The sequence below is a fragment of the Proteiniphilum propionicum genome, from assembly GCF_022267555.1.
GTDB classification, from domain to species: domain Bacteria; phylum Bacteroidota; class Bacteroidia; order Bacteroidales; family Dysgonomonadaceae; genus Proteiniphilum; species Proteiniphilum propionicum.
The window spans coordinates 1499458-1722500 of record NZ_CP073586.1; the positions used below are offsets into that span (position 1 = coordinate 1499458).

Annotated in this window: 204 protein-coding genes, 4 tRNA genes, 1 rRNA gene and 5 pseudogenes (1 of these 214 running past the window's edge); 83 read left to right on the plus strand and 131 right to left on the minus strand. The window is 40.1% G+C overall.

The window, feature by feature from the left end; genetic code table 11:
- Positions 1–663, plus strand: partial view of a glycoside hydrolase family 16 protein gene (locus KDN43_RS05965; protein ID WP_238868757.1) — the 3' portion only. It extends 141 nt beyond the left edge of the window; 663 of the gene's 804 nt are visible here — the last part of the coding sequence; its start codon lies beyond the left edge, outside the window; it ends in the stop codon at positions 661–663.
- A 90-nt stretch (positions 664–753) separates the two neighbouring features.
- Here the strand turns inward: KDN43_RS05965 and KDN43_RS05970 are convergent, their stop codons facing one another.
- From KDN43_RS05970 to KDN43_RS06045, 16 genes and pseudogenes are all read right to left on the minus strand, one after another.
- The gene (locus tag KDN43_RS05970; protein WP_238868758.1) at positions 754–2076 is read right to left on the minus strand and encodes a hypothetical protein; all 1323 of its coding nucleotides are present in this window, start codon (positions 2074–2076) and stop codon (positions 754–756) included.
- 93 nt (positions 2077–2169) lie between these two features.
- On the minus strand, positions 2170–3243 hold the full coding sequence (locus tag KDN43_RS05975; RefSeq protein ID WP_238869414.1) for a prolyl oligopeptidase family serine peptidase: 1074 nt from the start codon (positions 3241–3243) through the stop codon (positions 2170–2172).
- A 30-nt stretch (positions 3244–3273) separates the two neighbouring features.
- Positions 3274–4059: pseudogene (locus KDN43_RS05980) on the minus strand (DUF4886 domain-containing protein); the annotation flags it as partial.
- A 213-nt stretch (positions 4060–4272) separates the two neighbouring features.
- Complete coding sequence (locus KDN43_RS05985) at positions 4273–4512, minus strand: hypothetical protein (protein ID WP_238868760.1); 240 nt, start codon at positions 4510–4512, stop codon at positions 4273–4275.
- A 53-nt stretch (positions 4513–4565) separates the two neighbouring features.
- Positions 4566–5900, minus strand: a complete 1335-nt coding sequence (locus KDN43_RS05990) for a Gfo/Idh/MocA family protein (protein ID WP_238868761.1) — start codon at positions 5898–5900, stop codon at positions 4566–4568.
- 156 nt (positions 5901–6056) lie between these two features.
- On the minus strand, positions 6057–6950 hold the full coding sequence (locus KDN43_RS05995; protein ID WP_407681783.1) for an FAD:protein FMN transferase: 894 nt from the start codon (positions 6948–6950) through the stop codon (positions 6057–6059).
- Between the two features lie 14 nt (positions 6951–6964).
- Complete coding sequence (locus KDN43_RS06000; RefSeq protein WP_238868763.1) at positions 6965–8029, minus strand: Tat pathway signal protein; 1065 nt, start codon at positions 8027–8029, stop codon at positions 6965–6967.
- A 26-nt stretch (positions 8030–8055) separates the two neighbouring features.
- Positions 8056–9411 (minus strand): Gfo/Idh/MocA family protein, encoded by a 1356-nt coding sequence (locus KDN43_RS06005; protein ID WP_238868765.1) that lies wholly within the window; start codon positions 9409–9411, stop codon positions 8056–8058.
- 364 nt (positions 9412–9775) lie between these two features.
- Entirely contained in the window at positions 9776–11188 is a 1413-nt protein-coding gene (locus KDN43_RS06010; protein WP_238868767.1) for a putative oxidoreductase C-terminal domain-containing protein, read from the minus strand.
- A gap of 7 nt (positions 11189–11195) precedes the next feature.
- Positions 11196–12194, minus strand: coding sequence for a Gfo/Idh/MocA family protein (locus KDN43_RS06015; protein WP_238868769.1), 999 nt, complete (start codon positions 12192–12194; stop codon positions 11196–11198).
- 197 nt (positions 12195–12391) lie between these two features.
- Positions 12392–13201, minus strand: a complete 810-nt coding sequence (locus KDN43_RS06020; RefSeq protein ID WP_238868771.1) for a glucosamine-6-phosphate deaminase — start codon at positions 13199–13201, stop codon at positions 12392–12394.
- Positions 13176–14369: an N-acetylglucosamine-6-phosphate deacetylase gene (gene nagA / locus KDN43_RS06025; protein ID WP_238868772.1), complete on the minus strand. Its 1194-nt coding sequence runs from the start codon at positions 14367–14369 to the stop codon at positions 13176–13178. Before nagA ends, KDN43_RS06020 begins: the two co-directional genes overlap by 26 nt.
- Positions 14370–14462: 93 nt before the next feature.
- A complete protein-coding gene (locus tag KDN43_RS06030) occupies positions 14463–15851 on the minus strand; it encodes an MFS transporter (RefSeq protein WP_238868773.1) in 1389 nt (462 codons plus the stop codon).
- Positions 15852–15971: 120 nt separating this feature from the next.
- Entirely contained in the window at positions 15972–17135 is a 1164-nt protein-coding gene (locus tag KDN43_RS06035) for an AraC family transcriptional regulator (RefSeq protein WP_238868774.1), read from the minus strand.
- 678 nt (positions 17136–17813) lie between these two features.
- Complete coding sequence (rpsO, locus tag KDN43_RS06040) at positions 17814–18083, minus strand: 30S ribosomal protein S15 (protein ID WP_238868775.1); 270 nt, start codon at positions 18081–18083, stop codon at positions 17814–17816.
- 86 nt (positions 18084–18169) lie between these two features.
- Positions 18170–19438 carry a carboxypeptidase-like regulatory domain-containing protein gene (locus KDN43_RS06045; protein ID WP_238868777.1) on the minus strand — a complete coding sequence of 423 codons (1269 nt, stop codon included), beginning with the start codon at positions 19436–19438 and terminating at the stop codon, positions 18170–18172.
- Between the two features lie 436 nt (positions 19439–19874).
- Between KDN43_RS06045 and nadB the strand changes: the two genes are divergently transcribed.
- From nadB to KDN43_RS06070, 5 genes are read left to right on the plus strand one after another with little or no spacing between them, the layout of a single operon-like run.
- Positions 19875–21455 (plus strand): L-aspartate oxidase, encoded by a 1581-nt coding sequence (gene nadB / locus KDN43_RS06050; RefSeq protein ID WP_238868778.1) that lies wholly within the window; start codon positions 19875–19877, stop codon positions 21453–21455.
- Positions 21456–21498: 43 nt separating this feature from the next.
- Complete coding sequence (gene folP / locus KDN43_RS06055; RefSeq protein ID WP_238868780.1) at positions 21499–22356, plus strand: dihydropteroate synthase; 858 nt, start codon at positions 21499–21501, stop codon at positions 22354–22356.
- A gap of 5 nt (positions 22357–22361) precedes the next feature.
- Complete coding sequence (cdaA, locus tag KDN43_RS06060) at positions 22362–23123, plus strand: diadenylate cyclase CdaA (RefSeq protein WP_238868782.1); 762 nt, start codon at positions 22362–22364, stop codon at positions 23121–23123.
- Positions 23124–23127: 4 nt separating this feature from the next.
- The gene (gene recF, locus KDN43_RS06065) at positions 23128–24234 is read left to right on the plus strand and encodes a DNA replication/repair protein RecF (protein ID WP_238868784.1); all 1107 of its coding nucleotides are present in this window, start codon (positions 23128–23130) and stop codon (positions 24232–24234) included.
- Positions 24235–24240: 6 nt separating this feature from the next.
- Complete coding sequence (locus KDN43_RS06070) at positions 24241–24534, plus strand: DUF721 domain-containing protein (RefSeq protein ID WP_238868786.1); 294 nt, start codon at positions 24241–24243, stop codon at positions 24532–24534.
- 207 nt (positions 24535–24741) lie between these two features.
- Here KDN43_RS06070 and KDN43_RS06075 read toward each other — a convergent pair whose 3' ends face one another.
- From KDN43_RS06075 to KDN43_RS06130, 12 genes are all read right to left on the minus strand, one after another.
- The gene (locus tag KDN43_RS06075; RefSeq protein WP_238868787.1) at positions 24742–25380 is read right to left on the minus strand and encodes an outer membrane beta-barrel protein; all 639 of its coding nucleotides are present in this window, start codon (positions 25378–25380) and stop codon (positions 24742–24744) included.
- Between the two features lie 216 nt (positions 25381–25596).
- Positions 25597–25965: a preprotein translocase subunit SecG gene (secG, locus tag KDN43_RS06080; RefSeq protein WP_238868789.1), complete on the minus strand. Its 369-nt coding sequence runs from the start codon at positions 25963–25965 to the stop codon at positions 25597–25599.
- Positions 25966–25968: 3 nt separating this feature from the next.
- A complete protein-coding gene (locus KDN43_RS06085) occupies positions 25969–26727 on the minus strand; it encodes a tetratricopeptide repeat protein (RefSeq protein ID WP_238868791.1) in 759 nt (252 codons plus the stop codon).
- Between the two features lie 4 nt (positions 26728–26731).
- Positions 26732–27235, minus strand: a complete 504-nt coding sequence (gene lptE, locus KDN43_RS06090) for an LPS assembly lipoprotein LptE (RefSeq protein ID WP_238868792.1) — start codon at positions 27233–27235, stop codon at positions 26732–26734.
- A gap of 101 nt (positions 27236–27336) precedes the next feature.
- The gene (locus tag KDN43_RS06095) at positions 27337–28605 is read right to left on the minus strand and encodes a sigma-54 interaction domain-containing protein (protein ID WP_238868793.1); all 1269 of its coding nucleotides are present in this window, start codon (positions 28603–28605) and stop codon (positions 27337–27339) included.
- Between the two features lie 47 nt (positions 28606–28652).
- Positions 28653–29483 (minus strand): 1-acyl-sn-glycerol-3-phosphate acyltransferase, encoded by an 831-nt coding sequence (locus KDN43_RS06100; RefSeq protein ID WP_238868794.1) that lies wholly within the window; start codon positions 29481–29483, stop codon positions 28653–28655.
- Positions 29484–29565: 82 nt separating this feature from the next.
- Entirely contained in the window at positions 29566–30948 is a 1383-nt protein-coding gene (gene glmM, locus KDN43_RS06105) for a phosphoglucosamine mutase (RefSeq protein ID WP_238868795.1), read from the minus strand.
- Between the two features lie 98 nt (positions 30949–31046).
- Positions 31047–31625: a DUF4827 family protein gene (locus KDN43_RS06110; protein WP_238868797.1), complete on the minus strand. Its 579-nt coding sequence runs from the start codon at positions 31623–31625 to the stop codon at positions 31047–31049.
- 119 nt (positions 31626–31744) lie between these two features.
- A complete protein-coding gene (locus KDN43_RS06115) occupies positions 31745–32803 on the minus strand; it encodes a DHH family phosphoesterase (RefSeq protein WP_407681784.1) in 1059 nt (352 codons plus the stop codon).
- Between the two features lie 38 nt (positions 32804–32841).
- The gene (locus KDN43_RS06120) at positions 32842–34803 is read right to left on the minus strand and encodes a ComEC/Rec2 family competence protein (protein WP_238868799.1); all 1962 of its coding nucleotides are present in this window, start codon (positions 34801–34803) and stop codon (positions 32842–32844) included.
- 110 nt (positions 34804–34913) lie between these two features.
- On the minus strand, positions 34914–35564 hold the full coding sequence (rpe, locus tag KDN43_RS06125) for a ribulose-phosphate 3-epimerase (protein ID WP_238868801.1): 651 nt from the start codon (positions 35562–35564) through the stop codon (positions 34914–34916).
- A gap of 91 nt (positions 35565–35655) precedes the next feature.
- Positions 35656–35814: a hypothetical protein gene (locus KDN43_RS06130; RefSeq protein ID WP_238868803.1), complete on the minus strand. Its 159-nt coding sequence runs from the start codon at positions 35812–35814 to the stop codon at positions 35656–35658.
- Between the two features lie 190 nt (positions 35815–36004).
- On the opposite strand from KDN43_RS06130, the gene KDN43_RS06135 reads away from it, so the two are divergent.
- The 7 genes from KDN43_RS06135 to KDN43_RS06165 all read left to right on the plus strand — a co-directional run bounded on the left by KDN43_RS06135 (position 36005) and on the right by KDN43_RS06165 (position 44070).
- Positions 36005–37117, plus strand: a complete 1113-nt coding sequence (locus KDN43_RS06135) for a TlpA disulfide reductase family protein (RefSeq protein WP_238868804.1) — start codon at positions 36005–36007, stop codon at positions 37115–37117.
- Between the two features lie 221 nt (positions 37118–37338).
- Positions 37339–38448, plus strand: coding sequence for an N-acetylmuramoyl-L-alanine amidase family protein (locus KDN43_RS06140; RefSeq protein ID WP_238868805.1), 1110 nt, complete (start codon positions 37339–37341; stop codon positions 38446–38448).
- Positions 38449–38462: 14 nt separating this feature from the next.
- Positions 38463–39356, plus strand: coding sequence for an MlaD family protein (locus KDN43_RS06145; protein ID WP_238868808.1), 894 nt, complete (start codon positions 38463–38465; stop codon positions 39354–39356).
- Positions 39357–39713: 357 nt separating this feature from the next.
- Positions 39714–41117 carry a chromosomal replication initiator protein DnaA gene (dnaA, locus tag KDN43_RS06150; RefSeq protein WP_238868811.1) on the plus strand — a complete coding sequence of 468 codons (1404 nt, stop codon included), beginning with the start codon at positions 39714–39716 and terminating at the stop codon, positions 41115–41117.
- A 142-nt stretch (positions 41118–41259) separates the two neighbouring features.
- On the plus strand, positions 41260–42183 hold the full coding sequence (locus KDN43_RS06155; protein ID WP_238868814.1) for an HNH endonuclease signature motif containing protein: 924 nt from the start codon (positions 41260–41262) through the stop codon (positions 42181–42183).
- Entirely contained in the window at positions 42156–43436 is a 1281-nt protein-coding gene (locus KDN43_RS06160) for a metallophosphoesterase family protein (protein ID WP_238868816.1), read from the plus strand. The genes KDN43_RS06155 and KDN43_RS06160 overlap by 28 nt, the downstream gene beginning before the upstream one ends.
- A gap of 19 nt (positions 43437–43455) precedes the next feature.
- Positions 43456–44070: a ribonuclease HII gene (locus tag KDN43_RS06165; RefSeq protein WP_238868817.1), complete on the plus strand. Its 615-nt coding sequence runs from the start codon at positions 43456–43458 to the stop codon at positions 44068–44070.
- Between the two features lie 60 nt (positions 44071–44130).
- Here the strand turns inward: KDN43_RS06165 and KDN43_RS06170 are convergent, their stop codons facing one another.
- On the minus strand, positions 44131–46257 hold the full coding sequence (locus KDN43_RS06170) for a Tex family protein (protein WP_238868819.1): 2127 nt from the start codon (positions 46255–46257) through the stop codon (positions 44131–44133).
- 230 nt (positions 46258–46487) lie between these two features.
- Here KDN43_RS06170 and radA point away from each other — a divergent pair, with 230 nt between their 5' ends.
- From radA to KDN43_RS06190, 4 genes are all read left to right on the plus strand, one after another.
- The gene (gene radA / locus KDN43_RS06175) at positions 46488–47855 is read left to right on the plus strand and encodes a DNA repair protein RadA (RefSeq protein WP_238868820.1); all 1368 of its coding nucleotides are present in this window, start codon (positions 46488–46490) and stop codon (positions 47853–47855) included.
- 269 nt (positions 47856–48124) lie between these two features.
- Positions 48125–48195, plus strand: a tRNA-Cys gene (locus KDN43_RS06180).
- A 157-nt stretch (positions 48196–48352) separates the two neighbouring features.
- A complete protein-coding gene (locus tag KDN43_RS06185; RefSeq protein ID WP_238868824.1) occupies positions 48353–49510 on the plus strand; it encodes a site-specific integrase in 1158 nt (385 codons plus the stop codon).
- Positions 49511–49556: 46 nt separating this feature from the next.
- Positions 49557–50354, plus strand: coding sequence for a hypothetical protein (locus KDN43_RS06190; RefSeq protein ID WP_238868825.1), 798 nt, complete (start codon positions 49557–49559; stop codon positions 50352–50354).
- A 5-nt stretch (positions 50355–50359) separates the two neighbouring features.
- Here the strand turns inward: KDN43_RS06190 and KDN43_RS06195 are convergent, their stop codons facing one another.
- The 17 genes from KDN43_RS06195 to KDN43_RS06275 form a co-directional block, all read right to left on the minus strand.
- The gene (locus KDN43_RS06195; protein WP_238868827.1) at positions 50360–52426 is read right to left on the minus strand and encodes a polysaccharide deacetylase family protein; all 2067 of its coding nucleotides are present in this window, start codon (positions 52424–52426) and stop codon (positions 50360–50362) included.
- 41 nt (positions 52427–52467) lie between these two features.
- On the minus strand, positions 52468–54321 hold the full coding sequence (locus KDN43_RS06200) for a hypothetical protein (protein ID WP_238868829.1): 1854 nt from the start codon (positions 54319–54321) through the stop codon (positions 52468–52470).
- A gap of 5 nt (positions 54322–54326) precedes the next feature.
- The gene (locus tag KDN43_RS06205) at positions 54327–54809 is read right to left on the minus strand and encodes a hypothetical protein (RefSeq protein ID WP_238868831.1); all 483 of its coding nucleotides are present in this window, start codon (positions 54807–54809) and stop codon (positions 54327–54329) included.
- Positions 54796–55638, minus strand: coding sequence for a hypothetical protein (locus KDN43_RS06210; protein ID WP_238868833.1), 843 nt, complete (start codon positions 55636–55638; stop codon positions 54796–54798). The genes KDN43_RS06205 and KDN43_RS06210 overlap by 14 nt, the downstream gene beginning before the upstream one ends.
- A 182-nt stretch (positions 55639–55820) precedes the next feature.
- On the minus strand, positions 55821–56054 hold the full coding sequence (locus KDN43_RS06215; protein WP_238868835.1) for a hypothetical protein: 234 nt from the start codon (positions 56052–56054) through the stop codon (positions 55821–55823).
- 98 nt (positions 56055–56152) lie between these two features.
- The gene (locus KDN43_RS06220; protein ID WP_238868836.1) at positions 56153–56551 is read right to left on the minus strand and encodes an N-acetylmuramoyl-L-alanine amidase; all 399 of its coding nucleotides are present in this window, start codon (positions 56549–56551) and stop codon (positions 56153–56155) included.
- Positions 56548–57171, minus strand: coding sequence for a hypothetical protein (locus tag KDN43_RS06225; RefSeq protein WP_238868837.1), 624 nt, complete (start codon positions 57169–57171; stop codon positions 56548–56550). Before KDN43_RS06225 ends, KDN43_RS06220 begins: the two co-directional genes overlap by 4 nt.
- A gap of 65 nt (positions 57172–57236) precedes the next feature.
- Entirely contained in the window at positions 57237–60269 is a 3033-nt protein-coding gene (locus KDN43_RS06230; RefSeq protein ID WP_238868838.1) for a hypothetical protein, read from the minus strand.
- Positions 60270–60301: 32 nt separating this feature from the next.
- Complete coding sequence (locus KDN43_RS06235; RefSeq protein WP_238868840.1) at positions 60302–60766, minus strand: hypothetical protein; 465 nt, start codon at positions 60764–60766, stop codon at positions 60302–60304.
- Positions 60767–60780: 14 nt separating this feature from the next.
- Positions 60781–61917 carry a hypothetical protein gene (locus KDN43_RS06240; RefSeq protein WP_238868842.1) on the minus strand — a complete coding sequence of 379 codons (1137 nt, stop codon included), beginning with the start codon at positions 61915–61917 and terminating at the stop codon, positions 60781–60783.
- The gene (locus KDN43_RS06245) at positions 61914–62882 is read right to left on the minus strand and encodes a DUF6712 family protein (RefSeq protein WP_238868843.1); all 969 of its coding nucleotides are present in this window, start codon (positions 62880–62882) and stop codon (positions 61914–61916) included. The genes KDN43_RS06240 and KDN43_RS06245 overlap by 4 nt, the downstream gene beginning before the upstream one ends.
- Positions 62883–62893: 11 nt before the next feature.
- Positions 62894–64246: a hypothetical protein gene (locus KDN43_RS06250; RefSeq protein ID WP_238868844.1), complete on the minus strand. Its 1353-nt coding sequence runs from the start codon at positions 64244–64246 to the stop codon at positions 62894–62896.
- Between the two features lie 10 nt (positions 64247–64256).
- Positions 64257–64529, minus strand: coding sequence for a hypothetical protein (locus KDN43_RS06255; RefSeq protein ID WP_238868845.1), 273 nt, complete (start codon positions 64527–64529; stop codon positions 64257–64259).
- A 118-nt stretch (positions 64530–64647) separates the two neighbouring features.
- Positions 64648–64848 (minus strand): hypothetical protein, encoded by a 201-nt coding sequence (locus KDN43_RS06260; RefSeq protein WP_238868846.1) that lies wholly within the window; start codon positions 64846–64848, stop codon positions 64648–64650.
- An 11-nt stretch (positions 64849–64859) separates the two neighbouring features.
- Positions 64860–66035 carry an SDH family Clp fold serine proteinase gene (locus KDN43_RS06265; protein WP_238868848.1) on the minus strand — a complete coding sequence of 392 codons (1176 nt, stop codon included), beginning with the start codon at positions 66033–66035 and terminating at the stop codon, positions 64860–64862.
- Positions 66036–66303: 268 nt separating this feature from the next.
- The gene (locus KDN43_RS06270; RefSeq protein ID WP_238868850.1) at positions 66304–66570 is read right to left on the minus strand and encodes a hypothetical protein; all 267 of its coding nucleotides are present in this window, start codon (positions 66568–66570) and stop codon (positions 66304–66306) included.
- Positions 66571–66572: 2 nt separating this feature from the next.
- A complete protein-coding gene (locus KDN43_RS06275; RefSeq protein WP_238868853.1) occupies positions 66573–66824 on the minus strand; it encodes a hypothetical protein in 252 nt (83 codons plus the stop codon).
- A gap of 179 nt (positions 66825–67003) precedes the next feature.
- Here KDN43_RS06275 and KDN43_RS06280 point away from each other — a divergent pair, with 179 nt between their 5' ends.
- Positions 67004–67291 carry a helix-turn-helix domain-containing protein gene (locus tag KDN43_RS06280; RefSeq protein WP_238868855.1) on the plus strand — a complete coding sequence of 96 codons (288 nt, stop codon included), beginning with the start codon at positions 67004–67006 and terminating at the stop codon, positions 67289–67291.
- A 70-nt stretch (positions 67292–67361) separates the two neighbouring features.
- Here the strand turns inward: KDN43_RS06280 and KDN43_RS06285 are convergent, their stop codons facing one another.
- From KDN43_RS06285 to KDN43_RS06395, 23 genes are all read right to left on the minus strand, one after another.
- Complete coding sequence (locus KDN43_RS06285; protein WP_238868857.1) at positions 67362–68459, minus strand: BRCT domain-containing protein; 1098 nt, start codon at positions 68457–68459, stop codon at positions 67362–67364.
- A 35-nt stretch (positions 68460–68494) separates the two neighbouring features.
- Positions 68495–69025, minus strand: a complete 531-nt coding sequence (locus tag KDN43_RS06290) for a hypothetical protein (RefSeq protein WP_238868859.1) — start codon at positions 69023–69025, stop codon at positions 68495–68497.
- 539 nt (positions 69026–69564) lie between these two features.
- Entirely contained in the window at positions 69565–71265 is a 1701-nt protein-coding gene (locus tag KDN43_RS06295) for a hypothetical protein (protein ID WP_238868860.1), read from the minus strand.
- Positions 71231–71860, minus strand: coding sequence for a hypothetical protein (locus KDN43_RS06300; RefSeq protein WP_238868862.1), 630 nt, complete (start codon positions 71858–71860; stop codon positions 71231–71233). The genes KDN43_RS06295 and KDN43_RS06300 overlap by 35 nt, the downstream gene beginning before the upstream one ends.
- Positions 71847–72203 carry a hypothetical protein gene (locus tag KDN43_RS06305; protein WP_238868864.1) on the minus strand — a complete coding sequence of 119 codons (357 nt, stop codon included), beginning with the start codon at positions 72201–72203 and terminating at the stop codon, positions 71847–71849. The genes KDN43_RS06300 and KDN43_RS06305 overlap by 14 nt, the downstream gene beginning before the upstream one ends.
- Positions 72204–72206: 3 nt before the next feature.
- Complete coding sequence (locus tag KDN43_RS06310) at positions 72207–72881, minus strand: hypothetical protein (RefSeq protein WP_238868866.1); 675 nt, start codon at positions 72879–72881, stop codon at positions 72207–72209.
- Positions 72882–72893: 12 nt separating this feature from the next.
- Entirely contained in the window at positions 72894–73580 is a 687-nt protein-coding gene (locus KDN43_RS06315; RefSeq protein WP_238868867.1) for a hypothetical protein, read from the minus strand.
- A 129-nt stretch (positions 73581–73709) separates the two neighbouring features.
- Entirely contained in the window at positions 73710–74276 is a 567-nt protein-coding gene (locus KDN43_RS06320) for a hypothetical protein (protein WP_238868868.1), read from the minus strand.
- Between the two features lie 70 nt (positions 74277–74346).
- Positions 74347–75801, minus strand: a complete 1455-nt coding sequence (locus KDN43_RS06325; protein WP_238868870.1) for a hypothetical protein — start codon at positions 75799–75801, stop codon at positions 74347–74349.
- An 11-nt stretch (positions 75802–75812) separates the two neighbouring features.
- On the minus strand, positions 75813–76718 hold the full coding sequence (locus KDN43_RS06330) for a S49 family peptidase (protein WP_238868872.1): 906 nt from the start codon (positions 76716–76718) through the stop codon (positions 75813–75815).
- A gap of 44 nt (positions 76719–76762) precedes the next feature.
- Positions 76763–77185, minus strand: a complete 423-nt coding sequence (locus KDN43_RS06335; RefSeq protein WP_238868874.1) for a hypothetical protein — start codon at positions 77183–77185, stop codon at positions 76763–76765.
- A gap of 63 nt (positions 77186–77248) precedes the next feature.
- Complete coding sequence (locus KDN43_RS06340) at positions 77249–77752, minus strand: transcriptional regulator (RefSeq protein WP_238868876.1); 504 nt, start codon at positions 77750–77752, stop codon at positions 77249–77251.
- Between the two features lie 330 nt (positions 77753–78082).
- On the minus strand, positions 78083–79339 hold the full coding sequence (locus tag KDN43_RS06345; protein WP_238868877.1) for a virulence-associated E family protein: 1257 nt from the start codon (positions 79337–79339) through the stop codon (positions 78083–78085).
- Between the two features lie 3 nt (positions 79340–79342).
- Positions 79343–79840, minus strand: a complete 498-nt coding sequence (locus KDN43_RS06350; RefSeq protein WP_238868878.1) for a hypothetical protein — start codon at positions 79838–79840, stop codon at positions 79343–79345.
- A 79-nt stretch (positions 79841–79919) separates the two neighbouring features.
- Positions 79920–80246, minus strand: coding sequence for a hypothetical protein (locus KDN43_RS06355; RefSeq protein WP_238868879.1), 327 nt, complete (start codon positions 80244–80246; stop codon positions 79920–79922).
- A 58-nt stretch (positions 80247–80304) separates the two neighbouring features.
- Complete coding sequence (locus tag KDN43_RS06360) at positions 80305–80985, minus strand: hypothetical protein (RefSeq protein WP_238868881.1); 681 nt, start codon at positions 80983–80985, stop codon at positions 80305–80307.
- A complete protein-coding gene (locus KDN43_RS06365; RefSeq protein WP_238868883.1) occupies positions 80982–81227 on the minus strand; it encodes a hypothetical protein in 246 nt (81 codons plus the stop codon). The genes KDN43_RS06360 and KDN43_RS06365 overlap by 4 nt, the downstream gene beginning before the upstream one ends.
- 520 nt (positions 81228–81747) lie before the next feature.
- Positions 81748–82338, minus strand: a complete 591-nt coding sequence (locus KDN43_RS06370; RefSeq protein ID WP_238868885.1) for a DUF6633 family protein — start codon at positions 82336–82338, stop codon at positions 81748–81750.
- Positions 82331–82516 carry a hypothetical protein gene (locus KDN43_RS06375; RefSeq protein ID WP_238868886.1) on the minus strand — a complete coding sequence of 62 codons (186 nt, stop codon included), beginning with the start codon at positions 82514–82516 and terminating at the stop codon, positions 82331–82333. Before KDN43_RS06375 ends, KDN43_RS06370 begins: the two co-directional genes overlap by 8 nt.
- Positions 82503–82781 carry a hypothetical protein gene (locus KDN43_RS06380; protein WP_238868888.1) on the minus strand — a complete coding sequence of 93 codons (279 nt, stop codon included), beginning with the start codon at positions 82779–82781 and terminating at the stop codon, positions 82503–82505. The genes KDN43_RS06375 and KDN43_RS06380 overlap by 14 nt, the downstream gene beginning before the upstream one ends.
- 2 nt (positions 82782–82783) lie before the next feature.
- Positions 82784–83305, minus strand: a complete 522-nt coding sequence (locus KDN43_RS06385) for a hypothetical protein (protein ID WP_238868889.1) — start codon at positions 83303–83305, stop codon at positions 82784–82786.
- Between the two features lie 213 nt (positions 83306–83518).
- Entirely contained in the window at positions 83519–83929 is a 411-nt protein-coding gene (locus KDN43_RS06390; protein ID WP_238868890.1) for a response regulator transcription factor, read from the minus strand.
- On the minus strand, positions 83917–84150 hold the full coding sequence (locus KDN43_RS06395) for a hypothetical protein (protein WP_238868891.1): 234 nt from the start codon (positions 84148–84150) through the stop codon (positions 83917–83919). The genes KDN43_RS06390 and KDN43_RS06395 overlap by 13 nt, the downstream gene beginning before the upstream one ends.
- Positions 84151–84288: 138 nt before the next feature.
- On the opposite strand from KDN43_RS06395, the gene KDN43_RS06400 reads away from it, so the two are divergent.
- Complete coding sequence (locus KDN43_RS06400) at positions 84289–84678, plus strand: hypothetical protein (RefSeq protein ID WP_238868892.1); 390 nt, start codon at positions 84289–84291, stop codon at positions 84676–84678.
- A gap of 134 nt (positions 84679–84812) precedes the next feature.
- Here the strand turns inward: KDN43_RS06400 and KDN43_RS06405 are convergent, their stop codons facing one another.
- Positions 84813–85712 (minus strand): exonuclease domain-containing protein, encoded by a 900-nt coding sequence (locus KDN43_RS06405; RefSeq protein ID WP_238868893.1) that lies wholly within the window; start codon positions 85710–85712, stop codon positions 84813–84815.
- 425 nt (positions 85713–86137) lie between these two features.
- On the minus strand, positions 86138–86509 hold the full coding sequence (locus tag KDN43_RS06410; protein ID WP_238868894.1) for a sll1863 family stress response protein: 372 nt from the start codon (positions 86507–86509) through the stop codon (positions 86138–86140).
- Positions 86510–86664: 155 nt separating this feature from the next.
- Here KDN43_RS06410 and KDN43_RS06415 point away from each other — a divergent pair, with 155 nt between their 5' ends.
- From KDN43_RS06415 to pgeF, 3 genes are read left to right on the plus strand one after another with little or no spacing between them, the layout of a single operon-like run.
- On the plus strand, positions 86665–87240 hold the full coding sequence (locus KDN43_RS06415; protein ID WP_238868896.1) for an adenylate kinase: 576 nt from the start codon (positions 86665–86667) through the stop codon (positions 87238–87240).
- A 2-nt stretch (positions 87241–87242) separates the two neighbouring features.
- Positions 87243–88391, plus strand: a complete 1149-nt coding sequence (gene obgE, locus KDN43_RS06420) for a GTPase ObgE (protein ID WP_238868898.1) — start codon at positions 87243–87245, stop codon at positions 88389–88391.
- An 8-nt stretch (positions 88392–88399) separates the two neighbouring features.
- Positions 88400–89218: a peptidoglycan editing factor PgeF gene (pgeF, locus tag KDN43_RS06425; RefSeq protein ID WP_238868901.1), complete on the plus strand. Its 819-nt coding sequence runs from the start codon at positions 88400–88402 to the stop codon at positions 89216–89218.
- Between the two features lie 80 nt (positions 89219–89298).
- Here pgeF and KDN43_RS06430 read toward each other — a convergent pair whose 3' ends face one another.
- From KDN43_RS06430 to KDN43_RS06445, 4 genes are all read right to left on the minus strand, one after another.
- Positions 89299–89874: a superoxide dismutase gene (locus tag KDN43_RS06430; RefSeq protein WP_238868902.1), complete on the minus strand. Its 576-nt coding sequence runs from the start codon at positions 89872–89874 to the stop codon at positions 89299–89301.
- A gap of 647 nt (positions 89875–90521) precedes the next feature.
- Positions 90522–92549, minus strand: a complete 2028-nt coding sequence (gene ftsH / locus KDN43_RS06435) for an ATP-dependent zinc metalloprotease FtsH (protein WP_238868904.1) — start codon at positions 92547–92549, stop codon at positions 90522–90524.
- 96 nt (positions 92550–92645) lie between these two features.
- A complete protein-coding gene (rsfS, locus tag KDN43_RS06440; RefSeq protein ID WP_238868905.1) occupies positions 92646–93005 on the minus strand; it encodes a ribosome silencing factor in 360 nt (119 codons plus the stop codon).
- A gap of 214 nt (positions 93006–93219) precedes the next feature.
- Complete coding sequence (locus KDN43_RS06445; protein WP_238869418.1) at positions 93220–94455, minus strand: 3-keto-disaccharide hydrolase; 1236 nt, start codon at positions 94453–94455, stop codon at positions 93220–93222.
- 242 nt (positions 94456–94697) lie between these two features.
- On the opposite strand from KDN43_RS06445, the gene KDN43_RS06450 reads away from it, so the two are divergent.
- On the plus strand, positions 94698–95636 hold the full coding sequence (locus tag KDN43_RS06450) for a bifunctional riboflavin kinase/FAD synthetase (RefSeq protein WP_407681785.1): 939 nt from the start codon (positions 94698–94700) through the stop codon (positions 95634–95636).
- A gap of 181 nt (positions 95637–95817) precedes the next feature.
- Here the strand turns inward: KDN43_RS06450 and mltG are convergent, their stop codons facing one another.
- On the minus strand, positions 95818–96861 hold the full coding sequence (gene mltG / locus KDN43_RS06455; RefSeq protein WP_238869420.1) for an endolytic transglycosylase MltG: 1044 nt from the start codon (positions 96859–96861) through the stop codon (positions 95818–95820).
- A gap of 205 nt (positions 96862–97066) precedes the next feature.
- Here mltG and KDN43_RS06460 point away from each other — a divergent pair.
- A tRNA-Ser gene (locus tag KDN43_RS06460) sits at positions 97067–97153 on the plus strand.
- A gap of 348 nt (positions 97154–97501) precedes the next feature.
- Positions 97502–97576: pseudogene (locus KDN43_RS16505) on the plus strand (Arm DNA-binding domain-containing protein); the annotation flags it as partial.
- A gap of 349 nt (positions 97577–97925) precedes the next feature.
- Here the strand turns inward: KDN43_RS16505 and KDN43_RS06465 are convergent.
- The 11 genes from KDN43_RS06465 to KDN43_RS06515 all read right to left on the minus strand — a co-directional run bounded on the left by KDN43_RS06465 (position 97926) and on the right by KDN43_RS06515 (position 114229).
- Positions 97926–99437, minus strand: coding sequence for a TlpA family protein disulfide reductase (locus KDN43_RS06465; protein WP_238868906.1), 1512 nt, complete (start codon positions 99435–99437; stop codon positions 97926–97928).
- Between the two features lie 190 nt (positions 99438–99627).
- Positions 99628–101703: a TlpA family protein disulfide reductase gene (locus tag KDN43_RS06470; protein ID WP_238868908.1), complete on the minus strand. Its 2076-nt coding sequence runs from the start codon at positions 101701–101703 to the stop codon at positions 99628–99630.
- Positions 101703–101930, minus strand: coding sequence for a TlpA family protein disulfide reductase (locus tag KDN43_RS06475; RefSeq protein ID WP_238868909.1), 228 nt, complete (start codon positions 101928–101930; stop codon positions 101703–101705). The genes KDN43_RS06470 and KDN43_RS06475 overlap by 1 nt, the downstream gene beginning before the upstream one ends.
- A 21-nt stretch (positions 101931–101951) precedes the next feature.
- A complete protein-coding gene (locus tag KDN43_RS06480) occupies positions 101952–103226 on the minus strand; it encodes a redoxin family protein (protein ID WP_238868911.1) in 1275 nt (424 codons plus the stop codon).
- 65 nt (positions 103227–103291) lie between these two features.
- Positions 103292–103966 (minus strand): ABC transporter ATP-binding protein, encoded by a 675-nt coding sequence (locus tag KDN43_RS06485; RefSeq protein WP_238869421.1) that lies wholly within the window; start codon positions 103964–103966, stop codon positions 103292–103294.
- 167 nt (positions 103967–104133) lie between these two features.
- The gene (locus KDN43_RS06490; RefSeq protein WP_238868912.1) at positions 104134–104955 is read right to left on the minus strand and encodes an ABC transporter permease; all 822 of its coding nucleotides are present in this window, start codon (positions 104953–104955) and stop codon (positions 104134–104136) included.
- A complete protein-coding gene (locus KDN43_RS06495; protein WP_238868914.1) occupies positions 104942–105583 on the minus strand; it encodes an ABC transporter permease in 642 nt (213 codons plus the stop codon). Before KDN43_RS06495 ends, KDN43_RS06490 begins: the two co-directional genes overlap by 14 nt.
- A gap of 39 nt (positions 105584–105622) precedes the next feature.
- Positions 105623–107857, minus strand: a complete 2235-nt coding sequence (locus tag KDN43_RS06500) for an FtsX-like permease family protein (protein ID WP_238868916.1) — start codon at positions 107855–107857, stop codon at positions 105623–105625.
- A 193-nt stretch (positions 107858–108050) separates the two neighbouring features.
- Positions 108051–110396 (minus strand): ABC transporter permease, encoded by a 2346-nt coding sequence (locus tag KDN43_RS06505; RefSeq protein ID WP_238868918.1) that lies wholly within the window; start codon positions 110394–110396, stop codon positions 108051–108053.
- A 14-nt stretch (positions 110397–110410) separates the two neighbouring features.
- Entirely contained in the window at positions 110411–112834 is a 2424-nt protein-coding gene (locus KDN43_RS06510) for an ABC transporter permease (protein WP_238868919.1), read from the minus strand.
- A 144-nt stretch (positions 112835–112978) separates the two neighbouring features.
- Positions 112979–114229: an efflux RND transporter periplasmic adaptor subunit gene (locus KDN43_RS06515; protein ID WP_238869423.1), complete on the minus strand. Its 1251-nt coding sequence runs from the start codon at positions 114227–114229 to the stop codon at positions 112979–112981.
- Positions 114230–114483: 254 nt separating this feature from the next.
- Between KDN43_RS06515 and KDN43_RS06520 the strand changes: the two genes are divergently transcribed.
- A complete protein-coding gene (locus KDN43_RS06520) occupies positions 114484–115623 on the plus strand; it encodes an ATP-binding protein (protein ID WP_238868921.1) in 1140 nt (379 codons plus the stop codon).
- Positions 115624–115691: 68 nt separating this feature from the next.
- On the opposite strand, the gene KDN43_RS06525 is transcribed toward KDN43_RS06520, so the two are convergent.
- Positions 115692–117203, minus strand: coding sequence for a TolC family protein (locus KDN43_RS06525; RefSeq protein ID WP_238868923.1), 1512 nt, complete (start codon positions 117201–117203; stop codon positions 115692–115694).
- Positions 117204–117532: 329 nt separating this feature from the next.
- On the opposite strand from KDN43_RS06525, the gene KDN43_RS06530 reads away from it, so the two are divergent.
- The 5 genes from KDN43_RS06530 (at position 117533) to KDN43_RS06550 (ending at position 122947) form a co-directional block, all read left to right on the plus strand.
- The gene (locus tag KDN43_RS06530; protein ID WP_238868925.1) at positions 117533–118693 is read left to right on the plus strand and encodes an ATP-binding protein; all 1161 of its coding nucleotides are present in this window, start codon (positions 117533–117535) and stop codon (positions 118691–118693) included.
- Positions 118694–118715: 22 nt separating this feature from the next.
- Entirely contained in the window at positions 118716–120077 is a 1362-nt protein-coding gene (locus KDN43_RS06535; RefSeq protein ID WP_327065923.1) for a sigma-54-dependent transcriptional regulator, read from the plus strand.
- A 2-nt stretch (positions 120078–120079) separates the two neighbouring features.
- A complete protein-coding gene (locus tag KDN43_RS06540; protein ID WP_238868926.1) occupies positions 120080–121075 on the plus strand; it encodes a sensor histidine kinase in 996 nt (331 codons plus the stop codon).
- Positions 121076–121361: 286 nt separating this feature from the next.
- The gene (locus KDN43_RS06545) at positions 121362–121508 is read left to right on the plus strand and encodes a hypothetical protein (RefSeq protein WP_238868927.1); all 147 of its coding nucleotides are present in this window, start codon (positions 121362–121364) and stop codon (positions 121506–121508) included.
- Between the two features lie 245 nt (positions 121509–121753).
- Positions 121754–122947 carry a pyridoxal phosphate-dependent aminotransferase gene (locus tag KDN43_RS06550; RefSeq protein ID WP_238868928.1) on the plus strand — a complete coding sequence of 398 codons (1194 nt, stop codon included), beginning with the start codon at positions 121754–121756 and terminating at the stop codon, positions 122945–122947.
- Positions 122948–123026: 79 nt separating this feature from the next.
- On the opposite strand, the gene KDN43_RS06555 is transcribed toward KDN43_RS06550, so the two are convergent.
- Together KDN43_RS06555 and KDN43_RS06560 are read right to left on the minus strand one after the other, a co-directional pair.
- Positions 123027–123878: an endonuclease/exonuclease/phosphatase family protein gene (locus KDN43_RS06555; RefSeq protein ID WP_238868929.1), complete on the minus strand. Its 852-nt coding sequence runs from the start codon at positions 123876–123878 to the stop codon at positions 123027–123029.
- A gap of 12 nt (positions 123879–123890) precedes the next feature.
- Complete coding sequence (locus KDN43_RS06560; RefSeq protein WP_238868931.1) at positions 123891–124667, minus strand: endonuclease/exonuclease/phosphatase family protein; 777 nt, start codon at positions 124665–124667, stop codon at positions 123891–123893.
- Between the two features lie 211 nt (positions 124668–124878).
- Between KDN43_RS06560 and ileS the strand changes: the two genes are divergently transcribed.
- From ileS to KDN43_RS06640, 16 genes are all read left to right on the plus strand, one after another.
- Positions 124879–128295, plus strand: a complete 3417-nt coding sequence (ileS, locus tag KDN43_RS06565) for an isoleucine--tRNA ligase (protein ID WP_238868932.1) — start codon at positions 124879–124881, stop codon at positions 128293–128295.
- 119 nt (positions 128296–128414) lie between these two features.
- On the plus strand, positions 128415–128795 hold the full coding sequence (locus KDN43_RS06570; RefSeq protein ID WP_238868935.1) for a TraR/DksA family transcriptional regulator: 381 nt from the start codon (positions 128415–128417) through the stop codon (positions 128793–128795).
- Positions 128796–128888: 93 nt separating this feature from the next.
- The gene (locus KDN43_RS06575; RefSeq protein WP_238868936.1) at positions 128889–129566 is read left to right on the plus strand and encodes a lipoprotein signal peptidase; all 678 of its coding nucleotides are present in this window, start codon (positions 128889–128891) and stop codon (positions 129564–129566) included.
- Positions 129508–130413, plus strand: a complete 906-nt coding sequence (locus KDN43_RS06580; protein ID WP_238868938.1) for a DUF4296 domain-containing protein — start codon at positions 129508–129510, stop codon at positions 130411–130413. Before KDN43_RS06575 ends, KDN43_RS06580 begins: the two co-directional genes overlap by 59 nt.
- Positions 130414–130512: 99 nt before the next feature.
- A complete protein-coding gene (ppdK, locus tag KDN43_RS06585; RefSeq protein WP_238868942.1) occupies positions 130513–133233 on the plus strand; it encodes a pyruvate, phosphate dikinase in 2721 nt (906 codons plus the stop codon).
- A 278-nt stretch (positions 133234–133511) separates the two neighbouring features.
- On the plus strand, positions 133512–134876 hold the full coding sequence (locus tag KDN43_RS06590) for a peptidylprolyl isomerase (protein ID WP_238868944.1): 1365 nt from the start codon (positions 133512–133514) through the stop codon (positions 134874–134876).
- Between the two features lie 17 nt (positions 134877–134893).
- Positions 134894–136519 carry an OstA-like protein gene (locus KDN43_RS06595; protein ID WP_238868946.1) on the plus strand — a complete coding sequence of 542 codons (1626 nt, stop codon included), beginning with the start codon at positions 134894–134896 and terminating at the stop codon, positions 136517–136519.
- A 67-nt stretch (positions 136520–136586) separates the two neighbouring features.
- Positions 136587–136910, plus strand: a complete 324-nt coding sequence (locus tag KDN43_RS06600) for a hypothetical protein (RefSeq protein ID WP_238868949.1) — start codon at positions 136587–136589, stop codon at positions 136908–136910.
- Positions 136911–136926: 16 nt separating this feature from the next.
- Entirely contained in the window at positions 136927–138762 is a 1836-nt protein-coding gene (mutL, locus tag KDN43_RS06605) for a DNA mismatch repair endonuclease MutL (protein WP_238868950.1), read from the plus strand.
- 40 nt (positions 138763–138802) lie between these two features.
- Positions 138803–139768 carry an aldo/keto reductase gene (locus KDN43_RS06610; RefSeq protein WP_238868952.1) on the plus strand — a complete coding sequence of 322 codons (966 nt, stop codon included), beginning with the start codon at positions 138803–138805 and terminating at the stop codon, positions 139766–139768.
- Positions 139769–139816: 48 nt separating this feature from the next.
- Positions 139817–140290: a hypothetical protein gene (locus KDN43_RS06615; RefSeq protein ID WP_238868953.1), complete on the plus strand. Its 474-nt coding sequence runs from the start codon at positions 139817–139819 to the stop codon at positions 140288–140290.
- Between the two features lie 143 nt (positions 140291–140433).
- Positions 140434–141651, plus strand: coding sequence for a cation:proton antiporter (locus tag KDN43_RS06620; RefSeq protein WP_238868955.1), 1218 nt, complete (start codon positions 140434–140436; stop codon positions 141649–141651).
- A 1070-nt stretch (positions 141652–142721) separates the two neighbouring features.
- A tRNA-Gly gene (locus KDN43_RS06625) sits at positions 142722–142794 on the plus strand.
- A 274-nt stretch (positions 142795–143068) separates the two neighbouring features.
- On the plus strand, positions 143069–144298 hold the full coding sequence (locus KDN43_RS06630; protein WP_238868956.1) for a site-specific integrase: 1230 nt from the start codon (positions 143069–143071) through the stop codon (positions 144296–144298).
- Between the two features lie 40 nt (positions 144299–144338).
- Positions 144339–144881: an ORF6N domain-containing protein gene (locus KDN43_RS06635; protein ID WP_238868957.1), complete on the plus strand. Its 543-nt coding sequence runs from the start codon at positions 144339–144341 to the stop codon at positions 144879–144881.
- 30 nt (positions 144882–144911) lie between these two features.
- The gene (locus KDN43_RS06640; protein WP_238868958.1) at positions 144912–145304 is read left to right on the plus strand and encodes a hypothetical protein; all 393 of its coding nucleotides are present in this window, start codon (positions 144912–144914) and stop codon (positions 145302–145304) included.
- Between the two features lie 124 nt (positions 145305–145428).
- Here the strand turns inward: KDN43_RS06640 and KDN43_RS06645 are convergent, their stop codons facing one another.
- From KDN43_RS06645 to KDN43_RS06660, 4 genes and pseudogenes are all read right to left on the minus strand, one after another.
- Positions 145429–145779 carry a hypothetical protein gene (locus KDN43_RS06645; RefSeq protein ID WP_238868959.1) on the minus strand — a complete coding sequence of 117 codons (351 nt, stop codon included), beginning with the start codon at positions 145777–145779 and terminating at the stop codon, positions 145429–145431.
- 188 nt (positions 145780–145967) lie between these two features.
- Positions 145968–146993: pseudogene (locus KDN43_RS06650) on the minus strand (IS481 family transposase); the annotation flags it as partial.
- Positions 146994–147074: 81 nt separating this feature from the next.
- A complete protein-coding gene (locus tag KDN43_RS06655; protein ID WP_238868960.1) occupies positions 147075–147488 on the minus strand; it encodes a hypothetical protein in 414 nt (137 codons plus the stop codon).
- Between the two features lie 13 nt (positions 147489–147501).
- Positions 147502–148884, minus strand: a complete 1383-nt coding sequence (locus KDN43_RS06660) for a glycosaminoglycan attachment site (RefSeq protein WP_238868963.1) — start codon at positions 148882–148884, stop codon at positions 147502–147504.
- A gap of 399 nt (positions 148885–149283) precedes the next feature.
- Here KDN43_RS06660 and KDN43_RS06665 point away from each other — a divergent pair, with 399 nt between their 5' ends.
- The 6 genes and pseudogenes from KDN43_RS06665 (at position 149284) to KDN43_RS06690 (ending at position 153127) form a co-directional block, all read left to right on the plus strand.
- A complete protein-coding gene (locus tag KDN43_RS06665; RefSeq protein ID WP_238868966.1) occupies positions 149284–149535 on the plus strand; it encodes a hypothetical protein in 252 nt (83 codons plus the stop codon).
- A gap of 128 nt (positions 149536–149663) precedes the next feature.
- A pseudogene (locus KDN43_RS06670) lies at positions 149664–149867 on the plus strand (hypothetical protein); the annotation flags it as partial.
- Between the two features lie 44 nt (positions 149868–149911).
- The gene (locus KDN43_RS06675; RefSeq protein ID WP_238868968.1) at positions 149912–150325 is read left to right on the plus strand and encodes a PcfK-like family protein; all 414 of its coding nucleotides are present in this window, start codon (positions 149912–149914) and stop codon (positions 150323–150325) included.
- Positions 150326–150337: 12 nt separating this feature from the next.
- Positions 150338–151633 (plus strand): PcfJ domain-containing protein, encoded by a 1296-nt coding sequence (locus KDN43_RS06680; RefSeq protein ID WP_238868969.1) that lies wholly within the window; start codon positions 150338–150340, stop codon positions 151631–151633.
- Between the two features lie 521 nt (positions 151634–152154).
- Positions 152155–152607 (plus strand): JAB domain-containing protein, encoded by a 453-nt coding sequence (locus KDN43_RS06685; protein WP_238868971.1) that lies wholly within the window; start codon positions 152155–152157, stop codon positions 152605–152607.
- Between the two features lie 166 nt (positions 152608–152773).
- A complete protein-coding gene (locus KDN43_RS06690) occupies positions 152774–153127 on the plus strand; it encodes a hypothetical protein (protein WP_092027916.1) in 354 nt (117 codons plus the stop codon).
- Between the two features lie 81 nt (positions 153128–153208).
- Here the strand turns inward: KDN43_RS06690 and KDN43_RS06695 are convergent, their stop codons facing one another.
- The 4 genes and pseudogenes from KDN43_RS06695 to KDN43_RS16425 all read right to left on the minus strand — a co-directional run bounded on the left by KDN43_RS06695 (position 153209) and on the right by KDN43_RS16425 (position 155831).
- Positions 153209–153721, minus strand: a complete 513-nt coding sequence (locus KDN43_RS06695; protein WP_238868973.1) for an immunoglobulin-like domain-containing protein — start codon at positions 153719–153721, stop codon at positions 153209–153211.
- 304 nt (positions 153722–154025) lie between these two features.
- Positions 154026–154235 (minus strand): annotated as a pseudogene (locus KDN43_RS06700) (PH domain-containing protein); the annotation flags it as partial.
- A 266-nt stretch (positions 154236–154501) separates the two neighbouring features.
- Positions 154502–155176: a transposase gene (locus KDN43_RS16420; protein WP_256448725.1), complete on the minus strand. Its 675-nt coding sequence runs from the start codon at positions 155174–155176 to the stop codon at positions 154502–154504.
- On the minus strand, positions 155121–155831 hold the full coding sequence (locus tag KDN43_RS16425) for a transposase (RefSeq protein WP_256448726.1): 711 nt from the start codon (positions 155829–155831) through the stop codon (positions 155121–155123). Before KDN43_RS16425 ends, KDN43_RS16420 begins: the two co-directional genes overlap by 56 nt.
- A gap of 806 nt (positions 155832–156637) precedes the next feature.
- On the opposite strand from KDN43_RS16425, the gene ltrA reads away from it, so the two are divergent.
- On the plus strand, positions 156638–158050 hold the full coding sequence (gene ltrA / locus KDN43_RS06710) for a group II intron reverse transcriptase/maturase (RefSeq protein ID WP_238868976.1): 1413 nt from the start codon (positions 156638–156640) through the stop codon (positions 158048–158050).
- A 169-nt stretch (positions 158051–158219) separates the two neighbouring features.
- On the opposite strand, the gene KDN43_RS06715 is transcribed toward ltrA, so the two are convergent.
- The 17 genes from KDN43_RS06715 to KDN43_RS06795 form a co-directional block, all read right to left on the minus strand.
- Complete coding sequence (locus KDN43_RS06715; protein ID WP_238868979.1) at positions 158220–158768, minus strand: DUF3872 domain-containing protein; 549 nt, start codon at positions 158766–158768, stop codon at positions 158220–158222.
- Positions 158769–158774: 6 nt separating this feature from the next.
- Positions 158775–159242 carry a phage N-6-adenine-methyltransferase gene (locus tag KDN43_RS06720; protein ID WP_238868980.1) on the minus strand — a complete coding sequence of 156 codons (468 nt, stop codon included), beginning with the start codon at positions 159240–159242 and terminating at the stop codon, positions 158775–158777.
- A 2-nt stretch (positions 159243–159244) separates the two neighbouring features.
- Positions 159245–159829 (minus strand): conjugal transfer protein TraO, encoded by a 585-nt coding sequence (locus KDN43_RS06725; RefSeq protein ID WP_238868982.1) that lies wholly within the window; start codon positions 159827–159829, stop codon positions 159245–159247.
- A gap of 30 nt (positions 159830–159859) precedes the next feature.
- Positions 159860–160780, minus strand: a complete 921-nt coding sequence (gene traN, locus KDN43_RS06730) for a conjugative transposon protein TraN (RefSeq protein WP_238868983.1) — start codon at positions 160778–160780, stop codon at positions 159860–159862.
- Between the two features lie 47 nt (positions 160781–160827).
- Positions 160828–162150, minus strand: a complete 1323-nt coding sequence (gene traM / locus KDN43_RS06735) for a conjugative transposon protein TraM (RefSeq protein ID WP_238868984.1) — start codon at positions 162148–162150, stop codon at positions 160828–160830.
- Entirely contained in the window at positions 162128–162412 is a 285-nt protein-coding gene (locus KDN43_RS06740) for a TraL conjugative transposon family protein (protein ID WP_238868985.1), read from the minus strand. Before KDN43_RS06740 ends, traM begins: the two co-directional genes overlap by 23 nt.
- 11 nt (positions 162413–162423) lie before the next feature.
- On the minus strand, positions 162424–163047 hold the full coding sequence (gene traK / locus KDN43_RS06745; RefSeq protein ID WP_238868987.1) for a conjugative transposon protein TraK: 624 nt from the start codon (positions 163045–163047) through the stop codon (positions 162424–162426).
- A 124-nt stretch (positions 163048–163171) separates the two neighbouring features.
- Positions 163172–164206 (minus strand): conjugative transposon protein TraJ, encoded by a 1035-nt coding sequence (traJ, locus tag KDN43_RS06750; protein WP_238868989.1) that lies wholly within the window; start codon positions 164204–164206, stop codon positions 163172–163174.
- Between the two features lie 2 nt (positions 164207–164208).
- Complete coding sequence (locus KDN43_RS06755; protein WP_238868990.1) at positions 164209–164841, minus strand: DUF4141 domain-containing protein; 633 nt, start codon at positions 164839–164841, stop codon at positions 164209–164211.
- Between the two features lie 103 nt (positions 164842–164944).
- Positions 164945–165241 carry a DUF3876 domain-containing protein gene (locus KDN43_RS06760; RefSeq protein WP_238868993.1) on the minus strand — a complete coding sequence of 99 codons (297 nt, stop codon included), beginning with the start codon at positions 165239–165241 and terminating at the stop codon, positions 164945–164947.
- Positions 165225–167768 (minus strand): TraG family conjugative transposon ATPase, encoded by a 2544-nt coding sequence (locus KDN43_RS06765; RefSeq protein ID WP_238868995.1) that lies wholly within the window; start codon positions 167766–167768, stop codon positions 165225–165227. Before KDN43_RS06765 ends, KDN43_RS06760 begins: the two co-directional genes overlap by 17 nt.
- Before the next feature lie 6 nt (positions 167769–167774).
- Positions 167775–168119, minus strand: coding sequence for a DUF4133 domain-containing protein (locus KDN43_RS06770; RefSeq protein WP_238868997.1), 345 nt, complete (start codon positions 168117–168119; stop codon positions 167775–167777).
- 1 nt (position 168120) lies between these two features.
- Entirely contained in the window at positions 168121–168420 is a 300-nt protein-coding gene (locus KDN43_RS06775; RefSeq protein WP_238868998.1) for a DUF4134 domain-containing protein, read from the minus strand.
- A 128-nt stretch (positions 168421–168548) separates the two neighbouring features.
- Positions 168549–169277, minus strand: coding sequence for a hypothetical protein (locus KDN43_RS06780; RefSeq protein ID WP_238868999.1), 729 nt, complete (start codon positions 169275–169277; stop codon positions 168549–168551).
- A 1-nt stretch (position 169278) separates the two neighbouring features.
- On the minus strand, positions 169279–169581 hold the full coding sequence (locus KDN43_RS06785; protein WP_238869002.1) for a DUF3408 domain-containing protein: 303 nt from the start codon (positions 169579–169581) through the stop codon (positions 169279–169281).
- A 34-nt stretch (positions 169582–169615) separates the two neighbouring features.
- Positions 169616–170083 carry a DUF3408 domain-containing protein gene (locus KDN43_RS06790; protein WP_238869005.1) on the minus strand — a complete coding sequence of 156 codons (468 nt, stop codon included), beginning with the start codon at positions 170081–170083 and terminating at the stop codon, positions 169616–169618.
- Between the two features lie 2 nt (positions 170084–170085).
- Entirely contained in the window at positions 170086–170829 is a 744-nt protein-coding gene (locus tag KDN43_RS06795; protein ID WP_238869007.1) for a ParA family protein, read from the minus strand.
- Between the two features lie 793 nt (positions 170830–171622).
- Between KDN43_RS06795 and mobA the strand changes: the two genes are divergently transcribed.
- Positions 171623–172060, plus strand: coding sequence for a conjugal transfer protein MobA (mobA, locus tag KDN43_RS06800; RefSeq protein WP_238869010.1), 438 nt, complete (start codon positions 171623–171625; stop codon positions 172058–172060).
- Entirely contained in the window at positions 172045–173295 is a 1251-nt protein-coding gene (mobB, locus tag KDN43_RS06805) for a conjugal transfer protein MobB (protein WP_238869012.1), read from the plus strand. Before mobA ends, mobB begins: the two co-directional genes overlap by 16 nt.
- A gap of 136 nt (positions 173296–173431) precedes the next feature.
- Here the strand turns inward: mobB and KDN43_RS06810 are convergent, their stop codons facing one another.
- From KDN43_RS06810 to KDN43_RS06820, 3 genes are read right to left on the minus strand one after another with little or no spacing between them, the layout of a single operon-like run.
- Positions 173432–174169: a hypothetical protein gene (locus KDN43_RS06810; protein WP_238869015.1), complete on the minus strand. Its 738-nt coding sequence runs from the start codon at positions 174167–174169 to the stop codon at positions 173432–173434.
- Complete coding sequence (locus KDN43_RS06815; protein WP_238869017.1) at positions 174156–175058, minus strand: hypothetical protein; 903 nt, start codon at positions 175056–175058, stop codon at positions 174156–174158. Before KDN43_RS06815 ends, KDN43_RS06810 begins: the two co-directional genes overlap by 14 nt.
- Before the next feature lie 37 nt (positions 175059–175095).
- Complete coding sequence (locus KDN43_RS06820) at positions 175096–175422, minus strand: hypothetical protein (protein ID WP_238869020.1); 327 nt, start codon at positions 175420–175422, stop codon at positions 175096–175098.
- Positions 175423–175539: 117 nt separating this feature from the next.
- Here KDN43_RS06820 and KDN43_RS06825 point away from each other — a divergent pair, with 117 nt between their 5' ends.
- From KDN43_RS06825 to mobC, 3 genes are all read left to right on the plus strand, one after another.
- Positions 175540–175992 carry a transposase gene (locus tag KDN43_RS06825; RefSeq protein WP_238869023.1) on the plus strand — a complete coding sequence of 151 codons (453 nt, stop codon included), beginning with the start codon at positions 175540–175542 and terminating at the stop codon, positions 175990–175992.
- Positions 175993–176024: 32 nt separating this feature from the next.
- Positions 176025–176885, plus strand: coding sequence for an IS3 family transposase (locus KDN43_RS06830; RefSeq protein ID WP_238869428.1), 861 nt, complete (start codon positions 176025–176027; stop codon positions 176883–176885).
- A gap of 404 nt (positions 176886–177289) precedes the next feature.
- The gene (gene mobC / locus KDN43_RS06835; RefSeq protein WP_238869025.1) at positions 177290–179287 is read left to right on the plus strand and encodes a conjugal transfer protein MobC; all 1998 of its coding nucleotides are present in this window, start codon (positions 177290–177292) and stop codon (positions 179285–179287) included.
- A 54-nt stretch (positions 179288–179341) separates the two neighbouring features.
- Here the strand turns inward: mobC and KDN43_RS06840 are convergent, their stop codons facing one another.
- The 4 genes from KDN43_RS06840 to KDN43_RS06855 all read right to left on the minus strand — a co-directional run bounded on the left by KDN43_RS06840 (position 179342) and on the right by KDN43_RS06855 (position 182346).
- Positions 179342–179686, minus strand: a complete 345-nt coding sequence (locus KDN43_RS06840; protein WP_238869027.1) for an RteC domain-containing protein — start codon at positions 179684–179686, stop codon at positions 179342–179344.
- Positions 179687–179717: 31 nt separating this feature from the next.
- Positions 179718–179951 (minus strand): hypothetical protein, encoded by a 234-nt coding sequence (locus KDN43_RS06845; protein WP_238869029.1) that lies wholly within the window; start codon positions 179949–179951, stop codon positions 179718–179720.
- A 426-nt stretch (positions 179952–180377) separates the two neighbouring features.
- The gene (locus KDN43_RS06850) at positions 180378–181106 is read right to left on the minus strand and encodes a TetR/AcrR family transcriptional regulator (RefSeq protein ID WP_238869032.1); all 729 of its coding nucleotides are present in this window, start codon (positions 181104–181106) and stop codon (positions 180378–180380) included.
- Complete coding sequence (locus KDN43_RS06855) at positions 181066–182346, minus strand: aminotransferase class I/II-fold pyridoxal phosphate-dependent enzyme (protein WP_238869035.1); 1281 nt, start codon at positions 182344–182346, stop codon at positions 181066–181068. Before KDN43_RS06855 ends, KDN43_RS06850 begins: the two co-directional genes overlap by 41 nt.
- A 464-nt stretch (positions 182347–182810) precedes the next feature.
- Here KDN43_RS06855 and KDN43_RS06860 point away from each other — a divergent pair, with 464 nt between their 5' ends.
- From KDN43_RS06860 to KDN43_RS06905, 10 genes are all read left to right on the plus strand, one after another.
- Positions 182811–185864: a lipase/acyltransferase domain-containing protein gene (locus KDN43_RS06860; protein WP_238869037.1), complete on the plus strand. Its 3054-nt coding sequence runs from the start codon at positions 182811–182813 to the stop codon at positions 185862–185864.
- A gap of 4 nt (positions 185865–185868) precedes the next feature.
- Complete coding sequence (locus tag KDN43_RS06865; protein ID WP_238869039.1) at positions 185869–186489, plus strand: hypothetical protein; 621 nt, start codon at positions 185869–185871, stop codon at positions 186487–186489.
- A gap of 13 nt (positions 186490–186502) precedes the next feature.
- Positions 186503–186835, plus strand: coding sequence for a hypothetical protein (locus KDN43_RS06870; protein WP_238869041.1), 333 nt, complete (start codon positions 186503–186505; stop codon positions 186833–186835).
- A gap of 28 nt (positions 186836–186863) precedes the next feature.
- The gene (locus KDN43_RS06875) at positions 186864–187961 is read left to right on the plus strand and encodes a M12 family metallopeptidase (RefSeq protein WP_238869043.1); all 1098 of its coding nucleotides are present in this window, start codon (positions 186864–186866) and stop codon (positions 187959–187961) included.
- Positions 187962–188456: 495 nt separating this feature from the next.
- A complete protein-coding gene (locus KDN43_RS06880) occupies positions 188457–189779 on the plus strand; it encodes a C10 family peptidase (RefSeq protein ID WP_238869045.1) in 1323 nt (440 codons plus the stop codon).
- Between the two features lie 18 nt (positions 189780–189797).
- Positions 189798–190460, plus strand: coding sequence for a hypothetical protein (locus KDN43_RS06885; protein ID WP_238869047.1), 663 nt, complete (start codon positions 189798–189800; stop codon positions 190458–190460).
- A gap of 51 nt (positions 190461–190511) precedes the next feature.
- Positions 190512–191978: a C10 family peptidase gene (locus KDN43_RS06890; RefSeq protein ID WP_238869050.1), complete on the plus strand. Its 1467-nt coding sequence runs from the start codon at positions 190512–190514 to the stop codon at positions 191976–191978.
- Positions 191965–192663: a hypothetical protein gene (locus KDN43_RS06895; RefSeq protein WP_238869051.1), complete on the plus strand. Its 699-nt coding sequence runs from the start codon at positions 191965–191967 to the stop codon at positions 192661–192663. Before KDN43_RS06890 ends, KDN43_RS06895 begins: the two co-directional genes overlap by 14 nt.
- Before the next feature lie 6 nt (positions 192664–192669).
- Positions 192670–193326: a hypothetical protein gene (locus tag KDN43_RS06900; protein ID WP_238869054.1), complete on the plus strand. Its 657-nt coding sequence runs from the start codon at positions 192670–192672 to the stop codon at positions 193324–193326.
- Positions 193327–193377: 51 nt separating this feature from the next.
- Positions 193378–193794, plus strand: coding sequence for a hypothetical protein (locus tag KDN43_RS06905; RefSeq protein ID WP_238869056.1), 417 nt, complete (start codon positions 193378–193380; stop codon positions 193792–193794).
- A gap of 139 nt (positions 193795–193933) precedes the next feature.
- Here KDN43_RS06905 and KDN43_RS06910 read toward each other — a convergent pair whose 3' ends face one another.
- A complete protein-coding gene (locus tag KDN43_RS06910; RefSeq protein WP_238869058.1) occupies positions 193934–196240 on the minus strand; it encodes a T9SS type A sorting domain-containing protein in 2307 nt (768 codons plus the stop codon).
- A gap of 866 nt (positions 196241–197106) precedes the next feature.
- On the opposite strand from KDN43_RS06910, the gene KDN43_RS06915 reads away from it, so the two are divergent.
- The 4 genes from KDN43_RS06915 (at position 197107) to KDN43_RS06930 (ending at position 206980) form a co-directional block, all read left to right on the plus strand.
- On the plus strand, positions 197107–198522 hold the full coding sequence (locus KDN43_RS06915) for a DUF4099 domain-containing protein (RefSeq protein WP_238869061.1): 1416 nt from the start codon (positions 197107–197109) through the stop codon (positions 198520–198522).
- Between the two features lie 59 nt (positions 198523–198581).
- Positions 198582–200684: a type IA DNA topoisomerase gene (locus tag KDN43_RS06920; RefSeq protein ID WP_238869063.1), complete on the plus strand. Its 2103-nt coding sequence runs from the start codon at positions 198582–198584 to the stop codon at positions 200682–200684.
- Between the two features lie 238 nt (positions 200685–200922).
- Complete coding sequence (locus tag KDN43_RS06925) at positions 200923–201363, plus strand: DUF1896 domain-containing protein (RefSeq protein WP_238869064.1); 441 nt, start codon at positions 200923–200925, stop codon at positions 201361–201363.
- Positions 201350–206980, plus strand: a complete 5631-nt coding sequence (locus tag KDN43_RS06930; RefSeq protein ID WP_238869066.1) for an N-6 DNA methylase — start codon at positions 201350–201352, stop codon at positions 206978–206980. Before KDN43_RS06925 ends, KDN43_RS06930 begins: the two co-directional genes overlap by 14 nt.
- 102 nt (positions 206981–207082) lie before the next feature.
- On the opposite strand, the gene KDN43_RS06935 is transcribed toward KDN43_RS06930, so the two are convergent.
- Complete coding sequence (locus tag KDN43_RS06935) at positions 207083–207409, minus strand: helix-turn-helix domain-containing protein (protein ID WP_238869067.1); 327 nt, start codon at positions 207407–207409, stop codon at positions 207083–207085.
- A gap of 32 nt (positions 207410–207441) precedes the next feature.
- Positions 207442–207780: a helix-turn-helix domain-containing protein gene (locus KDN43_RS06940; protein WP_238869069.1), complete on the minus strand. Its 339-nt coding sequence runs from the start codon at positions 207778–207780 to the stop codon at positions 207442–207444.
- 433 nt (positions 207781–208213) lie between these two features.
- Here KDN43_RS06940 and KDN43_RS06945 point away from each other — a divergent pair, with 433 nt between their 5' ends.
- The 4 genes from KDN43_RS06945 to KDN43_RS06960 all read left to right on the plus strand — a co-directional run bounded on the left by KDN43_RS06945 (position 208214) and on the right by KDN43_RS06960 (position 210145).
- Positions 208214–208579: a TIR domain-containing protein gene (locus KDN43_RS06945; protein WP_238869070.1), complete on the plus strand. Its 366-nt coding sequence runs from the start codon at positions 208214–208216 to the stop codon at positions 208577–208579.
- Positions 208579–209553: a caspase family protein gene (locus tag KDN43_RS06950; protein WP_238869072.1), complete on the plus strand. Its 975-nt coding sequence runs from the start codon at positions 208579–208581 to the stop codon at positions 209551–209553. Before KDN43_RS06945 ends, KDN43_RS06950 begins: the two co-directional genes overlap by 1 nt.
- Before the next feature lie 162 nt (positions 209554–209715).
- Complete coding sequence (locus tag KDN43_RS06955) at positions 209716–209859, plus strand: hypothetical protein (protein WP_238869074.1); 144 nt, start codon at positions 209716–209718, stop codon at positions 209857–209859.
- Positions 209860–210060: 201 nt separating this feature from the next.
- Positions 210061–210145 (plus strand) — tRNA-Leu (locus tag KDN43_RS06960).
- A 495-nt stretch (positions 210146–210640) separates the two neighbouring features.
- Here KDN43_RS06960 and KDN43_RS06965 read toward each other — a convergent pair.
- Together KDN43_RS06965 and pepE are read right to left on the minus strand one after the other, a co-directional pair.
- Positions 210641–211018: a Na+/H+ antiporter NhaA gene (locus KDN43_RS06965; RefSeq protein WP_238869077.1), complete on the minus strand. Its 378-nt coding sequence runs from the start codon at positions 211016–211018 to the stop codon at positions 210641–210643.
- A gap of 25 nt (positions 211019–211043) precedes the next feature.
- The gene (gene pepE, locus KDN43_RS06970) at positions 211044–211751 is read right to left on the minus strand and encodes a dipeptidase PepE (RefSeq protein WP_238869078.1); all 708 of its coding nucleotides are present in this window, start codon (positions 211749–211751) and stop codon (positions 211044–211046) included.
- Between the two features lie 111 nt (positions 211752–211862).
- Between pepE and KDN43_RS06975 the strand changes: the two genes are divergently transcribed.
- The gene (locus KDN43_RS06975) at positions 211863–212528 is read left to right on the plus strand and encodes a DNA alkylation repair protein (RefSeq protein WP_238869081.1); all 666 of its coding nucleotides are present in this window, start codon (positions 211863–211865) and stop codon (positions 212526–212528) included.
- On the opposite strand, the gene KDN43_RS06980 is transcribed toward KDN43_RS06975, so the two are convergent.
- Together KDN43_RS06980 and rlmH are read right to left on the minus strand one after the other, a co-directional pair.
- Positions 212525–212710 (minus strand): hypothetical protein, encoded by a 186-nt coding sequence (locus tag KDN43_RS06980; RefSeq protein ID WP_238869083.1) that lies wholly within the window; start codon positions 212708–212710, stop codon positions 212525–212527. The two genes, KDN43_RS06975 and KDN43_RS06980, sit on opposite strands and share 4 nt — an antisense overlap.
- Before the next feature lie 79 nt (positions 212711–212789).
- Positions 212790–213263, minus strand: coding sequence for a 23S rRNA (pseudouridine(1915)-N(3))-methyltransferase RlmH (gene rlmH, locus KDN43_RS06985; RefSeq protein WP_238869085.1), 474 nt, complete (start codon positions 213261–213263; stop codon positions 212790–212792).
- 240 nt (positions 213264–213503) lie between these two features.
- Between rlmH and nadC the strand changes: the two genes are divergently transcribed.
- The 4 genes from nadC to KDN43_RS07005 all read left to right on the plus strand — a co-directional run bounded on the left by nadC (position 213504) and on the right by KDN43_RS07005 (position 218656).
- Positions 213504–214349: a carboxylating nicotinate-nucleotide diphosphorylase gene (gene nadC / locus KDN43_RS06990; protein ID WP_238869429.1), complete on the plus strand. Its 846-nt coding sequence runs from the start codon at positions 213504–213506 to the stop codon at positions 214347–214349.
- A 94-nt stretch (positions 214350–214443) separates the two neighbouring features.
- A complete protein-coding gene (locus KDN43_RS06995) occupies positions 214444–214878 on the plus strand; it encodes a dCMP deaminase family protein (protein ID WP_238869089.1) in 435 nt (144 codons plus the stop codon).
- A gap of 13 nt (positions 214879–214891) precedes the next feature.
- The gene (locus KDN43_RS07000) at positions 214892–216526 is read left to right on the plus strand and encodes a S41 family peptidase (RefSeq protein WP_238869090.1); all 1635 of its coding nucleotides are present in this window, start codon (positions 214892–214894) and stop codon (positions 216524–216526) included.
- A 177-nt stretch (positions 216527–216703) separates the two neighbouring features.
- Positions 216704–218656, plus strand: coding sequence for a polysaccharide biosynthesis protein (locus KDN43_RS07005; protein ID WP_407681787.1), 1953 nt, complete (start codon positions 216704–216706; stop codon positions 218654–218656).
- Positions 218657–218665: 9 nt separating this feature from the next.
- Here the strand turns inward: KDN43_RS07005 and KDN43_RS07010 are convergent, their stop codons facing one another.
- Positions 218666–220504: an ABC transporter ATP-binding protein gene (locus KDN43_RS07010; RefSeq protein ID WP_238869093.1), complete on the minus strand. Its 1839-nt coding sequence runs from the start codon at positions 220502–220504 to the stop codon at positions 218666–218668.
- Positions 220505–220600: 96 nt separating this feature from the next.
- The gene (locus KDN43_RS07015) at positions 220601–220747 is read right to left on the minus strand and encodes a hypothetical protein (RefSeq protein ID WP_238869094.1); all 147 of its coding nucleotides are present in this window, start codon (positions 220745–220747) and stop codon (positions 220601–220603) included.
- A gap of 555 nt (positions 220748–221302) precedes the next feature.
- Between KDN43_RS07015 and KDN43_RS07020 the strand changes: the two genes are divergently transcribed.
- A 16S ribosomal RNA gene (locus KDN43_RS07020) occupies positions 221303–222836 on the plus strand.
- The last annotated feature ends 207 nt before the right edge of the window (positions 222837–223043 follow it).

The following is a 223043-nucleotide window of genomic DNA, read 5'->3' on the forward strand; positions in this document are numbered from 1 at the left end:
TATTCCCTCTTTTGGGAAGATAATTTTGAAGGTACAGAACTGGACACTTTAAAATGGAAAGTCAGGGGAACCGGACCTCGCCGCATTGGTTACAACGACCCTTCTATGGTTGCCGTAAATGATGGGTGTTTACTTCTTATGTATGACATCAAGAAAGACAGTATTATGGGTAGTGCCGTAGGAAGCTATCAAACATTTAATACTACCTATGGTTATTTCGAATGCCGTGCCCGCCTTCAAAAATGTAGTGGGCCCTGGGCGGCATTTTGGATGCAGTCTCCACTGATATCGAAAGGTGAAGATCCTGCAGTTTTTGGTGCGGAAATAGATATTTTTGAATATTTCAAGGAGCTAGGAGACGATCATATGACACATTGTGTTCACTGGGCTTATGGGCCAAACCAGAAATCGGTAGGACGTCTGGACAGTGACCTGAAAGGGCTTTCGGAAGGTTTTCATACCTACGCACTTGAATGGACACCGGAGAAATATGTATTCTTTATTGATGGACTGAAGTTTCATGAGATAAGTGAAGGCGTATCGAAAATTGATCAGTATATGATTCTCAGCATGGAGATACCGTCAACGCTTGAAGGAATAAAGAATGCTTGTGCTCCTGATACTTTTATGGTAGATTATGTAAAAGTATATAAAAAGCAATAACTTTTGCTGCAGAGCCAGGGCATTAAATAGAAAATTCATCAAAAATATATTTGGGTATGCTGCACTGACATTTTAAACAGAGATGACCTTTTAAATTGGAGCACCCATTATCCCGTCATTCCACAATACGGGCTTGTAATTGTGTTCAGTGAGCCATTGTACGGTTTTTTCCAATCGTTGGAAATGGTCCGGTAAATAGCTATTATAAAATGGCCAGAAATATTGCTCATGCGTAAAAATATCCATTATTTCAGCACAATCCGGGTTTTTGGATATTGATTCTAATGTTGGAACAATTTCGTTTAGGGGGGTTGAATTGCAAACCATATCGGTTTTACAGAAAATGATTCCGCTGTCAAAATCCATAAGTAAATCATGGGTTGAAAGATACCTCGAACGATCTTCATCCAACCCCAAATTGATATTCCAGCCGTTTTGATTATGTGCAAAATATGCACTTAAAACGCGAATGCCTTTATTTGCCAATGGTTTAAAGGCAGAAGGATTCAAATCCCAATGTATATTTGTCATGATGCCATAAGTTTCTTGCCCTGCAAAACGAAAAATTTGTTCTGCAACCATATCTAAATCATTAATTATTTTTTCAGGAGGAGTATTTTGATAAGGTCTGTCGGGTTTATTTGTATATGCATGGAAGGCTAATTTTAACCAATCAGAATTATCAATCCATTCACTCTTATATCTATCCGGAAATTCGCATAAAGTGAACTCTTTTTCCTGAGTGTATTCTAAACCATCTGAATAATAAATATTTAAATGATATTTTGTCCCATATTTACGATGTATTTCACGAAGTCCTTTCAGATAGAAGCAATCGAAGAGTGAGGTGTATTTTTTTCGGGCAATATCTCTCAGGAAGAAAATATTATCATCAATATTCAGGCTGTAGCGGGGAAAAGAATTCCTGTCCCAAATGACCCGGATACTATGTGATTTTTGTCCTAAATAATCACCTGCAGTTGCAGTAATCTCAGTCTCTTTATCTTCAATGATGATCTCTGCCGTAAACATAGTATCATTGCGCTGAGCGATTACCCCATTTACAATAACTTTTTGATTAACAGGCGCTGTTCCTTTAACTCTGATTTTCAAACCATTATCCGTCTTTTCGCCATGTCTCCAGTTTAAGATAGCACCATGAAAGGGTTCATTTATTTTTATTTCCGAGTGTATGTCAATTATACCTGAAGCATTTACCCGGCCTGGTGTGGAATTGTTAAAAAATGATCCACCGGAGGGTAATGAACTTCCATGTATAAAGTCTGCCTGTTTATCATTTTCAATATTGGTCTTCCACTTAAATGATTCATCTGCATAAGTATTATAAATAAAACTCGACCCCACAGCTCCGGATATTACATGTTTCAAAAAACTTCTTCTATTGGATTTCATAATTTTTCCCTCCTGAATTATTGAATTAATTTGTTCGATTTTGATTTATGTGAAAAGGGTACCAAGTAGATACATGCGAAATATGGATGTACTTTATTTCAAAAACCACTCAAAAAATGAATATAGCACTTCGTTTGATTCTGCATTCGGGCTATGCTCGGGACGGTTGGTCATGGCAACCCGGTGGGTATATCCCAACAGTTTATTTACGGCGATAGAATGGTTTAGCGGAATCCAACGCTCAAGAGGATCGGACGATCCGCCGGAAACAAGAAAAGGACGAGGAGCCATGAGTGCATGAAGCTCATGCAGGTCGTATCCTTCATTACGAAGCATTGGATATAAACCCCTGGCATTCTTCCCTGTCTTGCTCCAGGTATGATTCCATGGTGGCTTATAATAACCTAAATACCACGGTTCCCAGTAATTGACGTTTCCTCCTTTTGTTTCGTCAAAAACAATACCGGGGTCGCCCCACGCTGCACAGGCAAACTTATCGTACAGGCAAGAGGCGAACAGAGCCCATTTTCCCCCGTATGAATGCCCTACAATTCCTATCCGTTCCGGGTCTACATCCTCTGACTTTGTCAGTGCTTCCAGTGCATTTGCTGCGGCGTAGGCCAATACTGATAAAGGCTGGATGGTTGCATTCTCTATGTTTGGATAATAGATGGAGTATGTTTTGTTTTTAGTTGTCACAGAAGTACCAAGGGAGAGAGTGACAAATCCTTTTTTAACCAGTTGATAAGCAAAATCTTTATAGGGTTTTTCACCTATTCCCGCTGCTGTTTCAGGTTCGTAGAATACAGAGATCACAGCTGGTTTTTTACCTTTCTTATCGGGAACAAGCAAATAGCCTTCCGTTTGTTCGTTGGGCGTCCAATAAAACCGTACTATGTACTGCATGAAATCTTCTCTTTTCTCTTTTCCGATAATTTCAAATTCCTGCTGATCTAATATAGGTGGCCATTCCCCCATCATCTCCATCCAGCGGGAGCGGATCTCTTCACGCCTTTTTCTCCAATCGGCTCTATCCTTTACAGGGGTACCATCGTAAAACTGCAGAGGAGTTCGATAGCCGTGGAAACTGTATTCGTACTCTTTTGGTGGATAGAAATAGGAGGCAATCGTACGCCAGGAATCTTCACTTACTTCTATAGGCGTAATCTTATAGGGATTGTTTACAGCGTGGTGGGCGGAAAGTTGAGCTACTTTTGCCTGAAAGGGAGTAACTGTGCAGGGGACGTAACTGTTTCCTACAACCGGTTTTTCAAATAATTTCTCGTACCATGTGCAAGAAGCCGTGTATCTTCCGTAGTTAATATCCAAATGATACCCATCCTTGCAAAAAGTATCTCCCAGACTGCTTGTCCTTCCGTTTTGTATGGCTGTGCCGGCAGGGATAATAATCTTGATTCCCATTTTTTGTGCTGCACGGCAAGAGGCATCAATAATTGCATTGTACATCGAGATCTGATTGTTGCCGTAATTGGAAAAACCGGCATGAGTAGAAGTTTGTGCATATGCCCAGGTAGCGTGTAATACTATCTCCATGTCAGGATTGGAGGAGTGTTTTTCCACGAAACTTATCAACTGTTCAAGATATGGGCAATAGGACTCGTATTGGCCGGAAAGTGAGCTTACTTGTTGAAAAGAGATATAGTCCCACTCTTCATCACTAATAGCATCAATCAGCCTGTAACCTGGTGTAGTAGTCTTAATACCGTTTACAATTTTTCTATACGAATAGTTGGGAAAATTATTTACAGAATTGATGTAGTGTTTTTCTAAAGAGCACCCGCCAATATACATGTTCCCGATTATAATGGTATCGCCATTAGCTTCAGCTAATCCTGCGAGGTAATACTCAATTGCATCTTCAGAGAAACTGTTCCCGATAGTTAGTAGTTTTATTTGTTTCGCATGAACAGAAGTTATTGAGATACAAAGCGTGAGAAAAAATAGTGCGAATTTGTTCATCATTATATTGGTTTATAAACTGTTTATTGAAGTTTCGCATTTGTTACGATAAAAGCAAAATCTTGCAATTGATATTGGTTAGTGCCCCGTCTTGACTAAAGATTGCATGGGTCGCAAAGAAACGGCTTTTTATAACTGTCGGATGTCTTACAAATATATTCTCTACATAAATGTAGTAGTCTCAAATGAGCAGCTTTTTATGAGTGCCCGATGAAATCATGCAGCCCTTTTGATCAGTCTTTTCATCAAAAGGGCAACAGCTCTGACCATTGCAACAAGCAGATACAAAGTTATAGAAATAATAATAACATATCCTATTTGGGTAAACATTTCATACCAGGGTGTTTTGAAAGTAATAATTGAAAAAATATTTATCAGGAATGCTATGATAAAGCAGGCGGAAAGAATAAATATTTCTTTTTTTAACCGCTTTGACGTTATAATTAAATCTTTCATCTTCATGCGTCTCCTTTAATAATTAAGTAATAATTGGTATAGAAAAACTCAGTTTAAGAAAATCTCATATATGGAATTTTATATTCTTCCGGGAAAGAGATCTTCTTTTGTTCGGTAATAGCCTGATTCCCCAAATGGCAAAGCATTGTGGCAAGATAAGCTTCCTCAACAATATTTTTCCCTTTTTCGCCGGTAATACAAGCTTGGCAGAATGCAGACAGAATTTCATCGGAACCATCTTTCAGGGCTCCAATCATCGATAACCCGTCATTTACATGAAATTCTCCTTCAATGATGTTGTGAGGAGTATACCTCTCTTTTGTCTCAGGTCGCCAGCTTGGGCCGGCAGCCGGCACTGAGGCATATATTTTATTGCCTATCTGTCCGATTAATTGTTCAATACCCGATTTGTTACTACCGGCTTCATCTTCCAGATAATAAATGCCGGTAGCCAGGTTCATGGTACCTTTACTGCCAAGGATCTGATCCTCCATCCCATTAAATTTATTGGAAATAAGCGATTCATAATTGATTTTGACCCCATTGGAGTAGTGATACACCAGATTTACACTATCATATACCTCTCTTCCGTCTTTCCAATATACGATGTCTCCTGTTCCTATCACTGATTCAGGCACCATCTGCATAGCCCAGCAGCAGACTTCCAATTGATGGGATGCCAATTCAGTCATTAACCCGGCTGAATAATCCCGATACAAACGCCAGTTGATCTGACGCTCCAGTTCCGGAGAAGGTACGGGGCGCCTCCAGTCATGGTTCCTGAACCAATGACAGCGTTCTCCCACAATTTCTCCGATTAAGCCGGAATGGATCATTTGTATCCCCTTTATATACTTCTTGTCGTACATACGCTGCATGCAGAAATAGAGAACTTTATCCGTTTTCCGATATGTATCGTAAATTGCTTTGCATTCCTCCATGGTTAAAGCCATTGCCTTTTCGCAATACACGTGCTTTCCCGCATCCAGGGCATCCAATGTCATAGGAGCATGCAGATAAAGCGGGGTAGATATAATAACTCCGTCGATATCAGCAGATTCCAGCATCTTTCGATAGTCGGTATATGTCTTCGCGTTGGGACAAAGACCGGAAGCCTCTTTCAGGTTCGGGGGATATATATCACACAGAGCCACAATTTCGGCATGTTGCAGAGACAATACTGCGTGTATATTATACGTTCCTCTGGAACCCGTTCCGATAAATCCTATCCTGGCTTTCTCTTTTTTTATTTCTTTGGCTTTATCCGGGGTAAACGACTGCAACCAGGGGGTCGTAGCTAAAAGCGCGGCTCCTCCCGAAACGTAACCTAAGTCTTTGATAAATTGTCGCAGGCTCGTATCCACTTGTTTAGGTTTTTTGTTCGACATGATTTTACTTCCTTATAAGTCCTGTATACATTCCGGTAAATTCTTACTTAATAGCTGAATAATCAGTTAGTTATGCTCCTTACCCCAAAAAAGTATTCAGAGTTGATAATCAACTTGTTATTATCAGTCTCCTAAGAGGAATACCGAATTGTTATTCTATAAACTATATTCAATAATATTTTTAATTTTAAAATTCTCAGATAAATTCTTTTTTTCTTCCCGCCCGGCCATCATAAAAGCCGTGCTGAGTATTTCGGCCTCCAGCGGGTCTTTTGAAGTTATTGATATTATTTTACGCTCTTTTATTGATTCTCCCGAAGCGGGCCGCACTATATGGCCTGTATAGGTTGGTGTATTTCCCGATACCGATAAAGCCTCGTCCCTTAGCGAAATCTCATTAAGGTTCTCTCCCGGGTTAAATGGGTTTACAATGCTTATTTTCCATGCATCGCCATAAGGATGATGGCCCATTCCCAATACTGAGCTATTGCCGAAATCCACAAAACAGTGTTGAACTCCGGCATTAACCAGGTACTGTTTGATTTTTTTCAAAGCATACCCCTTTGCATATCCTCCCAGATCAAGAGATAAGCCGGGTTGAGAAAAATATATTGATTTATCCTGCCAGGCAAAGCCGACCTTTGAAAAATCTTTTAATGTAATATCAAATAATCCTAGAGTCTGCAGATAGTATTGCCTGCAGCTTTGCAAAACAGACCACATTTCAGAGGTTACACGGATAGGATTATCCGATGCATCCCGGTTTATGATCGATATTTCACTCAGCGGGTCAAATCTGTTCATCATCTTATCAAGACGGTGTAACTCAGATACTGTTTCACTCCATAAATATTCCGATTCCGGTTTACTTTTATCGATAATCAGAATGTCGAAACGAGTCCCCATGATATTCTGCAACGAACCATGCAGCATCATTGGGTATTCATAATAGTGAAAATAACCTGAATCAGTTTTAATCCGGCTATTGTGAGACCTGCAAGATTTTTCAGGATATGTCGTCAGTTTGACGTTTTCATATGATGATTTCATATGATAATATTTTTTTAACCTATAGCATTTGCTACCTGCTCAATAGCCTCACAATGTTTTTTAAAGCAAGGAGCCAATGTAGGTCTCCATGTCGTTTGCATAAAACCCTTGAGTCTGTCGGCACTGATTATTTTCGAGCAATGTTCTACTGTTTTTCCGAAATTAACATCATTTGAGTGGTTGCTCCCTGTCGGTATCTGATCAAATCCGTGTGCCTCCAACTGGTCATATAATCTTACATATTTTTCATTCAGAGGGTTGCTGATATTTTCAAATTGTGATCCATAATACCAGTTACTTTGCAAAACAGATTTTGGCATTTTTTCAAAAAAAAGATCAGGATGATCCCATGCATAGTCGGACCAGATCCATGGCCTGACATTTTGTTTTTCAACTAAATCCACTAAATAATAAAAATCATGCCACCACAATTCACCTTGACGAACAACCATATTTTCATGATTCCTCTGATGTACTGCGGTCTCTTCATCCATGCCCAGATGAAAAAAGCGGGGGGTGTCAAACAGACTGCATACTTCTTCAATCAAATTTTTACATACAGCATAATATTTATCTGAGGATATCATACGTTGATAGGGCCCTAACCAGGCTTTATGACCAGTTGAAAAGTTCAATTTGGGAATAGGTTCCAAACCCATCTCTCTGATTTTTTTTAATTCCCTCATTAACTTCTGGGGAGACCAGGCTCCTGTCACTGCTATTTCAGGATGGCTATCATACTTTACTCCGTCTCCTAAATCAATAATAACCATATTCATTCCGGCATCAACCATTTTTTTCAATAATTGATCCCAGACGTTTTTATCGAAAGTCAGTTCCGGCTGATAACAGTGTGCCCACATTCTTGTTTCCAGACAATCATTGCTTGGCGAACTTTTTGTTTGATATTTCAGAGGCGTATTATCTTCCCACATATTATAACTTAAATGGAGCAAATTAGCCCAGATAAGTTCATTATTGCTTTTTTTTGTTACCCTTTGGGCGAAAATCTGCCCAGGTATTGCCGCAGCTATACTTGCGGCTGTAACTTGCTTGATAAATTCTCTTCTATTTGTCATTTGATTCAAATAATTAAAAAACCATTTTACTGAAAATAGTTCAACCCTTGTAGTTTATTCCAATCTCCCCGGGTAAAATCGGGAATTTTTACCGGTTGGCCTCCATTTGTGGTTGAAATTTCAGTGAGTTCAACCAGACATGACCACTCTGCGGCATCATAAACGTCCATATCAAGTGGCAGGCCGTTCCTTAAGCAATAAATAAGACGATAATCCATTATATAGTCCATACCTCCATGGCCTCCCACTTTTTTAGCTTTCTCTCCTATCTCTTTTATGAAAGGGTGCTCATACTTTTTCATCAGCTCGTTAAATTTTTCCTCCGTCAGAAATTGATGTGAATCCGGCTCCAAAGCAATTAGGGGAGTAGGGTATTTTTGTGCATAGCCCTTTGTGCCACTTACTGTATGAAGACGGCTGTAGGGGCGGGGACTGGTCACATCATGCTGTACCATGATTGTTTTTCCTTTTGCAGTACGTATAATGGTCGTATTCATATCACCTAATGTATGTTTTATTTTTGTTTCCGGAGATCCATCGCCATACAGCTCTTTTAAATAGGCAGAAATTCCAAACTGGTTTGAAGAGACTGAAACCAGAAAGTCCATCTTGTCACCCCTGTGTATATTCATAGTATGGCAAATGGGACCGAAACCGTGGGTAGGGTAAGGATTTCCGTTATAGGTTTCGTAAAATTTAACTCTCCATCCCTCAACATTTTTCAATTGGGACCTAAGGTCGTGAATATAGGCACCTTCCCCATGGACAATATCTCCGAACACTCCTTTCTGAGCCATGTTTAAAGTAGTTAGTTCAAAGAAATCGTAACAGCAATTTTCTAACATCATGCAGTGTTTTCTTGTCTTTTCTGCTGTGTCGACTAACTGCCAGCATTCTTCTATGGTTACCGCTGCCGGTACTTCCATAGCAACGTGCTTGCCTTTTTTCATGGCATATACAGCTATTGGGGTGTGAGATAGCCAATCAGTGCATATATAGATTAAATCAATATCATCACGTTCACAAACCTCTTTCCATGAATCTTCTCCCACATATTCCGTTGCGGGAGGGAGGTTTTTATTTTGAAGATATGATTGTCCTGTTTTTACCCGCTCTTCTTTCAGGTCGCAGATAGCCTTAATTTCAACGCCTTCCATATGGATATATCTTCTAAGAGCTGCCCCCCCACGGTTACCCACTCCAATAAAGCCAATTCTAACAGTTGGAATTGGATCTGCAGAAAGTTGCAGAACACTTTTCTGCCCGGCCGGACGTTTTGGCTCTTTCAATTCAATCATTTTTAATTCATTCTGCTTCATGCTTACACATGAAACAGATAAGATGATGATAGACAGCAAATAAAACTTAAAGAGTGTTTTCATAAAAATAACTTATTATAATCAGTATAAATCAATAAAAATTAATTCTGCTCAACTTGACTCAGGAAAGTCGGTCTCTGTTTTTTTGATATGCCTGATAGAGGCAAATATGTTTCGAAATACAGGTATAGGATCAGGCTAAGAAAAGGGGTATATAACAAACTTTTTTCCATCTCTTTCAAACGTGATGCATTTTGTCCGTATAGAGCAGAAAAATAGCCAGACAATATAGAATTATAAAAGCTGTATATTTCAATATGAATATAATTTAATTACAATTCTCACCTCTCCTTGTTTAGGAAGAGGTGAGCCCAAATATGGATATCAAATGAAGATAAACCATTTCTCCCTATTCTTTCGCCCCTGTTCATTTTGAATCAATTGCTTTTGCCAATGCTGTTGATGTAATGAAATATTTTGCTAAAGTATTTGTTTTCTCCCACTCCGGCATATTACGATTCACCAAGAAGTTGAAAAAACTTTCAGCTACATATCTGAAGTGCGACTCATGCCCCTCTCTGTTTTCAACCGGAATACTTATAAGATACTCCCCATTATAGGATGTAGGTGAAGCAGATACAAATGGATATATAGCTTTTATTTTTCCAATAGCCGTTTCTATATTCCGTGCAAACTCTTTTTCATCAACATCTTCGGCTTTTTGTGCATACAACTGTTTTACGAAGTTTTGTTCTTTATTCTGAACAGTCTTCAAAATAGCTTTTGTGCCTTTCAACGTGGAGATGAATGTGTCTGCGCCACCATCAGGTGCCTGGTAGTTCCATATAACTTTTAAACTAACATTGTGGTTTCTTACATCGAAACTAACAGTTCCGTTGGCATAGACATTTAATATTGAATTAACGAGATATTTTTGCAGATAATCCGGGAATGTTGATTCTCCGGTAGATTGAGAGAACTGTTGCTGAGATATTCCAGTTGGCCAGTGAGTAGCTGAGATATTTCCGATGTCTCGAGAATAATCGATAGGCTGGCCCGGGAAACATTTCCAGAACAGCAAATCAATCAGGTGGGTTGTTACATCGGCGATACCCTCTCCCTGTTGCTCAACATCGTAGTACCATGCAGGTCGTATCAGTGGTGTGCCCGAAACCTCTTTATAGAAGTGATGCACGCTCTCCATATATATTGCGGGATCTTCCGGGGTCCCTTTTACCAGTTCTCCAAAGAAATCGGGGTTGTTTATCAGCTCTTTTTCTATGATGTTCAGTATATCGTAACGTTCTGTCATCATATCGTACAGTTGAACATTTTTTTCCTTGGCATTTTTATACGCTTCTTCCAGCAAAAGGAAATCTTCCCGGTTAATTGCCATCGGCTTGTCTGACAATACATTCAGACCGGCATTCACAGCACTGAGAATATATTCAGTCTTATTCTTATTGTTACCTGCAAGTACCACAACGTTTCCTTTCTTACCGGTTATCATCTTATCCATAAAGTCGTGGCCGGTATAAATAATCTCGTGCCAGTCTGTCGGATTTTCAGATCTGCAGTTAAATAGCTCAATAGCTGAAAGATATTGTTTTAATCCGGCATCATCAGGTGATATTGCGTATACGTATACCGAATCATTTACTTGGGGAATGGTGCTTTTTTGAAGCAAGTTGGCATGAAAATGCCCCGGTGCAAGTACTATCAGTTTTACTTCACCTTCTTTGCCGGTAAAAGCTGTTTTATTACCGGCTTTTTCCCTGTTTTGTTGTATACAGGAAAGCAATATCAGCCCGGCTACAATAATCGGCCATCCCTTTTTCATTTTATTGTTATTTTAAATTACGGATTAGTTTTTGTGCTTCTTTTACACCTTTTTGATATGTTGCATCTAAAGGAATAATTTTCCCTCCTTTGCTTTTACTGATGTCTGCAGCTTCGATAAAGGTGAATATCTCCAATGTCTCTTTTTCAGTTACAGGTGGAATACGGGTTTTAAAAAACTTCAGTATTTCCTTTAATAGCGGCTCGTACCCGCCATATGTTCCTGTAGAGACAACTCCCTGGTCTGTAACAGCATTTCCTCCATATGGAGCTTTTCCAGTACGTGCTCCTCTTACTGTACCAATTCTGCCATCGTCCCAAAGTCCAACCACCACATCTGTCCCTTCTGAAGACATACGGTTTACCGAAACACAACCAGTTCCCATAACCGTAAATAAAGTCTCAATGCCATGTATTCCATACCATGCTAAATCTGAGTGTGATGGTTCGAGATGAGCGGGTGAATAACAGTCTGCTCCAAGTACTTTTCCCAACTCTCCGTTTCTTAGCTTCTGGCTTTGTTCAACATACCTTAAAGCTGAGGATGAGAAAACAGGTACGTTATATTCTTTAGCAAGTTGGAAAATAGCAATGGCTTGTGCCAGGTTGGCACCTATTGGCTTATCTATAAAAACTATTTTCCCTGCTTTAAAAACTTCGTTTGCCTGCTCCAGATGAAGATTCCCGTCATTTGTTTCAAGCATCACACAATCTACCTTTTTAAGTAATTCTGCAATTGATGGAACAATCTCCACACCCAATCCTTTTACCTGTTCAATATAGCCGGGTATTCGGTCGTAGCTCGTTTTAATTGTTTTAGATCCGTAAGGATAGGCAGCAACGATCCTGAAATCCTTGAACTCTTCATTTTTATCTTCTCCGTTCAAAAACTTTGTAAATGCGGTTGCGTGAGAGGTATCGAGGCCTATGATACCGATATTTATCTGTGCCTGGGACAGAGAAAAAAAACAGGTTAAAAATGCAAAAAATATAATTCTGAGTTTCATAATATTTTTTTTTGATGTTGTTAAAGACATAAATCTTATTAAGAATTTTAAATTAATAAAGGGCGCAAATTTCACGAAGTTATTTTTCTGTTTTGCGAGATGTGAATTGCCTATGATAGCCATCCCATTTTGGTGAAATTTGCAACGCAGTAAACCGGGGAAAGAACGAGTAAAATATATCTTTCATTTGTTTACAGTTATTTGTCCCCAGGGTTGTTGTTTTCCAACAAAGAAGCGCTGTCTTTGTCCAGATATAATATAGCACCTTTTTTTGTTCTTAATATCGTGGCCGGGCATGCTTCGCTGATATCACCGTTCAGAGTGTTGTAAACAGCTTCTGCTTTATTCTCAGCGGGTACCATGCAAAACATGTGTTTCGCCCTTAACAATGCCGGAATTGTAACGGTTATTGCATGTGTGGGAACCAGGCCTATCGAGGCAAAAAGGTTTTCATTCACCTGTTGCTGCCTGCAAGCCAAATCCAATTCCACCACCTTCACCGATTTTGGATCGTTAAAATTGGCTACTGGTGGGTCGTTAAAAGCTATATGTCCGTTTTCTCCGATTCCCAGGCAAACGATATCCACAGGATTTTGCTCAAGTAAACCTGCGTACCTTTCGCATTCGGCTGAAGGGTCTTCAGCCAGCCCATTTATATAATGCACACTTTTAAAAGGAACTTTTTCAAAAATTCGTTTCCTCAAAAAATTCCCGAATCCCTGAGGAGCATCCTTTTCCAACCCGATGTACTCATCCATGTGAAAGGCATTGATCTTTTCCCACCGGATCCGTTTATCAGCTGTTAATTCCTTCATAAAATCGCTTTGCGATGGTGCAGCAGCGAATATCATATTTATTTCATCTTTCTCCCTGAGGAGTTTTTGAATGGTTTCAGATACATTGATGGCTGCCTCTTTTCCCATCTCTTCTCTTGTATGGAAGATTTTCACTCCCAGCACTTCTTTCGTGAATGTGATCACATCAGTGTTGATTTGTGTATATGACATTTCCTTCTAAAATTGTGTGTGAAACATTAATATTATTATCAAAAACAACTATATCGGCATCTTTTCCTTTCAGGATAGATCCTTTATGCTTATCAATCCGCATAATACGGGCTGGTGTTAGTGTCATCATTTTCACCGCTTCTACCAACGGCACTTCGGCTACTTCTGTCATTGTTCTTACCAGTCGGTCAGTAGTTGCAACACTTCCGGCAAAAGCGGTACGGTCTGGCAGCTTGGCTACGCCGTCTTCTATAATTACTTTTTGGCCCTTTTCCAGGCTTCCCAGGATGGATTCTCCGTCCGGCATTCCCGCTCCCCGCATGGAATCGGTACATAGTGCTGTTTTTTCGGGCCCTTTGAATTTATATACGAACTGAAGAAGAGGCTTTGGCAGGTGTACTCCATCGGCAATAATTTCCACCGTCATATCATCAATCAGGTACGCGGCTTCCAAAACGCCTGCGTAACGGAATGCATTCCTTCGGGTAACGGACGACATTGCCGAATATAGATGTGTTACGTGGGTGAACCCTGCATTGAAGGCATCAACCACCTCTTCATAAATGGCATCGCTATGAGCAATGGAGGTCAGGATATTCTTTGAAGTCAACACTTTCCCGAATTCAAATGCCCCCGGCAATTCCGGTGCCAGGCTCCAGCGTACAATATCGTCCGACCCCGATAAAATCTTATTATACTCTTCCGGTTCAGGGTTTCTAAGATATTTGGGATCTTGCGCTCCTCGCTGATTGTAAGCAAAATAGGGCCCCTCCAGATGTAGGCCAAGGAACTTGGCTCCTTTTGTGTTCTTTTTAACGGCTTCTTTATACACGTTAAACGTGTTAATGAGCTCGTCTATGGTACTTGTCAACGTTGTAGGCAATAATGCCGTTGTCCCATATTTTGCATGTGTTTCTGCCGCTCCCAGGTAAGCTTCTACCGTTCCATCCATAAAGTCGTGGCCACCTCCGCCATGGGTATGAATATCTATAAACCCTGGGGCAATATACTTGTTAGTTGCATCTATCACAATATTGCCATTGCCGGGAATGAACTCTTTACTGTCAAGGATATCGGTTATTATCCCATTCTCACACACCACGGTCATGTCCTCTTCTATCTTGTCCGGGAATATAATCTTTCCGTTTTTTAATATTAATCGATCCATAATATGGTTTTGTTTTGTGAATTTGAAAAACAAAGAGTAACGGGCGGAAAAACTAAGGTGTTGCATTCCAGCCCTATTCCTTGATTCATCTTATTAATTAGCTTTTTCAGATACAGCAACACTGCTCTCTGCTTTGTTTTGTTTCCACTCTTTGATGCTATACCCGTGAGCAGCATACCATACTATATATGCAAAACATGGGATTAGTACCCAATATGCCAATTTCATTGCATCAAAAGCCGATAATGATGAATTCATTTCAACAAATGAGTTGTAAACAATAGGCATTATTGCACTTCCACTTAGTGCCATAACAAGGAATGCAGATCCCAGATTTGTATATTTCCCCAGCCTGTTTATAGCCAAAGGCCATATACCTGCATACAACAAAGCATTAGGGAGCCCCATCATCACAAGGTACCAAAGTGAAATATCTGTAGTCATTCCAAGGAAATTTACTGTCCCAGATGTGGTAATGATCAATGCTGATAAAACCAGATTTATTGAAGCGCATATCAGCAGGGCATTCCGTTGTTTCAGATATTTAGGTATAAGAGCAATTCCTAAAAAATAGCCGATAAAAGTCAGGAACATTGTGTAAGATGGAATATTCCGGGCAAGGCCTGAAAGGCTTTCCCCCATGGTCCCGGCGTACTGGATACTGGTTCCCAGCGCAATCATCTGGGTACCAACATGAAAGAACATTGCAACTACACCTAACACTAAAGCCGGATATTGGATAATCGACTTGTGTGAATTTTCATCTTCTGTGGAACGCTTATTTACCACTGACGGGTCTAATTCAGGCAGTGTTGAGTAACGAACCACAATGCCGAAAACGAATAATGCGACTGCCAGAACAAGGTAAGGTGTTATTACTCCTTTTATCAGCGTATCCAGTGCTGCGTTAAGAGATTCACCGGTATAAGCTCCGGCTTCTATTTCCCGTATAAGGACTCTGTCCGATTCTCTAATGACAACAGCGGCAAAAATCAGGTTGGCGATCACTCCTGCCAGCTTGTTTCCGGTTCCTACAATGCTCATTCTTTTCGCTGCACTATCTATAGGTCCGACAATGGTTACATAAGGATTTGCAGCAGATTGCAAAATAGCCAGTCCAACACCCAGCAGGAACAGACCCAATAAAAACAATTGATAGATGCGCCAGTAGGCTGCCGGCACAAAAAGCAGTGCACCCAAAGCCATGCACCATAATCCAAACATCATTCCTCTTTTATACCCCACCTTGTTAAGCAGGAAAGAGGATGGTATGGCCATTACCAGATAGGCTATATAGAATGCAAATGTAACCAGATAGGATTGGAAATTAGATAGCTGAAGAGTTAACTGGAAATAGGGAATTAAAATGGTATTAACCCAGGATACCAGTCCGAAGATAAAAAACAGGAGTGCCAGAATAATCATAGACTTGATAGTGGTGCTTTTATTCCGGACTTGATTAATTTGAGGTTTAGTGCTCATTTTTAAATTAATTTTTTAAAACAATATGAAGACCGTGCTTCAAAATGACTTGAATACACAAAATTATTTCTTATATTTTTCAATAATGCTTTAAAAACGTAATTGTGTTTTCAAAAAACGTTATTCATTATCATGATCACTATACTTTTTACGATATTCGATAGGTGTACAGCCTTTCATTTTTTTAAAAATACGGGATATGTTTTTGCAGTCATTGAATCCTGACTCTAAAGCCAGGTCAAATAATGTCCTGTCTGTGGTTAACAATAGATGGGCGAAATAATCTATCCTGCAGCTTAAAATAAACTGATAAATTGAGATTCCCATTTCGTCTTTGAATTTCACCTCAAGGTTTCGGCGGGATAAAGGTACCATTTCGGAAAATGAATCTATGTTGATGTCGGTTGTGAAGTTGTCTTCAATAAAATTCACTATCTCGGATATATATTCATTCGATATATCATACTTTTCTGTCGATTTTCTTAATTCAAATCTTGTTGGTCGGATAATTATATCGAAAGGCTCCGTTATCTCTCTTTTAATGAACCTGTCAATTAATCTACCTGCCTCATAACCGCCTTTTTCCACATCTGTCATGATGGATGAAATAGGAGGATCTGACAAATTGCATATCAACTCGTCGTTGTCAACTCCCAATAAGGAAATATCTTCAGGAATTTTGATGTTATTTATCTTGCATATCTCTGAAACCTGGAGTGCAAAGCTATCGTCACAGGCGAATAATCCCACAGGTTTTGGTAACGATAATAACCATTCGTCAAGTTGAATATGGCTTTTACTCCACTGTTCACCATTCAGGTTCTCACTCTCGAAATAGTAATAATTACCGCCGGCTTTCTCTACCTCTTTCCAGAAACCTTCCGCTCTTTCTCTTGACCAGACAACGCCTTTGTTACCGTAGAAAGCAAAATTTCTATAACGCCTTTTGATGAAAAATTTTGCTGCCATTTGTCCGGTCCCAATATAGTCTCCGGTCAGGTTGGAGAAGTATGGGCTACGTTCCTTGTAGTTTTGAAGAAGTATTGGAATGTTTAGAGTAGCTAGAAGATTAGCTCCTTCTTGGTCCCATCTTGCTATAATTGCGTCGGCCTCCCATTCTTTTGCCCATTCAACAATACCTTCTTCGCCATAGAGAGTTTTATAATAAGCAGGCAGCCGGTAGAAGATCCATGGGCCGTGTTCTTTTGAATATTGAATCAGTCCCTTTAGCAGGCGGCGGCTGAACTCACTGGAGTAGTCGATCAGAATTAGTATTTTATTCATAGTATCTATTCAAATTGCGAAAATAATATATTACTAAGCTCAAATATAGCTGTAATTTATTTAATTATTTAAACGAAATTGAAATTTAACAAAAATTAGGGAGGCAATTTTAAAGTTGGATATTTGAACTCTGTTCAACTTTTGCTCTTTATGGCAGAAGACAAGCTTTCTTGTCTTCTGCTAATCAGGTTTAACGCTCTACGTGTGATCCGGGTGCCCCACGGAACATAGAAACAGTATATTTATAAAGCTTTATACGCATTGAAATTTTTACTCCAATATTGTCATCAGAAGTTTGACAAATAGATTTTTTGGTTTCAAAAGCTGATCTGGCCATATCTAAAGCTGCTTTTACTTTAAAATAAGCCGCCATCAATAAAAAAAGAGGCCACCTCGATCGAGAAGGCCTCTTTTGTAATGGTTAACGTGATATCAGCATTAAGGTAAAAAAGATTGTTTTAGGTTATCGATACAAAGGTAAGCCACATTTTTGAATATGCAAAACAAAAAAACATATTATAAAACATAGTTTTACAATATGTTTTTGCTTTGTTCAAACATGTCTATTCAGATATAACCCTGTAATAGAGAACAATATATTTTGAGTAAAAAATTTGCCTTGTTTAAAAAGAGGATAAAATTATACTTTTACCCTCTTCATTTTTTCTTTTGAGAAAATTATTTTCTTATACCTAACTCTTTGATAATTGAACGATATCTTTCAATGTCTTTTTCAATGAGGTAATCAAGTAAACGGCGACGTTTACCTACTAAAATTCTCAGTGCTCTTTCCGTGTTATAATCTTTTTTGTTTGACTTCAAATGATTAGTCAAATGCGAAATACGGTATGAAAACAATGCTATCTGCGCTTCAGGTGAGCCAGTATCAGTGTTAGACTTCCCGTATTGGGCAAAGATTTCCTTCTTTTTAGCAGAATCTAAATACATACTTGTTTGTAAAAATTATTACATATATAAATAATTGGGTTGCAAAGGTACGTTTAAATTTTATAATTACAAACAGTTTAGTATGTTTATTGTTTGCGTCGCTGTAATTTACCACTCAGTCTTTTAATTGCATCGGCGATCTGTTGATCGGGTTCAATAACGTTGTACTCCCCCCAAAAGTTAGGATCCAGAAAATATTCAACACGTTCAGCAATTACATCTGTAGAGTGGATACGTTCGTCACGTGCAAACTTAACCACATTGTCACTATACCTATCTGTAATGGCTATTTCCGAGGCAATAGTGTAAGTGGTTGCAAACAGTCCAAAGAATCGGTTTGTCCATCGTACACGAAACGCAACTTCAGTGCTGCTGTAATTAAAATACCATTTCCCGTTATATTCAATAAAATCGACCACATAATGTGCTTTATTCACTTCCACCCTCATTTTAGACGGTTTTCGCCTGATAAAAATGTTCGCTGCATCTTTTCGGCCTTCCACGTTCATGTTGAATTCCATTCGTGCAAAAGCAAGGGTTTGCGCATCAAGGTATATTTTCCCTCTGAAAAGGATATCTTTTATTCCTTCATACTCAGTGAATGAAACAATGTAGTGAGGCTTGTTGTTGATATTTACCAATCCTTCAATATGAAACTGATATTCTGACGCATCTGTGCCAAATACAACCTCCGGGTTTTTGGCAATATCGAGCATCAGAGCATCACTGATTCCTCCCTGAAATTTAAGTAACACTGTATCGCGCGGTGATATATCAGTGGCTTTCCGTCCAATGTAGATCTTTGCCTGATCGTTGCTGTACGATCTGTAAGATGCCTTGTAAACATCCAATACTGTTTCTACAAGAGAGATATAATTTGATCCTTTTTTAACCGATTCACGGTAAAAAGCCACCATCATATTGGGATCTGAGGAGTAATTCTGGGGAATACGCTGCAATGCATCTTTTATAAGGCTTTTACCTTCACCAGAAACCACAAGCAACTCGCTCAATTGAATTGGAGCGGGGATAAGGGTAATGTGATTATTTGGATTATTGATAAGGGTAACTATTGGAATTTCCTTGTTTTCATACCCCAGATAGTGTATAATCAGCTGTTTATTCAGTGTAGACTCCGGTACTCTTATAGAGAAGTATCCATCTTGGTTGGTTACACTGGAAACTTTCACCTGTTGTACGGTTATACTTGCATTGGGCAATGGCTGGTTTGTATCACCACCTAGTACCCTCCCTCTAAGTACTAATATTGAATCAGACTGCTCAATATTTCCGGAGAAGAGATTCAAAGCCGGAAGGAAGCAAAAGAGCAGGAGTAGTTGTAATAAGTGTTTCATACAATAATAATTTAATTTTACAACAGTATAATGATTTGGCCGTTTACTACAGAATCTCATTAAAACTTTATTTTGGTTTAAAGGCCCAATAAAGTTGTGCTAAACAACAACTTTGCTATAATATACAAAGGAAATAAAATGTATGAAATATACAAATCAAACTGGTTTATTTAACTTAAATATAATCCTCTTTCTGTTGCATTGGTGAATTTATAGGGATCATTTGTATGTAATGTTTGGTTATAACGTCAGATATAATATTTTAATGTGCAATTTACAGAATTTTTGTGATAAATATTCTTATGAATTTAATTTTTAATCTGAATTGAGAGCCACTTCAGTCTTTTATATCATCAAAATGGTTGTCTGAGGACAAAAACCGTGAGAATTGTGTACATTTGCACTCTGTTGTGAAAATAATCAAAAGAGGAAAAAGATGGTTTACAGGTATGATTTTCTGGTAATTGGTTCAGGTATTGCCGGAATGAGCTTTGCACTGAAAGTGGCAAAGCAGGGAAGAGTGGCAATTGTAGCGAAAAATTCGCTTGAGGATGCAAATACATTTTATGCACAGGGAGGAATAGCTTCGGTAACAAATCCATGGGACAATTTTGAGAAACATATCGCTGATACACTTGACGCCGGTGGTGGCCTCTGTGATGTTCGTGTAGTGGAGAAAGTGGTTCGTGAAGCACCCGCTCAAATAAAGGAGTTGATTAGCTGGGGGGTGGATTTCGATAAAGACGACAAGGGAAATTTCGACCTTCATCGAGAAGGCGGCCATTCTGAATTTCGAATACTTCATCATAAAGACAGTACCGGAGCGGAAATACAGGTAAGTTTGATAGAAGCTGTCCGGAATCATCCCAATATTGATGTGTTAGATCATCATTTCGCTATAGAAATACTTACTCAGCATCATTTAGGACAGGTGGTAACGCGTCATACACCCGGTATTGAGTGTTACGGAGCCTATATCCTTGATCAGGATACCAACGAAATTGATACATTCCTTTCGCGTGTTACAATGATGGCTACCGGTGGTATCGGGTCGGTCTATCAAACAACAACCAATCCGCTTGTTGCTACAGGTGATGGCATTGCTATGGTAGCACGGGCAAAGGGTGAGATAAAAGGAATGGAGTTTGTGCAGTTTCATCCCACGGCACTTTATCATCCCGGAGCACGTCCTTCTTTTCTTATAACAGAGGCTATGCGAGGTTATGGGGGGATACTAAAAACGATTGAGGGTAAGGAGTTTATGCATAAATATGATAAACGGGGGTCACTCGCGCCTCGCGATATAGTAGCAAGGGCAATTGATACGGAGATGAAAGAACGTGGTTATGAACATGTTTATTTGGATGTTACACATAAAGACCCTGAAGAGACCCGTAATCACTTTCCAGGCATCTACAAAAAATGTCTCTCCTATAGTATAGATATTACAAAAGATATGATTCCGGTTGCTCCCGCTGCGCATTATTTGTGCGGAGGTATAAAGGTCAATATAAACGGAGAAACAAGCATTGGCCGTTTGTATGCAAACGGAGAGTGTGCCTGTACCGGCCTTCATGGTGCTAACAGGCTTGCCTCCAACTCGTTAATAGAGGCAGTTGTTTTTGCTGACGCAGCAGCCAGGCATTCGCTCCCTCTCTTCAAAAAATTTGGGTTTCAGGAGAATATACCGCCATGGAATGCAGAAGGGACAACATCACCTGAAGAGATGGTGCTTATTACGCAGAGTTATAAGGAGGTAGGGCAGATTATGTCGTCTTATGTGGGAATAGTACGTTCAGATCTTCGTCTGCAGCGTGCATTGGACAGGTTGGATATTCTGTTCAGGGAGACAGAGGATTTTTTCCAGCGCTCAGTAGTGTCACGCGATATTTGTGAATTGCGTAATATTATAAAAGTGGGTTATATGGTCATTAAACAGGCCATGGCCAGAAAGGAGAGTAGGGGATTGCACTTTACAATAGATTACCCTTTTCAGGATCCGGACTCTGTCCTTTAATGCCATATTGATTTATTTGATAGATGGAGAGAAACAGTACAAGATGAAAAAAGGAAGAATGAAGAAAACCATTAACATAAAAGGAGAGTTGATAGATCTCTCCACACCATTGGTGATGGGGATTGTAAATATTACTCCAGATTCTTTTTTCTCCGGAAGCAGAAAGAACTCGGAAACCGAGATTATAGAAAGGTGCCATCAGATACTTGAAGAGGGTGGAACCATTATCGATATAGGGGCACAGTCCACTACCCCGGCTTCTTCTTTCCTAACGGCAAATGAGGAGGCTGGAAGACTGATGCCTGCACTGAAGTTGGTGCGAAATGAATTTCCCGATGCCATAATCTCCGTTGATACCTTTCATGCTGATGTGGCAAAGCAATCGGTAGAGAAGTATGGAGTGAACATAATAAATGATATTTCGGGGGGCCAGATAGATAGCCGCATGTTCCCGGTTGTGGCAGAACTGAATGTGCCTTATATACTTATGCATATGAGAGGAGTACCTCAAACAATGCAACAGTTTACAGATTATGAAAATTTTATTCAGGAGATTCTCTACTATTTTTCAGAACGCAAGGCAAAGCTGAATCTCCTTGGAGTTAACGATATAATTATTGATCCGGGTTTCGGATTTAGTAAAACCCTATCTCAAAACTATGAATTGATGGCTTATCTGAAATATTTTCATATCTTTGAAGAGCCGATACTGGTAGGTATATCGAGAAAGTCGATGATCTACAAGTTGCTCCAATCCACTCCGGAAGGAAGTCTAAACGGCACATCAGTGCTTAATACAGTTGCCCTGCTCTCCGGTGCCTCTTTCTTACGGGTTCACGATGTGAAAGAGGCTGTGGAATGCATAAGAATTGTCGGGAAGATAGCAGAATTTGACACATAATTTGTATGTTTGCACACTTCGGAATAAAAGATTTCATAGACGTACTTCTGGTAGCGTTTCTTCTTTATTACCTCTTCAGGCTGGTAAAAATTTCCGGCTTACGTCCTCTGTTCATTGGGATTCTGGTGTTTATGGTGATCTGGATTCTGGTGTCTCGAGTTTTCAATATGGTTCTGCTAGGTTCCATTCTCGATCAGTTTGTGAGTGTGGGATTGTTCTTGCTTGTAATTCTTTTCCAGGATGAGATACGCCGTTTTCTGATGTCTTTAGGATCTAAAAGAGGATGGAATTTCATCACCAAGCTGTTTTTTCCAAGTGAAAAGCAGAAGAAAGACAACTCTCATCTTACTGCTATAGTGCTTGCCTGCATGAATATGTCGAGAGCCAATACCGGTGCACTTATAGCTATTCAGGGCGACATTCATTTGGGACTTTATGAACAGACTGGAGAAATTGTGAATGCTGATATATCATCGCGGCTAGTAGAGAATATTTTTTTTAAAAACAGTCCATTGCACGATGGCGCAATGATTGTTGTAGGAACAAAAATCAAGGCTGCCGGATGCATACTGCCCATTTCTCAAAATCCAAATATTCCAACTCATCTAGGGTTGAGGCATAGAGCCGGGTTAGGCATCTCACAGGAGACTGATGCTAAAGTTATCATTGTTTCAGAAGAGAGGGGTAAGATTTCATTTGCTTCACAGGGACGCCTGAAGATGAATATTTCTCCAGAAGACCTTCAACGCTTGTTGATAGAGGAATAAAAGGATGATATTAAAAGAACTGTCAATAATAAATTATAAGAACCTTGCCCAGGCAGAACTGCAATTTTCTCCGAAGATAAACTGTTTTATAGGTGACAATGGAATGGGGAAAACAAACTTGCTTGATGCGGTCTATTACCTGTCGTTCTGCAGAAGTTATACCAATCCTGTCGATTCTCAGATTATCAAGCATGATGAGGATGTATGCATGTTGCAGGGAAGATACGAGTTCGAAGATGCTTCGAATGAAGAGATATATTGTGGAATACGTAGAAGGCAGAAAAAGCAGTTTAAGCGTAACAAGAAGGAGTATGAAAGGCTTTCTGATCATATTGGCTTGATTCCTCTGGTAATGGTGTCTCCGGCCGATAACGAACTGATTACCGGGGTAAGCGAAGTGCGCCGCAAGTTTATGGACATTGCCGTATCCCAGTTTGATAAAGAGTATCTTCGTGCACTGGTAAGATATACGAAAGCTCTGCAGCAAAGGAATGTGCTTCTGAAAAACGAAGAGAGGTATATAGATTTTACCTTGCTTGAACTCTGGGAAGATCAAATGGTTGAAGATGGCACATTCATTTACCGAAAGAGGAAAGATTTTATCAGGGAATTTACACCTATCTTCAACGATTTTTACTCCCGGATCAGTCAATCGGGTGAGAGTGTTTCATTCGATTATATTTCTCCGTTAAATGATGGTGATTTTAGCAAAATGCTATACTCAAACCGGCAGCGTGACATAATACTTGGGCACACTACTGTGGGTGTACACCGTGATGAGCTTGAGATGCTGTTAAATGGTTACCCCATAAAAAAAGTGGGCTCTCAAGGTCAGAACAAAACATATTTTGTATCACTCAAGTTGGCACAATTTCATTTTCTGTTGCAAACAGGGAATACTACTCCAATATTGTTGCTCGATGATATTTTCGACAGGCTTGATGCCAACAGGGTGGAAGAGATTGTTAAACTTGTTTCGGGCCCTGGGTTTGGACAAATTTTCATATCTGACACCAATAGAGGCTCGCTTGATAAAATTCTGGAAAGGATACATAATTCATCTCAAATTTTCTCAGTAGTAGACGGAGAGATAAAACCTATGAATGATTAAGATCGCATGTTGAAGAAAAATACACAACCTTTATCGAAGGCACTTTCAGACTTTTTTGAAGAAAACAGTGCCTTGAAGAACAAGATGGCTGAACACCGCGCCATAAGAGGGTGGGGTGAAGTCCTGGGAGAGGCTGTGTCAAAATATACCGGAAATGTATATTTCAATCGGGGTGTCCTCTATGTGCAACTTACATCGGCTGTTCTTCGTGCAGAGCTGTTGATGAACAAGGAGGGGCTGATTAAAAAATTAAACGATCATGCCGGGCTTCCAATTATAAGGGATATTGTGATCAGATAAAAATTTGTGTTCTTTGTATCACTGCGTTTCATTAACTATCTGAAACCGGTGACAGTATGCATTATTCGTTACATAAATGGTATTTCTGTGTGACATAACTCCTGCGATGTTGACTGGCATAAGACCACTAATCAGCTCTTTTCTGAACTCGCCTTCAAATAAGAACACTCTCTTTTTTCAACAATAGCTATCAGGGGATGGTGTGGGTTAGAAAAATGCTGAAATACCGAGATAAAGCCCGCTTGGATGAGGTGAATTGGTGTGTTGCATCAAGTCGTAGTTTAATGTTACATGCGAACTTTCAAGCCTGAATCCGGCACCTGCTACCAGTGACGGCGCGTATCCCCTGCTAGAAATGGATTCTTCATGTGATTCGGGCCTTAATTCAGACCAGGTGTAGTTTATCTCCGGCTGTATGAATATTGTGATAAAACGTACAGGGTAAAAATAACCAAATACGTTTGCCCCAAGCAGATTGTTTTTTATTTCATAATCATACGTTTTTGACCTTTTGTAATAATATTTAATCCCGGCTCCTGCCATTAAATGGTTGTTGAATTGATATCCCAGCTGAGGGCCTAGTCCAATATTTGTGAAGTTATGGCTTATCGAAAGGCCAAAGTCTGCACCAAAAAGAAGTTTACTTTTATCGAATGCCGGTATGTGGTTATCTTTATTATCTCTGCTTGCTGAATGATATGTTTTATTATCCGTCTTTTTTCGTTGTTGGTAGAGATGGATATTGCGTTCGTCATTCGGAGATACTCTGATTGTATCGTAAGTGATAATCTGTGCTTTAGCTGTCAGTGGAAAAATCAGTAATAAAATTAAATAGAACTTTTGCATAATCAGATCTCAGTTTTTTTAGGGATGTTCAAAAATCACTACCCTGTTCAAGTATTGTTGAAATTAGATTTAAATAACTTATTAAAGTGGGCTCATTCATTAAACCTTCGCAAATTGCTAAAACATATCACCAGTTATAGCTGCGAAAGTTAAGCAAATAAAAAAGAAGTTGAACACAGGCCCAACTTCTATATTTTTAGATTTTTGCTGACCGGATTACTCGGCCGGCGTTCCCTCTTCGGGTGTAGGCTGAGCAGGCACCTGTGAAGGAACAGGCATACCCGGGGCCACATCCGGAGCTGTTGATGGGCTAAGCGGTGCAGTTTGCTGCACTTCTACCTGTGATTGTGGAGCATTTGTGCGTGAGGCTGTGTATTTAGCCGTTAAGATGCTAAGAACAATCACAATACCGGCCAGTGTCCAGGTGAATTTTTCCAGGAAGTCGGTCGTTTTCCGTACACCCATGATCTGGTTCGATGACGAGAAGCCGCTAGCAAGGCCTCCACCTTTCGATTTCTGTACCAAAACAGCCAGAATCATCAGGATGGACGCAAGCAAGATAAGGATTGTAATAAAAATATACATATTTTATTTGTTTTTTTTATTATCGTTAATAATCAATAACTCAAGAAAACGAATTTGGTCTGCAAAGTAAGCACTTTTTTTTGGAAAATTCAAACTTACTCTTTTAATTATTGTGAGTGCCTGCTCATATTTTTTCTGTTTGATGTATATTTTTGCCAGCGTTTCGGTCAGGAACTCACCTGTTTCATCTTCATCTTCATTTTCACTACCTGAGCTCAGAGCAATACTGTCCGGAACCTTTTCTCCTGGTATAAAAATTGCGTCATTTTCTGCTTTTTCTATAAAAGCATCTATGATATCGTGATGCTGAAGCTTTTGGCCTTTTGCCTGTTCAGTCACCATGTTAACACCCAGATGATTGAGATATGATAAATAGTCGGTAGAAACAATATTCAACTCTGCATCATCAATGCATGACTGTGACGGTTTACTCTTAGATAGAGATGAGAGAAACGACTCCAGCAGCTCCTCAGTCCTGTCGCCTGTCTCACAATCGGGCTTTTTCTGATTTGCCATAAGTCCTTTATAATCATCATTAAAAATATGGTAAAACAGTCTTTTTCTGTCTGCACACAGAATAGCTGTTCTTCCAAGTTCTTCGTTATACCTTTCATTATCTGTTACTTTAAGGTTCTTTGTAAGCAAAAGCCTTGAAGTTTGAAAATATGGGTATTCATTTATCACCTCTTCAAGTTTATCCAAAGTTGCGATATCCAGTGTGCCGGGATTGGAGATAAGAGTATACAGATCTTCTTTTTGCATATTGTTACCAGTTAGCCATTGTAGCATTAAATATCTGATCTATAATCTCATCAGTAAGCTCTTTAATAAGTTGATCCTGAACTGTATCGAACAAAGTATTACTGGGAAAGGTTCTGTTTGCAGAGAATCTCTCCTCAACTTCGGGAGCATCTGTCTTATTGTTCCTGAAACGCATCCTTACAGTCATGGTAAGTCGTGTTTCTGAAGCAAAAGCATCCTCTTGTACAGCCAAAGGTGTAAGCTCGTATCCCACTATCTCGCCCTCAATCTCCATATCGCCGTTCCTGTCAACCAGCTGAAGGCGCGTGTTGCGGGTGAACATATCCTTCATCTCTTCATTGAATCTTTGCTCAAGAGGTGGATACACCAGTGGAGCCTGATTGATGAAATGTCCTATATATAGCGTTTTGGTAAGATTATAATCTATAGAAGCTGTCCTGAAAGAGTAGGATATTTTGCATGAGTTCAATGCAAACAACAAAATGAGAATGTAAATACTCTGTTTCATACGATTAATCAGTTTTTTCCCTTTATAGATCTGAATTCAGAAGTGAGGAAGATGTAGGCTCTGATAGTTTGAAATCTGTTATGGTTAGTTGCTTTTTGATCTTATAGGTTGTACTCCTTGATTTTGCGATAAAGAGTACGTTCCGAGATACCCAAGTCGTTTGCGGCAAGTTTCCTCTTTCCGTTATGGCGTTCCAGTGCTTTAGCTATCATCTCTTTCTCTACCTCGCTGATTGATAATGCGGCCTCTTCATATTCAGTAGCTTCCTGGATATCATTCTTGTCGGGCTCGTCAATGGATATTTTTTGTGGGACAACTTCATATTTCATGGGTACTGACACCCTTTTATTGTCATTTGTAATAATTGACGACTGGTGGATATCGGAGGATGAGGAGTCGAAAGATGCTGAATGCTGAACGTGTGATGAATCTTTCATAATACTCTTAACTGCCTGTTTGAGATCGGTAATATCTTTTTTCATATCGAAAAGCACTTGGTAAAGAATCTCGCGTTCGTTTGCAAACAGTTTATGCTCCCTTCCCTGAATCTGGGAAACCGAAACAGGCAGCATGCCTACTTCGTTGTAAGGCAGATACTTCTGAAGGATATCAGTTGTGATCATGCGTTCTTGTTCGATGATCGAAACCTGTTCAGTTATATTTTTCAATTGACGGACATTGCCTGGCCAGCGATAGTTCTTCAGCATCTCCCTGCCATCTTCCGAAAGAGTGATGGGTGGCATCATATATTTTTCACTGCAGTCGCCTGCGAACTTACGGAACAGGAGAGGGATATCTTCTTTCCTGTCGCGCAACGGGGGGATGCGTATAGGCACCGAGTTCAGGCGATAATAGAGGTCTTCGCGAAATTTCCCTATCTCTACAGCTTTCACCATATCGAGGTTGGTGGCAGCGACTACACGAACATTACTTTTTTCAACCTTCGATGAGCCTACTTTTATAAACTCTCCGCTTTCCAGCACTCGGAGAAGGCGTGCCTGAGTTGAAAGAGGCAGTTCTCCTACTTCATCAAGGAAGAGTGTACCTCCATCGGCTACTTCAAAGTAGCCTTTCCTGGTTCCCGTAGCACCTGTGAAAGAGCCTTTTTCGTGTCCGAAAAGTTCCGAATCAATGGTCCCTTCGGGGATGGACCCGCAATTTATGGCAAAGTAGGGGCCATGCTTGCGGTTACTGTATTGATGTATGATCTGAGGAAAATTTTCTTTTCCGGTTCCGCTCTCTCCGGTGATAAGTACCGACAGGTCGGTTGGAGCCACCTGTAAGGCTACATCAATGGCACGATCAAGCATGGCATCATTGCCTATGATACCAAAACGTTGTTTCACCTGTTGTATTGAATGCTTTACCATAAGTGTGGCTGTTGTACTGTTTGAGATTAACAAAGATAGCAATTAATTTATTTTTTTCCTAAAGCGTATGTTTTTGCTTTCAGAAATTCTCCCAGGCTTTTAGTGTCATCTTCAAACAGTTCAATAACATCGGGTGTAATGGGTTCACCGAAGGTGATGACTATCTCTTTCCCTTTTTTGTTATACATTTCGTGGCATAACCTGAGGTTTCGGACTTTCCATCCGAATATTCTCGAAAAATAGAACGAAAGGCTGTTTCTGCCTGATATATGCATTGGGATAACGGGTACCTTTACCTTTTGAATAATCTTCAGTACAGCCGGCTGCCACTCCCGGTCTTCTATAACGATTTTCCCATTTTTTAAAACCATATTTGACACTGCTCCAGCAGGGAAAAAACCAAGCGGATACCCTTTCCGCACATGCGAAATGCTTTCTCTTATGCCGGCATAGGTGATACTGTTCTTTTCTGCATATTTCATCGGATTAACTGTAATAAAATTCTCTGCCATAGTGTCAATTAATCCCAGAATTACGTTTACCATCATTTTGTAATTCTCCACATGGCTGCCTACCGTCTCGATAGCTGCAATACCATCGATATGTCCGTAGGCATGATTTGATACAGTAATAAAAGGGCTGCCCTTGCAGTTATCCAGAATTTCCAAATTTTTGATAGTCCTGATAATTTCCAGATTATCCAAAACATCCTTGCAGAAAGCCGGGCCTGTAAGGTGTTTTGATCTATTGTAAATCTCATTCGGAACATGTAAGGCAGATATTTTTACACCAAAATCGATGATCTTATCTCCATATTTTCCACGGAACACGGGATGCAGCTTCCTCAGGTCTTCGCGGCTAATTAATGCATCTTTCATATCCTGTCTATTTAATTCAATTGCCACGTCAAAAAGATGATGTGGCAATTGAGTGATAAAAACATATGACTGTTATGCTATATTAGGTGAGTTCTTTAATAAGGTTTATTATATCTTTACCTATCTCTTCTGCCTCCTCCATAGAGTGTGCCTCAGAGTAAACGCGTATAATTGGTTCAGTATTGGACTTTCTCAAGTGGACCCATTTGTCCGGAAAATCTATCTTCACTCCATCGATATCAGTTACCTGCTGGTCGCTGAATTTTTCTTTCATCTTTTCAAGAACAGAGTCAGTATCTATTTCGGGTGTGAGTTCTACCTTCTGTTTAGCCATATAGTATGAGGGATATATCTTTTTCAGCTCAGATGGTTTCTTACCCGATTTAGCGAGGTGTGTAAGAAAAAGAGCAACACCAACAAGTGCGTCCCGTCCGTAGTGTGAGGCGGGATAGATAACCCCTCCGTTACCTTCTCCACCAATCACAGCGTTCACCTCTTTCATCCTGGCAACAACATTAACCTCACCAACGGCTGCCGCATGGTATTCTCCGCCTCTCTCAAGTGTGACATCTCTTAAGGCGCGGCTTGAGCTCAGGTTGGAGACAGTGTTGCCCGGAGTATTTTGCAAAACGTAGTCTGAAACGGCTACAAGTGTATACTCTTCGCCAAAAGGTTCACCATTTTCACAATAGATGGCAAGCCGGTCCACGTCAGGGTCAACCGCGAATCCAACGTTTGCCTTAGAGCTTCTTGTAAGTGAAGAGAGCTCTGTCAGGTGTTGAGGTAGTGGCTCAGGATTATGTGAGAAATTACCATGTGGTGCACAGTGAAGCTTAAATATCTCTTTAACTCCTAAGGCATAGAGTAATTCAGGGATTGCAATTCCTCCTACAGAGTTTACACAATCTATGGCTACACGGAAATTGGCAGCTTTAATAGCTTCTTTATCTACCAGTTCCAGGGACAGAACACTTTGAATATGTTCGTGAAGATATTGCTTCTGTGTAATTATACCCAGATCATCTACCTGAGAGAATGCAAAATCTTCTTCTTCGGCAATGGCGAGAATCTGTTGCCCCTCATCCGCATTAAGAAATTCCCCTTTGTTATTAAGGAGTTTCAGCGCATTCCACTGCTTTGGGTTATGACTAGCCGTGATAATTATTCCTCCGGAGGCGTTTTCCTTTATTACTGCTATCTCTGTTGTGGGGGTAGTAGCCATTCCAATATCAGTTACGTTGCAGCCCATCCCCATGAGGGCCCCAGTGACTATGCGGTGTACCATCTCACCTGAGATTCGGGCATCGCGGCCTACTACTATTACAGGTTTCTTCACCTGTAATGAATTTTTAATAAATGTTGCATAGGCAGCAGTAAACTTCACTATGTCGAGTGGAGTGAGGTTGTTTCCTGTTGCACCACCTATTGTCCCTCTGATGCCGGATATGGATTTAATCAATGTCATATGGATTCTGATTTTCTAAATTATATTGAACCTGAATGATGCGAAAAAAGATAATCTGACGTCCATTTTCTGTTTTAATGAATATTTCCGTCAGCCAATCACTTGTTTATATGATTTTCAAACCTGTATGAAACCTCATCGTAATATGTTGGTTGGTATTGAGACCTGTCGTAAGAAGATCCCACCTCGAAAGGCACAATCATTTTTACCTTTCCGTTATGGCCTATATATAACAGAGGCACAGCCCACGCCGGGGTTCCGTAGCTGTTCTTGTTAGATGAAGTAACAGGGCCTAAAAATTCAAGCTCTTCGGGGAAGGTGCTCTGAGAATTGGAATACCTTATAGTGTCGTTAGACATAAAATATTGCAACCCTTTGAAACGAATAAACACCTTCTCTCTCCACTGTACCCTCCACTGTTTGCTATCAGTTGTATCTCCGTAAGAGATTATGTTAAAGTAAACTCCTGTATTCGGATCTTTATAAAACTCTTTTTCTTCGAAATTGCCATTTTCAGGGAATTTGTCCAGGATAGCAAAATTGTTCTTTGCAATAAACAGGTTGATTGCCCTAGATTCATCTTTCAGGTAGTCGGCATACGACTTCCTGTCATTGCAAGAAATTATTAGAATCAGCAGCCCGATGAGCAAAAAAGGAATTATATTTATTTTCTTCATAAAATTAATTCAATATTAAAAAAATCCGTACACCGAAATCCAAGTTACAAAATTAAACAATCTACGTAAAAAACACATCTATTACACCGAAATAAACATTATCTATTCTTAAAAATGGGTTAAAGTTCGTTGTTGGCTTTTCGAAGCTTATCTTCATATGCTTTGAGTCCGTCTGAAAAAATACGAAGCGCCTCTTCTAATGAACCAATATGTTCTCCTCCTGAAGCATTCAGATGCCCACCACCGTTAAAGAATTCCGCTGCAAACTCGTTGCAAGGGAATGAGTTCTGGGAACGAAACGATAGTTTTACCAGTCCTTCCTCTTCTCGGATGAATGTAGAAAATATGATATTTTTGATGCTGAGCGGATAATTTACAAATCCCTCTGTATCACCTTTGTTGATGCGAAATTGTCCCTGGTCGTCCTTTGAGAGGTATAGAAGGGCAGCATGAAGTTCAGGATAAATCTCCATTCTCTGCGACAGTGTGAAGCCTAAAAGGCGAAACCTGTTTTCAGTAAAGTTGTGAAATACCCGCGAATAGATGGTATCCTTGTCTATTTTTTTACGCAGCAACATGCTGATGATCTCAAATATCTCAGGATCACTTGAGTTGTAGGTGAACCCGCCGGTATCTGTCATCATGCCGCAATAGATACATTCCGCCCCGGCTTGTGTTATCTCGTCATATTTTCCGGCTTGAAAGAGCAGCCTGAATATGAGTTCACTTGTGGAGGATATTTCGGGATGAGATACAATTATATCGAAGTTATCACCGGGGAAAGGGTGGTGGTCGATAAGAATTTTTTTCGCTAGTGAATTTTCGAGGAAGGGCGCCATGTCTCCAACTCTTTTTGAGATGTTGTAATCGAGAGCAAAAATCAGATCAGCCGACCGAAGTATATGTTGCCCGGCTGCGGGATTGTATTCATACACTTCAACTTCGTTTGCACCCTCCATCCATTTAAGAAAATAGGGAAAGGAGTTGGGGACAATAATCCTCACCTTTTTTCTCTTTGCCTTCAGATAATGAAATAAAGCAAGAGAGGCTCCCAACGCATCTCCATCGGGGGAGAGGTGAGTGGTGATAACGATCTTTTCGGACCTGTCGACAGACTCCATTATCTGCTTCACTCTCTTGGGTTTGATAACATGGGAGATGGATTTTGTAAAGTTCATTTTAATCTGCACCCTTTAGATGATGAGCGACAAAATTACTAAAAATTTACTGAAAAAGCCCCGTTTTGCGCCACATCGTGAACCTTTATACCCAACCGGATGCATTCCATCTCCATTTTTTTTGCTGTAAAACGCGGTAGAGAGCTGTCCAAAACAATTGTGGACGGGTTAAAAATGTTATGTATTTGTTCAATATTAAAATATCTTTTTTGCGAAAGTATAAGTATATCAGTATTAAACCTCTCCCGGCCGATGTAATTGTCGAAATAATCATCCGAAATACGAAGAATACTTTTTTCGGGATGAGGTAGCAGTCCGTTGTGAGGAACCTCCACAAAAATGCGTCTGTTTTTGACAACCACGGCTATATCGCTTTTACTGGAATGATTAAATACAACTATTTTTGGAGAAGGCATAGACATAATGTTGTGCGTTATGGTAAGTTGAAATAATAAAATAGCAGAAAGTGATATTATGAGATTTCCAGGCCGTTTTGAATAGAGAAATTGGGTAAAGGTAAAGATAATAAACGTGAGCACTATAAGTTGGAATAGTGTAATGTGAATATCCGATATTTGCGCAAAAGGGATTGATTCAGAAATATATACAATTTTTAATGTTGCTTCGGCAAGTATCTTCACAATCCATTGAAAAAAATTATATGAATGTTCCAGTATATCAGACTGCAGGAAATTGAGTGCTCCCATTGCAGCAAGTGGAAGGGTTCCATAGATAATTAATCCAATCATTGGTATTACCAGAATGTTAGTTATAAAGAAATATGTTGGGAATGTCCCGAAATAGTAAAGGACCAGAGGGAAAACGCCCAGTTGTGCCGATACTGACACAGTTAGCAACTCCCATATATATGTTGCCACTCTGTTTGCAGGACGATAAAGACTATTTATCTTAGGATTAAAATAAAGGATAGCAAAAACTGCTCCGAAGCTCATCTGAAAACTAATATCGAAAATGAAGAATGGACGGAAAATAAGTATGAGAAAAGCAGCTGCAGCCAGTGTGTTGTATGTAAATCCCCTTCCCTTACTGATTCTTCCAAGGCAGTATATAGTGAGCATTATTGCAGCACGTATTACCGAAGCAGACATCCCGGCAATGAACGCATATCCCCAAAGTAAAAGTATTACCAGCCATTGCCTTATGTTAAAACTTTTTCCTGTTTTGCCAAGAAAAGCAAACATAGTATTGATAATAATATATATAATACCTACATGCAATCCGCTAACGGCCAATACATGCGAAGTTCCTGATGCCCTGAACGCCTCCTTCATATCATCGGTCAGGTATGCTTTATAACCAAGAGTAATTGCTGACAATAAAGCGTATGCATCTCTGTCGAGGTTGAATCTGAGGTAAAAATCAAGTGCTTTGGCACGGAGATTCTGGGAAAGAATTGGAATTGAGAATGATTTTCTACCTGTTGCACGCCAGCTGCCGGCAGTAACAAATCCAAATCCGGCAAAACCCTTTATTTTCATGAACCTAGAATAGTCGAAGTCGTCAGGGTTGCCAAAATTCCGGAAAGGTTGTAACTGTGTGGCAAAAACAATTTCGTCACCCGGTTTCAGAGACATTGCCTCATCTGTTTTTTCCAGGTAAAGAATAATTTTCCTCATAGTAGGAGATGCTGTTTTCATGTTTATTGCTATGGATCGGGGTTTATTTTCTGGAATATCCTGTACAATGCCAATATAGCTCAGCTCGCCATTGGAAAAGGTAAATCTGGTTTGATGTTCCTGCTCATCATACTGGTGTATTGAAAGGGCAAACAAAAAGAGAAATACCCCAGCGCCAAAAAGCCATCTGAGTCTGAAATTATACTTTTTTGTGCGGTAAGAGAACAGCATCAGGGATAATCCAGTCAAGCCAGTTAGAGGAGTTAAGAGTACTATCCACGGAAATATTGAACATGCCGCAATACCTATTATAACGGGAATCAATAGACGAAAGAAGGGTGTTTTTCCAATCAGTACCTTCATTTAGACATGAAAGTGAATTACAATAAATAAAAGCACTCTATTGACAAGCAGGTGCTTACAAACGGTGCAGGCAGTTTAAAAATCAGAGATGAAGGCCGGTTAAAGAGGCGTTAAAGCGACTTCAGCTGACTTATTGCCTCCTCCGGATTATCAGAAGAAAAGATAAAGCTCCCGGCTACAAGTACATCGGCGCCGGCATCCACAAGCCTCTTCCCAGTCTCAAGATTGACTCCGCCATCAACCTCGATAAGAGTGGCGGTGCCCATTTTTTGAATCATATTTTTTAACTGGTCAACCTTTTTTAAGGAGTGTTCAATAAATTGCTGGCCACCAAATCCGGGGTTTACCGACATCAGCAACACCATGTCAAGGTCGGGAAGTATATTTTCAAGTAAAGATACCGGAGTATGCGGGTTTAGAGTAACGGCTGGTTTCATTCCTTTAGCCCTGATACTCTGTATAACCCGGTGAAGATGGGGGCAGGTTTCGTAGTGAACATTCATGTAAGCAGTTCCTGCAGCTGCAATCTCATTGGTGAATTTCTCTGGCTGCACAATCATCAAATGCGCATCCAATGGTTTATCAGTGATTTTTCGCAAGAGATTGATAACGGGAAAACCGAAAGAGATATTGGGAACGAAAACACCGTCCATAATATCAAGGTGAATCCAGTCTGCCTCGCTACGGTTCAGCATTTCAATATCTTTTTTCAGATTAAGAAAATTAGCCGCCAAAAGAGACGGTGCTACCATTGTGCTCATATGCTATAAAAAATTATTTTTTTGAAATTCAAAGATAGGAAAAATCTTTATTCCGGTAAAATGGAGTCTCTACTTTAAAGGGCGCATTCATTCAGTTTTCATCATGTGTCTTGACCTGCAGTCCCCGATATTTTTCCACCTTAAGGCTTCTGGCAAATTGCCTTAAAAAGGACAATGTGAGTTCTGAAGGCTCATTGCCGGGAGTATCCCCGGCAATTAATTCAAATTTATTATTATGATACTTACCCATATCAGGTTATTATTATATGTCTTATATTAGGCTGTATGAGATAATATTTAATTCTTGCGAAGCTTAAAATATATGATTTAAACGAATAATATTCTTGATTATTGCAACCGTGCAAAAAAATTAGCAAGTTCCTTCTTTGTCTGGACTTTTTACATATCTTTGCTACTGTCTAACTATAAAAAGATATAAGATGAAAAAAGTAATTTTACTGTTTTTAGCAGCGGGCGTTTTTCTGTCATGCCAAAACAACGCCAAATACAAAATAAAAGGTACTGTTGCTGATGTGGCTTACGAAGGGACAAATGTCTATTTGCAAAAAATGGCAGATGATACTATGATCATAACTGATAGCGGAATAGTTCAAAACGGAAAGTTTTCCTTTTCGGGAATCGTTGATGTTCAGGAGCTTCGTTTTATTATACTTGATGAATCAGTTGATCCGCAGAAGGCAAGCGGAATACCGATATTGGTTGAACCGGGTAAGCTGGATGTAAGGTTCGATTCCGTGATTATTGTAAAGGGAACTAAAATAAATAGTGCCTATACTGATTACAGGCTGAAACAGAATATTCTGAGGAAAGAAATAAAAAGTCTGATAGAGCAATATAACAGTACAAAGGCTGCCGGGGAGATGACCGACTCTCTGGAGGCTGAAATTAATAAAGCATACGATAATATTGAAGGTCAATTGGCTGATTTGACTTTCACCATTATAAAAGATAATATCAAGAACGAGCTTGGAGAATATATTTTTCTGAACTCTTCTTCAATGTTTGAGCCTGAACAGCAGAAAGAGATCCTTTCATTGGCAGATGATGACTTTAAGGGTAAAGAGAAAATTAAAAAAATAATGAAGCATCTGGAAAATGTTGAAAATGTAGCTGTAGGGAAAAAATTTGTTGATTTTACGTTGAAGAGTAGTTCAGGAGATGATGTCTCACTTTCTGATTATGCAGGAAAGAGGAAATATGTGTTAGTGGATTTTTGGGCCTCTTGGTGCGGCCCTTGTCGCAATGAAATGCCTAACGTGGTAGCCGCTTATGATAAATATAAGGAAAAAGGTTTTGAAGTTATAGGTGTATCTTTTGACAAAAATCATGCTGACTGGATTCAGGGGATAAAGGATTTGAATATGACCTGGCCGCAGATGTCCGACTTGCAATATTGGGACAGCCCATTGGTTGATATGTATGCTATTAATGGTATTCCTCATACTGTACTTTTGGATAAAGAGGGGATCATCATAGAAAAGAATTTGAGAGGTAACGAGTTGTTTGATAAGCTGGCTGAGTTGATGCCTTAGTTGACTAGCTGAAGACTGTCTGCGTAGTACAATTTCTGAGGCTGTGAGATAATTGGCATCTCAATTTTTTTGCTGGTTATTTCCTTTTTCATGCCTTTCTACCTTGGCAGAGGCTTATTTCTTGTTAAATTCTTTCAAAGTTGTGCAAATTCTTTTTGCGAATTCGGAATAACTGTTTTCAATATAAATTTTATGTCTATTTTTGCAGAAAAGAGGTTCACATGAAACACTGTAGAGAGTTGCTTTTCTTGCTGTTTCTGAGCTTGCCTGTTTCACTCTTCAATGTAAATAAGATATTCGCTCAAAACAGTAAATTCACAGTTGTTATAGATCCCGGCCATGGGGGAAAGGATCCGGGTGCTGTAGGGCAGAGTTCAAAAGAGAAGGATATTGTCCTTTCGGTAGGACTGAAATTGGGTAAACTCATTAAGAGCAATCACCCCGATGTTAATGTTATATATACACGAAGCAGCGACCGTTTTGTGGCACTAAATAAAAGGGCGGAGATAGCTAACAAGGCCCGTGCCGATCTGTTTATTTCTCTTCATTGCAATGCTCTCGAAAGAAAAAGGACATCGCCTGAAGGTGTGGAGACCTTTGTTCTTGGGCTGCATAGAAGTAAAGATAATCTAGACGTGGCAAAAGCTGAGAATGCTGTGATAATGTATGAGGAAGACTATTCTATAAAATATGAAGGATTTAATCCTAACGAGCCGGAGTCATATATAATATTTGAGTTTATGGCTAACGAGTTCCTTGACCAGAGTGTACGTCTTGCCTCATTAGTACAGAATCAACTTGTGTTAAACTCTAAAAGGGTAAACAGAAATGTACGCCAGGCCGGATTCCTTGTGCTGAGAGAGGTGGCTATGCCGAGTATTCTAGTTGAATTGGGATATATAAGCAACAGACAGGATGAAAAATACCTTAAGAGTGAAGCAGGACAGTCCTCTTTGGCTCAGTCAGTTTACAATGGCTTCAGAGAGTATAAGAGAGAGTATGACAAAAAGAGCCACCTATTCACCAATACAGGAACACGTGGTTTTCAGGAAAATGTTTCACAGGACACCGATTCGCATGCATTGTCAGCTGTTGAAAACGGGAAAGAATTCAGAATTCAGTTTCTAACATCATCGCGAAAAATTGAAAACGGTGCAGCTGCATTTAAAGGGTTGAAACCTGTTGATTATTATTTAGACGGCAAAATTTACAAATATACATACGGAAGTACCGATAATCCTGATGAGGTGAGGAGATTACTGAGAGATGTCCAGAAAAAATTCAAAGATGCGTTCATTATCGAGTTTGAAAATGGGGAACGAGTAAAATAAACAGCTTTAATCGTATGAATAAAAACTTAAACAGGAGTGCGCTTATAGGGCTGGCATTTATTACAAGCCTCGTCATGATTTATTTCGGAATTAATTTTCTTAAAGGGATAAATATTTTCAAAAGGCAGAATCAATATTATGCTGTATTTGAGGATGTATCGAAATTATTAATTTCTTCACCCGTATATGTAAAAGGATATCAAATAGGACTGATAAACACAATAAATATTATCAGCACTGAACCAATGCAATTTGCAGTAGGAATTAATCTTGATGAAGGCATAAGGATTACTGAAGGTAGTTATCTCGAATATGGTATCGATATGTTTGGTGCATCAACAGTAAATCTGTTTATGGCACCATCAGGCGTTTATCTTCAGCCTGGCGATACAATTACCGGGGGAAAAGAGACAGGGCTTATGGATGATGTTGCTGGCATGATGCCTATGGCCGATTCTATTATTCAGCGAATCGATTCTGTCCTTTTTTCATTGAACAAGATTTTGTCACACCCTTCATGGGAACGTTCAATTAATGGTATAGGCCAAACAATAGAGCAACTTAACAACTCAAGTGCAAGCTTGAACCGTATCGTAGGCTCACTGGAAAAAGAACTTCCAGAGATTGGGAATAATCTCGCTTCTGTATCAAACGATTTGAAAGATTTTAGCGGAGGGCTGAGTCAATTGGATATTAAGACTACTTTTATTTCAATTGATGAAACAGCAAACAATCTAAAATTGTTGACCGGAAAGCTTAACAGTAACGATAATTCATTGGGCCTGCTTTTGAACGACACCAAACTATATGACAGTTTGAGCGTAACTTTGGATACTGCTTCAAAACTGCTCGAAGATATTCGTCAGAATCCGGAGAGGTATTTGACTGTAAGAGTGCGCTTATTCTAGGTTTCAGAGGTTTCATCTCGTTACTGTAGAAATTATTTAATTAGAATCATTCTAAATAATGTCTTTTTTGGCAATTATTGATGAAACTCTTTGTATAGCAGAAGATAGGTAATAAAAATGTAGTATATTTGCATTAATTTAAGAGTGTTAATGCTTTTTATATCATGTTGTCAATCAGCCATGTTTAGATCAAGAAGTTTTACTAATATGCTGTCATATAATGAGATGCCTGTATCGGGTTGATAAATAGTGTTTTTTTTCGCGAAAAAAGTCACTTGATGAACTCAATTTTTTTTTCTCAATTTTTTTTTGAAAATTTGTACTTAGTTTCTGGAAAGAAAAAGACCATTTGTGCTAATGAATAAAGATTACCGACTTTTATGGGATAACTGTTTGAAAGTTATTCGGGATAATATACCCGAACCAGCATTCAATACATGGTTTCTTCCTATTGTACCTTTAAAGTACCTTGACAATGTACTGACCGTTCAGGTCCCCAGTCAGTTTTTTTATGAGTATCTTGAGGACAAATACCTTGATCTTATCCAACAGACCCTTTATAGGGAGATTGGTGATGGTACTATCCTCAACTATCGTATACTTGTTGAAACAGAAAGTAACACCGCTGTTGAGCTTCGAGGAGAGAGGAAACCTTTAGCAGGTGTAGAAAAGAACATTTCTAAAAAAATTTCAGCCAAAGTGCCAAGCCCGTTCGACAGGGTGGAGACATCAGAGTTCGATTCACAGATAAATTCAAAGTACACCTTTCTCAATTTTTTTGAGGGGGAGAGCAATCGTCTGGCACGAACAGCAGCAGAGGCAGTAGCTATGAATCCTGCGAAAACTGCATTCAACCCACTTTTTGTGCATGGGCACTCTGGTGTGGGCAAAACCCATCTCTGCCATGCAATCGGATCAAAAGTGCTGGAATTATACCCTGAAAAAAAGGTGTTATATCTGTCTGCACATCTCTTTAAGGTTCAATATACCGATGCTCGGCGGTTCAACACAATAAACGACTTTATCAATTTCTACCAGAGTATTGATGTCTTGCTGATTGACGATATTCATGAACTATCGGGATTGGAAAAAACGCAAAACACTTTTTTCCATATTTTCAACCACTTGCATCAGAATAACAAACAGTTGGTTATGACATCAGACTGTGCTCCCATGGATATGCAAGGGGTTGAGGAGAGGCTGCTTACACGTTTTCGATGGGGCTTGACCACAAAACTGGAACGCCCCGATAAGGAGCTGCGAAAGAAGATTCTTCAGAACAAGGTGTTGTCCGACGGACTCTCTATACCTGATAATGTGATAGAATATATTGCGGAAAATGTGACAGAAAACGTACGTGATCTGGAGGGAATAGTTGTATCACTCATGGCGCATTCTATTATCAACAATCGTGAAATTGATATGGCGCTGGCAAGGAGGGTGGTGGAACAAAGTATAAAATTCGAGAGGAAACGGATTACTGTACAGAAGATACAGGATACGGTATCTGAGTTTTATAATGTGAAAAATGAGCTTATTCAGTCGGCCTCACGAAAGCGGGAAATTGTACAGGCGCGCCAGGTGACAATGTTTTTTATCAAAAAGCACACTGAGTTATCTCTCTCCCAGATAGGTGTACAGGTGGGCAACCGTAATCATGCAACAGTACTTCATGCTTGTAATACAGTAAAAAACTACTATGATGTTGACAAAAGCTTCCGTTCAGATATTGATGAGATTGAAAGAATACTGAACTCCTGATATGCAGGAATATGACTTTTGTCTGATTAACTTTTCTGTTTTTTTACCGTTTTGAGTATGGCGCAAATAAATGAAATAACTATATTTGCAATTTAGGCCGACATTTATTCGGTGCGATTTTGCACCATGTATCATATAAGAAATGGAGTATTCTAGTAAAAGGATTCTCACTGCTGTTTTTCTGCTGATTGGATTTACTCTTTACTCTCAGGTTCCGGAAGGGTATTATTCCGCAGCCGATGGGATGAGTGGTGCTGAACTGAAGACTGCATTATATAATATTATTAAGGATCCCAAAGTGATTCCATACTCTCATTTGTGGAAGGTATTTGAAACAACCGATACACGAAAGAATAACAAAGTATGGGACATGTATTCAGATAGATCGGATGGGGGGCCCAAATACCTTTATGACTTTACTACTGACCGTTGCGGTTCCTACAGAGAAGAGGGTGATTGCTATAACCGTGAGCATATAATGCCTCTAAGCTGGTTTAACGGTACTAAATCATTGGAATCAGATCTATTTCACATTTATCCTGCCGATGGTTACGTTAACAATCGACGGGGTAGCCTTCCTTTTGGAGAAGCAGGAATAACCTACTGGGAATCTTCTAACGGTTCAAAAGTTGGAAGGAACACTTTCGGGGACTATACTAAAACAATTTTTGAACCAGTTGATGAATACAAGGGCGATTTTGCCCGGTCTCTGCTCTATGTTGTAACAGCCTATGAAGACAGGATTCCCTACTGGAGCTCAGACCAGGTTGGTGGGCTCAGATATCCTGGATTCAGTGAATGGTCGCTCCTACTACTTTTAAAGTGGCATCGCGATGATCCGGTCAGCAGTAAAGAGGTTAGAAGGAATGAAGAGGTGTACAAGATACAGGGAAACCGTAATCCCTATATTGATTATCCCGATTTGGTGGAACATGTGTGGGGAAAGTATAAGTCGGTTCCTTTTGAATTTAAAAAGCTTACCAACAGTTTTTTGCAGATTGAATGCAGCCCGTTTGAGAGGTGGATTGAAGATATGAAATGTTTACTAAACAGAAACAGGAGATGAGAGGCTACCTGTCAATGCTTTCTTTTCTTGTTGTCATTTTTACTTGTCGCGCATCAGCCTATCCGGATCAGCTGAAGATAGCGTTGATAACCGATATACATTTTCTCTCGCCACAGCTTGTTTGCAAAGGTGATGCACTCTATGCCTATGAGGAGGCTACAGGCAGGAATGTGGGCGACTTGCATGAGGTGCTGAACAAGGTTGTTGACGAATTAAAAGATGTTGCACCCGATATATTGCTTATAGCCGGCGATATTACAAATAATGGTGAACAACAAAGCCATATCGATTTTATTGATAAACTAAAACCGCTTCAAGATGAGGGTACACGTGTTTTTGTTATTCCAGGGAACCACGATGTGAATGTTCCAGATGCAAAAGCTTATAAAGGAATGGATCCTACTCCGGTAAAAAGTGTTTCCAGGAAAGAATTTGCTGAGCTATACGCATTGTTTGGTTATGGAGGAGCATTGAAAAGAGATGATGTTTCTTTGAGTTATCTGGCTGAAATAAATGAAACTACCTGGTTGCTATGTTTAGATACCAACCGTTACGATGAGAGTAGCAAGAGCTCTATTACTGGTGGCACAATTCGCACGCAAACTTTGGATTGGGCGCTAGATATAGTTCGTGAAGCGAGAGAAAAAAATATTCGAATTTTGGGGATGATGCACCACGGACTGGTAGAGCATTTCCCTTATCAGGCAGCCTTTTTTCCAAATTATCTTGTGAAGGATTGGCAGAAAAATGCTGATCTTCTGGCCGATGCCGGGTTAAATGTGGTTTTTACGGGACATTTTCACTCCAATGATATTACACTGAGAGTCACTTCTGCCGGTAATACAATTTACGATGTGGAGACTGCAAGTCTGGCACAGTATCCTTTTGCATATAGAATAATGCTATTGACCAACAAAAACTTATCAATAGATACTCGTTTTATATCCTCTGTGCCGGGAAATCCATTTCTTGATAAAGAGTATAGACAAAAGCTGGAGAGAATTACCCGTAGAGTGGTATTTGGCAGGCTGAATAGAATTGGCTTGACGATGTCCTGTGAAATGAAACAGACGATTACCGATTTGATTGTGAAAATGAACTTGCTTCATGTAAGAGGTGATGAGATGCCCGATATGGAAATGATGACGGCTGTTCGTGATTTTGCCATACTTATGGAAGGAGAAGCAGATATAAATTCCTTTGCTTTTGATTTTCCCCCAGAGGATAACAATGTGGTGATTGAGTTGTTTTAAAGAGATAGAGTGAGATTGAATGAAGCTTTTTGCTGGTTTATTGCCATGTCTTAGCCCTGGCCGTTTGGAAGCCGGTTGCGATGAAGCAGGACGAGGCTGCCTTGCCGGTCCGGTATTTGCCGCAGCGGTAATCCTTCCTGCTGATTTTCATTGTGATTATCTAAATGACTCAAAGCAAATGTCCGAAAATCAAAGAGATGAACTGCGCCCAGTAATTGAAGAAAATGCTCTTAGCTTTGCTTTGGGAGTATGCACTCCCGGAGAGATTGATAAAATGAATATCCTTTGGGCTTCCGTAAAAGCAATGCACCGCGCATTATCTCGCCTTACTTTACCCCCTGAGCATATTCTTGTTGATGGAAATCGTTTCTCTCCCTATATGAATACTCCATACACCTGTGTAATCAAGGGTGATTCAAAGTACCTTTCCATTGCTGCTGCTTCGGTTTTAGCAAAAACTTACCGGGATGAATATATGAGGCAGCTACACGAGGAATATCCTTTCTATGGCTGGGACAGGAATAAAGGATATCCTACAAAGGCACATCGTGCAGCTATCAGGAAGTACGGCATTACCGGGCATCATCGGAAAAGCTTTAATCTGTTTGACAGGCAGTTGGAGATTAATTGGTGATTTATGAAGTGTGAGCCAATATTTTATATATTTCCTTTTGTAAATTACAGGCCTATTCTGTTAACCGATATTCTTCATGCTCAATTGAATTCTTTTTCGCTCCAAATCAACAGACAGCACCTTCACGCGGATATGCTGATGCAATGAAACAACATCGGTTGGGTTCGATACGAATTTATCAGCCAGCTCAGATATATGTACCAGCCCGTTCTCTTTTATTCCGATGTCCACGAAACATCCGAAATTGGTGATGTTTGTTACGATTCCCGGAAGAGTCATCCCCTCTTTCACATCATCAATGGTGCGGATACTGGCATCAAATTCCAGGACCTGAGCTTTTGTTCGTGGGTCACGCCCCGGTTTCTCCAGTTCCTGCAAGATATCGATGAGTGTTTCCCTGCCTGTTTTATCGTTTTTGTAACTGTCTATGTCGATAGTCTCAATCAATTGCTTGTTGCCGATCAGGTCCCTGACCGATGATTTCAGATCTTTAGCCATTTTCTCAACTACAGGATAACTTTCAGGATGCACAGCTGAATTGTCAAGTGGATTTTCTGCATCGGGAATACGCAGGAACCCGGCGCACTGTTCAAAAGCTTTTTCGCCAAGGCGTGGTACTTTTTTCAGTTCTTTCCGCGAACGGAATATACCATTCTCTGTACGGTAATTCACAATGTTCTGTGCCAGAGACTCGCCCAAGCCGGATACATACATTAGCAGATGCTTGCTTGCAGTGTTGAGGTTCACTCCCACGAGGTTCACGCAACTCTCCACAGTCTGGTCGAGAGACTGTTTCAGTTTGGACTGGTCTACATCGTGCTGATATTGTCCCACTCCTATCGATTTCGGATCTATCTTCACCAGTTCTGCCAGCGGGTCGCTAAGCCTCCTGCCTATAGATACTGCCCCACGTACCGTGACGTCATATTCCGGGAACTCCTCACGTGCTGTCTTTGATGCCGAATATATGGAGGCGCCATTCTCACTCACCACATACACTTTTATCTCACGGTCGTACCTCAGGTTAGCGATAAACCGCTCTGTCTCACGGCTTGCTGTCCCGTTCCCGATTGCAATGGCGTCGATTTTGTAGGTAGTGACAAGCTTGCTCACTTTGCCGGCCGATTTGCTAAACTCGTTCTGCGGAGGATGGGGGTAGATTGTTTCATTGTGAAGTAGGCTCCCTTGTTCATCGAGACAAACCAGCTTGCAGCCGGTGCGATAACCTGGATCGATGCCTAGTATGCGCTTTTGTCCAAGTGGCGGTGACAGGAGCAGTTGACGAAGATTTTCTGCGAATACAGCTATAGCTGACTCATCGGCTTTCTCTTTGGAGAGATTGGCAAACTCCGTTTCAATTGATGGTTTGAGCAGACGCTTGTAACCGTCAATAACAGCCTTTTTCACATAATCGGCTGCTTCACTATCGTTTTTGGCATAACGGAGTACCAGCGTATTGAGACATTTTTCATCGTCGGTAGAAATAGAAACACGTAAAAAACCCTCTGCTTCTCCGCGGCGGATCGCTAAAATCCTGTGCGATGGACAACGCGAAAGCATGGCGGAGAAGTCGAAATAGTCTCTGTATTTTTCTCCCTGATCCTCTTTCCCCTTCACTACTTTAGAAGTTATTACCGCCTCACGTGCAAAGATATTGCGTACTGTCTGCCGGGTATTCACATCTTCATTTACCCATTCGGCAATAATATCGCAAGCACCCTTGAGTACTGATCCAGCATCGAGCAGCTCCTCTTTTACGTACTTAAAGGCTTCCGTTTCCACTGGTTTGAAATACTGAGCCATAAGCCACTTGGCTAGTGGCTCCAAGCCGTGTTTGCGGGCAATTTCTGCTCGTGTCTGCCGCTTGGGCTTAAAAGGGAGGTAAAGGTCTTCAAGTTCAGTGGTGCTCCAGCATTCTGTAATTTTTTTTTCGAGTTCCGGTGTTAGTCTCTCCTGTTCAGTTATTGATTTAAGCACATACTCCTTTCGCTTTTCAAGTTCAAGATATTTCAAGTTCAGTTCTTTGATACTTGCTATCTGCACTTCATCCAGTCCACCGGTTACTTCTTTCCTGTAGCGGCTGATAAAGGGAATTGTTGCCCCTTCGTCCAGTAGTTTGAGTGTGCTTTCTACGTTCTTTAAGTTGATATTGAGTGATCTTGAGATCAATGAATGTATTACTGACATATTTTTCGTTTTTTTTAAACTTTTTCGTCAAGCGAAATGAGCATAGCAAGCTTGCTTGAGCTATGCCATCGCGAGAAAAATGCCGACTTTAATTGCACTATTCGCGTTGAGCCGTATTTGCAAAAGGCAAATTCATTTGGATTATGCTACGGCGAGCGAACATCTAACTTTAGTTGCAATACAAAAATAGGATAAATTTTTCTATCTTTACTATTTAAATCAACTATAGAATGGCTAAACTGAAATCAGTATATTTTTGTACTAATTGCGGGTATGATTCACCTAAATGGATGGGTAAATGCCCGTCATGCGGAGAGTGGTCCACATTCCAGGAAGAACTGGTACGCAAAGATGCTGCGCACAAACATGAAGATGCCCGCTCGTTTGAAGGAGTTAAAAGCGATCCGTTGCCGTTGAGTAAAATAAAGGCTGACGAGGAACCACGCATTGATATGTGTGACACGGAGTTAAATCGTGTACTTGGAGGAGGGCTTGTTCCGGCATCACTGGTGCTTATTGGCGGCGAACCTGGAATTGGAAAATCTACTCTGGTACTGCAAACCATTCTGAAACTATCAAATGTTCGCTCTCTATACGTATCGGGAGAGGAGAGCGCTCGGCAGTTGAAACTTCGTGCTGCACGCATCGGAATTGAAAATGATGATTGCCTGATATTGTGTGAAACCAACCTCGATGAGATATTCAGGCATGTGAAGAGAACATCACCGCAACTGCTTATTATCGATTCCATCCAGACTGTTTACAGCGAAGCTCTGGAGTCTTCACCGGGAAGCATCTCACAGGTAAGGGAGTGTGCTGCTTCTTTCTTGAAGTTTGCAAAGCAATCTGGCACTCCGGTATTGCTTGTCGGGCATATTACCAAGGATGGAAGCATTGCAGGACCAAAGATACTTGAGCATATTGTTGATACTGTGTTGCAGTTTGAGGGCGACCAGCACTATATGTATCGTATTCTGCGAGGGATTAAGAACCGGTTCGGCAGTACTGCCGAGTTGGGTATTTATGAGATGAATCAGACTGGACTGAGGGAGGTAGACAACCCCTCGGAACTATTACTTTCACAAAACCATGACGGGTTGAGTGGTGTTGCTATTGCTGCCGCTATTGAAGGTATCCGCCCTTTCCTAATCGAAACGCAATCACTTGTGAGTACAGCTGCATACGGCACGCCTCAACGTTCTGCTACCGGCTTCGATATCAGGAGGATGAATATGTTGCTTGCAGTTTTGGAAAAACGTGCAGGTTTCAAACTCGCACAAAAAGATGTTTTCCTTAATATTGCAGGAGGCCTGAGAGTGAACGATCCTGGTATGGACCTTGCGATAATTAGTGCCGTTCTGTCATCGAGTCTCGACATGACGGTCGATCGCGACACATGTCTCTGTGGTGAAGTGGGGCTATCGGGAGAAATACGCCCTGTGAACCGTATCGAGCAACGTATTCAGGAAGCAGAAAAGCTGGGTTTTTCGCGCATACTTGTTCCTTCTAACAACCTGAAAGGATTTGATAAGAAGGTGTCCATAGAGATAATGCAAGTGAAGAGAGTAAGCGATGCTTTCAGGTTACTATTCTCATGAATTTCCTGTTCTAAAATATTTGCAATAGTTCAATAAATATTTATTTAAATATCATATAATCAATGAGATATGTCGCTGGCGTTTAATGGCTATTATTCTATTTATAGTTAATGGTTTATATTGTGTTCCGTGACTTTTTTTACCTAACTGTTACATTTTCATAGCATTCACGATAGTCTATATTAGTATAGAATTGTTAAAGAAAAAAGGGTGAACTCTTTTATAATTCAAAAAATTACACTACATTTGCATCCGCTTTACATAAAATCGGTACCTTGGCCGAGTGGCTAGGCGTCGGTCTGCAAAACCGTTTACGGCGGTTCGAATCCGCCAGGTACCTCAAATGTCTTTAAGTCGGTCAAATTGGCAATGACCGACTTTGCTTTTAATAAAGTACAGAAAGGCTTATCCTTAATTCTGAAAAACCACAACAGCCATAATGACACAAACCGCTTACCAACCGTTAGCGAAATTTGTCTCGAAAACATACCGTCGTAATGGTAAAACTGAATATTTACTTACGCGAATACAAATCTTCCTCAGAAGGAATCGTATGGTTTAGCTTTTATGTAAAGAGTGAACGTGTACACTTCTCCTCAAAAGTTAGATGTGAGAAAAAGAGTTGGGATAAGAAAAAAATGATTGTAAAAGGATCAGATCTTTCTTACATCGATAAGAATCGAGTGATAGAGAACATACGTGCACGAATCAATGATGTATTTGTAAAATACAGATTACGAAATAAAACACTCACACGCGACTCTTTTCTGCGTGCATACAATCGCCCATCTGACTACTCAACTTTCTTTGAATTCATCAAAGCAAACAAAAAGAATATCAATTTCGGAAATGAGGTTACTACAAACTACACTCATAAAACAGTGTTGAAAAAGGTTGAAGATTATCAACCAAATTTGCATTTTGATGACATTACTGAAGACTGGCTCAATAGGTATTTTATATATCTGAAGAAGGAGCTCAAGAATAATGACAATACTATTCATAAGAATCTTACAATCTTTAAGAAGTATGTTTTGGCAGCTTATAAAATGGGTTACATGGATGAAAACCCTTTTGCAAATTTCAAAATTAAACGAGGTACACCCAGCTTCACATATCTAACAGAAGATGAACTGAGAATACTTGTTGATGCATATAAGGCAGGTGTACTTGAAGATAAATATCATCGCACTCTGGAGTTTTTCTTGTTCATGTGCTTTTCATCTTTACACGTAACAGATTCTCGAAATATAACACTTGAACAATATTCCGATGATTCATTTGTATATTATCGCGTAAAAAACAGAAATTCAAAACCAGAACCGATTGTGATTCCGCTTTCAGAACCACTCAAAATGATTGTGCATAATGTCGTTGGCACCAGAAAAAAAGGTAAAATATTTCAAGGCCTACCTGCAGATCAAACGATGAATCGTTTTTTAAAAGAGATAGCCACAGAATTGGAGATAAATAAACACATTACTCACAAGTCCGGAAGGCACACTTATGCAACATATTTTCTTTCAAAAACAAAAGATATCACAGCTTTACAAGAAATTTTAGGGCATAGTTCACTGAGTGAAACAATGATCTATGCCCATGTTTTGGATGAAAGTAAACAGGAGGGTGTTAAGTGTTTTGATGGGTTTGCATAATGATTTATAAACGTTTAACATTGTATTTGATTTAAATTACCCTTAGATGAAAAATAAAGAGATTAATGCACTAGTATTCCTACTTCTTGGATTTGCAGTGTTTTGTTTAATAATGTACGGTTTAGTTAAATATATTGATTTTAGTGGTGCAAAGATGGCTCTTGCATTAATAGCTTTTTTCACCTACTCTTTCCTTGCTTTATGGATTGGTAATAAGTTTAATAACACCAGAAACAAATTTTTCAAGATATTTATATTTGTACTCTCAACACCAATAGCAGCATTAATACTATTGCTAAAACTGCTTGGCCCTTTTATGATCATTTCTATGGGGTTTATTATGTATTTATTTTGTTCCATTTCCATGCAAGTAGTTATTATATATATAATTAATGGAATCAAGGAAATACCTATAGAAATGACTACATTTATATTATTCTCATCTTCATCCATTATTGCAGTGGCATTTCATCAAAACATTTTGAACTTTATAAATAAATACCACCCTGCTGTCCAAAAAGGTTATTTAGTAGAGCAAAACAAGAAGGTAGTTGATCTAATTAAATACTTGTTTAATATAAATAATGTAAGATTTGTAATATACTTATTGTATTTTATTTTCATAATTGTTTTTTCAATCAAAACTCTAGATAATAGAACAGTATTGAATAATGAAATTATTGACTATGCTGTAATGCAAGCATTTCTTGTATTTTTAGCATTCGACAATATTAGAATAAATTCAAAAGAAGTGAAAATCCTTGCTTCTAAATTATTAGAAAAATTCATACTTGTCATATTAGTTGATAATCCGGAAGATAAAGATCTAGACAAGAGTAATTGAATTTTTTATAACCCATTCATTCCAATCTGAATTTGATCTGCTGATGTCTTGTGCTTGTAATCAATGATATTTTTATAATATTCGTAGGCACTACTTGCAGTCAGTATTGGGATTTTTTGTAATTTAATGTAATCAATTAATTCGCCAAGCTCGTCTCTTCTCATTTGCGCTCCCTCGGATGAAAATTTATACTCAATATATCCTGGATGGGTTATAAAAACCAGCCACTCTTTGGTAGCTAAAGCTAAATCGACATCATTTTTACACACATCTATCATAGAAGTGTTATTTACTCCAGCATCAAAGCTCCTCCTGATGATCCTCATTGGATTAAGGGGGGGAATATTAGGGCTTTCCTCTCTTGTTCCAGTTATTAGACTTGCGGAAAAATATCTTCTAATTATATTGTTAATATCCCCAGTTGTTCCTCCTTGAACTGGAACATATATTGTTGATTTTATACCAAATTGCTTCATAAATAGCTGACTTTTAATCATCTCCAATTCAACATCCTCAAGGGGGATAGTTGTAAGATTCACCTCGCTGTAAGAGTGGCTTGCTATGTCATGACCGTTTGAGTAGAGTTCTATAATTTGAGCTGGTGTCAATTTTATGGGGTCTGCTTCAACAATGGAATTGGTTGGAACTGCAAATGTGCCTTTTACCCTCTTCTCATTTAAGACATCAATAAACCACTCGTCTGACGACATACCATCGTCTGCACAAAAAGTTATAATTGGGTGTGGGAGTTTTGGCGGAGTTATAGTGTTGATATAAATATCTTTTACAAATCCTCTTAATGCCTTACTTGTTAAAGGAGCATCAATACCTGCTCTTACCACATCAACTGATGATTGGTTAATTATAGCTGAAGTACCTGATGTAACTGTAAGTGCTGATAATGCAGAACTAATGGGATGTGAAAAACGAACATATGTATCTTCAGTTAGAGTGACATTTACATTAGAATTACTCACAGTTAGATTAATTTCACCTCTCTTATTTATTCCTATATGTTTTGCATTACCTGTTACAAAAGATTTAAAGTTGTATGTTCCTGCGGGTAAATGATATAACTTTTTCGAGTATCTCCAATTGTCAGCTACATCTATATTCCCAGATAGATTTATATAGCCAGACCCCCAAATCTCTTCATCCTCTATATTAGATTCAGTCAACTCAGCTATTATATTATCTCCAGTGCCTATAATTTTAGCATCCACTAGGCTCTCTATCCCTGTAATTACTTGATTTATTTTCAATGGGTCAATAAAAATTGATAGATTATTATTATCTAAGCTTACCCCATCTGTATTAATGTAAATTATGTAATTTGATATAGGAACTTTAACTATGCCTGTGTAAAGCCTTGTATCCCCTGAAAATGTATATTGGACTTCATCTATTTCTACAACTACATAAAAAAATGCAGACTCCGTATTTCTTATCCTCGTAATCTTAAATGTACTAGGCAATATGTCTGAAGTAGTATCAACCCTTAGAATCGAGTTATAACTAACTTGTAGTCTTAAGTAACCTTCAATCTTTTTTATGATATCAGGGATATCCCTTTTTATATACTTTTCATCAATGTATATCCTTGTTGCATTAGAAGTCGTTTTTAGTTTGCTCTTTATATATGTTATATTAATCTCAGCTAAATTCAATGAGCTAAACGATACTTGATTAACCTCAGATTCTCCTACGATAGTGCTTAGTGTTTCACCGGCAGATAGTAAAGATGAACCGTTCCAATAGGAATATCTTATCGTTAATGTAAAATTCCCCCCTGTTAATCTTGAACTTTCAATCGAGATATCTCTTATATCTCTATCGAGAACTACGCTTACATCAATAACAGCGTCTGCTACACTTGCCCAGTCATCTTTGTTTATGGCCCAATTTCCAAATGTTTTTTTGTTTAAATCGTCCTCAAGTTTAACTATTCCATTTTTATTTACCTCCAACTCACCCTTCACCTTCTCAAAATTCCTATCAATCACACCTCTGTTATCTGCGCCGGTGCCTGATTGTCCGTCCCAGGATTTTATTTTTTCAAGTTCTATTGCCATGATTTATATCTTTATTTTGTTTGTTGAATATTTATGTTTCGTTATTTCAATTTAAAAAACTCCCCTTCAATTACTTCTTCCATGCCATCAATATTTATCTTTTTATTGAACTGGAAGGCACGGTAATATTCACCATTTATCACGAAAGTGTCGCTAATATCAAGATCCTGTAAGGGTGTAAGGAAGCGGAACCGGTATAGTTTGGTTGCATCGATTTCTGCTTCTTTGCTATATATATGTTCGTTCAAATATTGCAGTGATAATGGATTTTGTATTTCCGGACTGGCAACCACTGTTTTGTGATAGGTTCCGTCCGGGTGAATGTCAGACATATAACGAGTGTAAGCTTCCGGCATGCCATCAAAAGCAACACTTGTACCGTGCACGGTGTATTGGCGGTCATTCCGGAACATCACAATTTGCATTACATCTTTAGTTTCTGTGTCTTCAGATACCAGTGAAGAATCTTTTATTGCATCGTCAACCGATACAAAGTCCTCTTCACCATCAATACTCATGCTTAATATTTGTGAGTTCCTTACAACAGGTACCATTAACCAAATCCAGCTGGCAGTGCCTTCATTCATACGATCACGAATAAAAAACTTAATCAGAGCCATTTCTGCAGGCACAATATCCAGCGTTTCGTCGGCACTTTCTTTATCTGGGTTGTTTTGCAACATTCTATATTCATCTACAAAGGCAGGTACTCCATCTCTTAAAATCAGTTTTGCGTCCACACGATTACCATCAGGCTCATACAAGTAAATCCAATGTGGATTATGAACAGTCATCATTGAGTTAATTAACGATGGTAAAGAAGTTGCAGAAGTGGTTATGTTTTGAAACTTATATCTCAATTCACCCAGATCAGTATATTTATAGATATCCGTTTCCGGAAGATTATATTCGATGTTACGCTGCCTGTTCATCACCGGATCTTGTTCATCTGTTGCACCAGTGAAATCATCCAAAACAGTAAGTTGAACCAACTCTGCATTTTCATTACTCAAATGATTAAACCTGATATCCACTACACCAGTAGTAGGGTTGTAAATAAATCTGCAATTGAGCCAGATCTGAACCTGCTCAATGAATTTCTTCACACTCCAGTCGGGTAACATGTTAGCAAAACGAAGAGAGGTGTCATTATTCACAATAATTGCATTCTTCCAGGTAGATGAGCTCACAATTTCATTCTCTCCCACCTGGAAGCCCAAAGCTTCAATTACACGTCTTATTATTGCTGCCAGGTATGGCTGTGGAGAATACAAAACCTTTTTAATTCCAATACTACCAGCTGCAAACATACCCTTTATTGCAACCGTGTTGCCATCAAGTCCATAAGTCAGATCATAGCGCGATAATGCACTATTATATGTATAAGTAAACCGATTAAGAAGGTCTCCATCAACTAATTCCTGCCCACTAAACACAGTATAAGTGATGTCTGGATCAAGCACCATCAAAAGTTGGAAATCCGTTTGCGGATAAGTAAGATTGAAGTTTGCCGGTATATTAGAAGGAATTGCTGCTGTACCCAGATTCAACTCTCGAATCATCAGATCTTCATCAATTGCATACGTGAAGATCGAATTCTTAAATACCAGCTGAATGCTCACTACTTCATCTGAGAATTCAAGCACAATACAGAGGCCATGATATTCAGTAGCATTAACCACTAACTTACATGGAAACGACTGAGTTGTATCTTTGCGCGAATTAGTCCGCTGCAGGTAGCCAAATATATATGCATTTTGAGGCTCCAAAAGCGATACAGTTATGTCAAGTGATGTCTCACCAATTGGATTGATGAAAGGATTACCCTCAATTATCTCTGTTGAGAAATTCTCCGATAACACCACCTGCTCATTATTCACATACAATTCAGTCATAATACTTATAAGTAAAAGTCCTTTACATCAAAACTCACGCTTAGGCCGTTGAAGCCTCCAAATTCCTGATATTCAAATTCAGTATGAAACCCTTTGGCCAACTCATTGTCGGTACTGCAAAAATCATTACCCATCAACCTATCCATCAATTTCAGCTTGAAAGCCGATGTTAACTTTTGCAGCATATTATAATGATCCAATTCCTGCTCATCATCGTGAGTGCCCGGATCAACTTTCTCAATAATATAAAATAGAAGCTTGTTAAGTTCAGCATAATTATCAGCATCAATAATTGCACTATCAGCGCTTGGCATTCTAAAAGCAAGCACAACACCCGCCAGATCTTTCAGCTTTTTCACAAGATGACTTTCGGTAGGAGAAACAATAATTTTCTTCACCTTAAATGCAAGCATATTATCATCCAGTTCAGCATTCACTTCAGCTGCAACCTCTTGAAACAACGTTCTTAATTGCTTAACTCCTATCATTCTTTTTCAATTTATCTGCCAATTGTTTATCACTCAAAAGCTTCATTAATACCTGAAATAGCAGTGTATCATCTGTCTGCTCAGCATTACCAAACGTTCCGGTATCTGCGAGCGTAAACACTATGCTCATCAAACCGATGTTCATCTGATTATTACTATCATCATTAGCGCCCTGGTCAAACAGCGAATCAAAAACCAGGGTATTACCTTCAATTATGAATTCTCCACCCTCAATCAGGTATCGATTGAAATATGCGAACCATAAATACACTCCCCATTTAAGATGTTCCGGAACTTTTTCAAAACCTCTTGCATAATGCGAAACATGATGCTTATTATACTTTGATCGCATCTTTGCTTCAATCTTCAAGCCTTTTGATTTCTTAAGAGGTTTTCTATATAATATACCACAAAGTGCATCTAGGAAGAAAGGATTCTTTTCATTAGTGAATCTATTCATCATGTCAACTGCTGTTCGATACTCACCAAACACCAAATCACTGCCATGCGACTGCGGACCAATAAAACCATATATTTCAGGAAGCAGATTCTGAGTAGTAGCAAAGTTTAACAGATAATTACCATCTTCATCTTCAGCAAATATCCATGTAAGCGTTTCAGCAACATCCTGCACCAATTTATAATATTGAGCACGTCTATCAATAGCAACAATCTTCCTTTCACCCAGTAGATAATCGGCATACTTAAGAAGTATATCACCGATGGTAACTTCATCCGGTTTGGCTTCATGTACCAGTTTAAGGAGATAGGCAAACTGATCAGCTGTCAGTTCCTCCCACATTGTTGGTATTTCAAGATATTTGCTCATTTCAAATTATTTCACTCTGTTATAGATTATGTATAATACTACTGAAGCAATTAAAGCAACCGATAAAACCACCCACAACCATTCAATTCCTTGCACTGGTCGCGAATCAGTATCAACTTTCACCATTTCATTCACAACTGTAGAGCTTGTGTCACTCACAATAATATCTTCACTCACGCCAGCTATGGAAACAGTTCGTGCATGTCGCTCTTTAGTATCCAGTCTTGATAACTGTCGGTCCCGCCACGTTTCAGATACCTTTCGTATGCTACCTGTTGAGTCGAATTCGGTGACTCGTGTGAAAGTGTGCTCAACTTCAGATCCGCTTCGTTCTGATCTTTCTTCATCAACTGCAGTAACTCGTGTCGTGTCCACAAATCGTTCAACTCGTTCAGTTCTTGAAGTTGTTTCTTCATTTCTTTGGATGTCCTTCTTTGCTCTACAACTGTTAAGGCTAACACAACAAAGAAGAGCAACAGCAATAATATGTATAAAATCATATCTCATATATTAATTATAATTCGGTCTTAACATTAAAACTTGGACATGCTTTAGCTGCGAATTCATTGTGTCCATGCACTGTTGCATTTGGATATTTTTTCAGTAGTTCATTAACCAAATTGCGTAGTGCAATCTTTTGATTTTCAGTGCGAGTATCTTTAGCATTCATATTACTGTCAACCCCACCTATATAGCAAACACCAATGCTGTCTGAATTATGCCCTACTGTATGAGCACCGGCAATATTTTCATTTCTCCCAGGATGAATTGAACCATCTAGGTAAACCACCCAGTGGTATCCAATTTGCGCAAAACCTCTATCACGATGCCAGCGATCTATATCTTTTACTGTGTGATGCCTACCCTCCGGAGTAGCAGAACAGTGAATGATTATTTTGCTTATATTTCTCATTTGGTTAGTAGATTTTGTTTAAACTCTATAAATATACTGTCATACGCCTGCTTAATATTCGTACGCGTACGTGCCTTACTCTTATCGTATATCTCAGGAAATGCAACCTCAATCATTTGGTCAATCCACTTTCGGTCCATGTAGTAGTCAACCGTGTGTCCTTTATATGAGAAATTCTTGAAGTACAAAATTCTCTCATTATGTATATTGTTGATGAACCTGAATAGCTTGGCGCGAGTGGCTTTTTCGTTGCTGATATTATTCTCAGTCTGAATCTGCTCAATTATCTTTATTACATTCTCAATGCTTAGTTTGAAGTTGTTTTCGGCAATAGCATATAAAGCAGTGAGAGTGCTTAATCGTGCGTTCTCTGATACAGGAGCAAGGTAATCCTTCAATTCTTTAAGAGTAACACTTAATGCTTCATTATTACGCTTGTTTTGTTCTTCCATGTTGCGCGTCATACGTCTGTGGCTAACAAAGAAGTAAATGATCATCACGGTGCAAAGAATAATTGCGAATGCTGTAATTACTACCATGGCACCATAATTACTAATACTTTCTGCAGTATTAAGTGCACTTTCAGCCATCTTAGTAGTAGGTTCAATAAAGTTGTCCATTCCTTTCTTTTTGCTTTCAAAATTAGGCATGATGGTTCTCAGAAAAAAGGACAAATAAACAACCCTTATAAACGTGCATTTTTCATAATCCGATCATACATATCATTGCGTTTTCGAGATCCATTCTGGCCATGTATTACAGTATATGCCGGGATGGGATCATCAAGCTTCTCAGTTAATCGGTTCATAGTAGTGTTGAATCGGTTCAAAGTTTCAAACAGTGCTAAATCGTTTGTTGGTGTGGGTGTAGAATAATCCGCCTGTCTTGATGGTGATGCAGCATCAAGTCTTGCACGCTCCAAGATCTGACTTGTATTAAGCATTCTAATAGTGCCATCTTTCTGGGCCACATTAAACACATCGAGAAATCGTTTCACATGTGGGTTTCTAACAGCATCAGCCGTGTTCACAAATTCATTCCTATGTACAACACCGGCTTCTTCATCATCCCTTCCGGCACCGGTATATCCACCCGATCTATAACCTGCCTTAGCAGCATCACGCTGTTGTTTAGCAACGGCAATCTGTGAAGCACCAAAAGCTACAGCAGCTGCTGCAGCAATAGGAGCTAATGCAAGCCCTACAACAGGTATTTTCAAAGCATTAGCATAAGCCTCAATAGCAGCCTGAGCGGTTGATGCTATAACTCCTGCAACTGTTGTGATAAACTGCTTATCGGCATACTTTGCGCGAATTTCATTTAGTTTTTTTTCTTTCTCTTCTTCTAGTTTCGCTGCCTGACGTGAATTACTTCCTGCAGCCTGAATCATTTTATCATACTTCCTCTCAACTGCCATTTCTTCAGAGCGTTGGAAATTTGACATTGCGCCTGATAAGTCACTTGAAATATTTGCTATGCTATCAGTTGCAGCATAAGTAATTTCTAAATATTTATCCAGGTATTCTTTTCTCAACTGAAATAAAGCCTCCTGATGCTCTTTCTCAGTTATCATTTCATTTTTCAGCTGAACATCTAATACTGCTTTTCTATCCTTATAACTTTCAGCCACCCATTTATCATCATCCTCTTCTTTAGCTTCTTCCCTGGGACGATTTTTCAGTTTATCTAGATGTTCTTTTTGAAGCTTCTGAAGAAAAGTGTATCTCCGGTTAGATTCTGCAATGAGTTTGTCAGTTAACTGAATTTCCAAATCAATAGTGTCCTGGTCATGTTTTTCATACAACAATTTCATTTTGTTGATATGTTCAACCTCTTTCTGAAATGAGATCTCCCTGAACTCTTCTTCAGTAACATCTTTTGCAAGCAAGCTCTGTTTTAATACAAGAAGCTCTTCCTGTTGACTTCTTTTCAAAGCATCCAATTCTTCTTTAAATGGATCCGCCTCTTTTGTTTTGTTTTTCTTTCCCTTATCCTGCCCATCAGGATCAACATTGGCAAATCTATTATTATATACCTTCTGAGCAATGGCAAGATATTCATTTGCAGTATCACGATTATTTTTAATCCATTTCTTTAACTGTACCTCACTCATTTTGTTAAACTGAGCTTCCTGCCTCAGTTCATCTTCTCTTTGTTGCACCCTTTCGGCTAACGATTTGCCTGACAACTCATTTATATAAGTTTCAGTTCCGAGAACCAATGTTCTTAATTTATCAGAACGATCAGCCAAAGCTCTCAACTCATCATCTGTGTAAGGCACTTCCATATAAGTACCACCACCCATAGCATTTTGTTGAACATAAATAGATTTGGTACCTCGATCTCTGGATCTTGTCACTTCATCAAGTTCTTTTCTATACTCCTCAAGATTCTTAGTCTCTTCAGCAATGGCACTTCTATTCATCACCTCCAGCTTGGCAGTTTCAGCTGCAATAAACTCACGAACTTTTGCGGTATTTATAGTAAGAATATTTCCATATTTATCAAATTCTATAGCAGCACTCGGAACAGCATCGTTTAGCTTTCCAATAACTTCATTAAGCTCCCTTTGCTCATCTTTATTCAGTTTAGTTTTTGCTCTCAACTCTTCATACCTGTCAATCAGATCTGGTAATGTAATATTAAGATCAGCAACCTTTTTAATCTGGTCCTCAAACTGCTTAGATGATGCTTCCTGTCCTTGTATTAATTTCGTCAACCCTTCAGCAAAACGTGTAGAGAAATCATCCCACCCAGATCTGAATTTCACAAAGAAGTTACCCACAGCTAACTGCAAGTTTTCCCAAGCAATTTTCTTTCGCTGTGCAGCATCAGCTGCAGTGTCAATCACTTCACCGGCTTCAGACATCTCTTCATCTATAATGTTGCCTACTGCAGTGGCCATGTCGCCAGACTTCTTAAATTCTTCGCGAATCCTAACTGCTGATATTCCGAGATTATCCAAAATGAGAGGAGATTTCCTACCTATACCCATAATTATAGATTCAGAAAGATAATCCACACTCTCACCGGTATCGCGCGCCCTATTTTGTGCAAACTGAAGCAATTTACCCAGTTGTGATAGTGGTATATCAAAGTTCTCAGCTCTAACAGCCAAGGTCATTAACGACAGATCAGAAACTAACCCCTTTGTTTGTTTCCTTAATTCATTCAAATAATCTCTGTTTGCAATACGATTAAAAGCATGGTCAATACCCTGTGCTGCTGCCGCCATTTCCACACCTTGTTGAATAAAAGCACGTGCTTTATTGGCTAAATCTGCCAACATCATTGCTCCCTTTGTAAGCATATTACCGGCAAACACACCTTTTAAAACGGTGAGAAAACCCCCTTTACCGGAAGGTACTGCATTAAGTTGCTGTTGAACACCTTTTGAGTTATCTTTCAACTCTTTCATGCGGTTATTAACAGCTGCAGCTTGTTTTTCCAGTTCTTCGTACTCTTTAGTGCCGGGCCTTAACTGTGTGAGCAAAGAATTAATGCTTTTCTGAGTCTTAATCAACTCCTTCATTGTCATGTTAGTAATTCCGATGGAATCCCTAACCTTATCCTGTTCAGCACGAAGCTCTTTTATTTTTTTCTTAGTATTAGCATACTCTTCACTATTCTTTTTCATGCCTTTAAGTGCTGTGTTCAGATCACCTATTTGCTTGTCAAGTTCATGAATTTTCTTTCGAGCAGGATCATTGTTGATCATTACCTCAAGCTGTACTCTGTCTATCTTTAAACTCATAACGTTAAGTTAATTCTGTTTGCAATTATTCCTTTTAATCGTGCTATCTCCTGATCAGTGAACTCATACATGAGCGTTCCAAGTAATCTGTTTATACTTCTGTATGCATTTTTACTATACCAGTCAGTATTTTTTCTCTTCATAGAGTTCTCTCTTATACCCCAGATATCACGATTAGTATTTGTGTCAAATTTGGATTGACGCTTACGTTTATGCTTTCCAATTTCAATATACCTACCATAGTCAGGAAATGTTATTTGCAGCCATTTATATCGGCCATTTTGAACAGAAGATGTTTCATAATCTAACGAATTTACAAGAATCTCTTTATCAATTAGACCCTTTCTCTCTATTTCTTCTTGCAATAAATCAACCAAATATTCACCATGCTGACTTAGCACTTCATCCTGAAACAGGAACTCAATATCTTTCATCTTTTGATCTGTCATTTGCTCTGCCATCTCAATAATTAACTTTAAAGTTGATTGTCATTCCACCTTCCACTATCCAACCAAATGCCCTGGTCGTTCCAAACACCATACTCAAGGATCCACTCAAGATATCGCATGTAATCCCAGGTGTCGTTTTCTTCAGCAAACCTGAATGAGAAAGTGAGCGATTTATTAACTCCCTTCAAACGGTTGATGCTGTTTTTAGACTCTGTTACAAACACTTTGCGAGGTGTACCATTTACATATATGTACACATCAGGGCTCATGAACAGATCTCGCCACATAAGGTATTCATCGCGATTAAAAATCTTACCGGTACTGGCCTCAAATGTTTCATTTTCCTTCAGATCCCATTTGTGCGATACTCGCTGCACTTTACCTTCACTAAACTTTGCATCAACATTATGAATCACTTCACCCCTGATAAACAGTGTGTCAGGTACTCCAAAATTATTCATATAAACAAACTGTGTGAGGTTTGGATAAGATGATCTGTCGATTAAATATTCCACATTGTAGCTATCGTTGCCCACCCGGTAAAACAAACACTCATCAGTTGCAATAGTAGGGAAGTAGCTTTTTATCCTTGAAAATGACGTGTCAAATGCATAGAAGCCTGTTTTTCCGCTTTCGATAGGCACATAATTGGTGTTCATTATCTGCCCATTCCTATAATAGTACATTTTAGCACTAACTGTTATTCCGGTTCCACTAAAAAAGTATGTCAGGAATTCCTTTGCCTGAGGCATTGTCACTTTCTTAAGATGCTGAGTTGTAAGAAACAGTTCACCTTTAAGTTTCGCAGCCGGGATGTTTGATTTCATGCGACTGTAAATCACATCACCTTGTTTGCTATCACTTCCCAGGGTGAAGGTAAAATTCTCCATTATCTGAGTGTTTACACCTCCTATAATAAGGTTCTGATTCTTTCTCCTGAGATGCAGCGAAAGTATTTCTTTGAGGCCTTTTATTTTAATTGAATAATCAAAAGGTTTGTAACTTTCGCTTAGTATTATAGTGCCGGACGAATCCTTTATTGAAAAGTCTTGTGCAGAAGTGATAGGATTAGCAAACAAATCCGGAAACATACTACTAAGGCTTATATCCGGAATATTTTGAATCTTACCCCACCAGGCAGGAGGATCTAATATTAATGTCATACCTTCATGTATTTATTTTTCGGGTCATTATTAGGAAGCAACGGAAACAAAATATCTTTTCCGGCACGTTCATTCTTAAATTCACCAATAGCTGCCATACCTTGTTTCTCGAGGTCGCGCGAAATATCAAATATATCATCAATACTTGCAGGGTTACTGCTGTTCATTGTGTGAGTTTGACTGCTATAGTTACGCACAACACCATACGGAATAAGGGCCAGTGGCATTCGCCTGAAAGCAATGCTCATTGCAAGCAAAGGTATTGCCGGGTAAATCCACTCTTTTAGTTCAATCTCCACTTCTGTTAAAGGTGGATCAGTAGCCAACCCGGTGTATTTCTCATATAATTCTTTGCCCAGTGCCGGACGAATATATTTGCGCTCCACTTCACGAACAAAAGGAGAAATCATTACAAAAAACCTGCTCGATCTGTCGATAGGGTAGTACTGATTGAACAAAGTTGCCGACTTGATGAGCTGTTTGCTCATAGCTTTCTTTGTATCGGTGTTCATCCACTCTTCTAGCTCCTTTTCGTCCATCCAGTCGATTAGCCTGTCAATACTCCGGTAATAACTTTCAAGCTGTATTTCATCATCACGCTCAAGCTGCCATTGCCAGGGCAAACGTTCGCTTTCAACGTCAATTTTAAATTTTCGTCCTGAGCTTTCATGGCTGATATCGTTTTTTCTGTACATCATAAAAGTTGCATAAATAGCAATTGGCATTTGCACACGCTCAAGCAGTGCAGCATTAATAACTTTATCTTCATGCGCCTCCTGAGCATCACTGGTCATGTCATAAAAAGCTTTTGCCCTATCATATACAGCAGTGCCAACAATCTTAATCAATTCCTCTTCAGCCAGGATAATGTCCTGGCTAATCTTATTGAAATCGTTACTTGCATAGTAGTTGCCTGTAAGCCTCCTGAGCTCCTCATTACCTTTATTATCCTTATTAAAAATCATAATCAAAGAGTTTAAATGTTATTAGTCATTCGGTCACCTGCAGTTACATTATTCTCTTTATTAACCGCCTTCCGGTACAATCCCATTGCTATGTTTTTGCCAGGGAAATTAATCTTCAAGGCACGGTTAATAGGTTCAAAAACCACATCTTCTGCAATCTGTGTGTCAGCTGCATAAAATATTTTAAGAGCATAAATCATTTGGCTTCCACTGTCACCCTTACCACCTATAATAATGTTTGACAGTGCCGGGTTAAGTCCAAATCCCGAAGTAGTACTGCTATCAGCAATGTTTGAGATCTTACTCTGAGCTTCAATAAACTTGTCAATGTTCATTTCAATCTGCTCAACTTTCCAAGAACAACGGTTTCCCTGGTCATCAGTAAAATCAATACTCTCAAGAAACTTACCGGTGTTTTTCTTTCCGCTCAGCACCTTAGCGATAGTCTCTGTAAGTTCATCTCTAAGCTTTTGCATCTTCACCTCAATTTCATTATCAGATGCTTCAGGATGCATTTCAATAACAAGATTTCTTTTTTCCTCCCAATACTCAGCAGGAACATGCACATGATAAGCAGCTGCAATCATATTTTCAGTGAGGTACTGAATGATCTCAGGCAGATCATTTGCGCGCTTAACCCATGGCACGGCACCAAGAAACGATGCAACGCTGTAATACTTATGCCCCCAGCTTCGCAAAGAGTGATAATCGATACTCACACCATAACGGGCAGGATCAGCCTGCATAAAGCGAGGGTAAGCATCAACTTTCTTTGGGTAATTACTCTCGAAATTACCTACATAAAAAGTCTGAACATCTTCCAGCGATTTATCCTTGCCAGGATATTCCATCCTGCAATCTGTTGAATGTAGAGCTTGTATGCGAGAAATAAACGCTTTGCCCAATCTGCGACTACGTGCCGAGAAATACTTAGCAAAAAAGCCATTGCCGTGGTTAAACTCAATAAGAGCATCACGCACATACTGCCTGTAATCCCAGTTATCGAGCCAATCCTGAATCTCTTTGTCCTCTACCCATGTTTTATTAATCTCATTGTCTTTAAGCTCCAACTGGTAGAGATACGGACCCTGGCCATACTGCAAGCCAAGTTTGCGGGATAGGATTCCAGGGCCAAGATTATTACGCTCAAGCAGATCACGCATTTCGGCCGGCATGTTGTTATTAGCACCAAAAGGCACCATTTTCACACCACCAAAAATAACCGGATCCTTTTCCCAATCACCGGCCATAACGCCACCATTCACGTCAAACGTGGTAGTCATATCAAGTCCGCTAATCGCATACATTCCGGCTTTAGCTTTTGCGAATCCTATTCCACCTATATGTTTTACTTTTTCGCTCATAAGGATATATTTAATTCAATTCAAGTTTCTCACCGTTAAATTCCATCAGAAGTGGCTGATAACAACGCTTTACCTCGTTAGTGTCAAGATCAAGAAATTGCAACATGTAATCTTTGTATGGGTGCTTACTGGTAGGATCCTGAGGTGCTAACCTTGCACGTCGCACCTCACTTATACCATGACTTTTGCGCTTAGTTGCTGAATAGGTCATAAATGCGAACGAAAAAGACTCACCCTTTTTGCTCAAAATCCTCATTTCGCTTATCGCTTCGTATAAATCCATCTTTTTTATTTCAAAATTAGCCGGTTAACAGGGTAGAAAAAAGGACAAAAAAAACACCCACCGAGTTGGTGAGTGTAATTTGAAAGGTAAATGTATTATAATACTTTAATAAGATTGATTAAGAGAATGTATTGTATATCACCCCTCTATCTTCTTGTTCGTGCATTTCATAACACATTTGAGATAATTTCTTTACTTCATCCAAATCAACGTTTTTATTAATTTGACTCGAACAGTGTAGTGTAAAATCTGGGTTATTCTTCTTATACTCTTCAACCTCTTTGAAAATTATTGAAAAATCATATTTTACTTTATTCATATTTTCTTGTTTTATGAGATTATTAATTTTAATCCGGTTTGCGCTTCAAGTTGCATTCTTAATGAAGAAATATCAATCTGTGCTGTACATCTCTTACATATAAAAACGTCATTTTTAGGATAAGGTTCAAGCCCATTTTGCAATTTTATATTTTCCTGCAGATTCAATTGAATTTTAAACATTGCTTGACATTGTGGACAGGTTATATCAGCAGTTGCAAATTCGGGCGTGTTACCACCGATTGGGACATTAGGATTTGATGGTATAGCTTGTGTAATTGATTGATATACTTGAGAGTTTTGTGTTTCAAAAATTTTGTATATTCCTGTTTTATCAAAAGTTAATCTCAGTAGATTATAATATCTCTCAATTGCCTCACATAACTCAGGATGATCCTTTGAATAATTAAATATTTGAAGTCGCATATCTTCCAAATCCTTTATTCGAATGGATCGACCATGAGTTAACCAGTCGGAATGCCTACATAGATTAGCTGCAATAGTGTCAGCGCGCTCATCCTTCTCTTGATCTGTAACATCTAAACCAGTGCTTGAATGTTTATACCAATATTTGAATTTATATGTTTTAAGCCACTGTCTGACGAGTGTTCTTGAAAAATTTTGTGCATTCTCAAAATGCTGAATTTCTCCGGGAGATATGTTTTGTAAAATTGGTATATATGCTGGGTTTAAACCCTGGGTTAATACATCACGTTTTATCTTTTCAAGACCATCTAAAAAAGCATCTGCAGAAAAACGCTTCCCATTTGTCATTATTTGAGCATCAATAGGACCAAGTGCTGATGAATCTCCCATTAATATTTCATCTCCTGCCATAGCAAATATTGTTCCTGCACTTTTAGCGCTACCTGGAATAATTATACCGACCTTATCAAACTTTTCTCTTATTAAGTTGACCATATCCTCCACAGTTTCAGCGATTCCCCCAGGAGTCTCTAAAAGGATGTCAACATTTTCCGTACTTATAAAAGATAATTGATCTTTAAATATGAGTAAGTCAGGTGGGTAAATTTCAGTATGTGCATTTTTTGTAGGATCACTTGCATACACCAATACATCTCTTTCCCTAATTCTAGCAATATTAGCTAATTGCGCTTTTCTTTCTTTGGTAATTTCTTCAAAGGTTGCATTTGCATATTTATCAATATACGAAGAGAAGTAGCCCATGGAAAGTTTAATATTTAATTATTTATGCACAAAGGTAGAAATTATAAGTCAAATAGATACTTTTTATTTATTTATTCATACATGTTTTGCAACATGTTAACATAAATAATTTCGTATAATTAATTTATGCGTAAACTAGAAAAGTTTAAATCACGTTACACAACATATAGATTTTCTGATAAAAAAAGCGACCGGTTGTACGCCGGTCGCTTCATCTCTTTATTCTAAATCCCAGTCTGCTGGTTTAAATACCGATTTACACCTCTTATCATTTCGGTAATGATATCTGGCACTCCTTAATAGATAAAAACAGTTCTCTTATTTCATAAAAGAAAACTAAAGATTCTTTTCGTTCATATTCAGTGGTCCATTCAGACTCCGATGCCAAAGCTGCAAGCTTTATGCTTCTGTCTGCAATCGCAATACAATCATCAATACTATAAGTATTTATCATCTTAAATAGTGGTTCAACGTTCATCAAAACATTCATGTAAGGGTTGTTCACCAGTATAGGTGTGCTATTTTTGTTATCCATTATTAAAACCTCCTATCTTTATCAATTGTAAATCTTATAAAAGCATCACCAGTCCAACAGGATATGCTGTTTTCACGATATCTCTGTTCAATTATCATACGAACAGGTATTTGTTCGTCCTCACCGTCAATCAAATCAAGTAAGCTCTTTAGCCTTTTCTTGAAATCTCCCAAAGTAGTATCCAACATTTTGTCACGGTATAAATTTGGAATCTCTTTAGGTTGTAACTTAATCGCTCTTGCCATTTGTGCCATATCTGTTATTATTAATGTTATTCAACATAATATCGTTAATAGATGCACAAAACTACATTATAATATCGTATTGCACAAATAAAAAGCGTACTAATATGCCGTTTTAATATTATTTAACGATATTAAGATGTAGTATCTGTTAAGAATAAACGTATCTTTGTATCGTAACAAATATTACTATGGCTGATTTAAGAGTAAAAGATATAATTAAAGAAAAAGGATTGACGATGCAAGAAGTGTCAGATAGAATAGGTATTGTACGAGATACGCTTACACGTCAAATTAATGGTAATCCTACTGTAGAAACATTGCAAAGAATAGCCGATGCATTGGAGGTAACTGTACCGGAATTATTTACCTCTCAATCATCATCAGACTTCACTGCATTAATAGATTACAAGGGAGAATTAAAACGTTTTAATTCTGTGGATGAGTTGAAGAGATTTTTAGATAGCATAGATCAATAGCCAATTCAGTATTTTATAAAAATAAAAAAACCCCGAATAATTCCGGGGTTATAAATTCAAAAATTCATTTCTACTTCATCATCTCCAGCAAATCATCTTCTTTTAGCACCATTATATCATCTCTTAATTCCTTTTGCTCTTCTATTTTTTTTAATTTAGACGGTCCTCCATTATTACCTACTATAACAATATTTGTTTTAGATGATATACTGCCTCTTTTCAACCCACCGAGTCTAACTAATATTTCCGTTAAATCATCTCTAGAAAAGTATTTGAATCCACCGGTTATTACAAATGTTTTTCCTTCAAATATTTTAGAATCTATCTTTTCTACACATTTTGATACAAATTCTTCATCGTAAGATTTATCTTTTTCAACAATTGATGTTCTTAGCTCAATCGGATATGGGGCCTCTAAATCTCTCATTTTCATAAAACACTTGTAAGTTACCAGTACATCATTAAATGCTGAATGTGCATTTAGAATAGACATGTATTTATTATTGTAATAAAGCTCTCCAAAAAGTTCTTCAAGTCTTGGATTCTTTCTTGCACCCCTATTACTGTATGTTATACAGAACTCTTTGCCCTTTTCCATTGTACAATAAGTATTCTTATCATCCAAAATCCTATAATCGAAGCCATGTCTGAATAAATCTGCCTTTAACACTTCAATATCAAACCTTACGTTATGAGCAATAATCATTTCACATTTTTGTAATTGAGATAATAAAGAATCATATATCTGTGTTGGATCCTTACCCTCTTCCATCATTCTTGCAGTAGTTATTTTGTGAATATTCGATGCTGATAAAGGGATTGATGTTTTTTGTTTTAAAATAGCATCTTCACCATCTACAAGTAAGCCATCTTCATCTACAAGAATCCATGCTATCTCTACAACATAAGGCCAGAACTCAATATCTTTAGGTTTGAAAATTCTGCTTTTTTCAGGTAAACCAGTTGTTTCTGTATCAAGTATTAGATATTTACCTATACCGGTAGAGCTTTTTTCAGGTACTTCAATAGTTATATTTCTAATGGCATCATTATAGTTTTGAGTATGTTTTGTACTTTCTTCCTTACTGTTCTTTTCTCTTACGTTCGATTTAGAAATAATAATAACTGCAATGGCTATAATTACAATGAATGCTAAGAATAAAATCATGATACTATATTTTAAAATTAATTTTTCTATCCATATCACATAATTGTATCAAAAAGAGTTTTCTGTTTGATATCTGTATCTGATTCTGATGGAGTTGTTTTGTTTGAAGCTCTCTTTTTATTTTGTCTAATTACTTTTTTCGCTTTAGTTCTTGAGGCTTTATATTTTTTCAAGAAATCTTTAAGAGCTTCATCATTGAAATTAGAGGCACGTTTATCTATTCTTTCAATTAAATTCTCTTCTGTCATAAATATTAGTCTGAGAAAAGGGCTATTGCTCTGATTGAGAAGTATGCTTAACTCTTCTGCAAAATCATTATATAAATCAGAGTTTGGTTCATCTAATAATTTATTTGCAACTACAAGTATAGATACTTCTTTTTCTATTTCGCCTAAACGTGCACATGCTCCAATGTTACCTAATGCTTGAAATAGATATTGAAGATCTCCTTCAAAGCCTTTTGTAAAAACTAATTCTTTGCCATAAAAGCCATCAGAATATCCTCCATTAGAAATGGCTATCATCAACTTTAATCCTTCAGGAGTAATTTTAATTTCGTTTTTCATAGTAAAATAAAAAACCTCTCAAGCGTGTGCCCACCGGAATTGAATACCGGAATCCGATTATCTACGGATTACACGCCTGAGAGGCTTTCCTTTGTGTTTCAATTTGTGGGCAAAAGCAAAGATAACAAATGTTTCAAAATATAAAAAAATATAATATATTTAATCTTACTCTAAAATCATCATTATTTATTAGGATAAAATGTTTTTAACTCTAATTCCTAATTCTTTTATCATGCTTTTTAAGCATAAAAACACAACTTTACCCTCAAAAACAACGATATTTCACCTCTTTTTCACCTCATGAAATCATAAGTACCTGATAACTTGCTTTTAAGCCTTTTGAATATCTATTCCAAAATCAGTGTCAGGTTACTCTGCCCGACCCGCTCTGACTTAGGGTTGCAATTGCACCCCCTCCCGCCCCGGGGAAATGTGACCTGCGCGACCAGCCACACCGAGCCACAGTAGCGGTTTACAGGCACAATGAAAAGCTTTCAGAGGTCTACTGAAGGCTTGGGTTGATAATGAGTAATGGTTGCTTAACCGGCGCTTATTGAAGTGGATGCTCCTAATCGCTTGTTATTAACTGCTGCAAGGTAGTTCCTGCGACATAATAGATATTTAAAAGCATCGGTGAAGTTTGTCGACTCTTTAGGTAATCGATGTGCCGGGAGTCCATCGGTTTTCTTTTCTTTCACAATCATGTTACCACCGGATCGCATATTGCGAGTTTTGGTTTTAGTTTTCTCAAGCTGAGATTTAAGGTTAGGACATGCAGATCTATCGATAAGTAATTGAGGTAAGATCTGATTCTTGCCACTCATTAATTCCATCATGAAGTTATATTCGGCATTGCTGCCGATGTTAGCCTGGCCGATGGACATGAGCTGAACTGTCCAACCGGTACGCTTGCCGTCGCCATCTACTTCAATGGCACGTTTGATCTGACTGGCCACATCCTGACCAATCTTCTTGTATGAGTTAGCTGCTCTGTCATAATAAAGCTTCAGGCGCTTGCGCTGGTGTGGTTTAAAGTACCGGATAAACTCATCGGCCAACTCACGTATGTAGTTGGGTGGAAGAGTGTACATCTCCTTAAGAATTCGCATCTTGTTAAGCTTTGTTTGCGATACAAGGAACCAAAGTGTATTGCCAACATCCAGTCCACCTTCAAGTGTAATACGAGTGTCAAGGTGTTTGAGTTCGCGACAATCAGGCTCTTCTCCAAACTTAAGGGTATCTATGTAATCATAGTTGGTGCCATCGTTATAGAAGTGCCTTTCCTGCAATCCTGCATAGAACATTGATACACTTGATAGCTTTGGTATAATTGACAGTATTGAAGAACTTACGCCTTCAAGCCCCACACCAAACTCATCATCAAACCATCCCAGGCTTAATATATCTGCGTTGACAAATGAGCTGGCAATCCAGAAGAATGATGTTTGTTTTCGGCATTTAACCCAGCGTTCTTCCCATCGTTGCATGTTGCGCCCTGCAAGGTTCACCTCACGCTTGTTATTCGTTGCCAGGGCATTTGCATATTCCTTTTTTGTTTCGTTGTAAACGAAGCCTGTTTGAATGAGATTAAGGATCTTCTCCTTATCATTCATCTCAGCATACTTCAACAGCCAGTCGTGTTCACCAATATTGTTTGGATCAGGCATATCGGTAGTGAAAGTAATAGATCTGTAGAATGCAGAATCGCCAAACCTAACTTTATAACCACGTACGGCTTTAAGGATGTTTGATATACGTTGCTGTGGAAAGTATTTCACTTCATCACCAAACATACCCACGTAACTATTACCGGCACCAATAGCAGGTCTGTCAAGCGAAATAAATGTGAAGTTGAACCCGGTGAAGAATACCATGGTGTGCTTCCATGAAGAAACCTTATTATACATTTTATTCTTCCATTCTTTTGGAGGTTCTCTGTTGATTACATAATGAATATCTTCTTCCCAGCCTTTTATTCTGAATCCTTCCAGGAGCGATGGTATTACGTTTTTATGCAAGTTGGTATATGTATCACTCACAAATGCGAATGGAGCACCGGCACACTCAAATGCAGCTTCTTGGATACGTTCAACAAGTATATCTACAGTCTTGGAGGTACCACGCCCGGCAATAAGCGCCAGCACCCTGGGCATCATTATAGCAAGAAGTTGAGAGAGCCAGTTACTGAATCTCACTTCAACATCTTCACGCTTCGTGTCTAGTTTTCTTTTCCTGCTCATCAAACATTTCTATAAAATCAACATCTTCAACCTGGGCATCTCTCTTTAACCTTACCTTTTCATCTTCATTAATTTCCATATTATCAATTCTTGCAGCGAGCGCGTCACGATCTGCAGCTTCAAGTTTAAGTACTGTTGGATCCAGTGAATACACCTTAATAGGCTTCTTATAAAACTCTTCAGGAAGTTTTGGAGCTTCCTCTTTGTCGAGACCTTTTGCTGCACGTGCCTGCATTATAAGTTTGCCATATACTTCCAGATCCTTTGAGGTTTTTGCTGTTTTAAGCGCAACCTGAGCTGCTTTAAACAGATCTTCAGCTATCATGTTATTCATAGCTTCACGCTCAATGCCATCGTCTGCATAGAATAGGTTAACGGCTTCGTCATACATTAGCCTGGCACGACGGTATTTTATTTCAAATGGTGGTCGCTGAATGAAAGAAATAGCGTTTTCTTTTCCATATTTTCGCCTAAGATTCATCAACAAATATAAAACATCAAGGTAGCGTTCGGCTTCTTTTGTGAGTTCTGCCTTGCTACCACCCTGAATGAAGTCCTGGAGCTCAGAAAAATAACTTCGTTTAAAATCCGCCATAGATTATATCATTTTTAGCGTTCTCGAAATCTATATCAGAGCGAAGTTTATCGAGCCTTTGCGCTTGTATGGCATTGCTTCCGGACTTCTTTATCATATCAGCACCTTCCTTAGCCTGGCCAACCAATTGCCCACGATCATAATGATATTTAAGCTTGCTGTCTATCATCATGAAATAGAACATGAATTCGTGCTTATCAATGTTGTAATACATTGCAATTTGCTCAGGTTTGTAACCTACATAAGCAAATTGATCATATTCTTCCCAGTTAATCTTTTCTATCCATTCCGGAGCGGAATTGTCATCCCAGGTTGCTTGTTTAATTATATCTGAGCTCATCATAGTTTAATTTAATAGTCGGTCCACTTCAGCCAGTTCAATCTTCTTTTCTTCAAGTCTGCGATTGCGTTCTTCCAAAAGATGTGGTTTATCACCTTTGTTTATTTCGCTTTCTATACGCCAAACGTTATGTTGCAACTGCCTTTGTTTTAACACCAAATCTTTAATAGATAGGTTGTGAAGCTCTTTTATTTTGCGATAATGAGAGAAAACAGGATGTTTCCCCAGGAGCGAATTATGTTTTTTAAAGTAGGTAAGCTCAACGTAAATCATCCTGTTTTCATGGTAGTTATCGAGCAACTTTGCTGCAGTATCGGCGCATTCATCTGCCGTGGTGCAGTCAAAAAGTTTTTCGTGAAGATCTCGATATGCATAGAAAGAAGAAAATTTATCAGTTATCAGTGCTTTCAACTCAATTGGGCATGTTGGTGATGAGAGAAATGGAAATTCCTCTCTGAAGCTTTTTCCCTTTCGTGTCTGCCCCTTTGCCTTTGATTTTCTTTCACTATAGTTTAAATTGGCTATTTCTGCGAGTTTACTCACAATTTTAGATTTGTTTTTATGTGGGTTGATTTTCATCAGCCTCACAAAGATCTTATCGGGGCAATATTTCTCAAGTAAATTTATACCGGAGAAAGGATCCTGATCGTTATCTAACCAATTCTGAATTTCTTCTTTCATAGCAACATCAAATTAAACTTCTCTATCTGCAAAGTATTTGGTTACTGCATGAGTTGATTTCTCGGAAACCCAAAACCAACGTTTATACTCCAAACATGAGTTGAGAGTTTTGTGTGATGGATTTTCACTCACTATTGGTAGAGTGAAAGTATCTTCCCCCCAAAACATTACAATTGGTAGTTTGTCTGCATGAAATTTATTAACGTATGCAGGAACAAAATCTTTATCTTCAATCTCAGGCATTTCTTCAAGGAGTTCAACAATCTTGCTGCGCTCAAGCAGTACCGGTGCATGAACAGAATAATTCCATTTCCCATTTGATAGTGTTGCATATATAGCCTCCACGTCTGCTCTGGTGAAATTGTTTACCGGGATGATTCCATCCATTAGAATGATTTCTTCATTTTCCCATGTAGAAATGAAATTCACAATTTTTTCAACCAACGATTCTTCACCATTTAGGTTGATGCTTGTTGGTATTGCAGAAAGTTCGCCCTGGTAATGTTTTACTATTTTATCAGCTGCTAACCTATGCAATTTGTCATTACCCATAATAAGTAGAACAATTGGCTTACTGTTTACTTCTTCATCTTCCAGTACTTTCACTTCACTTTCCGAAATCTGAAGTTCCTTTTCCGCGATTATTTCAGCAGGTTTTGAAATCGCTTCCTTTTTTGGTGCACTTTTTTTTGTTGTCATAAGTTCTATAATTTAATTATAATTAATGCTATACAAAGATGCAATTGCAACTACTGTTTTAAAAGGACAAAAAAAAACCGCCAGGCATAACCGAGCGGCTTTACACAACACAAAGCAAGTATTAAGAGATTAAACTCCGGGATTTTCAACTACCGGTAATCCTAACGCTGCATTAATATCAGGATCATCAGTTTCAGGTAGCAAAGATTTAGAAATGTGTCCTAAAACACTTCCAATCATTTCCGAAACAAGCTGTACGGTATGATTTTTACCTTCATTATTGTCCTGAGAATTTGCAGTCATAACAAGTGGAACACATGGCGTGCCAGCTATGCGGGCATCATCACCGTCGCATGGTATCACAATTGCACCCAAATCACGATTGATATTGTTCTCAAGAAACGCATCAAAATCTTCGTCAGTGCCTGGGTGAGTGAAATCTACATGCTGAAGAAAACCTGCCTGGCGTGCTTCACCACTACTTTCCTGATAAGGATTAATAGTGCTTGCTGAAGCGTACACGCCTATAGGTTTTTTCCCTTCCTTGAATGTGAAGTCGGTCACGCGAACATTTTTCAGATCGCGCTTATATACTGCCACATCATCCCAATCAAAAATCATAACAAATTTCTTCTTGGGAGTTGGCCGACCTTGATTCGCATCCTTTCGGGGTACTGAAACAAATGTATAAGGCATTTTATTTAATTTTTATATTGTTCAACATTAATAAAATATAGCCGGGGGAGTTATCCCCCGACTTTATTGGTTATACACCACCTTCAGGCTCTTCAACAGGAGGCAGGTATGCAAACAGAGCTTCCTGAATTGCAAATCCGCAACCTTTACGGAACTCGATGAATACTTTCACATCGTAGTTAAGTACCTGCAGGTAGATCTTAACTTCGTTATGATTTTTGCTCATTGTGTGCTTGAAGTTCTCTTTTGGAGTAAGCACAAATGCACCGGTGCCAATCATTCCATCCATTGGCTGGAAGTAGAAGTTTGTGAAGTCCAAACGGTTTTCATTCACATCCTGATTTTTGGTAGTCGGGAACTTGTCGCGATAAGCCAAGTTATACAAGCGTACCAGGTCAGGGTCGATATATATCGGCAAACGTTTGTTGCGATATTTGGGAGCAATTGAAGAAACAATACCTTCAATAGACTCAAGAATGTTCTCACGAGAAAGAGCAACACCGTCAAGCAACCAAGTTACTTTGTTTCCAACATCAGCTTTCAACTTAGTAAGCTGAGTTACATATCCGTCCATAGATGCAAGAACATGCCCTTCAGAAGCTGCAGTTCCATCGCCAGCAGGCGTAAATTCAACAAATTCACCCTTTGCCATTGCCACCTGAAGATCTTCGGCCAATTTTGGCAGGATCAGTTCGTCAACGATGTATTTCACAATTGGCATCTGATCAGGTGTCAGATTTTCATCATACATGTAACCCAAATACTGATCAATTATATCAGCAGGTTTAATTGGCTGGTTCACTTTCAAGAAGAAATTCTTAATAGTGATAGGTGAGAAAGTTACTTTACCGGAAGGTGTCCAGTAGGGAGTGAATTGCTGAAGTACAGAATCGATGTCAGCCTGAGCCGCACGCCATTCAGTTTTATCAGTTACGATAGTGGTCATGAATTGAGTGTCTGTCAGATCACCCATGAGAGAGCGCATGATATCCACTTTTCCACCGGCTACATACTTACCAAACTCAGTTTGAAGTTCGGCTGTATCAATTGTTGTGTCGGTTGAATACATTGCACCAACATCACCACGAAAATACGCGTCAACGTATTTATTGTGAGCATACCCCATATTGGGCTTGAATTCTCTTTTTACGCCCATATTACCTACAGGAATTTCTTTTGGTTTGTCTGTTTCTTCTGTTTTAGAAAGTAATTCAACTTTCTTTTCAAGTTCTGCCTTTTCAGCGGCAGTTTCCTTTTTGCTGCTTAAAGCGGCATCGAGATCCGTTTTCATTTTGTCGAGCTGACTTCTCAGCGCGATCACATCTTCAGACTCAGCATCAATTTTAACACCGGCCTTTTCGGCTTCTGCCAATTCAGTTTCGAATTTGGTGACAAATTTGTCGCCCCATTCTTCTGTCAGCTTAGCCTTCATATCATCAGTTAAGAATGAACTACCTTCCTTATTTACAGGAAGCTGGCTCATTCCTAATTTTGATAGAACTAATGCAAGAATTTGTTTAAACATTTCAATAAAATTTAGGAGTTCGTATATTTATTAATTAAGCTACTCTCACGTAATTTGCGTGCCCTGGCAATTGAGAAATCAAGATCACCTATAGCGTGTATCATTCCATTTTTAAGTGCAGCATCTGCATAAAATGTTTTTCCGGAAAGGATCCCTTCAACCTTAGTGTCAAGTCCTGGCATATTTTCAGTAACTGCTTTCTGAAATCTAACTGCGAGCGGATCCAGCATTTCCTCTTTGATCATGTCATATTTACCCTGAATTGCAAGCTCAAGAGGTTGGTTCTTATGCTCACTTAGGTTTGAATATATACGATGTTCTTTAATTCCTTCCTTTTCGTAGTATTTATGATAATCTCGGAATGACATCATCACACCAATTGAGCCGAATTCTGCACTAATATCATTGTCGGCATGAATTTCATTGCAATAGGTAGCAACAAAGTAGGCAGCACTGGCACACAGGTCACATGATGCTACTACCGGTTTGCCTTTTTCACGTGCAAGCTGTATAACATCAACCAATGGAGCAATGGAGTCAATTGCCCCACCGCCTGAATCAATTCGTAAAACTATGCTGGTAATTCTGTCGTGTTCAACTGCCTTTCGGATAGAAGCTGCAATTTCTGTAGTGCCGTAATGACTTAATGAGCCTTGCTTTAACATGATACCTTCAATCAAGAAAACTGCCGTAGTGTCGTATGGAATTCCTTCCGGTATATCTTGAGCCACTGGAATGGCACCGTTAGTAGATATTATTGAATAAGAAAAAGGTTTATTGTCCGACAAAATTGAAGTCTCACCAGCGAAACCTCTCTTGAGGATCTTATCAATTATTTCGCTTGTTTCAATATCAACTCTGTGGTCGATAAACCATTTTCCACGAAGTAAGGTAGTTATTAAATAATTCGATTTCATTGTAAAAGCTTTTATACTGCAATTTTACAATGAAATCGGTGCATTCAAAAGGACTGCATTATTTTAGCCTTTTCGGCAGATGTGCGTTTTGAATACAAATTTGTTCCTGGTAAAACACCCGCATTTTCTTGTGATAATACAACAGGATTTTCAGTATTACCTACAACCCTATTTTCACCATTAGTATACACTATTAGTAAAAGAACAGGTTTTGAAACAATATCGTTAAGCTGTTTATCAATTTCTGCACTTTTACCCAAAATGCGAATATTGATTTCCTGATTAATCATTTCTCCTTTTATAGGCTCCTCTTCTTTGAGTTCAGCACTCAAAAAATCAAGTGGCTCCCAACTTGTAGTTACTTGCACCCAATCCTGCCCCGGTACATCTATCATCGAACATTCACTTGCAGGGCTGTAATATATTTTACAGATGCTGTTTCTTAAATCTTGGTTGCTACGCTTCATATCAGTGAAATTGTTAATTGATTTGTTTGATTTTATTCACATTTCAGTGAAATTGTTTTTAACTCATTGAATTATAGATGCTTCTATCGATTTTGCGATTGATTCTCTAAAACGGTAACGATTTCTGTAATCTAATTTCTTCACCTGATCGAAATTCAATTGATTATTCTTAATGTTGTAAGCCTGAAGGAACCCATTTATAATGTCCACCTGCTTAAATTTCTTTTCATATCCGATAGAGAAGTAATCTTTAATTCTCCTTTGAAATTCTGCCTCTATGTAGTTGATAATTTGTACGTGCTTCCATGTAGTAACATGAATGAAGTTGTATTTAAGGATGTAGGCACTATTTGACTTGAGTGGGATGATCATCTTCACCGGAAACATATACTCTTTTTCCTTAACCGGTTTGTCGGATACTGACCACATAGTGTTAATGTAACGCCCTATGTCGTGCCTTTCTGTTAGCAGTATTGCGCCATCTTCAGTGCTGTTAAATTCATGCAGCATGAAGTCGTGCAAAATTGGTTTTAGGTTGATTGTAATGTATGGTCTATTGTCGTTCATAAGTAGTGAAAAAAAATAATATTCTCGTAATTTTAATTTACTTACTACATACTACAAGATGTATATCTAATTGAAATATAGGCATTTGTATTGAAGTATGCAAGCAAACACCTAAAAAATTGTAGTAACTTTGTAGTAACTTGTTTAAACAGCCTACTACACAGCAAACATAATACTGTAATAGATTTGAAAGTGGTTGTAGTAAGTAGTGAGCTTTTTTTGTAAATAAAATATTTACGTGCATAAAAAAATATATATTATTATAACTATCTAATAATAAGTATATTATACATATAATACATGCATCACCCATCATCATACCCATAATCATTAAAAATTAAATTTAACTCTATACTTATACTCAGGGTAATTCTTTTTTGGTCCGCGCTTAGATTCTTTTTTAAATCCTAAAGAACTTAATGCTTTACCTACTGTCTGAGGTGTAACTCTCATTCGATCGGCCGACAGAATCTTTCTTTCCTTCCTTAACCGGTGTACAATATCGCTTGCTGTAAGCCATTCGGCTTCTTCGTCTTCTTCATCATCAGGAGGGAGTATATAAAGCTTCACATACTTCTCTTCGTCTGTCTGGATAAGGTATCTTTGATTGTACTCCTGCAGCTCCTGAATGTATTCATCGCTGTAGAATGGATCAAACTCTGAGTTTTCGTACAACATCAATGCTTCAGCCCACATTTGATCAACTTTAACTCGCTGAGAGTAGCGTTTATCAATCTTCTCGACCTCTATTGTGCCGTATCGGCTAGTACCGTGATTTTGCGTCAGGAAACCGCCCATTTCTGCTGTACGGTTAGCTGTGAACATTGGCACTGCAACCCTGTTACGTTCCGTTGGAAACTCATCGTTACGTCTTTGCACCAAGATCATTTGCGAGCGTGTATACTTTTTAAATTCTTCTATCCTGGCCGTACCTTTATTAATACCTACCAGATCATCAAAGCAAACTATCAGATAGCGTGTGAAAACATCGGATAATGAAAATCTACTGTCATTCTCAGGCTGAACATAGTATCCCTCGAGCGATTCAGGCAGAAAGAAGCGGGTTAAAAATGTTTTTCCGATATATTCCTCCATTGATATAAAACCGAGTGCTACAGCGTTAGGAATTCCATCCTTCCACTGGGCCACGCTTGCAACCATCCATTTACGAATAAGGAAATTCATACGTTCACGATAATAGTCAGGCTCTTTATCAAATGATCTCGGAGTTATATGGTTACAAAGCTTGTCTATGTGACTCTCACCTTTATACGTCCCTCTTATCTTATCAAAATAATTAAGTATAGGATTCTCCTGGTCAAAATAATTCTGATCTCTAAGCATGATGCGAAGATCTGTTCTTGAAATTGATTTTCCAATACCTTTAAGATATAGGTACAAAGTGTCCATTGTTGGTTGGTACCGGTATCTGCTTTTATCTTTACTTTCAATGCTAAATTTGCTTGGATCCAGACATGATGTCCTCACAACAAATGCCTCGTTAATGGTGTCTACAATGTCCTGTATACGATCATCCACGAATTCCAGGGCACCGGCGTTAATCTCAGGTAGTTTAATTATGCTCATTTGTTAATATCTGAATTTTGTGAAGTGTATAATTGCCATTGGCTTATTCAAATCGTATCCCTTAAACCACTCCTTAAAGTCATCAAAAATTAGTCCGTCATTTTTAGCAATTCTGTCGTCAGCTTTAAAACAGTCACGTATACTCGCTAAATGCTCTACACCCGCATCATCGCGTAAATCTACTATCTGCAACCCAATCCCATCTTCTTTCGTCAATCTCGCAAATTCAATCTGTTTGCTCTTGTATGGTTTGCCGCTCCAATATCGCAACGACAAACACGCTTTGCCTTTCTCTATCTCCTTAAATCGCTTTTTCCATAGAGGATAATTTGCACGAATTGTGTGAAGTTTAGGTGATATATCCTGCCCAAATTCTTCATACACTTCTACCTTCCCTTTTCCTAACGCCCTGCCTATTTTTTCGATAAAATATGTCTGCTCCCCTTTACGATTGTGCGTGCTCGGAAATGTTCTACTCACTGTCAATACGTATGTTTTCATTTTTGATTTATTTATTCGCTAATTCTAATTTTTGCCTGTTTTTTAGAAATAGTCGGACTGTTGTTCTAATTTATTAAGTTTAAAACCACCCAAAGATCCAAGTTTCTGAATTTTTGGAATATGGTTCTGACATTGCGCTATTGTGCACAAAAGATTTCAGTTCACTGAATTTAGTTTTTAATTCTTCTGACGGGTTTTTGACAAAGAAAACAAGGCTCTCCCAGCCATCATCACATTTTTTGTCAAAGCCGTAAACCTTACATAATTCGGGATTTTTCCGTTCTTTCTCCTGCCATTCTCGCATATCTTCGGGCCATGACGGGATATCAAGTTCCGGAAGTACTGTTTTTTTTAATTCGTTGAATACTTTGTATGCATTCTGTACATTCTTGAAATTTAGTGCCATAATGTTATATTTATTTAATAATTATTTCGATCTCTCTCAAGCTTTGCCATGTTATTTATTATTTACTTAGTTCGTAATCATACACCCATACCCAAGGGTTGCTCTCCCACAGAATTGAGTTGATAATTGAGGCATACGCTTCTTGTGGAGTAATAAACCAAACATCATTTATCGTAGGATCATCAACTTCATATCCATATACACAGTGTGGTTCAATAGGTTGTCTAAATTGAATTACACCCTCTTTAATGCAATCATCATCGCTTATATTCTGCAATTTCTCTGCTCTAACTCCTGTAATCACAATGAAGTAACGTGCCGCACTTTCGGGCATGAATAGCTTGTTTATCTTTTTATCCCTATACTTGTTATATTTTTTATGAAATTCAAAAAGGTCGTCATAGTTGGCACAGAACCACGATGTATCTTCTGAATAGTCTTCTATTTTATCGTGTCCATAATAATAACCGTAACCTCCCGACCCTCGAAGAATAGCATACTGATATGGCTCTTTCAAAAACACCACTTCGCCTACCTTGAATCGGGGTTTAAACTCCTTATGTTCTCCTGTTTCTTCTACTGTTCCCCAAAAACCAGTCATATCGCTTGACATTGGGTAAATAGTGTGATTATGCAGCCCATCATCGTCAGGTTGTGGCGCAATGATTCTTCGTGTTTGTTTTTTCGACCCCTGAACTGTCCGGTTGAAATTTGGTTCTGTAAATAGTATTCCTTTCATAATTTTTCTATTTTTACAATTATATGTCTTAAATATCCGAAACTGGAACTATAAGCCTTTCTTATAGGGCAATAATTGCCTTCTTGCATTAGTTTGTCGTCATTAATAGGAAGATAAGATCCTAACCATATTGATGGTAAATGTGACTCTGGATTGACTTCTATTATCTTGCCGCTTTCATCGCAAATGAAACTTTGAAAATCTTGTCCTGAATTGACTAATGTTACTTTTATTTTATCCATGATCAATCCTCCTTTTCTTTACTTATATCTTCTATTGTTCTCATATTATTATTTTTGCAATTATTACTATTACCCATACAGCAATTAGCGCTGTAATTACTTTTGTTGCGATGTCAGCACCATGAGCAAAGAGGATGTTTTCTATCTTTTTCATGTTGTTAATATTGAGTGTTTAAAAAATAACAGCCGGAGCTTCACAGCTTAGGCTGTTGTATGAAAAAAAGTTATGTGTAAAACTGCTTTGCAATTAATAATGATCTGTATAGATTAGATCTGAATTCTATTATGTGCGTTGGTCCCGGAATCATGCAGGAAATGTTTATTATGATTGAATCAGAATTTCGATAATATCTATCAATAGCTTCTACATTGCTTTTAATTGTTCTCAGTATATCGTAGAATTCAATTGTGCTCACATTAAGACTGTCGAATCGTTCAAGCATCTGCTTAAGCTTTTGAGCTTTGCCGTGTGCAAGTTTGGATTCAGAATTGTTTGTACAGTATAATGAAAGCGTTAGTCTCATATTGTTTTAGATTTAGCCAGTTCTCTTATCTTCTCAATTGGTGAGTATCTCATCAGGCTAGGATGTTTGTTGTAATCAGGCAGCTGTGAGGGTGTGTCACGTCCTGATTGTTTTTGCTGTTCTTCAATTTCCTTTTCTATCTTAGTAAAAGCCTCTTTTCTCTCGTTGTTATAACCGAAAAAGCTCGATGAAATGCGTTGTGTGTCTATGCTTCCGTAGAACGTTCCGTAACGGCTATCAAGGATGTAATTGAAAAGAAGCTTCATATCCGATAGTCTGAAATGACTATATTTTGCGTAAAGGATATAAGAGAGTTGTTTGATCACTCCCGGCTGAAGGCCTTTGTTGATATTTAGAAAATCATTCAGGAAATTCAGCCAGCGTTCAAGGTATTCGTAACCGGCATAAGATTTCTTCAGCTTGTATAATTCTGTAAGAAGTTTAAGAGTAATATCTGAGGTAGTGTACACATCATTGAAGTTATTCACGAAGTCGTAATTCACTATCAGTTGCTCAGGTGACTGGTCCTGAAGAAATGCAGGCCAGCTTGGGTATCTATCAAATATTTGCTGTTTTAAATCACTCATGATCGTAAATTGTTAGTTGTACTGCGAATCCAAATTCATATAATTGTTTCTCTATATTGCTGTCTATTACATTAGGCCGGTAGATGGTGCGAGTCGGTGTTATTATTTTATATCCTTTCTTCCTGGCTCGGTAACATAAGTTATACCTGCGCTTAACGTGTGGATTAACTTTTGCCATAAAGCACAGATTTAATTGCTTTTACTATGTGTTTGTAAGTTGATTTATTTTTCAGCTTGATAATCAGAAAACCCTGGTCAAAGTTGATTCTGGTTACTTCAAGATTCGCTCCGTAGAGATTATTGATATCATCAGCCATTTGTGAAGTGATCTTCTTTGTTGTGAATACCTGGTATTTGTTATCTCTGGGGCGCTTGGATATAGAAGTAAAACTGTCTTCTGTTTTCAGAAATACGTGTGTCTCTTTGCTTAATTCTTTTAACATGATTATAAAGTGTTTCTATTTAATGTGAATGTTTCATCTTTTACTGGAGCTTCATCACCCGGCTCATCGTTATTAAATTGAAAATCCTTAGGTGCGAAAATTGATTTGTATCTGGATGTGATATAGAATTCAAGATATTCAAGTGCCGTTTCTTCATTTTTCTTAGAGATCCTAAAAAGCTTTTTTAATCGAAGTCTTTCTTCCACCGGTACCAGAACTATATTATATACTTCGAACAAGAATTCTTTATAATCGCTCCAAGCTTCAGAAAATTCAACACTATCAAAAGGCAGCTCAATTTCGTCACGCTCCGGATCAGGAACAAACATTCCAAATTCTTCAATTAACACGCCAATATTTTTAACATTGCGTTGAAAATTCTTTTTTATTTTATTTATGTCTGATCCATTTCTCAAGCCATTCATAACAACAGCGTCATCATCGATTAACTTTTGAATTGACTCCACCAGTACTTTCCACTTTTGTTTCATATCTTCTAATAAAATTGTGTAAATCTCTATCATTTACGCTATACAGTTCTTCTGCCTTATCAATTAAATAGCGCGTTTGTCGATTGTTTCTATTTGAGCACCATCCTATATCTCTTATGCTATAATTATTCATATATGCGAAGAGCATCCATGCCTTTCTTGCAGTTATCCAGGGCTCAGCTCTGCATCGCGAGCGAATTAGTGAGCGTTCATTGGGATCAAAAACTAAGTTGAATAATTTCTCTATCATAATACATCAGAAAAAGTTAAGTCTAATTCGTCTCTCCTGTTCCTAGATCTAAGTCTTTCTGTTACATTTGTACTTCTACGTGATCTGTTGCGTGTAAATGCATCTGTTGACTGCATGATATCACCAGACATATAAATAATTAACAAACAAACAGCTACAATATTTTTAAGTGGAGAAAGCTCCATACTTATGCCAAAATGTGTGCAGAAATACCAGGCAGAAAATTCATTAACGCTACGGCATTCTGTTTTTTCGAAAATATTGCGAACATGATTTTCAACCGTATGCACCGATATATATAATCGATCTGCTACTGTTTTTTTGCATGCTCCCCAGGCAAGTAATTTGCCAACCTGAGTTTCTCTTCTTGTTAACTTGGCCTCGGCATTCATGGCTATTCCCCCCAAACGTCAGATTTTTTTACTTTGTATTTCGCAAAAATCTTTTCAATAGCATCTTTCTCTTCAACATTAGGAATGATGTTGCCGTTAAGACGCTGATACCATTGCGAGCGGGCAGAAATACCCAATACTTCTTTTATCTCTTCTCTCGCTTTGCGGATATCCCGGTATGGGATCATGCCGTAACCCTTTTTAAAACTGTGGATGTTTTGAGTCTTGTTTGCCATATCTTTCAAAAAATAGTCTATATTTGCTATTTACAACTGTTCGTTTATTCCGTACATTTGTACCGTTTAAAACGAACACTTGCAAAGATAAACAACTGTTGGGATAAACCAACAAGTGTAGGGTTAAAATATGTGAATATGAACGATATTTCTGAAAGAATAAGGTATCTGGTTAATATTGAAGCTAATGGAAGTGCTGATAAATTTGGTGTGAAAACTGGGTTTTCTGGCCAAACTATAAGAAATGTCACAGAAACGAAGCGAAATAAACCGAGTTTAGACCTTGTAAGAAATATTTTGTCAACATTTGTTTATGTTAACCCTGATTGGTTATTGTTCGGCAAAGAGCCATTGAAAAGAAGAGATAACTCACCTGATAACAATATATCAGAATTAACACCAGAGTGGCTATTAAAGCGTATTGAGGAGTTGGCAATCGAGAATAATGATCTCAAGAAAGAGATATGCAGATTGACCAGCTCCAAAAAAAATGATCTGCAGAATGCTACTGCAGAACATGATATTTAATTAAGGTATAAGTATGAAAAACCCTACCGATTATATACCGATAAGGTGTAACTGTTTGAATGATAAGGTTAATTGTGGTGCGCCAGGTACCTCCAAGTTCATGATCCAGCACTGCTTGTTAGTGTTGGATTTTTTTATTTCTCTCTATATTTACTGCTTGACTGTTGACCGACAGGGTTGTTTTTACATAGGTTGCCTTCAAATATTCTATTTAAGTCATCTTCAGACAGAGTTGTTATGCTGTAGCCATCAAATCTCAATTTGTTGAGGGTCTCCATTTTTCTTGGTCCTGGATTATCTCCAATTATAACAAAATGAGTTTTTCTGGTTATATTAGAGTTGATATCTGCACCCATTAATTTTAACTTCCTCGCCATCTTTATTCTATCCGAAAAATCACCTGTGATTACCACCTTCCTGTCATAGAATGGACTTGATTTATCGGCTTTCGATAGATCTTTCTTATATAAATCCGGATCAAGTTTTTTATCAGCGTAAAGTCCTTTTTTGGGTTTGTCACGCTCTTTGTCAATAATTTGTTGATCCGGAGTAATTCCATTTATATGTTTTAACCAAATCTGTGCGGTTGCTCTCGCATCTTCCAATGCATTATGGTGGTTTACAAATTTAATATTGTAGGATTTTGCTAAAATTGGCAAGCTTATTTTACCACAATCTAAATCAAAGCAAGTATCACTGTAAGTGTAATCAGGTATTTCAATAAAATAATAGGAAAGCGTCTTATGTAGGATCGATCTATCCGTTGGTGCATTATGCATTACCAAATGTTGGTCGGAGAAATATTTTTCAATTTCTGGCCAAATCTCTTCGAAGGTGGGGGAGTTTTCCGTATGACTTGGATAAATCTTATGGATAATTTTTTGAGTTTCCCCGTATCTATTTCCTGGGGGTTGAATGAGATGGTAAACTTCTTCTACTGCTACATTGTTTTTAACGGCTACAATTCCAACAGAACATGCGAACTGATCGCTATCGGCATTTTCGAAATCAACGGCAACAAAATCGTATTTCATAGAAAATTAAAAAACCTCTCAAATGTGTGCCCACCGGAATTGAATACCGGAATCCGATTAATTACGGATTACACGCCTGAGAGGCTTTCCATTGTGTTTCAATTTGTGGGCAAAAGCAAAGATAATAAATGTTTTAAAATATAAAAAAACAAAAACCCGAATGTCGTTTAAACATTCCGGGTAATTCATTACATTCACCAATTGCAGGCCTGTCAAGTGGAATAAAGGTGAAATTGAAACCTGAAACAGTTTTATTTACACAACCATCTACTCTCCACCCCGGGCCGATATGTTATATCATGCTGAATATCAATTTAAAATGCTTTCAGCCAATACCAACAGCGCAGTCCGGTGATCAATCAATGATAATGCCAGGGAACTTCAATCTTCTCTTAATTTAGTATGCCTGTATTTGAATTTTAAACCTAATCATCCCGGTTTGTATAATAGTCGGGAGCATCTGAATCTTCTTCGGTATCAGTGTTTTTTGTGGATTTATCTTTTTTAAATGCTTCAGCAACCTTATCGTAATTCTCTCTCCATGCATCGGCTACAGTAGAGATGAAACTGCCGGCACTCTCTTTTATCACATCCCATTTATTGTCGGCAACATTTTCATACTCATCTAATTTGATTGAAAGGGTTTCCCTTATTTCTTTCAGTTTTTCTAACCGCTCCCGGTATTCTTCCTTTGCGTCATCAGCTATCTCTCCGGCTTTATCTTCAAGTTTTGAAATATAGTCGGCCAGATCGTTCAAAACTTTCTGTGTCTTTTCTTTGAATTCATCTTTCTTCATTATATGACTATGTTATAGTTTGACTTCTATTGATAAACATTCAGATGATTAGATTAGTTCATTGTTTTTATGGATAAAAGCGGAATAATGATGTCAGTATAAATACTAAACGAATCAAAATGTCTATCTTTGCAGATTGAGAAAACAGATAGTATATGTTGAATATTGTTATTTTTGGTGCTCCGGGATCGGGAAAAGGGACACAAAGTGCTAGACTTGTTGAGAAATACGGACTCAAACACGTTTCCACCGGAGAAATACTTAGGAGTGAGATCAGAGCAGGCTCGCAATTGGGACAATTGGCTGAGTCCTATATGTCGAAAGGAGAGCTGGTACCAGATGATGTAGTAATTGATATCTTAGAAGAACTTATTGAAAGGAACGGCAAAATTAAAGGCTTTATTTTCGATGGTTTTCCACGGACACTTACACAAGGCGAAGCATTAAGTAAAATGCTTATGAAACACGATGAAGATGTGAATGTTGTGATAAGCTTGGATGTGGAGGATGAGGAACTGATTGACAGATTGCTTAAAAGAGGGCAAATCTCAGGCAGGAAAGATGATAACCGAAAGACTATTGAATCGAGACTGAGGGTTTATTACAATCAGACATCTCCTTTAAAGGATTTTTATAAAGAACAAGGCATTTTGAGAGTGATCCGTGGAACAGGTACAGTTGATGAAATATTTAATGCAATTGAAGACGAAATAGATCAGTTAGTTGTGTAAGGATGGCGGAAACAAATTTTGTAGATTACGTTAAGATTTTTTGCAGATCGGGTAAAGGAGGGCGAGGCTCAGCTCATTTCAGGAGAGAGAAGTATATCCCGAAAGGTGGGCCCGATGGAGGAGACGGAGGTGATGGCGGCAACATTATTCTGAGGGGTAATCGTAACTACTGGACACTGCTGCATCTTCGCTACGAACGACATGTTTTCGCAGGCCACGGCGAAAGCGGATCAAAAGCGCAGAGATCTGGGAAAAAGGGGATTAGCAGAATTATAGAGGTGCCTTGCGGTACCGTGGCTTACGATGCACATACCGGGGAATATCTTTGCGATATAACAGATGATGGGCAGGAGGCGATTCTGTTAAAGGGAGGTCGAGGCGGCCTGGGCAATGTCCATTTTAAATCGGCCACTAATCAGGCACCCAGATATGCGCAACCGGGCGAACCTTACGAGGAGCGCTGGGTAATTCTGGAGTTAAAGCTATTGGCCGATGTGGGGCTGGTAGGTTTTCCTAATACCGGAAAATCCACCCTGCTTTCGGTGGTGTCGGAGGCAAAACCCAAAATTGCCAATTATCCATTTACAACGTTGGAACCAAATTTAGGAATAGTCAGCTATCGTGAAGGGAAATCGTTTGTGATGGCCGATATACCTGGAATTATTGAGGGTGCCAGTGAAGGCAGAGGGCTTGGCCTTCGATTCCTTAGGCACATAGAACGAAATTCATTATTACTGTTTGTGGTACCGGCCGATGCCGATGATATAAAAAGAGAGTGCGAGATCTTGTTGGGTGAACTGAAAAAATACAATCCGGAATTGCTGCATAAAAAACATGTTCTTGCTATTTCTAAATCTGATATGTTGGATGAAGAGCTCATGCAAGAAATAGCTTTAGGCTTGCCCAATATACCTTATTTGTTTATCTCTTCAATTACGGGATATGGTATCCCTGCCCTAAAGGATATTCTTTGGAGGGAATTGAATTCTGACGACCATGTCCCTATGTCTGTGTCTAGGGACTCGTTGGTGCACAGAGATCTGGATGTTTCGAATCTCGATTTAGGACCTGAGGAAAAGTTTCCTGACGATGATTATGACAATGTTGATGATGAAGAAGATGATGACAACTATTTTGAGGAAGATTTTTGATTTATGCAATGAAACCGCATCCGCATAATAAAAATTTACTGCAGTTCGATCTGTTTGAAAGTGAAAAGAGTATTGTTCACTTCACCACTACACGGATTGGGGGAGTAAGTAACGGCACCTATTCTTCTTTCAATATGGGTAATTTTTCGGATGATAATCCCATAAATATCTATGAAAACAGGCAGATTCTTGCCCGTATGTTTTACATGGATCTTTCACGGTTTATTGTTCCTCATCAAACACACGGCACAAGGGTCTTAAAAGTGGACAGACAGTTTTTAGATATGGATAATGCAGATGCTATTGAAATTATGTATGGCGTTGATGCCACTATAACTAAAGAAAAGGAACTTTTTCTCTGTGTCACAACTGCTGATTGTGTGCCGATACTGCTTTATGACAGAAAAAAGGAGGTTATTGCTGCTATTCATGCCGGGTGGAGAGGTACGGCCGGACGGATTGTTGAGAAAACAATCGTAGAGATGGGTAAGCAATATGGATCTTCGGCAGAAGATATGATAGCCGGCATTGGCCCTGCAATATCTGCTGTTCACTACGAGGTAGGGGATGAGGTGACAGATAAATTTATCAGAAACGGGTTCAATCTTTCCGATCAGACCTTTTTTTACAGGAAAAATTCCACTTCCAAATATCATATCGATTTGAAAGAGATAAATAGACGGGAACTTTTGAGGCTTGGTGTTCCCGAAGAAGGGATTGAGAAAAGCAATTTGTGCACATTCGAAAAACAGGAGCTGTTCTTTTCTGCACGAAGGCAGACTGTTCATTCAGGCAGAATGCTTACGGGAATAATGATGAAGAGGTGAATAAAAAAAGGGAATGAGTATTTAATTCATTCCCTTTTCCCTATTTAAATTACGCGCTTCCGCCAGAAGACTGCATTCAATTAATAACGTGCGCTAACAACGTCCCAGTCTATAACCTTCCATAATTCCTTCAGATGATCTGCGCGGCGATTTTGGTAGTCGAGATAGTATGAATGTTCCCATACATCGAATCCCAAAATAGGAGTTAATCCCTTTGTTATAGGATTGCCGGCATTGCTCTCTTTTTCTATAGAAAGTTTACCGCTCCCGTCTTTTGCCAGCCACACCCATCCTGAACCGAACAGGGAAGCCCCGGCGGCATTGAACTCTTCCTCGAATTTATCAAATGAACCGAATTGTTCACTGATAGCATCAGCCAGTTTACCTTTGGGCTCTCCGCCACCATCTTTTTTAAATGATGTAAAGTAGAGATTATGGTTTAAAACTTGTCCCGCGTTGTTGAATATGGCTCCGTCGCTTTCTTTCACGACAGTTTCAAGATCGGACTTTTCGAATTTTGTCCCAACTGTCAGTTTATTCAAATTGTCCACATAAGCCTGATGGTGTTTACCATAGTGGAGTTCAATTGTTTGTTTGCTGATAACTGGTTCCAATGCATCGGTTGCGTAGGGCAAAGCTACTTTTTCAAATTTCATATTTACTTCGTTTTTATGATTGTTATTTTCGTTGTTCCTTGCTTGAGAATTATTGCAGCTTGCAGTATTGATTGCGAATAATCCTATTAATATGTAATAAATTGGTTTCATACTATTCTGTTTGTTGTACTCGCATTAGCATGTTCTTAAAAGTTTTACACGCATTGCCTTATTGATCGGTATTTTACTGAAAACATTCGTTATGATGCGAATAATTTACCTCCCCGGTCAATAATTCCAGCATACTGAATATTCAATAATATAACGAAATGAATCCTCGAAAAGTTCGGTATCTGTTTTATTCATTGCCGTTAATAATGATAAAATAGCGCAAAAAAAAATCAGTCCGAACGTTAATATTCAGACTGATAGTAGTTTTATAAGAGAGTTATAGTTTTTCTTTATTGTACTTTTAATTTATTTATTGAGCCCTCTTTTATAAGATTGGCATAAGAGTTTTTGAATATTTAACTGATAAGTCCCCTCCGATAACTCTTTTCTACTGAAAATTTTCCAAAATCCTCATTAATTTTAAGCGAGTTGAAAACTATTAAAACCGGATTTGGGGATTTTCGGAGCAGACTCACTGATTTGAATTCAAAAAACTGATTTCGGAAAAAATAACTTTCTTCAAGAATGCTCTTTGTTTAATGTGATTCTATTGAAGCTATGTCCCCTGAACCAACAGGTTTCGATTGTGGTACAGGCTCTTCTTCTGTCTCTTTCTTGTTCTCGAAAATCTCCTGTGAGCGTGAAACCCATTGGCGCTTGCCGAAGATATGTTCCAGGTCCTCAGCATAAATAATCTCTTTCTCCAAAAGAATATTTGCTAATTGTCCGTGTCCGTTGGATTTGTCGGAGAGTATCTGTTTAGCCCTGGCATACTGTTCGGCTATCATTGATTTTACTTCCGCATCAATCAGCTTAGCTGTTTCATCACTGTAGGGTTTAGAGAACATATACTCCTGTCCCGATGAATCGTAATAGCTGAGATTGGGTAGTTTGTCACTCATGCCCAGGTAGGTGACCATAGCGTAGGCCTGTTTGGTAACACGTTCCAGGTCATTCATAGCACCTGAGGAGATTTGTCCGATAAACAATTCTTCGGCTGCTCTTCCACCTAACAGGGAACATATCTCGTCGAGCATCTGTTCCTTGGTGGTTATCTGTCGCTCTTCAGGCAGGTACCAGGCTGCTCCCAGTGCTTTCCCTCGGGGCACTATCGTTACCTTTACCAACGGGTTGGCATGCTCCAGGAACCAGCTTAAAGTGGCATGGCCTGCCTCGTGAATGGCGATAGACTTCTTCTCATTCTGAGTGATGATTTTATTTTTCTTCTCAAGTCCCCCCACGATACGGTCAACAGCATTCATGAAATCCTCTTTCTGAACATATTTTTTCTTCTTACGTGCTGCAATCAAAGCAGCTTCGTTACATACGTTTGCAATATCTGCACCGGAGAAACCCGGAGTCTGCCTAGAAAGGAACTCAATATCTACCGATTCATCAATTTTTATAGGGCGCAAGTGCACTTTGAATATATCTTTACGTTCATTCAGGTCAGGAAGCTCCACATAGATTTGTCTGTCGAAGCGTCCTGCACGCAGCAATGCCTTATCCAGCACATCGGCACGGTTGGTTGCTGCAAGTATGATAACGCCACTATTGGAGCCGAAGCCGTCCATCTCTGTCAGTAGTTGGTTAAGAGTATTCTCACGTTCATCGTTTGAGCCGAAGTTGGTGTTTTTGCCCCTTGCTCTGCCTACCGCGTCAATTTCATCAATAAACACAATGCATGGAGCCTTCTCCTTTGCCTGACGAAACAGGTCGCGCACACGTGATGCGCCGACACCCACAAACATCTCCACGAAATCAGATCCCGATATTGAGAAAAAGGGAACGTTGGCTTCACCGGCAACAGCTTTTGCCAGCAATGTCTTACCTGTTCCGGGAGGTCCTACCAGCAGTGCTCCCTTAGGTATCTTACCACCCAGATTAGTGTAGTTATTGGGGTTTTTAAGGAACTCTACAATTTCCTGTATCTCTTCTTTTGCTTCCGAAAGTCCTGCCACATCTTTAAACGTCACTTTCTGGCTCGAATCTTTATCGAAAAGCTGTGCTTTGGATTTTCCCACACTAAAAACGCCGCTGCCTCCACCTGCCCCTCCCTGCATTCTGCGCATCATCCATACCCAGAACACTATTAGAAGAATAAATGGGGCAAAAGTGATAAGTATTCCCCAAAATTCGGATGTGGTGTCGTAACGAACTTCAATCTCGTAATTTTTTTCATCTTTTATTTTATCGATAAACTCCGACACTGCGTCTGTTGAGGGCACATTTACCTTGATAGAAGGAGTTTTGCCCAGCTTGCTGGCGTCATTCCCAAAGATAAAGCTTGCAGACTCCTCCCGTATGACAGCCTCGGCGGTCTCTTTATTGCTGAATACAACCACACTTTTCACACGGTTGTCTCTGACATATTGCTGGAATTCCGACCATTTAACCTCTTTTACTGTATTGTCCTGCCCGAAGAACCACATACCCATTAGTATGGCAAGTATCGCGGCGTAAATCCAATACGGATTAAACGGCCTATTAGAATTATTAGGCCCGCCAATCTTTGGACGTAGTGTAGGCTGCTTATCTTGTTTGTTATTGTTTGTATTACTCATTTGGCTACCACCTCTTTTCGAAATTTTATATGGGCAACTCTACATGTTTTTGTATGCCCACTGGATAATTAGTAACAATTTTTTAAGGAATAAGTTTTATTCCAATGTGGGAATACGCAATGATTTTGCATCTTCCCAGAGATTATCAATGTTGTAAAAGCTGCGGAGTTCGGGGAGAAAAATATGCACTATTACGTTGCCGTAATCCATACCTATCCATTCGGCAAGCTTTTGTCCGTGTACACGGATAGGGCTCTCTTTTGTGTTTTTCTTAACAATCTCTTCTACCGAATCGGCCAACGCCGAAACCTGTGTCGGGGTGTTACCTTCACAAATAACGAAATAATCACAAATTGCACCCGACATGCCTTTTAGTTGTATTGCGCTGATATTTTTTCCTTTTTTTTCTTGAATTCCTTCAATAATACTTTGTAATAATCTGTTTTTTTCTATCATTCTTTGTTTTAAGTGAGTTGATGATACAAAGATAGGTTGTTTTTTGATAAATAGATATCAATCTGTGATGAAAATATTTTATGCGCAGGAAAAGTGAAAATCAGCATTAAGTAATTGATTACAATATTTCAAGATGTTAACGTAGTGTTGTGTAGGTATAGAAAGTAAAAAGCCCCGCCGGATTGACAGGGCTTATGGTTGTATTATTTAAGGGTTAGAGTGTCTGTAGTTTCAAATTTCTCCACAAAACCTTTATACCACCTCCGTCGTGGATCTGAAGAGCTATGCGGCCCTGTGCTTTGCCAATTTTCTCATCAGTCAAATCAACCATTTCCTCATCATTGAGATAGGTCTTTACATTATCTCCTTTTACAACGATACGCATTGTGTTCCAGTCTCCCTCTTTCAAAATTTCCTCTTTTTCATCGGGAATCTGTACCAGCCACCCACGCCCGTAAGATTCATAGATTCCACCGGTGTCATGACCCTTCGGAGCCACCTCCACCTGCCAGCCGTTAACAATTGCTACTGGCTCAATGAATGAACGGAAGAAAATGCCCGAATTGCCATCGGCTTCCTGTTTAAACTCGACTGTTAAATCAAAATCGTCGTAATATTCGCGCGTTGCCAGATATCCGTACTGCTTATCGGGGCCACTTTCACATATCAACAGGCCGTCCTCAACATACCATTTTTCGGTTCCGTATACTTCCCATCCGTGTAGATCGGTACCGTTGAACAGGGTTACTTCCCTTGTCTTTCGGGGCAACTCTTTTATCTTTACATTGCGGAACCAGGCTGCCGATCCGTGGTCCTGCAGGCAGATAACACCTTTTTGTGCCAGGCCGTACTCGGGCGCATTTTCCCATTTTCCACTGTTCTTGCGCTCAAACCAATCGTCAGTCCATGCTTCGAATTCAACTACCTTTTCTCCGTTAAGCCAATGTTCCACATGGCCATTGTCGAAAACAATCTTCGAGCTGTTCCATTCTCCTGCAGGCTTGATAACTGTTTTAGCCGGATCTGTGGTATGCATGGCATAGTCTGCAGCCGTCTTTTGCCAATCTTCAAGAGGATCGGGGAAACCAAGATCATCTATAAGCTGATATTCAGGTCCTGTAATGTAGGGGACGGTGAATTTCTGATTTTCAACCACATGGTAGAGTACACCGCTGTTTCCACCATCTGCAATTTTCCAGTCCCAAACCAATTCAAAATTCTCATAAGTTTTTTCGGTAACAATATAACCGTGTTCGTCAGCACCTTCGCCTTTGGCCTGTATCATGCCTTCTTCGGCAAACCATGGTGCAGTAAGGCTTTCGCCATTGTAGTCCCGCCATCCGTTGAGTGTTTCACCATCGAACAGAAGCTCCCATCCATCGGCAATCTCCTGTTGTGTAAGGGTGTTGTGTTTTGCCACGCCGGTGCAAGCAGTAGTTAAAGTAGCCATCACAATCGCAGTAATTAAAATAACTTTAGTTTGCATGTTTTCTTTTTTATAGGATTAAACATTTAATTCTATGCAAAGATATGATTTTCTGCTTAAAAACGACAATATGCATATAAATTCTTCTTTTTTTACAGAAGTAATTGAATTTATCAGATATAAAACTATTTTCCAGCTGTTTTTAAACTAAAGTCACTAGATTTGTGTTTTATACAGGCACAGTTTAACAAATTATTCATTAGATTTTGAAATTCATCGATTTAGCTGTAGAGAAAGAGATTGCCGATTTATCATATGTGGCAACTGTAGGTTTTTTTGATGGTGTACATATCGGGCACAGACATCTTATAAATCAGGTGAAAGCCGAAGCCCGGAATCGAAATTTACCATCGGCGGTTATCACTTTTCCAGTACATCCACGCAAAGTGCTACAAAAAGATTTTCAACCAGCTCTTCTTTGTGGATTTGAAGAAAAATTGGAGCAGCTTGCTACAACAGGTATAGATTATTGTATCAGCCTGCCCTTTACGATTGAACTATCGGAGCTTTCTGCCAAAGATTTCATGCAAAAGGTACTTAAGGAGAAACTTCATGTAGATACGCTGTTTGTGGGTTACGACCATCGTTTTGGGCATAACAGGGAGGATGGTTATACCCAATATCAGCGATATGGGAGTGAGCTGGGAATAAATGTTATTAAGGCTGCCGAACTTCAATATGGGGAGAGCGATGTCAGCTCATCTAGAATCCGAAGGTTGTTAAAAGTAGGAAAAATAAAGGAGGCGAATCTGCTATTGTCTTATAATTACAGGTTGTCGGGAAAAATAGTGGAGGGTTATCAGGTAGGCCGTACTATTGGCTTCCCTACAGCAAATATATGTGTATGGGAGCGTTATAAGGTGTTGCCTGAACTGGGTGTGTATGCTGTCCAGGTTCATCTTCGAGATATAATATATCCGGGTATGTTATATATTGGGACTCGTCCAACGCTTCATGCAGACACTGAAACAAGCGTGGAGGTAAATATTTTTGATTTCGAAGCGAATCTTTACGATCAGTCGATGGCGGTTGAATTTATAGATTTTATCAGAGCCGATGAGAAGTTTGATACCATTGAGGAGCTGGTTGCACAAATTCATCAGGATAAAGAGTCAGTGAAGAAAAGGTTGAAAAATATTAGATAGTTGTATCGGTATTTCTCTCCTAAAACTTTGCCTTGTCAAACCCTGTTCTGTTTATAATTTTTATTTATTTGAGCTTGTATGCCTCAAATGAAACCATTGTCCTTTCCGGGATTGGATTTAAATGGTTCCTTTAATTATTCAGGGCTTTATCCGAGTGCCCGGCAATTCATAAAACTGCATTCTAATAGATTTTTCTTTCATTCAGAGCCTTTTGGTACGCTGCTGCATTGCGTGTATGTTCGGCATGAGTAACTGCGAAGTTGTGACGGCCCGAGAGATCGTTTTTTGCACACATAAACAGATACTTGTGTTGCTGAGGTGATAATGTCGCATCTATTGCTGCTATGGACGGTATCCTGATCGGACCCGGCGGCAGGCCGGAGTTCCTATAGGTATTGTAAGGCGAATCTGTTTCCAGGTGTTTATATAAAATGCGACGCAGGGTGAAATCGCCAACGGCAAACTTTACTGTCGGGTCGGCTTCAAGGTTCATCCCCTTTTTTAGTCTGTTCAGATATAGTCCTGCCACAACCGGATATTCATCTGTATAAGTAGCTTCCTCCTCCACTATGGAAGCAAGTATCGATGCCTCTAATGGTGTAAGTCCGATTTTTTCTGCTTTGCATCTTCGTTCTTCGTCCCAAAAAGCGCCATACTCCCTCTTCATCCGGTCCAGAAGATTTTCAATACCCGTATCCCAGTACACTTCGTAGGTGTTTGGAATAAACATCGAAATAAACGTGTATTCGTTAAACCCATATTTTTTGGCGTTTGCAGTATCATTAAGGGCATTCAACAGTTTTAGGCTGTCTATCATCAATTGTTGGGAGATTCTCCCAGCCAGATTTTCGCTGGTACGCATGTTGTTAAAAGTAAGATTCACGGGCGTTTGATTTCCCGACCGCAAAAGTCGTATCACATCCGGCATGGTCATGCCATCCTTTATGGCGTATCTTCCGGTTTTTATTCTGTTCGCAAGATTCATTCTCTCTGCCAGTAGCCGGAATATATGTTCCGACGGCAGCCCCGCTTTTGCTTTTAGCTGATCAACCACTTTTTCATAGTTCTTGTCCTGGTCTATATAGATGTAAGCCGTTTCTGATAATGAAAACGGTTTAAAGATAAGATTGTATGCATAGACGCTTGTTGAAATGACAAGCAGCAGCAGAACGCCGGTGATCCATGGCAGAAGCCTGTTTTTTTTCTTTTTCTTCACTTGTTCAATTTTTATTGCACTGTTTTACCCGATATAATAATCCAAATAAATTTGTCTTTTGTAACATCGCTTCACACGGAAGTTTCATCTTTTATATAGTGAGACATGAAAACAGGAACAAATGTAGAAAGATTCGCTTTAAAATATCACATTTTCTTTGACAAGTTAAAAACAAACTTGTATATTTGCATCCGATTTTAGCAAAAATTCATAAGGAAGTGTGGGTGAGTGGCTGAAACCAGCAGTTTGCTAAACTGCCGTACGGGTAACTGTACCGGGGGTTCGAATCCCCCCGCTTCCGCGAAAAAGGCTTAAAAAAGTCAACAAAAAATAAATAAAATCCTGTAAGAATCTCATCTACAGGATTTTTTATTTTATATATCCTCTTGCTTACAGGTCATGAAAAAGCCGCAAACAAGCCATAAACTACACCTGAAAAGTAACCTATTCGTAACCTACTCCAAAATGAGCCAAATAAGTCGCGATTTGGCTGTAAGTGACTCTTTATTGGCGCTTTATGGCGTGCTAAAAGCTGCGCTAATTATTCAATTATGCTATAATTTTGTAATTAATTAGTAACTTAAAAATGAGGAATTATGAGAACAACTTTTCCACGCTTTTTTCTTAAAAAGCAGCTTCTAAAAAAGACGGAACAATGCCTATTATGGCAAGAATAACTGTTAAAGGAACTGTTTCACACTTCAGCACGAAATTATCCATTTAACCTGAAAACTGGGACACCTGGTCAAATAGGATGAAAGGTAGGGATAGAGATGCAAAGATGTTTATTTGCGAACAGGGATGAAGTGTAGTAGCAACACAGCTGTAAAGTTTGTACAACTATTCAATATATGTACATATCGACATATTTACATTTGTTTAGCTCTGTACTTGTACATCGACTAACTGGTGTATGTACTAACTTGCATATCATAACATCACAATACCGTAACATCGTATTATAATATCCTAGTGTCAAGTTTATTTCAAAACATAATCGGTTAATAATTTTTTCTAAAGCTTAATGAATGACTTTTGAGATACTACAATTTCTTTAAGCAGCAGCTACTTTTTTATTTTTCCAACAACTTCTCAATCGCCACCTTGGTTTCCGGTAAAGACGGAAGTATGTGGTTGCCAAAATCCACCATTACACCGCATTTATCGAAAAGCAGGAAATAAGGGACGCTGCTTCCCGTGTTGAAACGTTTTACGATGTCTTGCCACTCTTTATCGGTAAGGGCTATGTGAATGCCGGGAAGGTCGAGACTTGCAATGATGTTTTTTCCGCGTTCGGTTTCACTGTCCAGCCACAAATAAACAAACACAATGGGTTTGTCGGCAAGTTCTTCGTGAAGGGTTTTGCTGTACGGTATTTGCCTCATGCACGGCCTGCACCACGTCGCACCGATATCCACATACACCACCTTCCCCGGATTGGAATCGAGAATGTGTTTTACAATGTTAGCAGAGTCAGTTATCAGCGAACCGCTTCCGTGCAATTCAATGGCGTTTCGTCCTAAAACGGCATCGGAATAAACGCGCGGATTGGCATTGTAGGCTTTTACCTGATTGTATTGGTTGTTGAGCGTGGTTCGTAGGAACGGGTCGGTAATTGTTTTGTTTATCATTACGCGGTTGCTGTCGATCCAATCCGTTTTGTGAGCGGTGAGGTAGAAGTTACTAACAAAAATGGCAGAGGCTAATTGCGAGAGGTAGTTGTTTTCAGAACTAGATTTCATCTTTTCCAACATTCCGTCCCACGACATATTCGCGTTCTCTTTCTTAAATAATTCGGGGTTACTTTCTTCTACTTTGTATCTCGAAAACAAACTGACCGTTCCAATATAATCAGCCATCATCATCGAATTATCCACTTCTTTCTCAAATTCTTTCACGAAATCGTAATACTTCTCTCGCTCCTCTCTTGTCAGTTCCTTTTTTGTTCGAATGGCGTGCTGGTAAGGATATGTGAACAACGCCTGGTAATAATCCAATGCCACCTGCTTTTTTGCCCACGTGTTAAACGTTTCCGGTGTGTTGTGTTTTTGCTGAAACGTGGCGAGCTTTTGCAAAGTCTCGTTGTATTGCTTATTGGTTTCCGCCCTGTAATCCGAAAATAGCAGTTCATAAGGTTGGGAGTATCGTCCCAAATATTGATTTCGGAAGGCGTTGATATGCTTGTTCAGTTCGGCAGTAGTGCCCCCGAAAACAGTATGAGAGATGTTCCGAAAATCTTTTTCGATATACAAACTGTCACCCGGAGCGATAACGATGCGGTCTTCCACGGGAACAAACGATATTTCGCGGGTGGTGATGGGGTAAATTTCGAAACGGAACATCCCGTCTTCGGTAAGGGGCGAGGTGTGCGTGGTTTCATTTCCGTAGAAATCGAGCAGTTTTATTTCGAGCTTTTTAACGTGTGGATAGACATCCAGATTGATTATTTTCCCGGTAATAATGGCTTTCTCGCCCTGGTCTGTTTTCTCCCCGGTAAATATGGGCGGCATTCCGTCCTCTTTCTGCCGTTGGCAGGTAGAGAGAATAAGGGAGAGGAAGAGGAAGAGGATTGTTTTTGGGTTCATTATTATTCAATAATTTATATCTGTTGCCACGACTTTTAAGTCGTGGATGTAAAAGTACTCTAAAAAGGGCTTTAGCCAAACTTATCCCGAATATCGGAGACATTCAATAAAGAGAAAATAAACTTCGGCTAAGGCCGGATATCCGGTTTGTTTTATCCGCGCGCTAAAGCGGCGTGGTAATTGGTGGCTCTTATTTTTTATCTAACGCTTTGTTCAATTCATTTTTCATTGTATCCACGCCTGGGAAACCGGTGGTGTAATATGTTTGATTTCCTTCTCTGTCTAATATCAGATAGGTCGGGACTCCTCTTACATTCAGGGTTTTATAAATATACTCCCATTGTGCCTGATTCAAGCGGTAATGCGAACCGTGGATATCGGCAATCATATTTTTCCACGTGTTTTCGGGAGAGTCTTCGCCCGCGAGATATAAAAACACCACATCTTTATCGGCAAACTGCGCTTTCATCGGATTCATTTCGGCATGTGCCGCTCGGCACGGCCCGCACCAGGTTGCCCAAACATCTACCAGTGCAACTTTTCCTTTAAAGGGTTTCATCAATTCGAGAAACAGTTGCTCATCCACATTGGCAGGCGGATTTAAAACGGTATATCCGGTTTTCTTTTTGTTTTCTTCTATTTTTGCCAGCAAATCTTCATTTTCTTTTAGGATAACTTCCCGAATCAACGGGGGCAGGGTGGTGAGTTCGGATTTTTGTTCATCGGTAAGTGGATTGAAGTCCTGCAACGCTGAACATAACTGTTGCGACCTCATCAACTTGAATAAAAATGCATTGTTGGTATTCCATATTTTAGAAAGGAATCCTTCGCCCGATTGGGTTTTCATAAATTTGTTGGCAATGTTCTGATATTTATTGAATACCGAACCGATGGAAGAAGCTTTTTCAAACTTTTCCCCTTTTTCCTGTGCCGAAATGTAATCTTTGAAAAATTGACGGTCTTCCAGGGATACCTTTTTATTTTCAGAGAGATACCGTATGACTACCAATGGGTCGTTTAAATTTTCTTTTGCATACAGTAAGCTGCGAATGAAATGTCCGATGTTTCGAACCAGAAGCACATCGGGATCATCATAGGGGATCATCCGGTAAAAGTCATTGAAATCGTCGGTAAACTGTGCAGGATTTTTGATTTTTCTTGCATCTTCAAACGTTACGCCATGTTTAAAGGCATAGGCATCGATAACAACATAATCTGCCATTGAAAGAAAGTTTACTAATTTGTATGCCATCTCATAATTGGCAATTTTCTTCGCCAGCAAACTGATATTGAGATTGTTATTGTATTCAACGGCTTCGTTGTATTTCGTAATCATAAAATCCTTGAACTGGTACACATCCATATCGGCAATCTCATTTCTGAAATCTCCCTCAATCAGGTTGGATATATTTTTGTGGCTCAGATCGGTATTGAGTTCTGCCAAATAACCGGAATAATAAGCTTTATTTCCATACGATAACTCTTCCTTTAACAGACGCGATCCGGCACGATAGATTTCAGGAAAGTTTACCCATACCTTCGATTCCTGACCGGGTGCAACCCGAATGGGAACGGTAAAAAGTTTACGGTCTGTCAATAAAACCAGCGTCGGGCTATCGACGGTTATAGATGCGGAAAAAGAGCCGTCACTATTTATCGTAACCGGTTCGTTTTTTTCGGTACCCGTTATCGGATTTAAATAATAGAGTGTATATTTTTCGTGTGTGGGCGCATAAGCCATTATTTTTCCGCTCACAAGGGCTTCGCCTTTCTGTAATTGAGCCTGAAAATTATTTTCTGCCCGATGTTTTTGTCTAAATTCTGCCGGAATTTCAGGAAGTTGTATGCGTTTGTTCACCAAATCAACGCCATATATTTTAAAGCAATCATTACAATCGCTCTCGATAAAATCGAACGTGCGGGTATTTTGGGGTAGCGGTTCAAACATGAGTTTAAACGATGCTTCGCCCGATTTTGGCATCCAGAACAGCGAATCGAGTTCGATGCCGTCACCGCTGCGAACCATATACTTTTTACCATCGGCAAGCAGATAAGTATCGGATGCTATTTTTATCCAATAGCCGGGTGTAAAAAAAGCTTCCACGTCAAGTACCGTTGTGGTGTCCGATAACGTTACTTTGGAGATTTCCAGCGCACGGTTGTTGGCGAATGCCGCATGAGGTAAATCTACTGTTTTTATTTGTGCCTGCAACGATATTGCCGCGGCAACCAGCAAAAAGGTAAGGAGTGTTTTTGGGTTCATCATTATTTTTCTTCTAACAATTTATTAATTTCCGATATCAACTTTTCGTAATCCGACGGACGAGGCGCGTCAAAATCGACGATGTTCCCGTTTTTGTCGATCAACACATACTTGGGAATGGCAATGGCATTGTAAGAACGATGCACGGCTCCATTTTCATCGTATAGTTGCAACCATTGCGGCGTGTCTTTCTTGATGGTGCTCAGCCATTCTTTTTTACCGTCATTCACGGCTATTCCGATGATTTCGATTCAGTCATCGTTTTTATAGGTGTCGTAAATCTTCTTCAGGTCCGGAATTTGAGCGCGGCACGGTGCGCACCAGCTCGCCCACAAATCCAGGTAAATCACTTTCCCCTTGAAATCGCTTAGACTGTACGTCATATCATTGTCGCTTTTGAGCGCAAACGGTGGGGCGGGCTGTCCTTTCTGCGTACGATAAAGCAGCTTCTCTTTCTCCGCAAACGCGTTTTCGATGGCTTGCCTGAAATATCGGTTTTCCAAGGAAGCCACATACGGACGCGCTTTTTCCCGGGTTTCATTCAGTTGCTGAAAATTTCCCGTGGCATAATGAATTTTTCCTATCAGTTTGTTGTACAGGGTGTGTTCACGTATTTTCCCCTTGAGGGTTTGATTAATTTTTTCAATGTTGTAGAAGTTGTTGGCAAGCAACGTGGAATCTTTATCATAATCGAGTTTCAGAAGATAATCAAGGTATTCATTCACATACCATCCTTTGTAATTCTCCGAGATGAAATAGGCTTCGTTGTTGATATCTTTGATCAACGTTGCGTCAGCCAGTTTTTCTACAAATTCACGCGCCTGCCTGGCATTCATTCCCGTAAGCTTTGTAAAGGCTATTTTTTTGTACTCGTGCAGAAACAAATTGTCCAAGCGGGTCATTTCCTCAAAGTGGGAGAAATACGGGTCGTTGCCGACCGCCTTGCCGAAGGCTACCTTTTCTATGGAGTCGGTCAACTGTTTTTCAGCTTCCAGGTAACTTGAGAATTTGGCTTCATCGGTAAATTCGTACCAGTTGTCAGCCTCTTTCCGGCGGATGTATTCTTTGAGGTAAAGTTCCCGATACCGGTTGCTTTCCGCTCCTTTCCCGGTAATCTGAGTGGTTTCCATCAAGGTAGGAAAGTCGGAAGCATCGGCAGTGATGGTCAGGTTGTAACCGGGCGCGACATATATGTTGTTTAATTGGGTTCGCTTGTTTTGAATACTTACCTTTTGGGGATTGATTGCATTGTAGGTTTTCAAGTAAAAGCGTCCCTCATTATCGAGCCGCAGGGTGTCGGGTTTATACTTACCCACGCTGTCGGTGAAAAGATAGAGTTCTTTTTCCGGACTGTTGGTTATTTGCCCTTGCAGAATAAGTGGCTCCGTTTTTTTCGCTTGCGCCGTTATTGTATCGAGCTGAACAAGGTCAACGCGAATTTCTTTTAACTTTTTAGTATTGTCTTGCGCTTGCACCGATATTGCCACGGCGATAAGCAAAAGGATAAGAATTGTTTTTGACTTCATGATAATATTGATATTTAGAATTCTAAGTAGCTCTAGCATTTAGTGCTATAGCTACTTGATAACAACTACAGCACCACCTCCGGTACCACTTTTCCATCAAACAATTTAATTATGCGGTCGGCATAACCGGCATCGTGCTGACTGTGTGTAACCATCACAATTGTGGTTCCCTCCTTATTGAGTTCGGTAAGCAGGCTCATTACCTCGGCGCCGTTTTTACTGTCTAAGTTACCCGTGGGTTCGTCGGCAAGGATGAGTTTGGGATTGGCTACCACGGCGCGGGCAATGGCAACGCGTTGTTGTTGTCCGCCCGAAAGTTGCTGTGGAAAATGTTTCTCACGATGAGAAATAGCCATCCGGTTCATAGCCTTTTTTACCCTTTGCTTGCGTTGGGCAGCAGGGATTTTCATGTAGAGGAGCGGAAGCTCGATGTTTTCATACACGTTGAGTTCTTCGATGAGGTTGAAGCTCTGGAACACGAAGCCGATAACGCCTTTGCGAAGGCTTGTCCGCTCGTTTTCGGTAAATTTCGACACGTCGGTTCCGTTGAGGAAATAATGTCCCGACGTGGGATTGTCCAGTAAGCCCAAAATATTGAGCAACGTGGTTTTTCCGCAGCCCGACGGCCCCATAATGGCGACAAATTCGCCTTCGTTGATTTCTATATCCACATCGGACAATGCCCAGGTTTCCACTTCTTCCGTGCGGAAGATTTTTAGTAAGTTTTCTGTTTTAATCATTTTTTTTGAGATTTTAGAGCCAAGAACCAAGAGTAAAGTAAAGACTTTTTGGTGGAATTATTGGCTGTTGTTTTTATTTTATTGTTTTGTTTTTTGCCACTAAGACACAAAGGCGCCACGTTGCACAAAAAATCTGTTTTCTGATGTCTAGTTATTGGCATATTATTTTATTCCACTTTTATCGCGCTTGCCGGATTAATCTTCATTGCCCGCCGCACCTGCCACATAAGCGTGAGTAGCGACACGGCGGTTACCACAATTGCCGAAACCACGAACAGCCACCACGAAATTGCCGTCCGATGCGCGAAACTTTCCATATATCGGCTAATTACCCCATACGAAACGGGAACGGCAACCGCAAACGCCGCGCCAAGCAGATACGCGTATTTTTTCAGCAACAGGCGCATAATGTCGTTGGGTTTGGCACCGTTGATTTTTCGCAGCGCTATTTCACGGTATCGCTGACGGATATCGAACAGCGAAAGGGCAAATAAGCCTAAGCAGGAGATGAAAATGGCGATTAACGAAAACGCTGTATATATACGGATTATACATTTGTCGTCTGCATACAATGCCGCTATTTCATCTTCCATAAACGTATATGTAAATTCGGCATCGCCATAAAGTTCCGTGTTGAGTTTTTGGAGAAACTCTATAGCTTCTTGCTGTTTCCCAGGAGCAATTTTAGCAATCAAATTTTCTTCTTTCATATATTCTTCCTGATATACAATAACCACCGGAAGGGTTGGGTTGGACAAATGTCCGGTATTAAAATCCTTTATTACGCCCACAATTTCGTAGGCGGGATTAACGCTCATATCGCCTTGTGCATACCAAAGCCGATGTTCTGGTTGCAGATATGCGGTGTGAATATCGGTTATGTTGAACTGTTTTTTTGCCGTTTCGTTGATGATGAACCGATATTGAATGGACACATCGGTTGAATCCCACAAGCGCCCTTCGAGCAGTTGGTAGTTAAAGATTTTCATCTGTTTTTGCGACATATTCAAGTAGCCCACACTTTTGTATTCTCCTCCTTCGATTTTTACCGGCACAGTGGGTCGGAGGGAATAAACCGGATTGCCATACGCCCACCGCATTAAGCAAATCGCCCGACACGTAACTGATTTTCTGCCCGATGGGGTTTTCGTTTCCGAAAAGTCGCTTTGCCAATTTCGATGTAATAATCGCGTCTTCCGGAGCCTGCAGCTTGTTGCTCCCCAGCGCAATGGGATAAGGAACAATTTGCAAAAAAGCACTGTCCACGACAAAAATATTCACACTGTAACGATGATTTTTTACCCCAATTTGCTCATTATCAAAAGCGATAAAATCTGTTGATTTCTCAACCGAGGGGGCATCTAACGGACTGGTAAAATCTTCACGGCGATTGATGTTTACGGCGGCGCCCAATCGTTTAGGACGGTTTTCCTGTTCAATAGTTGTTAGGTACGTCCTGTCCAACTCATCGATAAACCGATTCACCGTGGTTTCCTGATGCACATACCGCGATACCGTGATAACACACGCCAAGCTGAGCGTCAACCCTAACACGTTGATGACGGAATAGAGCCGGAATCGATTTAAAATTCGAACGGATGTTGTCAGTATTTTCATTCCTTTTTGATTACTAGATGTTTCTTTAAATTATCAAATTTATTCCGACTTCACCTCCTCTGCCGGGTTTTCGCTCGCCGCCTTCCATACCCTGAAAATAATGCTGGTAAAAACAATGGCAGCCACCAACACAAACACACCGGCAAAAAGCCACCATTCCATAGATACCCTACGAGTGTACTGTTCCAACCATCGCAACATCACGTACACACCAACGGGAAACGCCACCAAGCACGCCGTCACCGTTACCACGAAATATTGACGAAAAAACAACGCCAGAATTTCTTTTGCCTTCGCACCGTTTACCTTGCGAATGGCGATTTCCTTGCGCTGTTGACTGCACGCCAAGGTAATCATCGAAAAAATGCCGAAAACGGCGATGAGGATGGCAACGACGGTCATGATACCCAACAAAATGAGTAGCCAACGCTCAGATTTGGTGTATTCGGAATAGACTTCTTCCATATTTTCGAAATGTACCCTATTGTAGGGCATATTGTCTTTCTTACCTGCTATTTCTTCTATGGCTTGTTCCGTTTGTTTGCGGAAATCTTTCGCATATTTATATGCAATTGTGTTTCCGGCCATATTTGTATTGCCTGCATCTTGTGGTGTTCGGTATAGGGTGGGTTGAATGGGTAACAAAGGAGATTGAGCGTGCAAATCGGGGATTACGCCGACAATTGTCCAGTGGCTATTTAGTTTTTCGCCAATAGGATTTTCTTTTCCAATCATTCTTTTCGCGGTTTCATTAATCACGCAAACACGCGTTTCGTTTTCATTCATAGCACGACCTTGGAGCAATTTAATATCAAAGAAATCGAAAAATTCGGGCGACTGCACATTAAACAATTCAAAATTCTGCATGCGTTCAGAAGGCGTTCCTTTTTCTAACGAAACCTGGGTAGAAGCACTACTCCTGCTTGGCAAAAAAGCCTGCGGAAAATAGATGGCATCTTCCACTCCCGAAACGCTTTTTACTTCTTCCAAAAGGATGGGATCGTGCAATGCCCACATATTCACTTGACTGATGTTGTGCCTGTTAAAACCAATCTCTGCACGGTTTAAAAGGCACATCTGATGGAAAAAAACCGATGTGCAGAAAATAAGCAATACGCCGATAAAAAGCTGTAATCCAATGCTAATGAGCGTAAAACTGTTTTTGAAACCGAGGTGTTGTCTCGTTTCGGGTTGAATATTTTCGCGAACGCTACGTTTCATAAAATAGTGGATAGGAAAGAAAGCGAAGAGTCCCGAAACGATGATAAGTCCAATGGCATACAGCATCATTTCACGTGCAAAATAGGTTTTTGCAGCTTCAATTTGCGACAGTTTTGTGAAAGCAGAAAAAAACAATTCAGTAAGCACGCCACCGATAAACACCGATAAAAACAGAATAAGTATAAACTCGAAAAACAGCAAAGTCAACAACTGTACGGTTCCGCTTCCTGTTACTTTCCGCAACGCCATTTCTCGGCTTCTGATCTTTATCCGGTTGATAAACAACATCAAGTAATTGAACAACGCGCAAAGAATAACCAGCAACGCCACTCCTGCAAATATACGCAAATGGTTAAACTTGATGTTTGTTTTAGCATCGGGTATGGTGTAATGCACCTTTTTCAGCGGAATGAGTTTGTAAGACATCACTCCTTGCATTGAATTTTCTACGTTAACGCTATCGAGTTTCTGTTGAAAGGCATTGATATCTATTCCGGCGTAAAAGCGCACAAATGCCGATTTTGAATGATATACCCACGGCGAATATCTTTCATCTGGAAGTTTGTATGGACGGATATTGATTTGGTCGTATGCCACATTGCTGTGGAGCGTTTTTTCGGGAATTATCTTGTAATTAATCAGTAAGCTATCGGGGATTCCACTTTGTTTCAACATTTGATAATCAGTTGATGTAACTAAAGAAATTCCGGTTTCGGGCAATGGTTCCGGAAACCGGACGGTGATTTCGGGATAAAAAACCTCGAAAAAAGAGATGTCCGTTTCAATCAAATGTATAGACACCAATGAATCTTTTATCCTCATTTTGTCATTATAAGAAAGCATTGTGGCCGCTTCCACTTCCGGAAAAGTTTTTTTCAGGTATCCCGCTAAAGCATCCGGCACCAGATTTGATAACCCACCCGCTCTTTTTTCATCTACTTTGGCAACCATATAAATTCTGTCCCTGTCGGGATTATGGCTATCATATCCCATTTCGTACCTTATCCACGACATAGTGAACGAAAATGCCGTAAAGCCGATTGCCAAACCCAAAATACTGACAATTGTTTGGGTTTTGTACTTAAATAAGTTTCGAAAAGCGATTTTTAGATAATGTAAAAGCATATATTTTATTTACAATTTTAGAATTACGATTTACGATTTGTTTTATTAGACTTGTTGTTCGGGACACGAACGCCTTTGGCTTCGTGATTTTTTTGACGAAGGCGGAGTCATCGTCTCCCGTTTATTCCGCTTTCAAACTTTCCACCGGATTGCTTCGTGCCGTGCGCCACACGTGCCAGCCGACGGTTGCGAACGCGACGACGGCAACCAACAGCAGCGCGAGCAGAAACGAACCTACCGACACATCCACCCGATACACAAACTGTTGCAACCACCGTTCCATCAGCCACCATGCCGGCGGAAGGGCTACGGCAAATCCCACCGCCATCCATACGAACATCGGTATCATCAGCAGCCACAGGAGTTGCGGCGTTTTGGCGCCGTTGATTTTTCGGATACCGATTTCTTTAGTGCGTTGCTGCACGGCGTAAAACGTAATGCCGAACAACCCGAAACAGGTAAGCAGAATGCTGATAAGCGAATACATGTTGAGCAGGCGCGACATCTCGAAGATTTTGCTGTTGAGCTTTATAAATTCGTGATAAGTGTCGATGCAATTGAATCCGGCATCGGGAAAGGTTTGCCGCCAAACCGATTTGATGGTGGAAAAGGTTTCGGAATTTCCTTTATCCGTGAGTTTTACGCGTAGTGTGCTGGTGTATCGTGGGTCGTGGACATATTGGCCAATGAGGATGGATGTGTTTTTTTCTTCCAGAGAATTAAAATAGAAGTCTTCAATCACACCACCGATAACGGCCAGCGAATCGCCCGAATCGAAATATTTGGATAAAGGCTCGTTGGTTAATTCCGTTTCCGGTTTGTCCAGCGCGTCGGCAAACGTCTTATTTACAAGCACCGCGTGCGGGTTGGTTTCAAACAGCGTTTCCCAATCGGTTCCCGATAGCTGCCTGAGTTTGAGAATGTGTAGAAATTCCTTATCGCCCGATAGTTGCAACACCGCCGTTTCAATTTCTTCGCCCGATTCTTTCCGCAGGGTGTTGTGCATAATCCACGCGTTCATCATGGGGAGGTTTCCGGTTGAAACACCCGATACGCCGGGGATATTTTGTATGCGGGTTTCAAGTTCGCGAAGTTTCCCGATTTCCATCACTTCGGATATTTCAATCAGGTTGCGGTAACGGTCGCCGTTTTGTTTTACCAGGCTTACTTGCCGGTTTGCCGTGATGGCAGCGGTAATGAGCGCAATGGCAATCAAGAACTGCGCGGTTACCAACGTGCCGATCCACCGGTTTTTCTTGGTTACGAAAAACAGCCTGTAATCGCTTCCCGACAGGCGGCTGAGTTTCCGGCTCATTATCCAGGCCGGGATCACCGTAAGCACAACAACGAACAGTATCAGTATCGGGTAAAAATCTTTGCTGTAGAAATATCCCGGTGAAAAATCGACCGACACCACCTGGTTGAAAACCGGCAGCAAATCGTGCATCATCAGTATTGCCAATACAAAAGAGATGAGAACGGCAAGGAAGGTGTCCGCAAAAATCTGTATCCGCACATCGGATTCGCGGGCACCCATCAATTTTTGTGTGTGGAGTGCTTTTACCTGTTGCAGGACGCGTGAAAAACTCATGTTCACGTAATTGAACACTGCCGTGAGGAACACCAGGATCGCGGAAATCAACCCGACGAGCAACAGACTGTTTTTTTTGTAATGCCAGTAATTGAGTTGTTGCTGGTTATAAGTGGATGAAATGGATTGATCGAACGAATAAAAATAATACTGTCCTCCTGCGAGCGTCGGTATCCGGTCTTTCTTCACCTTTTCTTCAAATCGGGAGCGGTCTGTATGCACCGGCATCATCAACAACGTGGGGCCTCCCCAGTTGTTTTCGGGGTCGCATACAAGCCCGTCGAAGATAATGGCCGACTGCGTGCGGCTTTTTGTTACTGCCCCAACCGTGTAAACGATTATTTTTTCCGAGCTGAAACCGTCCTCCTTACACACTGTAATCTGTTTTCCCAGAGCGTTTTCGTTGCCGAAAAACTTTTGTGCCTGTTTTTCGCTAAGAACGATCGACTGCGGATTGTGGAAAGCGTTCCATGAACCGTACAGCAGTTCGAACGGAAAGAATTCCGGAAAAGAGGCATCCACGTTGAGAATTTCCATTGGCTCAAGATGTTGGTTGTTCACCTCGATATACTTCATGCCAAAACTGTTCAGTTGCAGGAACCCTTCCATTTCGGGATATTTCTCTTGCAGTTGTTCGGGAACGCCGCTTCTCATATAAGCCACTTTTTCGCCCGGATAAGATGGCATATCCTGCATTACCCACACCAATTTATCGCGATTAGGGTTATCCTTCTCGATTCCGTATTCGTAGCTGACGAAAGAAATCAGCAGAGCCGTGCAAGCAATGCCCACGGTTAGGCTGAGGATGGAAATAAGCGTGAACGTTTTGTTGCGCCACCAATTTCGGAAAATGAGTTTTAATGCTGTTTTGAACATTTTTTAGACTGTTTTTATTCCGACTTCACCACCTCCGCCGGATTTTGATTCGACGCTCTGTTTACCTGACTAAAAATGGTGAGCAACACAATAACAGCCACCACCAAAATTACCACCGCGAACATCCACCATGAGATGGAGATGCGATAGGCGAAGCCTTGCAGCCATCGGTGCATAAATAATCCGGCCAACGGCAATGCCACGGCGCACGCTGCAAGCGTAATAATCAGGTACTCGCGAATGAACATCGCCATTATCTCGCGCGTTTTCGCTCCCGCCGTTTTGCGGATGGCAATCTCCTTGCGGCGGCGTTGCGTTTCGCGCTGCGACACGGAATAGATGCCGAAAACGGCAATCAGAATACAGAGCAAAGAAACGGTGAGGAAAAGTTTCAACAGATCCTGCTCGGGTTGGCTTAGTTTGTTTAACAAGTCGGTCATTGTTATGAGCGGAATCTTAGAAACCTGAGATCCTTCAATATACTCTTCTAAAATTGAACGGATGGACTGTAGCGTCTCCGTTTCCGTTCCTGGTGTGGAGCGCACGTAATAAATAGTTTCGCGCCACGACGATACGCTTTTCAGTATCATCGGCATAATGGGTTGTTTAAGCCCGATGCCGTGAAAATCACGAAATACGCCAATTATTTCCATCGTTCCCCTACCAGGCCCTTCGGGTGTATAATAATCAAGGTCGATTTCTATTTTCTGCCCAATCGGATCTGTCAGTTGCATTACGCGGGCAGCCTCTTCATTGATTAACGTTTTGGCAACATCCGTCTTCCAATCAGCTTCCGTAAAATCGCGTCCTTGTATTATTTCCAATCCGAAAAATGAGGCAAAATTCAACCCCACATCCACGGTCTGGAAAAAAGGCCTGTAATCGGGTTGCCTGCCTTCCCAATTCACATTGTTTTGAGAAAAAGGTCCAGCTTCGTTGCTAACTGTGAATAATCCGGTGGGGCAAATTTCTTCAACGGTGGCCAATTGCTTAATCTCCTCAAGAATAACTTTTTTATTGGGACCTCCCATAACGCCTACCTGAATGGTGTTTTTTGTTTGTATTCCCCAATCGGAAGTTTGCATAAATCGCACTTGTCTCCAAAAAGCAAGAGCACTCATCATAAAAAACGCGCCGACAAGCAGTTGAACGGCCATACTTATTTTCCCCGCAGACAGTGTTCTTTGCATTTGAACACGGGTAATGTTTTTCCTGAAAGATGTTTTTTGGAGAAATCGGTAAAGGGATACAAAAACGATACTGCAAAGCGAAACACCCACTATGGCGATAGTCTCAAAAAGTATTCCGAACAATTGATGTTTCAGGATAACGGTTTGAAACACTTTCTCGAAAGATGATGCAGTTAATTCGGCAACAGATAAGGATAAGAGGATAACAAACAAGATTAACAAACCAATTTCTACAAAAAGTTGTACAAAAAGATTTCGGGTGTGCGCCCCCGACACTTTACGAAGATTCATTTCGCGCGTTCGTTGCACTATACTGTTGATAAGAATGTTCAGGTAGTTAAAGAAAACCGATAAAATCAGCAACACGCCGACAAACAGGAATGTGCGTATGTAGGTTAAATTGAGGCTGTTATGTTGTTCAAACACGTTCCCTGCTTGTTGAATGTCGTACTTAACGGTTCTCAATGGGCTTATCGCGAACAACAAATTAGTGTTTAAATCATTATCGACCGCGTAGCTGCGCAATTTTTCTTCAAAAGCCTTTCTGTTTGCGTTTTTATGCAACTGAACATACAGTTGTGTTTGATAGAAGCTCGTCCATTGAATTTTTTCTTCCGACTCACTTGATATCGCCCTTACGTTTATATCGGCAATATAACACTGCGCTTGAAAGTTTGAATTGACAGGTGGATTTTTTATCACCGCTTTTATGACGTAGCTGTTTTTGTAGGTTGATATAAACATTTTAGCGAGAGCTTCTTCGGGTGTATTGAAGAACTTTCGGGCGAAATCTTCCGTAACTACCATATCGGCTATCTCTTTTTCCAAAAACAAATCGTCGTCCAACGAACCGCAAATTACTATTGGAGGGAACATTTTGAAGAAGTTCTCATCAACATTCTCGATATCCCGAATTTCCAACCTTTCGTTTTCGTAAGTAAACGATATAGAAAACTGATCGTACAGAACGGCAATTTTCTCCACTTCGGGAAACCCATTTTTTATCTTGGCAACTGCCAAATAAGGGATTTTTGCGTTTTGATTCATCGTGTTTTTCTCAATGCCATACACTCGATAAATCCTGCCCGAATTAGGATAAAAACCGTCATACGATGTTTCGTATTTATACCAATGGTATCCGTACGCGAAAAACACCACGCCGATGGTCAATCCCAATACACTGATGATGGTTTGGGTTTTGTATTTCAGGAGATTTCTCCACGCGATTTTTAGATAATGTAACAGCATATATTTTTAATTACAAATTATTAATTACCAAATACTAAATAGACTGTTAGAAGTCCGAAAACCGAAGTTCGCAGCCGGCGGTTTGATAAATTTTCAAACTTTAAACCTTAAACTTACTAATAATTACCAACTCAGCACTTAAAACTATTTTATTACCAGTTCCTCCACATCGCCAAAATTAGCGTATCCACTCACCACCACGCGGTCGCCGGCTTGCAGTCCGCTCACTATTTCGTACTGCACCGGATTTTGCCGACCAACACTGATGGGTGTTTTCACTGCCCTGTCGCCCGATTTGTTCAACTTATAAATCCACTGTCCGCCGGTGGTTTGGAAAAAATCGCCGCGTGGAATGACGATGGCCGTTTCCGGTTGTCCCAGCTCCACCTGCACGCGAAAACTGCGGCCGATGCGCACGTTGTTGGGCATCGAGCCCGTGAACACCAAATACACATCAAATTGCCGGTCTTTCACTTCGGGAACGACTTTCGACACGCGCAGCGGATATCTCTTTCCCTGATAGGTTACCGATGCAGGCAATCCCACCTGTACGCGGTCGATGTAATACTCGCTCAATCGGGTATGTATCTTGAAATTGTCCATCACTTTTATTTCGCCAATGCTTTCCGATTGTCCCACCCGCAGGCCGAGCGTAACGTTGAGGAAACTCAATTGTCCGTCCATCGGGGCGCGCACAATTAAATTATCCATTCGTCCGCGGGCGTGTGAGGTGGTTTTTCGTACCCGCTCGAGGTCGGTGTCCATCAGCGTTCGGCGCAGGTGTGTGGCGGCGCTGTCTTGTCTTAGCCCGTCTAATTGCAGGGCGGTGCTTTGGGTTTTGTAGGTAAATTCTTCGCGTTGCACATTGAGTTGCGCCTTGCTTTTTACACCCATCTTAAATTCTTCTTCGCCCAGCGCGAAGTCTTTTTGCAAACGGCTCAGTTCGTATCGCGCCTGAAGTGTTTGCTGCTTGAGCAAGATGGTTTTCTGCTCCATTTCCAGCTTTTTTTCTTCGTAAAGAATGCGCTGTTTTTCCCATTCGGCTTGCTGCTCTTCGATGATGCGTTCTAATTCGGGATTTTGCAGCACGAGAATCACATCGCCTTTCTTCAGCATTGCCCCTTCTTCGGCAATCACTTCCTGTACCATTCCGCTTTCCAGCGCGTTGAGCTTGATGGTTTGGATGGGCTGCACGATGCCTTCGGCATCCACGTAATCGAGAAACGGCGCTTCCGCCACGTTGGCAATCACGATTTTTTCGTCGTCCACGCGCAGTTTTCGTCCGCCCGACACGCTTACGATAACGAATACGAGGAACGCCACAAACGCCGCTCCGGCCAGCAGGTAGTATTTGTATTTTTGGAAAAACGAGCGTTTGGGCAAGCGTTTGTCCATAGCGCTGTCGCGGGATTCGTGGAAAGAGTTATCGGTTCTAAGTTTTGAGTTCTGAGTTTCGAGTTCCGGGTTGTTCATTTTTATGTTGGCCATTGGCCATTGGCGTTAAAAGTCTGTTATCTGAAATCTGTATGAAAAAAACAAAGTTGTACTTTAGATATTCATGAAAAAACAAAGCTATACTTTAGATATTCATGAAAAATAATGTATCTTTGTAACGGTTTTACCCTGTTATTCACAAAAAACAAATCAGAATGTTATCACGAAAAATAACAATTCAGGATGTAGAGAACGAAAGCATTTTTCTTTGGGGTGCGCGGCAAACCGGTAAGAGTACGCTGCTGAAAATGCTGTTTCCCGACAAACGAATCATCGATTTGTTGAAATCGGATGAATTTGAACGTTATAACCGCCGTCCGGCACTGTTACGCGAAGAACTAAGCCTGTTGCCCGTAAACGAGTTGGTTATCATCGACGAAATTCAGAAAATCCCTGCTTTACTTGACGAAGTGCATTGGTTGATAAGCAATCATAATCTTCGTTTTATCCTGAGCGGCTCCAGTGCACGCAAGTTACGCCGAAGCGGTGTGAATTTGCTTGGAGGCAGAGCTATTCGAAAGCACTTGTATCCGTTTGTCAGCGCCGAAATTCCCGATTTCGACCTTGTAAAAGCCTGCAATAACGGTATGCTGCCGCGCCACTATTTAGTGGAAAACGCCACAAACCGGCTTCACGCTTACGTGGGCGATTATTTGCAACAGGAAATAAAAGCCGAAGCACTTACGCGAAACCTGAATACTTTTTCTCGGTTTATGGAGATTGCGGCTTTGAGCAATGGTGAAATTCTCAATTACAACAACATTGCTTCGGAATGCGGCGTGAGTGCACCTACAGTGAAAGAGTATTTTTCTATTTTGGAAGAAACGCTGATAGGTTATACCATTCCCGCTTTTACCCGAAACGTGAAACGTCGTGTTATCCAATCTCCCAAGTTTTACTATTTTGATGTAGGCATTGCTAATTTTCTTCTCAAAAGAACTGAGATAAACCCCGGTTCACCCGAATTTGGACATGCTTTCGAACATTTAATCATGCAAGAACTTATAGCCTACCTTGGTTATTTCAAGCCTCAACTCAGCTTGTCTTATTGGCGCACAACATCGGGTTACGAAGTGGACGCCATTATCGGAAATGCCGAAACAGCCATTGAAATAAAATCATCCGACGAAGTGCAATCGCATCACACAAAGGGATTAAAGGCATTTTCGGAAGAATTTCCCGATTGCCGGCTGATTATTGTTTCGTTGGATAAAAATCCGCGAAGGATGAACAATGTGGAGATTTATCCCGTGTTACAATTCTTGTCGATGCTTTGGAGCGGCGATTTCTTTTGATCTGATCAATTTTCGCTTATATTATTATTTCAATTTTTGAAGTAGAGCAACGCTTTGCTGTACCTGTTTTATTTAATTAAACTATAAAAATTGTCTTCCGTCTTCTGACATCTGTACTCTATTTTCTGTACTGACACATTCAAAATCGGACTATTCTTCTCAAAATCCCATCCCGTGATGCTCCGCAATCCGTAATAGAGGCTCCAGTAGTTTTGCAGTTCGCGGATGTAATCGCGTTGCGAACGGTCTTTTTCGGCAATGGCGGCATTCAGATCGAGAACGGTGGATTTCCCGAGCAGATAGAGCCGGTAGGCTACATCGTTCCGGCGCGCGGCGCGTACCGATGTTTTCTGCGCGATGCCCACTTTATCGGCCTGCAGGTTGAACTGCTTCACTAATTTTATCACGTTGGCTTCGAAGTCGGTACGTGCCTGTGCGATGTCTATTTTCACTTTTTCGAGGTTGCTCTTCGCCACTTCCACCCGTCCGCGTCCCACGCCCCAATCCAAAATCGGGATGCGAATTCCCAGACTCACCAATTGCTGGTTGAGCGGATTGCGATAGACATTGGCAAAACTGCGGTCGGTTTGCGACAAGCCGAACTGCATGTACAAATCGGCTTTAAACCCGCGCGAAGCCTTGGCGTAAGCCACCGCACTTTCGCTTTGAAGTTTTTGCAAGGCAAGCAGTTCCATATCGGGACTGTTTTGGCGGGCAAGTTGTAGCGCATCGTCCACGGGAACGATAAATTTTGGAACGGCTTTGCTCACCTCGGCCACGATTTCCACATTCTCCGTAATTCCCAGAAAACTGCGCAAATTCTGTATTCGGTCGTCCATTTCAATGCGGGCATTCAGGCGGTTGGTTTGTTCCGAAAGGTAATTGATTTCCAATTGCAGCATCTCGTTTTCGGTTATGGTGCCTATTTCGTAACGTCCTTTGGCATAGCTGAACAGCGTATCGGCATTGGCGTAATTGTAGTTTGCCGAACGTAAATTGCTTTGCGCCGTAGCCAACTGAAAAAATTTCATTGCCGCCTCCGAAGCCACTAATTCGAGCGTTTCGGCGTATTGTTTTTGTGCTGTGCTATATCGCACAGGTTCAATTCGCTTGTTCCATTTCAGGTAGTTGTAGCCGAACAGATTTTGCGAATATCCGATAACCACGGGCGTGGATTTGAACGAGTATTGGTTTTCGGGGAAAATATCCAATCGCTGCAAACCGCTCTGTACGAACACGCTTCCTCCAAGCAGGGCAATATTTTGATTGATGGTCATTGAGCCGTCGTTGAGCAATTGGTTGCGGTGTACAAAACTATCGGTTCCATCGGGCAGCGTAACCGGACTGATGGACCGGTTGAGCTGCGAATTGGACGAGAACGTCAGGCTGGGCAGGTAATCGGCCTTGAACGACCGCCAATTCCAATAAGCCGCCCGGTATTGATGGCGTGCCGCCACCGCCTGCGGCGACTGCTTCCGGGCAAGCGCCACCACTTCGTCCAATGTGAGCCGCAGTGTGTCTTGCGCTGCTGCCAAATGCCCGAAGGCAAACAAGGAGAGAATGACGATGATTTGTTTCATATAAAAAAACGAATAACAAAAGTTGTACCAAAGGTGTATGTATAAGATAATTAGATTATTACGATTTTAATGTTTTTTGCAAAAAGTGTGGAATCGCACAAATTGAGTTCGATTTCGCACAGTTTCGTAAAGATATATTGTTTACATTTGTGGTGGGAATTAAGTTTAATGTTTAAAGTCTAATGAATGTTTAGGGTAAAAGTTGTGTAAATTTAAACAACAAATCCTGCAAATTTAAAGTTGTAGTCCTGTAAATTTAAAGTTAGAGTCCTGTATTTTTAAAATATTAAGTATCTTTGCATCCAAAACAATCTAAAAAACAATAAACTATGATGGTTAAGCGGGAAATAGAAGGTGCTATGAAACAACTTGCAGAAAAATATCCCATTATCGCACTTACGGGACCAAGACAATCAGGCAAAACAACGTTGCTAAAAGAGATGTTTTCGGATTACAGGTATGTGAACCTTGAAAATCCGGATACGCGAAATTTTGCGGAAACCGATCCGCAAAGTTTTTTAAACCAGTACGATAAATATGTTATTTTTGATGAAGTGCAGCGCGTACCGCATTTGTTTTCATATATTCAATCCATTGTTGACGATAGCAGAATAATGGGACAATTTATTTTTTCGGGTTCGCAAAACTTTCATCTGATGCAAAACATCACGCAAAGTTTGGCGGGTAGAGTTGCCATTTTTCGGCTTTTTCCGTTCGATTTTCAAGAATTGACAAATGCGGAACTACTTCAACCAGAATACGCGGAATATTTGAAAAAAGGTTTTTACCCTGCTATTTACGACCGAAATATCAAGCCTTCGGATTTTTATCCGAACTACATCGAAACCTACATTCAGCGCGATGTGAGCGAATTGATTGCCATCAAGGATATGAGCCTTTTCCAAAAGTTTTTGACATTGTGTGCAACTCGTGCAGGGCAGATGCTGAATATGAGCAACTTGGCAAAAGAATGTGGCATTTCGTCGCCAACAGTAAAGGCGTGGCTGTCGGCATTAGAAAACAGTTACATCATTTTTCTGCTGAGACCCTTTTACAACAATTTCAGCAAACGCATTGTCAAATCTCCCAAGCTTTATTTCTACGACACAGGGTTATTAAGTAATCTGCTAAAAATAAATGACGTATCGAAAATTGAAAATCAATCCATAAAGGGCACATTGTTTGAAAATATGATTATTTCGCAATACGTAAAGCGTCTGCATCATAAAAATGAAAAACAAATAGAGCCGTGGTTTTGGCGGGATTCGGAAGGCAACGAGGTGGACATGGTACTCGAAAAATCGCAGCAAACTGAAATTGTAGAAATCAAAGCAACACAGACCATTATGCCGGATTTGTTTAAGGGATTAAATTATTACGCTGCACTCGCAAAAGAAACGAAACTCATAAAAACATTGATTTACGGCGGAAACGAAAGGCAAAACCGTACCGTAGCACAAATTGTGCCGTGGAATGAAACAGATGTTTGATAAGTTTTTTAATTCAACAACCATGACAACCAAACAAGGAAAAATACTCATCGTTGACGACAACGAAGACATCCTCTTCGCCCTCAATCTGCTGCTGCAGCCGCACGTGGAAAAGGTGAAAGTTACAACGCAACCCGAACGTATCGTGCATTTTATGGATACGTTCGCACCCGATGTGATTCTGCTCGATATGAACTTCACAAAAGATGCGGATAGCGGACAAGAAGGATTCTTTTGGCTCGAAAAAATAAAAGAAACAGACCCCGATGCTGTGGTGATTTTCGTAACGGCTTATTCCGATACCGAAAAAGCGGTGCAAGCCATAAAAGCCGGAGCTACCGACTTTATTCCCAAGCCGTGGGCAAAGGATAAATTACTGGCAACGGTGGCTTCAGCTGTGGAATTACGCCGCAAACGTACAGAAGTTTCGCAACTGAAAAAACAAGTGGCGGCTCTTGAGAGCAACCTTTCGTTTCCTGAAATCATCGGAGAAAGCGAAGTGATGCAATCGTTATTTGACACCATCGACAAACTGAAAAATACCGATGCCAACATCCTGATCTTGGGCGAAAACGGAACAGGAAAAGATTTGGTTGCCAACCTGCTTTATTGCTGCTCGCCACGTGCCGACAAACCGTTTGTACACATTGATTTAGGTGCAATTCCCGAAACGTTGTTCGAAAGCGAACTCTTCGGATACGAAAAAGGAGCATTTACCGATGCCAAAAAAGAAAAACAAGGTCGGTTTGAAATTGCATCGGGTGGCACGTTGTTTCTGGACGAAATCGGGAACCTCACGCTCGCCACGCAAATGAAACTGCTAACGGCTATTGAAAAACAACAAATTATGCGCCTTGGCGGCACTTCGCCCATCCATATAAACGTACGTTTGCTTTGCGCTACCAATGCCGATATTCACGCGATGGTGGATCGTAGCGAGTTTCGGCAAGATTTACTGTACCGCATCAACACCATCGAGTTGCACATTCCACCGCTTCGCGAACGCGGAAAAGATATTGAACTGCTTGCAGGTCATTTTCTGCATCGCTTCGCCAAGAAATATAAGAAAGACATCCGAAGCATTTCCACATCCGCTTTACGAAAATTAAATTCATATAATTGGCCCGGCAACGTGCGCGAATTGCAACACGCCATGGAGCGCGCCGTGATTTTGGCATCGGGATACACGCTTTCCGCCGATGATTTTATATTGAAACCGGCATCTGCCAGAAAATCGAAATCCGAAAACCTGAATCTGGAAGAATTGGAACAATCCACCATCGAAAAAGCGCTTGAACAGGCCGACGGGAACATGAGTCAAGCAGCAGAACTGTTGGGTATTACTAGATTTGCCTTATATCGGAAAATTGAAAAATATAAGTAAGCATGAAACTTCAAACTAAATATATCTTTTTCCTGAAAATAATAGCCATTATGCTATTATCGCTCATTGGTGCATGGATTTACCTGAGAGGGTTTTACTTCTCGTCAGCTTTGATATTGGTTGGAATTGTGGCGGTTGCGGTTTCCATGTATTTCGACCGAAAAAAACTGATTAGCCGCATGGAGCAATTGATTGAGGGTATTCGTCATTCCGACTTTTCCACGCATTTTGTTAGCAATACTTCAAACGACGAGTTTCATCAACTTTCGCAAGAAATGAACGAAGCACTCGATATTTTTCGCTCTCGCACGCATGATGCTATGATGGACGAAGCCGAGTCGCAAGCGTGGCAAAAACTTATCAGTGTGCTTACACACGAAATCATGAACAGCATCACGCCAATTATTTCTCTTTCCGAAACGCTCAGCGAACGCGAAACGCCCAACGAAGACGGTTCCGAAGAGTATCACGTCATGAAGCATGCGATGGAAACCATCCACCGGCGCAGCAAAGGATTGCTTTCGTTTGTTGAAAATTACCGCAAACTCACGCGGCTGCCTCAACCCACCGTTCAGCCCATTCACGTGCAATCCATGCTGAAATCCATGCAGCAATTAATAGCACCTGGTGGCATTGAGTTTACGTATTCTGTTTATCCCGATCAACTTATTCTAAAGGCCGACAAGGGTATGACGGATCAATTGTTGCTCAATTTGCTAAAAAATGCCCATGAAGCTTGCGTTACACAATCTAAATCTAAAATCGACATAGAAGCCGTAAAGGTAGGCGACGAAATCCACATTTCGGTTTCCGATAACGGACAAGGTATTTCACCCGAAGCTACAGAGAAGATTTTTATCCCTTTTTATTCCACAAAGCCTTCCGGTTCTGGCATCGGATTGAGCATTTGTCGACAAATTATGTTACGACACAAAGGGAAGATAGTGGTAAGGTCAGATGAAAATGGAAGTAAGTTTACAATGGTTTTCCCAGGTTGATAAGCGACTACTTATCAACAATCTCTATATCTTTGTGAAAAAATCTATTGAGAATATGTTGTAAAACATATTTTTTGTTGTATCTTTGTGACGATTTAAATGGCAAGCGAGTTATTTGAAATCATTTTAGGTTATCAATTATTTACTGAAAGGGCTTCTTAATTAAACGGTTGCCGATGAATCATAACTTTTAAAGAACATTTTTAAGTTAAATGTGCAGAAGACAAGTACACTTGGGTAATGCTTTAACAGGAAAATGACTAAATTTTAATTGAAAGGAGAAATTATGACAATCAAAAGCCTGACAAAAGAAGAAATCTTGTCTCAGATAAAGTATCTGGAAAAGAACATCTCAAACGGATCTGCTACATATCGTACAAACAGATTGAACAGATTAAGAGTGTTGAAAGCCAGGTTGCGTTATGCAGGCTGAGGAAAATGACTATTTTGTCTTAAGCTGAGTAATCCAAATGTGGATTACGAAAGCTTTATTTTAGAATTTTACTACACATTATTATATATCTACATCAAGCTGCCTTTTGGCGGCTTTTTTTATTTTATATCTAAGAATAACCAAAAAAACTTGCCAATAATTTAGCACAAAGTGATTTTAATATTGTTTTTGTATATCTTTGTCTTGTAAATCTAACAAAAAGACTAAAAACATTGAAAATTATTATGGAATTATTATCTGCCAGACTAGCTGCCTTGTCGCCGTCGGAGACTTTTGCGATGGCTCAGAAAAGCAATGAACTGAAAGCTCAGGGCATTGATGTGATAAATATGAGTGTTGGTGAACCCGATTTTACCACTCCCGAGCATATAAAACAGGCAGCAAAAAAAGCTATCGATAATAATTTTTCATTCTACTCTCCTGTGCCCGGTTTCCCTGATCTGAAGAAAGCAATTTGCGATAAACTGAAAAATGAGAATGGACTGGATTATAGCCCGGCCCAAATTGTTGTATCCTGCGGAGCTAAACAATCGATCTGTAACGTAATCCTCTCAATTGTTGATAAAGAGGAGGAGGTTATTATTCCAGCTCCTTTTTGGGTAAGTTATCCGGAAATGGTGAAGTTGGCAGAAGGTAAATCTGTATTCGTTTATGCAGGGATCGATAAAGACTTTAAGATTACACCACAACAGTTGGAAGAAGCTATCACTCCCAAAACAAAAGCATTGATACTTTGTTCACCTTCAAATCCTACGGGAAGTGTTTATACCAAGCAGGAAATTAAAGCATTGTCTGATGTACTGGAAAAGCACAAGAACGTCTATGTAATTGCTGATGAGATCTATGAACATATCAATTATATCGGGAAACATGAGTCGATTGCTCAATTTGATTCAATCCGTGATCGTGTAGTTGTGGTGAACGGCGTATCAAAAGGGTATGCCATGACCGGTTGGCGTATAGGGTGGATAGCGGCTCCACAATGGATTGCTTCGGCATGCAGTATGTTACAGGGGCAATACACATCGGGAGCATCTTCAATCTCACAGAAAGCCGCTGAAGCAGCATATACCGGAGACCAGACCTGTGTGGATGAGATGAGAAAGGCGTTTGAAAGGCGAAGAAACCTTATTGTGGCCCTGCTTGAACAAATCGCGGGATTGAAGGTTAACAAACCTATGGGGGCATTTTATATTTTCCCCGAGTGCAGCAGTTACTTTGGTAAGTCTTATAATGGCAGAACCGTAAAAACTTCTTCCGATCTTGCTATGTACCTGCTTGAAGAGGCACACGTGGCGTGTGTTGGAGGGGATGCTTTCGGCGCTCCCGGATGTATTCGCTTATCGTATGCCATCTCCGACGAAAATATAACCAAGGCTGTTGCGCGGATTAAAGTGGCTTTGGAGAAACTATCCTGACTATTCTCAGATGAAAAAAATAAACCCTGCTTCCAGATGGAACCGGGGTTTGATTTTATTGGTATTTGGAGCACGTATGTCATAGTTTCGCCTCTATCATTACCGGGAAATGATCCGACGGAAAACGCCCGTACTGTATATCATTGAGAGTACCATATTTTTTCACAGTGATACCGGGTGTAATCCAGATATAGTCTATACGTCCTTTCATGGGAGCATCAGGCTTGAAAGAGTTGAAGGTGCCGGTTGTACCATAGGGAGGCTGTTCGGTTACCAGAAACGCATCTTTCAGTTTCCCCGAGTCGTATATAATCTGGATAGGCTCATCTTCGGGGGTCGCGTTAAAGTCTCCTGTAACAAAAGCTGGTGTGCTGCCGGCTATCTTTCTGATTCTGTCTATCAGTAACAACGATGAGTTTTTACGTGCTTCCCTTCCCTGGTGATCGAAGTGTGAGTTGAATACCAGGAACTCTTTTCCCGATTTCAGGTCCCTGAATTTTGCCCATGAACAGATGCGGTTGCAGCAGGTGGCATCCCACCCTTTACCCGGTACTTCAGGTTTTTCGGAAAACCAGAAATTGCCTTTATCCAACACTTCAAACCGTTTTTTCTTATATAGGATTGCAGAATGCTCACCTGAATCCTTTCCATCGTCACGCCCTGCACCTGCATAGGCGTATTCGTCCAACTCAACGATATCATCGAGCTGATGTTTAAAACCTTCCTGTGTACCTACAATATCCATGTCGTAAAAGCGGATCAACCCTTTAACCATCTCCTTTCTGTTTGGCCATGCATTCTCGCCGTCGCTGGGGGTGTCCATCCTCAGGTTGAAAGTGGCCACGTTTAGCGTTATCTTCTTTTTGTTTTGTGCCTGCAGAGATGCTAATGATACTGCTATAAGGCATATATATGCAAAGACTTTTCTCATTTTTTGAAAGTTTTAATTGTTGTCCTTTACTGAAACTGTTACCCATAGCGGAAGGTGGTCTGAGGCCATTAACTCATTTTCCACTTTTGTCTCTAACACATTGAAAACAAATTTAGGGTTATTCTTCACCATCACATAGTCGATACATTTTTTAGGATTATTAGCAGGGATTGTAGGTTGTAATGTATCATTCAAAACAGACCACGCCTTTAATAATTCCTGAATTTCTTCAGAGCCGGGGACGGCATTCAGGTCGCCTGCAAGGAAGACCGGTTTTGACGTGTAATTTTTTATCAGTTCATTGATTACATCGACCGATACCATCCTGTCGGGCTGATTCAACGACCAGTGAGTGCAGCAGATCACATAATCGGGCATTTCAACAAGCAGCAGGCTTCGCTGTTCTTCACTGCCGGGCAACAGGACTGCTTCTTTACGCAGGGGCTTTTCTTTTGTCAGTATGCCTATCCCGTAACCACCTCCCTGATAATCTATAGATTTATTATAGGTGGCAAACATCCCTGTGCGTTTGGCTAGCTCATCAAGGACAATAAAACCTCCGCTCCTTTGGGTTGCGCTGTCGAGCTCCTGAATTGCCGCACAATCGGCATCAATACGCTTGATTACTGATGCAACACGGTTGTAATCGGTTACTTCGTCCATGCCGCGGGCGTTGCGAACATTGTAAGATAGGATTTTGACTGTCTCGGTTTTATTGTTGTTCCGATTCGTCCCGCAGCAGATCATTACTGATATGGCAAGTAATAGAAACAGGTTGATTTTATGCATAAGATTTATTTTATAAAATCCAAAAATAGGAAAATTTTATTACAAAGAAAAGTTGATTGGTTCAAAGAGCTTAATTTTATGAGCAATGTTATAAAATTATTCGCTTCTAAATGTTATTGCAGAAGCACTAATACCAATAAATCAATTGCCATTTCTCAATTTTTTGCTACCTTTGCAAATTAATTTTCTATCAGGTATAAATTCATTGACAATGAGTAAAAAATTTCCCGAATATAGCCATTTGGACCTTTCAGAAATAAACAGGGAGATGTTGGAAGTATGGGATGAGAAAGATGTTTTCAGGAAAAGTCTGGAAACACGTAAGGGACATCCCCAGTTCGTGTTTTATGAAGGGCCGCCGTCGGCAAACGGAATGCCTGGTATCCATCATGTGATTGCGCGAAGCATTAAAGATATTTTCTGTCGTTACAAAACAATGAAAGGCTATCTGGTAAACCGGAAAGCAGGGTGGGATACTCATGGATTGCCTGTGGAGCTGGGCGTGGAGAAGTCTTTGGGAATAACCAAGGAAGATATCGGAAAAGAGATCTCGGTAGAGCAGTACAATTCGGCATGTCGTACCGAGGTTATGAAATATACCAAAGAGTGGGAAGACCTTACACGAAAAATGGGTTACTGGGTGGATATGACCGATCCCTACATCACTTACGATAACCGCTATATAGAGACCCTGTGGTATCTTCTAAAAGAGTTGTATAAAAAAAATTATCTTTATAAAGGGTATACCATTCAGCCCTATTCGCCAGCAGCAGGAACCGGACTGAGCACACATGAGCTTAATCAGCCCGGGTGTTACAAGGATGTGAAGGATACAACATGTACTGCGCAGTTTCTTATCAAGGATCCTCTCCCTGAGTGGACGGAATTTGGTGAGCCATTCTTTCTGGCATGGACAACAACACCTTGGACCTTGCCGTCGAATATGCTGCTTGCAGTAGGGAAGAATATTGAATATGTGGCAGTACAGTCTTATAATCAGTACACAGGCAAGCCAATTACCGTTATACTTGCCAAAAACTTACTGAGCTTATACTTCCCTCCTAAAAATGAGGGGCTTCCGTTAGATAGTTACAAACCCGGGGACAAGAATATTCCTTTCAGGGTTATTGACAAGGTTTGGGAAGGTTCCAAGCTGGAGGGAATACGCTATGAGCAACTGATCCCTTGGGTGAAAGTGACTGATGAAGCGTTTAAGGTGGTTACCGGTGATTTTGTAACCACAGAAGACGGAACGGGCATCGTGCATATTGCTCCCACCTTTGGTGCTGATGACGCAAGAGTTGGCAAGGAGAACAATATACCGGGATTACTGCTTACCGATAAAGAGGGCAACCTTCGCCCCATGGTTGACCTGACAGGGAAGTTTTTCCGGCTCGAAGAGCTTGATCAGCTGTTTGTAAAGAACAATATTAACGAAGGGCTTTACAGGGAGTATGCAGGACGTTATGTGAAAAATGAGTACGATGACTCTCTAACTGAAGATGATGCTACCCTTGATGTTGATCTCTCGGTAATGCTTAAACAGCAGAACCGTGCGTTTCGAATAGAGAAACAGGTGCATAATTATCCTCACTGCTGGCGTACGGATAAGCCTGTTTTGTACTATCCGCTTGACAGCTGGTTTATACGTACTACCGCATGTCGCGACACTATGATAGAGCTTAATAACACCATCAACTGGAAGCCCCAGTCAACTGGGACCGGACGTTTCGGGAAGTGGTTGGAAAATCTGCAGGACTGGAATCTGAGTCGGAGCCGCTACTGGGGAACACCTTTACCTATATGGCGTACCGAAGACGGCAAAGAGGAGAAATGTATCGGTTCGGTAAAGGAGCTTTTCGAAGAAATGCAGAAGTCGATAGATGCCGGCATAATGAATGAGCTCCCATGGAAAGGGCTGAATCTGAAAGAGTATAAAGAGCTGGCGTATGATAAAATTGACCTGCACCGTCCGTATGTTGACAATATAGTTTTGGTTTCCGAAAGTGGCCGGCCAATGAAGCGGGAGCTTGACCTAATTGATGTGTGGTTCGACAGTGGTGCGATGCCGTTCGCTCAGGTATTTTATCCGCATATTCCGGATGAGGAATTCCGGAAAGTATATCCGGCCGATTTTATTGCTGAAGGAGTGGATCAGACACGTGGCTGGTTTTATACCCTTCATGCCATCTCTTCTATGGTTATGGGGAGCGTTGCATTTAAAAATGTGATTTCCAATGGGCTGGTACTCGACAAGAACGGCAATAAGATGTCAAAACGTCTTGGCAATGCCGTTGATCCTTTCGAAACCATTGAGAAGTACGGATCCGATCCGTTGCGCTGGTATATGATTACCAATGCTGCTCCGTGGGATAATCTGAAGTTCGATATAGAGGGTGTGGAAGAGGCAAGGCGAAAGTTCTTCGGGACACTGTACAATACCTATTCCTTTTTCGTTTTATATGCCAATGTAGATGATTTCAGGGACCAGTATCCGCAGATAGATATAGAAAAACGTCCAGAGATAGATCGTTGGATAATTTCACTGCTGAATTCTCTGGTAAAGGAGGTTGATCAGGGGTATTGCTCGTATGAGCCAACCAAAGCCGGCCGAGCAATTTCAGATTTTGTGAACGATAATCTCAGCAACTGGTACGTGCGCCTGAACCGGAAACGTTTCTGGGGAGGAGAGATGACAAATGACAAGCTTTCTGCATATCAAACGCTTTACCAATGTCTGATAACTGTGGCAAAGCTGATGGCACCCATAGCACCATTTTATGCCGATAAATTGTACCTCGACCTGATTTCAGCTACTGATTGCAATAAAATTGAGTCGGTACACCTTGCCGATTTCCCGCAGTGTGATGATTCGCTGATTGACAAAGCACTTGAAGAGCAGATGTATTTAGCTCAGGCAGCATCTTCTATTGTGCTTGCATTGCGTAGGAAAGTGAATATTAAAGTGCGTCAGCCGCTCTCTAAAATATTGATTCCTGTAGAGGATGAGGAACAGAAAAAGTATATCAGGGCAGTTGAACCTCTCATCCTAAGCGAAGTTAATGTAAAGGAAATCAAGTTTGTAGATTCTGCAAATGAGATGCTGGTAAAACGTGTAAAGCCCGACTTTAAAAAACTTGGACCGCGATACGGAAAAATAATGAAACAGCTGGCGGTAAAAATTCAGGAACTTAATAACAGTGATATTCGTGAACTGGAAAAAAACGGTTCATTAATGATAAATGTTGACGGGCAAAATGTTGTTGTTTGTCAGGATGATGTTGAAATTATTTCCGAAGATATTCCCGGATGGCTGGTAGCCAACGAGGGGCGACTAACTGTTGCGTTGGATATTACGCTCACTGAAGACCTCCGCAATGAGGGCCTCGCGCGGGAGCTGGTGAATAGAATACAAAACCTACGTAAAGCGAAGAATTTTGAAATTACCGATAGGATCATAATTAAAGTTTCAGCCAATCCGGTATTTGATGAAGCCATAAAAGACTATGACGGATACATTAAAAATCAGGTACTGGCCGATGATATTTTTATCGTTGATAATCATCTGGAGGATGAAATAGAGATTGATGAATACTCTTTGACCATAAGCATACATAAAAACTGTTGAGAATTATCTGTTTTATATGTATATTTGTGCAAGAATTTACAAGTGAACAAAATATAACGGCGGTTGTTGTAGTTAAACTCTGATTCCAATAAGAGACACAGCCATAAACATCAATTATTATGAGCGAGAAGACAAAATATTCGGAAGAGGAATTGGAAGAATTCCGTGCAATCATTAACGAGAAATTACAGGTAGCACGACAGGAATATGAAAATTATCGTGCGGCTGTAACTAATACCGACGGTAACGATACGGTAGATACATCACCAACTTATAAGGTGTTGGAGGAGGGGGCTTCAACGCTCTCGAAAGAGGAAGCAGGCAGGCTGGCTCAACGTCAGATGAAATTCATCCAGAATTTGCAGGCAGCTCTGGTGCGTATAGAAAATGGCACATACGGAATCTGCCGTGAGACCGGTAAGTTGATCCCAAAAGAGCGTCTTCGCGCAGTACCTCATGCCACGTTGAGCATAGAGGCCAAATCAAAGAAGAAGAAATAACAGCTCGATAATGAAGATATTATTGGTGTCGGCAGTTTCAGAAGAGATTGGGCTATTTTCCATTAATTTATTAAATGCCCGTAAATTTACTTTATGAAAAGTAGTACAAAAAAGGCATGGACAGCACTATTGGTTGTTGTTTTAGTCCTTCTCGCAGACCAGCTTTCCAAAATATGGGTAAAGACACATATGGGGCTTAATGATACCATTGACATTACCGAATGGTTTAAAATCTATTTCGTAGAGAACAATGGGATGGCTTTCGGTATCGAAGCCGGTGGAAAACTATTCCTTTCACTTTTCAGGATTATTGCAGTTATATTTATAATTGTATTTCTTTCGAGACTTATAAAAGAGAATTACAAAACCGGTTTTATTGCATGTATTGCGCTAGTTCTGGCCGGTGCGTCGGGTAATATCATAGACAGTCTGTTCTATGGGGTTATTTTCGAATCGAGTTATCCCGGACATGTGGCTTCGTTTGTACCATGGGGAGAAGGCTATTCGTCACTACTTCACGGTAAGGTGGTTGATATGCTATATTTCCCCCTGTTTAGTGGCACTTTCCCCGGTTGGGTCCCAATTGTCGGGGGAGAAGATTTTCTCTTTTTCAGGTTTATTTTCAATATTGCTGATTCGGCCATCACGGTAGGTGTTATTCTGATTCTACTTTTCTACAGAAGAACGCTGTCATACGCATTACTGTCGAAAAATGAACGTGAAAAAATCGATAAAAAGCAACAGGAAAAAGGAAGTACAGGTGAAATGTAGGTTCGTCCAATATCTTTTTTTATTCACGGTAGTGGCTGGAATAATCTCATCCTGCCAGAACCGGCCGGGAGAAGTCTTGAACCGGAAGCAGATGGAACGACTGATGTACGATGTGTATGTTGCTGAAGCAACCATGGAAAACGATTATCAGAATTTTGACACCCCTGAGAAGAAGGAGGCTTACATCCGGAGAGTATTCAAGGCTCATAAAACAACTCAGGATCAATGGGATACATCGTTGTCGTGGTATTCTGACAGGATTGATATCTATCTGAAGATGAACGACTCGGTGAAAGCACGCATACAGAGGGATCGTCAAAAGGTTGATGCTGAAGTGGCCCGTCAATATGCACTTCAAAATACAGACCCCGCCTATCTTTCTCCATCTTTTATTCCCTCTTTCTACCAGTTCTCAAAAACAGACATGGGTAGAGGCTTCAGGTTCAAACTTGATTCTGTTGAAATTTTCTCCAAAATTACCGAAGATCATTTCTCGTTCACATTTAGTGTTACAGGCATCCCTCCTGTGTTCACTTCCCCTTTTGCATCGCTTATAATTATGGACTACCGGGATACAACAATTTATCTATCTCAGCAGATCAAAGAGAACATAATGTATAATTTCCCCGTAAATAAATATATTGATGGGGATACACTTTCACAAATAGCAGGTTTTGTTCATCTACAAGATTCAACCAGTATTAACCGTAACATCCAGCTATACAATATTTCCCTGGGGAACATGCAAAAAAAACTAGCTGTTGCCGATTCCACGGTTGATATTCCGGTACATGTGAACAGAGAATTGATTAAAATGGATAGTGACAAAAAAATCGAAAAACCATAAAATAATGATCTGCTTTTTGACAAATCACTATATTTGCCGGGTGCAATTCACAAAAAAACTATAAGTTTTAATATTTAATTTAATATAACTTTACATCAGATGGAAAGAAAGAGAGTTTACACCTTTGGAAACGGCGCAGCCGAAGGGAGAGCAGATATGAAAAACCTGCTCGGAGGAAAAGGAGCAAACCTTGCTGAAATGAATTTGATTGGTGTTCCGGTTCCTCCCGGATTTACTATTACCACTGAAGTTTGTACTGAGTACAACGAATTGGGAAAGGAGTATGTGATCGGCGTATTAAAAGATGAGGTTGAGAGCGCAGTTTCACGTATAGAAGAGCTGACAGGAACTAAGTTTGGCGATAAGAATAATCCATGCCTGGTTTCTGTACGTTCCGGAGCACGTGTCTCTATGCCGGGTATGATGGATACCGTGTTAAACCTTGGCTTAAACGATGATGCCGTTGAAGGGATAGCCGTGAAATCGGGTAATGACCGTTTCGCATGGGACTCATACCGCCGCTTTGTACAAATGTATGGTGATGTGGTATTGGGGATGAAACCGCAAAGTAAGGAAGATATTGACCCTTTTGAAGAGATCATGGATGAAATGAAGTTATCAAAAGGTGTGGAGCTGGATACAGATCTTACAACTGAAGACCTGAAAGAGCTGGTTAAGAGATTTAAGGTGGCAGTAAAGGAGAAAACCGGGCACGATTTTCCCGTCGATCCATGGGATCAGTTATGGGGAGCTGTCTGTGCAGTTTTCGACAGCTGGATGAACGAAAGGGCGATCCTCTATCGCAAAATGAACAATTTCCCCGAAGAGTGGGGTACTGCCGTCAACGTTCAGGCAATGGTTTATGGTAACATGGGAAAGACTTCGGGTACGGGTGTTGCATTTACCCGTGATGCGGCAACGGGCGAAGATATTTTCAACGGAGAGTATCTGATAGATGCACAGGGGGAAGATGTAGTATCGGGGGTTCGTACGCCTCAGCAGATAACAATTGAAGGATCTCGTCGCTGGGCTAAACTGCAAGGTATATCTGAGGAGGAACGTGCAGCGCAATACCCTTCACTGGAGGAGGCTCTTCCAGAATGTGCAAAAGAGCTTATAGATGTTCAGCAAAAACTGGAAGACTATTTTAAAGATATGCAGGACCTGGAATTTACCATTCAGGATGGGAAGCTTTGGATTCTTCAGACCCGTAGCGGAAAACGTACCGGAGCAGCAATGGTAAAGATTGCTATGGATATGTTGAAACAGGGATATATAGATGAAAAAACTACACTTAGACGCTGTGATCCGGAGAAGTTGGATGAACTGCTGCACCCTGTCTTCCACAAAAAAGCATTGGCAAGTGTAAAACCGGTTACCAGCGGACTTCCGGCATCACCAGGTGCTGCCGCGGGGCAAATAGTGTTCCATGCCGATGAAGCAGAAGAGTGGAGCAAAGAGGGCAAGAAGGTAATTCTCTGCCGTATAGAGACCTCTCCTGAAGATTTGCGCGGAATGGCATCCTCGCAGGGTATACTTACTACTCGTGGAGGAATGACCTCACACGCCGCAGTAGTAGCAAGAGGTATGGGTAAGTGCTGCGTATCAGCAGCCAATAACCTGTTTATCGATTATAAAGCGCGTATAATGACTATTAACGGCAAGGAACTGAAAGAGGGTGACTGGATCTCCCTTGACGGATCTACCGGAAATGTGTATGAAGGCAAAATTCAGACTCAGGATGCCGAACTTGATGATAATTTCAGAGAGTTGATGCTGTTAGCAGATAAATATGCACGTATGGATGTAAGGACCAATGCTGATACACCTCACGATGCTATCGTTGCGCGTAATTTTGGGGCTAAGGGGATTGGGTTGTGCCGCACAGAGCATATGTTCTTCGAAGAAGACAAGATTGTTCCTATGCGAGAGATGATTCTAGCCAAGAATGAGGAGGGGCGGCGTAAAGCACTTGAAAAACTGCTCCCATTGCAGAAAAAGGATTTTATTGGAATATTTAAAGCGATGGACGGACTTGCCGTTACCATTCGCCTTCTTGATCCGCCGTTGCATGAATTTGTTCCTCACGATGAAAAAGGACAAATGGAGATGGCCAAAGTTATGGGTATATCATATAAAGATATACATGAGCGTGTGGAAGGGCTTATGGAGTCAAACCCCATGCTTGGATTGCGTGGCTGTCGCCTGGGGAACCTATACCCCGAGATCACAGAGATGCAGACACGAGCCATCATGGAGGCTGCTATTGAACTGAAAAAGGAGGGCGTAGAAGCCTTTCCTGAGATCATGGTGCCATTAACAGGTATCGTCTTTGAGTTCAAAGCCCAGAAAGATATCATCGAAAAAACCATTCAACAGGTGTTCGCTGAAAATAACGACTCTGTGGACTATAAGATCGGGACAATGATTGAAATTCCGCGTGCAGCGCTTACCGCCCACAAGATCGCTCAGGAGGCTGATTTTTTCTCTTTTGGGACAAATGACCTTACACAGATGACATTCGGTTATAGCCGCGACGACGTTGCCAAGTTTCTGCCGATGTATATAGACAAGGGCATCCTAAAACAGGATCCTTTTGCTGTTCTCGACCAGAACGGTGTTGGACAACTTGTTCGCATGGCAGTCCAGAAAGGACGTGAGGTGCGCCCGACGCTTAAATGTGGTATATGTGGTGAGCATGGCGGCGAACCTTCATCGGTGAAATTCTGTCATACTGTGGGACTGAACTATGTTTCATGTTCTCCTTTCCGCGTACCAATTGCACGTTTGGCTGCAGCACAAGCTGCAATTGAAGGGTAAGGAAAAAGCCCTTCTGTGATATATAAATTATGCACAGGGCCCCTGTACACCGGGGCTTTGTGTGTTTTTTTAACTCTTTATCTAAATATCAGCAAAAAAAAGGGAAGCAGATATATATTTTTAAGCCATTTCCGAACCCAAACAACATTTGTACTGTTATTTATACGGAATAAAAAACATCTTCCCCTATTTTCATAACTTTTAATATATGATTGGTAGGCTTATACATGTAATATAAGTAATTTTACACTTCGTATTTATAAACCAATGAAAAGAGAATGAATTATTCAATAAAAATGCTTTTTGTTTTAGTTGCTTTTGTAGTTGTGCAACAACTCATCTCACAAAACAATGTTATAGATGAAATTGTATGGGTTGTTGGCGACGAGGCTATCCTGAAATCGGAGGTAGAGGAGTACCGTAAGGATATACTTATGCAAAATCAACGTATCGAGGGTGATCCCTACTGCTTTATTCCCGAACAACTGGCCATACATAAACTTTTTCTCGATCAGGCTAAGCTAGACAGTATTGAAGTGCAGCAGTCGAATGTGAATCGCGAACTTGAATACACTATCAATAATTATATTTCTTCTATCGGATCTGTTGAACGGCTGGAGGAGTATTTTGGGAAAAGTATTGCCTCTATACGGGAAGATCTTCGCGAACAGATCAGAGAGCAACAGTTGATACAAGGGGTGCAACAAAAGCATTTTGGCAATATTCAGCTGGCACCATCCGAAATTCGTAAATTTTACAACAGTTTACCGCAGGACAGCCTCCCATTTATTCCAACCGCCGTGGAGGTGCAGATAATAACTGTGGAACCTGAAATACCATTGTCGGAGATAGATAATGTGAAGGGCAGGTTACGCGAATATACCGACCAGATTAACCGTGGAGAAAAAGAGTTTTCCACACTGGCTCTGTTGCATTCCGAGGATCCTTCGGCCATTAAAGGAGGCGAGCTTGGCTTTATGAACCGCTCTGGATTCGTTCCCGAATTTTCTAACGTTGCTTTTGCATTAAGTGATCCCAAGAAAGTGTCTAACATTGTGGAAACAGAATATGGTTTTCACATTATACAGCTTATTGAACGCAGAGGTGATATGGGCAATTTCCGGCATATATTGCTTAAGCCCAAAGTGCCACAGGAGTCGCTTGATACGGCATTGGTCAGGTTAGACTCCATCAGGGGAGGGATTATGAGTAAAAAAATCACCTTTGAAGATGCAGCAACATATCTTTCTGCAGACAAAGATACCAGGAACAATAAAGGTATAATGGTGAACAATGTACCCAGGAGCTCTAATTACGGTACACCGAGGTTTGCTCTGAATGAGCTGAACCAGGATATTGCCAAGATTGCTGGCGAAATGAAAGAGGGGGAGGTGTCAGGGCCGTTTATCATGATAAATGACAAAGGCAGGCAGGTGGCAGCTATTGTAAAGATTACCGATCGAAACGAAGGTCATCGTGCCAATATCAACAACGATTATCAGGTCATTAAACAGATGGCTGAGAATGCCAAGCAGCAGCGGCTTGTGGATGATTGGCTGCAGGCTAAGATTGAAAAGACATACGTTCGTATAGACCCTGACTGGCAGGGATGTGAGTACAAATATAAAGGCTGGTTAAAGTAACCCCTTTTTTCAGGTATATGAATAGATCTGTTTCACAATTTTTACTGGGAAGCGCGCTTCTCATGGGTGTGTTTTTCCTTGTCATGGAATCGGTCAAAGCCCAACAGCCATCATCCGGAAAACCCATTAATGACTCTAAAACCCAGATTGTTGAAATGAAACAAGCCGATTTGTGGAATAAGAGGGATGGATTCAGTGCCGAGATTCTTATTGGCAATGTGATTTTCTTTCATGATGGCGCATTCATGTATTGTGATAGTGCTTATCTTTTCCAGCAGACCAACTCTTTTGAGGCATTCGGCAACGTTAGGATGGAGCAGGGTGATACCATCTTTGTATATGGCGATTATCTGCATTATAACGGCAATACACGACTGGCCAGGCTTCGGGATAACATTCGGATGGAAGACAGGACTGCAACACTCTTTACCGACAGCCTCGACTACGACCGTGTAGCAAACTTAGGCTACTATTTCGATGGAGGTATGCTGGTTGATGATAAGAATGAGCTGACGTCCTATTGGGGTCAGTATAACCCAGATACAAAAGAGGCTTTGTTCAGTGACAGCGTTAAGTTGATAAACGAAAAATACACCATATATTCCGATACGCTGAAATATAACACGGAATCAAAATATGCAGATATCCTGGGCCCCTCCAGGATTGTATCGGACAGTGGTTATGTAATTACCAGCAACGGGTGGTATAATACCGTGACTGAGGATTCACGCCTGCTTGATCGTTCTGAAATTTACAGTAACGACGGAACAAAAATCCTGATTGGAGACACTATCCTGTATAACCGTCAAACAGGAGAGGGTGAGGTGTTTGGCCATATGTTTCTTGAGGACAAGGTGAGAAAAACAATCCTACAGGGGAATTATGGTTTTTACAATGAAAAAACCGAGTATGGATTAGCTTCTGATTCAGCATTTGCAATCGACTATTCGCAGAAAGAGAGCTTGTTTGTTCACGGAGACACACTCATCATGAGTACAGACTCAACATACCGGGATATCAAAACTTTTTACAACGTACGCTTTTACAGGTCAGATCTTCAGGGTGTGTGCGACTCTATGCTCTACTCTTCACGCGACTCAATGGTGTATATGAATGGAGACCCCGTAATATGGAGTGAGAATAACCAGATACTGGGTAATCAGATAAATGTTTATCTGAATGACTCAACTATAGAAAAAGCTATTGTAAAAGATTATGCCCTTGCAATTCAGGACAGAGGAGAGGAAAATCAGTTCAATCAGTTGAGCGGAAGAGATATGACAGCATTTTTCAGAGATGGCAATGTGTATTATGTGCTGGTGGAGGGCAATGCCGAATCGTTGTACTATCTGGTAAAAGAGGATAGTACTATTATAGGGCTGAATAAAACAGAAAGCGCCTATCTGTCAATGGATATTGAAGGCAATAAAATCAAGAAACTGAAAATGTGGTCATCTACGTCTGCAGTAACCAATCCACTACCGCTACTCAAACCTGATGAGTTGCATTTGAAAGGATTTATCTGGCTTGATTATCTGCGTCCCTCCGGCTCTGACGATATATTCCGCATTAATGAGAGACGTGGTTCAGAAGCTGTAGAGCCCCGCCAGAAACGTTTCGAAAGAGAAGACATAACACTGTAGTGTGTGATTTGTCAATTTTAAAGGTATTCTTTACTTTTGTATTATTAAAAAATATCATTTATTACTTATGGCCACTTTTTTTTTCTATAATAACAGAAAACCGCGAAAATTCAATTATAAACCTATTCTGTATAATCCGGAAGAAGAGGCTCGTAAGGAGAGGCTGCAAAAACGTATTGAGGAAATTAAAAGAGAGATGGGCGTGTTGCCACCTGAGGAGGAAAAAGATAAGAAAGATTTTAAGACGGAATTCATATCCCAAACTCACTATCTGAGGAAACGAAAAGAAAGGGAGAAAGAAGGACGGCAAACAATTTTCTCTAACAACCTATTACTCATCGTTATTCTTTTAATACTTCTTGCAATTTTTGTTTTCTGGTTTTTGCGGTAAATATAACATCCTAATAATGTCAGACATAATAAATTTACTCCCTGATTCCATAGCAAATCAAATAGCAGCAGGAGAAGTAATCCAACGCCCCGCTTCTGTGGTGAAGGAATTAGTTGAAAACTCACTTGACGCGGGTGCTACCCATATTCAAATATACATAAAAGATGCCGGGCGCACACTAATACAGGTAATTGATAATGGCAGAGGTATGTCGGCTACCGATTTGAGGATGTCGTTTGAGCGACATGCTACTTCTAAAATCAGGAGTGTTGATGATCTTTTTGCACTCACTACAATGGGATTCCGAGGTGAGGCACTTCCTTCAATCGCGGCAATTTCTCAAATTGAGGCTAAGAGCCGAAGGACAGAAGATGAGCTGGGCTCATTGCTGGTTATTTCCGGTTCTAAACTTGAAAAACAGGAAATAGTTGCCTGTGCAGAAGGTACATCTGTTTCAGTAAAAAATATTTTTTTCAATGTTCCCGCAAGACGAAAATTCCTGAAATCCAATGAAACAGAACGTCGGAATATATTCTCCGAAGTTGAACGTATCGTGCTGGTCAATCCCGATGTAGAGTTTACCCTTATTGAAAATGATGTGGAGACTTTGCATCTTCCAAAAGCGGGATTAAGACAACGTATTGTACAAATGGAGGGGAAGAACGTTAATCAGCAGTTGATAGAGATAGATGAGGATACAACATTAGGAAAAATACACGGGTATGTAGGACGTCCCGAATTTGCCAAAAAAAGGAGAGCGAGCCAGAACTTCTTCGTCAACAACCGGTATATCCGCCATCCCTATTTTCACAGGGCTGTGATGGCCGCATTTGAGCCGTTGATAGCTCCAAATGAAAAGCCGGCTTACTATATATATTTTCAGGTAGATCCCGATACAATTGATGTAAACATTCACCCTACAAAGACAGAGGTGAAGTTCGAAAACGAACAGGCTCTCTGGCAAATTTTAATGGTTACGATAAAAGAGTCACTTGGAAAGTTCAATGCTATTCCAAGTATCGATTTCGACAGGGATGATGCTCCGGAAATACCCATTTTTGACTCATCACGCAGCTCTCCAATGCCAAAAGTGAGCTTCGACCCTGACTACAATCCCTTCCGAAGCCCTCATTCTGCAACTCAGAAAGCATCTTCACCTGTTTTTGGGTGGAAGCAGATTTATAGAGGTTTTGAAAATGAGAAACAGTATATTGCCGATTCAGATGGAGACACCAACAAAACACTCTTCAAGACGGCAGGGGCAGATCATAATATGTCTGATGCCGATCTCTTTCCTGAGCATTATCAGTACAAACAAAAATATATTCTCACATCTGTTAAATCAGGACTGATGATAATAGATCAGCACAGGGCTCATATACGCATACTTTTTGATAAGTATCTGGAAGAGATCAAAAACAGGAAAGGTGTTTCTCAAAGGGTCCTGTTCCCTGATGTGCTGGAGCTATCTGCATCAGAGGCATCTGTATTACCATCCATAACAGATGATATTGAAGCACTTGGCTTTGAATTGAGCGATCTTGGAAATAACTGCTTTGCTATTCAGGGTATTCCTTCAGAAATTGAAAACGCCGATCCGTCGTTACTCATTCGTTCCATGATTGGTAAAAGCCTGGAAACCGCAAGTGATGTGAAATCAGATATTCAGGAGTCTATTGCTCTTTCACTAGCTTGCCTGACTGCCATTCCACATGGAAGGACGTTAACATCTGAAGAGATGTTGCTTATTGTAAGTCAGCTCTTTGCCACTAAGACACCTACTTATACCCCAGACGGGCAAACAATAATAAGCGTACTTTCGGAAGCTGAAATTGAAAAAAAAATGCATTAAAATATAGTAATATAAATTTCACCTTTTAACAACATATACTATGGATTATTCTTATTGTGGAACAAGTGGAGTGCAACTGCCCAAAATATCGTTGGGGCTATGGCACAATTTCGGATTTACAGACGATTATAAAATGGCTCGCGAAATGATTGTTTATGCTTTTGAACAAGGTATAACACACTTCGACCTGGCAAATAATTACGGGCCTCCTCCGGGATCAGCTGAATCAAATTTCGGGAAAATATTGAAAGAGAATCTACTTTCTCATCGTGATGAGATGATTATCTCTTCAAAGGCAGGTCATCTAATGTGGGAAGGTCCCTACGGTGACGGATCGTCAAGAAAGTATATCATGGCGAGTATTGATCAGAGCCTAAAAAGGACAGGTCTGGAATATTTTGATATTTTTTATTCGCATCGTTACGATCCTAACACGCCTGTAGAAGAAACCATGCAGGCACTTGTGGATATTGTTCGCCAGGGTAAAGCATTATATGTAGGCATATCAAAGTATCCTCCCGAAGTGGCGCAAAAGTCGTTGAATTATTTGAAAGACAGAGATGTGCCTTGTCTTATTTTTCAGGACAAGTACAGTATGTTTAACCGAAAGCCTGAAGAGGAAATATTTAGGATAACAGAGGAGTATGGAGCTGGTTTTATAGCATTTTCACCACTGGCACAGGGATTACTCACTAATAAATATCTGAATGGCATTCCTGAATATTCTCGTGCGGCAGACCCGACAGGATTTCTACAGAGGGAGCAGGTCACTCAAACACTTGTTGATAAAGTGAGACAGTTAAAAGAAATTGCAAACCAACGCGGGCAAACAATGGCTGAGATGGCTCTTGCTTGGGCATTAAGGGATAAAAGAGTAACCTCCCTTATAGTGGGTTCGCGTAACGTGGAACAACTAAAAGATAACATTAACGCCTTGCAAAACCTCATTTTTTCAAATGAAGAATTGGTGTTGATAGATAATATTCTTGACGGGGCTACGTTATAATGAGAAAGGCTATAACTCAAAGAGTAGGCGAAAGTATTAAATATCAAAATGATGAAGAGAGTTGCGCCCGCTATTATGCTGATTATTATGGTTTTATCATCGTGTGTAGATGAGGCTCCTCGCCACTCGATTCCTTTTGCCCCTGTAAATTTCAGAATTGATCTGAACAGTTATGATATAGCACTGAAAAATGCAATGTCTTATAAGATATTTTCAGAGAAAGATCGCCGTTTTGCTTCCGACCGGTTTGGTTTTTCTGGTATATTGGCTGTTACAGATGCAACCGGAGCATCAATCTATGCATATGATCTCTGCTGTCCGTATGAAGACAATAAGACAATAAGAGTTGATCCGGATTACGACCCTACCGGATATAACGGAAAAGCCTGTTGCCCCTCGTGTGGAAGCATATTTGTTCTTATGTATGGATTAGGAAGTGTTGAGTCGGGACCGGCTAAGGAGCCGTTGCAGAGATATACTGTGATGCCCCTTCACGGTGACAGTTATCGTATTGTGAATTGACGTTTTAAAGAAAAAGATCATTATAACAGTTCTTAACGCTCTTTGTGTTGCGTTGAGAACTGCTTTTTTTTTATCTTTGCGCCGATTTTTTTACGGGTATAATCTTTCGCGGAATTTCAATTATACCCTAATACCCTTACTTGATGAGAAAAGTCTTTATATTTTCATTTTTACTGGTTATCGGTCTTATTCTGTCACAGCTTGTTCCCCATCTATTTGGCAATAACTTTCATACATTTAAAACAATAACTGATGGGTTACTGTATATTTCACTAGCATTTATAATGATAAATGTTGGGCGGGAGTTTGAGATCAATAAAAAACAATGGCGTAGCTATGCGACTGATTATCTGGTTGCAATGGGTGCAGCTGCACTCCCCTGGATATTGGTTGCACTTTATTATCTGTTTGTTATAATTCCAACTTCTATGGATTTGTGGAAAGATAGTAGTGCATGGAAAGAGGTCTTCCTTTTAAGTAGGTATGCAGCGCCTACATCGGCAGGTATTCTTTTTACAATGCTTGCAGCGGCGAAGCTTTCGCATACCTGGGTTTATAAGAAAGTGCAGGTTCTGGCTATATTTGATGATCTGGATACAATTCTGTTGATGATACCGCTTCAGATTCTGATGATAGGTATGCGCTGGCAGATGTTTGTCATTCTTGTTGTTGCAATCTTGTTAATTTGGGTGGGATGGAAAAAAATGAACAGTTATAATCTCCGTCATGACTGGCAGGCCGTTTTGTTCTATTCATTTATTCTTTTCTCGGTTATCGAGGTGATTTATCTTGTATCGAAATATCTTTATGGAGATTCCGGAACTATACATATAGAGATTCTGCTTCCTGCATTCATCCTGGGAATGATTATGAAAGCAGACCATGGTTCGAAGACTCATGCAACAACCCAAACGGGAGAGAAGATTGCAGCTTTTATCTCCTATTTATTTATGCTTCTAGTTGGGTTAAGCATGCCTCTCTTTTTGGGCGTAAACTTAGCGCATACTGCTGGAAACTCGAATGCAATTATCTCTCAATTACCTATGTTCTCGTGGAATATGCTCATTTTACATGTTATTGTAGTGACCATGATATCCAATATCGGTAAGCTTTTTCCACTGTTTTTCTACAGAGACAGGTCAGTTGGAGAGAGACTTGCCGTATCAATAGGGATGTTTACCCGTGGAGAGGTAGGTGCCGGTGTATTGTTTATTGCAATAGGGTATCATATAAGTGGAGTCTTATTGGTAGTCTCGGTACTTACAATGTGTCTGAATCTGCTTCTGACCGGATTTTTCATTGGTATTGCCAAGAAGCTAACCTTTTCCAGCTCTCCTGAACTGAAAGTAGTGAGCGGTTAGTAACAACATTGAAAGATATTTTGGGTTATTCTTTTAAAATCTCTCTAAAATACTTTGAAAAAAGGATAAACATCTTTACATTTGCACTCGCAAAAATGATATGATTCCGGAGCGGGCTTTTTTTGCGGAAGTAGCTCAGGATCGGTAGAGCACGACCTTGCCCCAAAGAATCAGGAAATGGAACCGGGCTTGGCAAGGATTCTGCAAATGAGAAAGTTGTTCTTTATTTAGTTGTAAATATCGCGGAAGTAGCTCAGGATCGGTAGAGCACGACCTTGCCCCAAAGAATCAGGAAATGGAACCGGGCTTGGCAAGGATTCTGCAAATGAGAAAGTTGTTCTTTATTTAGTTGTAAATATCGCGGAAGTAGCTCAGGATCGGTAGAGCACGACCTTGCCCCAAAGAATCAGGAAATGGAACCGGGCTTGGCAAGGATTCTGCAAATGAGAAAGTTGTTCTTTATTTAGTTGTAAATATCGCGGAAGTAGCTCAGGATCGGTAGAGCACGACCTTGCCCCAAAGAATCAGGAAATGGAACCGGGCTTGGCAAGGATCCTGCAAATGAGAAAGTTGTTCTTTATTTAGTTGTAAATATCGCGGAAGTAGCTCAGGATCGGTAGAGCACGACCTTGCCCCCAAAGAATCAGGAAATGGGAACCGGGCTTGGCAAGGATTCTGCAAATGAGAGAGTTGTTCTTTATTTAGTTGTAAATATCGCGGAAGTAGCTCAGGATCGGTAGAGCACGACCTTGCCCCAAAGAATCAGGAAATGGAACCGGGCTTGGCAAGGATTCTGCAAATGAGAGAGTTGTTCTTTATTTAGTTGTAAATATCGCGGAAGTAGCTCAGGATCGGTAGAGCACGACCTTGCCCCAAAGAATCAGGAAATGGAACCGGGCTTGGCAAGGATCCTGCAAATGAGAGAGTTGTTCTTTATTTAGTTGTAAATATCGCGGAAGTAGCTCAGGATCGGTAGAGCACGACCTTGCCCCAAAGAATCAGGAAATGGAACCGGGCTTGGCAAGGATCCTGCAAATGAGAAAGTTGTTCTTTATTTAGTTGTAAATATCGCGGAAGTAGCTCAGTTGGTAGAGCACGACCTTGCCAAGGTCGGGGTCGCGGGTTCGAGTCCCGTCTTCCGCTCAATCTCTCGAAGACACAAGAGAGAAAAATGAGGATAATAGCTTTCCAGTCAACAGATTGGGAAGCTATTTTTTTTGATACTTATTCCATTTAACAGACTAAGAAAAGCCATTAACAGACAACAAGTCGGTACTAAATCGGTACCGATTTGAATTTACCCTAAACTGGTACCGATTCGTTTACTTAAGTCATTGATTTGTCGAATTATGTCCGTCAATCTGTCCTCCTTTCGAGACAAGTTGAGATTATTTTTGTGATTTTAAAATTAATGAGTATGAGACGAAGCACTTTTAGAATTCTCTTTTATATCAAAAGAGGCAATCCAAAGAAAAACGGTAATGTCGTAATTATGGGACGCATCACCATAGATGGCGAACGCTCCCAATTTAGCACGAAACTAGAAGTTAATCCTATCGTTTGGGATAATAAGTCGGGTAGGGTAAAAGGTAATAGTGTAAAAGCTGCAAATATTAACCATGCACTGGATAACTACCGGGGCAAAGCAACGATGCATTATAACAAATTAATGGACGTAAATGGATACGTCAGTCCGGAAAAAATCAAAAATGCCCTGTTCGGTTTTGAAGAGAAGAGTAAAACGATTATGTATTATTTCGGCAAGTTCAATGAACAATACAAATCGAAAGTCGGAACAGTAGTTACAAGGACAACTTATTTGAGATACGAATTGGCTCAAAAACGCCTGGGTGAATTTATGGAAGAAACCCGTAAGGTAAAAGATATGCCTTACCGTGAAATCTCTACTGTTTTCCTTCAGGAGTTTTATTTATTCTTACGAAATAAATATAAATCCGGGAATAATAACGCAATGAAGACCATGCAACATGTCAGGGCGGTATTCTGTTACATAAAAAATACTGGTGAATATTTCTCCGACCCGTTTGCCAACTTTAAAATCAGCTTTGAAAAAATAGAGCGTTCATACCTGACCAAAGAAGAACTGGAAATATTGTATAATAGGAAATTCGGGGCGGAACGGTTGGAAAAAGTCAGGGATGTTTTCCTCTTTTGTTGCTACAGCGGTTTATCGTATTCCGACCTGTATAATTTGACCAAAGAACAAATCAGGACAGGTATTGACGGTAATTTATGGATTATGGATACAAGGAATAAAACCGGAGTACCTTATAAAGTACCCTTACTGGATATACCTGTAGCCATACTAAAAAAGTACGAATATTTACAGGATGAAGGAAAGTTGCTCCCCGTAATTAGTAATCAAAAGATGAATGAGTATTTACTGGAAATAGCCAATCTTTGCGGCATTAATAAAAAGATTACCTGTCATGTCGCCCGGCATTCTTTTGCCACCCTCTGCCTGACAGAGGGAATGTCGATTGAAACCGTATCGAAGTTATTAGGTCATACCAAAATAAAAACAACTCAGATATATGCCCGTATAATTGATAAGAAACTAAGCGAAGATATGGATAAGTTAGCCCAAAGGCTAAAACAGTCCGACCATCTGACTATTGCAATTTAAGAGATGAAGTTAGTAGAGAATCAATCTAAAATTAAAAACTATGGATTTAGATACAATTAAAGACAAGATTATTTTTATCCAGGGACAGCAGGTCATCTTGGATACAGATGTTGCGGAGTTGTATGGCATAGAGACAAGGCGGGTCAACGAAGCTGTAAAGAATAACCCGGATAAATTTCCTGAAGGATACATTGTTCATCTGACAAATAGTGAATTTGAAGATTTGCGGTCGAAATTTTCGACCGCAAAATTCAGTAAAGTCCGTGTAGCCCCCAAAGGGTTCTCCGAGAGAGGGCTTTATATGATTGCGACAATCCTCAAATCACCTAAAGCTACTGAAACAACTATCGCCATCATTGAGACTTTTGCAAAAGTCCGGGAACTCTCAAGAAATATCGCAGGTTTACAGCGGCAGGAAGATAAGGGTATCCGCCAATCAATGTTGCAGAAAAGCGGGGAGATCATTGCAGATATTATCTCCAATGATTTTGAAACGACAGGTACGGAAACAACCGTAGAACTAAACTTTGCGCTACTCTCTGTAAAGCATACTGTAAAGAGAAAGCCTAAGCCTAAGAAATGAAAGATCATTCAATTAATAATAAAAAATGTCATGAATAGAAGCATAATAAAAATAAAAGAAAATCCTGATGCAGGGACTTCCATCGAAATAGTGCCTGCAGGTGGAGCAGTTTGGATGACAAAGTCTGAAATAGCACGTCTACTTGTAGTCTATCAAAATACTATAAGTAACAATATACGGACAATCTTTAAAGCTGGGATTCTAAAGGAAAAAGATGTTGTTCGAGAGCATAAATACAAAATGCAAGGTATAGAACGAATTACAGTTTATTATAGTCTTGAAGTCATTATTGCATTATGCTATCGGATACAGTCTCGGGATGCAAAAATTTTTCGTGAGCACATGCTCACGAGGTTCTGTAATGATATGGGAAACAGAATCGAATATGATATTCGAAATAAACTCATTTTTTCGTTAAATTGAAGTATTGTCATAATGATGATTTATATGTAAGTTTCTGGATTAAGGGTCTGGACTTTCAACCCTTAATCCATAAACTTACAACTTACACAGTTAGTGGGATGCTCCCGAAAATTGAGTTATCCAATCAATAATTGTATTGCTTGTCATAGAATTTTATTATCTCTATATTTTGAGGGTCTACATTTACACTCTGATAGCCATCCTGGTCATCTTGGTGAGCTTCGGGATTTACCAGTCGGTGATATGTTGAAACAGCAATATTACCCCACGGATTTTCGCAAAAAGTATTCAAATCTTTTGGATTCAACTTGCATTTTAGAATCAATGGGATCCCTATATTTTTTATTTTTTGACTGATGCAATCTATTGATTCTATAGGCATATAGACTTGTTCCCCTCCATAATTCTGCAATAATCTTTGTGCTCCACCATTATATAATGTGTAATAGTTCAGACTTGATCTGACAGTGGGCATTTTTTAATTTATGGATTTGAGTTTTTTGAGACATAGCTGACCGGAATTGGAATGTGGTAAGAGGGGGTATTTTCACCCCCTTGGCCATTCCAGCCAGTCGGATTATTTCTGACAAGTTGCTCTCCAGCAGCGCCTGTTTCCTCTTCATCCGACGGAGTCAAAGATACAAAATTTTGATTCAGAGTATCCAATAATTTCTCTTTTGTCAGATGAAGGCTATCTTTCCAGGTCTGAATCGGCGTCTTACCGTAACAATATTTGCCCGAATGAGGTCTCTCGTTGTTGTAGTACATCAACCAAATATCCACATCATTTTGCAATTCCTCAATCGTTCTGTATATCTTCTTTCGGAATGCAGTCGCATAAAACTCTTCCTGCATTGTCCGGTGAAAACGTTCACAGATACCGTTTGTTTGGGGACTTCTTGCCTTGGTCTTCGTGTGATCGATATCTTCAATCGCCAGGTAGAGTTGGTATTCGTGATGTTCTCTTGCCCCGCAATATTCGGTTCCCCTGTCAGTAAGCACTCGCATCAGTGGAATCCCGTACCGGTCGTAAAGAGGGAGTACCCGGTCATTCAGCATATCAGCAGCAACAAGAGCTACTTTGCGATCATAAAGTTTAACTGTGGCGACCTTCGTGTATGTATCAATAAATGTCTGCTGATAAATACGTCCCACGCCCTTGATGTTCCCCACGTAATACGTATCCTGGGCTCCAAGATAACCGGGATGATAAGTTTCAATTTCACCCCTGGCAACCTTTTCCTCTTTGGCCTTTTCCAAAGCCACAACCTGAGCTTCGGTGAGTACGATTCCTTCCTGGGCAACCTTTGCTTCCAGCGCTTTCAAACGCTTGCGGAATGTTTCAAGATCATTTCTCAACCATATGCTTCTAACTCCAGATGGTGATACAAAAACACCCTCCTTTTTCAGCTCATTGCAAACACGGACCTGACCAAAAGCAGGATTTTCTGTTGCAAATGATACTACCCGATCTTCAATCTCCTGTTCAATACGATTCTTGATGATGGGCTTTCGTCTGCTGATCTCCTTGAGAGCTAATTCACCACCAGTTTCCACCAGTTCCCTGTATCGGTAGAAGGTATCCCGGCTATATCCTAAATACTTGCATGCCTGAGAGACATTACCTAATTCTTCTGCTAATTTAAGCAGTCCTAACTTGTTTTTGATTAACTTCGTTTCTGAATTCATTTCTGACAGTTTTAAGGGTTGAACTTTCTTTGTTTATGCAATTACAAATTTAAGTTTTTGCCCTTAACTGTCAGATTAAATCTAAACTAATTCATATAATGCATACGTAGTAAAATTAAAGAACAAAATATTATCTCTACCTTGTTGAGAATGCATACTAAAATAACTATCCCATGTATTTGTTATTTTAATTTTTTCCTCGTCTGTGAATAGATACCCCCAGTTTGACATAAAAGTACGGCGTATCTCCTTTCCTGTTCTACAAATTAAGCCTTTCTTGGATATTTCCTCTGGAATAACTCTTGTGTAATGAAATCCTATAATTGTATTACTCTCACAAAATTCGTTGATTTTTACAATGATATCATTAATAGAGTCTACATCCAGAAGGTTTTCAAGAAATTCATTCTGATAAAAAAGATAATCCTGTTTTTCTAATTCTTGCAAAAACTTTATTGGAATACCATTTAAATTACTAAGGTTGATAACACACATAAGTCTATTATTTTCAAACAGTTTTATTTCTTTGCGATTTCTCTATTGTTTTTAGGTTTTGAGTATACGAAGCATATGGAAATATTAAAGGCATCTCACTTTCTACTAAATGATTGTCTACATTAAAGAAGCATTGGGCGACTGTTCCATCAAATAAATCAGGATCTAAAGGGTGTATTGCATTTGGGTTATGATAAATAATTACTCCTTCACTCCATGTTTCATTTGAATTTTCATCAACAAAATAACTTACAAAGTTTGGTTTATCTGCATTTTTTTCATGGTTATATATTATCATGTGGCGAATTAATATACTACTCATAGATCCCATACCTGCTTGCCTTCCCATTCTATTGAATTTAGATAATGTTGCTGTCGAAGAAAAGAGTACAGCACTTATATTTTTATTTTTTTCATCTAAAAAAAATCCAGCAGGTATTTTTGTTCCATTTTTTTTCTTAAAATAATTTATCCTTTTAGGATTGATAACCAACTCTCCATCTTCTGTATGTTTATAATCATCATATCTGTATCCATACAAGTACTCAAGGAGCGAATTATAAGTCCATGTCATAGACATAGTATCATGGAAATCAGCGACGGCGATTATGAAAGGTTTTCCCCGTACATTTTCTTTCTCCCAATACTTCTTTTTAGCTTTATCAAATAAAACACTTCCAAACATTAAAGGAACATTGTCTTCTAAATCAGATGTAATTTCTTCAAATGCTTTAGGTTGATAATTTGTTATATTTTTCATGTTTTCAATTTTTCTGCTTATTGTGACGGCTTCAACCGCAATTTCATCTCCAAATTTATTTATAATAAAGTCAGGGACTTCAAATTCTCTTTTAAATGAAAATAATTGTTCTCTGAAAAAACAAAAAAGATATAATTCAAAAATGCGTGAATCAAAACCATTTAAAGATTGAAATTGTTCTATGAAATTTCCGTCAATATCTTTATAATGATATGAAATTTCCTTGACTGTCTCTTTTGCGCTCGAAAAAAAATCAGACTCTTTTAGAAGTTTATAATGGGGATGTATATGTTCGTCGTCATTTTTCAATTCCTCAAATAAATCGAAATATTCACTCTGGTTGTCATGTATAATAATATCATTTTCGTTAAAGGAAGTACTAATCCATTCTCTGGCATCCTCTATGGAAAGGAAATCAACAGCTACATTTACAGCCCGATATTGCATTGATTTATCTCTGGATAAGATTCCTGCGGAAAAATTATTGTCAATCAAATCCAAACAGATAAAACCTATTAAGCTACCTCCATCGGTATAAAATTCTAATTCTTTTATGTATAATCTTACAAATGGTTCTCTTGTAAATAGAGCTATTAGATCAAAATACTTTTGGGATAAAGGAACTAATTCTTTCATTTTCTTATTTAAAAATTGCTATACAAAGATAACATCATTTCATAATCTCTTCTAAAGCGGTTTGCAGAATATCTAAATTGAGATAATATTGACGGTAATACTTTTCATTGTCTTACCTTCATTTTTATCTATCCTTCTCTCTAATAATCATCTCCTCATTAGTATAGGAACAGCCCAATGGAGATTTCTATTTTTCATAGGCAAAGGTATTTCAGATTCCCGGAATGACGTAAATTCTGAAGCCCTGAAGGGTTTTGGAAAAAATCTTCCTCTTTCCGCAAGCGGCGAGCGTATTTTTCCCAAAAAATTTGTCATACCGCCAATCTGACCTTTTGCCGCCTATAAAACAATAGAAACCTCACTGGCTCCGTCCCGGCATATAAAAAAAAGTCGATGATTATGAGAAGAACAGAAAAAAATAAAGAAAACAATATTTCCTACTTTCCATCTAGCATCAAATTGGTGTTGGCAGGTGCCCTTGTGTGGGCTTTAGCTTCCATTACAGCGTCTTTCGGGTGGGTGGTGACCTTGTTTGCCTTTTATCTCCTTACCCGTCTGATATGGCGTATAGTTAAGCTGATTGTCAAACTGTTATTCTCTATTTTGCTTCTGTTCCTCCTTATTTCATTGATCGCATTATTCATCCTCTAAAATTAACAGTTATGACAAAATTATATTCATTATTCGGGGGTACAACCACCGACACAGAAGTAAGAGCAGTAGAAGTAAACCAAATCATTCAGATGGAAGGATACCATGTAAACGCAGATAACCTCTCTTTTGAGATTGTCGATTATTCGGAGAAAGCAATCGCACTTTTCGGAGATACCAAAGAAATCAAAGACCTGCTTAAAGCAATGGGAGGAAAATTCAATCCGAGACTGACCCACAACGGCGAGAAACAGGCAGGTTGGGTATTCTCGAAGACTAAGCGGGAGGAACTGCAATATATGACAATCTGGAAAAAGAATAATACGAATTAGTGTATAACAAGGGGTAGTTATGCTACCCCACAAATACCAACAATATGAAATCAACGAATCATTTCAAAAATACCATACAAGCCTATTTAGAACAACGTGCAGCAAGCGATCCGCAATTTGAATGGGCATATACCACTAAAGAAAACAAGAACATAGACGACTGTATAACCTATATCCTGAACACAGTTAAGAATTCAGGTTGTAACGGCTTTGAGGACGACGAAATCTTTGGTATGGCGGTTCACTATTACGATGAAGTCAACCTCGAAATAGGAAAATCAATGAACGCCCATGTAGTAGTAAACCATATGGTGCAACTGACCGAAGAAGAAAAAGAACAGGCACGCAAAGAAGCCATACAGAAAGTACATGATGAAACATACAGGAAGATGACACAGCCTGTTAAGAAAGCCAGGAAAATGCTCCTAACACCCCAACCCAGTTTATTTGACTTCTAAAATTGTAATCACATGAAACCAAAGAATAAATTCCAACAACGGGTAGTGGAAGCAAGCAAGAAGCTGCCCAAACTTACTAAAGAACAGATTCAGTGGGGATATGACAACACTATCGAACATATCGGACACCGAACCGAAAAAGGTAAGATGACCTGTACCAAATGCGGTCATTCGTGGCAGGGAGCAGGGTATTTAGTCTCTATCCTGACAGATTGCAACTGTCCCGAATGCAATACGAAACTAAAGGTTGAAACCACTAAGAAACGGGTATTTAGCGGAAGCTACTACATGACCATTATAACCTCCTGTGAGAGATATCAGGTATTGCGTACCATAATCGTAAACTATACCGCTAAGGTCGGAGAATTGCCGAGATACACCCATTCAGAAGTGATGCAACGGTGGATTGCTCCTGATGGCAAGTATTGCACATTTGCCCGTTTGCGCCAGACATTGGGAACGTGTTATTACGATTCGTGGATAGTTCATACCCCGTTGGAACTGCGGAGCGAGAACAGCAGCAACAAGTTTTGCATAAACGTATATGACAAGATTGGTATCGGGGAGGTTTACCCAAGACAAAAACTGATCCCCGAACTCAAACGGACAGGCTATAAAAAAGAGTTTTACGGACAGAAACCTTTAAACCTGTTCCGCACCCTAATGACCGACAACAGAGCCGAAACATTGATAAAAACAGGCTATGCCAAGTTATTGGAGCGAATAATGGATAGTGGTTGGAAACTTCATATTGACAACTATTGGGCATCCATCCGTATCTGCATCCGGAATAATTATAAAATCAAGGATGCAACCCTTTGGTGCGACTATATCGACTTACTCCGATTCTTCAGGAAAGACCTGCATAATGCCAAATATGTATGTCCTGCCGACCTGAAAGCAGAACACGACCGATATGTAATCAAAAAAGCGAAAGCCGATGCACAAGAGGAAATTGAAAAACAACTCGAAAAAGAAGCCGAATTCAGGCAAGTCAAAGAAAGGTTTTTCGGACTTGTTTTCACCGATGGAAAAATCAGCGTACATGTCCTTGAAAGCGTGGCAGAGATTATAAAGGAGGGCAAGCTGATGCACCATTGTGTAGGCAGTTATCATTCAAAATCAAATTCCCTCATTCTATCCGCTTGTGTCGATGGGGAAAAGGTTGAAACAATAGAAGTATCATTGACTAAACTGCAAGTCGTCCAATCGAGAGGATTATGCAATAAGAATACCAAATACCACGATAGGATTGTTAACCTTGTAAACAATAATATATCACTTATTGAACAGAGATTAACAGCATAACAGTAATAGAGCAATATGTACAAACTATTTGTGGGGTTTAGGAAATTGGGTGAATTCCCATCCATATCGGAAGCCAAGAAATTTGCCGACCAGAGTGGATATTCAGGAGTTTTTAATTTAGTTGGAGAGGATTATAGAGATAGTTGGTTTATTTTTAGATACCAAAAACAAAAAAGGGAATAGATAAGGCGGGCGATTTTTCGCCCGTTACTTTTTCCATGAGCATATAAAAAATGCGGAGAAAAAGTAACAAAAAGCCATTGAATGACAATTGCAATCTATATGCCAGCAATTGGAATATAGTATCGTTTCTCCACTAATTTTTTAGCAAAGTTACAGGAAATTTCTCACAAGTAGCAAGGTCAAGCCTTATGGTTTGACGAACAATCTTCCTTTTTTCTTTTTATCGGCAAGCCGAAAGAAAAAAGAGTATTCTTCGTCAAAACCTTGCATGAAGTGAGCATATTTCCTGTGGTTGTGAAAGCAAAAAATTATTGTTTCACAATTAAAACTTTGTTATTATGCAAGTAGATTATTTCAATATTCCGGAAATTAAAGTATCTTATTCTGATAAAGTTAAAACAAGTGATCGCCCTAGAATTACTTGTTCAAGAGATGCTTCCAAAATATTCAGGGAAGCACATAAGGATTGCATGCAGCATCACGAAGAGTGTCATGTGATGTTTTTAAATAGAGCCAACCGTGTTTTAGGCATCATGTTGGTTAGTTCGGGAGGAATGAGCGGTACGGTAGTTGATATCCGGATTATTCTGCAAACCGCACTTAAAGTTAATTGTTCAGGGATTTGCCTGGCCCATAACCATCCGAGTGGGGCCTTGAGTCCGAGTCCGCAGGATGTTTTTCTTACCAAGAAACTGAAAGAAGCCTGTGGTTTGATGGATATTCAGCTTTTAGATCATATCATTGTTACAGAAGAAAACTATTTAAGTTTAGCAGATGAGGGGCTCTTTTGAGCCTCTTTTTTGGTCGAAATTTTCAATTGTGCATATTGATTTTAATTAATTTTCGGATGTGTAAATACAGATAACCAAAACAGATAATGATTGTCATATATTTCGTGAACAATTGGATTGAATCTTAATTTTTAATTTATAACTTTGTTTCAATAAAATAAGGATCATGCTTGAACGTTTTTACGACATAAGCCATTTATCGACCAGGCAACTTCAGGAACTATATGCCACCTACATCAAAAAAGGTTGGAAAGATTTTGACTATTATGAATTAACCCCGGAAGGAGCACCTCCGCCGGAATTATCGGATGCGGAAGTAATCCTTAATTTGAATGCTGGACATCCACATAATTACTGCGTCTTTATGATTGATTGTGAGGATGAAAAAGACGGGGTGATGTTCGGCTTCGGGTTAGTCTACCATCCTGACTTTGCAGTATATTTGCATCTTCCCGTTAGCCTGTTGGATGAAATCACGGAAGAATATTCCTTGGTTCCCGATCCTTCAGTCGCCCCATGATTTAAATTCCAGATAAGAAAAAGGGCTGTACTAGAAATTTTCTGGTACAGCCCCTTCCATGTTCTAATTTATAAACTGTTTTCAATTTAATATAAATTCATCTGAAAGAGTAATACGGATGTTATTTGGACTTCTTTTGATTGTTGGAATCACAATACTAAACTCTTTCTCTATCCGATATCTCCCCGGTTTTAAATTCCTAATGAACAGAATAGCATCAGAACCTCTACTGCTTTGGGGGCCCACAGGTATTTCTACATCCGCCCAAATCGTGTTCTCTAATTGTGAGATACTTTTCCAAATTCCAGATTCGAAGTATTTCATGGAATACCTACTCCCTGTAAGAAGTTTATAATCAGAATTATTTATTATATTCATGTGTAGGGTATCCGGATACATACTGAATATAGAATCTTCTAACTCCATACGAATATCTAAAGAATTAATGTAAGTTTCCAACATATTATCCTTTACTGAATCATTTTTTACAGATTCAGTTCTATTTTTCGATAAAGAATCCGTACCCTCTGTCCCACTTGGTTTAAATGTGCAACTAATAAAAAGAACAACACAAAGAAAAAATAATCCTTTCATATTAATAGCGTGTAGCACCAAACACATTTTGAATATTTTGGAATTTTGTGTAATAAGAGTAGTTAGTATTTGGTAATCTGCCAATATGGGTACCTGTCGTATAATTCGTGAAGCCATTTGACGAATATACGAGCCCACCACTATCGCCAGGGCTTGAGTTTGAGGTATAATTTACTTCAACTATGTCATTCATAAATTGACCCTCCACGTATCCTGCAAAATTATTATTTGTAACTGTCCCGTATAAGTTTCCTGACGCCTTTCAATATAAATTTACATTTGTACATTTTATGGTATTAGGAAATCATGGGATTTGACCGTCTATCTCCGTTCTAAATTTTAAAGGATTGGCCACATAACGGTAACTATTTGTAGCGCCTCCTGTCGTCACGATAAGCGTACCAAAACCAGCTGTTCGCCCCCAAATACCCTGACTGATCCTGATACCTTCGCACTTGTTCAACATTAGTTCCAATGCATCCCTTTTTATAATTCCCGATTTAAGGATCAGCCTTTTGTTAGTTACTACTTAAAAATCTCATTTAAAATTCCCAACTCAAATTAATAGTTTTCAAAGCGGAATTTCTCTTTTTTTCGAGAGATACCGTTTTATTTTCTTTTCATCTTCACTGTTTCTTGCACGTTTAACGTGTTGATTTACTTTTTATGGTGGCATTTTTATATATATTAACATTATCACTCTTCCAAGGCATGGCAATTCCTTGTCATAAACCCTTTTACGACACGAAAGATGGCGATGGACGATTAAGTGAAAATCCGTCATCCGGTCATCGTTGTCGTTATTCGCTGCTCAAAATCACGCCACCCCGCTTTTCGGTAATACTCCTTAGGCATTTTTACCGTGACCTGCCTGCCGGATTTCACCACTTTACCCGGCACTCGGATAAACCATTCTCGGAAGGTAGAGTGCTCTTGGCGCCAAACCCAAAAGTCGCCCCGGTATCGCATGAGCACCGATAAACTGTAGGCAAATGACGAAAGTTGCCAAAGAATATCGTTTACCCAAAAATCATGCGTGATGGTTTTTCCCGCACAAAGCGAGTTTTTGGTTTGCTCGATCCAATTCTCACTCTCTGATCGGGATCCATAAAGGGTATGGAGCTGCAAGGCATCCAATCCTTTCAGGTTCGAGCAATAGCAAAAGTACTCATACTCGGGTACAAATTGTTTTTCGCCAAAATAATCGACTTCAACCATTTGCTTTATGATGCGCACGGCATAAAACATGCGGGGATTCCTCCAACCGCTACATTGATGTATAAACCGGCAGGTCGCCGTCCGTGGGTCAACCGGTTGCCATGTCTGCCCGGCAAGCAAATCTTTCAGGTTTTTCAGCTTTACTTTCACCAAATATTCATGTTTGCCCTCTTCCAGCAAATCAAACAATCCACCATTGAAAAAGCCGCTGTCTGCCCTGAAAAAAACCTTCTCCACCTTTTTGGGGAAGAGCGGCCAAGGTTTCTTTGACAAATTCACAAACGCCGTTTGAGGTGTAGCTTGAACCCGGGCGGAGCCACGAATTGACAAGCAGTTTCATCTCCGTGACGAAACATAAGATGGGGTGATAGCTTTTCGCGCCCTTTTTATGCGAGTTGTAACCCACTTCAGCTCCTTGTTGGTTGCCGTAAACGGTAAATGTGCTTGAGTCGCAATCAAGCGTCACGCGTTTTAACCCGCAACGGGAAACTTGCAAGCCGGTAAAATCCAATAACAACTCGTGAAGCGAACGGGCGCCCCTTTCACCCAAACCTGTCAAATGGCGGCGTATGGTGTCCTCGTCAATGTTCTTGGGTAACTTCAACAAGCGGGAAACCAAGGCGTCAAAGGTGAAATTTTCAATCCGCTTCAAACGGTGAACACCGCACAACGAAGCCAACAGGACACTTGAGAGTATTTGGGCTGTACTGAAACGGCTTGCATTGTGCCGGGTGGTTGGGAAAAGATGTTCCAACCGACGATAAATGCCGCAATGGTTGATAAAATCAGAGGTTACGCTTAACCCTGAATATGACGTTAATTGTTCTGAACTGAACTCTTTCTTTACTGAACTGGCAGTAAATGAGATTTTTTTACTATTTTTGTATTGCATGTGTCGGGTGAGTGTTATTTTTTATTTAACACCTTAAAGATAAATACTTTATCTGACACATGCAACTTTTATTTGAGACTTTTAGGTACTACATATAGGGAACCTATTTTCGTGAATAATCTTTCAAACAATGAGAATGTACCAAGGACAAGTAGTATGATTCCGCCCCAGTGAATAAACCCTGTTTCAAGGGCCGAGTAAAACAAGTACCCAAAAAGAAGAAGTAATGCAGGACGGACAAAGATAAACCAGTGTATGTTCGCTTGATATACGATATTTTCTCCCGATGATAGATTGTTACGTAAATAGCCCATAATAATTAAATCTATAGTATTTATTCTTTCGAAATGCAAATATACAATATATGCATATCGTTTTGTATGTCGGGCATGGTATTAAGCTTGCAGGATGTAAGTTCCTGTATGTGCCGAGTTGATAGGAAACATTAGCGACTGGCAAGGGTGTTGCGGGCAACTGCAAATCTGAAAGAAGCCATCAGCAAAACTGAGGTTCTGACGCACAGAAATCTGATATAAGGCTCATTTGGGAGGGCAACCGAGCAATGGATTGGGAACGCCCAAACTTCAACCGTAACTCTTATGAGTAAATCAGGCAGAACGCAGTGAAAGTTTAATATCTTATCCCGAGAGGTCTTATAAGAGGCACCAACAGTGCAGGACTTATAGCGATGTAATTCTAAGTCTTATAAGAAGTCAGCAGAAGACATAGTATTTTATGAAGTGCACACTCATAAAAGAAGGTCTGAATCTTTTAATTTAAGGAGCAGTTAGTTCAAAATTTGTTCTATGAAGCGACAGCAAGTTACAGCATACCAGTCAGACCTGTTCACAGTAGCAGTCAAGGATTCTGTATGCCCTTGTGTAGATAGTGAAGCCGTAAGCCGAGCTAATACATCAAAGGCGTTGCAAGTAGAAGAAGCAGGCGAACAAGAACGAGCCTTAACCCTTGATTTAATGGGAGCGGTATTGTGTCACAGCAATATCACCCAAGCCTACAAACAGGTAAAGCGCAACAAAGGTGTAGCAGGAATAGACCAGATGAAAGTAGATGAATTTGCCACGTGGTATCATACTCATGGCGAATCCTTACTATCACAACTCCGTGAGGGAACATATATTCCCCAAGGCGTTAAGCAGGTTGAGATTCCCAAGCCTAACGGCGGTAAACGCAGGCTGGGCATTCCTACGGTAACCGACAGGGTTATCCAGCAAGCCATTTCCCAAGTCTTAAGCCCTATCTATGAAAGAGATTTTTCTGACTATAGTTACGGATTCCGTCCTCAGCGAAGTGCACATGACGCACTAAAGAAAGGTTGCGAATACGTACAGACAGGCAGGATGATAGTTGTGGATATCGACTTAAAGACATTCTTTGACGTTGTCAATCATGACCGTCTGATGTATATGTTATCACAGAAAATTGGGGATAAAACCCTTTTGAAGCTGATACGCAAATACCTTCAGAGCGGAATCATGACAGGGGGTATTGTCAGCCAACGCATCGAAGGGACGCCCCAAGGCAGTCCTCTCTCCCCCTTATTATCCAACATAGTTCTTGATGAACTGGATAAAGAGTTAGAGAAACGAGGACACAAATTTGTTCGATATGCTGACGATTGCAACATCTACGTACGCAGCCAAATGGCAGGCGAGAGAGTAATGGAATCGGTAAGTAACTTTATCGAGAGCAAACTAAAACTACTTGTCAACAGAGACAAGAGTCAGGTTTGCGAAGTGTTTCAAACCAAATTCTTAGGTCACACCATCCAAATCGATGGTTATCTAACCATAGCAAAGCAAAGCATTGAACGCTTTAAGGACAAAGTACGCAGTATAACCAAACGTAACAGAGGCGTGAAGTTTGAGCAAATAATTGCCGAATTGCAACCCCTTATGCGAGGCTGGCTGAACTACTTCCGTTATGCCCGATGTAAAGGCTTATTAAAGAATCTCGATTCATGGATACGCAGAAAACTTCGGTGCTACAGGTTAAAGCAGTGCAAAAGGGTAATCACCTTGCAACGTTTCCTTGAAAGTCGGGGAGTTGATAGCTGGCAAAGCTGGATATTAGCTCTCTCGGGTAAAGGACACTGGCGCAAGTCAGGTTGCCCCCAAACACATCAGGCTCTTAGCAATAAATGGTTTGAATCAGTAGGTCTATACAACCTCACATTAAATTACGAGAGATTAAACAATTAAAAGAAACCGCCCGGTGCGAGAGCAAGCCGGGTGGTGTGAGAGGGCGGGGGAGTAATCCCCCTACCTACTCGATTTGCAATTAAAGAAAAAAATTAGCCCCTGATTTTAATAATCAGAGACTAATCTTTATTATTCTATATCTTCATCCCAAAGTGCTATATCGGTTATTTTATAAATGATGATACCCTAAGTGATTATTTAACAGATTATAAGTCCGAGTTCCATACTCTTTTTTCAAAAGCTTGGATTGTTCGTATTTTATACTTATTGCACCATCTGTACTGTTCCCGCTTTCTTTTGATTTATTCGTAAACGAGAATGTCTTTTGAATAATCTGATTGAAGGAATTGACGATATAAATATCAAGCACCTGATTATCCGCACTCAAGGATGTATAATAAAGCCGGAACGTCTTTTTTGTGAGAGGATAAAGGTCATTCGGGGTAAATAATGTTCCTTCATCATCCATTAAAATCCCGGCCCCGTCACTTTGAAAATACCGGATAAAGTACCCCGCCCCGGAATAATCTCCTTCCGTAACTAATTGGCACCTGATTTCGGCCGTTTCATTTACCGCTATTGTTTTCTGAACCGGAAGCGTCTTCAGATCAAATGCATAATCCTGTTTAATATCCAACTTGTCATTACAGGCACAGGCTATTGCTGATAATCCCATGACATACACAATGTATAGACTGTTTCTTATTAATTTTTTCATTTTAATTTACTTGCTTAGTGATAAAAATTTCCCTTTTATATGATTCTTGAAGAGTATTTTCGCATTGTCCGGACCATAGGCGACCAGCATTGAAGCATTACGAGGCTGCATGCCTCTTATCCCGTCTGCTCTTAAAAATTGAATACGGTCATAAAGTAGTTTAATAGCGGTTGCCCTGTTCAAAACGATATCATGGAACCATTTGGCTTCTATTTTGGAGAACACTAATGCAATCCCATTAGAGTGTGTTGCCATTTTCAACAAAAATTCTTGAAGCAAAGGGCTGGAATAGGGTGGGTTAAGCCACACTCGTCCATCCCATTCTCTGGATAATCCATTTTCTTGTTTAGTATAAATTTTCTTTGCGGAATGATTGAGTCTGAAGGCTTCCAGGGAGCTGGCAGGATCAAGGTCGAACTCTCCCAGTGAAGCGATAATCTCTTTTGGAGTGTACCATTCATTATTTTCAACCATGACTAATTGATTATAAATTTTACACTCGCCCCCACTTGCGTATGGAACTTTCCGACAGAACTCCCCATTAATACACGCTCCCGTGCATTAAGAACCAAAACGACCTTATCCGACAGGTATGTTTCTACTTCCAGCGTTCCGGCTCCGCCATAAACGAATGAATCTTCATTGGCCAGCGTAGAGCCGTCATACAGCAGGTCCTCTCCCCAATTGCACGTTTCATACCCGGCAAGAGCTGATAATCCCAAAGAAAGGAAGACGGTCTTACTTCCATCGGATAAGAAATTGTAATAGTAACCGCCTTCTGCCGTAAAAACCGAAACGGGGATGGATGTTTCCTTATAATTGTAATTCTTATGTAGATATTCAGTACCGAATACCCACTTACTACTTCCCGAAGCATATCTGCTAATGGCAGCCCCGAAATAAAAAGCCTCTTTATTTTTTTCCTGCTTAAATCCGTCTACAGTCCCTGCCCTGAGTTCTATCCCCCTCATACCCGGCAAGCATCGTTGAGCCTGTACTTGATCGACAAAAAGCAGGCCCATCGATACAGCGAATGATATAATGAATACTGTTCTGTTCATATCCCTTTGTTGTTAAAAGATTTGAAACTTTTATTTTACTTCCAGTTCGTTAATCACCCTGGCCCTGACCAGATCGCTGTTCTCAACGACAAAGGACTGGTGGCGTCCACCTTCTTTTTCGTTGAGTTCAATGATGAGTTGTTTGTCGTCAGGTATCGTAAACTGGGGAAGTGTGAACACGGTCCTTTGATCACGTCTTCCACTGATCTGCATAGCGAAATTGTGTGCCCTGAGCGGAGTAACTACCGCCTCCTGGATAGCTGTACGTTTGGCTATTTTCTTATCCACAATCTTAAATGTGATATAATCCACATTGAATGGGACGTTTGACGAGTTTTTAACCTGCGTATGGAAATAGAGCAAGCCGTTGTGAGAATAAATACCCTTCAGGATAAATTGCACGCCGAAACGTTTCGAACCGATATGCTTTATTTCCCGCTTGTCGTTTTTATAGATTGATTTCATGATTAATCTTACTAATAAAGGGGATTCTCTTCCCAGTTCGGTTAGATAGATCTCCTGTGAATTGTTGGGACGGTTTACCGTTTCCCCGTCATGGATGAAATCTTTCATCTCTATATTGAGTTTCAAAGGTTCATCAGCATACTTGACATTAAAAGTAAAATAGCTTCCGTCATCGGTAATGACTGCCATATTTGTCTCGGTGCTAAAATCACGCAAAGCGGCTTTTACCCGGAGTACATTTTCTACCCCGTCCGCTTTTCCGGCTATCAGGTCGGCAGATCCCAGGTCAACGTAACGTATGGCATCGGGGAAAATAATATGTACCGTCTTGCCAAAAGTGATTTCCAATCCGTAAGGAGGAATCATCCGGTCGAAAGCCACGGGGCGTGTCAATCCCTGATACAGATCACCCGAAGATGGATTTTCCTGTGCCTGAATACATGTAGACCCTGCAACAAGGGCAAGTATCAAAAATAAATGTTTCATAACTACAATTGTTTTTTTAAGTTTATAGAATGGATTTTTAATGGTTGTTATTTATCGGAGAGAAGTAAGACCTTATGCCCGGCTTTCAGGGTCACCTTCTCTGTGCGGAGTTTTTTCGACAGATACTGTGATGCCCCCTGTATCACGCCTTTGGACAGGTCGGAAGCAATCTGTGATCCTGCATTGTCCGTAATGGAAATGCTGGTTCCCATATTCTGCCCCATATTGGCGGCCATCTCTTTTACCGCATTCATTTCGGCAGACCCCGGCACGGATATTCCTTTTCTTCCGTCCAGGTCATATGCAGCCAACTCCACAGGAATAATGTTCCCGTCCAGAAGAATTGACGGAATAAAAACTTCAGTCCTTTCCCCTCCGATTTTGATGGTTCCGCTGACGACCGTCCCTTTGGGAACCAGATGATTTCCAGCCCGTATTTCTTCCATCAACCGGAGCTGTACGTCTTGCCCGTCGGATAAGGTTACCGTCTTGTAAACAGAAGCAAATATCCCATTTCTTTGCTCACTGCCCTTATTCGCTGTAACCGACGATATAAAGCCCATATTACGGGGCTTACTGTATTCAGATACAAAAGCCGAGTCACTCATTTGTACAGGCAGGGAGGATACAACCTGTTCCTGTACCTGGCTCACAATAATTGTACTCTTGCTATTGCCTGAAGACACCGGAGCCGATTCACGCTCTTCTGTCCGTTGTATTGCTTCTGTCACTTGCCCCTGTCCGGTTGGAGGCATGTATTTTGCCGCCATCTGATAGGATTTCTCCATCAGTGCCAACTGGTCTTCCGCAATCTTCCGGGTTTCCTTGCGTTCCTCTTCCTTACGCTCCAATTCCTGTAAACGCCATTCGAGTTCCAGTTGCCGTTGTTCGGCTTCCTCGTCTTTTTCAGAAATCGGCTCGTAAAAACTCCCCAACTGACGGTTCACATCCTGATAAGCATATACGGAAGATTGAATTCTGGAAGACGGCGTTTCATCCTGATTCCGATTGTGGAACTGTCCTTGGGATGCGGGCTGTTCTCTTTCATCTTCAAAAGCAAAGGCAAGGTCTTGCAGGGTGCGCCTCTTTTCCTGTTGTTTCCGCTCAAAGTCTTCCTTCTCATAAGCATCTTTCTTATCGGAGATAATAGCTTCCTCTTTCGGCATAGGTAGTTCCGTATTATATCCCAGCCCGGCTTTCTGTTTCTCTTTGTCTTTACCCGAAGGGGCGAAGATGAGATACATTGCCCCGGTAAAAACAAGAAAGAACAAAGGCAACACCAAAAGCTGTTTGCGCTTTCGCAGTTGCTCAGGTGTCAATTCTTTTTTGGCTTCATCCGCCTCTTTTTTATTCCCGTTCTTGTTGTTCATAATTAAAATCATTTAGTTCTTTGTTAATACTGTCTTTGCGTAGTTCCAACCGCCTGATGTGTTCTATTTGCAGTTGTCCATTGCGTTCACTCTCTTTTCCCCAATTGTGAATGGACGAAACCGTAAAATAAATATTCCCGGCGGTAAAGATCAGAAGCATGGTCAGGATGACCGCCAACCGTTTCTCCGGTATGATCTTCCCGCATATTCTTTTCAGAAAATCTTCTATGCCATACCCTAATTCTTTTATTATATTTTTCATATTCCATTTTTTTAGCGTTCCTGAAGGCGTATATCCCTGTTCTCAAGGATCTCGAATCTTTCCATCGTAAAACCGTGGGGATTATTGTCACTCCTTACGGAATTGATCAACTCACAAGAAGTAACCAGGCTACGCTCCGTGATGTTGCTTTCCCTGACAATTACCTGCCGGGCATACGTCACCGCCTTGTAGGGATACGTATCAAAATTGCAGTTGATACTGTCTACCCGCACCATCTGGTTGATGTTTCCCGACACCACACGGTTATAGTATCCTTTCTCGGATAAATCCTTATAGTAGCGGAAGGCGCTTTTATCCACCAAAAACAAAGCCCGCTGTATATTGCCCTCTATGGCATTCTTATCCGGGGACAACGTGAAAAACAACTCATGAAAACGGCGTACATGCTCTTTCGCTTCGACCGGACGGTTTTGTGATAAGTCCTGCGAAAGCGCCAGCATCAGCGATTTGCCGCCATCCAACACGTATATTTTTTGCCGCTGTTTCTCTGCAAAGCTGTATGAACTCCATACCGAATACCCGGTAACGGCGGCACACAGGCAGAGGAACACAATGGAAAACAGACGTATCTGCCGGAAGCTTGTCTCGATATTTTTTAATGCTTTAAATTCCATATTGTAATGAATACTCTATTATTTCAAGGAAAGTATCGTTACCGGTTACCGAGCCATAGTAACGGATCAGGGACAACGATACTCCCTTTGGATGAATAAGCGGCTCAAACTATTTCCATTATGATTATTTCCCTTTCCCCATCAGGCGGCCTGCAATATTCCCGGCGACCGCCCCGGCTCCCCCTGCAACAGCAGTTGCACCGCCTTTTGCCATTTTTCCGGCATTCTGTGTCTGGGAATTTACATTCTTACCCAGATTGCCCATACCTCCGGATTGGATGATCCAGTTGGCAACGGATGGAATAGTGAAATATCCCACAATTCCTATAAGCATGAATATGATATACACGGCATCCGTACTATCAGGGATAAAGCTCGTATCAGATAAGTTCTGAATATCCTTTTCTAACATGGAAGCCTGTATGCGGGCCAGTATGGAACTGAACAGGTCCGATACAGGAAGCCACAGATAGACCGATATATACCGTGTAATCCACTGGGTGAGTGTAGCCTGAAATCCATCATAGACACTAATGGCAAAAGCGATGGGCCCCAATATGGACAAGACGATCAGGAAAAATGTACGAATGACGTCTATTACCAAAGCCGCCGCCTGAAACATAAGTTCGACAATATTCCTGAAAAACTCCCGGACAGCCTGTTCAGCCTTGTATGCAGTACGGGAAACATACATACCTCCCATTGTGGCTATATCTTTAGGGCTCCAGCCAAGTTCATCGATCTGCCTGTCAAACTCGGCGTCATCCACCAGATAAGCCGTTTCAGGGTTTCTCATTTTTGCCTCATATTCCAACCTGTCTTTTTTTTCCTGATAGGCGTTCAGGTCAAATGTCTGTGTTTCCAGAATCCCGTGTGTGCCCGTTACTATCGGGCTCATCACGGAGTTGATCGTTCCTAAAACCACAGTAGGGAAGAACATGATACAAAAACCTATGACAAACGGGCGGAGTAACGGATAGACATCTACCGGTTCTGCCCTGGCCAATGCCTGCCAGACCCGGGAGGCTACATAGAACAGTGCGCCGAATCCCGCCAGACCTTTTGCCACACCGGTCATATTACCGCACAGGGGCATCATATCCGTGTATAAATTGCGGAGTATCTGGTGCAGGCTTTCAAATTCTATCGACAATAGCATGGCTACCAGTACTTTTCATTTGCATTTCCATATAAAGCAAGCACCCTGTCAGTTTGATTTTTCTCTCTTGCCCTCAAGTAGGAAACGGATATGTTCTTCCTCGTGTAGTAAACCGTCAGGTTACGATAGTTCTTGATCTCATTATATACCTTGTCGATGGTATCCATACGTTCCTTATCGCTCATGGAAAGACCGTTTGACGACGTGACGATATTTTTGAGCTCTTTCAGCCTGTCGGCTCCCTCTTCCAGCAGTTTGGTGTAACCAAAGGAGATGGCTGCCAATTCATCCACACTGTAGTTCGTATCAGTCATCATCTTTTGAAAATTTTCGATGTAGATGTCGGATATTTCCCCGATAAGAAGCACCGTTTGTTGTACTTTTCGGGCATCTTTCACCAGATCGTGAACGTTTTTGAGCTTATCGTAATACTCCTTTCCCTGATTGTAGATCTTTACTGTCTCCTGAAAATTTGAAATCATGTTTTTCGCAGTCGAGGAAGTCTGGACAATCTGGTTGGCCGAGTTTACAATCCCTTGAACCAGATTCGTGGGATCGGTTACCACCCATTGGGCTTTTATATGTGCTGTGAAGAGCAAAAGGCCCATCCACAACAAGATGATCTTTGTTTTCATATTGAATAAGTTTTTTAATTGTTTGAAATTAATTTTTCGTTATAAACCGGATCAGTAGAACCACTTGCCAATCCGGATATATCAGAGGTGTTCAATAGAAGGGTCATTCGGGCGTTTCCCTTGTATAAGCACCTTCCGATGCGACAAGCAATAACTCATTTTCCTCGTCATAAGCCAGTTCGATACGACCGAACAAGTCAAAGTACATTTTATCCTGAACGACTGTTATCCGGGTATCCACTTTTATCCCGTCCCGGTATTCAAACTCGATATGATAAGAATGCCTGTCCTTGTATATACGCACTGGTGGAGATCCCGAGTTATTTATCCAGCGGCCTGTCAAATAAACCAGGGGACATTGTGCAAACGGTTGTTTGCGGGTTTTATAATTCTTTTCCATAAAGCACGTCTTTAGCCTTCAGGGCGTTTGTAATTCCTTTATCAGCGGCGATCTGCTTAATTGCCAGTTCTATATCTCCCCCTAATTTTTCGGTGAACCTCCGCACTTCCAGTTTTTCTGTTTCTTCCGTGGTGTAGGTGTAGTATTCGGGGAGACTGACTTCCGTTGCATACACGGCAGACTGTACACCTCCCAAGCCAACCCAGACCTCTTTATACTTGCGTCCCGGATGGTTGGACATATTGATGGAAAGTATCTGTGCTTTTTCCTTATCGGTCAAGCCTAACAGGGTTTGAATGGCATCAAACTTGTTCATGTACTTCCGCTGATCAAGCAGTATCTTACAATCCGAATTATTGATAATGGACTCCTTGACTACAGGGCTGGAAATAATATCATCCACTTCCTGGGTGACGACAATCGCCTCACCAAAATATTTACGGACTGTTTTATACATGTAGCGCAGATATTCAGCCATATTTGCCGAAGAAAGTGCCTTCCATGCCTCTTCCACGATCAATTGTTTACGGACACCTTTCAGGCGGCGCATCTTATTGATAAAAGCCTCCATGATGATGATGGTCACAACGGGGAAAAGTTCCTTATTCTCCTTTATTTGATCAATTTCGAAGACAATAAAGCGTTTGGAAAGCAAGTCGATATTTTCCTTTGAGTTGAGCAGAAAGTCAAAGCGTCCACCTTTGTAATACTGGCGCAGGGTAGTCAGCATATTATCAATATTGAAATCTTCCCGGCTCACCTTGATCTCCCTTTCTTCCAGTTCCCGGCGGTAATCATCCCGCATGTATTCATAGAATGTGTTGAAACAAGGAACAATATGCCGATCCTGCCGGATACGCTCGATATATGCCGATACCGCACTGCCCAACTCACCGGACTCTGTTTTCGTTACTTTGTCATCTTCACTTTTCCAGAGAGTAAGCAATAGGGTTTTGATGCTATCTTTCTTTTCAACATCGAACACATAATCGTCTGTAAAAAAAAGATTGAAACTGATCGGATGCTCTTCGGTATAAGTGTAATAAATTCCGTCTTGGCCTTTTGTTTTCCGGTGGATCATTTCACATAATCCCTGATAGCTGTTACCCGTGTCCACCAGGACGACATGTGTTCCCTGTTCGTAATACTGCCTGACAAGGTGGTTCATGAAAAAGGATTTACCCGATCCTGAAGGTCCTAACACGAATTTGTTCCGATTCGTGATGATCCCTTTTCGCATCGGCAAGTCAGATATATCCAGATGAAGCGGTTTACCGCTTACCCTGTCGCACACCTTAATCCCGAACGGACTTGGAGATGAACGGTAGTTTGTTTCTTCTGCAAAAAAACAAAGGGCGGGTTCTATGAAGGTATAAAACGACTCTTCCGAAGGAAAATCCCCGGCATTGCCCGGTATGGCGGCCCAGTACAAAGTGGCGGCATCCACTGTATTGTGTCGTGGTTTACACTCCATGAGCGCCAGTTGGCTACCCACATCATTCTTGATATGTTTCAATTCCTCTTCATCATCACTCCAGGCAATCACATTAAAGTGTGCCCGTATCGAAGTCAAACCAAAAGAATGTGCTTCATTCAGGTAGAGATCAACCCACTCTTTATTGATCTGATTGCCCCGGGAGTAACGGGATAGCGACTGCATATTGCGTGCGGACTTCTCAAATTTCCGAAGGTTCTCAGCACTGTCATCCAGAAATAAATATTGATTGTAAATATGGTCACAGCTAAGGAGTAGCCCTACCGGGGCAGCGAAAGACAATCTGCAATCGCTCCTGTCAGTGGATAACTTTTCATACCGCATATCAGTCCCTACCTTTCCCGGCAGGTCTTCCGCATCGGACAGGGTATGCAGGCAAACCCGTTTATCCCCGATCCTCAAACTATCATCTCCCAATTCTATATCCTGCAAGCAGGTCGTATCATCGAGCGACAGGGAAAAGTATTTCTCCACCAGTCCCGCTTCTTTTTCCGTTCCGGTTATTTCATCCGAGCTCAGGCGTGTAAGGGTGACAAACCCGCTGTCATTGATGATCTGTTCGAACTGCCCGACCGCTTCAAGAAATTTGACTGCCGTATCCTTATTCACTTCTTTTGGAATAATAGTACCCCGGCAAAGACTTGAGAAATTGCTTTGCATCCGCATCCGTTCCTTTGTTGTTTTGGTCAGGAACAGAAAACAGGTGTGCCTTAAGTACGGACGTTCATTAAAATGAAGTTCGTACGCACGGGAAAGGTAACTCAAGTCTTCTTTATCCGTATCAGGGCGGTATTTTTCTTTCGTGAACCAATCCTGCTTCTGGATGATGCTGTAATCGGGCAATACCTTGACCGCTTTAGCCCAGGATGAATGGATTGCTTCGTACTCGGAAGAGGTGACGGTAAAGAGTTCGGGCAGATCCACCCTGTAGGCTACGGTTATGTCCGCGTCCTTACTGATAATGCAATCATGTTCCACCGAAAGAAGTGGAAACTTGCTTTCAATCGTTGCAGCTTTCAACATATTTCTCATATGATCTTATTTTTTAGGCGATTCAACTCTTTTCTTCTTCTGGGATCTTTTGAAGAGCCTGCGTGGAATTTTCCTGTTGATCAGGTAGCGGGGATGATTGCGCTTTGCCAGTATCTTCATCAGGCCGTGTTCCCCGTATTTTTCATTGAGCCGGAATGTAAACCCTACCAGCATGGTGGCGGAGATGACTCCGAAGCCGATGCAGACCCATTGGTCTGCACCTGCCATATACATGACGACAAAAACAATGAATACGGCCAGCAGCCCGGCGGCAAAGATGAACAGGTATTGTGCTTTCAAGCCTTTGAATTCTACACTTTTTCCAATCCCTTTATTGATATTGAACTCCATCTTACAGGAAGAAAGAGCGAAGGATAGTTGCCGCCACGATGAGAAATATGCAGGCTCCGAACCAACTGGCTGCGGTTTTAGAAGTGTCGGGATCGCCGGAGCTGAACTTGTTGTAGACCTTGATGCCGCCGATCAGGCCCACGACTGCCCCAATCGCGTAGATGAGTTTTGTTCCGGGGTCGAAGTAGGAGGTTACCATATTGGTGGCTTCGGTAATACCCGCCTGGCCGTTACCTTGTGCAAAAGCGGATGAGATTGCCATCAGGATGGCTAATGAAAAGATTATTCTTTTTTTTGTCATCGTAAATTGTTTTTAATTTGGTGCAGGAAAACCGTTTCTCCTGGACCGGTTAATGAATTGTGTAAAAATGGATTTTTAGTGGTGCTTTTTTAAGGCAAAGCTATCCGTACTCTTTTTCCTTCATAATCTCAATTATTAATTTGTTGAACCAGATCATTAATGTCAAAGCCGTCGGGAACCTCCTTTGGTTGGCGGCTCTTCCTGTCTGTCACACCCGCCAGGTAATCTTTCAAATGAAAGTCCATCAATTCGGAAATGATGTCCCGGCGTCCCGGCTCGCTCGAAGCCAGTTTTTCAAACAACTCGGTGTTTTCCAAACGGCTGAGCGTCTTCCCTGCTTGCAAACACTCTTCAGGGGTTGCCTCCGGACGGTGGATTACCACGGTGACAGCATGTCCCATATCCTCGAAAGTGAGCCCGCTGGCAATAAAGGCCCCATGAAGCCCTTCCACTTCTTCCGATTCCTCTTCATCTCCTTCTCCTTCAAATTCAAGTTTCTCCTCAATCGGTAAAGGTGGGTTATTATCCGTTTCTTCCGTAACCTTTTCATGCTCCGGGACGTTTCCCTCGGGCTTTGACGAAACAAAATTATTCGATTTTTCAGCCTCTTTTTCGCTTTCCAGAGACGTGGCAGGGCTTGTCTCCACTTTGGCAGGGCTTGTCTCCGGAATCTTTTTTACCGGCAATATGAATTTACTTTTACCGATAATATCGTTGTTGGGCGATGGTCGTCCGGAAGAAGATGGCGGATACTTGTCGTTTCCGCTTTCGCGCCTCTTATCCATATGTATCCAGAGCACATAACTGGCGACAAATACCACATAGGAAAGGACGGCTATAATCAATATGGTCAGCATTCTATTTTGATTTTTTATCCGGACAGAAAAGATCTTTCGGACAGGATTCATCATATAATTTTCTGATGACCTCCTTGTTTTCATCAAAATGTTGCCGGAGAATGTTATCCAGGTATTCAGAGATTGAAATTGTATTACCACTGATGATCTGCGAGATCTTCTGTATGATCCGGTGATATTCCTTTCGGATATTGACTGACTTTCCACACCGGGCTCTTAAATTTGTTCTTTTCAGGTACAGATCCTTATAGTTCTCCGTTCCTGTTGTGCTTTTTTCTGTTTTTTTACAAAAGATGTTGTTCATAAGTTTTCGTTTTTATTATTTATAATAATCTTAATTACATAAGTCCGCTTAAGTCGCTCTCTTCCTTTTCTTTCCATTTCCGGTAGGCTTCGATAATCTCGTTTTTGTATTGTTCCAGATGCTCTCCCAGGATCAGGTCGATATACCCCCCGACAGTGATGTCCTTATCTCCTGACATACGGATTACCGTAGAGATGATCTTATGGTTTTTCTGGCTGATATAGACACACTGTCGGGCTTTGAACTCATTCCGCTGGAAAAAGATCTCTCCATAATTGATACCCCCTTTCTTTCGGCGGGAAGTGGATTTGACTTCTCCCGTGTTCTGAAGGTCCGGGACCGTTTTAGGAGAAACATCCGTATCCGAATTATCGGAGGTATCCGTAACCGGTGCCTGTTCCGTCTTTTTTTCTTTTTTTCGGGGAGAGTGAATATCCCTGTCCCGGAATGTTGAAAGCAGAAAATCTTCGTCGATGCCGTCTGTGTTGAGTTTTTCTTTCATCGTTATCCAATAATTTTTAAGATTTCATCCGTCAGTTCTTTCAGGTTACTTCCTTTTAGTAGGCTTCTATCGACAGGAAATAGGGTGGAGCGGAAAACGGCTTTGCCCGATGTGGGTAATTCCCTACGGAAGCGTTTACTATCTGGAATAAATGTCTTAAGTACGGTCAGCCCCAATTCATCGATCACCTTTTCATAGATTTTATACAGTTCTGATTTTTCACGTCCGTCCACCATATTCCAGAACAGGAACAGACCTTTGATGTCACTCCGGGCAGTGGTGACCAGATTCTCATTTATGTTCACCACAAACCGTAAAGTGCTTTCCAGTACAACCCTGTCGGCGGCAATCGGAGAAAAGATATAATCCATCATAGAGAGTGTTCTCAGTACTCCGGGGCTATTAACCGTTCCCGGCAGGTCGAAGAAAATAAAGTCGAGCCCTTCATTTTCCAGTTTTTGGGCTTCTTCCAGTGCATTTTCGGGCTTACTTTCCAATATAAGGTAGCCCTTTCTTCCGGTACGGGTGATCTGGTTATACGCCAGTTGCTTGTAGTATCCGTTATTCAACACCATTTCAACGTCCCGCTTACGCATATCACTGATACTGTGTTGCGGAAAATCACAATCCACAATCGCTACATTAAAGCCCCTCACGTAATGCAGGTAACTGGCGATCAAAACCGTTAACGTCGTTTTCCCTGCCCCTCCTTTCTGGGTGGAGAATGCCACACATTTTACTTTCATATTTCACCTTTTTTAAAAATTAATAATCAGAGATTTCATCACTTCCGTTTATCATTGGTTCATTACTGTTTCAAATCAGCATATCGTTACATCCCGGTTGATTTGCTCCTTTACGGGGGTACTTCTGCATTTCTCTCTGGAAAGGCTTCCCCGCTTCATGACGTCAGTGCTTCAGTAAATCAGTACGTCAGTACAGCAAGGCTTCCGTATTTCCATTATCCGCTACATCCGCACCGAATCCTTTCATCATTTCTTCCCTTCATTATTGGAATATGGATGAACTTTCGTGTTGCTGAAAATCATCATTTCCGCAAAGAAGCTTTTCTTTATTTCATTGATACTGTACCTCTGTACTTATTTGCTCCCATGCAGATGCTTTTCAGTAGAGAGGCAAATCATTCTTTTCTGCAAATAAACATCAAAAAAGAGCCTTCCTTATGCGCTTTCCCGTTCATGGCAGCGGGTGGCTCCGGTTTGGCCTTTCTTGGCTCTGTCTGCTTATATACAGTATGTTATAATAGGAATTAACTTTGTGGGTGAATAATTCCGGACATCAAGGCTAACCTTTACAGGTCATCCGGCTAACGTTTAATCTGTCCCGGAGGAGACAGATTTTGATGTTCGTGGAGAACATAGCAAGCTGTGTTTTTTGCTGCACGAAATTCGTTATGCAGCAAAAAACGCTTGCCCCCTAAAGGGGGGAAAGCACTCTCCGAAGTCGGTGCTTTTAGTGAATGTAATGGTGGCAGGATGCCCCGGAATTGATTGCGGTAACTACTAAAAATCCATTTATATGACAACAGGAAAGCAAACGGCCCCCAAGCGGGGTAAAAGGGGACGGATACCGTCCGAAGAAAAAGCAGAGTACAGGTATTCGGTAAACCTGACTCCGACAGAACATGCCCGCTTTCTGACTCTTTTTGAAGAATCGGGACTGAAATCGAAGGCGCAATTTATCGCCGCGCGGATATTCAATGAAGAGTTCCGGGTGGTAAAAACAGACAGGACGATGCTGGAATATGTAACTAAGCTCTCTGCCTTTCATGCACAGTTCAGGGCAATCGGCGTGAATTATAACCAGATTGTAAAGTCGTTGAACAGTCATTTTTCGGAGAAAAAAGCCCTTGCTTTTCTCTATAAACTGGAAAAAGTAACTATTGATTTGGTGGGAATAAGTAAGCAAATTGTTCAGTTATCCGAGAATTTTCAGAAACAATGGTTGCAAAAATAAGTGCTGGAAAATCGCTTTTTGGAGCGCTGGCGTATAACCATGAGAAGGTTGATAACGAAAAAGCAAAGGTTCTAGGAGCCAATCTTCTGTGTGAGCCCGCTGACGGAGCGTTCAGGATCGGTAGTGTGATGGCTGATTTCAACAGGTGGATTCCATCACATTTCCGCACCAAAAATCCGGTTTTTCATGTATCGCTCAATCCACATCCTGATGACAAACTGACGGACGACCAGCTTACAGAGATCGGACGCGAATATATGGAAAAACTGGGCTATGGCAATCAGCCTTACCTCATTTTCAAACATGAAGATATCGACCGGGAACATATACACATCGTTTCGCTGCGGGTGAAAAGTGACGGCAGTAAGGTAAAAGACTCGAAAGAGCATGAGCGGAGTAAGGCCATTACGATAGAGTTGGAACGCAAGTATAACCTGTTACCCACTGAGGGGCAGAAACAGGGAGAACTCTGGATGCTCTCTCCGGTGGATACTTCCAAAGGAAATGTAAAGAACCAGATAGCATCGGTCATAAAACCATTGGTTTCCATGTATCATTTTCAAACAATGGGTGAGTATAAGGCGCTGCTCTCATTATATAACATAGGCTTGGAAGAATTGCGGGGTGAGGTGAAGGGGAAGCCTTACCGGGGTTTGCTTTATTCAGCCTTGAATAAAGAAGGGAATAAAGTCGGAAAGCCCCTGAAATCATCTGTTTTCGGGAAGTCTGTCGAATATGAGGGTTTGGAAAAGCAGATGCAGGGATCTAGCTTGCGTATAAAGGAGGACAAGCTGCGGGAACAAACCCGTCAGATGGTAACTGCCGCTTTAGGGAAGACACTGGATGAAAAAGCGTTCAGGGAAAAACTGAAGGTATCAAATATCGACTTGGTGTTACGGCGCAATGAGGAAGGGCGTATATATGGCGTTACCTTTATCAATCATAGTGGGCGTTGTGTCCTGAATGGATCACGGATCGGCAAGGATTTCTCCGCCAATGTTCTGAATGAAAAGTTTAGCGACAAAGAGCATAATGTCGATAATACCCATCCTCAAACTATTCAATCGGCGGATATGCCATCGATAAACAGTCCGATTAATTTGGAAGGTATCGGAAGTATAATTGATTCGGTTTTGGATACTCCTGTATTTGACAACTCCAACAATATAGATACCGGTAGCCGTCACCTGAAGAAAAAGAGGAAAAAGAAAAGAAGGTATGGCCGTCAAATATAAATTGGGCGGTTTCCTTTTCTTAAATGAATTTGTTTCAATAAATAATTTCTTCAAAAACTAATTTTGAAATATAAACTCAGATTGGATAATTTGGAGATTCTCAAATTATAAGAATTTTTCACTCGATTATACCCTTTTATTTTTTCTTTTGCCTCTTAATAGCAACCAAACTCAATATTATAGAAGCGCCCGAAAGAACATATAGAATTAAAGTATTCCAACCATTAATATGTATATTATTTACCAAGTCAACAAATCTCTCTAAATAAAAAGAAAAGTCAACTCCTGATTTTGATATAAAAAGCAATAGGATTATAAAGGCATATAGAACAACGGTCACAATTGCTCTCTTAAAATATTCTTGAGCCATTGTCATACTATCAACTTTACTATTAATAGTTGATACATTCTTATTTATTTTGTTTGCAAATTCTGCTATTAATTTTTTGTAATACTCATCATTTGAATCTTTAAAAAGAAAATCATTGACGGATATAGAATGATAATTCTTCCTTTCTACCGCTTGGATGGAGAACCATATGGTTCTAGCCATATAAAGGGTAAGGACAAATAGAAGGAGAATCAAAGCACAAACCATTATGCCAAACTCATTTTCCTTGACAAGAATTGACGTTACCCCAAGTACAACCGATGTTACAACACTAATTGTTCCAATAAACAGTGAAGCTTTACTTTCGATACCTTTTCTCCTGTCAGATTCAGCATTGTAGCAATCTATGACATATTCAAGCGTCTTTTGCAAATGAGGGCTATCAACTTCTATTTCATTTACATCTAAATGCGTTGGTGGCGTAATTGGACCTTTTTCTAATAATGGCCAAACGAATTCTCGTATTCTACTAAAAATATTCATATTCAAGTAAATTTACAATTTCATTTGATATATCATATCCTGTTTGTTTTTCTATCCAAGCCCATTGTCCATTAGGGTTTATTTCAAGAAAGATAAAATCTTCATTTGTATCTAAAATGAAATCAATTGCACCAAATCGAAGATTCAGAGTTTTGAGCAAGGTAATGCATTGTTTCAATATTTCATCAGGTAATTTTATTTTAGTATGCTTCAAAGAGAACTCTCCTTTACGCCAATCAACGAGTGTTTCACTATTATTTTGGGAATCAATTAATACTGCAAATGGTTTGTCCCCTACCATAGTAACTCTCACATCATATGTTTTTTTTATATGAGCTTGAAAAAAATTAGGAGATAATTCTATTTGTTTTATTTTGGGTTTTTCTTTTAATAAATTGGTAAAAACAACTTTTGGGATATTTGTATCTTCTATAAGCCCTGACTTTATTGGCTTTACAATACAATTTGACTTGTTTCTATTATAAAAATCCAATGAATCAGCATATATATTAGTTATAATGCTATCCGGGATACTAAAACCTATTGATTTTGCGAGCTCTAATTGATAAATCTTATTCTCTGCCTCTCTGATTGCATAAACCGGGCTTACCCAATATAAATCGTTCAGTATTTTGTATAATCCTTCTAAAGTATAATAAAACTCATTCCTAAGAAATTGAATTTCACCACTGCTTAATCCGTTATTATTTATGTTTGGAAGTTCAGGTCTTCTAAAGTAAACGGCACTAAATTCTTTAAGATTAAACTGTTTACATAGAATAGTATCAAAAAGAATAAAAACATTTCTTGTAAAATCAAAAGTAAAAAAGCAGCTTTTGGAAAATTCTTCGGTATTGAACCTATAAAAAGAAATATTTCTTTCTTTCAACCGTTTCACTATGAAGTCCGAAGTTAAGTCGTTTTTGTTAGTAATAACTAAAACCTTCGTCATCTCTTTCTTGCTGTGTAAATGTTTTTGTCTGCAATTCTAAAAGGAGGTTCGATTCATCATCACTTTCACTTTTAACCCTTGTTTTTGTCTGTAATTCTAACAGGTTATTACCCTCATCATCGCTTTCGCTCTTGACTTTTGTTTTGGTAAGTAGATAGATATCTTTATGGGATGATTCAATAAAGGCCATTTTCCTGTTATTGATAGTAATGACATTTAAGGATTCAAAAAAGTCATATTGATATATTGCCTTACTATCTCCTTTCCGTTCAGTGGCATAATCTAGAATGATCGATTTCATAAAACCGTACTTTATGTAATTTTTTCTACAAAAATAGCATTTTTAAGTAATTGAGCAATAAAATATTGTCTTATACTGAAAAAAGTTGACACTATAGGATAAAACCTTTAGTGTAAAATGAGACAAAAAACAGTAAAGCGAAGAGTCTTCAATCGGGATACCGGATGGTACGAAGAAGTTGAAGAGAAGCTGGATTCGTTCGTGTTTACGGATGAAGACCGTTTGATGGTTGTGCGGGAGTACCTTGAAAGTGGGGTTGCGGCCAATGCCATTCTTGAAAAATACAAGTTAAGCAGCCGTCAGGTCCTTTTCAACTGGATGGACAAGTTTTTGAACCGGGAAGATTGTTTACCTTTGTGTCCACCTCATGTGGGAGATAATCAGATGACAAACAAGGATCCGGACAAGGAAGGACAGGAGAAGGCCCTGTCCAGGGACAAGGAGATACAACGTCTGCGGCAGGCGCTGGAACTGGAGAAACTCCGCTCGAAAGCCTTCGAGACCATGGTGGACGAGGCCGAGAAGACATTCAATATTCCCATCAGAAAAAAATCTGGCACCAAACAGTAAGCCTGCTTCGCCAGCAGTGCCCGGAGGCATCTCTGGGCACGCTGTGCGGTCTGTTTGGTTATAGCAGGCAAGCCTACTACAAACGGGAAGACGGGGATGATTTCACCCGTGATGCCCTTGCCCCGTTGATAGTGGAAAAGGCCCGCAGTTACCGCCGGGATAATCCCGGTCTGGGCAGTGTGAAACTCTACCTGGTTATCCGCGGCCTGTTCGTCGAAACCGGCTGTTTCCCTGGTCGTGACGCCTTCATCGAACTGCTCCGCGAGAATGGCCTGATGGTGCGTATGAAACGCAGGAGGCATTACCGTACCACCGACTCGGAACATGGATACAGGCGGTACCCCAACCTGATAACGGGCCTAAGCGTGACGGAGGCCAACCGGGTATGGGTGAGTGACATCACCTATGTCGAGACAGGGGAAGGCGTGTGTTACCTTTCCCTTATAACGGATCTCTACTCGCGCAAGATAGTCGGCTGGGCACTTGGCCCGACCCTTGAGGCCATTTATCCCATAGCTGCCCTGCGGATGGCGTTTTCCTCCATTGACGGTGTTGCTCCCGGGCTCATCCATCATTCCGACAGGGGCTCCCAGTATTGCAGCCGGGGTTATGTGGAACTGTTGCGTGGCAGGAAAGTACAAATCAGTATGACACAGAGCGGGGATCCGCTGGAAAATGCGATAGCCGAACGGGCCAACGGAATATTAAAGACGGAGTGGCTCTACCGGATGGAAATAGCCACAAGAAAGGAATGTGCCAAGGTCGTGGAACGTATCATCGGGTTTTACAACAACGAACGCCCCCACATGAGCATCGGGTATCAAACGCCCAGTGCCGTGCATCTGCAACAGGGTGAACAGAAAAAATGTTGGAAAAATCCATGGGATAGATAGCGCAAAAGAGAAATTGTGACTAACTTTGTTTTCCCGAGGGGGCAGGATCCTGCCCCCTCGGGAAAACAAAACGACACCCCGGTTTTGTTACCGTGTAAACTTAAACAGGGATAGTCTCTTGATTTTGTAAACTGATTTAGGGATAATGTAAACCCGGTTAGTTATAGTATATTGTAGTTGTAAACTTAATTAGTTAAACCTTCCTATATCTGTCAACCTTTTTCAGTTAAAGTCATATTGATAGATAACTTCAACGCATTCACAAATCTTTTTTCCTTTAGTGCATGAATTTGTAGACAAAATGCTATCAAATTAACGCCAAATGTTACCACGAATAGACAAATAACAGTATAACAGTACCCTTCATACTCATCTTTGCATTTTACCAATTAAAAGATAGTATTATGCAAAATGAGGATGATTTGAGAGGTTTGGCTAAAGTCATGGATTTTATGCGGGGCATTAGTATTCTGTTTGTAGTTATTCATATCTATTGGTTCTGCTATGAATCAATCATCGAATGGAAAATCAACATTGACGTAGTGGATAAAATACTACTGAATTTCAACAGGACAACCGGATTATTCAAGAACCTATTGTCCACAAAGGTTTTTTCGGTTATTTTCCTGATCCTTTCGTGTTTGGGGACGAAAGGAGTAAAAGAAGAAAAAATTACCTGGAATAAGATCTATATCTGGTTGGGGGGCGGTTTTCTCCTGTTTTTTATGAACTGGTGGCTCCTAGATCCGTCTTTAGATAGCATCTATTATATTTTTACGCTTGCCTGTGGTTATTTATGCTTGCTGGTGGCCGGAACATGGATGTCGCGCCTATTGAAAAACACACTGATGGATGACGTTTTCAATCTGGAGAACGAATCGTTTATGCAGGAGACTCGTCTATTGGAAAATGAATATTCGGTTAATTTGCCGACAAAATTCTGGTACAAAAGAAAGATATGGAAAGGATGGATAAATGTAGTTAATCCTTTTCGAGCAAGTATTGTACTCGGTACTCCCGGTTCCGGTAAGTCATATGCAATAGTTAATTCCTATATAAAACAGCAGATCGAAAAGGGGTTTTCGATGTATGTGTACGATTTTAAGTTTCCTGATCTTTCTACTATTGCTTATAATCATCTGTTGAATAATCGGAAGGGATACAAAAAAGTGCCTAAATTTTATGTGATAAATTTTGATGATCCTTCCCGATCACACCGGTGTAATCCTATCAACCCCTCTTTTATGAATGATATCTCGGATGCTTATGAGTCTGCCTATACCATAATGCTTAATCTCAACAAAACTTGGGTGCAAAAACAGGGTGATTTCTTTGTAGAGTCTCCAATAATTCTTTTTGCCGCTATTATCTGGTTTTTGCGTATATATAAAGATGGTAAATACTGTACTTTTCCGCATGCTATCGAATTTTTGAACAAACGGTATGAAGATATTTTCCCGATACTGACAAGTTATCCTGAGTTGGAAAATTACTTGTCTCCCTTTATGGATGCTTGGCTCGGTGGAGCGATGGAGCAGCTTCAGGGGCAGATCGCATCGGCTAAAATTCCTCTGTCCCGCATGATTTCCCCTCAACTCTATTGGGTGATGAGTGGGGATGAATTTACGTTGGATATCAACAATCCCGATGAGCCTAAGATACTAGTTGTTGGTAATAATCCTGACCGCCAAAACATATACGGGGCTGCACTTGGGTTGTACAACAGCCGTATCGTAAAGTTAGTGAATAAAAAAGGGAAGTTGAAAAGTAGTATCGTGATTGATGAGTTACCCACAATCTACTTTAAAGGCTTGGATAACCTTATTGCCACCGCCCGGAGCAACAAGGTTGCCGTCCTCCTGGGTTTTCAGGATTTCTCTCAATTGAAGCGGGACTACGGTGATAAAGAGGCCGCAGTAGTAATGAATACGGTGGGCAATATTTTTTCCGGTCAGGTGGTGGGAGAAACAGCGAAAACTTTATCTGACCGCTTTGGTAAAGTATTGCAGAAACGCTCTTCCATGACCATCAACCGGCAGGATAAATCGACTTCAATAAGTACGCAAATGGATAGCCTGATACCGCCATCGAAAATTAGTAATCTAACACAAGGGATGTTTGTAGGAGCCGTTGCCGATAATTTTGATGAACGTATTGAACAGAAAATATTCCATGCTGAGATTGTTGTGGATAATGCTAAAGTTACGGCAGAAACTAAGGCATACAAGAAAATTCCGGTTATTACCAGTTTCCTAGATGATAATGGTGTAGATTGTATGAAAGAACAGATACAAGAGAACTATAACCGGATCAAAATGGAAACCAGACAAATTATTGAAAATGAGCTGATACGGCTTAAGGATGATCCGGAGCTAAGTAAATTATTGCCTAAAGAATCATGATCATAAGTGCCATAGGGTGATTTCAATCACCCTATGACTTATTTAAATATTTTATCACTTTCGATAATTTTTCTCATCATCACGGTCCATTCTCGCTTCTAATTGCTTTTTTAATTTATCCAGAAATATTGTTCTGCTACCACTACGTGTACGCATCTTATAATAAAAATCATAGCAACTACCAATTGAGAGATTAAATATTCCAGCCAGATAGTCAACAAATGATTTGACTTCAACTTCCCCATCGTCTATACTAGAGGCTTCAATTAAAGCATACGCAAGTTCAACAAGGTTAATTATGTCTCCAGACCATTGATATTCGCCTTGTTTTTTCTTCTTTACGTGTTCATGAGAAGATTTTATTTCCGATTTAAGCCACTCGATTGCAGAATCTAACATTTGTATTGCTTTAGAGATAAAACAATACTTTTCATTTTTCCCCCGATCTGTATTCTGACTCTATGTTTTGGATGAATACAAATTCAGTTCGTGTATAGTTTAGTATAAAGAAAAGAGCTGTATTGTCCCCTTCTGATTTGCAAAAACGAAGAAGACTTTCTATAAAATTTTTGTACATATCTTTTAAACTAGCAGATTTTATTCCCTCTTTAACCGCACTACCTTGAATATAAATAAAAAAATCTGTATTTAATAATCTTTCCATGTTGTTGTTTTTGAGATATTTATACTAGTATGAGTGAGAATCCGTCAAGTATGTAGGTATAGAGATGCTATTAGAAGCATCGTATTAACCTTGACCTCTTGACGAATAACCAGAGCTTATTTAATTTACTGACGTTGGATGTTTAATTTGAGGAGGCCCCTTGTTTGCATAGCATTTGATTCCAGCAGGTAAAACTTCGAACTTTCTTGTTCTACTCGTATTTGGATACCATATTACAAATACTTTGCGTGGTAGAAAATCTGTAAGTTGAGCGAAAATGTATTTGTCTTAATTTATGATGTTTTACTTTTGGGTCAAGTAAAACATCATCTTTGCATTTCAAATCGTCACGCAACTAAAATCTCTCAAAACTGCGATCTACAAAACATTTTAAAGTACTATTTTTGATTTAAGTGCCCACTAATGTCATAATTTATCAATTAAATCAACAGGCAACTCAATAATTTTAGCTATTTCTTGTGAATGATATCCCTTTGATTTCATGTTACGAGCTATCTTTAGTAGCTTTGGGGTCAATTCTGTATCATCGAAAAACATATTACCTAAATACTCTAACGCTCTTTGAATTTTTTCTTTACCCTCCTTACTATTTATATCAATTCCTGCAAATTCAGATAGGCCGGAATGTAGAACAAGATAATATATTCCTCCAATAACCAAAGCTGAAACAGCATCTATCTCAACTTGCGAATTCTCAAATATTTTTTTATATTTATTCACGAGTGGCAATGTATGAAATTCACGTAATCTGGCGGTTCTTATAGTAGTATCATTATATGAATCTATTTCCCAGCGTAATAACTGTTGCATTTCTTTATTGCCTTGCAGCGATTCGAGTAAAGTGGTTAGTATAGATATATACTGCTTTTGGGGATTATCTATAAACTCAATCTTATTTATGACTTCACTAAACCAATAATCGTACTTTTTTACAAATTCATCTATAAATGCATTCAAATCCTCGTAACGATTATAAAATACTATAGGTTCAATTTCGGCCTTTTGCATGATTGACGTTACAGTAATATTATGAAATCCATTTTCCTTAATAAGCTCTAATGCGGCATTATTAATGATGTCCTCTAAATCTTTTTTAGTACGTCGCTTTCTGCGTATTTTTAATTGACTCCCCATTGGATATGAAATTAATATTTTTATTTATCTCAATCAAAGCATTAACAAGTTGGTCTAAATGCTGCTTTTCATGAGTAGCAAGAATACTGACTCTAATTCTTGCTTCTTTAATCCTGACAGCCGGATATACAATACCAACTGTAAAGATACCACTTTTCTGTAACAAATTTGCTACTTCATAGACTTTATTGTTATCTCTTATCATAATAGGAAAAATAGGAGAAAGTGATTTTCCAATATCAAAACCATTCAAAGTCAGATTCTTTCTAAGGTAGTTCACATTATCCCATAATTTATGCCGGATTTCAGGCATATTTCTTATAAGTTCCAAAGACTTCAATATGGAAGCTGTAACCTGTGGTGTTATTGCTGCCGAGAATACATTACTATCGGCATAATACTTGAGGTATTGTATCAACTTCTTCGATGATGCAACAAATCCTCCCACACAACCAAAGGCTTTGCTGAATGTTCCGGAAATAATATCCACTTTACCCAAACAATCAAAATGTTCTGCAGTTCCACGGCCATTTACGCCCATAACACCTATGCCATGTGCATCATCCATCATTAGCATTGCACCATACCTCTGACAAAGATTGATAATTTCCGGCAATCTGGATAAATCTCCATCCTGAGAATAAACACCGTCAATAATTACCAGTTTTGTCAAATATTTATCCTGTACATCTTTTAATACTGTCTCCAGATGTTCTAAATTATTATGCCCTATACGTTTCACATTAGTCCCTTTTAAACCTGACAGTGCACTTGTATGAATAAACGGGTCTATAATAGCTATGTCATTCTTTCCCAGAAGCGCATTTAAAACACCTGCATTTGCACCAAAACCGGAAGAAAACAGTATGGCATCTTCCTGGCCGGTAAAATCGGATATTTCCCTCTCTAACTGTTCGTGAATATCAATGTAACCTCCAATAACTTGTGCTGCACAAGCCCCGGTTCCATACATAGTAAGTGCTGATATACCTGCCTGAATAGTTTCAGTACGTTGGGACATTCCAAGATAGTCATTGGATACGAAAGAAATGACTTCCCGATCCTGGCTTAACTTCATCTTGGCTCCTATTCCTGAATATGATTTGATCCAATAACTCTCATATCCAAATTGCGCCAACTGGTTAATATACTTCTGAAATTCTTCTGCACGCTCTGTGGCAGATAGATTCAACGACAATTCAAAGTCTTTTAAAGAATAATAGGTAGTTTGATTTTTCATAATGCAACGGTGATTGTATTTTATAAATTGCAAATGTATGAATTTTACAAGACAAAAAACATATAATATGTCCATTATTGTAAATTATAATAAAACTATCCCTCTGAAAAATGTTTGAATACGTTAGAGATTGTAGGGTAAATCCTTTTTGATCTTCAAAATGGTTAGAACGTAAAACCCAAATATAAAGCCGTAACGTCACATAAGATATCTCGTTTCCATGAAAAGGATGTTTAAATATTCAGGCAATAGAGTCATCAGCATCCATCTTTATAGTTAGTATATATTTATAATTCTAAATTGTTAAGCTTTGCAAAGTTGTTTTTGTTAATAATTACAAATAAAGTGCAATTTGGATACTATTTAAGCAACAAAATTGATATTAAATGCATCTATACAATATATATTGTATATATTTATATGTGCTATAAGAATACTTGATTAGAAATTTAAAAATTACCGCAATGAATTACAGTAAAACACTTAACCAGAAACATCAATTGGTAGTTTTATTGACTATCTTGATCAGTCTTTGTATGGCATTCTCCCTATATGGACAAGAATTCCCACAAAGCAATGACATGCGCAAATCTCTTGACTTCATGTTTGAGCATTTAGACAGAAATTCTGTCCCAAAGGGTCTGCTAAGAGATTATGCGGTTGAATATGAAGATCTTGATCTTTTTACCGGTAAAGTCCCACTGGACGATGATAATATCGGAACAGTAGTACGCTTTGGGAACTTACTTAAAACTATTAGCTCTTCTGCAGTAAAAGTAGACCCCTTAGAGGGTTTTGAAAACTCTATCAAAAACATTAAGAAAAATAATTCGGGGGAATTGACTCTGGGAATTATGCTTTATGAATATGCCAGAATTAAAGCAACCGCTTTGACCGACGGAATTATTCGATATGAGAATGGACAAGTATACAATACTAATAAGGCAGAAAGTCCATATCAGTTAGAATATGTATTTGCAGGATCTTGTCTGGAAACTTCAACTCAACAATCGAATGTGACTTTTACTCTTCCCTCCGCATTATTTCTTACAAATTGCAACATAAAAAATATGGAAATTGATTTTGGTACAGGCTATAAAAATATCAATCCAAATGAAAAAGTAAAAGCAAGTTTGAAATCTGGAGCCAATAAAATTGCCATAAGAGCAACATTACAAGATGGTCAAATTTTATCTGCTCATACTATTATACAAGTAGAAAACTTAGATTCAGAAATTCAAACACGTGCCACGACAAATAGTTTAGTTGCTAATCTTACTACAACCATCCAAGGTCAAAACTACCGTGGAATATCCACTTCTGCTGAAATAACAGTCAGCTATGCTCCGGGGAACTACTCTCTTAAGAAGCCCTTAATCATAGTAGAAGGATTCGATCCACGGATTGATGCTGGAACTCCGCAAGGAAGTTGGAACTTTAATAGGACTGCGACTGATCCAAATATTTATGATTTAAATAAGAATTATGGTTATGATATTGTTTATGTAGACTGGGTTAAGTCACAAGAATACATCCAAGCCAATTCTTATACACTAAAAAGTGTAATAGAATGGGTTAATAGTCGTAAATCCGGGAATGAGCCAAATGTTATAATTGGCCATAGTATGGGTGGATTAGTAGCAAGATATGCACTTAAAACAATGGAAAACCAAGGTGTTAGACATCAAGTTTCGACTTACGTAAGTTATGATTCGCCGCATCTCGGGGCGCATGTTCCTTTAGGAGTACTTTACGCTTTTCATGGGATCCTTGATTTTTTAGATGGACATAATGTATTGGATGCGCTTCTCTCCGAATTTACCCCTGCAAAAGAATATATCAATCTCGGTAAATCAATGGCCTATTCAACTGCTGCTCAACAAATGTTAGTACACTTTGTAGACCCTGCCGGTAACTACAACAATCAGGAACATGCTCATTGGCAAAATGAGCTGAAAACGCTGGGTTTTCCGAAAGGAGATTTGGGAACAAGTTTTAAGATGCTTGCAATTTCGAATGGGAATTATGGACCGGTTAATGTTCCTCCATATTATCTACAAACTAATTTTTCTGGAGGCGTAGGAGGAAATACATTCTTGCGAAGTATTTTAGGACTCGCAATTGGCATTGGACTAAATGACATTGTAGCCGGACTTCTCACTGTATTGCCAGGAAGAACCGGACTTGATGTAACCTTTAATGTATATCCTGCACGAGCGAGCGGTGACTTGGTAACTCGAATCAGGATGCAATACAAAAAAACATTTTTGTGGATCGTCCCCATATCAAAGAATCTGTTTTCTTACGATAGGAGCTATCAAGGATCACATTTTTATGATACATATCCAAGTTCATATTATGGACTAATGCAAGATAATAAGGGCTTACCTATTACAGAGAAAGATAAAATGGGTATTCCTCTTATTTTTGATTTTGGTTATGATGTAAAAATTACTCCGCGCATTCCGTTTGTGCCTAATTCAAGTGCTTTAGCTTATGGAGATGGTATAAATATCATTCCTGCAAATTTCCTTTCACCGCCTCAAGGAACATCCTCCCCTTTTGGAGAGAATTACTTTACACACTCGGACATTCGTTCACATTCGATTTTTACGGATGATGCTATGGACTGGATCACTCAAAGGCTATCTACTTCAATTGTGGGACCTAAAGTTGGTAGTAATGGAGCAAAATATAGCTTATCGAATACGACAGGAAGTGTAACCTGGAGTAGCAGCAATACTTCCATTGCGACGATTAACTCAAGCGGTATCCTTACAGTTAAAGGTACTGGTATAATCACTCTTAAAGCCCAACATGGGGGGCAATCATATAGTCAAATGATAATGGTTGGAATGCCACGTTTTATACTTAGTGCTTCACATGAGCCTGGTGGTTATGAGATAAATACCGAATGTATTGATACTCAATTTAAAGATCATTTATCAAGTCTTAATGGAGTTTTAAAATATAATTGGGGAGTGAAATACCCTAACCGGGAAATTCGTTGGCTTGAGACTGATGCGCCTAACTTGAAAATAGAGTTAAGAGGACAAAATGAAAAAGTTATTGTGTATTTGGAAGTAATTGATGCTCTTGGAAATAAATCGGCACTGCAACATATTGAAATAAATTCACAAGATGTATATGTTGCTGAGAATCAAAATTTATATATCGATGCACAAGGTGTATTATACAAAGAGAATAAAACGAAGTATTTATATAATTCAGCCAGATTATACATTTCTTATAGAGCAAATATCCCCGAAAAATACAAGGAAAGAGAGTGGATGGCTACAACCACAATGGTTCTAAGACCCATTAGTGTTTCTAATGTTATAGATGCTCGTAGTGGAGGCCCACTAATTAAAAATATACTTCCTCAAGATGAATTAGATTATATTAAAAATAATTCTACTAATAATCAGGTGTACAGATATACTTTAATATTGTTGAATTATAATAGTAGGGCAATTCAGTTTATACCGGTAACATTTACGTACGTAACTAATATATAATATTATGAGTGAATATAGATTTATAATAAAACACATTGTTTGGATTTTCATGCTTTCCACTTTTATGTGCGGATGTGAGAATGAACTTAAAGGATACGAAAAAATAGTTGGCACTGCAACAATCAACGGTAAGGATTATAAAGAGTCAACTTGGTGGGCCTGGAATTACAAAGGATATCCTTCGTCCATGAGACTATTTGAGAATTATAATGTATTTCATTTCTTGGTAAGATTGTCACCTGAAATATCCGGAGAACCCTCGTATTCGATTAACTTCTATGTATATACTAAAGACAACCAATTCAAAACTAACGAACCGTGTCAAATCGATTTTTATAAGGAACTGGATGTCGAATCTTTATACTGGGGAGATGTAATACCTTATTTTTCTGAAAATAGAGATAAAATTCTCGTTGAAGATGCAGATGGTATGGCATATGCAATATCTAGTACTTCTGATGTTCCTATACCTTTAAATGGCGAGTTAGTTTTAGAAAGTATTGATTCTCAATCAAAAGTTAGTCACGGATATTATTCTTTTACTTCTCCTGAAAATGATTCAGAAAGACTCGTTGTTAAAGGAAAATTTGAGACTGTTTCGGCTATTATTAATCGCGTATATTAAAAATTATTTTACTATGAAATCAAAAAATAGAATTCAGTATTTCCTTATTGCCATAGTGGTAGGATTTGTATTTTCTTGTAAGGATGAATTGCCTCGTGAAGATCCGGATATTTTACCTCCGGAAGAGAGAGTATCTATTGAATCTGACAAAGAAGCACTTTATAGATATCAAACTAACAAGGATATCATTCTTCATGGTTTAATTCAATACGATGAAAACAAGAAGATTTACTTTCTTGATGCTTCTGAAAATGATATCAAAGATTTAGGGATTTCGATTGAGGCTTATCAAGATGGACTATTACGAGTAGAACAATTGAACCAAATTAATATAGAACGTCAATGAGTTGTTTAATTTTTAAACTATTAAGCGTATGAAAACATTATTTAGAACATGGGTTGTAACCCTTTTAGTATTCGCAGGTATATTGTATTCCTGTTCGGATGAAGATTATCAGTCTTTGGATGATCTCTCCGCAACTGGTGAAGTTGAGTATAAAGATGCTCTCGATTTTATCGCGACGCTATCACCTCAACAGCAAGAGAATCTCGAAAAAACTGGAGATATTTTTCTTCCAGAGCAACGAAAGGATTCTTGGAACGATATTATAGCTGAAGATGTCCCAACCCGTTGGGGCGTTTTCGATAATCCATTCAAGCCGCAGACTAGAGCTGCCGGGATTTGGGGGTCGTATCCGGCGCAGTATTGGACAATGATCAGGTTGAAGACTGCAGTCCTTAGCTCACGAGTGAGGGATGCTATTAATGCTGCAGTAGATGAAATTGAAACCGAAACTAATGTGAGGTTCTACAATTCACAAAATGACCCGAAATATTATGAACCAGGCCATATTGAATTTCCAAACGTTTTTATTGGATATTCAAACGGTAATAACGAGGGTAGTGGCAGTTTTGGTTTAGTCGGTGGTGAACAGAAGATTTTTGTTCCGCGTGACTTTGATAATCCGAGTCTATATACGGATGAAGAAGTTATTGCTTTTTTGATGCATGCTTTTTGTAATGCTGCCGGTATGTTCAATGAACAAATGAGAAAAGATAGGGACAGTTATGTTAGTATTAACTTGAACAATGTGAAGGACGGTTGCAAAATTCAATTCACTAAACAAGACAAAAACTATACGATGTTGGGGAATTTTGACTATAACTCTATAACATTGGCATCTTCCAAAGCATACAGTAAGAATGGACTTAATACAATAACTAAAACAGGGGGAGGTCTAATAGCCAAAAATTATCATCTTTCGCAGATCGATAAAAACTTCCTGAATAATTTTTATGCGCCTTATATAGCACGAACTGATCTTTGGACTGAATTGGACACCAAAGTTTATTATAACGGTAGAATTCTTACAGAAGCAGAAAGATTGGATTTGCAAAGACAAATGAATCAACAAAGAGGTTTATATGGTGAACCTCCATCGGGTTTTCGCATAGAACGTCAACCGTGGTAGTTATATCGTCTTATTATTGATCTGAATCAGGTGCAATCATCTCTACCTTTAAAGATAGGCTCCGAAAGTAACAGTCCTGTTTTTCAAAAGCAGATTTTAATGCCTGTATAGAAGAACAGGGCTGTATTCTATGTTTGAATGGATTGTAGGGTAAATCCTTTTTTTGATCTTCTAAAAGATTGGAACGTAAAACCCAACGAAGGAGCCGTAACGTCACACAAAATATATCATTTCTATGAAAAGGTTGTTTAAATATTCAGGAAATAGAGCCATCAGCACCCATCTTAATAGTTAGGATGTATTTATAATTCTAAATTGTTAATCTTTACAAAGCATTTTTTTGTTATTTATTATAAATAAAATATAATTTAGAGGTTATTCATGCAGGGTAATTGGCATTAAATATATTTATGCAATATATATTGCTTATATTTGTATATTCTATAAGAATATGTGATTAGTATATAGAGTAATAAACACTTTAAAAAAATTCTTATGAGAAATTTATACAAGTTATTCGTTGTTTTTTTCATTGCTCAATTTATCGCATGTAGCAATGATATTATTAATGAAATAAGTGTCGATCCGGAAGACGGCACTGTCGTAAACATGTTCAAAGTTTCAGAAGATGAAGCTAAGGAAACGTTGATGTCCTTTTTAGATCAATTTGATTCTAATTCTACAAACGGGGTGCGAAGCACATCCCAAAGGACAATCAAGGATATTCAAGCCTACAAAGTCACTCCATCCTTAAGATCTTCTTCAGATTATGACTATGAAATACCTGATGATGTGGAGACACTATTCTACCTGATTAATTTTAATGATGATCAAGGATTCGGGATTGTGTCCGGCGATAAGCGGACTACGCCTGTCCTTGCTATTATCGATGAAGGGGGGTTGTCTTTAGATACTCTCTCGAGAGTTAAGAATGATGGATTTCTAATGTTTTTGGATCAAGCAATGGAGATGCAAATGCAAGAAATGGAAATGTTTGAAGACAATGGCGGCGGTGGTGGCGGCGGTTCATCCGGCTCTTCTACAACTGTCGTTTTAGATCTTCCTGTTAGATTGAGGACAAAATGGAGCCAAGGTGCACCTTATAATAAGTTTGCTCCTAATGGCGTTGCCGGATGTGTAATGATAGCTGCTGCACAGGCATTAGGTCATTTTCAAACAGTAGGGTCTGTGCAATGGCAACACAATAATTCATACGGATCAAGTGTAATAAATTGGAGTCAAATTATTACGAACAGTGAGGAAAATCTTGGTGGTTATGGAAGGCTTCATGAAACATCACAAAACCATCTTCAATCTGCAATCCAGGTTTCTCATTTGACGCGCTTTTTAGGTGTAGTCTTAGATGCTGACTATAAGAGTGACGGGAAAACAGGTGGGGATACGGGAGATGCTGTAAAATATTTAAAAAATTGGTGTAGTCTTTCATCATCAACATCTTTAAAAGACTATAATGTTCTTGCGGTTAGCAATGCACTCATTCAAAACCCAAATTGTCTTATTATGGCAAGAAGCCATGCCAATAGGACGAATAGATTCTTAGGTTTGATATATACATACGAAGACGGGCATGCCTGGATCATTGACGGAGTAAGAAGAATACGGTATAATAGTAGTGGTGCTATTACCGACTACGTGCATTGTAACTGGGGGTGGGGTGGTAGATGTGACGGATATTTTGTAAGCGGGAGCTTTAACACACAAGTACGCCCTAATTTTTTAGGCCCTAACGATCAAAGTACGACACCTTCAGAATATAATTTTAGATATAATAAGGAGTATGCTATCCTTGCCAGATAACTTTAAAAAAAAGAACCTATGAAATTTAGTAACAAATTTATTAATGGAATATTTTTGGCCGGATTGCTCCCTTTCTTGTCTGGATGTGACAAGAATGAAGCTGTATATGTATATACACCAGAAATAGAAATTCAATATGTTAATACAGAGGGGAATATTTTATATTTCGATAAGGATGGAAGTATCTCATATTTTGACAAAGATGATTATTATTCGCAGATAAAGAATATAAGCGAAGAAGATTTTCTAAAGACATGCCCAATGGAGATCTTATCATTTACGAATGAAATTGGCATCCCTATAGAATATAGATTAGATTACAAGACAGGTTATTTCTTCAGATTTAGCATTACAGAAAATGAGGGGCGAAAAAGTGAGTACAGTTATATCATTAAATATAAAATCCCGTTTATTACCGGAGATTCTGTCGAAGAATTAAGGGTTACGCTCAAAGACAAAAACGGAATTCCGGATGGATGGTATAACTGCCAATATAATGGCAAAGACATCCGTGTTTATACAATTGACGAACTTTTTCCGGGTCAAAATGATCCCCAACGTGTTATTGATGAAGAAGAAGATTATCGCAGAGAGAGAGAAATGCTGTATAACGGAGATTTGGTGGCTGCGGATGGCGGTGAAGGTATTAGCTTAATACTACCTGTTGATTTTGTACCGTAATATATTTTTATCTTAAAGTACTGTTACATTATAGTTTAAAATTTTATTAGTATGAAAACAAACCTATCAACAATCGGACTTGCTTTCTTGTTTGCAATTTTATTACAGAGCTCCTTTACAAGTTGTAGTGAGATGGATAATCTGCTATATACTGATGATATGGAAAGAGATATATCTATTGGCGATTCGGATAAGAAAATAACAAATCTGTCCAATCAAGATGAAACTCTGTATAAAGTAACCTTGGACGACGCAAAGAATCTTTTAAAGGTACTTCAATATAATGAGCGTTCAAAAATTGAAGCGTTCGAGGTAAATAGAGACACACTCCTGTATATAGTCAATCACAACAAAGGATGGACTATTATTGCAGGTGACAAAAGAATAAATCCAATCATTGCAGAATCTGATGAAGGAATGCCTTTAAAATCCTCTACCAATGAAAATTTAATGACATGGATAGACAGCTACGCTGATGCACTCAGAGTTTTCCAATCGGGTGATACTCTATCTATTAAAACAAACAATAAGGTCACAGAAAACGAATACACGAAATTGTGGTCCAAAATCTCTCCGAATAAGCCAAAAGTTGACTTGGAAACGACAAAATCGGTTACATACAAATGGGCTGTTGTGTCTTATACTTACTTTGATCGTGAGACTTCTAACATAGTGATACCTCCTTTGATATCCACAAAATGGGGGCAAGGATTTCCATGGAACAGCAAACTTCCGATAGATACCAGCAATGGCAACTCACAGTGTCCAACCGGGTGTACCGCTGTATCTGTAGCACAAATTATTTACTATATGCATAACTTTCTTGGTAAACCGACGGGATTGTATCATAATATATCTATATCGTCTACATCCATATCAGGAGAAACATCAAATATTGGTTTTTCGCGGTCGAATTTTGTATCCAGTTCCACCCGGTGGAATGATATGGCTTTACGTCGTAACAGTTCTGGTAATACAACTTATGTTGGAGATTTGATGTTGGATATAGGCAATAGGCTAAATATGAAATATTCTGGAAATGGAAGTGGTGCCAGTATCTCCAATTCTGGCCTTTCCAACTACAATCTTACATGCACGGAGTCAGACTACAATTACCAAAAAATAAAAAATAACTTACAGAATTCCAAGCCGGTAAACATAACGGCTTACCGTAAGGATGCTTCTGGTCAAAAATTTGGGCATTCATGGATAATTGATGGACTTGCGACCAAGACACGTTATTATATAACAAGAAAACATTTTGAATACACTGAAAACTGGATGCACGAATCAGAGTATTATGATACTTTTGACCAGTTGAGGGCAAAATATAATATTAACAGTGAATATGATGTTATTTACGAAGAACAAAGTAGTACGGGAGAATACCTGCTTATGAATTGGGGATATGATGGAGATAACGACAATGGCCTTTTCAGCAGTTATCCGGACGCAACATGGACATATTTGGATAGAGAATATAAATACGATAAGAAAATTCATTATGACTTCAGGTAGAATTTTTATTTATTTGTTTACAGCGATATTAGTGATGTCCTGCAGCGGCGAAAACGATACAATAGTTGGAAATCATGGATGGCACTTGAATTACATTCATCGGCCGGCTGAGAGTTTAATAGCCTATCACAATGATTATTTGCCAAACATCATTGACACCACATGCGCAGATTTACATATCTTTGTAACAAGTGCTCTCAAAGTACAACCAGGCTATTCCACACCTCACCACTATTCCATCGATGGAGACAAGGCGATTGAGCTGCAACTTGCAAACTTTCTTGATCCTGATAATGACAAGTACACTGGCGATGTGCCTATTCCTGTAGAATACAGAACAGAGGCTTGCAAGTCTATTCGCATCACCATGTATGATAAGAACGGTTCATTCATATCTGATATAACAGACCAGGCACGTTTCTTTTATGTCAGCAATCCAAATTCCCACTCGGAAGTAGGAGAAAATATTATCATCAATTCTGAGAAAAAACTGTTAGGCAAAATTAAGATAGGAACAACCATAAAAGAATACTTGTCCGATAATCCCCTTGTGTTTGCTGAAGCTCATTTTATTTTTGACGGAATTGACAAGGAAAGCTTCTCGAATGGAAATTATGCAAAAGTTGAAATCGAATTGAGTAACGGAATCATATTGACATCTTCTTCTTCCATTCGTGGAAAATAAGAAACTATGAAATTTAGAAACAAATTCATTAATGGAATATTATTAGCCGGATTGCTCCCTTTCCTGTTCGGATGTGACAAGAATGAAGCCGTATTTGGGTATGCAAAAGGAATAGGAATTCAATATGTTGATAAGGAAGGGAATACTTTATATTTCGATAAGGATGGAAGTATTTCATATTTTGACAAAGTTGATTATTTTTCTCTGAACCTGAACGAAGAAGACTTTTTAAAGACCTGCCCGATGGAGGTTCTATCATTTACGAATGGAAGTGGCATCCCTGTAGAATATAAATCAGGTTACAAGTTGGGTCATTCGTTCGGATTTGGCATTATAGACAATGGGGAACGAAAAAGTGAACACAGTTATATTATTGAATTCAAAAATCCGTTTATTACCGGCGAATCTGTGGAAGAATTAAGGGTCACGCTCAAAGAAAACCACGGTATTCCGGATGGATGGCATAACTGTAAATATAATGGCAACGATATTCGTGTTTATACGATTGAAGATATCATTCCGGATACTCATAACCCCCAACGAGTTATTGATGAAGAAGAAGATTCCCGCAGATGGACAGAAATGCTGTTCAGCGGAGATTTGGTGGCGCATGAAGTAGATGGATCTATTCTTGTAATAATACCTGTTGATTTTGTACCGTAATACATTCTTATCATAAAGTACTGTTAGATTATAATTTAAAATTTTATTAGTATGAAAACAAAAAAGCAAAGTATCGTTTATCTTTTAATGACGTTTCTATTATTTTACTCTTCAACGTCTGTTCTAAATGCACATTCCGGTAGTAACAACGAAGCCAACACTGACATCCAAGTCAACATTGACATCCAAGCCGGTACTCCCATCTATATGCGATTAAATACAGGTACGCGCCCTGCATATGTTTATTACACGGAAGCAACCAAGCATGAGTCTTCAATTGATGTAATCGTTTATAACTGGGATGACGAGGCTGTGGTATACATTGAAGGAACCAATATTTTTTATAGTTTTAATGTTAATGGAACGGGTTATTGTGGCATAGATATTTCGAGTTTGACTAAAGGAAGGACGTATAACCTTATTGTAGATTTAGGCTCAACGCAATATATTGGTACTTTTGTGAAATAAATGTGAGTTTTACTAGTAATTTATTAATCGTGTAAGTCGGAAAATAAAGTAGTACCATCTACTTTATTTTCCGACCTTTTACACTTCTACCCGAAAGAACGGCTCGACTGTTGACAGATTCCAATCGTAGGACGGACGTTTATATTACCAGTACTTTCTTTGACGAGACTGTGCCATCTCTGGTTCTGACTTTTACTATATAGACTCCTTTGGCCAGATTTGCCGATGAATAGGATGCTCTATTGATACTGATATCGGTTGTTTCTTGATGAACTTTTATCCCTGAAGAATAGAAAATTTCCCATTCGATTAATTCATAATTCGATTCGATAAATATTCGTTTTACTTCATTGGAATGGTAGACCACCAGTTTGGGTTGTTCTTTTTCTGATTCTACTGATGTAGAAATATTGCCAATTACATAAGGTGCGATCAGTAAAGTGGTGTTGACCGGGTTTTCAATATTCTCCGACGATTTTACCCATCCTAACCCGTTTTTCATCCATGCCGTGGAGACAAGCCCCGCCCCGGCCTTTCTGGGTTCCGCATTGAATGCGGCAAAGCCGGAAGGTATTCCGCTTACATCGTAATAGGAAATATAAAATGTACCTGAAACGGATACGGGTTCGTTAAACCGGATATAGTTTTCTACACTATGCCTCATATTGCGGGGGGCGACCGGAAAGTCGTCGGTATTGCTGAAATACGCAAAACTAAAGTTGTAGGGCTGTTCGTAAAGAAGTCGTTCCGGGCCGTTTTCCCCAGAATAAACCCTGATCCGTATGTTCATATTCTGGATATGACTGGTGGATGCGGAAGAGAGAAAGACTCCCTGTAGCGGTACACCAGTCTTAGCGTAAAACTGCTCTGCAAACTCCGTGTACCCGAAAGTATTGTTGGTTGCGAACAGGGGAACCGATTGAAAATGGGATTTCACCGCCTCGTCATCCGGGTTGAAGTTGTGGCTTTTTGTGTAAGGTTCCCGGATATAGGGATTAAAGCCTCCTGTCTGTGTGGCTTGTGCCCCCTCAGGAGCAAGATAATAGCTGATCGGATTCGAATTATCGAGTGATCCCTCCACGTTCCAGAATTTGGAGAGAGAGGCATAAGAATCCGGACCTCTGGGAGATGAACACATCGATATACCGCCTGTAAGTGTCCCCAATACCCTTTTTTCCCTGTCCAGCAGGGGTGATCCTGAGGAGCCCCCTTCTGTGGCTCCGTTGTCCCATCCCCCTACTTCCCAAAAGGAGTTGGGTTCTGCCTGGTAATTATTGGGAAGAGTAAACGAACCGAGGCGTAGCCGGTCTTCGTCTATTGCCACTTTCTTGATCCCTCCGTTGGGGTGGTGCAGGCCATGGAACGGTGCTGAGGGAGAAGAGCCGGCATTCCATCCCAGATAATAGGGTTGGTATTCTGCCGGAGGGATCTCTTTCAATCTGAGCAGGGAGATATCATGCCTTTCGCTAATCAGTACCGAATCGGCCGAAGCCATGGTCATCTGTAACGGGCCGCGGATATCGATATCGCACAACGGTGAATTGTAATTGAAGAATGCAACGATGCTGCCCGCTACTTTATCATAAAGCCAATTCTCGCTTTGACCGAAATTTTGCCATTTGTTATAATAGTCATTCTTTTCGAAGAAATAACTGTTGTTGAGACAGTGTGTGGCGGTCAACAGGTAAGGAGTGGCATCCTCCAATGTATTATTCACAAGCGCTCCTGTGCAGTAGGTTGTCCCATTTATGATTAATCCCACCACACCACTTCCCGGTTGAATGTCTTCGGGGAAGCAGACCAGATTGGGATGGCAGCCTTGTGCGGGATCATCTGGTTCGGTCGCTCTGAATAAACCAGTAAAATCGTGATTTACTTCACCTATCTCGACTAGTCCCGTGAATAGGGGCTGCAAAGGTTCCTGGTATTCTACGATTAACTCATCACCTCCGACGGGCTGAACGGGAAGCATGTTTAACTCACTGTTGTTTCTTTCAGTATATGATCCCAATATCTCCGACTGGTCGGTGTTGTAGACAAACAATTGTGCCCCCGGAGGTAATCTGAATTTAGAGAAGAGGATATTTATTGAGTAGGCGTCTTTAGAGCGGATTCCTACACGCCATACTTTCATATTATCTGTGGTAAAGATGATACCTGAGTTCTCGGGTCGAAGAAATGTATGAAACTTATGGGCAAACTCTAAACTTTTAAGATTTGCATGACCCTGTTGGGATTGTCGTAATGTCGCTTGGATGTTGAATGAAGGCATTTCCACAAAAAGGGCAGCCAAGGGACCCGCCGACCTTGCCCCTGAGCTGGCATGAAGTGGTAGAGGCTTGCCTCCATGACTAATCTGTCCCGAAACCGTATGGAAAAGGAAACAAAGAATAAATAGAAAGACGCTCTTCAGAATAGGATGGAAAGCGTAGGGAACACTTCTCATGAATAAGAATTAATTTCACGTTTTCGTTAAACTAAAGAGCATAAGGTAAACTCGCTTGCATTATGCCATCGCAAGAAAACGATTATATAATGCGGCAATAAACATCCCCCTTTCTCTAACCGCTAACATTTTAATTATTGCACAATATTAAAAAAAATACATATACAATCCAAATTGTATTTTAATAATGTTTGAAATTTAACTTGTAAGAGGACTGAAAACAAACAAATGACATTAAAAACTAAATCAAACTTTGTTTGATTAGCAAACAAAGGGTCGCAATATTAAAGTATCCAGTTGGATCTGGAGAATATTTTGGTGTCTATATAGGTAGTTGTTTATATTGGTTTAATGATTTTCCGTTGCTCATATGTCTTTGCCAAAAACAGTTTAAACGTTTCGCGGAGTATTATTTCTTTGGTTTTTTTCCACTCATTCCCATTACATATAGTTTAAATTTCAATAATCTTATATGTAAATGCTTATTTCACCCCAAATGTATACCAGCATTTCATTTTAGAGGGTACCACTCCAAGTATACTTTTTTCTTTTTTTTGAGAATCTCTCTCCCCATAAAATAAGGGAGTTATAAAAAAAAATTTAATAAACCAGATTAAAAAGTATACCACTTGAGTGAAATACTGGTATACTTCATGATTAATATATACAATTTACTCAATCTCAAAGTATGTATACCGGAAAGAAATGAAGTATTTTTAGCAAAAGCCTGCTCACAAATATAAAAGTCATACACTACCATTCTAACGCCACTTATTACCACCTCATTCTGCTCTTTCATAAATTGACAGGATTCATTCTAATTTCGTCCAGCATTACTATTGATGCAATAATTAAACGAATAAATCATGGACGAAAAATTAAAAAACAAAGAAACGCTTTTGGTCGTCAACAAAAATGACACCAATAACGTAAAAGCAGTAAAAGGTGTAGATACCAACGGCAATCTTGAAGCCGTAGAACCTACAGAAGCAAACCAGGGGCAATTCATCCGGATAAATGAAAAGGCTGGTATTCTGGAAAACTTTTTTTCTAACCTCAAACGGGAATTTCAAGATCCCACCCATTTCAATTTCTTCCGCTCACCGATAGAGAAGATTGAAAATATCGCTTCTGCCTTAAAAGAGATGTTTAAAGACGAAGAGAGTAATTCCGTCTTTTTATTCGAAAGCCGTGTTAATCCGGACGACTTCAACAAACAACAGAAAACACAAGACCAGACTACCGAATACAAGCCCGTAGACGAAAGCCGTATCAATTGGGGACAACTGGAAAAACTCGGAGTCACCCGTGAGTTGCTGGAAGAACAAGGCAACCTCAAAGCCATGCTCAACTGGCATAAATCCCCCAACCTGATACAAGTTAATCCTACTTTCGAAGGTATTTCATTTCAGGTACAGGCACGATTGTCCTTTGAGGAAAATCCCGATGGATCTATCCGATTGAAAGCAGACAGCTTTCAATCAGCTCCTTCCCTGGACACCCCGTTTCATGGGGCTATGCTCACGGATGAAGACAAGAAGAACCTGCTTGAAACATACAATGCCGGAAGAATTATTGACCTGACAGGTGATAAAGGAGAAAAGATTTCCTCATTCGTTTCGCTGGATAAATTAACCAACCGTTTAGAAGCTATTTCAGTCGACAAAGTCAGCTTCAATGAAACCCTGAAAGGAGTAACCCTTACCCCCGAACAATCACAATCGTTATACGAGGGAAAAAAGACCCTGATCGAAGGCATGACCTCAAAGAATGACAGGCTATTCGACGGTTATGTCCAGTTTAATGCCGCAAAAGGATCGCTGGACTTCAGCTATGAGGGATTAGACCGGAACCGCTACAGGCAGGCACAGGACGGACAGGGGCAATCCCAAAGGGAAGAACAACAGCTGAGGATACCTCAAAAGTTAAAAGGTGTGGACCTGACTCCTGAACAACAAAACTCGCTGCGCTCCGGGCAGACGATCTATGTGAAGGGCATGACCGATGGAAAAGGAGAGTTGTTCAATGCCTATGTAAAAACCAATGTCGAAGAAAGCAAGCTCAATTTTTACCGTTGGAATCCGGACAATGCCAAATCAACGGCAAAAGAAGTTACCCCTGTCAATGAGGGCCGTACACAAGTGGCGGTTAACGGTGGCAAAACAGACGAAAGCCTGAAGAATGTAAAAGAACCCGTTAAACAAGGCCAGAATGCTCCGACAAAAGAACAGGAACAAAAAACAGTTCGCCCGTTGAAGAAATCCGGTGGTGTAAAAATGTAATGTGTAATTCTTTTCATAACAAAAGGTCTTTGACCACCACTAAAAATCCATTTTAAAAAATGAAAGTAATCATCGCAGAAAAACCCTCGGTAGCCCGTGATATAGCGGCTATCGTTGGTGCAGGTAACCGAAAAGACGGCTATCTGGAAGGTAATGGGTATGCCGTTACCTGGGCATTCGGACATCTGATAGGACTTGCCATGCCCGAAGAATACGGTATCAAAGGTTTTCAAAAAGAAAACCTGCCGATACTTCCATCCGATTTTAAGTTGATACCCCGCCAGATAAAGGACGGTAAGGAGTACAAACCTGATCCGGGAACGATGAAGCAACTTAAGACCATCAAAGAGTTATTCGACAAGAGTGAGCGGATCATAGTTGCTACTGATGCGGGTAGGGAAGGATGTTTGATTTTCAGGTATATATATAATTACTTGAAATGTAGCAAACCGTTCGACCGTCTTTGGATCAGTTCTTTGACGGATCAGGCTATCCGTAAAGGTCTGGAAAGCTTACGGCCCGGAAATGAATACGATAATTTATACGATTCAGCCAAAGCACGTAGCCAGGCCGATTGGCTGGTAGGTATTAATGCCTCACAAGCCCTGTCGATAACTGCCGGACAGGGAGTGTGGTCATTAGGTCGTGTCCAGACACCCACGCTTGCCATGATTTGCAACCGATACCTCGAAAACAAGGATTTTACACCACAAACCTATTTTCAGGTAAAACTCCATACCGCAAAAGAGACAACCCAATTTGCCGCGATCTCCACGGAACGCTATAACAGTAAGGAAGAAGCCGTCAAAATCTTAGCATGTGTCCGCTCTGCTGAATCCGTGAGTGTGCTGAATGTCGAAAAAAAGGAAGTTATTCAGGAGCCTCCTTTGCTCTATGACCTGACTACCTTACAAAAGGAAGCGAACAGCCGCTATAACTTTTCTGCCGATAAAACCTTATCGGTAGCACACTCATTGTACGAGGGAAAGTTGATTTCTTACCCGAGGACCGGAAGCCGGTATATCTCTGAAGATGTATTTGCCGAGATACCCTCCCTTATCAGGCAACTCTCCGGATATAACCGGTTCAGTGAGTATGCAGAGTCATTATCGAAAATGACACTGAACAGGCATCCGGTAAATGACAAGAAAGTAACCGATCACCATGCCCTGATCATTACCGAAAATATACCCGGTGACCTGTCAGCAGATCAACGCATCCTCTACGAAATGATTGCCGGCCGTACGCTCGAAGCCTTTTCTGGTAAATGCGCCAAAGAGAATACCGCCGTTACGCTTGACGCAGACGGTATACACTTTGCCTGCAAAGGGAGCACCGTGCTGCTTCCCGGTTGGCGTGCCGTATTCGGCACCGCCACAGAAGAAGCAAAAGAGGAAGAGATCTGCGTACTTCCTGTATTATTGAACGGGGATATCCTTCCCATCAAGGAAGCAGAAGTATTGGAAAAGCAAACCAGGCCCCGACCGTTACACACCGAGGCCAGTTTACTCTCTATGATGGAAACTGCCGGAAAAGAACTTGCAGACGAGAGCGAACGCGAAGCCCTCAAAGAATCAGGTATCGGAACGCCTGCTACACGTGCGGCTATCATCGAAACACTTTTCTCCCGTGAATATATTGTCAGGGATAAAAAGTCCCTTATTCCCACCAATAAGGGACTGGTCGTCTATCTGGCAGTCAAGGATAAGAAGATAGCCGATGTTGCCATGACCGGAGCATGGGAAAGCGCCCTTAATAAAATTGCCACAGGTGAAATGAATGCATCCGATTTCCACAAAGGGATTGAAGTCTATGCCGGGCAAATAACATCCGAACTTTTAGATATGCAACTGGAGCACAAAGACGAAAAGGTCAAATATACCTGTCCCAAATGTAAGAAGGAGAGCGTCGTGTTGTTGCAGAAAGTAGCCAAATGCAGGGATGAAAACTGCGGCTTTATTATTTTCCGTAATAAAAGCGGAAAAGACTTGGGAGATAAACACCTCATTGACCTGCTGACAAAAGCAAAGACTTCCCTGATCAAAGGTTTTACAAGCAAAGCGGGAAAACAATTTGATGCTTATCTCAGGTTGGACGACACATTGAAGCCTGTATTCGAGTTTGATAATACAAGTGTGAAAAAGAAAAACGGGAAAAAATAAACCAATTACAGATGTTGTTATTCATTTTCTGTAAATAGCATTATCTTTGCCACTAAGAATCATAGTCATTACGAAATTGTTTTTTGTTTTAACTATGGATTTTTAGTGGTGCACTCGGAGAGGGATCTCCGGGTGCTTTTCCGTTCTATCCTTATCTTTTTGTCATAAACATTCGTTCCACCCCGGACAAGAGAATTTCTAAATGGTCTATAGGCCACCACTAAAAATCCATAAACATATGAAACAAGTACAATCACAGGGTTTGTCATATTACAGGCTCTCCCTACTTTCCTTTCTAAAAGAGTCACATCCCCAGTTATTATCAGACCGGGATTTTATTGTAGCCAGAAGCGACTCGGCCGCCGAAGCTTACAGTGAAGCGGTAAAATCAGGATTTAGCCATATCCATGCGGAAGAAACGGCGAACAATATGCTGTATGAAGGTTTGCATTTCTCCCTGCTTGACACATTGATTACCATCCTCTGGAACGAGTTTTCCGTGGAGATCCCCGAAAGCCGGGCAAGGGAATTCGCCCTGTTGCTATTGCCAAGATGCCATGACCTTTCTGAAAAATGTACCTTATCCGATGATTTTCTAAGCTCTCCCGAATTTGATCTGCTATACACAGAGTTAACAGGTTTCATCTCAATCTATATCGAAGAACATGGCTTACAATAAGAAAGAGCACCTAAAAGCCAATATAGATGCGATCAGGACCGTGTTCATGTTGGAAAAAGAAGGGAGAAAACCTTCCGTTGAAGAACAGGCTTTATTGAAACAATACGCAGGATTCGGGGGACTTAAATGTGTCCTGAATCCTGCAAGCTCCCTCACAGATACAGTCCATTGGGCAAAGTCGGAACTGGAACTTTTTCCGTTGGTGGCAGAATTGCACCGTGTCCTTAAAAAGAATACGGCAAATGAGAATGAGTATAAACGCTATATGAACAGTATCAAGAATTCTGTGCTTACTGCGTTCTATACGCCTCCCGGCATTGTCAATACGTTATCTGAAACATTGCGGAATAGCGGTATCATCCCGAAACTTGTACTCGATCCATCGGCCGGGACAGGAGAATTTGCACATGCTTTCCATCAGGCCGCAAGCCATAAGAGTGAATTGATCTGCTTTGAAAAGGATATTTTGACGGGAAAGATGTTATCGGCACTTACACCAGGGCATAAGGTAAACATCGAAGGATTCGAAACCATTGAAAACCGCTATAATAACTATTTCGATGTGGTCAGTTCCAACATTCCCTTTGGAGACATGAAGGTCTTTGATGCAGTCTTTATGAAGCAAGATCAGTTGCACCGGGATTCTACCCGCGCCATCCACAACTATTTTTTCATAAAGGGAGTGGAATCGCTTCGGGAAGGAGGTATCCTTGCCTTTATCACCTCTCAGGGAGTGATGAACTCTCCAAACAATACGCCTGTCCGTAAATGGCTGATGGAAAATACAAACCTTGTATCAGCTATACGCCTGCCTAATAACCTGTTCACCGATTATGCAGGCACAGAGGTCGGTAGCGACCTGATCGTATTGCAAAAGAATACAGGTAAAGATCCGAAGCTCAGTTTCTGGGAGAATCTCTTTGTCGGTACAAGCCAATCCGAAGTGACGGGGATTTATAACAATGATTACTTCTATAATTTCTCAAGGATAGTACAGACAAAGGCATCTATCGGTACCGATCCATACGGTAAACCTGCACAGGTTTTTATTCACGAGGGAGGAATCGAGGGGATGGCTGTCTATATGCGAAAGATGCTGGAAAGTGATTTTAAAAGCTACCTGGACCTGGATTTATATAATGGTCATACTGTCATCCAAAAGCAATCGGAAACAAAAAGTACCGCACAACTCGATAGAGAAGAACATTCACATGGTTTTGGAGATACCTTTTCCGATGACCTTAATCCCCTTTGGCAGACGGATGACCTCGATCCCTTTTGGCAAGCTGTTGAAGATCATTGGTTCCCTGACGAAAAAGAATTTTGGAATAAGAAAGTAGAAACTGTTGCCAAAGTACAACAATCCGTTACGCAGGAGCCATTAATTACGCTTTATGACCTGTTCGGCTTTACCGAGGAAGAACGCTCACAGGTAAAACCAGTCCGTGGAGGAAAGAAAAAGGCTGTGCTATCCAAAGGAAAACCCAGACAACTCAACATGTTTTCATCCAACGGGCAATCTTCTGCAAATAATAACAGGGCAACTGTCTATCCAGTTTCCGATGCACGGAAGGACGAACAACAGGAAAGGCTCCGGCAGGAACAACGGCAGAAAGAAGAGAAACTCTCGTTTGAAACACGTCCTTTTACCGGGGAACTCAAAGAATACCATAAGGCAGGCTCGCTGGTGGAAGATCAGGGACAAATAGGTTATCTAAAGGAACGCTACCGTGATGGAAGCACGTTTCAACCTTTGAATCTTCCTTCCGCCCAACGATCTAAAATCATTAGTTACATTGAGGTCAGGGATTTTTATCATGAATTGTATAACCATGAGGCCAAATACCTGACGGTATATGAATCTTTGCGGAGCAATCTGAATCTGGGCTATGATAAATTCGTGCGTCACTTTGGCAACCTGAACGACAAGAAAAATCTGGATGTCATCAAAATGGATGCGGGAGGGAACGAAATCCTATCCCTTGAACGTGCTATTGACGGCAAATTGCAAAAAGCGGATATCTTTCACGGGCCTGTCGCTTTCAACCCGAATGATTTGAAAGCAGCCGGCACTTCTGACGAAGCTTTGATCGCATCACTGAATAAGTACGGTGAAGTCCGTCTGGACTACATGGAGTCCCTGATGACAGATAAAGATAGGGAAGGGCTCATATCCGACCTGCACGGACGTATATATTTTAATCCGATCATCCGGAATTACGAGGTGCAAGACCGTTTTATAGCAGGGAACGTTGTCGAGAAGGCTGAACGGATCGAAACATACCTGCAAAACCATCCGGACGACCTTCCGGCACAGGAAGCCCTGAAAGCCTTGCAGAAAGCCACGCCTGAACCCATCCGGTTTGAACAGCTCGATTTTAATTTCGGGGAACGGTGGATCAAAATGTCCGTTTATGAGGATTATATCAGTAAGTTATTCGAGGCTGATGTAACCATAGATTATTATGCTTCCCGTGACGATTTTACGGTAAAGGCGAATAAGAGCAACCTGATCATCAACGAAAAATTTGCCGTTCAGGGGGAAAGCAAGCTCTATACGGGTATGCACCTGCTAAAACATGCCTTGCTGAATACGACCCCCAATATTACCAAAACGATTACGGTAACCGATCCTGAGACAGGAGAACCCAAAGACGTTAAAGTGCCTGACGGTCAAGCCATACAACTGGCCAATACAAAGATCGACGAAATCCGTAACGGCTTTAGCGACTGGTTAGACCAACAGTCCCCCGAATTTAAAAATAACCTGGCGGATATATACAACCGAAAATTCAACTGCTTTGTCCGTCCGCAGTATGACGGATCACACCAGTTTTTTCCCGGATTGGACCTGAAGGCGCTCGGTATCCCCGACCTGTATCAGTCTCAGAAAGACTGTGTCTGGATGATCAAGCAGAACGGAGGGGGGATCGGAGATCACGAAGTGGGGGCAGGAAAGACCCTTATCATGTGCTGTGCAGCCTATGAAATGAAACGTCTGGGACAGGTGAACAAGCCGATGATTGTCGGGCTAAAGGCGAATGTACACGAAATTGCGGCAACATTTAAAACGGCTTATCCCAATGCCAAAATACTTTATCCCGGCAAAGAAGATTTTACGCCAAAGAAACGGGTAAAAATCTTCAATGATATTAAAAACAACAGTTGGGATGCCGTTATCCTGACACACGACCAGTTCGGTAAAATACCCCAGTCACCGGAAATGCAACAGCAGATATTTCAGGCAGAATTGGACTCTGTAGAAGAGAATCTCGAAATATTGCGCAATCAGGGAAAGGATATCTCCAAAATGATGCTCCGGGGATTGGAGATCAGGAAACAGAATCTGGAGGTAAAGTTAAGCAAGCTTGCCGACCAGATAAAAAACCGGACAGATGATGTGGTGGATTTTAAGATGATGGGTATTGATCATTTATTTGTAGATGAGAGCCACCAGTTCAAAAATTTAATGTTTACCACCCGCCATGACCGTGTGGCAGGTATGGGAAACCCAGAAGGAAGCCAGCGGGCTCTTAATATGCTCTTTGCTTTGCGGACCATTCAGGAACGCAGTGGAAAAGACCTGGGAGCGACATTCCTGTCGGGAACAACGATCTCAAACTCCCTAACCGAATTATACCTTTTATTCAAATACCTTCGTCCAAAAGCTCTGGAAAAACAGGGGATCAACTCTTTTGACGCCTGGGCAGCCGTTTTCGCAAAAAAGAGTACCGACTATGAGTTCTCCGTTACCAACCAGATCGTACAGAAAGAACGCTTCCGATACTTTATCAAAGTACCGGAGCTGGCGGCTTTCTATTCGGAAATAACTGATTTTAGAACAGCTAAAGATATCGGTATAGACCGTCCCGAAAAGAATGAAATCCTCTACAATATACCCCCGACACCACAGCAGGAAGTCTTTATAGGGAAACTGATGAAATTCGCAGAGACGGGGGATGCCACTATCTTGGGACGAGCCAAACTGACAGAGAAAGAGGAAAAGGCAAAAATGTTGATCGCAACGGATTATGCCCGCAAGATGTCGCTCGATATGCGCATGATCGATATGGCATACGGTGATCATATTGATAATAAAGCATCCCATTGTGCGGCAAAGATTACTGAATATTACAATAAATATGATTTCCAGAAAGGAACTCAGTTTGTCTTCAGCGATCTGGGAACGTACAAACCCGGAGAATGGAGTCCTTATAGTGAAATAAAGCGTAAGTTGGTGGAAGATCACGGGATACCCGCCCATGAGATACGCTTCATACAGGAGGCCAAGACGGATAATGCCCGCAAAGCTTTGATCGCCGGTATGAATGAGGGACGTATCCGTGTATTGTTCGGCTCAACCAGTATGTTGGGTACAGGGGTAAATGCGCAAAGAAGGGCTGTCGCCATTCATCATTTAGACACCCCCTGGCGCCCCTCTGACCTGAATCAGCGGGATGGGAGAGCCATTCGCAAAGGGAATGAAATTGCCAAATTATATGCGGATAACAAGGTGGATGTTTTGATTTATGCAGTAGAAAAGAGCCTTGATTCTTATAAATTCAATCTGCTTCAAAACAAGCAGTTATTTATCAACCAGCTAAAGACAAATAATATGGCAACACGCACCATTGATGAAGGCAGCATGGATGAAAGTTCGGGTATGAACTTTTCCGAATACGTAGCCATATTATCCGGTAATACCGACCTGTTGGAGAAGGCAAAGCTGGAAAAGAAAATTATGGCTCTGGAGAGTGAACGGCAGGCATTCAACCGCAGTAAGTCTTCGGCTATCTACAAATACGAAGATGCTACCCGCAGTATTGACAGCAACAATGAAATGGTTGCCCGTATGTCAAAAGATCTCTTGGCATTTAACGATAACGTGCAAATTGTTAGGGATGGCAATAAAATGAATCCGATCCGTTTGGATAATCTGGAAAGCAAAGATCCAAAGGTCATCGGCGAAAAACTGAACCAACTGGCGAATAATGCCCGAACCAATGGTGAGTATTTTAAGATTGGTGAGCTATACGGCTTCAAAATCCTTGTCAAAACGGAGGAAAGCCTAAAAGAAGGCTCGCTGTTCAAAGACAACCGTTTCTTTATCGAAGGGGAAGGAAACATCAAGTACAGCTATAATAACGGACATATCGCCGTTGATCCGCTTCTGGCATCAAAGAATTTTATCAATGCTTTGGAGAAGATCCCGAATTTGATTGAAAAGTATAAGGCGGATAACCAAAAGTTGGAAAAGGATATACCCGTACTCAAAGAGGTGATTGATTCCATTTTTCGTAAAGAGCCGGAACTAAGGGAACTGAAGTCCGAACTGGATTCACTGAGTAGGCGGATCAACCTTTCTTTGGAGAATAGAAACAAGCCGGATGAGCAGATGCTGCAAAATACGACAGATTCAATGAATGGGATTTTGCCTCAGCATAATTCCGACCTAATTGATCCTGTGTCGGATGTACGTTCCGGACAACCTATGAGCCTGAAAGAGATTATCGATGCAAATAGGGATCGCATAATAATAGCCTCTGTAAGCAAGCCCGATGAAAATATGGAGTCCAATAATATGAAGCAAAAAGTATCGAAAGGGATAAGAATGTAGTTAATTATAAAGAATCCTGCCTTGTTATCACAACAAAACAGGACTCAGACAAACTAAACAAAACATAAAAAGAAAATAAACCAACCGGATATAACTAACTAATCAAGCCAACTCTTCTTCCTTTTCATCGTTAATACCGTTTCTCTTATCTTTCCCAAAATTCAGGCGTATAAAATTGCTCACATCCGACTCTTTATAAAAAGTTTTTCCATAAAGCGTATGGTAAGGCAATTCCTTTGATGAACGATACCGTTGTAAGGTACGTTTGCTAATATTCAACAACTTACATAGGTCATAATTGTCATAGAGAAGTTCCCCGTCAAGGTAACACCTCTGTTTTGACATGCTGACCAACGTTTTATCTATCTTATCCAGACGATTGATAATGTTTTGTATCTTCTTTTCGAAAAATTCTTTTTCTATAAACATAGTCGCAGCTTTAGTAATGGAATTGATAACCCTTATCCACGGACTTTTAACGAATAGTTTCTTTTAAAGTCTTCTACAGTAACGGGATCAGACTTGATAATCCGTTCATCCAGGCAACGCTCTATTTCTGAGAGCCGGTACAAACATCTTCCCCGCAACATGGAATAGTTTATGATGTTTTCCTTTCGTAAGCGTTGTAGTGTGCGTGTACTAATACGTAATAATTCAGCAACTTCGTTGCTGTCCATCCAGATATCATTAGCCGAATCTTTGGTCTTAGACTGCTCCGCTTTTATTACAAAGCTTGCAATCCGGTCTATTTTATCTATCAGCTTTTTATAAGCTTCACTGTCGAATGTTATAACTTCCATATTTTCGTCATTTTTATTTCATACCGCAAATATGGGGCGATTTAGACAGGGAGTTTTCATACTCGCTAGCGACTCGCCTAATTTTTTTGATATATCGATTTTCTCAGTAGAAAAATCTGTCACCCAATGTAAACTGGAAAAACATTACATGTTTTCCATAATGAGAATGATTGAACGAAAAATAATAAAATTTTCATTTTATTGAATATAAATACATTAATATTGGTATCTTTGAAAATTGAAATTTATCGGATTCCAATATGCAAAATAACCTACGTAAAATTGAAAGAGGAAAGAAGTGATAAGTGTTGATTATGTAGTTTATATTCAAATATTTAATTGATAAATATGAAAATTACATTTACGAATGTTCTATAAATTAAATGTTACATACCATATTTTACAGACACCCTAAAACTAAAACAGACAGTTTATGAAGAAAGTTATTTTTATCGCATTTGCTATTGAAGACGAGAGACAAAGAGATTTTCTTAAAGGACAATCCCTCCTGACTTACTCCCCATTTGAATATGTTGACATGTCGGTTAAAGAACCATATAGTGAAGATTGGAAGTCAAGAGTGAGAACTCGAATCAGACGTTCAGATGGAATTATTGTTTTGGTCAGTAAAAATTCACTATCTTCTTCAGGCCAGAAATGGGAAATTCAATGTGCTAAGGAAGAAGGGAAAAAGATTCTTGGAATCTGGGCTTATTCAAATGATCGTACTGAAATCTCAGGTATTACAACTAAAGTTTGGTCTTGGGACACCATTAAGAACTTCATAAATTCCTTATAATGAAAATCGCTTTAATCGTTGGAATAAATCACTATCCTAACGGAGGAGATTTGTACGGTTGTGTTAATGATGCATATTCAGTCAAAGGTATTTTAGAACGAAATTTTGATGGTTCAGTTAATTTTGACTGCAAACTATTGACAGCCTCAAATGCAAAAGAATCCATTGAAAGAGGGGAACTAAAAGATGCAATAACACAACTATTTACGACTAAAGCAGAAGTTGCTCTTTTATATTTCGCTGGGCATGGGCATATTGAAACAACTGGAGGTTACCTATTAGGAAGTGATGCTAAAAGAGGAGATGACGGTATTTCTTTAAATGATATATTGCTGCTGGCAAATGATTCACCAGCAACCAACAAAGTTATAATATTAGACAGTTGCCATTCCGGGATTGCTGGAAATGTTCCAAACATAAAAGACAGTGCATTAATTAGTGAAGGTATAACAATATTAACGGCTTCTACCTCTGACCAATATGCTTCGGAAAAAGATGGTAGTGGTATTTTTACGACATTGCTAGTTGATGCACTAAGCGGAAGTGCCTCCAATATTTTAGGTGACGTTACACCTGGTAGTGTTTATGCTCATATTGACCAATCATTAGGGGCGTGGGAACAACGACCTATTTTTAAAACAAATGTTCGGAATTTTATTTCTTTGAGAAAGGCGGCTCCTTCGATAGAATTAGACGACTTACGAGCAATTAAAGATTTATTTCCAACAGCTGGATTTGAATTTAAACTAGACCCTACCTACGAGCCTGAAATGAAAGGACGAGATGCTGGAATGCCTGATCCAATAGAAGGTAATACTAAAGACTTCGCTCTTTTGCAAAAATATAATAGACTGAACTTGCTTAGACCTGTGGATGCACAACATATGTGGAATGCGGCTATGGAAAGCAAATCTTGTAAACTAACTGCATTAGGAGAGCATTATAGAAAACTTGCTGAAAACAACAGAATATAGTACAGCATATAACATCGCAGAAGCAAAAGACGAGGCGAAGTGCTTCGTATAAATATTTGTGCCATATTTGCCGTGTTCCGCTTCGTATTATAACGTGCAGTGCTAAAAATTCCGATCGACAATGCGCGGCTCGTTATGTGCTATCAAATCAATTACCAGAGTATGAATATTGAGAAATTTATTAGAATAACTACAAACTTGACGGATGAAAATAAAAAGGCTTTAGTACTTGTCGAGAAAAAGATTAGTGCGGCTAATTACTCACCTCTTTTGTATCAGTATTTGGAAAAAATAGAAGAAATCTGATTTTAAGACTTGTATAATTCAAAAAAAGAGACTACTTTTGAACCTGAAAAGGAAACAGGTTGCCAGAGGACGCTTGTATGACAATTTAAGACAAAATAAAGGTACTAAATCGGTACTTAGTCGTTAAGTTTATTTTGGAAAGAATTTATTCTCAATAATATAGCGAAAGCGGGTTCGAGTCCCGTCTTCCGCTCCAGGTCCGCTCGGATGGTGGAATGGTAGACACGCAAGACTTAAAATCTTGTGGCCATTATAGGCTGTGCGGGTTCAAGTCCCGCTCCGAGTACTCTGAAAGGCTGCAAATCTATTGATTTGCAGCCTTTTATGTTTCTCCGTGGCGCCAAAGGGGCGCCCAGCTCAACGCAACAAAAACTTTAAACATCTTTAACGGTCGTATAATAATTTGAGGGAAAATTCCCAATATTTTCCTTTTTATCGTTATTTTTGCCAATGATGTTATTTTGAAATAATTCATGGAATCATTTTTTCTCCGCCAAGTTTTGCCATTGCATTCTTGAGTCTGTTCCAAAAACCCCATTTTACCAATTTCACCCCCTTTACAAGGTGTTGTGAATGGGGTGTTTTTCAAGAAAAAGACTTATCAGAGCGGACTCATTCTTTAAAATATAAATTATTGCCACTTTATTACAGCTATATTAATAACCAGACAACTTCTAATTTTGGTGTCGAACTTAATCTTTATCGACATTCATCGTTACACCCTGCATGGAGTGTAAGGTTTAGGGATTAATCTTAATATGGCTCTTGCACGCTTTGATCTCTAATGCTTTAACTTTTGTTCCTTTATGCTGTGGAATATTTTAAACCATGTATAACTCACCATCATTGCCAATCCAGAAGCAGTAAGTATAGCCAGCTTGGCCGTGTCGCGGAGCATTGTGTTTCCGGGAAATGCCAGGTTCGACACGAAGATTAACATCGTAAAGCCTATTCCCGCAAGTATTCCAATTCCAATAAATTGAAACCGGTTTACAGGAGTTGCCAACCGCACAAGCCTTAGTTTGGTTAAAATAAATACAGCCAGAGTGATACCCAAGGGTTTCCCAAGGAATAATCCTGAAATAATGCCCAGTGATAAGGAAGATCCAAAGTTGGCAATCGATTCAGATGGCTGCAAGACTGCCTGTCGTGAGCTCATCGTTGATAATTAATATACTCCAAAATCAGTGTAGGAGAAAACTGAAATCGTCTTCATTTGATAGCTCCAGAGGTTCCTGACCATATTTGAAGATACGTGCTTTTCGGTTTCCTGCAAGTGTCAGCTCTTCATCTTCGAGGAGAAGCATGGTGCCTTCACGCAGGCCCACAACGTATATACTCCTGTTTACTTCAATGAACTCTTTTATTCGTGTTTCGCGGGTCTCGCCACCGTGGTTTGCGGGATGATCGTCAAGATAATGAGGATTAATCTGAAATGGTATCAGATTAAGCGTCTTAAACTTTTCAGGCTCCACAATAGGCATATCGTTGGTTGTCATAAGAGTAGGACAGGCAATATTTGATCCGGCACTCCATCCGATATACGGAGTCCCCTTTTTTACTTTTTTACGGATCGCTTTTGTTAACTTGTTATTCTGAAGCATTTTCACCAGTTGCCATGTGTTCCCGCCTCCAACTACTATTGCATCGGCGTTCTCAATAGCCTCCACCTGATTTAAGAAGCGATGGATGCTTGTAACATGATGCCCTATCTCGGCAAAACGTGTGTTTACTTTCTCTTCATACTCTTCAAACGAAAATGTGACAGCAGCGTAAGGGATGAAAACGGCATTTATTGCTTTTTTACCCAGAAATTCTTTAATATGGTTTTTGGAATATTCCAAATATCCTTCTCCTGGATTTGTTGAGTTGCTGATTAATAGGAGTTTCATTGTAATTATTTTTTCAATTAAAATGCAAATGTAATAAAATGAAGTATGAAAATTGTTGTTTTAGCGATGAATAACGTACTTTTGCAAGTAATTTTATTTAAAAAAATAACTGTGGAACAAATTTTACAAAAAATCCGCACCGATTTACGTTTGTCCATGAATGGTGTCATTGCCTCCAGTATGAGGAGTAAGGGGATTGACTTCCGGATGATTTTTGGTGTGGAGATACCCAAGCTAAAACAGATTGCAGCCAGTTACAAATCTGACAAGATACTGGCGGAAGCGTTGTGGGAAGAGGATGTACGTGAGATGAAAATACTGGCAACCATGTTGTTCCCGCCCGATAAGCTTACTAAAGAAGCAGCTGATAGATGGGTAACCGGAATTGTTAATCAGGAGATTCGCGAACAGATATGTAAAAATCTTTTCCAGGAGGTCGATTTTTCTGATGATTTAGTCAGGGAATGGGCTAGGAGCGATGATGAAAGTGTACGTACTACAGGTTATTGGTTGTTTGCAAGATTGTGCATCATTCGCTCCGAATCTGTACATGGGATAGATATGGATGAGTTGCTGGAAGATGTTATAACCGACTTAAGAGGAGCATCACTGTTTTTGCGTCAATCGGCTTTGAATGCATTGAAATTTTACGGTAGAATATCACATGGCAACGCAGAAAAAATTCTGAGCAGTGTTGTGTCTTTTAAAAATTCCGATATCATACCAGAACGGGAGATGTTCGATCAGCTTCGATTTGAATTCGGATATTATAGTTAGCCTTTGTAATTCTTTTTGATAAAAAACATAGACAGGAACAGGTTCAATATCAGGAATCCACCGCTTCCGGCGAAGAAGAATCCTTTCCATTTAGGAAAAACTAATAGTGACACCACTGAAAATATTGCAATAATTGCAATAATAATCCACATTACAGTAAATATTGTTTTTTTCTGTGTCATCGTATCTCACTTTTTTACAAAAATAATAAAAAATATTCAGCCAAGCTCCATTTTTTATCCAATTCGTGGTAAATGATTTTCAATCATGATGATAAGGCTCGTTGTTTAAAATGGTTAAAGCCCTGTAAAGCTGTTCTGTAAAAACAAGCCTGACCATTTGGTGTGTAAAGGTCATTTTAGAGAGTGAAAATCTCTCATTTGCTTTATCGTACATATCTTGTGAAAATCCATAAGGGCCTCCAGCAATAAAAACCAGTCGTTTATGAACGTAGTGTGTTCTTTTTTCTATGAATCCGGCAAACTCCACAGAAGAGTACTGTTTGCCTTTATCATCGAGTAAAACTATATGATCTGATGGCTGCAGTAGTTTAAGTATACTGTTTCCCTCTTGTATCTTTTGTTCTTTTTCAGAGAGGCTTTTCGTGTTTTTAACATCAGGTACGGTCTTTATTTCGAACTCAATGTAAAAATTCACTCTTCTGTTATACTGCTCTATAATTTTTGAGAAAAAAGGATCATCCGTTTTTCCTACAGATATTAAAATGATCTTCAACCTCTTATTGAAATATTATATGTTAGACAGTTAAAATTAGAGTAGCTGGTCCCATGCTATCATAAAGTTTCTTGTTTTTTGTAGTATTGCATTGAAAAATGCGCTAGAAGCATGAAAAAAGCCTTTATAGGCACAAAGTTAGTTGATTATTTTGTATTTTTGCGCTGTTATTAACGTGAAATTATAACAAAAAGGGCATTTGCGTTGTTTATTGTGAAATGTCTCTATTTCGTTTTTATGATGGAAGAAAAAGAATTGGTTCATAACCTTATTAAATTGGCTTTTGCCGAAGATATTGGCGATGGAGACCATACCACCCTGTGCAGTATTCCCGATACGGAAACTGGACAATCGAGACTGTTGATAAAGGAAGATGGTGTTCTTGCAGGCGTGGAAGTGGCCAAAGAGGTTTTTAATATATTCGACCGGGATTTGCGGGTGGAAGTTTTTATACATGATGGTACGCATGTCAAACCGGGCGATGTTGCGTTTGTTGTTTCAGGCAAGGTGCGGTCGATTCTTCAAACTGAACGCCTGGTGTTAAACCTAATGCAGCGGATGAGTGGCATTGCTACCATCACAAATAGTTATGTAAAGTTGCTGGAAGGTACCGGTACCAAGGTGCTCGACACCCGAAAAACCACACCAGGCATGCGTATATTTGAAAAGCAAGCAGTAAAGATCGGCGGAGGTGAGAATCACAGAATTGGTCTTTTTGACATGATACTTCTTAAAGACAATCATGTTGATTTTGCGGGGGGAATTGAAAAAGCTATTACCGGCGCTCATCAGTACCTGAAAAAAAATAATAAAGAACTTAAAATTGAAATTGAGGTAAGGAATCTTGATGAACTGGAAGAGGTTCTTAGAGTAGGCGGCGTAGACAGGATAATGCTTGACAATTTCAACCCCGAAAAGACCAGGGATGCGGTGAAAAGAGTTAACGGACTGGTTGAGCTTGAATCATCAGGAGGAATTACCATAGAGACAATTCGCGAATATGCCGAAACAGGTGTGGATTATATATCTGTTGGCGCATTGACTCACTCGGTGAAGAGTCTCGACATGAGTTTGAAAGCAGTTTGACAAGGTGCGTGGTGAGTCTGCGGCTTGTACTCACCCCAGTAAGCAGGTAATCAGATATGGTTATCTAAAACTTTTTGTTATAAAAAAATAATCGATGAAACAAAACGAAAATAAACAGGAATTGCTTGATAAAAGGTATATGCGTATGGCTTTTATCTGGGCAGAGAATTCGTACTGTAAGCGCAGGAAGGTAGGTGCTCTCCTGGTGAAAGATAAAATGATAATTTCCGACGGTTATAACGGAACGCCGTCAGGTTTTGAAAACGTATGTGAAGATGAGAATGATATTTCCAAACCATATGTGCTTCATGCAGAGGCAAATGCTATTACAAAGGTGGCTCGTTCGGGGAACAGTAGTGATGGGGCAACACTTTATGTAACCTCATCACCATGTATTGAATGTGCCAAGCTGATAATACAGGCCGGAATAAAAAGGGTTGTATATTCCGATTCTTACAGGCTAAGTGATGGAGTTGATCTTTTGAAAAGGGTGAATATTGAACTTGTTTCGGTAAATATTGATAAATAAAGAAAGGGATTGAATGGATTCAGAAAAAAAAATACGGACATGGTTACCTCTTTGTCTTGGTATCGGAATTGCACTGGGAATATTTATAGGAAGTAAATATGGGCAATATGGAAGATCAGGCGGGGTGGAAGGTTCCGGTAAAATTGACGCAGTGTTGAACTATATCCGTGAATCATACGTAGATACAGTCAATATGCGTCAACTTGTGGAAGATGCACTGCCAAATATTATACATGAGCTGGATCCACACTCCGAGTATATTTCGGCTGCAGATATGAAGAGGGTTAATGAAGACCTCGAGGGCCACTTCTCTGGTATAGGCGTCAGTTTCTATGTATTAAAAGACACAATTGTGGTTACGGGCATTGTACCCGGAGGCCCTTCTGAAGCAGCCGGTATTAAGCCGTGGGACAGAATTGTGGAAGTGAACGATTCTCTGGTTGCAGGGAAAAAGATCCAGAACGAAGATGTATTGAAGGTCCTTCGTGGTGAAAAAGGCTCTGAGGTGAAACTGGGAATAAGAAGGGATAATGGCAACGACTTGCATGAAATAACCGTTACCCGTGGCGATATTCCGATGAGCAGTGTGAATGCATCCTATATACTTAGGGATAAAATAGGTTTTATCAAGCTTGGAAGGAACTTCGGATTTAATACATTCAGCGAATTTATATCAGCTATTTCAAAGTTGAAAAGTCAGGGAGCTTCATCTTTTATAATTGATTTGAGAGGAAATGCAGGTGGTTCACTTGAAATTGTGGTAGCCATGATTAACGAGTTTTTAAATAAAGGCGAACTAATAGTTTATACGGAAGGGCGGAGTTTCCCGCGGACCGACAATTACGCCAACGGCTCTGGGACATGCAAAAATGATGATGTGGTTGTGCTTATTGATGAGTTAAGTGCTTCGGCAAGTGAAATCTTTGCCGGTGCCATTCAGGATCACGACAGGGGGTTGGTAATTGGCAGACGCTCATTCGGAAAAGGACTGGTACAGAGCCAGCGTAATTTCCCTGACGGATCGGCAATAAGGCTCACCGTTGCCAGATATTACACAGCATCAGGCAGATCCATTCAGCGCGGGTATGAAAAAGGAAAGTATGACGAGTATGAGATGGATGCCATAAATCGTTATATTGAGGGCAATTACGTTAATGTAGATACAATATCGAATAACCTGATTCCTTTTAAAACTAAGGGTGGCAGAACCGTTTATGGAGGAGATGGCATTATGCCCGATATCTTTGTTGCACGTGATACTAGCGGTATCAACTCTTATTACAATCTTATTGTAAACAACCGGCTGGATGAGAGATACGCAATGATATATTCCGACATGTACAAAAAAAGGCTAAGCAGTTTTGAAACATGGCCGGACCTCTACAAACATTTGCGTCAGCAGCCGCTTCTTATGAATCTAGTAAGCTTTGCCGATAATAACGGAATAAGAAGAAGGCCCTACTATATTCAGGAGTCGAGCGAACTTCTTGAGAATGTGATGTGTGCATATATTGTGAGAAATTTCTTCGGAGAAGAGGCTTTTTGGGAGGCATATTATAAAGATGATCAGCTTATAAAGAAAGGAATTGAGCTGATTGAAACAGGCAATGCCACACGTGAATCTATAATCAATGAAACCTATAAATAAATTTCGTGATGAGCTTAGCCCGTAATAAGTAATTTTTCAACGCAACGTTGTATTTACTCTTTAGCGAGTCGAATGGTTCGGCCCGAGGTATATTTTTTAAAAGATTGCATCATTTATTAGCTGGAATACTTTTTTGATTGTTTTATTTTTGAGTCCAGCTAGCCTTAAAATAAATTCATCATGGGTAAATTTTTACAGAATTTTTTGTCAAGCAAGGTTTTGTCAAGATCCTCGATTTTTGTAATCGATATTTTCATGGTCGTTTTTTCATGTATGACCATGTATTTTGTTAAATATGGCTTCAGCAGTTTTACTTCAGAGGTGAGAGTTGACAGTACTACTTTGTGTTTTCTTCTTATACTTTTTAATACCATCACATTTATTTCATTTCGTACATTTAGCGGTATTTTACGGTTTTCATCTTTTACTGACCTTCTTAGGATTATTTATGCATTGGGTTTGGGTTATGGGCTTACCTTCCTTGCTGTGCTTTTTCTGAGGAGGTTCATTCCCGCTTTTCATCTCACCAATGTAACTTTTGTAGCAATATTTTTTCTGAATATCTTTTTAATGATATTTTCGCGTATTTTGGTAAAGGAGGTCTATGAAACAATTGTCGGCAGAAGCTTCAAGCCTGTAAATGTTTTTATCTACGGTACCAAGCAGGCCGGTATAAGTGTGGCTAAGGCTTTAAAAGGCAACAATGAATTCAATTACCGTGTACTTGGATTTATTTCCGACGAAAGTCATATGATTGGAAAAGAGTTGATGGGAGTGGCCATTTATGCCAATAACGATAATCTCTTCAGAACAATGGAAAGTAAAGATGTGAAGACCATTATTGTATCGCCTCAAAAGATGGAAGAGATTAAAGATTCCGATATGTTGGGTAATTTTGTTGATCATAACATTTCTTTATTTACCACTGTCCCTTTGAACGAATGGAATGGAAAATTCATGGGCAAAGAACAATTGAAGGATATCCAGATTGAAGATCTGCTTCCACGTGATCCCATTCAAATCAATATGGTTGAGATTGCCTCCAACATTGAAGGTAAACGTGTGATGGTAACCGGAGCTGCCGGCTCTATTGGAAGTGAGATTGTACGCCAGGTGGCCAGGTTTAATCCATATAGCATTATCCTGATTGACCAGGCCGAAACGCCGTTACACGACATGCGTAGAGAGTTGAGAAACAACTGGCGGGAGTTACATACTGAGATCATCGTTGCAGACGTAAGTAATACGTCGAGGATGGAAAAGATTTTCGCCAAAACACGTCCCCAATACATTTTTCATGCAGCAGCCTATAAGCATGTACCTATGATGGAGGATAACGTTTCGGAGTCGGTTCAGACAAATATCCTTGGAACCAAAATAGTTACTGATCTTGCCGTAAAGTACAATGCGAACAAGTTTGTGATGGTCTCAACGGACAAAGCCGTGAATCCCTCAAATGTGATGGGATGCTCCAAAAGAATATGCGAGATATATGTACAGTCGATGGCAAAGCATCTAGAAAAAGCAGGGCGAAAAACAACCCAGTTCATCACAACACGTTTCGGAAATGTGCTGGGATCAAATGGTTCTGTAATTCCTCTCTTCAAAGAACAGATAAAAGAGGGAGGCCCGGTAACTGTTACTCATCCTGAGATTATCCGCTATTTTATGACAATTCCCGAAGCTTGTCAGCTAGTGTTGGAGGCCGGAGCTATGGGAAAGGGAGGAGAGATTTATATTTTCGATATGGGTAAGCCTGTAAAAATAATTGATCTGGCCAAGAGAATGATCAGGTTGTCAGGGTCAAAGAATATAAAGATCGAGTTTACCGGATTGCGTCATGGCGAGAAGCTTTACGAAGAGTTGCTGAACAATGCCGAGCATACAAAGCCTACCCATCATGAGAAAATAATGATTGCCAACGTGAGGGAGTATGAATATTCAGAGGTATCCCATATGATTGATTCACTTATAAATGTCTCTTACGAGTATGATGATATGCGTACGGTTAAAAAGATGAAAGAGATAGTCCCGGAATTCCGGAGTATAAACTCACCATTTGAAGTTGTTGACAGGTTGTTAGATAAGATGTCGGAAGAGGCTTCTTTTGTCCATTTTTCTAAAGAATAGGCACAGATATTATTCGCTGAAGTCGATCTGCATATCACATAGCTTTGTGTAATAGCCTCCAAGCTCATAAAGAGATGTATGCTTCCCCGATTCTACTATCTTTCCCTCATTCATCACATAAATTACGTCGGCATTCTTGATAGTTGACAGCCTGTGGGCAATCACTATTGTTGTGCGGTTTCTCATAAGGTTTTCCAATGCCTCCTGTACTAGTCTCTCCGAATCTGTATCCAGAGCAGAAGTGGCTTCATCCAGAATCAGGATTTCAGGATCTTTTAAAATAGCCCTTGCAATGCTTATACGTTGCCTCTGGCCACCTGAAAGTTTTCCGCCCCTATCTCCTATATTTGAGTGGTATCCCTTCTCTGTTGCCATGATAAAGTCGTGTGCATTTGCTATCTTGGCTGCTTCAATAATCTGGCTCTCTTTTGCATCAGCAACACCAAAAGCGATGTTATTGTAAAAAGTGTCATTAAAGAGTATCGCTTCCTGGTTCACATAACCTATAAGTGATCGCAAGTCCCGTAGTCTAACATCTTTTATGTTTATACCGTCGATATATACACCGCCTTTCTGAATATCATAGAAACGTGGCAACAGATCGGCCATTGTGGATTTACCCGAACCAGATTGTCCTACCAGGGCTATGGTTTGCCCCTTCTCAATATTCAGGCTTACTCCCTCTATTACCCAGTCGTTTTTATATCTGAACCAAATATCTTTATAGTTTATATTCTTATTGAAAGATATTTTTGATGGTTGTTCAGGATCACAGATAGTATTCTTCGCATCCAGTATTTTGTCGATACGTTCCATTGATGCAAGGCCGCGTTGTACTGCATAGGCCGACTTAGAGAATTCTTTGGCCGGATTGATGATACTGTAGAAAATTGTCAGATAGTAAATAAAAGTTGCGGCATCTATTATACCGTTTCCGCTTAGGATTAGCGACCCTCCAAACCAAAGCACAATAGCAATTGTAATGGTGCCTAACAGTTCACTCATTGGATGCGCCAGCTGCTGCCTGCGGGCTATCCTGTTTGACATTCTCCTGAAATCATCGCTACCGGCACAAAATCGTCTTGAAATTTTGTTTTCTGCATTAAACGCCTTTATGACCCTTAAGCCACTTAAAGTCTCCTCCACCTGCGACATTAGCTCACCCCACCTGTTTTGTGCATCGAGAGAACTCCTTTTCAGGGTTTTGCCCACCTGCCCCATTACATAGCCCATAACTGGCAGAACAACTAGTACAAAAAGTGTGAGCTGCCAGCTTAATATTGTCATTGTAGTAAGATAGATAAGTATGAGTATGGGATTTTTGAACAGCATATCAAGTGAGCTCATTACAGAATTCTCTACCTCATTCACATCTCCGGATATTCTTGCCAGTATATCACCTTTTCTCTCCTCAGTGAAAAAGCCGATGGGTAGTGTGAGAATCTTGTCGTTTATCCGGTTCCGGATATCTTTCACCACGCCGGTTCTTACTGGAATGATGAAATACGACCCTAAATAAGCAGTACCTGTTTTCAAAAATGTCATTACAATGAGTATGATTGCCAGTGCCATCAATGTAAAACTGCTGCCATGAGTATCAATAAGCTGAGTAACATACCAGTTTACATTGTTAAGCGTGGTATCTACAAAAGAGTAGTCTGTCCCTTTCCAGGGGATGAATGAAAATGTTTTTGTATTCACCTTGAATAAAACCTGAAGAATAGGAATAATTGTCGCCAATGAAAAGACATTCAGTATGGCGGTTAGTATGTTGAGTACAAATGCCAGGAAAACATATTTCTTATAAGGTGGCAGAAACCGTCTTAAAATATTGAAGATACCTTTCATCTAATGTAAGCTTTTGAAATTGTTGTAGCCCGAACAGGGGCGTATCAAGATTTTGTGCGAAGATAGTCATAAAATATTATACGTTTTCAAAAAATCCTATTTTATCTCGAATGATGAACCGATGGTGGTCCTGAAAAAGCTCTGTGATGACCCTGTGATGACCCAGCCGCGTCCCATCCATGATCCATCCATGATCTGTTGATGATCCGGTGAACTTCGGGAATAACTCTGGAAAAATCTCATTTTTTATCTTTTTTTCCGCTGTTTGTTGGCTGCAGCAAATAATATTTACTAGGGTAATGCTATTGCCAGTAATGGCACGATATAACTAGAAATGACTCCTACGCTCATTATTTATTGAAAAAAGTTGATTTTTTTTTACTTTTTTAATTACCTGATTATCTTGTTTGTGAATCGATAATTGGAGAATTTTGAAAAAAAAGTATTAAATTATTCGCTTTTTAGTTTGCACAGTAAAAAAACAATCTCTATCTTTGCACCCGCTTTTGGGAACAAGATATCCCGAAACAAAACGGAAGCGATCTTTAGATATTTACATACACGTTTTTTAAAAAGACAAAGCAGAGTATACAAGTGCTTGATTTTTTTTGACAGAAGTCGAGCAATATTGGTACCCGTTCAATTAATAATAAAAAGGAATAAATCGTGAATCCGGGAGTTGATAATGGATTAATGATCTCATTCATTCGTAGAGTTTATTTTTCGGTTTTGTATTAAGCATTTCACATTTTTGGATGTTTATTCAAGGCAGTTTCAAGGAAACAAAAAAACAAATATACAATGAAGAGTTTGATCCTGGCTCAGGATGAACGCTAGCGATAGGCCTAACACATGCAAGTCGAGGGGCATCACATGAAGCAGCAATGCAGATGGTGGCGACCGGCGCACGGGTGAGTAACACGTATGCAACCTGCCTTCAACAAGGGAATAACCCGTTGAAAGACGGACTAATACCCTATAACACAGGGGCTCCGCATGGAGATATTTGTTAAAGATTTTATCGGTTGAAGATGGGCATGCGTTCCATTAGCTAGTTGGTGAGGTAACGGCTCACCAAGGCAACGATGGATAGGGGAACTGAGAGGTTTATCCCCCACACTGGTACTGAGACACGGACCAGACTCCTACGGGAGGCAGCAGTGAGGAATATTGGTCAATGGACGCAAGTCTGAACCAGCCACGTCGCGTGAAGGAAGACGGCCCTACGGGTTGTAAACTTCTTTTGTAAGGGAATAAAGTGATTCACGTGTGTTTCATTGCATGTACCTTACGAATAAGGATCGGCTAACTCCGTGCCAGCAGCCGCGGTAATACGGAGGATCCGAGCGTTATCCGGATTTATTGGGTTTAAAGGGTGCGCAGGCGGAAGATTAAGTCGGCGGTGAAATTTTGCAGCTTAACTGTAAAAGTGCCTTCGAAACTGGTTTTCTTGAGTGTAGATGAAGTAGGCGGAATTTGTGGTGTAGCGGTGAAATGCATAGATATCACGAGGAACTCCTATTGCGCAGGCAGCTTACTAAACTACTACTGACGCTCATGCACGAAGGCGTGGGGATCAAACAGGATTAGATACCCTGGTAGTCCACGCAGTAAACGATGATTACTCGCTGTTTGCGATACACTGTAAGCGGCCAAGCGAAAGCGTTAAGTAATCCACCTGGGGAGTACGTTCGCAAGAATGAAACTCAAAGGAATTGACGGGGGGCCCGCACAAGCGGAGGAACATGTGGTTTAATTCGATGATACGCGAGGAACCTTACCCGGGCTTGAAATGCATCTGGCCGGCCGCGAAAAGCGGCCTTCCCTTCGGGGCAGATGTGTAGGTGCTGCATGGTTGTCGTCAGCTCGTGCCGTGAGGTGTCGGCTTAAGTGCCATAACGAGCGCAACCCTCATCGTTAGTTACCATCAGGTGAAGCTGGGGACTCTAACGAGACTGCCATCGTAAGATGCGAGGAAGGTGGGGATGACGTCAAATCAGCACGGCCCTTACGTCCGGGGCGACACACGTGTTACAATGGGTGGTACAAAGGGCAGCTACATGGCGACATGATGCTAATCTTCAAAACCACTCTCAGTTCGGATCGGAGTCTGCAACTCGACTCCGTGAAGCTGGATTCGCTAGTAATCGCGCATCAGCCACGGCGCGGTGAATACGTTCCCGGGCCTTGTACACACCGCCCGTCAAGCCATGGAAGCCGGGGGTACCTGAAGTCCGTAACCGTCAAGGAGCGGCCTAGGGTAAAACTGGTGACTGGGGCTAAGTCGTAACAAGGTAGCCGTACCGGAAGGTGCGGCTGGAACACCTCCTTTCTGGAGAGACTCCTTGTTAACATGCCGTCAAATGGGCTTTTCACGGAAATATAAGATTTGGGAATTGTTATTTTCATGTTGTATTTCCGGTTCACGATCCTTTTTTTTTCTATTTTTTCATGAATATCGGCTTTCATATCCACATCTTGTTTGTATGTTTGCCGCAGTTGGTACCATAACTGTTTTACTTCCTGCTGTTTTACTGTT

Coding starts and splice junctions, on each gene's coding strand:
- KDN43_RS06045 (WP_238868777.1), bottom strand. CDS start 19,438: ATGAAACACTTATTACAACTACTCCTGCTCTTTTGCTTCCTTCCGGCT.
- folP (WP_238868780.1), top strand. CDS start 21,499: ATGAAAAAAGGAAGAATGAAGAAAACCATTAACATAAAAGGAGAGTTG.
- cdaA (WP_238868782.1), top strand. CDS start 22,362: ATGTTTGCACACTTCGGAATAAAAGATTTCATAGACGTACTTCTGGTA.
- KDN43_RS06890 (WP_238869050.1), top strand. CDS start 190,512: ATGAAAACAAACCTATCAACAATCGGACTTGCTTTCTTGTTTGCAATT.
- mobA (WP_238869010.1), top strand. CDS start 171,623: ATGACAACAGGAAAGCAAACGGCCCCCAAGCGGGGTAAAAGGGGACGG.
- KDN43_RS06860 (WP_238869037.1), top strand. CDS start 182,811: ATGAATTACAGTAAAACACTTAACCAGAAACATCAATTGGTAGTTTTA.
- KDN43_RS06130 (WP_238868803.1), bottom strand. CDS start 35,814: ATGGGTAAGTATCATAATAATAAATTTGAATTAATTGCCGGGGATACT.
- KDN43_RS06895 (WP_238869051.1), top strand. CDS start 191,965: ATGACTTCAGGTAGAATTTTTATTTATTTGTTTACAGCGATATTAGTG.
- KDN43_RS06290 (WP_238868859.1), bottom strand. CDS start 69,025: ATGAAAAACGAAATTAAAATTACTCCTGAAGGATTAAAGTTGATGATA.
- KDN43_RS06685 (WP_238868971.1), top strand. CDS start 152,155: ATGCAAGTAGATTATTTCAATATTCCGGAAATTAAAGTATCTTATTCT.
- KDN43_RS06575 (WP_238868936.1), top strand. CDS start 128,889: ATGAAAAGTAGTACAAAAAAGGCATGGACAGCACTATTGGTTGTTGTT.
- KDN43_RS06595 (WP_238868946.1), top strand. CDS start 134,894: ATGAATAGATCTGTTTCACAATTTTTACTGGGAAGCGCGCTTCTCATG.
- KDN43_RS06940 (WP_238869069.1), bottom strand. CDS start 207,780: ATGGAAGTTATAACATTCGACAGTGAAGCTTATAAAAAGCTGATAGAT.
- KDN43_RS06820 (WP_238869020.1), bottom strand. CDS start 175,422: ATGAAATCGATCATTCTAGATTATGCCACTGAACGGAAAGGAGATAGT.
- radA (WP_238868820.1), top strand. CDS start 46,488: ATGGCTAAACTGAAATCAGTATATTTTTGTACTAATTGCGGGTATGAT.
- KDN43_RS06760 (WP_238868993.1), bottom strand. CDS start 165,241: ATGGAAAAGAATTATAAAACCCGCAAACAACCGTTTGCACAATGTCCC.
- KDN43_RS06280 (WP_238868855.1), top strand. CDS start 67,004: ATGGCTGATTTAAGAGTAAAAGATATAATTAAAGAAAAAGGATTGACG.
- traJ (WP_238868989.1), bottom strand. CDS start 164,206: ATGCTATTGTCGATAGAATTTGAAAGCCTGCACCAGATACTCCGCAAT.
- KDN43_RS06020 (WP_238868771.1), bottom strand. CDS start 13,201: ATGTCATATACACAAATCAACACTGATGTGATCACATTCACGAAAGAA.
- KDN43_RS06795 (WP_238869007.1), bottom strand. CDS start 170,829: ATGAAAGTAAAATGTGTGGCATTCTCCACCCAGAAAGGAGGGGCAGGG.
- KDN43_RS06510 (WP_238868919.1), bottom strand. CDS start 112,834: ATGCTGTTACATTATCTAAAAATCGCGTGGAGAAATCTCCTGAAATAC.
- KDN43_RS06495 (WP_238868914.1), bottom strand. CDS start 105,583: ATGAAAATACTGACAACATCCGTTCGAATTTTAAATCGATTCCGGCTC.
- KDN43_RS06325 (WP_238868870.1), bottom strand. CDS start 75,801: ATGTTTAAACAAATTCTTGCATTAGTTCTATCAAAATTAGGAATGAGC.
- KDN43_RS06695 (WP_238868973.1), bottom strand. CDS start 153,721: ATGAAAGGATTATTTTTTCTTTGTGTTGTTCTTTTTATTAGTTGCACA.
- KDN43_RS06295 (WP_238868860.1), bottom strand. CDS start 71,265: ATGAGCAGGAAAAGAAAACTAGACACGAAGCGTGAAGATGTTGAAGTG.
- KDN43_RS06870 (WP_238869041.1), top strand. CDS start 186,503: ATGAAATCAAAAAATAGAATTCAGTATTTCCTTATTGCCATAGTGGTA.
- KDN43_RS06405 (WP_238868893.1), bottom strand. CDS start 85,712: ATGAAATACGATTTTGTTGCCGTTGATTTCGAAAATGCCGATAGCGAT.
- rpsO (WP_238868775.1), bottom strand. CDS start 18,083: ATGTATTTAGATTCTGCTAAAAAGAAGGAAATCTTTGCCCAATACGGG.
- ileS (WP_238868932.1), top strand. CDS start 124,879: ATGAGTAAAAAATTTCCCGAATATAGCCATTTGGACCTTTCAGAAATA.
- KDN43_RS06560 (WP_238868931.1), bottom strand. CDS start 124,667: ATGCATAAAATCAACCTGTTTCTATTACTTGCCATATCAGTAATGATC.
- rsfS (WP_238868905.1), bottom strand. CDS start 93,005: ATGATAGAAAAAAACAGATTATTACAAAGTATTATTGAAGGAATTCAA.
- KDN43_RS06675 (WP_238868968.1), top strand. CDS start 149,912: ATGAAATCAACGAATCATTTCAAAAATACCATACAAGCCTATTTAGAA.
- KDN43_RS06370 (WP_238868885.1), bottom strand. CDS start 82,338: ATGAGTGATTTAAAACAGCAAATATTTGATAGATACCCAAGCTGGCCT.
- KDN43_RS06520 (WP_238868921.1), top strand. CDS start 114,484: ATGTTATCACGAAAAATAACAATTCAGGATGTAGAGAACGAAAGCATT.
- KDN43_RS06775 (WP_238868998.1), bottom strand. CDS start 168,420: ATGACAAAAAAAAGAATAATCTTTTCATTAGCCATCCTGATGGCAATC.
- KDN43_RS06490 (WP_238868912.1), bottom strand. CDS start 104,955: ATGAAAATCTTTAACTACCAACTGCTCGAAGGGCGCTTGTGGGATTCA.
- KDN43_RS06875 (WP_238869043.1), top strand. CDS start 186,864: ATGAAAACATTATTTAGAACATGGGTTGTAACCCTTTTAGTATTCGCA.
- KDN43_RS06070 (WP_238868786.1), top strand. CDS start 24,241: ATGTTGAAGAAAAATACACAACCTTTATCGAAGGCACTTTCAGACTTT.
- KDN43_RS05970 (WP_238868758.1), bottom strand. CDS start 2,076: ATGAAATCCAATAGAAGAAGTTTTTTGAAACATGTAATATCCGGAGCT.
- KDN43_RS07015 (WP_238869094.1), bottom strand. CDS start 220,747: ATGAGATTTTTCCAGAGTTATTCCCGAAGTTCACCGGATCATCAACAG.
- KDN43_RS06335 (WP_238868874.1), bottom strand. CDS start 77,185: ATGAAGCGTAGCAACCAAGATTTAAGAAACAGCATCTGTAAAATATAT.
- KDN43_RS06400 (WP_238868892.1), top strand. CDS start 84,289: ATGAACGATATTTCTGAAAGAATAAGGTATCTGGTTAATATTGAAGCT.
- KDN43_RS06305 (WP_238868864.1), bottom strand. CDS start 72,203: ATGATGAGCTCAGATATAATTAAACAAGCAACCTGGGATGACAATTCC.
- KDN43_RS06240 (WP_238868842.1), bottom strand. CDS start 61,917: ATGACATTAATATTAGATCCTCCTGCCTGGTGGGGTAAGATTCAAAAT.
- KDN43_RS06995 (WP_238869089.1), top strand. CDS start 214,444: ATGAAACAAAACGAAAATAAACAGGAATTGCTTGATAAAAGGTATATG.
- KDN43_RS16425 (WP_256448726.1), bottom strand. CDS start 155,831: ATGCAATACAAAAATAGTAAAAAAATCTCATTTACTGCCAGTTCAGTA.
- KDN43_RS06380 (WP_238868888.1), bottom strand. CDS start 82,781: ATGTTAAAAGAATTAAGCAAAGAGACACACGTATTTCTGAAAACAGAA.
- KDN43_RS06330 (WP_238868872.1), bottom strand. CDS start 76,718: ATGAAATCGAATTATTTAATAACTACCTTACTTCGTGGAAAATGGTTT.
- KDN43_RS06725 (WP_238868982.1), bottom strand. CDS start 159,829: ATGAACAGAACAGTATTCATTATATCATTCGCTGTATCGATGGGCCTG.
- KDN43_RS06720 (WP_238868980.1), bottom strand. CDS start 159,242: ATGGTTGAAAATAATGAATGGTACACTCCAAAAGAGATTATCGCTTCA.
- pepE (WP_238869078.1), bottom strand. CDS start 211,751: ATGAAACTCCTATTAATCAGCAACTCAACAAATCCAGGAGAAGGATAT.
- KDN43_RS06215 (WP_238868835.1), bottom strand. CDS start 56,054: ATGAAGAAACAACTTCAAGAACTGAACGAGTTGAACGATTTGTGGACA.
- KDN43_RS05995 (WP_407681783.1), bottom strand. CDS start 6,950: ATGAAATCATCATATGAAAACGTCAAACTGACGACATATCCTGAAAAA.
- KDN43_RS06340 (WP_238868876.1), bottom strand. CDS start 77,752: ATGAACGACAATAGACCATACATTACAATCAACCTAAAACCAATTTTG.
- KDN43_RS06075 (WP_238868787.1), bottom strand. CDS start 25,380: ATGCAAAAGTTCTATTTAATTTTATTACTGATTTTTCCACTGACAGCT.
- KDN43_RS06245 (WP_238868843.1), bottom strand. CDS start 62,882: ATGATTTTTAATAAGGATAATAAAGGTAATGAGGAGCTCAGGAGGCTT.
- KDN43_RS06825 (WP_238869023.1), top strand. CDS start 175,540: ATGAGACAAAAAACAGTAAAGCGAAGAGTCTTCAATCGGGATACCGGA.
- KDN43_RS07000 (WP_238869090.1), top strand. CDS start 214,892: ATGGATTCAGAAAAAAAAATACGGACATGGTTACCTCTTTGTCTTGGT.
- KDN43_RS06910 (WP_238869058.1), bottom strand. CDS start 196,240: ATGAGAAGTGTTCCCTACGCTTTCCATCCTATTCTGAAGAGCGTCTTT.
- KDN43_RS06610 (WP_238868952.1), top strand. CDS start 138,803: ATGGATTATTCTTATTGTGGAACAAGTGGAGTGCAACTGCCCAAAATA.
- KDN43_RS06480 (WP_238868911.1), bottom strand. CDS start 103,226: ATGAAGTCAAAAACAATTCTTATCCTTTTGCTTATCGCCGTGGCAATA.
- KDN43_RS06315 (WP_238868867.1), bottom strand. CDS start 73,580: ATGACAACAAAAAAAAGTGCACCAAAAAAGGAAGCGATTTCAAAACCT.
- KDN43_RS06915 (WP_238869061.1), top strand. CDS start 197,107: ATGGACGAAAAATTAAAAAACAAAGAAACGCTTTTGGTCGTCAACAAA.
- KDN43_RS06485 (WP_238869421.1), bottom strand. CDS start 103,966: ATGATTAAAACAGAAAACTTACTAAAAATCTTCCGCACGGAAGAAGTG.
- traM (WP_238868984.1), bottom strand. CDS start 162,150: ATGAACAACAAGAACGGGAATAAAAAAGAGGCGGATGAAGCCAAAAAA.
- rpe (WP_238868801.1), bottom strand. CDS start 35,564: ATGAGCACAATGGTAGCACCGTCTCTTTTGGCGGCTAATTTTCTTAAT.
- glmM (WP_238868795.1), bottom strand. CDS start 30,948: ATGACATTGATTAAATCCATATCCGGCATCAGAGGGACAATAGGTGGT.
- KDN43_RS06635 (WP_238868957.1), top strand. CDS start 144,339: ATGGATTTAGATACAATTAAAGACAAGATTATTTTTATCCAGGGACAG.
- KDN43_RS06665 (WP_238868966.1), top strand. CDS start 149,284: ATGAGAAGAACAGAAAAAAATAAAGAAAACAATATTTCCTACTTTCCA.
- KDN43_RS06195 (WP_238868827.1), bottom strand. CDS start 52,426: ATGGCAATAGAACTTGAAAAAATAAAATCCTGGGACGGACAATCAGGC.
- KDN43_RS06580 (WP_238868938.1), top strand. CDS start 129,508: ATGAACGTGAAAAAATCGATAAAAAGCAACAGGAAAAAGGAAGTACAG.
- mobB (WP_238869012.1), top strand. CDS start 172,045: ATGGTTGCAAAAATAAGTGCTGGAAAATCGCTTTTTGGAGCGCTGGCG.
- ftsH (WP_238868904.1), bottom strand. CDS start 92,549: ATGAGTAATACAAACAATAACAAACAAGATAAGCAGCCTACACTACGT.
- KDN43_RS06845 (WP_238869029.1), bottom strand. CDS start 179,951: ATGGAAAGATTATTAAATACAGATTTTTTTATTTATATTCAAGGTAGT.
- KDN43_RS06170 (WP_238868819.1), bottom strand. CDS start 46,257: ATGTCAGTAATACATTCATTGATCTCAAGATCACTCAATATCAACTTA.
- KDN43_RS06235 (WP_238868840.1), bottom strand. CDS start 60,766: ATGGCAGAGCAAATGACAGATCAAAAGATGAAAGATATTGAGTTCCTG.
- KDN43_RS06920 (WP_238869063.1), top strand. CDS start 198,582: ATGAAAGTAATCATCGCAGAAAAACCCTCGGTAGCCCGTGATATAGCG.
- KDN43_RS06955 (WP_238869074.1), top strand. CDS start 209,716: ATGAATATTGAGAAATTTATTAGAATAACTACAAACTTGACGGATGAA.
- KDN43_RS06865 (WP_238869039.1), top strand. CDS start 185,869: ATGAGTGAATATAGATTTATAATAAAACACATTGTTTGGATTTTCATG.
- nadC (WP_238869429.1), top strand. CDS start 213,504: ATGGAAGAAAAAGAATTGGTTCATAACCTTATTAAATTGGCTTTTGCC.
- KDN43_RS06620 (WP_238868955.1), top strand. CDS start 140,434: ATGAGAAAAGTCTTTATATTTTCATTTTTACTGGTTATCGGTCTTATT.
- lptE (WP_238868792.1), bottom strand. CDS start 27,235: ATGAAACAGAGTATTTACATTCTCATTTTGTTGTTTGCATTGAACTCA.
- KDN43_RS06660 (WP_238868963.1), bottom strand. CDS start 148,884: ATGAAAGAATTAGTTCCTTTATCCCAAAAGTATTTTGATCTAATAGCT.
- KDN43_RS06115 (WP_407681784.1), bottom strand. CDS start 32,803: ATGAACTTTACAAAATCCATCTCCCATGTTATCAAACCCAAGAGAGTG.
- mobC (WP_238869025.1), top strand. CDS start 177,290: ATGCAAAATGAGGATGATTTGAGAGGTTTGGCTAAAGTCATGGATTTT.
- nadB (WP_238868778.1), top strand. CDS start 19,875: ATGGTTTACAGGTATGATTTTCTGGTAATTGGTTCAGGTATTGCCGGA.
- KDN43_RS06120 (WP_238868799.1), bottom strand. CDS start 34,803: ATGAAGGTACTGATTGGAAAAACACCCTTCTTTCGTCTATTGATTCCC.
- KDN43_RS06785 (WP_238869002.1), bottom strand. CDS start 169,581: ATGAACAACATCTTTTGTAAAAAAACAGAAAAAAGCACAACAGGAACG.
- KDN43_RS06345 (WP_238868877.1), bottom strand. CDS start 79,339: ATGAGCATAATTAAACTACCTGAGATTAACGCCGGTGCCCTGGAATTC.
- dnaA (WP_238868811.1), top strand. CDS start 39,714: ATGAATAAAGATTACCGACTTTTATGGGATAACTGTTTGAAAGTTATT.
- KDN43_RS06265 (WP_238868848.1), bottom strand. CDS start 66,035: ATGGGCTACTTCTCTTCGTATATTGATAAATATGCAAATGCAACCTTT.
- KDN43_RS06855 (WP_238869035.1), bottom strand. CDS start 182,346: ATGAAAAATCAAACTACCTATTATTCTTTAAAAGACTTTGAATTGTCG.
- KDN43_RS06570 (WP_238868935.1), top strand. CDS start 128,415: ATGAGCGAGAAGACAAAATATTCGGAAGAGGAATTGGAAGAATTCCGT.
- KDN43_RS06630 (WP_238868956.1), top strand. CDS start 143,069: ATGAGACGAAGCACTTTTAGAATTCTCTTTTATATCAAAAGAGGCAAT.
- mutL (WP_238868950.1), top strand. CDS start 136,927: ATGTCAGACATAATAAATTTACTCCCTGATTCCATAGCAAATCAAATA.
- KDN43_RS06415 (WP_238868896.1), top strand. CDS start 86,665: ATGTTGAATATTGTTATTTTTGGTGCTCCGGGATCGGGAAAAGGGACA.
- KDN43_RS06250 (WP_238868844.1), bottom strand. CDS start 64,246: ATGAGCGAAAAAGTAAAACATATAGGTGGAATAGGATTCGCAAAAGCT.
- KDN43_RS06935 (WP_238869067.1), bottom strand. CDS start 207,409: ATGTTTATAGAAAAAGAATTTTTCGAAAAGAAGATACAAAACATTATC.
- ppdK (WP_238868942.1), top strand. CDS start 130,513: ATGGAAAGAAAGAGAGTTTACACCTTTGGAAACGGCGCAGCCGAAGGG.
- KDN43_RS06015 (WP_238868769.1), bottom strand. CDS start 12,194: ATGAAACTCAGAATTATATTTTTTGCATTTTTAACCTGTTTTTTTTCT.
- KDN43_RS06680 (WP_238868969.1), top strand. CDS start 150,338: ATGAAACCAAAGAATAAATTCCAACAACGGGTAGTGGAAGCAAGCAAG.
- KDN43_RS06850 (WP_238869032.1), bottom strand. CDS start 181,106: ATGGGGAGTCAATTAAAAATACGCAGAAAGCGACGTACTAAAAAAGAT.
- KDN43_RS06540 (WP_238868926.1), top strand. CDS start 120,080: ATGAAACTTCAAACTAAATATATCTTTTTCCTGAAAATAATAGCCATT.
- KDN43_RS06010 (WP_238868767.1), bottom strand. CDS start 11,188: ATGAAAAAGGGATGGCCGATTATTGTAGCCGGGCTGATATTGCTTTCC.
- KDN43_RS07010 (WP_238869093.1), bottom strand. CDS start 220,504: ATGAAAGGTATCTTCAATATTTTAAGACGGTTTCTGCCACCTTATAAG.
- KDN43_RS06590 (WP_238868944.1), top strand. CDS start 133,512: ATGAATTATTCAATAAAAATGCTTTTTGTTTTAGTTGCTTTTGTAGTT.
- KDN43_RS06355 (WP_238868879.1), bottom strand. CDS start 80,246: ATGGCACTAAATTTCAAGAATGTACAGAATGCATACAAAGTATTCAAC.
- KDN43_RS06925 (WP_238869064.1), top strand. CDS start 200,923: ATGAAACAAGTACAATCACAGGGTTTGTCATATTACAGGCTCTCCCTA.
- KDN43_RS06185 (WP_238868824.1), top strand. CDS start 48,353: ATGGTAAAACTGAATATTTACTTACGCGAATACAAATCTTCCTCAGAA.
- KDN43_RS06765 (WP_238868995.1), bottom strand. CDS start 167,768: ATGAGAAATATGTTGAAAGCTGCAACGATTGAAAGCAAGTTTCCACTT.
- ltrA (WP_238868976.1), top strand. CDS start 156,638: ATGAAGCGACAGCAAGTTACAGCATACCAGTCAGACCTGTTCACAGTA.
- KDN43_RS06530 (WP_238868925.1), top strand. CDS start 117,533: ATGATGGTTAAGCGGGAAATAGAAGGTGCTATGAAACAACTTGCAGAA.
- KDN43_RS06260 (WP_238868846.1), bottom strand. CDS start 64,848: ATGAATAAAGTAAAATATGATTTTTCAATAATTTTCAAAGAGGTTGAA.
- KDN43_RS06375 (WP_238868886.1), bottom strand. CDS start 82,516: ATGGCAAAAGTTAATCCACACGTTAAGCGCAGGTATAACTTATGTTAC.
- KDN43_RS06160 (WP_238868816.1), top strand. CDS start 42,156: ATGTTTACTAAACAGAAACAGGAGATGAGAGGCTACCTGTCAATGCTT.
- KDN43_RS06300 (WP_238868862.1), bottom strand. CDS start 71,860: ATGGCGGATTTTAAACGAAGTTATTTTTCTGAGCTCCAGGACTTCATT.
- KDN43_RS06320 (WP_238868868.1), bottom strand. CDS start 74,276: ATGCCTTATACATTTGTTTCAGTACCCCGAAAGGATGCGAATCAAGGT.
- KDN43_RS06885 (WP_238869047.1), top strand. CDS start 189,798: ATGAAATTTAGTAACAAATTTATTAATGGAATATTTTTGGCCGGATTG.
- KDN43_RS06095 (WP_238868793.1), bottom strand. CDS start 28,605: ATGGTAAAGCATTCAATACAACAGGTGAAACAACGTTTTGGTATCATA.
- KDN43_RS06965 (WP_238869077.1), bottom strand. CDS start 211,018: ATGAGCTCACGACAGGCAGTCTTGCAGCCATCTGAATCGATTGCCAAC.
- KDN43_RS06525 (WP_238868923.1), bottom strand. CDS start 117,203: ATGAAACAAATCATCGTCATTCTCTCCTTGTTTGCCTTCGGGCATTTG.
- KDN43_RS06140 (WP_238868805.1), top strand. CDS start 37,339: ATGAAACACTGTAGAGAGTTGCTTTTCTTGCTGTTTCTGAGCTTGCCT.
- KDN43_RS06100 (WP_238868794.1), bottom strand. CDS start 29,483: ATGAAAGATGCATTAATTAGCCGCGAAGACCTGAGGAAGCTGCATCCC.
- KDN43_RS06740 (WP_238868985.1), bottom strand. CDS start 162,412: ATGAAAAATATAATAAAAGAATTAGGGTATGGCATAGAAGATTTTCTG.
- KDN43_RS06930 (WP_238869066.1), top strand. CDS start 201,350: ATGGCTTACAATAAGAAAGAGCACCTAAAAGCCAATATAGATGCGATC.
- KDN43_RS06900 (WP_238869054.1), top strand. CDS start 192,670: ATGAAATTTAGAAACAAATTCATTAATGGAATATTATTAGCCGGATTG.
- KDN43_RS06615 (WP_238868953.1), top strand. CDS start 139,817: ATGATGAAGAGAGTTGCGCCCGCTATTATGCTGATTATTATGGTTTTA.
- obgE (WP_238868898.1), top strand. CDS start 87,243: ATGGCGGAAACAAATTTTGTAGATTACGTTAAGATTTTTTGCAGATCG.
- KDN43_RS06165 (WP_238868817.1), top strand. CDS start 43,456: ATGAAGCTTTTTGCTGGTTTATTGCCATGTCTTAGCCCTGGCCGTTTG.
- KDN43_RS06600 (WP_238868949.1), top strand. CDS start 136,587: ATGGCCACTTTTTTTTTCTATAATAACAGAAAACCGCGAAAATTCAAT.
- KDN43_RS06690 (WP_092027916.1), top strand. CDS start 152,774: ATGCTTGAACGTTTTTACGACATAAGCCATTTATCGACCAGGCAACTT.
- KDN43_RS06000 (WP_238868763.1), bottom strand. CDS start 8,029: ATGACAAATAGAAGAGAATTTATCAAGCAAGTTACAGCCGCAAGTATA.
- KDN43_RS06275 (WP_238868853.1), bottom strand. CDS start 66,824: ATGGCACAAATGGCAAGAGCGATTAAGTTACAACCTAAAGAGATTCCA.
- KDN43_RS06220 (WP_238868836.1), bottom strand. CDS start 56,551: ATGAGAAATATAAGCAAAATAATCATTCACTGTTCTGCTACTCCGGAG.
- KDN43_RS06950 (WP_238869072.1), top strand. CDS start 208,579: ATGAAAATCGCTTTAATCGTTGGAATAAATCACTATCCTAACGGAGGA.
- KDN43_RS06210 (WP_238868833.1), bottom strand. CDS start 55,638: ATGAGCAAATATCTTGAAATACCAACAATGTGGGAGGAACTGACAGCT.
- KDN43_RS06410 (WP_238868894.1), bottom strand. CDS start 86,509: ATGAAGAAAGATGAATTCAAAGAAAAGACACAGAAAGTTTTGAACGAT.
- KDN43_RS06445 (WP_238869418.1), bottom strand. CDS start 94,455: ATGGCTACTTTAACTACTGCTTGCACCGGCGTGGCAAAACACAACACC.
- KDN43_RS06110 (WP_238868797.1), bottom strand. CDS start 31,625: ATGAAGAAAATAAATATAATTCCTTTTTTGCTCATCGGGCTGCTGATT.
- KDN43_RS06945 (WP_238869070.1), top strand. CDS start 208,214: ATGAAGAAAGTTATTTTTATCGCATTTGCTATTGAAGACGAGAGACAA.
- KDN43_RS06200 (WP_238868829.1), bottom strand. CDS start 54,321: ATGACTGAATTGTATGTGAATAATGAGCAGGTGGTGTTATCGGAGAAT.
- KDN43_RS06840 (WP_238869027.1), bottom strand. CDS start 179,686: ATGTTAGATTCTGCAATCGAGTGGCTTAAATCGGAAATAAAATCTTCT.
- KDN43_RS06645 (WP_238868959.1), bottom strand. CDS start 145,779: ATGCCCACTGTCAGATCAAGTCTGAACTATTACACATTATATAATGGT.
- KDN43_RS06555 (WP_238868929.1), bottom strand. CDS start 123,878: ATGAGAAAAGTCTTTGCATATATATGCCTTATAGCAGTATCATTAGCA.
- KDN43_RS06135 (WP_238868804.1), top strand. CDS start 36,005: ATGAAAAAAGTAATTTTACTGTTTTTAGCAGCGGGCGTTTTTCTGTCA.
- KDN43_RS06225 (WP_238868837.1), bottom strand. CDS start 57,171: ATGGACAACTTTATTGAACCTACTACTAAGATGGCTGAAAGTGCACTT.
- KDN43_RS06230 (WP_238868838.1), bottom strand. CDS start 60,269: ATGATCAACAATGATCCTGCTCGAAAGAAAATTCATGAACTTGACAAG.
- KDN43_RS06505 (WP_238868918.1), bottom strand. CDS start 110,396: ATGTTCAAAACAGCATTAAAACTCATTTTCCGAAATTGGTGGCGCAAC.
- KDN43_RS06515 (WP_238869423.1), bottom strand. CDS start 114,229: ATGGACAAACGCTTGCCCAAACGCTCGTTTTTCCAAAAATACAAATAC.
- traK (WP_238868987.1), bottom strand. CDS start 163,047: ATGGAATTTAAAGCATTAAAAAATATCGAGACAAGCTTCCGGCAGATA.
- KDN43_RS06465 (WP_238868906.1), bottom strand. CDS start 99,437: ATGAACCCAAAAACAATCCTCTTCCTCTTCCTCTCCCTTATTCTCTCT.
- recF (WP_238868784.1), top strand. CDS start 23,128: ATGATATTAAAAGAACTGTCAATAATAAATTATAAGAACCTTGCCCAG.
- KDN43_RS05985 (WP_238868760.1), bottom strand. CDS start 4,512: ATGAAAGATTTAATTATAACGTCAAAGCGGTTAAAAAAAGAAATATTT.
- KDN43_RS06470 (WP_238868908.1), bottom strand. CDS start 101,703: ATGATGAACCCAAAAACACTCCTTACCTTTTTGCTGGTTGCCGCGGCA.
- KDN43_RS06155 (WP_238868814.1), top strand. CDS start 41,260: ATGGAGTATTCTAGTAAAAGGATTCTCACTGCTGTTTTTCTGCTGATT.
- KDN43_RS06350 (WP_238868878.1), bottom strand. CDS start 79,840: ATGAAAACATACGTATTGACAGTGAGTAGAACATTTCCGAGCACGCAC.
- KDN43_RS06005 (WP_238868765.1), bottom strand. CDS start 9,411: ATGAAAACACTCTTTAAGTTTTATTTGCTGTCTATCATCATCTTATCT.
- KDN43_RS06255 (WP_238868845.1), bottom strand. CDS start 64,529: ATGGATTTATACGAAGCGATAAGCGAAATGAGGATTTTGAGCAAAAAG.
- KDN43_RS06550 (WP_238868928.1), top strand. CDS start 121,754: ATGGAATTATTATCTGCCAGACTAGCTGCCTTGTCGCCGTCGGAGACT.
- KDN43_RS06980 (WP_238869083.1), bottom strand. CDS start 212,710: ATGACACAGAAAAAAACAATATTTACTGTAATGTGGATTATTATTGCA.
- KDN43_RS06190 (WP_238868825.1), top strand. CDS start 49,557: ATGAAAAATAAAGAGATTAATGCACTAGTATTCCTACTTCTTGGATTT.
- secG (WP_238868789.1), bottom strand. CDS start 25,965: ATGTATATTTTTATTACAATCCTTATCTTGCTTGCGTCCATCCTGATG.
- KDN43_RS06655 (WP_238868960.1), bottom strand. CDS start 147,488: ATGTGTGTTATCAACCTTAGTAATTTAAATGGTATTCCAATAAAGTTT.
- KDN43_RS06640 (WP_238868958.1), top strand. CDS start 144,912: ATGAATAGAAGCATAATAAAAATAAAAGAAAATCCTGATGCAGGGACT.
- traN (WP_238868983.1), bottom strand. CDS start 160,780: ATGAAACATTTATTTTTGATACTTGCCCTTGTTGCAGGGTCTACATGT.
- KDN43_RS06545 (WP_238868927.1), top strand. CDS start 121,362: ATGACAATCAAAAGCCTGACAAAAGAAGAAATCTTGTCTCAGATAAAG.
- KDN43_RS06790 (WP_238869005.1), bottom strand. CDS start 170,083: ATGAAAGAAAAACTCAACACAGACGGCATCGACGAAGATTTTCTGCTT.
- KDN43_RS06770 (WP_238868997.1), bottom strand. CDS start 168,119: ATGGAGTTCAATATCAATAAAGGGATTGGAAAAAGTGTAGAATTCAAA.
- KDN43_RS06145 (WP_238868808.1), top strand. CDS start 38,463: ATGAATAAAAACTTAAACAGGAGTGCGCTTATAGGGCTGGCATTTATT.
- KDN43_RS06880 (WP_238869045.1), top strand. CDS start 188,457: ATGAGAAATTTATACAAGTTATTCGTTGTTTTTTTCATTGCTCAATTT.
- nagA (WP_238868772.1), bottom strand. CDS start 14,369: ATGGATCGATTAATATTAAAAAACGGAAAGATTATATTCCCGGACAAG.
- KDN43_RS06780 (WP_238868999.1), bottom strand. CDS start 169,277: ATGCTGACCATATTGATTATAGCCGTCCTTTCCTATGTGGTATTTGTC.
- pgeF (WP_238868901.1), top strand. CDS start 88,400: ATGAAACCGCATCCGCATAATAAAAATTTACTGCAGTTCGATCTGTTT.
- KDN43_RS06810 (WP_238869015.1), bottom strand. CDS start 174,169: ATGAATATTTTTAGTAGAATACGAGAATTCGTTTGGCCATTATTAGAA.
- KDN43_RS06360 (WP_238868881.1), bottom strand. CDS start 80,985: ATGAAAGGAATACTATTTACAGAACCAAATTTCAACCGGACAGTTCAG.
- KDN43_RS06715 (WP_238868979.1), bottom strand. CDS start 158,768: ATGAAAAAATTAATAAGAAACAGTCTATACATTGTGTATGTCATGGGA.
- KDN43_RS06365 (WP_238868883.1), bottom strand. CDS start 81,227: ATGGATAAAATAAAAGTAACATTAGTCAATTCAGGACAAGATTTTCAA.
- KDN43_RS06755 (WP_238868990.1), bottom strand. CDS start 164,841: ATGAAAACAAAGATCATCTTGTTGTGGATGGGCCTTTTGCTCTTCACA.
- KDN43_RS06085 (WP_238868791.1), bottom strand. CDS start 26,727: ATGCAAAAAGAAGATCTGTATACTCTTATCTCCAATCCCGGCACACTG.
- KDN43_RS06905 (WP_238869056.1), top strand. CDS start 193,378: ATGAAAACAAAAAAGCAAAGTATCGTTTATCTTTTAATGACGTTTCTA.
- KDN43_RS06030 (WP_238868773.1), bottom strand. CDS start 15,851: ATGAGCACTAAACCTCAAATTAATCAAGTCCGGAATAAAAGCACCACT.
- KDN43_RS06035 (WP_238868774.1), bottom strand. CDS start 17,135: ATGAATAAAATACTAATTCTGATCGACTACTCCAGTGAGTTCAGCCGC.
- KDN43_RS06205 (WP_238868831.1), bottom strand. CDS start 54,809: ATGATAGGAGTTAAGCAATTAAGAACGTTGTTTCAAGAGGTTGCAGCT.
- KDN43_RS06385 (WP_238868889.1), bottom strand. CDS start 83,305: ATGATAGAGATTTACACAATTTTATTAGAAGATATGAAACAAAAGTGG.
- KDN43_RS06395 (WP_238868891.1), bottom strand. CDS start 84,150: ATGGCAAACAAGACTCAAAACATCCACAGTTTTAAAAAGGGTTACGGC.
- KDN43_RS06430 (WP_238868902.1), bottom strand. CDS start 89,874: ATGAAATTTGAAAAAGTAGCTTTGCCCTACGCAACCGATGCATTGGAA.
- KDN43_RS05990 (WP_238868761.1), bottom strand. CDS start 5,900: ATGTCGAACAAAAAACCTAAACAAGTGGATACGAGCCTGCGACAATTT.
- KDN43_RS06270 (WP_238868850.1), bottom strand. CDS start 66,570: ATGGATAACAAAAATAGCACACCTATACTGGTGAACAACCCTTACATG.
- KDN43_RS06535 (WP_327065923.1), top strand. CDS start 118,716: ATGACAACCAAACAAGGAAAAATACTCATCGTTGACGACAACGAAGAC.
- KDN43_RS06285 (WP_238868857.1), bottom strand. CDS start 68,459: ATGATTTTATTCTTAGCATTCATTGTAATTATAGCCATTGCAGTTATT.
- KDN43_RS06310 (WP_238868866.1), bottom strand. CDS start 72,881: ATGAAAGAAGAAATTCAGAATTGGTTAGATAACGATCAGGATCCTTTC.